Source organism: Streptomyces sp. NPDC041068, assembly GCF_040647455.1.
Lineage (GTDB): Bacteria > Actinomycetota > Actinomycetes > Streptomycetales > Streptomycetaceae > Streptomyces.
The window spans coordinates 269,822-448,286 of the sequence record NZ_JBEZCG010000007.1 but is presented as its reverse complement, the minus strand read 5'-3'; the positions used below and the strand labels follow the sequence as shown (position 1 = coordinate 448,286).

At 70.1% G+C, this 178,465-nt stretch carries 174 protein-coding genes, 4 tRNA genes, 1 pseudogene and 1 riboswitch (1 of these 180 only partly in view); of the genes and pseudogenes, 128 read left to right on the top strand and 51 right to left on the bottom strand.

Annotated elements, in window-relative coordinates; genetic code table 11:
- Window positions 1-145 precede the first annotated feature (145 nt).
- Window positions 146-1,114, top strand: a complete 969-nt coding sequence (locus AB0B50_RS19255) for an ABC transporter ATP-binding protein (RefSeq protein WP_362332834.1) — start codon at window positions 146-148, stop codon at window positions 1,112-1,114.
- Window positions 1,101-2,006 carry an ABC transporter permease gene (locus AB0B50_RS19250; protein ID WP_362332761.1) on the top strand — a complete coding sequence of 302 codons (906 nt, stop codon included), beginning with the start codon at window positions 1,101-1,103 and terminating at the stop codon, window positions 2,004-2,006. The genes AB0B50_RS19255 and AB0B50_RS19250 overlap by 14 nt, the downstream gene beginning before the upstream one ends.
- A gap of 3 nt (window positions 2,007-2,009) precedes the next feature.
- Here the strand turns inward: AB0B50_RS19250 and AB0B50_RS19245 are convergent, their stop codons facing one another.
- The 3 genes from AB0B50_RS19245 to AB0B50_RS19235 form a co-directional block, all read right to left on the bottom strand.
- Window positions 2,010-2,603, bottom strand: coding sequence for an NAD(P)H-dependent oxidoreductase (locus AB0B50_RS19245; RefSeq protein ID WP_362332758.1), 594 nt, complete (start codon window positions 2,601-2,603; stop codon window positions 2,010-2,012).
- A 148-nt stretch (window positions 2,604-2,751) separates the two neighbouring features.
- On the bottom strand, window positions 2,752-3,726 hold the full coding sequence (locus AB0B50_RS19240) for a M28 family metallopeptidase (RefSeq protein WP_362332755.1): 975 nt from the start codon (window positions 3,724-3,726) through the stop codon (window positions 2,752-2,754).
- Between the two features lie 186 nt (window positions 3,727-3,912).
- Window positions 3,913-5,400: a hypothetical protein gene (locus AB0B50_RS19235; protein ID WP_362332752.1), complete on the bottom strand. Its 1,488-nt coding sequence runs from the start codon at window positions 5,398-5,400 to the stop codon at window positions 3,913-3,915.
- A 167-nt stretch (window positions 5,401-5,567) separates the two neighbouring features.
- On the opposite strand from AB0B50_RS19235, the gene AB0B50_RS19230 reads away from it, so the two are divergent.
- Window positions 5,568-6,464, top strand: coding sequence for an NAD(P)-binding domain-containing protein (locus AB0B50_RS19230; protein WP_362332749.1), 897 nt, complete (start codon window positions 5,568-5,570; stop codon window positions 6,462-6,464).
- Here AB0B50_RS19230 and AB0B50_RS19225 read toward each other — a convergent pair.
- Complete coding sequence (locus AB0B50_RS19225; protein ID WP_362332746.1) at window positions 6,461-6,913, bottom strand: VOC family protein; 453 nt, start codon at window positions 6,911-6,913, stop codon at window positions 6,461-6,463. The two genes, AB0B50_RS19230 and AB0B50_RS19225, sit on opposite strands and share 4 nt — an antisense overlap.
- A 169-nt stretch (window positions 6,914-7,082) precedes the next feature.
- Here AB0B50_RS19225 and AB0B50_RS19220 point away from each other — a divergent pair, with 169 nt between their 5' ends.
- A complete protein-coding gene (locus AB0B50_RS19220) occupies window positions 7,083-8,222 on the top strand; it encodes a hypothetical protein (RefSeq protein ID WP_362332744.1) in 1,140 nt (379 codons plus the stop codon).
- Here AB0B50_RS19220 and AB0B50_RS19215 read toward each other — a convergent pair.
- A complete protein-coding gene (locus AB0B50_RS19215; protein ID WP_362332741.1) occupies window positions 8,123-8,626 on the bottom strand; it encodes a helix-turn-helix domain-containing protein in 504 nt (167 codons plus the stop codon). The two genes, AB0B50_RS19220 and AB0B50_RS19215, sit on opposite strands and share 100 nt — an antisense overlap.
- A 103-nt stretch (window positions 8,627-8,729) precedes the next feature.
- Here AB0B50_RS19215 and AB0B50_RS19210 point away from each other — a divergent pair, with 103 nt between their 5' ends.
- Window positions 8,730-10,283, top strand: coding sequence for an MFS transporter (locus AB0B50_RS19210; RefSeq protein ID WP_362332738.1), 1,554 nt, complete (start codon window positions 8,730-8,732; stop codon window positions 10,281-10,283).
- Here AB0B50_RS19210 and AB0B50_RS19205 read toward each other — a convergent pair.
- Window positions 10,223-11,092 carry an AraC family transcriptional regulator gene (locus AB0B50_RS19205; RefSeq protein WP_362332735.1) on the bottom strand — a complete coding sequence of 290 codons (870 nt, stop codon included), beginning with the start codon at window positions 11,090-11,092 and terminating at the stop codon, window positions 10,223-10,225. The two genes, AB0B50_RS19210 and AB0B50_RS19205, sit on opposite strands and share 61 nt — an antisense overlap.
- Window positions 11,093-11,172: 80 nt before the next feature.
- Between AB0B50_RS19205 and AB0B50_RS19200 the strand changes: the two genes are divergently transcribed.
- Complete coding sequence (locus AB0B50_RS19200; RefSeq protein ID WP_362332732.1) at window positions 11,173-12,102, top strand: NAD(P)H-binding protein; 930 nt, start codon at window positions 11,173-11,175, stop codon at window positions 12,100-12,102.
- A 16-nt stretch (window positions 12,103-12,118) separates the two neighbouring features.
- Here the strand turns inward: AB0B50_RS19200 and rarD are convergent, their stop codons facing one another.
- Both rarD and AB0B50_RS19190 read right to left on the bottom strand, forming a co-directional pair.
- On the bottom strand, window positions 12,119-13,033 hold the full coding sequence (gene rarD, locus AB0B50_RS19195) for an EamA family transporter RarD (protein ID WP_362332831.1): 915 nt from the start codon (window positions 13,031-13,033) through the stop codon (window positions 12,119-12,121).
- Between the two features lie 190 nt (window positions 13,034-13,223).
- Window positions 13,224-14,084 (bottom strand): SDR family oxidoreductase, encoded by an 861-nt coding sequence (locus tag AB0B50_RS19190; RefSeq protein ID WP_362332729.1) that lies wholly within the window; start codon window positions 14,082-14,084, stop codon window positions 13,224-13,226.
- Window positions 14,085-14,196: 112 nt separating this feature from the next.
- Between AB0B50_RS19190 and AB0B50_RS19185 the strand changes: the two genes are divergently transcribed.
- Window positions 14,197-14,592, top strand: coding sequence for a helix-turn-helix domain-containing protein (locus tag AB0B50_RS19185; RefSeq protein ID WP_362332726.1), 396 nt, complete (start codon window positions 14,197-14,199; stop codon window positions 14,590-14,592).
- A gap of 100 nt (window positions 14,593-14,692) precedes the next feature.
- Here the strand turns inward: AB0B50_RS19185 and AB0B50_RS19180 are convergent, their stop codons facing one another.
- The 5 genes from AB0B50_RS19180 to AB0B50_RS19160 form a co-directional block, all read right to left on the bottom strand.
- Complete coding sequence (locus AB0B50_RS19180) at window positions 14,693-15,784, bottom strand: 2-oxoacid:ferredoxin oxidoreductase subunit beta (RefSeq protein WP_362332723.1); 1,092 nt, start codon at window positions 15,782-15,784, stop codon at window positions 14,693-14,695.
- On the bottom strand, window positions 15,777-17,708 hold the full coding sequence (locus AB0B50_RS19175) for a 2-oxoacid:acceptor oxidoreductase subunit alpha (protein ID WP_362332720.1): 1,932 nt from the start codon (window positions 17,706-17,708) through the stop codon (window positions 15,777-15,779). Before AB0B50_RS19175 ends, AB0B50_RS19180 begins: the two co-directional genes overlap by 8 nt.
- A gap of 386 nt (window positions 17,709-18,094) precedes the next feature.
- Window positions 18,095-18,754 carry a response regulator transcription factor gene (locus AB0B50_RS19170; RefSeq protein WP_362332717.1) on the bottom strand — a complete coding sequence of 220 codons (660 nt, stop codon included), beginning with the start codon at window positions 18,752-18,754 and terminating at the stop codon, window positions 18,095-18,097.
- Between the two features lie 261 nt (window positions 18,755-19,015).
- Complete coding sequence (locus AB0B50_RS19165) at window positions 19,016-20,374, bottom strand: sensor domain-containing protein (RefSeq protein ID WP_362332716.1); 1,359 nt, start codon at window positions 20,372-20,374, stop codon at window positions 19,016-19,018.
- 153 nt (window positions 20,375-20,527) lie between these two features.
- Window positions 20,528-21,730, bottom strand: a complete 1,203-nt coding sequence (locus AB0B50_RS19160; RefSeq protein WP_362332715.1) for a sensor domain-containing protein — start codon at window positions 21,728-21,730, stop codon at window positions 20,528-20,530.
- Window positions 21,731-22,003: 273 nt separating this feature from the next.
- On the opposite strand from AB0B50_RS19160, the gene AB0B50_RS19155 reads away from it, so the two are divergent.
- The 14 genes from AB0B50_RS19155 (at window position 22,004) to AB0B50_RS19090 (ending at window position 35,188) form a co-directional block, all read left to right on the top strand.
- Window positions 22,004-22,393, top strand: coding sequence for an NADH-quinone oxidoreductase subunit A (locus AB0B50_RS19155; RefSeq protein WP_362332712.1), 390 nt, complete (start codon window positions 22,004-22,006; stop codon window positions 22,391-22,393).
- Window positions 22,390-23,118: an NADH-quinone oxidoreductase subunit NuoB gene (gene nuoB, locus AB0B50_RS19150; protein WP_362332828.1), complete on the top strand. Its 729-nt coding sequence runs from the start codon at window positions 22,390-22,392 to the stop codon at window positions 23,116-23,118. The genes AB0B50_RS19155 and nuoB overlap by 4 nt, the downstream gene beginning before the upstream one ends.
- Complete coding sequence (locus tag AB0B50_RS19145) at window positions 23,115-24,470, top strand: NADH-quinone oxidoreductase subunit C (RefSeq protein WP_362332709.1); 1,356 nt, start codon at window positions 23,115-23,117, stop codon at window positions 24,468-24,470. Before nuoB ends, AB0B50_RS19145 begins: the two co-directional genes overlap by 4 nt.
- Window positions 24,467-25,435, top strand: coding sequence for a complex I subunit 1 family protein (locus tag AB0B50_RS19140; protein ID WP_362332706.1), 969 nt, complete (start codon window positions 24,467-24,469; stop codon window positions 25,433-25,435). Before AB0B50_RS19145 ends, AB0B50_RS19140 begins: the two co-directional genes overlap by 4 nt.
- A gap of 2 nt (window positions 25,436-25,437) precedes the next feature.
- Complete coding sequence (locus AB0B50_RS19135) at window positions 25,438-26,022, top strand: NADH-quinone oxidoreductase subunit I (RefSeq protein WP_362332703.1); 585 nt, start codon at window positions 25,438-25,440, stop codon at window positions 26,020-26,022.
- An 89-nt stretch (window positions 26,023-26,111) separates the two neighbouring features.
- Entirely contained in the window at window positions 26,112-26,636 is a 525-nt protein-coding gene (locus AB0B50_RS19130; protein ID WP_362332825.1) for an NADH-quinone oxidoreductase subunit J, read from the top strand.
- A complete protein-coding gene (nuoK, locus tag AB0B50_RS19125) occupies window positions 26,636-27,043 on the top strand; it encodes an NADH-quinone oxidoreductase subunit NuoK (protein ID WP_362332700.1) in 408 nt (135 codons plus the stop codon). Before AB0B50_RS19130 ends, nuoK begins: the two co-directional genes overlap by 1 nt.
- Window positions 27,040-29,049, top strand: a complete 2,010-nt coding sequence (locus tag AB0B50_RS19120; RefSeq protein WP_362332697.1) for an NADH-quinone oxidoreductase subunit L — start codon at window positions 27,040-27,042, stop codon at window positions 29,047-29,049. The genes nuoK and AB0B50_RS19120 overlap by 4 nt, the downstream gene beginning before the upstream one ends.
- A 6-nt stretch (window positions 29,050-29,055) precedes the next feature.
- Window positions 29,056-30,648 carry an NADH-quinone oxidoreductase subunit M gene (locus AB0B50_RS19115; RefSeq protein ID WP_362332695.1) on the top strand — a complete coding sequence of 531 codons (1,593 nt, stop codon included), beginning with the start codon at window positions 29,056-29,058 and terminating at the stop codon, window positions 30,646-30,648.
- A complete protein-coding gene (locus AB0B50_RS19110; RefSeq protein WP_362332692.1) occupies window positions 30,645-32,183 on the top strand; it encodes an NADH-quinone oxidoreductase subunit N in 1,539 nt (512 codons plus the stop codon). Before AB0B50_RS19115 ends, AB0B50_RS19110 begins: the two co-directional genes overlap by 4 nt.
- 162 nt (window positions 32,184-32,345) lie before the next feature.
- Window positions 32,346-33,209, top strand: a complete 864-nt coding sequence (gene htpX, locus AB0B50_RS19105) for a zinc metalloprotease HtpX (protein ID WP_055698192.1) — start codon at window positions 32,346-32,348, stop codon at window positions 33,207-33,209.
- Window positions 33,206-33,601 (top strand): YccF domain-containing protein, encoded by a 396-nt coding sequence (locus tag AB0B50_RS19100; RefSeq protein WP_362332689.1) that lies wholly within the window; start codon window positions 33,206-33,208, stop codon window positions 33,599-33,601. Before htpX ends, AB0B50_RS19100 begins: the two co-directional genes overlap by 4 nt.
- A 15-nt stretch (window positions 33,602-33,616) precedes the next feature.
- Entirely contained in the window at window positions 33,617-34,588 is a 972-nt protein-coding gene (locus AB0B50_RS19095; RefSeq protein WP_362332686.1) for a barstar family protein, read from the top strand.
- Window positions 34,589-34,651: 63 nt separating this feature from the next.
- Window positions 34,652-35,188, top strand: coding sequence for an SMI1/KNR4 family protein (locus AB0B50_RS19090; RefSeq protein WP_362332684.1), 537 nt, complete (start codon window positions 34,652-34,654; stop codon window positions 35,186-35,188).
- Between the two features lie 28 nt (window positions 35,189-35,216).
- Here AB0B50_RS19090 and AB0B50_RS19085 read toward each other — a convergent pair whose 3' ends face one another.
- Window positions 35,217-36,449: an amino acid permease gene (locus tag AB0B50_RS19085; protein ID WP_362332681.1), complete on the bottom strand. Its 1,233-nt coding sequence runs from the start codon at window positions 36,447-36,449 to the stop codon at window positions 35,217-35,219.
- Between the two features lie 103 nt (window positions 36,450-36,552).
- Between AB0B50_RS19085 and AB0B50_RS19080 the strand changes: the two genes are divergently transcribed.
- Window positions 36,553-36,819, top strand: a complete 267-nt coding sequence (locus AB0B50_RS19080) for a GlsB/YeaQ/YmgE family stress response membrane protein (RefSeq protein ID WP_362332678.1) — start codon at window positions 36,553-36,555, stop codon at window positions 36,817-36,819.
- A gap of 118 nt (window positions 36,820-36,937) precedes the next feature.
- Here AB0B50_RS19080 and AB0B50_RS19075 read toward each other — a convergent pair whose 3' ends face one another.
- The gene (locus AB0B50_RS19075; protein WP_223776178.1) at window positions 36,938-37,426 is read right to left on the bottom strand and encodes a YajQ family cyclic di-GMP-binding protein; all 489 of its coding nucleotides are present in this window, start codon (window positions 37,424-37,426) and stop codon (window positions 36,938-36,940) included.
- Window positions 37,427-37,622: 196 nt separating this feature from the next.
- Between AB0B50_RS19075 and AB0B50_RS19070 the strand changes: the two genes are divergently transcribed.
- Together AB0B50_RS19070 and AB0B50_RS19065 are read left to right on the top strand one after the other, a co-directional pair.
- Window positions 37,623-37,704: transfer RNA gene (locus tag AB0B50_RS19070), tRNA-Tyr, on the top strand.
- 145 nt (window positions 37,705-37,849) lie between these two features.
- A complete protein-coding gene (locus AB0B50_RS19065) occupies window positions 37,850-38,062 on the top strand; it encodes a hypothetical protein (protein ID WP_362332675.1) in 213 nt (70 codons plus the stop codon).
- Between the two features lie 47 nt (window positions 38,063-38,109).
- On the opposite strand, the gene AB0B50_RS19060 is transcribed toward AB0B50_RS19065, so the two are convergent.
- Window positions 38,110-38,766, bottom strand: a complete 657-nt coding sequence (locus tag AB0B50_RS19060) for an NAD(P)H-binding protein (protein WP_362332672.1) — start codon at window positions 38,764-38,766, stop codon at window positions 38,110-38,112.
- Between the two features lie 179 nt (window positions 38,767-38,945).
- Window positions 38,946-40,238, bottom strand: coding sequence for an amidohydrolase family protein (locus AB0B50_RS19055; protein WP_362332669.1), 1,293 nt, complete (start codon window positions 40,236-40,238; stop codon window positions 38,946-38,948).
- Between the two features lie 243 nt (window positions 40,239-40,481).
- Between AB0B50_RS19055 and AB0B50_RS19050 the strand changes: the two genes are divergently transcribed.
- From AB0B50_RS19050 to AB0B50_RS19015, 8 genes and pseudogenes are all read left to right on the top strand, one after another.
- A tRNA-Thr gene (locus tag AB0B50_RS19050) sits at window positions 40,482-40,554 on the top strand.
- Window positions 40,555-40,601: 47 nt separating this feature from the next.
- Window positions 40,602-40,674 (top strand) — tRNA-Met (locus tag AB0B50_RS19045).
- 88 nt (window positions 40,675-40,762) lie between these two features.
- Window positions 40,763-40,927 carry a 50S ribosomal protein L33 gene (gene rpmG / locus AB0B50_RS19040; protein WP_004571794.1) on the top strand — a complete coding sequence of 55 codons (165 nt, stop codon included), beginning with the start codon at window positions 40,763-40,765 and terminating at the stop codon, window positions 40,925-40,927.
- 86 nt (window positions 40,928-41,013) lie between these two features.
- Complete coding sequence (locus tag AB0B50_RS19035; protein WP_362332666.1) at window positions 41,014-41,466, top strand: MaoC family dehydratase N-terminal domain-containing protein; 453 nt, start codon at window positions 41,014-41,016, stop codon at window positions 41,464-41,466.
- Window positions 41,467-41,470: 4 nt separating this feature from the next.
- Entirely contained in the window at window positions 41,471-41,899 is a 429-nt protein-coding gene (locus AB0B50_RS19030; RefSeq protein WP_362332663.1) for a MaoC family dehydratase, read from the top strand.
- Between the two features lie 210 nt (window positions 41,900-42,109).
- Window positions 42,110-42,667 (top strand): helix-turn-helix domain-containing protein, encoded by a 558-nt coding sequence (locus tag AB0B50_RS19025; protein ID WP_362332660.1) that lies wholly within the window; start codon window positions 42,110-42,112, stop codon window positions 42,665-42,667.
- Window positions 42,668-42,758: 91 nt separating this feature from the next.
- Window positions 42,759-44,195 (top strand): DHA2 family efflux MFS transporter permease subunit, encoded by a 1,437-nt coding sequence (locus tag AB0B50_RS19020; RefSeq protein ID WP_362332657.1) that lies wholly within the window; start codon window positions 42,759-42,761, stop codon window positions 44,193-44,195.
- Between the two features lie 45 nt (window positions 44,196-44,240).
- Window positions 44,241-45,311: pseudogene (locus AB0B50_RS19015) on the top strand (UDP-N-acetylmuramate dehydrogenase); the annotation flags it as partial.
- 30 nt (window positions 45,312-45,341) lie between these two features.
- On the opposite strand, the gene AB0B50_RS19010 reads toward AB0B50_RS19015, so the two are convergent.
- On the bottom strand, window positions 45,342-45,974 hold the full coding sequence (locus tag AB0B50_RS19010) for an NAD(P)H-binding protein (RefSeq protein WP_362332654.1): 633 nt from the start codon (window positions 45,972-45,974) through the stop codon (window positions 45,342-45,344).
- A gap of 85 nt (window positions 45,975-46,059) precedes the next feature.
- On the opposite strand from AB0B50_RS19010, the gene AB0B50_RS19005 reads away from it, so the two are divergent.
- Window positions 46,060-46,659: a helix-turn-helix domain-containing protein gene (locus AB0B50_RS19005; protein ID WP_362332651.1), complete on the top strand. Its 600-nt coding sequence runs from the start codon at window positions 46,060-46,062 to the stop codon at window positions 46,657-46,659.
- Here AB0B50_RS19005 and AB0B50_RS19000 read toward each other — a convergent pair.
- Window positions 46,649-47,668: an adenosine deaminase gene (locus tag AB0B50_RS19000; protein ID WP_362332648.1), complete on the bottom strand. Its 1,020-nt coding sequence runs from the start codon at window positions 47,666-47,668 to the stop codon at window positions 46,649-46,651. The genes AB0B50_RS19005 and AB0B50_RS19000 overlap by 11 nt on opposite strands.
- 163 nt (window positions 47,669-47,831) lie before the next feature.
- Window positions 47,832-49,058 (bottom strand): pyridoxal phosphate-dependent aminotransferase, encoded by a 1,227-nt coding sequence (locus AB0B50_RS18995; RefSeq protein ID WP_362332645.1) that lies wholly within the window; start codon window positions 49,056-49,058, stop codon window positions 47,832-47,834.
- A 182-nt stretch (window positions 49,059-49,240) separates the two neighbouring features.
- Here AB0B50_RS18995 and AB0B50_RS18990 point away from each other — a divergent pair.
- The 11 genes from AB0B50_RS18990 to AB0B50_RS18940 all read left to right on the top strand — a co-directional run bounded on the left by AB0B50_RS18990 (window position 49,241) and on the right by AB0B50_RS18940 (window position 63,585).
- A tRNA-Trp gene (locus AB0B50_RS18990) sits at window positions 49,241-49,313 on the top strand.
- Between the two features lie 107 nt (window positions 49,314-49,420).
- Entirely contained in the window at window positions 49,421-49,708 is a 288-nt protein-coding gene (gene secE / locus AB0B50_RS18985) for a preprotein translocase subunit SecE (protein WP_362332642.1), read from the top strand.
- A gap of 77 nt (window positions 49,709-49,785) precedes the next feature.
- The gene (gene nusG, locus AB0B50_RS18980; RefSeq protein ID WP_362332639.1) at window positions 49,786-50,670 is read left to right on the top strand and encodes a transcription termination/antitermination protein NusG; all 885 of its coding nucleotides are present in this window, start codon (window positions 49,786-49,788) and stop codon (window positions 50,668-50,670) included.
- A gap of 176 nt (window positions 50,671-50,846) precedes the next feature.
- The gene (gene rplK, locus AB0B50_RS18975; protein WP_030782612.1) at window positions 50,847-51,281 is read left to right on the top strand and encodes a 50S ribosomal protein L11; all 435 of its coding nucleotides are present in this window, start codon (window positions 50,847-50,849) and stop codon (window positions 51,279-51,281) included.
- 86 nt (window positions 51,282-51,367) lie between these two features.
- Window positions 51,368-52,090, top strand: coding sequence for a 50S ribosomal protein L1 (gene rplA, locus AB0B50_RS18970; RefSeq protein WP_362332636.1), 723 nt, complete (start codon window positions 51,368-51,370; stop codon window positions 52,088-52,090).
- A gap of 174 nt (window positions 52,091-52,264) precedes the next feature.
- Window positions 52,265-53,167 (top strand): hypothetical protein, encoded by a 903-nt coding sequence (locus tag AB0B50_RS18965; RefSeq protein WP_362332633.1) that lies wholly within the window; start codon window positions 52,265-52,267, stop codon window positions 53,165-53,167.
- Window positions 53,168-53,276: 109 nt separating this feature from the next.
- Window positions 53,277-54,239, top strand: a complete 963-nt coding sequence (locus AB0B50_RS18960) for a hypothetical protein (protein ID WP_362332630.1) — start codon at window positions 53,277-53,279, stop codon at window positions 54,237-54,239.
- Between the two features lie 261 nt (window positions 54,240-54,500).
- On the top strand, window positions 54,501-55,031 hold the full coding sequence (gene rplJ / locus AB0B50_RS18955) for a 50S ribosomal protein L10 (RefSeq protein ID WP_362332628.1): 531 nt from the start codon (window positions 54,501-54,503) through the stop codon (window positions 55,029-55,031).
- A 108-nt stretch (window positions 55,032-55,139) separates the two neighbouring features.
- Window positions 55,140-55,526: a 50S ribosomal protein L7/L12 gene (gene rplL / locus AB0B50_RS18950; RefSeq protein ID WP_362332625.1), complete on the top strand. Its 387-nt coding sequence runs from the start codon at window positions 55,140-55,142 to the stop codon at window positions 55,524-55,526.
- Window positions 55,527-56,102: 576 nt separating this feature from the next.
- Window positions 56,103-59,588: a DNA-directed RNA polymerase subunit beta gene (gene rpoB / locus AB0B50_RS18945; RefSeq protein WP_362332623.1), complete on the top strand. Its 3,486-nt coding sequence runs from the start codon at window positions 56,103-56,105 to the stop codon at window positions 59,586-59,588.
- Between the two features lie 97 nt (window positions 59,589-59,685).
- Window positions 59,686-63,585, top strand: a complete 3,900-nt coding sequence (locus tag AB0B50_RS18940; protein WP_362332620.1) for a DNA-directed RNA polymerase subunit beta' — start codon at window positions 59,686-59,688, stop codon at window positions 63,583-63,585.
- Between the two features lie 76 nt (window positions 63,586-63,661).
- On the opposite strand, the gene AB0B50_RS18935 is transcribed toward AB0B50_RS18940, so the two are convergent.
- The 6 genes from AB0B50_RS18935 to AB0B50_RS18910 all read right to left on the bottom strand — a co-directional run bounded on the left by AB0B50_RS18935 (window position 63,662) and on the right by AB0B50_RS18910 (window position 70,528).
- A complete protein-coding gene (locus tag AB0B50_RS18935) occupies window positions 63,662-64,672 on the bottom strand; it encodes a M48 family metalloprotease (RefSeq protein WP_362332617.1) in 1,011 nt (336 codons plus the stop codon).
- 25 nt (window positions 64,673-64,697) lie between these two features.
- Entirely contained in the window at window positions 64,698-65,231 is a 534-nt protein-coding gene (locus tag AB0B50_RS18930) for a Pycsar system effector family protein (protein ID WP_362332614.1), read from the bottom strand.
- Entirely contained in the window at window positions 65,228-66,598 is a 1,371-nt protein-coding gene (locus AB0B50_RS18925) for a hypothetical protein (RefSeq protein WP_362332611.1), read from the bottom strand. Before AB0B50_RS18925 ends, AB0B50_RS18930 begins: the two co-directional genes overlap by 4 nt.
- A 63-nt stretch (window positions 66,599-66,661) precedes the next feature.
- On the bottom strand, window positions 66,662-68,884 hold the full coding sequence (locus AB0B50_RS18920; protein ID WP_362332608.1) for a hypothetical protein: 2,223 nt from the start codon (window positions 68,882-68,884) through the stop codon (window positions 66,662-66,664).
- Complete coding sequence (locus AB0B50_RS18915) at window positions 68,881-69,678, bottom strand: hypothetical protein (protein ID WP_362332605.1); 798 nt, start codon at window positions 69,676-69,678, stop codon at window positions 68,881-68,883. Before AB0B50_RS18915 ends, AB0B50_RS18920 begins: the two co-directional genes overlap by 4 nt.
- A 136-nt stretch (window positions 69,679-69,814) precedes the next feature.
- Window positions 69,815-70,528, bottom strand: a complete 714-nt coding sequence (locus AB0B50_RS18910) for a Crp/Fnr family transcriptional regulator (RefSeq protein ID WP_362332602.1) — start codon at window positions 70,526-70,528, stop codon at window positions 69,815-69,817.
- A 338-nt stretch (window positions 70,529-70,866) separates the two neighbouring features.
- Here AB0B50_RS18910 and rpsL point away from each other — a divergent pair, with 338 nt between their 5' ends.
- From rpsL to truA, 35 genes are all read left to right on the top strand, one after another.
- The gene (rpsL, locus tag AB0B50_RS18905; protein ID WP_003948652.1) at window positions 70,867-71,238 is read left to right on the top strand and encodes a 30S ribosomal protein S12; all 372 of its coding nucleotides are present in this window, start codon (window positions 70,867-70,869) and stop codon (window positions 71,236-71,238) included.
- 2 nt (window positions 71,239-71,240) lie between these two features.
- Window positions 71,241-71,711, top strand: a complete 471-nt coding sequence (gene rpsG / locus AB0B50_RS18900; protein ID WP_003974303.1) for a 30S ribosomal protein S7 — start codon at window positions 71,241-71,243, stop codon at window positions 71,709-71,711.
- A 39-nt stretch (window positions 71,712-71,750) separates the two neighbouring features.
- The gene (fusA, locus tag AB0B50_RS18895) at window positions 71,751-73,877 is read left to right on the top strand and encodes an elongation factor G (protein WP_055698221.1); all 2,127 of its coding nucleotides are present in this window, start codon (window positions 71,751-71,753) and stop codon (window positions 73,875-73,877) included.
- Window positions 73,878-74,021: 144 nt separating this feature from the next.
- Complete coding sequence (gene tuf, locus AB0B50_RS18890) at window positions 74,022-75,215, top strand: elongation factor Tu (RefSeq protein WP_055698222.1); 1,194 nt, start codon at window positions 74,022-74,024, stop codon at window positions 75,213-75,215.
- A gap of 520 nt (window positions 75,216-75,735) precedes the next feature.
- On the top strand, window positions 75,736-76,044 hold the full coding sequence (rpsJ, locus tag AB0B50_RS18885; protein ID WP_003948644.1) for a 30S ribosomal protein S10: 309 nt from the start codon (window positions 75,736-75,738) through the stop codon (window positions 76,042-76,044).
- Window positions 76,045-76,058: 14 nt separating this feature from the next.
- The gene (rplC, locus tag AB0B50_RS18880; protein ID WP_055698223.1) at window positions 76,059-76,703 is read left to right on the top strand and encodes a 50S ribosomal protein L3; all 645 of its coding nucleotides are present in this window, start codon (window positions 76,059-76,061) and stop codon (window positions 76,701-76,703) included.
- An 8-nt stretch (window positions 76,704-76,711) separates the two neighbouring features.
- Window positions 76,712-77,362 (top strand): 50S ribosomal protein L4, encoded by a 651-nt coding sequence (gene rplD, locus AB0B50_RS18875; protein ID WP_362332598.1) that lies wholly within the window; start codon window positions 76,712-76,714, stop codon window positions 77,360-77,362.
- Entirely contained in the window at window positions 77,362-77,781 is a 420-nt protein-coding gene (gene rplW / locus AB0B50_RS18870) for a 50S ribosomal protein L23 (RefSeq protein ID WP_055564827.1), read from the top strand. The genes rplD and rplW overlap by 1 nt, the downstream gene beginning before the upstream one ends.
- A 39-nt stretch (window positions 77,782-77,820) precedes the next feature.
- Complete coding sequence (rplB, locus tag AB0B50_RS18865) at window positions 77,821-78,657, top strand: 50S ribosomal protein L2 (protein WP_055698225.1); 837 nt, start codon at window positions 77,821-77,823, stop codon at window positions 78,655-78,657.
- Between the two features lie 12 nt (window positions 78,658-78,669).
- Window positions 78,670-78,951, top strand: coding sequence for a 30S ribosomal protein S19 (rpsS, locus tag AB0B50_RS18860; RefSeq protein ID WP_030782571.1), 282 nt, complete (start codon window positions 78,670-78,672; stop codon window positions 78,949-78,951).
- A 40-nt stretch (window positions 78,952-78,991) separates the two neighbouring features.
- Window positions 78,992-79,339 (top strand): 50S ribosomal protein L22, encoded by a 348-nt coding sequence (rplV, locus tag AB0B50_RS18855; RefSeq protein WP_058848120.1) that lies wholly within the window; start codon window positions 78,992-78,994, stop codon window positions 79,337-79,339.
- A complete protein-coding gene (gene rpsC, locus AB0B50_RS18850) occupies window positions 79,339-80,190 on the top strand; it encodes a 30S ribosomal protein S3 (protein ID WP_362332593.1) in 852 nt (283 codons plus the stop codon). Before rplV ends, rpsC begins: the two co-directional genes overlap by 1 nt.
- A gap of 5 nt (window positions 80,191-80,195) precedes the next feature.
- Entirely contained in the window at window positions 80,196-80,615 is a 420-nt protein-coding gene (gene rplP / locus AB0B50_RS18845) for a 50S ribosomal protein L16 (RefSeq protein WP_059424836.1), read from the top strand.
- Window positions 80,615-80,839, top strand: a complete 225-nt coding sequence (rpmC, locus tag AB0B50_RS18840; protein ID WP_006347226.1) for a 50S ribosomal protein L29 — start codon at window positions 80,615-80,617, stop codon at window positions 80,837-80,839. Before rplP ends, rpmC begins: the two co-directional genes overlap by 1 nt.
- The gene (gene rpsQ, locus AB0B50_RS18835) at window positions 80,839-81,123 is read left to right on the top strand and encodes a 30S ribosomal protein S17 (protein WP_362332589.1); all 285 of its coding nucleotides are present in this window, start codon (window positions 80,839-80,841) and stop codon (window positions 81,121-81,123) included. The genes rpmC and rpsQ overlap by 1 nt, the downstream gene beginning before the upstream one ends.
- Window positions 81,124-81,238: 115 nt before the next feature.
- Complete coding sequence (rplN, locus tag AB0B50_RS18830) at window positions 81,239-81,607, top strand: 50S ribosomal protein L14 (RefSeq protein WP_003974257.1); 369 nt, start codon at window positions 81,239-81,241, stop codon at window positions 81,605-81,607.
- Between the two features lie 2 nt (window positions 81,608-81,609).
- A complete protein-coding gene (rplX, locus tag AB0B50_RS18825; protein ID WP_016645174.1) occupies window positions 81,610-81,933 on the top strand; it encodes a 50S ribosomal protein L24 in 324 nt (107 codons plus the stop codon).
- Complete coding sequence (gene rplE / locus AB0B50_RS18820) at window positions 81,933-82,490, top strand: 50S ribosomal protein L5 (protein ID WP_062775145.1); 558 nt, start codon at window positions 81,933-81,935, stop codon at window positions 82,488-82,490. Before rplX ends, rplE begins: the two co-directional genes overlap by 1 nt.
- A 5-nt stretch (window positions 82,491-82,495) precedes the next feature.
- Window positions 82,496-82,681, top strand: a complete 186-nt coding sequence (locus AB0B50_RS18815) for a type Z 30S ribosomal protein S14 (protein ID WP_003956452.1) — start codon at window positions 82,496-82,498, stop codon at window positions 82,679-82,681.
- A gap of 223 nt (window positions 82,682-82,904) precedes the next feature.
- Window positions 82,905-83,303, top strand: a complete 399-nt coding sequence (rpsH, locus tag AB0B50_RS18810) for a 30S ribosomal protein S8 (protein WP_018528360.1) — start codon at window positions 82,905-82,907, stop codon at window positions 83,301-83,303.
- Between the two features lie 21 nt (window positions 83,304-83,324).
- On the top strand, window positions 83,325-83,864 hold the full coding sequence (rplF, locus tag AB0B50_RS18805; protein WP_055698229.1) for a 50S ribosomal protein L6: 540 nt from the start codon (window positions 83,325-83,327) through the stop codon (window positions 83,862-83,864).
- Between the two features lie 3 nt (window positions 83,865-83,867).
- A complete protein-coding gene (rplR, locus tag AB0B50_RS18800) occupies window positions 83,868-84,251 on the top strand; it encodes a 50S ribosomal protein L18 (RefSeq protein WP_055553510.1) in 384 nt (127 codons plus the stop codon).
- 41 nt (window positions 84,252-84,292) lie between these two features.
- Window positions 84,293-84,898 (top strand): 30S ribosomal protein S5, encoded by a 606-nt coding sequence (rpsE, locus tag AB0B50_RS18795; RefSeq protein ID WP_016645168.1) that lies wholly within the window; start codon window positions 84,293-84,295, stop codon window positions 84,896-84,898.
- A complete protein-coding gene (gene rpmD, locus AB0B50_RS18790; protein WP_005481207.1) occupies window positions 84,898-85,080 on the top strand; it encodes a 50S ribosomal protein L30 in 183 nt (60 codons plus the stop codon). The genes rpsE and rpmD overlap by 1 nt, the downstream gene beginning before the upstream one ends.
- A 1-nt stretch (window position 85,081) precedes the next feature.
- On the top strand, window positions 85,082-85,537 hold the full coding sequence (gene rplO / locus AB0B50_RS18785) for a 50S ribosomal protein L15 (RefSeq protein ID WP_055698230.1): 456 nt from the start codon (window positions 85,082-85,084) through the stop codon (window positions 85,535-85,537).
- Window positions 85,538-85,760: 223 nt separating this feature from the next.
- Window positions 85,761-87,074, top strand: coding sequence for a preprotein translocase subunit SecY (gene secY / locus AB0B50_RS18780; protein WP_362332584.1), 1,314 nt, complete (start codon window positions 85,761-85,763; stop codon window positions 87,072-87,074).
- Window positions 87,074-87,727: an adenylate kinase gene (locus AB0B50_RS18775; RefSeq protein ID WP_362332582.1), complete on the top strand. Its 654-nt coding sequence runs from the start codon at window positions 87,074-87,076 to the stop codon at window positions 87,725-87,727. Before secY ends, AB0B50_RS18775 begins: the two co-directional genes overlap by 1 nt.
- A 119-nt stretch (window positions 87,728-87,846) precedes the next feature.
- Window positions 87,847-88,683, top strand: a complete 837-nt coding sequence (gene map, locus AB0B50_RS18770) for a type I methionyl aminopeptidase (protein ID WP_362332579.1) — start codon at window positions 87,847-87,849, stop codon at window positions 88,681-88,683.
- 271 nt (window positions 88,684-88,954) lie between these two features.
- Complete coding sequence (infA, locus tag AB0B50_RS18765; RefSeq protein WP_003948620.1) at window positions 88,955-89,176, top strand: translation initiation factor IF-1; 222 nt, start codon at window positions 88,955-88,957, stop codon at window positions 89,174-89,176.
- Between the two features lie 58 nt (window positions 89,177-89,234).
- The gene (gene rpmJ / locus AB0B50_RS18760; RefSeq protein ID WP_003948619.1) at window positions 89,235-89,348 is read left to right on the top strand and encodes a 50S ribosomal protein L36; all 114 of its coding nucleotides are present in this window, start codon (window positions 89,235-89,237) and stop codon (window positions 89,346-89,348) included.
- 199 nt (window positions 89,349-89,547) lie between these two features.
- Complete coding sequence (gene rpsM, locus AB0B50_RS18755; RefSeq protein ID WP_055698234.1) at window positions 89,548-89,928, top strand: 30S ribosomal protein S13; 381 nt, start codon at window positions 89,548-89,550, stop codon at window positions 89,926-89,928.
- Window positions 89,929-89,993: 65 nt separating this feature from the next.
- Window positions 89,994-90,398, top strand: coding sequence for a 30S ribosomal protein S11 (gene rpsK / locus AB0B50_RS18750; RefSeq protein WP_003948617.1), 405 nt, complete (start codon window positions 89,994-89,996; stop codon window positions 90,396-90,398).
- Window positions 90,399-90,534: 136 nt separating this feature from the next.
- Window positions 90,535-91,557 carry a DNA-directed RNA polymerase subunit alpha gene (locus tag AB0B50_RS18745; RefSeq protein WP_016645160.1) on the top strand — a complete coding sequence of 341 codons (1,023 nt, stop codon included), beginning with the start codon at window positions 90,535-90,537 and terminating at the stop codon, window positions 91,555-91,557.
- A gap of 134 nt (window positions 91,558-91,691) precedes the next feature.
- Window positions 91,692-92,192, top strand: coding sequence for a 50S ribosomal protein L17 (rplQ, locus tag AB0B50_RS18740; protein ID WP_362332575.1), 501 nt, complete (start codon window positions 91,692-91,694; stop codon window positions 92,190-92,192).
- Between the two features lie 70 nt (window positions 92,193-92,262).
- A complete protein-coding gene (gene truA / locus AB0B50_RS18735) occupies window positions 92,263-93,117 on the top strand; it encodes a tRNA pseudouridine(38-40) synthase TruA (protein ID WP_362332572.1) in 855 nt (284 codons plus the stop codon).
- Between the two features lie 28 nt (window positions 93,118-93,145).
- On the opposite strand, the gene AB0B50_RS18730 is transcribed toward truA, so the two are convergent.
- The gene (locus tag AB0B50_RS18730) at window positions 93,146-94,012 is read right to left on the bottom strand and encodes a hypothetical protein (protein WP_362332569.1); all 867 of its coding nucleotides are present in this window, start codon (window positions 94,010-94,012) and stop codon (window positions 93,146-93,148) included.
- A gap of 74 nt (window positions 94,013-94,086) precedes the next feature.
- Here AB0B50_RS18730 and AB0B50_RS18725 point away from each other — a divergent pair, with 74 nt between their 5' ends.
- The 4 genes from AB0B50_RS18725 (at window position 94,087) to glmM (ending at window position 98,023) form a co-directional block, all read left to right on the top strand.
- Window positions 94,087-95,295 carry a glycosyltransferase family 87 protein gene (locus tag AB0B50_RS18725; protein WP_362332566.1) on the top strand — a complete coding sequence of 403 codons (1,209 nt, stop codon included), beginning with the start codon at window positions 94,087-94,089 and terminating at the stop codon, window positions 95,293-95,295.
- A 211-nt stretch (window positions 95,296-95,506) separates the two neighbouring features.
- The gene (gene rplM / locus AB0B50_RS18720; RefSeq protein ID WP_055569478.1) at window positions 95,507-95,950 is read left to right on the top strand and encodes a 50S ribosomal protein L13; all 444 of its coding nucleotides are present in this window, start codon (window positions 95,507-95,509) and stop codon (window positions 95,948-95,950) included.
- A gap of 42 nt (window positions 95,951-95,992) precedes the next feature.
- Window positions 95,993-96,508: a 30S ribosomal protein S9 gene (gene rpsI, locus AB0B50_RS18715; protein ID WP_362332563.1), complete on the top strand. Its 516-nt coding sequence runs from the start codon at window positions 95,993-95,995 to the stop codon at window positions 96,506-96,508.
- Between the two features lie 156 nt (window positions 96,509-96,664).
- The gene (glmM, locus tag AB0B50_RS18710; RefSeq protein WP_362332560.1) at window positions 96,665-98,023 is read left to right on the top strand and encodes a phosphoglucosamine mutase; all 1,359 of its coding nucleotides are present in this window, start codon (window positions 96,665-96,667) and stop codon (window positions 98,021-98,023) included.
- A gap of 26 nt (window positions 98,024-98,049) precedes the next feature.
- Here the strand turns inward: glmM and AB0B50_RS18705 are convergent, their stop codons facing one another.
- On the bottom strand, window positions 98,050-98,997 hold the full coding sequence (locus tag AB0B50_RS18705; protein WP_362332557.1) for a DUF389 domain-containing protein: 948 nt from the start codon (window positions 98,995-98,997) through the stop codon (window positions 98,050-98,052).
- A gap of 34 nt (window positions 98,998-99,031) precedes the next feature.
- Window positions 99,032-100,030: a type I pantothenate kinase gene (coaA, locus tag AB0B50_RS18700; protein WP_362332554.1), complete on the bottom strand. Its 999-nt coding sequence runs from the start codon at window positions 100,028-100,030 to the stop codon at window positions 99,032-99,034.
- Between the two features lie 58 nt (window positions 100,031-100,088).
- Here coaA and AB0B50_RS18695 point away from each other — a divergent pair, with 58 nt between their 5' ends.
- Window positions 100,089-100,457, top strand: coding sequence for a holo-ACP synthase (locus tag AB0B50_RS18695; protein ID WP_362332551.1), 369 nt, complete (start codon window positions 100,089-100,091; stop codon window positions 100,455-100,457).
- Window positions 100,458-100,717: 260 nt separating this feature from the next.
- On the top strand, window positions 100,718-102,154 hold the full coding sequence (locus AB0B50_RS18690) for an NAD(P)H-hydrate dehydratase (RefSeq protein ID WP_362332548.1): 1,437 nt from the start codon (window positions 100,718-100,720) through the stop codon (window positions 102,152-102,154).
- A gap of 62 nt (window positions 102,155-102,216) precedes the next feature.
- Here the strand turns inward: AB0B50_RS18690 and AB0B50_RS18685 are convergent, their stop codons facing one another.
- Both AB0B50_RS18685 and AB0B50_RS18680 read right to left on the bottom strand, forming a co-directional pair.
- On the bottom strand, window positions 102,217-103,050 hold the full coding sequence (locus AB0B50_RS18685; RefSeq protein WP_362332545.1) for an alpha/beta hydrolase: 834 nt from the start codon (window positions 103,048-103,050) through the stop codon (window positions 102,217-102,219).
- Window positions 103,047-103,649, bottom strand: a complete 603-nt coding sequence (locus AB0B50_RS18680; protein WP_362332542.1) for a WHG domain-containing protein — start codon at window positions 103,647-103,649, stop codon at window positions 103,047-103,049. The genes AB0B50_RS18685 and AB0B50_RS18680 overlap by 4 nt, the downstream gene beginning before the upstream one ends.
- Before the next feature lie 153 nt (window positions 103,650-103,802).
- Between AB0B50_RS18680 and AB0B50_RS18675 the strand changes: the two genes are divergently transcribed.
- The 5 genes from AB0B50_RS18675 (at window position 103,803) to AB0B50_RS18655 (ending at window position 108,166) form a co-directional block, all read left to right on the top strand.
- Window positions 103,803-104,762 carry a L,D-transpeptidase family protein gene (locus AB0B50_RS18675; RefSeq protein WP_362332539.1) on the top strand — a complete coding sequence of 320 codons (960 nt, stop codon included), beginning with the start codon at window positions 103,803-103,805 and terminating at the stop codon, window positions 104,760-104,762.
- Window positions 104,763-104,836: 74 nt separating this feature from the next.
- Window positions 104,837-105,997: an alanine racemase gene (gene alr, locus AB0B50_RS18670; protein ID WP_362332537.1), complete on the top strand. Its 1,161-nt coding sequence runs from the start codon at window positions 104,837-104,839 to the stop codon at window positions 105,995-105,997.
- 33 nt (window positions 105,998-106,030) lie between these two features.
- On the top strand, window positions 106,031-107,245 hold the full coding sequence (locus AB0B50_RS18665) for an alpha/beta hydrolase (protein ID WP_362332535.1): 1,215 nt from the start codon (window positions 106,031-106,033) through the stop codon (window positions 107,243-107,245).
- A 10-nt stretch (window positions 107,246-107,255) separates the two neighbouring features.
- The gene (gene tsaE / locus AB0B50_RS18660; protein ID WP_362332532.1) at window positions 107,256-107,768 is read left to right on the top strand and encodes a tRNA (adenosine(37)-N6)-threonylcarbamoyltransferase complex ATPase subunit type 1 TsaE; all 513 of its coding nucleotides are present in this window, start codon (window positions 107,256-107,258) and stop codon (window positions 107,766-107,768) included.
- 158 nt (window positions 107,769-107,926) lie between these two features.
- Window positions 107,927-108,166, top strand: a complete 240-nt coding sequence (locus AB0B50_RS18655) for a hypothetical protein (protein ID WP_362332529.1) — start codon at window positions 107,927-107,929, stop codon at window positions 108,164-108,166.
- On the opposite strand, the gene AB0B50_RS18650 is transcribed toward AB0B50_RS18655, so the two are convergent.
- Window positions 108,138-108,686, bottom strand: a complete 549-nt coding sequence (locus AB0B50_RS18650; RefSeq protein WP_362332526.1) for a hypothetical protein — start codon at window positions 108,684-108,686, stop codon at window positions 108,138-108,140. The genes AB0B50_RS18655 and AB0B50_RS18650 overlap by 29 nt on opposite strands.
- A 133-nt stretch (window positions 108,687-108,819) precedes the next feature.
- Here AB0B50_RS18650 and tsaB point away from each other — a divergent pair, with 133 nt between their 5' ends.
- The 4 genes from tsaB to AB0B50_RS18630 are packed head-to-tail and all read left to right on the top strand — an operon-like array spanning window position 108,820 to window position 111,374.
- Entirely contained in the window at window positions 108,820-109,476 is a 657-nt protein-coding gene (tsaB, locus tag AB0B50_RS18645; protein WP_362332523.1) for a tRNA (adenosine(37)-N6)-threonylcarbamoyltransferase complex dimerization subunit type 1 TsaB, read from the top strand.
- 50 nt (window positions 109,477-109,526) lie between these two features.
- Window positions 109,527-110,009 carry a ribosomal protein S18-alanine N-acetyltransferase gene (rimI, locus tag AB0B50_RS18640; protein ID WP_362332822.1) on the top strand — a complete coding sequence of 161 codons (483 nt, stop codon included), beginning with the start codon at window positions 109,527-109,529 and terminating at the stop codon, window positions 110,007-110,009.
- Window positions 110,002-111,114, top strand: a complete 1,113-nt coding sequence (gene tsaD / locus AB0B50_RS18635) for a tRNA (adenosine(37)-N6)-threonylcarbamoyltransferase complex transferase subunit TsaD (RefSeq protein ID WP_362332520.1) — start codon at window positions 110,002-110,004, stop codon at window positions 111,112-111,114. Before rimI ends, tsaD begins: the two co-directional genes overlap by 8 nt.
- Window positions 111,111-111,374: a hypothetical protein gene (locus AB0B50_RS18630; protein WP_362332517.1), complete on the top strand. Its 264-nt coding sequence runs from the start codon at window positions 111,111-111,113 to the stop codon at window positions 111,372-111,374. The genes tsaD and AB0B50_RS18630 overlap by 4 nt, the downstream gene beginning before the upstream one ends.
- Here the strand turns inward: AB0B50_RS18630 and AB0B50_RS18625 are convergent.
- Both AB0B50_RS18625 and AB0B50_RS18620 read right to left on the bottom strand, forming a co-directional pair.
- A complete protein-coding gene (locus AB0B50_RS18625) occupies window positions 111,371-111,982 on the bottom strand; it encodes a class I SAM-dependent methyltransferase (RefSeq protein ID WP_362332514.1) in 612 nt (203 codons plus the stop codon). The two genes, AB0B50_RS18630 and AB0B50_RS18625, sit on opposite strands and share 4 nt — an antisense overlap.
- Window positions 111,983-112,023: 41 nt before the next feature.
- A complete protein-coding gene (locus AB0B50_RS18620; RefSeq protein WP_362332511.1) occupies window positions 112,024-112,704 on the bottom strand; it encodes a helix-turn-helix domain-containing protein in 681 nt (226 codons plus the stop codon).
- Window positions 112,705-112,815: 111 nt separating this feature from the next.
- On the opposite strand from AB0B50_RS18620, the gene AB0B50_RS18615 reads away from it, so the two are divergent.
- The 3 genes from AB0B50_RS18615 to AB0B50_RS18605 all read left to right on the top strand — a co-directional run bounded on the left by AB0B50_RS18615 (window position 112,816) and on the right by AB0B50_RS18605 (window position 116,177).
- Complete coding sequence (locus AB0B50_RS18615; RefSeq protein WP_362332508.1) at window positions 112,816-114,324, top strand: MFS transporter; 1,509 nt, start codon at window positions 112,816-112,818, stop codon at window positions 114,322-114,324.
- 42 nt (window positions 114,325-114,366) lie between these two features.
- Window positions 114,367-114,732, top strand: coding sequence for a YciI family protein (locus AB0B50_RS18610; RefSeq protein WP_362332505.1), 366 nt, complete (start codon window positions 114,367-114,369; stop codon window positions 114,730-114,732).
- A 230-nt stretch (window positions 114,733-114,962) separates the two neighbouring features.
- Entirely contained in the window at window positions 114,963-116,177 is a 1,215-nt protein-coding gene (locus tag AB0B50_RS18605; RefSeq protein ID WP_362332819.1) for a DUF6596 domain-containing protein, read from the top strand.
- Window positions 116,178-116,227: 50 nt separating this feature from the next.
- Here AB0B50_RS18605 and AB0B50_RS18600 read toward each other — a convergent pair whose 3' ends face one another.
- On the bottom strand, window positions 116,228-117,451 hold the full coding sequence (locus AB0B50_RS18600; protein WP_362332502.1) for a methyltransferase domain-containing protein: 1,224 nt from the start codon (window positions 117,449-117,451) through the stop codon (window positions 116,228-116,230).
- Between the two features lie 82 nt (window positions 117,452-117,533).
- Between AB0B50_RS18600 and AB0B50_RS18595 the strand changes: the two genes are divergently transcribed.
- From AB0B50_RS18595 to groL, 3 genes are all read left to right on the top strand, one after another.
- Window positions 117,534-118,460: a polysaccharide deacetylase family protein gene (locus AB0B50_RS18595; protein ID WP_362332499.1), complete on the top strand. Its 927-nt coding sequence runs from the start codon at window positions 117,534-117,536 to the stop codon at window positions 118,458-118,460.
- Between the two features lie 572 nt (window positions 118,461-119,032).
- Window positions 119,033-119,341 (top strand): co-chaperone GroES, encoded by a 309-nt coding sequence (gene groES / locus AB0B50_RS18590; protein ID WP_006347174.1) that lies wholly within the window; start codon window positions 119,033-119,035, stop codon window positions 119,339-119,341.
- Window positions 119,342-119,469: 128 nt separating this feature from the next.
- A complete protein-coding gene (gene groL / locus AB0B50_RS18585; RefSeq protein ID WP_362332496.1) occupies window positions 119,470-121,098 on the top strand; it encodes a chaperonin GroEL in 1,629 nt (542 codons plus the stop codon).
- A 185-nt stretch (window positions 121,099-121,283) separates the two neighbouring features.
- Here groL and AB0B50_RS18580 read toward each other — a convergent pair whose 3' ends face one another.
- Together AB0B50_RS18580 and AB0B50_RS18575 are read right to left on the bottom strand one after the other, a co-directional pair.
- Window positions 121,284-122,057, bottom strand: coding sequence for an SDR family oxidoreductase (locus AB0B50_RS18580; protein ID WP_362332493.1), 774 nt, complete (start codon window positions 122,055-122,057; stop codon window positions 121,284-121,286).
- Between the two features lie 19 nt (window positions 122,058-122,076).
- Window positions 122,077-122,754, bottom strand: coding sequence for an MOSC domain-containing protein (locus AB0B50_RS18575; RefSeq protein WP_362332490.1), 678 nt, complete (start codon window positions 122,752-122,754; stop codon window positions 122,077-122,079).
- A 78-nt stretch (window positions 122,755-122,832) separates the two neighbouring features.
- On the opposite strand from AB0B50_RS18575, the gene AB0B50_RS18570 reads away from it, so the two are divergent.
- Window positions 122,833-123,729, top strand: a complete 897-nt coding sequence (locus tag AB0B50_RS18570) for a LysR family transcriptional regulator (RefSeq protein WP_362332487.1) — start codon at window positions 122,833-122,835, stop codon at window positions 123,727-123,729.
- 74 nt (window positions 123,730-123,803) lie between these two features.
- On the opposite strand, the gene AB0B50_RS18565 is transcribed toward AB0B50_RS18570, so the two are convergent.
- Window positions 123,804-124,136, bottom strand: a complete 333-nt coding sequence (locus AB0B50_RS18565; protein ID WP_362332484.1) for a WhiB family transcriptional regulator — start codon at window positions 124,134-124,136, stop codon at window positions 123,804-123,806.
- A 389-nt stretch (window positions 124,137-124,525) separates the two neighbouring features.
- On the opposite strand from AB0B50_RS18565, the gene AB0B50_RS18560 reads away from it, so the two are divergent.
- The 4 genes from AB0B50_RS18560 to AB0B50_RS18545 all read left to right on the top strand — a co-directional run bounded on the left by AB0B50_RS18560 (window position 124,526) and on the right by AB0B50_RS18545 (window position 128,875).
- Complete coding sequence (locus AB0B50_RS18560) at window positions 124,526-125,137, top strand: response regulator transcription factor (protein ID WP_003948568.1); 612 nt, start codon at window positions 124,526-124,528, stop codon at window positions 125,135-125,137.
- A gap of 245 nt (window positions 125,138-125,382) precedes the next feature.
- Window positions 125,383-125,958, top strand: coding sequence for a sigma-70 family RNA polymerase sigma factor (locus AB0B50_RS18555; protein ID WP_127909693.1), 576 nt, complete (start codon window positions 125,383-125,385; stop codon window positions 125,956-125,958).
- A 171-nt stretch (window positions 125,959-126,129) separates the two neighbouring features.
- Entirely contained in the window at window positions 126,130-127,638 is a 1,509-nt protein-coding gene (gene guaB, locus AB0B50_RS18550) for an IMP dehydrogenase (protein WP_362332481.1), read from the top strand.
- Window positions 127,639-127,750: 112 nt separating this feature from the next.
- On the top strand, window positions 127,751-128,875 hold the full coding sequence (locus AB0B50_RS18545; protein ID WP_362332478.1) for a GuaB3 family IMP dehydrogenase-related protein: 1,125 nt from the start codon (window positions 127,751-127,753) through the stop codon (window positions 128,873-128,875).
- An 89-nt stretch (window positions 128,876-128,964) separates the two neighbouring features.
- Here AB0B50_RS18545 and AB0B50_RS18540 read toward each other — a convergent pair whose 3' ends face one another.
- Window positions 128,965-130,218 carry a nucleotide sugar dehydrogenase gene (locus AB0B50_RS18540; protein ID WP_362332475.1) on the bottom strand — a complete coding sequence of 418 codons (1,254 nt, stop codon included), beginning with the start codon at window positions 130,216-130,218 and terminating at the stop codon, window positions 128,965-128,967.
- A 227-nt stretch (window positions 130,219-130,445) separates the two neighbouring features.
- On the opposite strand from AB0B50_RS18540, the gene AB0B50_RS18535 reads away from it, so the two are divergent.
- The 9 genes from AB0B50_RS18535 to AB0B50_RS18495 all read left to right on the top strand — a co-directional run bounded on the left by AB0B50_RS18535 (window position 130,446) and on the right by AB0B50_RS18495 (window position 148,770).
- Window positions 130,446-132,155: a glycerol-3-phosphate dehydrogenase/oxidase gene (locus AB0B50_RS18535; protein ID WP_362332472.1), complete on the top strand. Its 1,710-nt coding sequence runs from the start codon at window positions 130,446-130,448 to the stop codon at window positions 132,153-132,155.
- Window positions 132,156-132,552: 397 nt separating this feature from the next.
- Window positions 132,553-134,544 carry a serine/threonine-protein kinase gene (locus tag AB0B50_RS18530; protein ID WP_362332470.1) on the top strand — a complete coding sequence of 664 codons (1,992 nt, stop codon included), beginning with the start codon at window positions 132,553-132,555 and terminating at the stop codon, window positions 134,542-134,544.
- Window positions 134,545-134,763: 219 nt separating this feature from the next.
- Complete coding sequence (locus tag AB0B50_RS18525) at window positions 134,764-137,649, top strand: protein kinase (RefSeq protein WP_362332467.1); 2,886 nt, start codon at window positions 134,764-134,766, stop codon at window positions 137,647-137,649.
- A gap of 358 nt (window positions 137,650-138,007) precedes the next feature.
- Complete coding sequence (locus AB0B50_RS18520) at window positions 138,008-139,579, top strand: serine/threonine-protein kinase (RefSeq protein WP_362332464.1); 1,572 nt, start codon at window positions 138,008-138,010, stop codon at window positions 139,577-139,579.
- Window positions 139,580-139,701: 122 nt separating this feature from the next.
- A complete protein-coding gene (locus tag AB0B50_RS18515) occupies window positions 139,702-141,360 on the top strand; it encodes a serine/threonine-protein kinase (protein ID WP_362332461.1) in 1,659 nt (552 codons plus the stop codon).
- Between the two features lie 220 nt (window positions 141,361-141,580).
- Window positions 141,581-143,338, top strand: a complete 1,758-nt coding sequence (locus AB0B50_RS18510) for a serine/threonine-protein kinase (protein ID WP_362332458.1) — start codon at window positions 141,581-141,583, stop codon at window positions 143,336-143,338.
- A gap of 21 nt (window positions 143,339-143,359) precedes the next feature.
- Window positions 143,360-145,099 (top strand): protein kinase, encoded by a 1,740-nt coding sequence (locus tag AB0B50_RS18505; RefSeq protein WP_362332455.1) that lies wholly within the window; start codon window positions 143,360-143,362, stop codon window positions 145,097-145,099.
- Between the two features lie 146 nt (window positions 145,100-145,245).
- Window positions 145,246-146,862, top strand: a complete 1,617-nt coding sequence (locus AB0B50_RS18500) for a succinic semialdehyde dehydrogenase (RefSeq protein ID WP_362332452.1) — start codon at window positions 145,246-145,248, stop codon at window positions 146,860-146,862.
- Window positions 146,863-146,952: 90 nt separating this feature from the next.
- A complete protein-coding gene (locus tag AB0B50_RS18495) occupies window positions 146,953-148,770 on the top strand; it encodes a GMC family oxidoreductase (RefSeq protein WP_362332450.1) in 1,818 nt (605 codons plus the stop codon).
- A gap of 175 nt (window positions 148,771-148,945) precedes the next feature.
- Here the strand turns inward: AB0B50_RS18495 and AB0B50_RS18490 are convergent, their stop codons facing one another.
- Window positions 148,946-150,067: a PT domain-containing protein gene (locus AB0B50_RS18490; RefSeq protein ID WP_362332448.1), complete on the bottom strand. Its 1,122-nt coding sequence runs from the start codon at window positions 150,065-150,067 to the stop codon at window positions 148,946-148,948.
- A 178-nt stretch (window positions 150,068-150,245) separates the two neighbouring features.
- Between AB0B50_RS18490 and AB0B50_RS18485 the strand changes: the two genes are divergently transcribed.
- The 3 genes from AB0B50_RS18485 to AB0B50_RS18475 all read left to right on the top strand — a co-directional run bounded on the left by AB0B50_RS18485 (window position 150,246) and on the right by AB0B50_RS18475 (window position 152,336).
- Window positions 150,246-150,611 carry a hypothetical protein gene (locus AB0B50_RS18485; RefSeq protein WP_362332447.1) on the top strand — a complete coding sequence of 122 codons (366 nt, stop codon included), beginning with the start codon at window positions 150,246-150,248 and terminating at the stop codon, window positions 150,609-150,611.
- Between the two features lie 120 nt (window positions 150,612-150,731).
- Window positions 150,732-151,487 (top strand): hypothetical protein, encoded by a 756-nt coding sequence (locus AB0B50_RS18480; protein WP_362332444.1) that lies wholly within the window; start codon window positions 150,732-150,734, stop codon window positions 151,485-151,487.
- Between the two features lie 141 nt (window positions 151,488-151,628).
- Window positions 151,629-152,336 (top strand): hypothetical protein, encoded by a 708-nt coding sequence (locus AB0B50_RS18475; protein WP_362332442.1) that lies wholly within the window; start codon window positions 151,629-151,631, stop codon window positions 152,334-152,336.
- Between the two features lie 608 nt (window positions 152,337-152,944).
- Here the strand turns inward: AB0B50_RS18475 and AB0B50_RS18470 are convergent.
- Window positions 152,945-153,235, bottom strand: a complete 291-nt coding sequence (locus AB0B50_RS18470; protein WP_362332439.1) for a chorismate mutase — start codon at window positions 153,233-153,235, stop codon at window positions 152,945-152,947.
- A gap of 474 nt (window positions 153,236-153,709) precedes the next feature.
- On the opposite strand from AB0B50_RS18470, the gene guaA reads away from it, so the two are divergent.
- Window positions 153,710-155,290 carry a glutamine-hydrolyzing GMP synthase gene (guaA, locus tag AB0B50_RS18465; protein ID WP_362332436.1) on the top strand — a complete coding sequence of 527 codons (1,581 nt, stop codon included), beginning with the start codon at window positions 153,710-153,712 and terminating at the stop codon, window positions 155,288-155,290.
- A 74-nt stretch (window positions 155,291-155,364) separates the two neighbouring features.
- Here the strand turns inward: guaA and AB0B50_RS18460 are convergent, their stop codons facing one another.
- Entirely contained in the window at window positions 155,365-155,844 is a 480-nt protein-coding gene (locus tag AB0B50_RS18460; RefSeq protein ID WP_362332433.1) for a pyridoxamine 5'-phosphate oxidase family protein, read from the bottom strand.
- A gap of 142 nt (window positions 155,845-155,986) precedes the next feature.
- On the opposite strand from AB0B50_RS18460, the gene AB0B50_RS18455 reads away from it, so the two are divergent.
- The 3 genes from AB0B50_RS18455 to AB0B50_RS18445 all read left to right on the top strand — a co-directional run bounded on the left by AB0B50_RS18455 (window position 155,987) and on the right by AB0B50_RS18445 (window position 158,877).
- Entirely contained in the window at window positions 155,987-156,772 is a 786-nt protein-coding gene (locus AB0B50_RS18455; RefSeq protein WP_362332430.1) for a class II aldolase/adducin family protein, read from the top strand.
- A gap of 151 nt (window positions 156,773-156,923) precedes the next feature.
- On the top strand, window positions 156,924-158,189 hold the full coding sequence (locus AB0B50_RS18450; protein ID WP_362332816.1) for a hypothetical protein: 1,266 nt from the start codon (window positions 156,924-156,926) through the stop codon (window positions 158,187-158,189).
- A 169-nt stretch (window positions 158,190-158,358) separates the two neighbouring features.
- Window positions 158,359-158,877, top strand: a complete 519-nt coding sequence (locus AB0B50_RS18445) for a DoxX family protein (RefSeq protein WP_362332427.1) — start codon at window positions 158,359-158,361, stop codon at window positions 158,875-158,877.
- Here AB0B50_RS18445 and AB0B50_RS18440 read toward each other — a convergent pair.
- Together AB0B50_RS18440 and AB0B50_RS18435 are read right to left on the bottom strand one after the other, a co-directional pair.
- Window positions 158,874-159,113 carry a hypothetical protein gene (locus AB0B50_RS18440; protein WP_362332424.1) on the bottom strand — a complete coding sequence of 80 codons (240 nt, stop codon included), beginning with the start codon at window positions 159,111-159,113 and terminating at the stop codon, window positions 158,874-158,876. The genes AB0B50_RS18445 and AB0B50_RS18440 overlap by 4 nt on opposite strands.
- Window positions 159,100-160,467, bottom strand: a complete 1,368-nt coding sequence (locus AB0B50_RS18435; RefSeq protein WP_362332421.1) for a PspC domain-containing protein — start codon at window positions 160,465-160,467, stop codon at window positions 159,100-159,102. The genes AB0B50_RS18440 and AB0B50_RS18435 overlap by 14 nt, the downstream gene beginning before the upstream one ends.
- A gap of 184 nt (window positions 160,468-160,651) precedes the next feature.
- Between AB0B50_RS18435 and AB0B50_RS18430 the strand changes: the two genes are divergently transcribed.
- Entirely contained in the window at window positions 160,652-161,941 is a 1,290-nt protein-coding gene (locus AB0B50_RS18430; RefSeq protein WP_362332418.1) for a PspC domain-containing protein, read from the top strand.
- Entirely contained in the window at window positions 161,938-162,669 is a 732-nt protein-coding gene (locus AB0B50_RS18425) for a response regulator transcription factor (RefSeq protein WP_362332415.1), read from the top strand. The genes AB0B50_RS18430 and AB0B50_RS18425 overlap by 4 nt, the downstream gene beginning before the upstream one ends.
- Before the next feature lie 50 nt (window positions 162,670-162,719).
- On the opposite strand, the gene AB0B50_RS18420 is transcribed toward AB0B50_RS18425, so the two are convergent.
- Both AB0B50_RS18420 and AB0B50_RS18415 read right to left on the bottom strand, forming a co-directional pair.
- A complete protein-coding gene (locus tag AB0B50_RS18420) occupies window positions 162,720-163,361 on the bottom strand; it encodes a hypothetical protein (protein WP_362332412.1) in 642 nt (213 codons plus the stop codon).
- Between the two features lie 104 nt (window positions 163,362-163,465).
- On the bottom strand, window positions 163,466-164,515 hold the full coding sequence (locus AB0B50_RS18415; protein WP_362332409.1) for an NlpC/P60 family protein: 1,050 nt from the start codon (window positions 164,513-164,515) through the stop codon (window positions 163,466-163,468).
- A 343-nt stretch (window positions 164,516-164,858) separates the two neighbouring features.
- On the opposite strand from AB0B50_RS18415, the gene AB0B50_RS18410 reads away from it, so the two are divergent.
- The gene (locus AB0B50_RS18410; RefSeq protein ID WP_362332406.1) at window positions 164,859-165,212 is read left to right on the top strand and encodes a hypothetical protein; all 354 of its coding nucleotides are present in this window, start codon (window positions 164,859-164,861) and stop codon (window positions 165,210-165,212) included.
- A 104-nt stretch (window positions 165,213-165,316) separates the two neighbouring features.
- Here the strand turns inward: AB0B50_RS18410 and AB0B50_RS18405 are convergent, their stop codons facing one another.
- Window positions 165,317-166,531 carry an NlpC/P60 family protein gene (locus AB0B50_RS18405; protein WP_362332404.1) on the bottom strand — a complete coding sequence of 405 codons (1,215 nt, stop codon included), beginning with the start codon at window positions 166,529-166,531 and terminating at the stop codon, window positions 165,317-165,319.
- 6 nt (window positions 166,532-166,537) lie between these two features.
- Window positions 166,538-166,694: riboswitch (cyclic di-AMP (ydaO/yuaA leader) on the bottom strand.
- Window positions 166,695-166,960: 266 nt separating this feature from the next.
- On the opposite strand from AB0B50_RS18405, the gene AB0B50_RS18400 reads away from it, so the two are divergent.
- Complete coding sequence (locus AB0B50_RS18400; protein ID WP_362332401.1) at window positions 166,961-169,537, top strand: ATP-dependent DNA helicase; 2,577 nt, start codon at window positions 166,961-166,963, stop codon at window positions 169,535-169,537.
- A 51-nt stretch (window positions 169,538-169,588) separates the two neighbouring features.
- Here the strand turns inward: AB0B50_RS18400 and AB0B50_RS18395 are convergent, their stop codons facing one another.
- Together AB0B50_RS18395 and AB0B50_RS18390 are read right to left on the bottom strand one after the other, a co-directional pair.
- The gene (locus AB0B50_RS18395; protein ID WP_362332399.1) at window positions 169,589-171,094 is read right to left on the bottom strand and encodes a M23 family metallopeptidase; all 1,506 of its coding nucleotides are present in this window, start codon (window positions 171,092-171,094) and stop codon (window positions 169,589-169,591) included.
- A gap of 232 nt (window positions 171,095-171,326) precedes the next feature.
- Window positions 171,327-172,175, bottom strand: a complete 849-nt coding sequence (locus tag AB0B50_RS18390) for an alpha/beta fold hydrolase (RefSeq protein ID WP_362332396.1) — start codon at window positions 172,173-172,175, stop codon at window positions 171,327-171,329.
- A gap of 546 nt (window positions 172,176-172,721) precedes the next feature.
- On the opposite strand from AB0B50_RS18390, the gene AB0B50_RS18385 reads away from it, so the two are divergent.
- A complete protein-coding gene (locus AB0B50_RS18385) occupies window positions 172,722-173,132 on the top strand; it encodes a cobalamin B12-binding domain-containing protein (protein ID WP_055702123.1) in 411 nt (136 codons plus the stop codon).
- Window positions 173,133-173,198: 66 nt separating this feature from the next.
- Here AB0B50_RS18385 and AB0B50_RS18380 read toward each other — a convergent pair whose 3' ends face one another.
- Together AB0B50_RS18380 and AB0B50_RS18375 are read right to left on the bottom strand one after the other, a co-directional pair.
- Entirely contained in the window at window positions 173,199-174,797 is a 1,599-nt protein-coding gene (locus AB0B50_RS18380; RefSeq protein ID WP_362332393.1) for a DUF5691 domain-containing protein, read from the bottom strand.
- 52 nt (window positions 174,798-174,849) lie between these two features.
- A complete protein-coding gene (locus tag AB0B50_RS18375) occupies window positions 174,850-176,199 on the bottom strand; it encodes an SWIM zinc finger family protein (RefSeq protein ID WP_362332391.1) in 1,350 nt (449 codons plus the stop codon).
- 153 nt (window positions 176,200-176,352) lie between these two features.
- Between AB0B50_RS18375 and AB0B50_RS18370 the strand changes: the two genes are divergently transcribed.
- Entirely contained in the window at window positions 176,353-177,507 is a 1,155-nt protein-coding gene (locus AB0B50_RS18370) for an AAA family ATPase (RefSeq protein WP_362332388.1), read from the top strand.
- Window positions 177,504-178,465 carry the beginning of a DUF5682 family protein gene (locus tag AB0B50_RS18365; RefSeq protein ID WP_362332385.1) on the top strand. 1,507 nt of this gene lie beyond the right edge of the window, so the window shows 962 of its 2,469 coding nt (coding positions 1-962); the start codon lies at window positions 177,504-177,506; its stop codon lies beyond the right edge, outside the window. The genes AB0B50_RS18370 and AB0B50_RS18365 overlap by 4 nt, the downstream gene beginning before the upstream one ends.

Below are 178,465 nucleotides of genomic sequence, written 5' to 3'. Positions count from 1 at the left end.
ACCGATGCGCACCCCGGGCCCCCCCCCCCCCCCCCCGCCGCGACGGCGAGCAGCCCCGTGGCGCGATGCGGCGGTGCCGAACCGGGCGCATGCCGAAGGTAGTTGGCTCGACGGGAGGAGAGCGGTGCCGGGCACCACCGGGGGACTGTCAACGCGACACGAGACGCCAAGCGTCATCGAGACGCACGGACTCACCAAGCGCTACGGAAAACACCTCGCCGTCGACCGGCTCGACCTCACCGTCCCCGAGGGCAGCGTCTTCGGGTTCCTCGGACCGAACGGCTCCGGCAAGACGACCACCATCCGCATGCTGATGGGCCTCATCGAACCGACGTCGGGCCGCGCCAAGGTCCTCGGGCAGGCCATGCCGCGCGCCACGCGCGCCGTGCTCCCGCACGTGGGCGCCCTGATCGAGGGCCCCGCCCTCTACGGCTTCCTGTCGGGCCGCGACAACCTGCTCCGGTACGACTCCGCCGACCCGACCGCCGATCCCCGCACCCGCCGAAGGCGCGCGGAGGCGGCCCTGGACCGGGTGGGTCTGACGGCCGCCGCGGGCAAGAAGGCCAAGGCGTACTCCCTCGGCATGAAGCAGCGGCTCGGGCTCGCGGCCGCGCTGCTCCAGCCGCGCAGGCTCCTCGTCCTCGACGAGCCGACGAACGGCCTCGACCCGCAGGGCATGCGCGAGATCCGCACGCTGGTGCGGGAGTTGGCGTCGGAGGGCACGACCGTCTTCCTCTCCTCGCACCTCCTGGACGAGATCGAGCAGGTCTGTACGCACGCGGCCGTGATGACCCAGGGGCGTCTGATCACCCAGGCCCCGGTTGCCGAGCTTGCGGCGGGCGCGCGCGGCAGGCTCGTCGTGACGACACCGGACACGGTCGACGCGGCCCGCGTCCTCAAGGAGCGGGGCGTTGCGGATCTCGTCGTGACGGAGGACCGCGTGACCGGCGAACCGCCGGGCCAGGACGCGACCGGGCAGGACGTGGAACTGGCCGACCTGAACGCCGCGTTGGTCGAGGCGGGCGTCCGCGTTCGCGGCTTCGGCCTCGAACGGGCCTCGCTGGAGGACGCGTTCGTGGCACTGACGGGAGAGGGCTTCGATGTCGCGGGCTGAGTTCGCCGAGATCACGGACGTATCCGAGGCGGCCGGTCCCGGGCGGCCGCGGCGGATCTGGACCCTCGGGCTGTTCCGCAGCGAGCTCGCGACCACCTTCCGCCGCTGGCGGACCATCGCGCTGCTCGGGGTGCTCGCCGCCGTGCCCGTCCTGGTCGGTGTCGCCGTCAGGATCGAGACCAGTGACGGCTCCACCGTCGGCGGGGGCGGCGACGGCGGCGGGCCCGCCTTCATCGCGCAGATCACCAACAACGGCCTGTTCCTCGTCTTCACCGCGCTCGCCGCGACGCTGCCGTTCTTCCTGCCGATGGCGATCGGCGTCGTCGCGGGCGACGCCGTGGCCGGCGAGGCGAACGCGGGCACGCTGCGCTATCTGCTCGTCGCGCCCGCGGGGCGGACTCGTCTGCTCCTCGCCAAGTACGCGACCACGCTGACGTTCTGCCTGGTCGCGACGTTGGTCGTCGCCACGTCCGCGCTCGCGACGGGCGCGCTGCTCTTTCCGCTCGGCGAGGTCACCACGATCTCGGGCACCCGCATGAGCTTCGGCGACGGGCTGCTGCGGGCCCTGCTCATCGCGCTGGTGGTCGCCGTGTCACTGGTCGGCGTCGCGGCGCTCGGCCTGTTCGTGTCGACGCTCACCAGCAGTGGCATCGCGGCGATGGCGACCACCGTCGGCCTGCTGATCACGGTCCAGATCCTCGACCAGATCCCGCAGCTGGACGCCCTGCACCCGTACTTCTTCTCGCACTACTGGCTGTCCTTCGCCGACCTGATGCGCGAGCCGGTCTACTGGGACGACATCCTCAAGAACCTGCAGATGCAGGGCTTGTACGCGGCTGTCTTCGGCTCGGCGGCGTGGGCGAGGTTCGGGGCGAAGGACATCATGGCCTAGCCGTCACCTGTCGTAGGGGTAGCGGGCGAGCTCCGGCTCCTTGGCGAAGAACGTCTTGGCGCGGGCCAGGGCGTCGGCGTCCTCCAGGACGTGACCCGGCCGGGTGCCGTTGCCGAGCAGGACGCCGCCGAAGCGCATCGGGAAGTAGGCGGCGGAGTTGCGCAGCGTGCCGATCAGCGGCTCGGCCACCTCTTCCTCGCGGTGCGCGAGCGCGGTGACGCCCCACAGGGTGCGGCCCTTCAGGGTCTCCTTGAAGTCGATCTCGGGGGTCTCCAGCCAGCCGTCCCAGTAGTCGAGGTAGCGCTTCACGGTGGCCGACACCGAGTACCAGTACAGCGGCGACGCGATGACGATGTCCGTGGCCTCCAGGGTGGCGTCCAGGAGCAGCGCCTCGTTGCCCTCGGTGGGGCGCGTGCGGGCCCGCGGGACGGAGTCGTCGTGCCGCCGGTCCTCGAAGTCGGGCAGCGGCAGCTCCGACAGGTTCAGCCAGCGCTGCTCGACGTCCGAGGGGAGTTGCTCGGCGGCCTTGCGGGCCAGGAGCTCGGTGTTGCCTCCGGGGCGGCCGCTGCCGAGGACGAAGAGGAACTTGCGGGTCATGGGATCCCCCTGGGGTCGCTTGCGTACGGGTCGCTCGCGCCACGCATTGCTTGCGCACGGCGATTGCTTGCGTGTGCACTATATGCACGCGCAAGCAATGCCGTCCAGGGGTGCCCTCAGCGGACTCGGTCAGTGGCTGGGAGAGCGGTTACGAGGACAGCCCCCACACCGCGTACGCCACCGCGTCGCTGTTGCGGTCGAGCGCGGTCTCGTCGATGTTCGAGGCCCCGTCGCAGGACGAGTGGTAGCACTTGTCGAACGGCTCGCCCGCCGTGCCGCCCCACTTCTGCGCCTGCGCCGCCGACTTGGTGGTCTCCGCGCCGGTGAACAGGCCGCCGACCGGGACGCCCGCCTGCTGGAACGGCGCGTGGTCGGAGCGGCCGTCGCCCTCGTCGTCCGGCTCCGTGGCGATGTTCAGGCCCGCGTAGTAGTCCTTGAAGGTCTTCTCGATCGTGGGGTCGTCGTCGTAGACGAAGTAACCGGCGTTGGGGGAGCTGATCATGTCGAAGTTCAGATACCCGCTGATCTTCGAGCTGTCGCCGCCGGGCAGGCTGTCGACGTAGTGCGAGGAGCCGACGAGGCCGATCTCCTCGGCGCCCCACCAGGCGAACCGCAGGTGCTTGGTGGGCTTGTACTGCTCGCGGGCCACGGTGAGCGCGGTCTCCAGGACGGCGGCGGACCCCGAGCCGTTGTCGTTGATGCCGGGCCCGTCGGAGACGCTGTCGAGGTGGGCGCCCGCCATGACGGTCTTGCTCTCGTCGCCGCCGGGCCAGTCGGCGATCAGGTTGTAGCCGGTGTCGCCGCCCGCCGTGAACTCCTGGACGGAGGTGGTGAATCCGGCCTCGTCGAGCTTCTTCTTCAGGTGGTCGACGGACGCCTTGTAGCCGGCGCTTCCGTGGGCGCGGTTGCCGCCGTTGGCGTCCGCGACGGACTGCAGGTCGGCGAGGTGCGCCTTGACGTTGGCGACGGAGATGTCGGGTGCGGCGGCCGCCTTCGGCGCGTCGGCCTTCGGTGCGTCGGCCTTCGGGGCGGGCGCCGCGGTGGATATCGCGCTGGTGGTGAGGAGTCCGGCGACGGCCACGGCGACGGCCGCGGCGGTACGTCCGGGAACGGAGAGTTTCATGTGGGGGGCTCCGGATTCCGTGATTCCACGAAACCCGTACGCGTGGGGGCGTACGGGTTTCCGAGTTGCCTGATGGTGCTGGTGAGATTGTTGCGCCGTCAAGAGCACGTAACGGGCGGGCAGTTCCGGATATCGGTGACCTGCGGATCCCGCTCGCGGATCTCCGGGGGCATCTCGGGGCGCATCTCAGGGGCGTACGTGGATGACCCAGCCGGGGGAGTACGTGTCCGGCACGGGGTGGCGCGCCCAGCCGCGGGCCCAGCGCGGGGGTGCCGCCTCGCGCAACACCAGGACGGTGGTGCGGTGTTCGTCGCCTCGGCCGCCGGGGGTGCATCCGGATGCGTACGAGATGGGGATCACGGAGGTGTTGCCGCTCAGCACGCACGGCGCGCGGCCGATGCCGTGCTCGTGGAGGGCGTCGGCGATCCGCGCCCAGTCGCCGCGGGCGCCCGCCTGGATCCTTGCGTTGCCGTGGACGAGGAGCAGTTGGAGGGTGAGATGGCCGACGAGGGCGAGAACCAGCGCGGCGAAGGCGGCCCGCGGCCATCGCACGGCACGGGCGCGGTCGGCCACGGCGAGCAGGCCGAGGGCCGCGGCCGGGGCGAGGAGGGCGTGAGTGGGGAGGAGGAAGCGGGGGGCCGCGTACGGGACGAGGAGGAGGTAGGGGAGGGCGACGGCCAGGGCCGCGGTGAGGGCAAGGAGGCAGGCGCGCAGGGCGTCGGGCGCGGAGGCGGGCCCACGGCCGGGGGCCTTGGGGCCGACGGCTTCGGTTCCGGCCTTGGTTCCGGCTTCGGTTCCGGCCTCGGCGGCGGCTCCGGTCCTGGCGCGTGCGCTCCACAGCCCCAGCCCCACCAGTAGCGGCAGCAGGATCCACCACTCCGCGTGCACGGGGCGCAGGCCGTCACCGCCGCACGGGCGGCAGAGCAACGGACCGTCCATGACCGTGATGTGGTGCACGAAGGAGAGCAGAGGGCGCAGGTCCCCCTGCACCTCGCTGGCCCGCGCCAGCCGTTCGCGTACGCCGTCGAAGCGGACGTACGCCTCGACGACCCAGGGCAGCGCGCCCGCCGCGAGCCCGCCGAGTACGGCGAGGAAACGGCCCCGCCCGCGCCAGAGGGGCACCAGCAGGGCGGCGAGCAGGAGCGGGACGGCGACGGCGGCGCCGTCGTTGGGCCGCATCAGGGTGGCCAGGGCCAGGCCTGCCGCGATCCCCGGATACGTACGGGACGACTGCCGAGCCCGCACGAACAGACCGACCGCCCCCACGGCACCCATGGCGGTGTAGTGGTTGGGCATCGCGCCGCTCGCGTAGAACAGCGCGAACCACAGGGCGCCGTACAGGGCGGCGGCGACGGCGGCCGCCGAGCGGCGGCGCAGGACGTACAGCCAGGGGCGGAATCCCAGGTACAGGGCGGCGGTCGCGAGCAGCGTGAGCCACACCCTGAGCAGCACGACGGAATCGCTCCACGAGGCCACCGGTGCGATCAGGAACGGCACGCCGCGGGTGCGGGGCGCGCTGAAGGGTGTGGCGGGGGCGTAGGGGGAGAAGCGGCTGGCGTAGACGAGCTCGTCCCAGCCGAGGGGCAGCGTGAGCGGGACGAGGGCGAGCGACAACAGGGCGAAGGCGCCGCAGACGGCGAGGAGGGGACGGTGCGGGCGCGACTGCGGTGACATGGCCGGGCGGCCTTCCTTGCCGACGTTTCCAGCTGACCAAAAGGTAAGTACGCACTTAATAGTGCGTACTTGAGCGTGTGTGGCACCGGTCCCAGCATGAAGAGACCGGACGAAGCGATCACCAGAGACCGGACGAAGCGATCATCTACGAGGTCGGGGAGAAAGACATGGCCGACGAGAACGGCAGACACGCGCGCGTGACGCTCATCGGGCTCGGCCTGATGGGCACGGCCCTCGCCGAGGCGTTCCTCGCCGCCGGACATCCGACGACGGTGTGGAACCGCAGCCCGGAGAAGGCGTCGCCGCTCGTCGCCAAGGGCGCCGTACACGCGGCGACGATCGAGGACGCGGTCGCCGCGAGTCCGCTGGTCATCACCTGCCTGACGACGTTCGACGCGACGCTCGCCGCCCTGGAGCCGGCCGCCGCGGAGCTGGCCGGGCGCACCCTGGTCACGCTCAACTCCGGTACGCCGTCCGGTGCCCGGGGGACGGCCGACTGGGCGGCCGCGCAGGGCGCGCGGTTCCTCGGCGGCGCGGTGAAGAACGTGCCGGGTGCCGTGGGCAAGCCGGACACGCTCCTGTACTACGCGGGCGACCGGGCCGTGTTCGACGAGCACGAGGAGACGCTGCGCGTGCTCGGCGGGGACACCGTCCACCTCGGCACCGACCCGGATCTCGCCGCGCTCTACGAGATGGCGGTGGGCAGCACGCTGCTCCCCGCCCTGATCGGCTTCTTCCAGGGAGCGGCGCTCGTCCAGGCGCGCGGCCTGGAGGCGAGCTCCTTGGTGCGGTACGAGGTCAAGTGGCTGGAGATGATCGCCTCGATCCTGCCGACCCTGGCGGCGGAGATCGACTCCGGCGACTACACCCGGCCCGCGTCCACCGTCGGGGTCTTCCACGAGGCGGCCGACTACGACCGGGAGGCGGCCGAGGAGGGCGGCGTCGACTCCTCCTGGCTCGTGCCGATGTACGACCTGGTGCGGCGCGCGGTCGACGAGGGCCACCGTGACCACAGCGTCTCGGCGCTGGTCGAGATGCTGAGGAAGCCTCACGTCGCCGGCTAGTGGAGGCAGAACTCGTTCCCCTCCGGGTCCGTCATGATCACCCACTCGCCGCCGGGCTCCTTGACGTGCCGCTCCACCGAGGCGCCCAGCGTTTCGAGGCGGGCCAACTCCGCGTCCCGACGCCCCGGTTCGGCGTGCACGTCGATGTGCAGGCGGTTCTTGCCGGTCTTGGCCTCGGGCACGCGCTGGAAGAGGATCCGCCGCCCGAGGCCGGTGCCGCTCTCCTCGTCGTACGGGTCGTCGGGGTGGCGCACGGCGATGAGGTCGCGCCAGGCACGGCGGCCGCGGAACTCGACGGTCGCCGCCTCGGGCACGGCGTTGACGCCGAGGAGGCGCCCGATCAGCGCGCTGTTGTCCTCGACCTCGTACCCCAACGTCTCGGCCCAGAAGGCGGCTTGGGCGTGCGGGTCGGCGGCGTCGACGACGAGTTTCCAATGCAGGGTTGTCATGGTAACCAGTTATAGCGGTTACGAGGCTTGGATGCACCTAATGCGACGCTTGGATGCACCTAAGGGGAGACTCGGGGTTCGGTCGGGGTGGTCCCTGATCACGCGGCGGTGTCGCTTGCGCCAATCTGGAACGGCGAGATCGACAGGGCTGTGCGGGAGGGGAGGGCTCATGCGGCGTCAAGTGTCCCTGCGGGGCCGTGCGTTCACCGTCCGCTGCTCGCTCGTGCGCGCCACGGACGCCGCCGTGCACGTCAACGTCTTCGCGCTGACCGGGATCGCCACGGTCCTCGTCACCCGCGCCTTCCTCGCCCAGGCCGGCTATCCCAAGCTCGGCGGAGGCGGATTCGGCGGCGGCACGCTGCACATCGCCCACATGCTGTGGGGCGGGCTCCTGATGATGGCGGCGATCCTGCTCACGCTCGGCTTCCTCGGCCGCGCGGCCCGCCTCGTCGGCGCCTTCGTCGGCGGCATCGGCTTCGGGCTCTTCATCGACGAGGTGGGCAAGCAGATCACGGACGAGCCGGGGTACTTCTACCAACCGGCGGCCGGGATCATCTACTTGAGCTTTGCCCTGCTGCTCCTGCTCACCCACCGCATACGCAGCCGCACGGCGGACGCGAAGGCGCTGGACGCCACGCAGCGCACGGCGAACGCCGCCGACCTCGCCCTGGCAGGCGTCACCACGGGCCTCACGGCCGAACAACGCCAGGCTGCGATACGGCTCGTCGAGGGCTCGGACCGCGAGGTGGACGTGGCGCTGGCCCGGCTGCTCGCCGCCGTCCCCGAGCGCCCGCCCGCCGAGCCCGCCTGGTGGCGGACCTGGGCGTCCGGCGCGGGGCGCGCCCTGCGGTGGCTCGCGCGGACCAGGGTCGTGCTCGGCCTGGCCGTGTTCTGCCTGCTGACCGAGGCGCTGCTGTTCGCCGTCTGGATGTCCGTCGACCTCTTCGGCGGGCAGCTGGCACAGGAGCCGCAGCCGGGCGCCAACCTCGCGGTCGCGCTCACCGAGGTGGTCTCGGCGACGCTGGGCATCGCCGGGCTGATACGCCTGCGGCGCGACCCGGCGGCGGCCTTCCGTCTCTTCCGGGCGGCGCTGCTCGTGGACATCCTGGTCGGCCAGATATTCAAGTTCACGATGGACCAGTTCGCGGCGGTCGTCGAGCTGGGCATCGACCTGGGTCTGCTCTGGGTGCTCTCCGCGTTCCCCGCCGCTCAGCGCGCCCCGGCTCCGGCGGCGCTCGCCCCCTCGGCGCTCGCTCGCTCGGGACCCGCTCCCGCTGCGGCCTCCTCCTCGGCGGCGCGTGCGTCGTAGTCGGCGCGGGCCGCGGCGATCTCGCTCTGGTGCTCCTCGGTCCAGGACACCAGGGCCTGGATGGTGTGGTGCAGGGTGCCGCCGAGCGGCGTGAGCTCGTACTCGACCCGGGGCGGCACCACGGGGTGCACGGTGCGCTTGACCAGGCCGTCCCGCTCCAACTGTCGCAGCGTGACCGTCAGCATGCGCTGGCTGATCCCGTCGATCTCGCGTCGCAGCTCGGTGAAGCGCAGACGGCGGCGCTCCAGAAGCGCGATGACGAGGAGTGACCACTTGTCGGCCACGCGGTCGAGGATCTGGCGCACCTGGCAGTCCTCGCGGGTGTCCCACTGGAAGGGATCGGCCTCGCCGTAGTCCACGGTGCCTTCGTAGTTACTCGGTGACTTTGAAGTGCCTTCTTCCATGACTCCCGATGCTGCCGCAGCATTCCAGTGGTTACAAGAGGGAACCGACCCTCATTCGCGTAACCGTCCGTTCAACTTCCCGTGCCCACAAAGGAGTTCTGTCATGGGTGCACGTGCCTGGGCGCTGCTGCTCGTCCTCTGCGGCACGATCTTCCTGGAGGGCATCGACATCGCCATGCTCGCGATAGCGATCCCCGCGATCAGGTCCGACCTGGGCCTGTCGACCGGCACGGCGGCCTGGGTCATCAGTGCCTACGTCCTCGGGTACGCGGGCTTCACGCTGCTCGGCGGACGGGCGGCCGACCTGCTCGGCAGGCGGCGGATGTTCCTGTTCTGGCTGGGGATCTTCATGGTCTTCTCCGGGCTCGGCGGATTCGCGGCCGAGGGCTGGATGCTGGTCGTGGCGCGGTTCGTGACAGGCGTTGCCGCCGCGTTCATGACGCCCGCGGCGATGTCGATCATCACCACCTCCTACGCGGAGGGGCCCGAGCGGAACAGGGCGCTGCTGATCTTCGCGGGGACGTCCGCCGGCGGCTTCTCGCTGGGGCTCGCCGTCGGCGGACTGCTCACCGAATTCGGCTGGCAGTGGGTGTTCTTCACGCCGGTGATCTTCGCCGCGGTGGTCCTCGCGGGGGCGCTCCGGCTCATCCCGAAGGAGCCGCGGCTCATCCCGAAGGAGTCGCGGGGCAAGGGCGGGGCCATGGACGGTGCGATGCGCACGCGGAGCGCCGTCAGAGGGTTCGACCTGCCGGGCGCGACCGCCGCGGCCGGGGCCATGCTGCTGCTCGCCTTCGCGATCGTACGGCTCGAACACGGCTTCGCGGACTGGCCGTTCACGGTCGGCGCGGCGGTCTCGGGACTGCTGCTCCTGTTCGCCTTCGTGGGCATCGAGCGGCGCGCGGCGCAGCCGTTGGTGCGGCTCGGGATCTTCCGTACGGGGTCCGTGGTGCGGGCCGGGCTCGGTGCGCTGCTCTACCTCGGGGCCTTCATGGGCTTCCAGTTCGTCCTGACGATCTACCTCCAGGAGCTGCGCGGCTGGTCGTCCTGGCAGACCGCCGTCGCGATGATCGTGCTCGGCTGCGACGTGATCCTCTCGCCGACGCTCACCCCGCGCCTGGTCCGACGGTTCGGGAACGCGCGCGTGATCCTCGGCGGCTTCCTGATGGCCGTCACGGGGTACGCGCTCTTCCTGCCGGTCGGCATGGACTGGCCGTACCTGGCGATGTTCCCGACCCTGCTCCTCGCGGGCACCGGCTTCGCGCTCACGCTGGGCCCGCAGATGATCGCGGCGACGGACGGCGTGGCCGAGCGGGAGCAGGGCCTGGCGAGCGGACTGCTGCAGACCGCCACCCAGTTCGGCGCCGCGATAGGCATCTCCGCGGTGACGGCCGTGCACGGCCTGATGGCGGCCGGATCACCCAGGGGCGGTTCGGATGCTGCGGCGGACCTGTCGGCGTCCCGGTGGGCGCTGCTCGTGCCGGTGGCCATGGCGGCCCTCGGCGCGGTCGTCGCGGCGGTCGGCGTGCGCAAGGTGAGCAGGGGCGGCATCGGCAGGGACGGCGGGCGCGCCGCCCGCCCCGTCGTCACGGGCAGCGCTCAGACCGCGGTCCTCAAGGCGCCGGACGACGCCCGCCCCGCAGCCAGCGAGGCCCGGTAACCGCTCGGCGCGATGCCCCGGATCCGCTTGAAGGCGTCGCTGAAGCCGAACCCGTCGGCGTACCCGACCTGCCCCGCCACCGAGGCCACCGTCGCGCCGGGCTCGGCGAGCAGCTCGGCGGCGAGCGTCATCCGCCACTCGGTGAGGTACGCCATCGGGGGCTTGCCGACCAGCTCGCTGAAGCTCCTGGCGAAGGCCGCGCGCGAGACCTGGGCGCGCGCGGCGAGCGCCGCCACCGTCCAGGGCCTCGCGGGCTCGGTGTGCATCGCGCGCAGGGCGGGGCCGACCACGTCGTCGCCGAGCGCGCGGTACCACGCGGGCGGGCAGGCGTCGGGCAGGTCGAACCACTCGCGCAGGGTGCAGGCCAGCATCCAGTCGAGCATCCGGTCCATCACGTACTGCCGCCCCGGCCGGTCCGCGGCCACCTCGGCGGCGATCAGCTCCACGATGGGCAGGCACTCCTCGCCGGCCGGCACGACGAGCACCGGGGGCAGCGTACTGATCAGCCGCCGGCCGACCGAGCTGTCCAACTGGTAGGCGCCGGTGATCAGTTCGCACTCGGGGGCGCCCGGCTCCGTGGCACTCAGGGCGAACGGCGCGTTGGTGCAGACGACCGCGGCGCCGCCCTCGTGCAGGATCCGCGGTTCACCGGGAACTGCGGTGATCCTTGCCTCGCCGCGCACCACGGCGATCAGTTCGAGCGCCGCGCCCTCCGTGCACGACATCTCCCAAGGGCCTGCGAGGACGGCACGGTTGAACAGCGCGCCGTCCGCGCGCACCCCTCGCAGCAGATCTCCCAGAGCGTCCATCTCTCCACGGTAGACGGACACCCATCCGCCCGAGACGGACGCCCATGTCTCCGGCGGCTCAGGGGCAGTTGGCTGGACCCATGACGAACAGAGACCTGCCGAACGCCGACAAGACGGACGCAGACAACACGAACGCCGATAAGCCGAACGCAGACGAGCCGAACAACACGAGCGCACAGCACAGCACCGCGTCCCCCGTCCTCGTCCTCGGTGCCACCGGCAAGACCGGCCGCCGCGTGGTGACGCGGCTCCGCGCCGCGGGGCACCCCGTGCGGGCCGCGTCCCGCAGCGCCGAGACCCCCTTCGACTGGACCGACCGCGCCACCTGGGCACCCGTGCTGGACGGCGTGCGGGCCCTCTACCTGGTCGCCCCGAGCGAAGCGGGGCTGGTCGCCGACTTCGTCACGCAGGCCAAGGACGCGGGCGTACGCCGTTTCGTGGTCCTGTCGGGCCGGGGCGTCGAGACGTACGGCGACTCCTTCGAGCCGGGCATGGCGGAGGCCGAGCACGCGGTGCGCGAGGCGGGCGTCGACTGGACGGTCGTCCGCCCCAACAACTTCTCGCAGAACTTCGACGAGGACCTCTTCCACGCGCCCCTGCTCGCCGGACGCCTCGCCCTGCCCGTCGGCGACGTCCTGGAGCCGTTCATCGACGTGGAGGACATCGCGGACGTGGTGACCGTACTGCTCACCGAGGAGGGGCACACCCACCGTACGTACGAGCTCACGGGCCCCCGTGCCTTCACCTTCGGCCAGGCGGTCGCCGAGATCTCCGAGGCGTCCGGGCGGCCGATACGCTTCGAGGCCGTCACGCCGGACCAGTACGTGGCCGAACTGACCGCGGACGGCGTCCCCGAAGAGGTGGCCCGCCCGCTCGCCGACACCCTCGCCTGGCTCGCCGAGGGCCACAACGCGGCGCTCACGACGGACGTCAGGGACGTCCTCGGCCGCGAACCGCGGGACTTCTCGGAGTACGTGAAGTCGCGGGCCGAGGCAGGCGCCTGGTCCTGACGGCAGCAGCAGACGCTCAGACGACCGGCTCCCGCTCCCCGCTGGCGGGGGCTGCGGCCGAGGCCCCGGCGGCCGCCTCCCTGGCGGCAGCCATACGCACCGCGTTCCGCCGCGCCGTACGCAGTGCGTCCCATGTGAGCAGCGAAAGCGCCAGCCACACGAGCCCGAAGCCCGCCCACCGCTCGGCCGGCATCGCCTCGTGGAAGTACAGGATCCCGATCAGGAACTGGAAGACGGGCGCGAGGTACTGCAGCAGCCCCAGGGTGGAGAGCGGCACCCGGATCGCCGCGGCCCCGAAGCAGACCAGGGGCGCCGCTGTCACCACACCGGTGGCCGCGAGCAGCGCCGCGTGCCCGGCGCCCTCCGTGCCGAACACGAGGTCGCCTTGCGTGGCGAGCCACACCAGATAGCCGAAGGCGGGCAGGAACTGCACGGCGGTCTCGGCGGCCAGCGACTCCAGGCCGCCGAGGTTGACCTTCTTCTTGACCAGGCCGTACGTCGCGAAGGAGAAGGCCAGGACGAGCGAGATCCACGGCGGCCTGCCGTACCCGAAGGCGAGCACGAGCACCGCGGCGAGGCCGACGCCGACCGCCGCCCACTGCACGGGCCGCAGCCGCTCGCCGAGCAGCAGGACGCCCATGGCGATGGTGACCAGCGGGTTGATGAAGTAGCCGAGGGAGGCCTCGACGACGTGGCCGGAGTTCACGGACCAGATGTAGACGCCCCAGTTGACGGTGATGACCGCCGCGGCGAGCGCCACCAGGCCCAACCTGCGTGGCTGGCGCAGCAGTTCACGTGCCCAGCCCCAGCGTCGTACGAAGAGCATCGCGATGCCGACCACGACGAGCGACCAGGCCATCCGGTGGGCGAGGATCTCGGCGGCACCGGCCGGTTTGAGGAGCGGCCAGAAGAGGGGGACGAGGCCCCACATCCCGTAGGCCGCGAAGCCGTTCAGCAGTCCTATCCGCTGCTCGCCCCTCGACTGCCCGGCTGCTCCGCTGTCCACGGCATCTCCTTCGTGCACGGTAGCCCCACGCTGCACTCCAGAAGGTAGTGCCGAGCACCCCCGGATGTCATGCCCAAAAAAGAGAGACGCTCATGACATCCGAGGAAGGCGGCGGTCACCCCTTGAGCGCCACCGCCACGGCGTCGGCGAGCGGCGTGGTCGGGCGCCCGATCAGCCGTGCCAGATCCCCGCTCGTCCCGGCAAGGCGCCCCCGAGCCACCGCCGCGTCGACATCGACAAGGATCGAGGCCATGGCCTCGGGAACTCCCGCCCCGGTCAGCACCGCGAGGTGCCGCTCGGCGGGGACGTCCGCGTACGAGATGTTCTTGCCGCTCTGCGCGGCCACCTCGGCGGCGTACTCGGCGAGGCTCCAGGCGACGTCGCCGCTCAGCTCGTACGCCTTGCCCTCGTGACCCTCGCCGGTCAGCACGGCGACGGCGGCCGCGGCGTAGTCGGCGCGCGACGCGGAGGCGATCCGGCCCTCGCCCGCCGAGCCGACGACGGCGCCGTGCTCCAGGACGGGGGCGAGGTGCTCGGTGTAGTTCTCGTGGTACCAGCCGTTGCGCAGGAACGTGTACGGCAGCCCCGAGTCGAGGATCAGCCGCTCGGTCGCCTTGTGCTCGGCCGCCAGGTCGAAGTCGGCGTCGGGACCGCCGAGGATGCCCGTGTACGCGAGCAGCGCGACGCCCGCCTCGCGCGCGGCGTCGACGACCGCGCGGTGCTGCGGCACCCGCTGTCCGACCTCGCTGCCGGAGATCAGCAGCACGCGGTCGCCCGCGGCGAAGACGCCGCGCAGGGTCTCGGGGGCGCTGTAGTCGGCGACCCGCAGCTCGACGCCGCGCTCGGCGAGGTCGGCGGCCTTCTCCTTGTTCCGGACGACGGCCGCGATCTCCCCGGCGGGGACCCCGGCGGAGAGCAGCCCTTCGACGACGAGACGGCCGAGGTGCCCGGTGGCTCCGGTGACGACGATGCTCATGTCTGAAATCTCCTGGTGAGTAGCGCTTCGATCCGCTTCGGTGTGGTCTGCCACCCACCCTAGCCGGGGCGCTAACTATTCGTAAGTACCCACCTTGAAGTAAGGTACTTGCATGGCCGTAAGTGACCCAAAGTCGAGTAACCCGAAGCCGGGCGCCGAGGCGATGTGCCCCTACCGCCTGGTCCTGGAGCACGTCACCAGCCGCTGGGGCGTCCTCGTCCTGATTGCGCTGGAAGAGCGCTCGTACCGCTTCAGCGAGCTGCGCCGCGCTATCAGCGAGACCAGCCGCGTCAGCGAGAAGTCGCTGACGCAGACCCTGCAGACCCTGGAGCGCGACGGCCTGGTGCACCGCGACGCCAAGCCGGTCATCCCGCCCCGCGTCGACTACTCCCTCACCGACCTCGGCCGCGAGGCCGCCGTACAGGTCAGAACCCTCGCGACCTGGACCGAACGGCGCATGGACGACGTACAGAAGGCGCGTCAGGCATACGACAAGGCCCGGTCCTGAAGGAGTCAGGACCGGGCCATGCGCCCCGAAGGGGCGCGGGGAACTGCGCGACCAGCCACGACGAACCCGCAGTCGGCGTCCGACGTGCCCTGCGACGTGCCTAGCCGACCACCGTCCACGTGTCGCCGCCGGCCAGCAGCGCGGCCAGGTCGCCCTTGCCGTTCTGCTCGATGGCGGTGTCGAGCTGGTCGGCCATGAGCGTGTCGTACACCGGGCGGTCGACGTCGCGGAAGACGCCGATCGGGGTGTGGTGCAGGGTGTCCGGGTCGGCGAGGCGCGAGAGCGCGAAGGCCGTGGTCGGCGACGTGGAGTGCGCGTCGTGGACCAGGATGTCGGACTCGTTCTCCGGCGTGACCGCGACGACCTTGAGGTCACCGGTGGCCGCGTCGCGCACGACACCCTTCGACAGATCGGTGCCGAAGCGGATCGGCTGCCCGTGCTCCAGGCGGATCACCGCCTCCTCGGCCTGCTGCTTGTCCTTGAGGACCTCGAAGGCGCCGTCGTTGAAGATGTTGCAGTTCTGGTAGATCTCCACCAGCGCGGTGCCGGGGTGCTCGGCTGCCTCGCGGAGCACCTGTGTGAGGTGCTTGCGATCGGAGTCGACCGTCCGTGCCACGAAGGACGCCTCGGCGCCGATCGCGAGCGAGACCGGGTTGAAGGGCGCGTCCAGGGAGCCCATCGGCGTCGACTTGGTGATCTTGCCGACTTCCGAAGTGGGGCTGTACTGACCCTTGGTGAGGCCGTAGATCCGGTTGTTGAACAGCAGGATCTTCAGGTTCACGTTGCGGCGCAGGGCGTGGATGAGGTGGTTGCCGCCGATGGAGAGCGCGTCGCCGTCACCGGTCACCACCCACACGCTCAAGTCCCGCCTGGAGGAGGCGAGTCCGGTGGCGATGGCCGGGGCGCGGCCGTGGATGGAGTGCATCCCGTACGTGTTCATGTAGTACGGGAAGCGCGAGGAGCAGCCGATGCCGGAGACGAAGACGATGTTCTCCTTCGCCAGGCCCAGCTCCGGCATGAAGCCCTGCACCGCGGCCAGCACGGCGTAGTCACCGCAGCCGGGGCACCAGCGCACCTCCTGGTCGGACTTGAAGTCCTTCATGGACTGCTTGGCCTCGGCCTTGGGCACCAGGGAAAGCGCTTCGATCGTGCTCCCGGTCCCCTCCGACTCGGCCGTCTTCGTGTCAGCCATCGATGGCCTCCTTGAGAGCCGTGGCGAGCTGCTCGGCCTTGAACGGCATTCCGTTGACCTGGTTGTACGAGACCGCGTCCACCAGATACTTCGCGCGGATCAGCGTGGCGAGCTGACCGAGGTTCATCTCGGGGATCACCACCTTGTCGTAACGCTTGAGGGCCTCGCCCAGATTCCGCGGGAAGGGGTTGAGGTGGCGCAGATGGGCCTGGGCGATGGGCACGCCCGCCGCGCGCAGCCGGCGCACGGCCGCGGTGATCGGCCCGTACGTCGAACCCCAGCCGAGGACAAGGGTCTTGGCGTCGCCGGCGGCGTCGTCGACCACGAGGTCGGGCACGTCGATGCCGTCGACCTTGGCCTGGCGGGTGCGGACCATGAAGTCGTGGTTGGCCGGGTCGTAGGAGATGTTGCCCGTGCCGTCCTGCTTCTCGATGCCGCCGATGCGGTGCTCCAGGCCCGGCGTGCCGGGGATGGCCCAGGGGCGGGCGAGCGTCTGCGGGTCGCGCTTGTACGGCCAGAAGACCTCGGTGCCGTCGACGTCGGTGTGGTTGGGCCCGGACGCGAACTGCACGCGCAGGTCGGGCAGTTCGTCCACCTCGGGGATCCGCCAGGGCTCGGAGCCGTTGGCCAGGTAGCCGTCGCTCAGGAGGAAGACCGGCGTGCGGTACGTGACCGCGATGCGGGCCGCCTCCAGGGCCGCGTCGAAGCAGTCCGCGGGCGTCTTCGGCGCCACGATCGGCACCGGTGCCTCGCCGTTGCGGCCGTACATCGCCTGGAGCAGGTCCGCCTGCTCGGTCTTGGTCGGCAGGCCCGTCGAGGGGCCGCCGCGCTGGATGTCGACGATCAGCAGCGGCAGTTCGAGGCTGACCGCGAGGCCGATGGTCTCCGACTTGAGCGCCACGCCGGGGCCGGAGGTCGTCGTCACGGCGAGGGAGCCGCCGAAGGCCGCGCCCAGGGCCGCGCCGATGCCCGCGATCTCGTCCTCGGCCTGGAAGGTGCGCACCCCGAAGTTCTTGTGCTTCGACAACTCGTGCAGGATGTCGGAGGCCGGGGTGATCGGATAACTGCCCAGATACAGCGGCAGATCCGCCTGTCGGCCTGCCGCGATCAGTCCGTAGGACAGGGCGAGGTTCCCTGAGATGTTGCGGTAGGTGCCGGTCGGGAACGCCTGTGCGGCCGGGGCGACTTCGTACGAGACGGCGAAGTCCTCGGTGGTCTCGCCGAAGTTCCAACCCGCCTGGAACGCCGCGATGTTGGCCTCGGCGATCTCCGGCTTCTTGGCGAACTTGGTCCGCAGGAACCGCTCGGTTCCCTCGGTCGGCCGGTGGTACATCCACGACAACAGGCCGAGCGCGAACATGTTCTTGGACCGACCCGCGTCCTTGCGCGAGAGGTCGAACTCCTTGAGGGCCTCCACCGTCAGCGTGGTCAGCGGCACGGGGTGCACGCTGTAGCCGTCGAGGGAGCCGTCCTCCAGCGGGGATTCGTCGTAACCCACCTTCTGCATCGCCCGCTTGGAGAACTCGTCGGTGTTGACGATGATCTCCGCGCCGCGCGGCACGTCGGCGATGTTCGCCTTCAGGGCCGCCGGGTTCATCGCCACCAGGACGTTCGGCGCGTCACCCGGAGTGAGGATGTCGTGATCGGCGAAATGCAGCTGGAAGGAGGAGACGCCCGGCAGCGTTCCGGCCGGTGCCCGGATCTCGGCGGGGAAGTTCGGCAGCGTCGACAGGTCGTTGCCGAAGGACGCCGTCTCCGAAGTGAACCGGTCGCCCGTGAGCTGCATGCCGTCACCGGAGTCACCCGCGAAACGGATGATCACCCGGTCCAAGCGGCGCACATCTTTGTCACCCGCAGGCTTGCGTTGCTCTCCGACGACTGCTCCGTCGGCCTGCTCGGCTTGGCTACTGACCTGGCTGGTCACTGAACTGGACCTCCCTCGAGGCGACTGAGCGGAGACGCCGGGACGACCGGCGTTCCCAGGGCCCACCCTACGTCCGCAAGGGTCGCCCTCCCGGGGTAGCTCGCATTCTGGACGTCCTTTTGAGACGCCTTGATGCCCTGATTTGCCATGGTTTGCCTCGCCCCCCGCCCCTTCATGGATGACGCTCCCCGGTCATCCTTTGGTTCTAGGACTTCACTCTGGCTGTCTGTGCCTGACTGTGGCGCTGAACTGTGGCTGATACGGCTGTGGCTGTGTGTGGTTGTCGGCCCCGTGACATCCGGTTCCCGGTCCCCGCGACATCCGGTTCCCGGTCCCCGCGATATCCGGTTCCCGGTCCCCGTGATATCTGACAGGGTGTCAGTTCGTCATGAGTTGAGGTAGGTGAGGACGGCGAGCACCCGCCGGTGATCCCCGTCACTCTGGGACAGGCCGAGCTTCAGGAAGATGTTGCTCACGTGCTTCTCGACGGCGCCGTCGCTCACCACGAGCTGCCGGGCGATCGCCGAGTTCGTCCGTCCTTCGGCCATCAGACCGAGTACCTCGCGCTCGCGCGGTGTAAGCCCCGCGAGGACGTCCTGCTTGCGGCTGCGGCCGAGCAGCTGCGCCACGACCTCCGGGTCGAGCGCCGTGCCACCCTCGGCCACCCGCACCACCGCGTCGACGAACTCCCGAACCTCCGCGACCCGGTCCTTGAGCAGATAGCCCACGCCCCGGCTCGACCCGGCGAGCAGCTCGGTGGCGTACTGCTCCTCGACGTACTGCGAAAGGACCAGGACCCCGAGCCCCGGATGCTGATGGCGCAGATAGACCGCGGCCCGCACCCCCTCGTCGGTATGGGTCGGAGGCATCCGTACGTCGGCGACGACCACGTCCGGCAGGGCGTCCTGTGCGGCGAGCTCGGTGATGGTCTTGATCAGAGCGTCCGCGTCACCCACACCGGCGACCACGTCATGCCCGCGGTCGGTCAGCAGCCGGGTCAGTCCCTCCCGAAGCAGCACTGAATCCTCGGCGATGACCACCCGCACTTTTTCCTCCACTTTTTGGCCCCCCGGCGCGCTTGTCAGGCCCGCACTCCTCCGACGCCCCTCGCGTCGGACGAACACTCGGCACCTCAGTATCGCGCGATCCGTGGCGGCCCACCGGCTCGTCGCCAGACTGCCCCGGCCATCTGACACCGCTCTGTCATCGCACTGACACGCACTGCCCCCGATCCGGCGGGCGAACCGGGGGCAGTGCGTGTCAGTGCGGGGGCATTGAGTGCGGGGCCCAGGCCCGAGGCCCAGGACTCAGGCCTGCCGCCACGGCAGCTCGGCCGTGACCGTGGTCGGACCGCCCGCCGGCGAGTCGACCACCAGAATTCCGTCGACCGCGTCGAGCCGCTCGGCCAGGCCCGCGAGACCGGAGCCCGCGGAGACGTCGGCGCCGCCGGTGCCGTTGTCGACGACCTGCAGCATCAGCCGGTCCTCGGTCCGCCAGACGTCGACGGAGCCCTGCGTCGCGCGGCTGTGCTTGCTGATGTTCTGCAGGAGCTCGGAGACCGTGAAGTACGCGATGCCCTCGATAGCGGCCGCCGGGCGGCTCGTCAGGTCCACCTCCACCTGGACCGGCACGGTGCAGCGGGCGGCCAGTGAGGAGAGCGCGGCGTCCAGACCCCGGTCGGTGAGGACCGCGGGGTGGATGCCGCGGGCCAGGTCGCGCAGCTCCTGGAGGGCGACCTTGACCTCGCCGTGCGCCTCGTCGACCATGCGCGCCGCGGCCTCCGGGTCCTCGGCCAGCTTCTCCTTGGCCAGGCCCAGGTCCATGGCGAGGGCGACCAGGCGGGCCTGCGCGCCGTCGTGCAGATCGCGCTCGATGCGGCGCAGGTCGGCGGCGGCGGTGTCCACGACCACGCCGCGGTCCGACTCCAGCTCGACGACGCGGGTCGCGAGCCGCGAGGGGCCGAGCAGCCCGAACACCAGCACGCGGTCCGCGGTCGTCAGGGCCCGCAGGATCCACGGGGTGGCCAGCGTGATCAGCAGGCCGACGGCCGCGGTGACGCCGATCTCGAAGGGGTTGTCGAGATAGACGTTGTGGCTGCCGTCGCTGTACAGCTGGATGCCGTCCTGGCCCCCGTACATCGGGAAGAGCCAGAACCACAACGGGTACGTGAGGAACATCCAGCCCAGCGACCAGAAGACCGTGGCCACGATGAAGGAGAAGATCGACCACGGCATGAGGATCAGCGAGTACAGCACGTGCCGCCAGGACGCGCCGCTCTTGAGCACGGCCCCGATCAGCGCGAGCGCGCCGCCGTCCTTGGGGCGCAGCGGCTCGGGGGACGCGACGTCCAGGTCGAGCAGCGCCCGCGCCCGCGTCCGCTCCAGGGCGCCGATGCCCCGGCAGCCGGCCAGCGCGGCCGCGAGCACCGGGATGCCGATGAACGTGATCAGCAGACCCACGCCGAACGAGAGCATCGTGACCGCGAAGACGAAGGACGCGATGCCGATCGGCAGGCTCAGAAGGGTGTAGGCGAACTCCTTCCAGGCGCGGGCCTCGATCGGGGCGCGCAGTCCCGCGGGCAGTCGGTGCCGCCGCCGCTCGACGTCGCTTTCCCGGAAGTCCGGCCGGTCCATGCGCGTGTACCCCTGTCCGTACTCCGTGGCCATCGGTGCCGTCCGTTTCTGCTTCTGCTCAGGTCAAGTGCTGCTTCTGCTCAGGTCGAGCAGTGTGAGAGCTGTCTGGTTGCCGTGGTTCAAGAATCGCCTTGGCGGCGGCCTCGGACCATGGAGCGGGTCGGCGTCTTCGACCGGGGGTTTTCCCTACCTCCGGAGCGAGGAGCGGGGCGCGGCGGTGTCGCCCGTGCGCTCGCGCCACGGGAGCTCCGCCGTGATGGTGGTGGGCCCGCCCACCGGTGAGTCGATCACAAAGAGCCCGTCGACCGCGCCGAGCCGGTCCGCGAGCCCGGCCATACCCGTGCCTCCGTCGAGACTCGCCCCGCCGCGCCCGTCGTCCCACACCTGGATCAGCAGCCGGTTCTCCGCCCGCCACACTTCGACGCTCGCCGTCCGCGCGCCGCTGTGCTTGCTGATGTTCTGCAGGAGCTCGGAGACCGTGAAGTACGCGATGCCCTCGATGGCGGCCGCCGGGCGCGTCGGCAGATCGGCGGTCACCTTCACCGGCACGGTGCAGCGGGCGGCCAGCGAGGAGAGCGCGGCGTTCAGGCCACGGTCGGTGAGGACCGCGGGGTGGATGCCGCGGGCCAGGTCGCGCAGCTCCTGGAGCGCCAACTTCACCTCGCCGTGCGCCTCGTCGACCATCGCCGCCGCGGCGTCGGGGTCCTCCAGGAGCTTCTCCTTGGCGAGGCCGAGCCCCATGGCGAGGGCGACCAGGCGGGCCTGCGCGCCGTCGTGCAGATCGCGCTCGATGCGGCGCAGGTCGGCGGCGGCGGTGTCCACGACCACGCCCCGGTCGGACTCCAGTTCGGCGATGCGCCGCTCCAACTCGCCGGAGGGGCAGAGCAGTCCGCGCACCATCGCCCGGTCGACGTTGGTGAGGCCGCGCGCGATGAAGGGCAGCACCGGCCAGAGCACGACGAGGCCCACCAGGGTCACCCCGAAGGTGAGCACGGCCCAGGGCAGCCGGATGAACGCGTACAGCATGGTCCGCCAGCCCACCGGGTCCTTCAGGCTGGACCACAGCCGGCCGAGGAAGCCGTGCCCGCCGAACCCCGGCATCCGGCTCGGCTCGTCCACCCGCACGCCGAGCAGCTTCCTGGCCCGCGCCCGCTCGAACCGGCCCAGCAGGCGCGCGCCGAGCAGCGCCACCGCCAGCAGCGGCAGACCGACGATCGTCACCGTCAGGCCGACGCCCAGGGCCAGCGAGGTCACCGCGTAGACGAAGCCGACGATGCCGATCGGGAGGTTCACCAGGAGGTGGGCGACCTCCTTCCAGGTGCTCCCGTTGTACGCGAAGAACGCGGGCGCGGGGCGGTCGTCGTGCGGGGACGTGGTGCTTGCGGTCATACGCGCAAGGGTGCCCGCCCCACCGCCGTGACGCCATGAGGGCGGCTGCCGGGACGGAGGGGGGATAACCCCACCCCCGGCGGGGTCCGACGGGACGTTCTGCTCTGACCGAACCATGACCTTGTGCCCTGACGGATGCGTGACGCTCTGCTTACCGGGGCTTTAGCAGGCCCTAGACTCCCGTGCGTACAGATCGTCGAACAGGTCGACAACGAGGACGGTCAGGAGTGAAGGCCGACGTGAGTGAGGGGCTGACGTGAGTGAGGGGCTGACGTGCACGTGACGAGCGTCGCGGCGAGCTACTACCAGTCGTACTCCGTCGTCGGGCTGCTCGCCGTCGTGGGCGTGCTGTTCGTCGCCGTCGCCTTCGGCGCGGGACGGCTGCTGCGCCCTGTGGTGCCGACCCCGGAGAAACTCCTGACGTACGAGTGCGGTGTCGACCCCGTCGGCGACGGCTGGGCCCACACCCAGGTCCGCTACTACGTCTACGCGTTCCTCTACGTGATCTTTGCCGTCGACTCGATCTTCCTCTTCCCCTGGGCGACGGTCTTCGCCGCGTCCGGCTACGGCGCGACGACGCTCGTGGAGATGTTCATCTTCCTCGGCTTCCTCGCCGTTGGCCTGCTGTACGCATACAAGAAGGGCGTCCTGACGTGGACGTGACCCCTGAGCCCGTTCTGCCCGAGCCCGTTCGGCCCGAGCCCGTTCGGCCCGAGCCCGTTCTGCTCCCCGAGCCGAAGAAGCTGGGCGTGCTCGCCCGGCTCGCCCCCGAGCCGATGAAGGTGGTCCTCAACTGGGGCCGCCGCTACTCGCTCTGGGTCTTCAACTTCGGCCTCGCCTGTTGCGCCATCGAGTTCATCGCCGCGTCGATGGCCCGCCACGACTTCATCCGACTCGGCGTCATCCCCTTCGCGCCGGGCCCCCGCCAGGCCGACCTGATGGTCGTCTCCGGCACCGTCACCGACAAGATGGCCCCGGCCGTCAAGCGCCTGTACGAGCAGATGCCCGAGCCGAAGTACGTCATCTCCTTCGGCGCCTGCTCCAACTGCGGTGGCCCCTACTGGGACTCGTACTCCGTCACCAAGGGCGTCGACCAGATCATCCCCGTCGACGTGTACGTCCCCGGCTGTCCGCCCCGCCCCGAGGCGCTGCTCCAGGGCATCCTCAAGCTCCAGGAGAAGATCGCGCGGGAGTCGCTGGGGGAGCGGTACGGCAACGGAAACGGCGCACGGCCTTCGACGGCCGCGCTGCGGAGCGGCTTGGTGCAGCCGCCGGTGCCGGGGGCGGCTTCGGCAACGGGCTCTGCTGCAGGTTCGGCTTCGGGTTCGGGCTCGATCTCGGGTTCGGCCTCTGCTTCGGCCTCTGCTTCGGGGGAGGCCACGGCATGACCGGCTGGCTGCCGAGCCCCGTCGAGGAGCTCTTCGGTGAAGAGGCCACGGCCGAGGAGTCGTACGACGTCCTGACGGTCGACGTCCCCGCGGCCTCCTGGACCACGGCCCTGGAGACCGCCCGCACCACGCTCTCCTGCACCTACTTCGACTGGCTGAGCGCGGTCGACGAACCGGGCACGGGCTTCCGCGTCGCCGCCCATGTCGTCGCCCTCGCCCCGGTACGCCGTCTCCTTCTGCGTACGACGGTCCCGCACGACGCCCCGGTGCTCGCCTCCGCGGTCGACGTCTACGCGGGCGCTGCCTGGCACGAACGCGAGACGCACGAGATGTTCGGCGTGACGTTCGAGGGCCACCCCGGTCTGACCCCGCTGCTCCTGCCCGAGAGCTTCGAAGGCCACCCCCTGCGCAAGGACTTCGTACTCGCCGCCCGCGTCGCGAAGGCCTGGCCGGGCGCCAAGGAGCCGGGCGAGTCGGAGCACGGCGGCCCCAAGCGCCGTCAGATGCTCCCGCCCGGCGTCCCCGACCCGAACGAATGGGGCCCACTGAAGGGCCAACTCCCGGCGGCCCCGGCACGTCCGGCACGCGGGGCGGGCCGTGCGGCGGGTGCGGGTGCGGGTGCCGCGGGCCGTGCGGCGAGTGCCGGTGCCGGTGCGGCGGGCCGTGCGACGGGCGCTGCGGGCGGCGAACGCCCGCCCCGCAGAACCCGTTCGGCAAGCCAGGGCTCGGCGAGCCAGGCTCCCGCCGAGGCACAGCCCACCGCCGAGGCGCAGCCCATCACGGAGCAGGCGGAGACCCCGGCGGCCCGCCCCCCGAGGCGCTCGCGCAGCGTGAGCCAGGGCTCGGCATCGCAGAGGGCGGCGACGCCGGCCTCGGCCCCGGAGCCGAAGCGGAAAGCAACTCCGGACCCCACAGCGGAGCCGAAGCCGGAAGCGACCCCGGCGGCCACCCCTGAGGCGAAGCCGGAAGCGACCCCGGCGGCCACCCCTGAGGCGAAGCCGGAGCCCGCGCAGCCCTCGGCACCACGCGCCTGCGACGCCCCGTGGCACCACGCCCGCCCGGCCTTCGACACCCCGGACAAGCCCACACCGACCGAACAACCGGCCCCAGCCAAGCCCCCGGCCCCCAAGCCGAAGCCCGAGCCCGCACCCAAGCCGAAGCCCGAGCCTGAGGCCGAGCTCAAGCCTGAGCCCGCACCCAAGCCTGCGGCGGAGCCGAAGCCCGAGCCTGAGGCCGAGCTCAAGCCCGAGCCCGTGGCGGAGGCCAAGCCCGAGCCCACACCCACACCCGAGCCCGAGACTGAGCCCAAGACCGAGCCCAAGACCGACGAGCGCCCCGGAGGCACCGAGTGAACGACGCCCTCGACGTCGCCCTGCGCCTCGTCATCGTCTTCGCGGTGTTCCTGGTGTTCCCCCTCGTCATCGGCCAGACCGAGCACAAGGTGATGGCCCACATGCAGGGCCGCCTCGGCCCCATGTACGCAGGCGGCTTCCACGGCTGGGCCCAACTTGTCGCCGACGGCGTCAAGTTCGCCCAGAAGGAAGACGTCGTCCCGGCCGAGGCCGACCGCCGGGTCTTCCAACTGGCCCCCGCGATCGCCCTCCTGCCCTACCTCCTCGTACTCGTGGCGATCCCCATCGGCCCCGGCGAGGGCGCGGTCGGCGAGGTCGTCGACGCGGGCATCTTCTTCGTGCTCGCGGTGATGGGCGTCGGCGTCCTCGGCTCGCTCATGGCCGGCTGGGCCAGCGCCAACAAGTTCTCCCTCCTCGGCGGCCTCCGCACCGCCGCCCAGCTCCTCGCCTACGAACTCCCGATGCTGCTCGCCGCCGCCTCGGTCGCGATGGCCGCAGGAACGGTCTCCCTGCCCGGCATCGTCGACGCCTTCGAGTGGTGGTGGCTGCCCTGGCAGATCGTCGGCGCGCTCGTCTTCTTCGTCGCGGGCCTCGCCGAACTCCAGCGCCCGCCCTTCGACATGCCGGTCGCCGACTCCGAGATCATCTTCGGCGCCTACACCGAGTACACGGGCCTGCGCTTCGCCCTCTTCCTCCTCGCCGAGTACGCCGGAATCGTCGTCCTGTGCGGCCTGACCACCGTTCTGTTCCTCGGCGGCTGGCACGGCCCCTGGGGCGCCGACGGCCTCGGCTGGGTCTGGACCCTGCTGAAGACGGCCGTCCTCGCCTTCGTGGTCATCTGGCTGCGCGTGTCCTACCCCCGTCTCCGCGAGGACCAGCTCCAGAAGTTCTCCTGGACCCTCCTCGTCCCGCTCGCCCTCGCGCAGATCGCGCTCACCGGAATCGTGAAGGTGGCGATCTCCTAACCATGGCACCCTCTCTCCCGCCCACCCGGTCCCGCATCCCCGGATCCGGCCTGGCCAAGGGCCTCGCCGTCACCCTCCGCACGATGACGAGGAAGTCCGTCACCGAGCAGTACCCGGAGCACCAGCCCGAACTGCCGCCCCGCACCCGCGGCGTCATCGGCCTGTTCGAGGAGAACTGCACGGTCTGCATGCTGTGCGCCCGCGAGTGCCCGGACTGGTGCATCTACATCGACTCCCACAAGGAGACGGTCCCGCCCGCCGCCCCCGGCGGCCGCGAGCGCAGCCGCAACGTCCTCGACCGCTTCGCCATCGACTTCTCCCTCTGCATGTACTGCGGCATCTGCATCGAGGTCTGCCCCTTCGACGCCCTGTTCTGGTCCCCGGAGTTCGAGTACGCCGAGACCGACATCCACGAACTCACCCACGAGCGCGACAAGCTCCGCGAGTGGATGTGGACGGTCCCCGCCCCGCCCGCCCTGGACCCCGGCGCCGAGGAGCCGAAGGAGCTCGCCGCCGCCCGCAAGGCCGCCGAGAAACTGGCCGCCGCCCAAGAGGCTTCCGAGCCCGGACCGGAGGGGAACGCGTGACGTTCGCAGCAGCCTCCACCGAGGCGGCGTCCACGGCGCTCGCCAAGGCGGCCGAGACCCAGAGCTTCCTCTCCCCGACCGGCGTCGAGATCGCCTTCCTCCTGGTCGGCCTCGTCACCCTCGGCGCGGCGGTCATCACCGTCACGACCAAGCAACTGGTGCACGCCGCCCTGTGGCTGGTGGTGGCCCTCGGCGGCCTCGCCGTCGAGTACCTCCTCCTGACCGCCGAGTTCATCGCCTGGGTGCAGGTCCTCATCTACGTCGGTTCCGTCGTCGTCCTCCTCCTCTTCGGACTGATGCTCACCAGGGCGCCCATCGGCCGCTCCCCGGACGCGGATTCGGGCAACCGTCCGATCGCGCTCGCGGTCGCCCTCGCCGCTGCCGCCGCCCTGGTCTGGGTCGTCGTGGACGCCTTCCGTACGACGGTGATCGACCTGGACGGCGCCGCCCAGGGCTCCACCCACGTGACCGGATCGATCCTCTTCCGGCACTGGGTGCTCCCCTTCGAGGCGCTCTCGGTCCTCCTGCTCGCCGCGCTCGTCGGCGCGATCGTCCTGTCCCGCAAGAAGGCCGCCCAGGACCGAGCCGCCCAGGACCAGGAGGACAACCGCTGATGCACCTCCACCTCGCCTATCCCGCCGTCCTCGCCGTCCTCCTCTTCTGCGTCGGCCTGTACGGCGTGCTCGCCCGCCGCAACGCGATCCTGGTCCTGATGTCCGTCGAGCTGATGCTCAACGCCGTCAACCTCAACCTCGTTGCCTTCGACGTCTGGCTCCGCGACTCCCTCCACGCAGGGCAGGCCCTGACCCTCTTCACCATCGCCATCGCCGCGGCCGAGATCGGCATCGGCCTCGCGATCGTCCTGGCGGTCTACCGCAACCGCGGCAGCTCCGCCGTCGACGACCTCCGCGACACCGCCGAGGGCCCGGACGACGGCACCGACGGCGGTACCGACGACGGCACCGACGGCGGCACCGACGAAGAGACCGCACCGGCGCAGAAGGCTGAGGCCACCGCGTGACCACGACCACCCTCGCCGTCCTCGTCCCCCTCCTTCCGTTCCTGGGCGCGGCCGCGGGCCTGCTGCTCGGCCGCACGGTCCCCGGTCTCGTACGCCCCCTCGCGGTGCTGCCCACACTGACGGCCCTGCTCCTCGCCGTGCTCGTGGCCGTCCGCCAGGGCGGCGGCACCGGCGGCGGGACGGCTCCGCTCGACGCCGCCACCGAACTCACCCCGACCGGCTCGGTCCCCATCGAGCTCGCCCTGCACATCGACGGCTTCGCCGCCCTCGTCGCCGTCCTGGTCGGCGTCGTCGCCTCGTGCGTGCAGATCTACTCGACGGGCTACCTCCGCGAGGACCCGCGCTACCCCTCGTACGCCGCTCTCGTCTCCCTCTTCACCTCCGCGATGCTGCTCGTCGTCTACTCCGGCGACCTGATGGTGCTCCTGGTCGGCTGGGAGATCATGGGCATCTGCTCGTACTTCCTGGTCGGCCACTACTGGGAGACGCCCGAGGCACGCGCCGCATCCCTGAAGGCGTTCCTGGTCACCAAGCTCGGTGATGTCCCCTTCCTGATCGGCCTGTTCGCGCTCGCCGTCGACACGGGCTCCTTCCGCATCACGACGATCCTCGCGACGGTCGCGGACGGCGGCCTCGACCACCCGACCTTGATCGCTCTGCTGCTCCTCGCGGGCGTGGCCGGAAAGTCCGCGCAGTTCCCGCTGCACACCTGGCTCCCCGACGCGATGGCGGGCCCCACGCCCGTCTCCGCGCTGATCCACGCCGCGACGATGGTCGCCGCCGGGGTCTACTTCGTGGCCAGGCTCCTCCCGGTCTTCGCCGCCTCCGCCGCGGCCCTGGTCGTCCTCGCCGTCATGGCCGCCGTGACCATGGCGGGCTCGGCCCTCGCCGCGCTCGCCCAGGACGACATCAAGCGCGTCCTCGCGTACTCGACGGTCGGCCAGCTCGGCTACATGACCGGCGCCCTCGCCGTCGGCGACCGCGGTGCCGCCGTCTTCCACCTCCTGTCGCACGGCGCCTTCAAGGCGCTCCTGTTCCTCGCGGCGGGCGTGATCATCCACGCCGCCGGCACCAACTCACTGGCCGCGATGTCCCGGATGAAGGGCCTGCGCGACCGCATCCCGGACGCCTACTGGACGATGACCGTGGCGCTCCTCGCGCTCGCCGCGATCCCGCCGTTCAGCGGCTTCTTCTCCAAGGAGGCGGTGCTCGGCGCCGCCGAGCACACGGCCACCGGCCACGCCGAGTCCGCGCCCACCGCCGCGGGCTGGATCGTCCTCGTCGCCGGTCTGCTCACCGCCCTCCTCACCGCCGCCTACGCGACGCGCCTGTGGCTGCTCGCCTTCCACGGCAGGGGAGCGCAGGCCCCGGACCACGGGAAGCAGCCGATCGCCATGACCGCCGTGCTCTGGGTGCTCGCCGTCCCCTCCCTCGCCTTCGGTCTCGCCGTCGGCGTCCTGCCGGACTGGTTCGACGGCCACTCACTCACCCCGACGCTCACGACCTCGGTCCTTGGCACGGGCCTCGCCCTCGTCGGCGCCCTCGTCACCTACGGCGCGTGGCGGCACACCACGGCGCTCGCCGCCCGGGTCCCGATGGGCGCGGTCGCCGCGAGCCCGGACGGCGACGGCGGCCTGGTCGAGGCGGAGGCCATCGCCACCCACGCCCCCGCGTACGGAGACGTGGCCTCGGCACCCGACCCGGCCGACCCCGGCCGTCTGCTGCTCGGCCCGCTGCACCGCCACGCCGCCGTCGGCTTCCACCTCGACGCCGTCTACGCCGCCCTGTTCGTGCGGCCCGTCCAGGCCTCCGCGCGCCTCGTCCGCTTCCTCGACCGCGAGGTCGTGGAGACGTACGTACGCGGCGCGGGCGCGGCACCCCGCTGGCTCGGCGCGGCGGTCCGCCGCGCGCAGACCGGCAATGTGCAGACCTATCTGAGCGCGCTGCTCGCAGGCACGGTCGTCCTGGCCGTCGCCGCCGTCCTCGTCGCCACCGCCGGAGCGTGAGCAGCCGTGATCGGTATCAGTGAGTCCGTGATGCAGTTTCTTCTGGCGTTGATCGTCGTCGGCCCGCTCATCGGCGCCGTGGCGGCTCTCCTCCCGGCCCCGCCCGGACTGAAGGGGAAGTCGCCCGACCAGGCCGTGCTCCGCCACGGCGTGACCGTGACCGGCGCGATCCTGCTCGCCGCGATCGTCCTCGCGCTCGGGTTCGACCACGACCAGCCCTCGAAGATGCAGGCCACGACCGATATCAGCTGGATCCCCGCACTCGACGTGCGCATCCATCTCGGCATCGACGGCATCTCGCTCCCCCTTCTGGTCCTGACCGCGCTGCTGACCTTCCTCTGCGCGCTGTACTCCTACTTCAAAATGCCGTCGGGCCCGTCTCCCAAGGCATTCGTGGCACTGATCCTCGTGCTCGAGTCCGGCACCCTCGCGACCTTCGCCGTCCTCGATCTGCTGCTGTTCTTCCTGGCGTTCGAGATGGTGCTCATCCCGATGTACTTCCTCATCGCCCGCTGGGGCGGTGAGCAACGGACCCAGGCGGCTTGGAAGTTCATCCTCTACACGCTGCTCGGCTCCGTCGTCATGCTGCTGGGCCTGCTCCTCATCGGGCTCAAGTCCGGCACATTCGACATGGTGGCACTCGCCACTGACAACGGCCGTGAGCTGACCACATCCGTGCAGGTCATCGCCGTTCTGGCGATCGGGATCGGGCTCGCGGTCAAGACGCCGATGTGGCCGCTGCACAGCTGGCTGCCGGACGCCCACACCGCCGCGCCCACCGTCGGCTCGGTCCTGCTGGCCGGCGTCCTGCTGAAGATGGGTACGTACGGGTTCGTCCGGATCGTCCTCCCCGTCGCCCCTGACGGAATGCGGGAGTTCGCGCCGTACCTCGCGGCCTTCGCGGTCGTCGGGATCATCTACGGCTCCCTGGCCTGCCTCGCGCTCGCCAAGCAGGGGGCGAAGGGCGACCTCAAGCGCCTCATCGCGTACTCGTCCGTCGGCCACATGGGCTTCGTGCTGCTCGGCATCTCGACGATGAGCCCGACCGGCGTGAACGGCGCGCTGTTCGCCAACATCGCCCACGGCCTCATCACCGGCCTGCTCTTCTTCCTCGTCGGCGCGCTCAAGGACCGCACCGGCACCACCGACCTCGACTCCCTCGCGCAGGAGTCCGGCGCCGCGCTCTACGGCAAGGCGCCCCGCCTCGGCGGCCTGCTCGCCTTCGGCGCCGTCGCCTCGCTCGGCCTGCCGGGCCTCGCCGGGTTCTGGGGCGAAATGCTCGCGCTGTTCGGAGCGTTCAAGCCCGCCGACGACCTGAGCCGTCCCGCCTTCCTCACCTTCATGGCGATCGCGGCCTTCGGCACGCTGCTCACCGCCGCGTACATGCTCATCGTCGTACGCCGTGTCTGCATGGGCCCGATGCCGCGGGCCGCGAGCGACGAGCCCGCGCCCAAGGCCCTCGCCGACGTCCACGGCTACGAGTTCGCGGCCTGGACCCCGCTCGTCGCCCTCACCGTCCTCGCCGGACTCTGGCCCGCGGCTCTCCTCGGTCTGACCGACCCGGCCGTGCAGAAGCTCCTCACTGGAGGCAAGTCGTGACCGTGGCCGCCGAAAGCGCCGCAAGCCTCGTCCAGTCCGTCGACTGGGTCGCGATCGCACCGCCGACCATCGCGGCGGTCGTCGGTCTCCTCGTGCTCGTCGCCGACCTCTTCGTGGCCGACGGCAAGAAGGCCCTGCTCGGCTGGATCTCCGTGGCGGGCCTGGCCGCGGCCGCGCTCACCCTGCTGCCCCTCCTGGACGAGGACCGCTCGACGTTCTGCCTGACCGGCGGCACGCAGACGTGCAGCTACACCGCCGACCGCTTCACCCTCGTCATCCAACTCCTCGTCCTCGGCGGCGCCCTGCTCGCCGCCCTGCTCTCCATGAGCACCCTCAAGGACGCCAAGGGCTCCAAGGGCGAACTCCCCGAAGGGGAGTTCTGGTTCCTGCTGCTCTCCTCCGCGGCGGGCGCCGCCCTGCTGCCCGCCTCGCGCGACCTCGCGACGCTCATCGTCGCCCTGGAGGTCGCCTCCCTGCCGGCCTTCGCCCTCGTCGGCCTCAGGCACGGCGACAAGCGCTCCTCCGAAGCCGCCCTGAAGTTCTTCCTGTCCTCGGTCACCGCGACCGCGGTGAGCCTCATGGGCGTCAGCTTCGTGTACGCGGCGACCGGCACCCTGCACCTCACGGAGATCGCCACCAAGCTCCAGGACGTCGACGGACAGCTGCACACGCTCGCCCAGACCGGCGTCGCCCTGACCCTCGTCGGCTTCGCCTTCAAGGTGGCGGCCGTCCCCTTCCACTTCTGGGTGCCCGACACCTACGTGGGCGCGCCCCTTCCGGTCGCCGCGTACCTCTCCGTCGTCGGAAAGGCCGTCGGCTTCACCGGGCTCATCCTCGTGACCGTCGTCGCCTTCCCGTCGTACGCGGACGTCTGGGGTCCGGCACTCGCCGTCCTCGCCGCGCTCACCATGACCGCGGGCAACGTCGCCGCACTACGGCAGCAGGCCACGCGCGCGTACAGCGCGGTACGCCTCCTTGCCTGGTCCTCCGTCGGGCAGGCGGGCTACCTCCTGGTGCCGATCGCCGCCGCCGGATACGCAGACGACACCGCCGGCGCCGAGAAGGCCATCGGCTCCACCGTCGCGTACGCCCTGATGTACGCGGCCGTGAACCTCGGAGCCTTCGCCGTGGCGGCCCTCGTCGGCCGCGCACGGCGCCTGAACCGCATCAGCGACTACCGCGGCCTGTACGCGCGCAGCCCGCTGGCAGCCCTGGTTCTCGCCTTCTTCCTGCTCTGCCTCGCGGGCCTGCCGCCCGGCATCATCGGGCTCTTCGCGAAGGTCACGGTCTTCTCGGCCGCGGTCGACGCGGGCCTGGGCTGGCTCGCCGTGGTGATGGCCGTGAACGTGGTGATCGCGCTGTTCTACTACCTCCAGTGGACCGCGCTCCTGTTCCGCGCCCCCGAGGGAGAGCCGGTCAAGCACCGCATCCCGGCCCCGCTCACCGCGGCCATCGCGCTGACGGCGGTCCTCGGCGTCGCCCTCTCCGGAGCGCCCCAGCTCGTCCTGAGGTTCTCGGACACCGGCCTGTTCTGACGCGGCCCGTGCGGGCCGTCACTCGCGCGGCCTACACCGCTCCTGCGTGCACAAGGGAACTAGTGCTCCCCGCCTGGCGTTGACCAGTACGGGAGGGTCCACTGAACAGTGGAAGCACCAGTCAGCAGAGGGTTCCCCCACGCACCACCAGGAGGGCGTACCGTGCACCGCCGGCACAACGGGTTGAAGACTGCCGTACTCCTCGGGGGACTGTCCGCGCTCATCCTTGTCATCGGCAGTTTCTTCGGGCGTACGGGCCTGATCGTCGCGCTCTTCGTGGCGCTCGGCACCAATGCGTACGCGTACTGGAACAGCGACAAGCTGGCCCTGCGCGCCATGCGTGCCCGCCCGGTGAGCGAGTTCGAGGCCCCCGAGCTCTACCGCATGGTCCGCGAGCTCTCCACCCAGGCCCGCCAGCCGATGCCTCGCCTGTACATCTCACCGACCGAGGCGCCGAACGCGTTCGCCACGGGCCGCAATCCGCGCAACGCGGCCGTGTGCTGCACGGACGGCATCCTGCGGATCCTCGACGAGAGAGAGCTGCGCGGCGTCATCGGCCATGAGCTCAGCCACGTCTACAACCGCGACATCCTGATCTCCTCGGTGGCGGGCGCCCTCGCCTCCGTGATCATGTTCCTGGTCAACTTCGCCTGGCTGATCCCGGTCGGCCGGTCGAACGACAACGACGGCCCCGGCATCTTCGGGATGCTCCTGATCATGCTGCTCGGCCCGCTGGCGGCCTCCATCATCCAGCTCGCCATCAGCCGCTCCAGGGAGTACGAGGCCGACGCGTCCGGCGCGCAGCTCACCGGTGACCCGCTCGCCCTCGCGAGCGCCCTGCGTAAACTCGACGCAGGGACAAAGCAGTTGCCGCTCCCGCCCGAGCCCCGCCTCGAGACGGCGAGTCACATGATGATCGCGAACCCCTTCCGCCCGGGGCAGGGCATGTCCAAGATGTTCTCCACGCATCCGCCGATGGCGGAGCGCATCGCCCGACTCGAGCAGATGGCAGGTCGCCAGCAGTGAAGACAATCCTCAACGTCATATGGCTCGTCCTCTGCGGATTCTGGATGTTCCTGGGCTACCTCCTCGCGGGTGCGCTGCTCTGCATCACGATCATCGGCATCCCGTTCGGCCTGGCCAGCTTCCGCATCGGCCGCTATGCCCTGTGGCCCTTCGGCTACACCACGGTGGAGCGCCGCGACGCGGGCGCGCCCTCCTGCGTCGGCAATGTCCTGTGGCTGGTCCTCGCGGGCTGGTGGCTCGCGATCGGCCACATCGTCACGGGCTTCCTCCTGTGCGTCACGATCATCGGCATCCCCCTGGGCATCGCCAACTTCAAGCTGATCCCGGTCTCCCTGCTGCCCCTGGGCCGCGAGATCGTCCGCACGGACCAGCCGTTCGCCGCGCGCTACTAGAACGGACGCACTCCGGTGCAGCCGCCGAGGTACGCCCTCGCCGCGTACGACCCCGACGCGTCCCCGTGCGACGAGATCTGGGCCCTGTGCGCGGACGCGGAGCACCTCTTCGCCGATCAACCGCCCGGCGTGGCAGGAGCCCTTGAGGGGCGTGACGGCGCGCCGGAGGAGCTCGCGGAGCCTCCCGTACGACTGCTCGGCTGCTCGCCGCGCGGAGCCCTGAGGGAGGCGCTGGCGGCCGGCAAGGGAGACCTCGGACACGGCACGGTCCTGCGCCTCGGCCGACAGGGCCAGACGCTGCAGTACGCCGTGGAGGGCGAGGTCGTCGCCTGGATCCCGTCCGCGCGCGGGCGCGGCCTCGTCGACCTCGCGCTGGACCCGTGGACCGTACGGCCGCCGCGCGCCGCCGGAGAGGTCTGGGACGTCTGGTGGCGCGGCCGCCCCACCGAACCCAACCTCTGGGCGCGGCACGGCACGGAAGGCCGGACCCACTGGCTGGCCGTCGCGCAGGAGGCGTCGAGACGGCACGGACCGAACAGCCGACCGCGGCTCGGGCCGAACCACCGACCGCAGCCCGGACCGAATCCCGAGCCGGACCCCGGACCGAATCCCGAGCCGGACCCCGGACCGAATCCCGAGCCGGACCCCGGACCGAATCCCGAGCCGAACCTTGAGCCGGCCCCCGAACAGCCGGCCACGATGCGCCACCTCGACGGCCGCCACATCACCGACGAGCCCGCCTTCTACTGCGCGCTCGGCGAGGCGATGAACGGCCCCGGAGGGTACTTCGGACGGAACGTGGACACCCTCTCCCGCTGCCTGAGCGAAGCCCCGGGCGCACGGCCGCCGTTCACTCTCGTCTGGCACGACGCGCGCACCGCCCGGACCTGTCTGGGCGTCACACCCCGCACGGACCGCCGCCCGCCGTCCTTCGAGGAACTGGTCGACTTCCTCGTGCTGATGGACGTCGAGGTCGTCCTGGACTGACGGTCGAGCGGGCGGGGGAGGGGCCCGGGGGCCGTTGTCAGTGCCGTGGTCCACCATGAACTCATGACCGAGACCGAGCAGTTGCTGGCCCGCGTCGCCGCCGAGGCGCGCGCCACCCGCCCGTGGGGCTGGGACTCCCTGCCCGCCCCCGCGGACGAGGAGACCCTGGCACGGGCCGAGGCCACCCTCGGCTTTTGCCTGCCGCCGCTGCTCGCCGCGCTCTACACCCGCATAGGAGACGGCGGATTCGGCCCGGAGTACGGCTTGTTGCCCCTGCTCGAGGGCAAGTCGTCCGGAGGCGAGCCGGCCGTCGTCGAGAAGTACCTCGCGATGCGCGCCTCCGACTGGGGCTGGCCCGAAGGCGTGCTGCCGATCTCCCACTGGGGCTGCGCGATGTACGCGTGCGTGGACTGCCGCACCGACACGGCCCAGGTCCTGCTCTTCGAACCCAACGGCGGCGACCCGCAGCGCGCCTGGTTCGTCGACTCCCCGTCCCTCACCGCCTGGCTCACGTCATGGCTCGACGGCACGGGGTGGTACGAGGAGGAGAACGACGGCGTGGACCTGCCGACTTGGCAGGACGACCGCACGCGCGCGTGAACACGCTCCGACGGCCTCCCCGAAGCCGTCAGCGCCGTCTCCGCACCCCGTACACCCCAGCCCCCACCGCCAGCACCAGCGAACCTGCCACCACCGAGGACACCGGCAAGGAGAACGCCAGCGTCACGCACCCGACACCACCCAGCAACGGCAGGGAGCGCGCGACGGGCGACGAACTCAGCGTCCACGCCGAGGCATTGGCGACCGCGTAGTACACGAGCACCCCGAAGGAGGAGAAGCCGATCGCCCCCCGCACATCCACCGTCGCCGCCACCACCGCGACCACGGCACCGACGGCGAGCTCCGCCCGGTGCGGCACCCGGAAGCGCGGATGCACGGCCGCGAGCGCCCCCGGCAGATGCCCGTCCCGCGCCATCGCCAGCGTCGTCCGGGAGACGCCCAGGATCAGCGCGAGCAGCGATCCCAGCGCCGCCACCGCCGCGCCCACCCGCACCACCGGCACGAGCCCCGGAGCCCCCGCCGCCCGCACCGCGTCGGCCAGCGGAGCGGTGGCCCCGGCGAGCCCGTCGGTCCCCAGCACGGACAGCGCGGCCACCGTGACAGCGGCGTACACGCACAGCGTGATGCCCAACGCCAGCGGGACGGCCCGCGGGATCGTGCGCGCCGGATCCCGCACCTCCTCGCCGAGCGTCGCGATCCGCGCGTACCCGGCGAAGGCGAAGAACAGCAGCCCGGCAGCCTGCAGCACCCCACCGACCCCGCCCGAGAGCCCCACGCCCAGACGCCCGGCGTCGGACGCCCCCGACCCGAGACAGACGGTCACGACCGCCGCAAGCACGGCAAGCACCACCGCCACGATCCCGCGCGTCAGCCACGCCGACTTCTGAACACCCAGGTAATTCACGGCAGTCAGCAGCACCACGGCCCCCACCGCCACCGCATGCGCCTGCCCCGGCCAGACGTACGCCCCGACGGTCAACCCCATCGCCGCGCACGAGGCGGTCTTGCCGACGACGAACGCCCAGCCCGCCAGATACCCCCAGAACTCCCCGAGCCGCTCCCGCCCGTAGACGTAGGTGCCGCCCGAGGCCGGATACCGCGCCGCGAGCCGAGCCGAGGCCGTCGCATTGCAGTACGCGACAACACCGGCGACCGCGAGACCGATCAGCAGCCCCGAGCCCCCGGCCCGCGCCGCCGGCCCGAGCGCCACGAAGATCCCGGCCCCCACCATTGCCCCGAGGCCGATCACCACCGCGTCGAAGACCCCGAGCGTCCGCCGAAGTTCCACCCGCTGTGTCATACGCCGCACCTTACGGATCACCGCAACCGTGCTCCTCCGTAGAGACGTCCTTGAGGACAACAGCGCACAAAAGCTCACCGCGCGAGAAAGGTCAGGTCACCGCATGGGCATCATCAGCTGGATCGTTCTGGGACTGCTGGCCGGAGCCGTCGCCAAACTGCTGCTGCCCGGACGTGACCCGGGCGGTTTCATCGGCACGACCGTGATCGGCATCGCGGGTGCCTTCATCGGCGGCTGGATATCCGCCCGCTACCTCGACCGCCCGATCGCCAACGACTTCTACGACGGAGCCACCTGGGCCGCCGCCATCGGCGGCTCCCTCGTCCTGCTGGTCGCCTACCGCATCCTCTTCGGCCACTCGCGCCGCTGAGGCACCGTTCCCCCGAACTGCGGCCAGCAGCAAGGGCGGGCACCCCACGTGGGGTGCCCGCCCTTCGTCGTACACCTGCGAACGGCAGCTCGGCACCGGGCCGCCGGCCGACCGGGACTTACCGGTAGTTCACGAACTGCAGCGCGAAGTCGAAGTCCTGCCCCTTGAGCAGCGCCTGCACGGCCTGCAGGTCGTCCCGGCTCTTCGAGCTGACCCGCAGCTCGTCGCCCTGGACCTGCGCCTTGACGCCCTTGGGGCCCTCATCGCGGATGATCTTCGCGACCTTCTTCGCGTTCTCCTGGGAGATGCCCTCCTCGATCGAGGCGAAGATCTTGTACTCCTTGCCGGACAGCTGCGGCTCGCCCGCGTCCAGCGCCTTCAGCGAGATGCCGCGCTTGACCAGCTTGGACTGGAAGACATCGAGGATCGCCTTGACCCGCTCCTCGCCGCTCGCCTCCATCAGGATCTTCTCGCCGGACCACGAGATCGAGGCACCCGTGCCCTTGAAGTCGTAGCGCTGCGAGATCTCCTTGGCGGCCTGGTTGAGGGCGTTGTCGACCTCCTGCCGCTCGACCTTCGAGACGATGTCGAAACTGGAGTCGGCCATGTCCTGTGGCTCCTTGTATCGGGGTATGCGTACTCAGCGGATACACGGCCGACTGACGCTGGCCGCATCCGCAAAGCCTAGCCACCACCCCCGCGCGGGGTGCCGATCAATCGGGTGGCGAAGCACCCCTGTGCATCAGGTATCGTTTACGTCGTTGCCACGGAGCGCCGCGAAAGCGGGGCCAGGCAGCAAACCCGGCGGTGTGCCCGAGCGGCCAAAGGGAGCAGACTGTAAATCTGCCGGCTCAGCCTTCCCAGGTTCGAATCCTGGCGCCGCCACACGAAGGAGACCCTCTCCGACTTGCGGAAACGCAAGACGGGGAGGGTCTTTTCGTATGCGTTTTCGTGCGTGTTCGCAGGCCACGGGGCCGTGTTAGCTGAGCACCGGGCTGTGTTCGCCAAGCACTGGGCACAAAATGGCCCCATGTCCACGCGTCGCAGAAACTGCCCGGAGTGCCGCCGCGAGATCGCCGTCGTCGGCGGACGGTTCGCCCGTCACGACCCACCGGGCCCGCGCGGCACCGGTGACCTGATCTCCTGCCCCGGCTCCCGCAGGCAGGCCCAGCTGGGCGCCGCACAGCCCGCCCTGGACGGGTACGTGGTCCCGGAGTGCCCCGGACAGCTCCCGCTGTTCTGAACGGGCCTCAGCGGCGGCTGCGGGCGCCGCGGCCCGATCCCCGGACCTCAGTTCCCCGCAACCGACTTGACCGCCACCGAGACCGGCACGGACCCGCTGATCAGCTCCAGCGTCAGCCCGGCCGTCGCCGACGTCTCCAAGAGCTCCGCGAGCACCGCGGCGACGTCGTCCCGCGGGATCGGCCCGCGCCCGGTCGACGCCTCCAGGCGCACGAGGCCGGTGCCCGCGTCGTCCGTCAGCATCCCGGGACGCAGGATCGTCCAGTCCAGGGCGGCACGCGCGCGTACGTCCGCGTCCGCCTCGCCCTTGGCCCGCAGGTACGCGTCGAAGATCTCGTCGCCCTGGTGCGCCGGGTCGGCGCCCATCGACGACACGACGATGTAGCGCCGCACCCCGGCCCGCTCCGCCGCGTCCGCGAAGAGCACGGCCGCGCCACGATCCACGGTGTTCTTGCGGTCGGCGCCGCTGCCCGGCCCCGCGCCCGCCGCGAAGACGGCCGCGTCGGCGCCGCGCAGATGCCCGGCGACCTCGTCGACCGACGCCGACTCCAGGTCGCACAGCACCGGTTCGGCACCGGCCGCGCGCAGATCGTCCTCTTGCCCGGCGTTGCGGATCAGCCCGGCGACTTCGTCACCGCGCGCGGCGAGCAGACGCTCCAGCCGCAGCGCGATCTGACCATGACCCCCAGCGATGACAATGCGCATACTCCCGACCGTACGACAGCGCGGACGCGAGCGCTCCACGCGCGCGTGGAGGGCCGGAATCGGCGGAATCGGTCAAGGGGCACCTGCGCGTACGTGGCGAAGGCATCCGCCCGCAGAAGCCCGCCCGAACCCCTCCGCTCCCTCCGCCGCCCTCAGAAGCTGCCGCCGCCCTCAGGACTTCAGGACGACGCCTCGTCGCCCTTCGCGCGCCCAGGAGCAGCCCCCGTGGATCGCCCCTGCCGAGGCAGGTCCAGCGCCACCGCCGCGGCCGAGTCGCAGTACTCGCGCACCGCGCTGGTCCGCGCCACGACGCGCCCCCGATGCACCACGATCCGGCTGTACGCGAGTGACAGCGCCCCCGCGAGCCGGTCGCCGCGCACCGCGAGGAGTTCCGCGGGGAAGCCCGCCTCGACCCGCACCTCGGGCAGCCCCATGGCCGCCCGCGCCGCCCCGCTCACCGCGCCGTAGGCGTCCTCGGGCCGCAGCCCGCACCGCGAGGCCAGCAGATACGCGGCCTCCAGCGGATCCCCGCGCCCCACCGGGTTCGACACGTCCCGCATGGCACCGCTGCCCGCGGCGACCCGCACCCCCGCCGCCCGCAACAGCCGCACGGGAGCCACCCCGCGCCGCTCCGCGCTCCCGCACCCGCCCTGAGGCAGGCAGACCACCGTCACGCCCGCCGCCGCGAGCTGGTCGGAGGTGCGCGAGGCCACATCCCTGGGCAGCCGCCCGAGGCCCCCGCACGGCCCGATCGTCACTCCGGCCCGCAGCCCGCCCGCCATCGCCGCGAGCCGCCCGAGCCGCGCCGGATCGTCACCGTCCGTGTGCAGGTCCACGGGGCAGCCGTGCTCCGCGGCGAGCTCCAGGACCGCCTCCGCGTACCCCGTCGGATCAGGGTCCAGATCGGGGCAACCGCCCACTACGGAGGCGCCCATTTTCACCGCGTCCCGCAGCATTGCGAGCCCGTCTGCGCCCGCGACGCCGGTCAGCAGCCGTGGCACGGCGACCGCCGTCAGATCGACCAGGCCCCGCAGCGACCGCCGCGCCTGCAGTACCGCCTCCATGGGGCCGAGCCCCTGGACATCGCCGATCCGCACGTGCGAGCGCAGCGCGGTGGCGCCGTGCCCGAGCTGCAGCAGCGCCGCCTCCGTGGCCCTGCGCTGCACGTCGGGGACGTCGTACGAGACGGGGCCCGCCACGTCCGCCGAGAGCGCCGTGTCGCCGTGGGCGTGCGGCTCCGCGGCCGCAGGCAGGAGGAGATAGCCGCCGAGGTCCACGCGCGCGGCGTGGGCGCTCAGGCTGCCGGCCGTGCCGACCGCCTCGATGCGCCCGCCGCCGAGCCGGACGTCCACGGTCCGGCCGTCGGTGAGCCGCGCGCCGCAGAGGAGCACGGCCCCGGAGCCCGTCGAGTCGGAGCCCGAGGAGCCGGAGGAGCCGGAGGAGTGGGGCTGCTGCGGGTGGCTGTCGGGCATCGCGCTCCTGGGGCTCGGCGGCGGCTGCGGTCGCTCGTGCCGTCAAGATCACGCAGCGTGAGTCGAGCCTAGGACGGCGAAAGGCCCGCTTCGAGGAGGAGCGCAATAGTCGTACCGGTGTGGTGCGAGTGCACGGATGGGGCGTTCACAGACCTGTGAGGCGGGCTTCCCGATGCCCCGGGACGGCCCTGGCGAAACGGATTTGGGCGATCGGCGACCAACCGTGTAATGTCTTCATCGCTCGCCCCAATAGCTCAGTCGGTAGAGCGTCTCCATGGTAAGGAGAAGGTCTGCGGTTCGATTCCGCATTGGGGCTCTGATGTCGAGTGATCCTCGCCTTCGGGCGGGGGGATCCGGCATCGCAGCGGTGTAGCTCAGTCGGTAGAGCAAGCGGCTCATAATCGCTGTGTCACCGGTTCAAGTCCGGTCACCGCTACTCCTGGTAGCCGATTGTGGGGTCGGTCCTTCGATCGGCTACTCTTTTTTGCGTTCATCCGTCCATCCGTCCGTCAAGGAGCACTCACGTGGCTGCCACCGACGTCCGCCCGAAGATCACGCTGGCCTGCGTGGAGTGCAAGGAGCGGAACTACATCACCAAGAAGAACCGGCGTAACGACCCGGACCGTCTTGAGATGAAGAAGCACTGCCCGCGCTGCAACGCGCACACTGCGCACCGCGAAACGCGCTAAACACAGGCTCGTACACGAGGCCGTCCCCGTTTGTTGGGGGCGGCCTCGTGTCGTTTACGAAACCAACCGCAGGAGGTGCCGAGTCCATGGCGCTCGACCAGTCCTTCGTGGGGCGTTCCTATCCCCCCACTGATCCTTATGAGGTCGGCAGGGAGAAGATCCGCGAGTTCGCCGAGGCGGTGGGGGATGCCAATCCGGCGTACACCGACACGGAGGCGGCCAAGGCGCTCGGTCACTCCGACGTGATCGCCCCGCCGACTTTTGTGTTCGCGATCACTTTCAAGGCCGCGGGTCAGGTCATCGAGGACCCGCAGCTGGGCCTGGACTACAGCCGCGTCGTGCACGGCGACCAGAAGTTCGCCTACACCCGCCCCGTGCGCGCGGGTGACCGCCTCGCGGTCACCTCGACCATCGAGTCGATCAAGTCGCTCGCGGGCAACGACATCCTGGACATCCGCGGCGAGGTCCACGACGAGGCGGGCGAGCACGTCGTAACGGCCTGGACCAAGCTCGTCGCGCGTGCGGCAGAGGAGGCGTGAGGCGATGACGGCGAAGATTGCGTACGAGGACGTCGAGGTCGGCACCGAGCTGCCGGCCCAGAGCTTTCCTGTGACGCGTGCCACGTTGGTGCGGTACGCGGGTGCCTCGGGAGACTTCAACCCGATCCACTGGAACGAGAAGTTCGCGGTCGAGGTCGGCCTTCCCGACGTCATCGCGCACGGCATGTTCACCATGGCCGAGGCGATCCGCGTCGTGACCGACTGGGTGGGCGACCCGGGCACGGTCGTCGAGTACGGCGTGCGCTTCACCAAGCCCGTCGTCGTCCCCAACGACGACAAGGGCGCCACCATCGAGGTCAGCGCCAAGGTCGCGGCCAAGCTGGACGACAACCGCGTGCGGGTCGACCTCCTCGCCAAGAGCGCGGAGCAGAAGGTGCTCGGCATGTCGCGAGCGGTCGTACAGCTGGCCTGACGGCTGGCGTCCGACGATTGTCGGTGCTCTATGTAGGCGCAGGCCTCTATGTAGGCACAGGTCTCTATGTGGGCACCCGTCTCTACGTAGAGACGGGTAAGGGGCGTCCCCCATGGTGGGGCGCCCCTTACGCATGGGTGAAGGGCGGCTGCCCGGTGGGGAGTCTCCGAGCCTCTTGACTGCTTAGTGATTGGCCACTAACTTTCGCGCATGGTCAGGATGAGCGCAGAGGAGCGGCGCGAGAGCGTCATCCGCGCGGCGATGGTCGAATTCGCCCGCGCCGGCTACAAGGGCACCTCCACCGAGGCGATCGCCAGGCGCGTGGGTGTCTCGCAGCCGTATCTCTTCCGACTCTTCCCGGGCAAGCAGGCCATCTTCCTGGCCGCGGCCGAGCGGTGCTGCCAGGAGGTCACGGAGGTCTTCAGGGTGGCGGCCGAAGGGCTGGACGCCGAGGAGGCCGTGCACGCCATGGGGCGGGCCTATCAGGCGCTCATCGCCGACGACCCGGACAAGCTGTTCATGCAGATGCAGATCTACGTCGCCGTGACCGCCGCGGAGGCCACCGGCGATCACGAGCTCGGGGTGGCACTGCGGGCCTCCTGGATGGAGATGTATGACACGGTCTGTCTCGCACTGGGGGCGGACGTGAACGAGACGACGCAGTTCCTGGCGTACGGGATGTTGGTCAACGTCCTGGTGTCGATGGGGTTCCAGTCCGACCACCGGGTGTGGAGCGGCTTCTACGACTCGGCGCAGCCCAAGCCCTGAAGTCCGAGCGGCGAAAAGCGTGTGTCACAGGGGTGCGCATTTTCGTGTCCACGAAAGTTAGTCATCAATAACTAACCTCAGGGGGAAGTAAATGTCAGAGCAGACCGCACGGGGTGGGGGAGCGGTGTGGGCCCTCGTCATCACCAGCGTCGCCGGGTTCATGGCGGCACTCGACAATCTCGTCGTCACCACCGCGCTGCCCTCCATCCGCGAGGACTTCGGAGGAGCGCTGCACGACCTCGAGTGGACGGTGAGCGCCTACACCCTCACCTTCGCCGTGCTGTTGATGTTCGGCGCGGCCCTGGGTGACCGCTTCGGCCGCCGCAGGCTCTTCACCGTGGGCCTCACGGTCTTCACCGGGGCCTCCGCCGCCGCGGCCCTCGCGCCCGGCATCGAGGCGCTGATCGCCGCCCGCGCGGTGCAGGGCGTCGGCGCCGCGATCATGATGCCGCTCACGCTGACCCTCCTCACGGCGGCCGTGCCCGCCGCCAAGCGCGGTATGGCGTACGGCATATGGGGCGCCGTCAACGGCCTTGCGGTCGCCGGTGGCCCGCTGATCGGCGGCAGCCTCACCGAGCACGTCTCCTGGCAGTGGATCTTCTGGCTGAACGTCCCGCTCGGTGCGGCCCTGCTGCCGCTCGCCCGTCTGCGCCTCGCCGAGTCGTACGGCCCCGGGGCGCGCCTCGACATCGCAGGCACCCTGCTCGCCAGCGGCGGACTCTTCGGAATCGTGTACGCCCTGGTGCGCGGGCCTCTCGACGGCTGGTCCAGTGCCACCGTCCTGACCAGCCTGATCGCGGGTGCCGCGCTGCTCGGCGGCTTCATCCACCACGGGATCCACAACAAGGCGCCGATCCTCCCGATGCGCCTCTTCCGTAGTCGTGCGTTTTCCGGGATCAACGCCGCGAGCCTGTTGATGTTCCTCGGGATGTTCGGCTCGATCTTCCTGCTCAGCCAGTACATGCAGGGCATCCTCGGCTACTCGCCCACCGAGGCCGGGCTGCGGATGCTGCCCTGGACCGGTATGCCGATGCTCGTCTCGCCGCTCGCCGGGTACCTCTCCGACCGGCTCGGCGGCCGCCCGGTCGTCGCCACCGGACTCTTCCTTCAGGCCGTGGGTCTGGCCTGGTACGCCGTCGTGGTGGCGCCCGACGCCTCGTATGCCGCGCAGCTGCCGGCCCTGATCATCAGCGGTGTCGGGATGTCCCTGTTCTTCGCGCCGGCCTCCAACCTGGTCATGTCCGGCGTCCGGTCGCACGAGCAGGGCATCGCGTCCGGCGCCAACAACGCGCTGCGCGAGGTCGGCGGGGCCCTCGGCATCGCCGTGATGTCCTCGATCTTCACGGCGCAGGGCGGCTACCTGCCCGCGCAGAACTTCGTGGACGGCCTGGTGCCCGCGCTGTGGGTGGGCGCCGCGACAGTGGCCCTCGCGGCGGTGGCGGCGCTGTGCATCCCGTCCCGGCGGACGGCGCCCGGGGCGCCCGAGGCGGCCGCTCCGAAGGCGGCGGACACGCTCGTCGCCGCCTGAGCGACCGCAGGAGAACGGCCCCGCCCTGACCGGCGGGGCCGTTCTCGTACCCTTGAGCACGTGCAGGAACTCCACGATGCCCCCCTCGCCCCGCTGACCACCTTCCGTCTCGGTGGCGCCGCGACCCGTCTGATCACCGCGACGACCGACGCCGAGGTGATCGCCGCCGTCCGCGAGGCCGACAAGTCGGGCACCCCGCTGCTGCTCATCGGCGGCGGCTCGAACCTGGTCATCGGCGACAAGGGCTTCGACGGCACCGCCCTGCGCATCGCCACCCGCGGCTTCGAACTCGACGGCACGAAGCTGGAGTTGGCGGCCGGTGAGGTCTGGACCGACGCGGTCGCCCGCACGGTCGAGGCCGGTCTCGCGGGCATCGAGTGCCTGGCCGGAATCCCCGGCTCCGCGGGCGCGACGCCGATCCAGAACGTGGGGGCGTACGGCCAGGAGGTCTCGTCGACGATCACCGAGGTGATCGCGTACGACCGGAAGACGCACGAGACGGTTGCGATTCCGAACGCCGAGTGCGAGTTCTCGTACCGCCACAGCCGCTTCAAGGCTGATCCCGACCGCTTCGTGGTCCTGCGGGTCCGCTTCGAGCTCGAGGACGCGCACGGCATGAGCGCCCCCCTCAAGTACCCCGAGACGGCGCGCACGCTCGGTGTCGAGGCGGGCGAGCGGGTCCCGGCAGCGGTTGCCCGCGAGACCGTTCTGAAGCTCCGCGCGGGCAAGGGCATGGTGCTCGACCCCGAGGACCACGACAGCTGGTCCGCCGGGTCCTTCTTCACCAACCCGATCCTCACCGAGGAGGAGTTCGCCGCCTTCCACGCGCGCGTGACGGACCGCCTCGGCCCGGACGTCGCCCCGCCCGCCTTCCCGACGGGCGACGGTCACGTGAAGACCTCGGCCGCCTGGCTCATCGACAAGGCGGGCTTCACCAAGGGCTACGGAGAGGGCAGGGCCCGCATCTCCACCAAGCACACCCTCGCCCTCACCAACCGCGGCGGCGCGACCACCGAGGACCTGCTGGCGCTGGCGCGCGAGGTCGTCGCCGGGGTGCGGGACGCCTTCGGGGTCACGCTGGTCAACGAACCGGTGACGGTCGGCGTCAGCCTCTAGGGGCCTCCCGGCAGCGCTGTCCCCTGAACGTCAGTCGGCGATTCCGACTCCCTGCTTCACGGTCGCCGGATCGTTGATCACCCCGAGCATCGCGTGCGCCACGTCCGCGCGTGCGATCGTGCGCCCCGCGCGCGGGAAGCCGCCCACGACCTTCCGGTAGGTGCCGGTGAGGGGCTTGTCCAGGAGCCTCGGCGGGCGGACCGACGTCCAGTCCGTCGCGCTGCCCGCCAGGTCGGCCTCCATGACGGTCAGGTCGGCGTACACACCCTTGAAGATCATGCCGATCACGACCCGCAGGGCGCGGTCGAAGAGCGGCGAGTCCGCGGGCTGCGGGCCCACCGGGCCCGCACTCACGACCACGAGCCGCCGCACGCCCTCCGCGTCCATCGCGCGCACCACGGAGCGCGTCAGCTCCGTGACGACCCCCGTGTCCGCGCGCGTGCGCGCCCCGAGGCCCGAAAGCACCGCGTCCCGGCCCGCGACCGCCGCGCGCAGCGCCTCCGGATCCCGCACGTCCGCAGGGAAGACCTCAAGGCCCTTCCCCGTCACGGTGAACCGCGCCGGGTCGCGCACCACGGCCGTGACCTGGTGCCCCGCCGTGAGCGCCTGCCGAACGATCTCCTGACCGACACCGCCGGTCGCACCGAACACCGTGAGCTTCATTGCGCACCCTCTCCAGGTGGGTAAGTATTCACTCACCTCTAGAGTGAGTAAGCACTCACCCCCTCGTCAAGCCGGTTGGACTCCCATGCAGCAGAAGCCCACCCGGGTCCGCATCCTCGACGCGGCCCACGAACTGATGTTCACCCACGGCCTGGCCCGGGCCACCACCAAGGAGATCGCCAAGGCGGCAGGCTGCTCCGAAGCGGCGCTGTACAAGCACTTCGCGAGCAAGGAAGAGCTGTTCGTGAGCGTCCTGAAGGAGAGGCTGCCCCGGCTCGGTCCTCTCCTGAACGAGCTCGTCGAGAAGCCGGGGGAGCGCAGCGTCCTGGAGAACCTCACCGAGATCGCGCGTCTGGCCAGCGACTTCTACGCGGAGAGCTTCCCGATCGCGGCCTCCTTGTACGCCGAGACCAAGCTCAAGCGCCGCCACGAGGACTCCATGCGCGAGATGGGCACTGGGCCCCACATGCCCATCGAGGCCCTCGACGCCTATCTCCGCGCCGAGCGCGACGCCGGCCGGATCGCCCCCGACGCCGACACCTTCGCGGCGGCCTCGCTCCTCATGGGGGCCTGCGCCCAGCGCGCGTTCGCCTACGACGCCACGGTCGGCAAGCGGCCCCCGCAGCCCGTCGAGGAGTTCGCGTCCGGACTCGCCCGCACGCTCCTCGCGGGGATCAGTCGCTGAGCCACTCGTCGACCCCGGCAAGCAGCTTCGCCCGGACGTCCTCGGGCGCGGCCGAGCCGCGCACCGACTGCCGCGCCAGTTCGGCCAGTTCGGCGTCGTCGAAGTAGTGGTGCCTGCGCGCGATCTCGTACTGGTCGGCCAGGCGGGCCCCGAAGAGCAGCGGGTCGTCCGCGCCGAGCGCCATCGGCACCCCGGCGTCGAACAGCGTCCGCAGCGGCACGTCCTCCGGCTTCTCGTAGACCCCGAGGGCCACGTTGGACGCCGGGCACACCTCGCACGTCACGCCCCGGTCCGCGAGGCGCTTCAGGAGCCGCGGGTCCTCGGCGGCCCGCACCCCGTGCCCGATCCGCGCCGCGTCCAGGTCGTCCAGGCAGTCCCGCACCGACGCGGGCCCCGTCAGCTCGCCGCCGTGCGGCGCCGCGAGCAGGCCGCCGTCACGCGCGATGGCGAAGGCACGGTCGAAGTCCCGCGCCATGCCCCGGCGTTCGTCGTTGGAGAGCCCGAAGCCGACGATGCCCCGGTCCGCGTACCGCACGGCGAGCCGTGCCAGCGTGCGCGCGTCCAGAGGGTGCTTCATGCGGTTCGCGGCGACGAGGACGCGCATCCCGAGGCCGGTCTCCCGCGAGGCGCTCTCGACGGCGTCCAGGATGATTTCCAGGGCCGGGATGAGCCCGCCCAGACGTGGCGCGTACGAGGTGGGGTCGACCTGGATCTCCAGCCACCCCGACCCGTCCCGCAGATCCTCCTCCGCGGCCTCGCGCACCAGGCGCTGGATGTCCTCGGGCTCGCGCAGACAGGAGCGCGCGGCGTCGTAGAGCCGCTGGAAGCGGAACCACCCGCGCTCGTCCGTGGCGCGCAGCTTCGGTGGCTCGGCACCGGTCAGCGCCTCGGGGAGCCGCACGCCGTACTTGTCGGCGAGCTCCAGCAGGGTGGTGGGCCGCATCGACCCGGTGAAGTGCAGGTGCAGATGGGCCTTCGGCAGCTCTCTTACGTCTCGTACACGCTCCATTCCAGGATCTTGCCGTACGCACATGGCGTCCCGGTAGCGGCTTTCCACCTTCGGGACCTTCCCCGAACGAAGAAGCGGGCCGCCTCTCCGGAGGGAGAGACGGCCCGCACGCACGCGTGGAGCGCTGTTTTCCGCCGTCCTCGACGACGGCCGGGGCCGGACGTCAGTCGCGGGCCTCGCCGAGCAGCTTCTGGATCCGCGAGACACCTTCGACGAGGTCCTCGTCACCGAGGGCGTACGAGAGGCGCAGGTAACCCGGCGTCCCGAAGGCCTCGCCAGGAACCACCGCGACCTCGGCCTCCTCCAGGATCAGCGCGGCCAGCTCGACGGAGTCCTGCGGGCGCTTGCCGCGGATCTCCTTGCCGATGAGGCCCTTCACCGAGGGGTAGGCGTAGAAGGCGCCCTCGGGCTCGGGGCAGATGACGCCCTCGATGTCGTTGAGCATCCGCACGATGGTCTTGCGGCGCCGGTCGAAGGCCTCGCGCATCTTCTCCACGGCGACCAGGTCACCGGAGACGGCCGCGAGCGCGGCGGCCTGCGCGACGTTGGAGACGTTGGACGTGGCGTGCGACTGGAGGTTCGTCGCGGCCTTGACCACGTCCTTCGGGCCGATGATCCACCCCACGCGCCAGCCGGTCATCGCGTACGTCTTGGCGACACCGTTGACCACGATGCACTTGTCGCGCAGCTCGGGCAGGAGCGCGGGGAGCGAGGTGAACTTCGCGTCTCCGTAGACGAGGTGTTCGTAGATCTCGTCGGTCATGACCCACAGGCCGTGCTCGACGGCCCAGCGTCCGATCGCCTCGGCGTCGGCCTCGCTGTAGACGGCACCCGTGGGGTTCGACGGCGAGACGAAGAGCACGACCTTCGTGCGCTCCGTGCGAGCGGCCTCGAGCTGCTCGACGGAGACGCGGTATCCGGTGGTCTCGTCGGCGACGACCTCGACCGGGACACCGCCGGCGAGACGGATCGACTCCGGGTACGTCGTCCAGTAGGGAGCCGGGACGATGACCTCGTCGCCCGGGTCGAGGATCGCGGCAAACGCTTCGTAGATGGCCTGCTTGCCGCCGTTGGTCACCAGGATCTGCGACGCCTCGACCTCGTAGCCCGAGTCGCGCAGTGTCTTCGCGGCGATCGCGGCCTTGAGCTCGGGGAGACCACCGGCCGGCGTGTAGCGGTGGAACTTCGGGTTCTTGCAGGCCTCGATGGCCGCTTCGACGATGTAGTCCGGCGTCGGGAAGTCGGGCTCACCCGCGCCGAAGCCGATCACCGGGCGCCCGGCGGCCTTGAGGGCCTTGGCCTTGGCGTCGACGGCGAGGGTCGCGGACTCGGAGATCGCGCCGATGCGCGCGGACACCCGGCGCTCGGTCGGAGGAGTAGCAGCGCTCATGAGCCCCATCGTTCCAGACCCGAAACTGCCCGGGCACACGGGTTTCCAAGAGCATCGGATCCCTTTCTGTTCGACGGGGGGCCGCAGACCACGTACACTCACTGCTCGTTGGCCCTCACCGGCCGCTTCCTCTCAACGCACTCCGTGCACATGGGCGGATGCGGTAGGTTGGGGGAAATCAAAGGGTCGTAGCTCAATTGGTAGAGCACTGGTCTCCAAAACCAGCGGTTGGGGGTTCAAGTCCCTCCGGCCCTGCTACACACTCCTTCGCCAGGATGTGTGCGCATGTACGTACTGCAATGCACCGCCGTGCGGCTCAACCGGGCGCGGCACGGCCACGACCCGGAATCAGGTGAGGACGAGTGACGGACGCCGTGGGCTCCATCGACATGCCTGATGCCGAGGACGAGGCGCCGGAGTCCAAGAAGAAGGCCCGCAAGGGCGGCAAGCGAGGCAAGAAGGGCCCCTTCGGCCGCCTCGCGCTCTTCTACCGCCAGATCATCGCGGAACTCCGCAAGGTCGTCTGGCCGACTCGTAGTCAGCTGAGCACCTACACCACCGTGGTGATTGTCTTCGTCGTCATCATGATCGGCCTTGTGACCGTGATTGACTATGGCTTCAGCCACGCTGTCAAGTACATCTTCGGCTGAGCCGAGAGCGAAGGGCGCCGTTCCCGGCGCCCATTTCGCGCGTTCCACCCCTCTGTATCCAGGAAGAAGCAGCCACCGTGTCTGACCCGAACCTGAACGACGCCATCGAGTCGGCGGAGTCCGTGGAGGACCAGCTCGACATCGTCGAGGCGGCGGACGCCGAGGACCCGGACCAGGCCGAGGCTGCCGACGTCGCCGCGGGCGCGCCCGCCGAAGAGGCCGCCATCCACCTGGAGGGCGACGCCGAGGCTGTCGCCGAGTCCGAGGAGGACGAGGACGCCGTAGCCGAGGTCGCCGACGAGGAGACCGCCGAGGACGAGGCGCCCGAGGAGGAGGCCGAGCCGGTCGACCCGATCGTCGCCCTGCGCGAGGAGCTCCGCACCCTCCCCGGCGAGTGGTACGTCATCCACACCTACGCCGGTTACGAGAACCGCGTGAAGACCAACCTCGAGCAGCGCGCCGTCTCGCTGAACGTCGAGGACTTCATCTTCCAGGCCGAGGTGCCGCAGGAAGAGGTCGCCCAGATCAAGAACGGCGAGCGCAAGACCATCCGTCAGAACAAGCTCCCCGGCTACGTGCTGGTGCGCATGGACCTGACGAACGAGTCCTGGGGCGTCGTCCGCAACACCCCCGGCGTCACCGGCTTCGTGGGCAACGCCTACGACCCGTACCCGCTGACCCTGGACGAGATCGTCAAGATGCTCGCCCCGGAGGCCGAGGAGAAGGCCGCCCGCGAGGCCGCCGAGGCCGAGGGCAAGCCCGCTCCGCAGCGCAAGGTCGAGGTCCAGGTCCTGGACTTCGAGGTCGGCGACTCGGTCACCGTCACCGACGGCCCGTTCGCGACGCTGCAGGCGACGATCAACGAGATCAACGCCGACTCGAAGAAGGTCAAGGGCCTCGTCGAGATCTTCGGCCGCGAGACCCCGGTCGAGCTCAGCTTCGACCAGATCCAGAAGAACTAGCCTCCACGGCTTCCTCTGGAACACACGCTTCCGACCAGGTCAGGCGGGCTGTCAAAGCCTGTCTGACCTGCTCGGTTTTTAGCTGCGCGACTATACCCGTTATCGTTGTGCGGTATGCCTCCATCCGGATGACCGGATGGTCGGCTGAAAACTCTCACTAGGACCCGGAGAGAGCAATGCCTCCCAAGAAGAAGAAGGTCACGGGGCTGATCAAGCTCCAGATCCAGGCTGGTGCCGCCAACCCGGCCCCGCCGGTCGGTCCCGCGCTGGGCCAGCACGGCGTCAACATCATGGAGTTCTGCAAGGCCTACAACGCCGCGACCGAGTCGCAGCGTGGCTGGGTGATCCCGGTGGAGATCACGGTCTACGAAGACCGCTCCTTCACCTTCATCACCAAGACGCCGCCGGCCGCCAAGATGATCCTGAAGGCCGCTGGTGTCGAGAAGGGCTCCGGTGAGCCCCACAAGACCAAGGTCGCCAAGGTCACCGAGGCGCAGATCCGCGAGATCGCGCAGACCAAGATGGAAGACCTCAACGCCAACGACCTGGACGCCGCGTCGAAGATCATCGCCGGCACCGCCCGTTCCATGGGCATCACGGTCGAGGGCTGAGAACCTCCCCCGTCTGACCTTTCTCAGTGGTAGGGCCAAGCGCTGGTCCGCACCACGACTCCATACCTGAACCAACAGGAGCAGTAGTGAAGCGCAGCAAGACTCTCCGCGCTGCGGACGCCAAGATCGACCGGGAGAAGCTGTACGCCCCGCTCGAGGCCGTCCGTCTCGCCAAGGAGACCTCCTCGACCAAGTTCGACGGCACCGTCGAGGTCGCCATGCGTCTGGGTGTCGACCCGCGCAAGGCCGACCAGATGGTCCGTGGCACCGTGAACCTCCCGCACGGCACCGGCAAGACCGCCCGGGTCCTGGTCTTCGCGACCGGTGACCGTGCTGCGGCCGCGGAAGCCGCTGGGGCCGACATCGTCGGCGCCGACGAGCTCATCGACGAGGTCGCGAAGGGCCGCCTGGACTTCGACGCCGTCGTCGCCACCCCGGACCTCATGGGCAAGGTCGGCCGCCTCGGCCGCGTGCTCGGTCCGCGTGGTCTGATGCCGAACCCGAAGACCGGCACCGTCACCCCCGACGTCGTGAAGGCTGTCAACGACATCAAGGGCGGCAAGATCGAGTTCCGCGTCGACAAGCACTCGAACCTGCACTTCATCATCGGCAAGGTGTCCTTCGACGACACCAAGCTGGTGGAGAACTACGCCGCGGCCCTGGAGGAGATCCTCCGTCTGAAGCCGTCGGCCGCCAAGGGTCGTTACATCAAGAAGGCCGCCATCACCACCACGATGGGCCCCGGCATTCCGCTGGACTCGAACCGCACCCGCAACCTCCTCGTCGAGGAGGACCCGGCCGCCGTCTGAACCTGACGGCAGCCGCGTCGCGTACGCGTTCTGTGGACGGGCCCCGCAACCTTTCGAGGTGCGGGGCCCGTCCTCTTTGCGTACGGGCTCTTTTGCGTACGAGGCTTTCGGGTACGTCTGTCAGAGGCCTGCGCTAGCGTGCGGGCCACCATGGATGCTAAGGGGTGGGACTACATGAACAGCACGACCATGCGCCGCGTGGGGCTCTCGATAGCGGTGGCCGCCGCGCTGACCGGCGTCGCGGCCTGCGGTTCGGGCGACTCCGGCGGTTCCTCCGACAAGGCGGACGGCGACAAGGACAAGGGCGGGATCAGCGTCAGCCCGATAGCCGCCCTGCGCTCCGTCGAGAAGTCGACCGACAAGGCGGACACCGCCCGGATCGACGGCTCGACCACCATGGGCACACAGACGTCCATGGACATGAAGGGCGTCATGGGCTGGTCGGACGGCATCACGGGCAAGATGACGGTGACCTTCACGGGCGGTACGCAGGCCCAGCAGATGGAGCAGCTCGGTCAGACGAAGATCGACTACCGCTATCTGAAGAACGGCTTCTACGCCAACATGGGCGACAAGTTCGCGGCCCAGGCGGGCGGGGGCAAGCACTGGCTCGAGTACGACTACGCCACGCTGGCCGAGCTGAGCGGCGCCGCGGGTGAGGCGTTCCAGGACCAGATGCAGAACACCACGCCGAACCAGTCGGTGAAGATGCTGCTGGCCTCGGGTGACGTGAAGCGCGTGGGCGAGGAGAAGGTCCGCGGCACGCAGGCGACCCACTACTCGGGCACGGTCGACATCGCGGACTTCACCGCCAAGAGCGCGGACCTGGACAAGGGCAAGATGTCCGAGCTGAAGAAGCAGTTCGAGCAGGCCGGCATGAGCACCGAGACGATCGACATCTGGGTCAACGACGACGACCTTCTGGTGAAGAAGATCGAGAAGGCCGAGACGAAGAACGGCGACTTCTCGCAGACCGCCTACTACAGCGACTACGGCACGCCGCTGTCCGTCCAGAAGCCCCCGGCCTCGGACACCATGAGCTTCAAGGACCTCATGGTCAAGCAGCCCTCCGTCTAGCCAGGCAGAGCCGTCCGGGCCGGACAGAACTCGCAGGCCTCGTCCCTCACCCCTCAGGTACCCTCGGCAGTCAGAAATGTGTCGATCATGTGTTCCTAGGGGTGGGGTCATGACTGTTGGTGTCGTACGTGGACGCAAGGGACGTCAGCGGGCGATGGGCGCCGTGCTCACCACGGCGCTGCTGTGTACCGGCGCGGTCGCCTGTGGTGGGGGCGACGACAAGTCCGACAAGGCGGACTCGGGCAAGACCCAGTCCCGCTCGCAGGTGACCGAGGTCATCACGGCCGCGTACAAGAAGACCTCGGCCGCCAAGTCGGCCAAGGTCGAGATGACCATGTCGATGCCGTCCGCGATGGACGGCGGCGGTGACATGAAGGCGTCCGGCGTCATGGGCTGGGACCCGATGGTGATGGACATGACGATGACGGGCTCGGCGCTCACCGAGGGCGCCCCGGACGCTCCGGAGAAGGTCCGGATGCTCTGGCGCGACAACGTGATGTACATGGACATGGGCGCCAAGGCGGCCAAGGACATGGACGGCAAGCGCTGGATGAAGATGGACCTCAACTCCATCGCCGAGCAGGCCGGTGACGAGAACCTCGCGAAGCAGATGACCGGCGGCATGGACAGCATGAACCAGGACCCGGTGAAGCAGCTCGCCATGCTCCTGGACTCGCCGAACCTGAAGCACCTCGGCCCCGCGAAGGTCGACGGGGTGGAGACCCAGCGCTACAAGGGCCGGCTCACCGTCAAGGAAATGATGGAGAGCAACAAGGGCCTCGACGAGGTGCTCAGCAAGAGCGAGCGCGAGCAGCTCTTCAAGAACATCGAGAAGTCGGGCATCAAGGGCTACGACACCGAGGTCTGGGTCAACGAGGACGACCTCCCCGTCCGCATGGACATCGACATCAAGAGCCCTCAGGGCACGATGAAGATGTCGCAGACCTTCTCCGACTACGGCGCCGCCGCCAAGGTGACCGCGCCGCCGGCCGGGCAGACCTTCGACCTCATGGAGATGTTCAAGGAGCTCGGCAAGGCCGGTGCGGGCGCGGGCTCGGACAGCGCCCTCTGACCGGATTTGCTTGACGCGGACCCGTTCGCGTACTCTTCCACAGAAGCCAAAGACCGCTGGTCGTTGCCGTGTGCTCGAAAGAGTGTGCGGCGGCCGAAGGATCCGCTGAAACTGCGGACGACCCGCGCAGGTGACTGTGGAAGTGCTCCCGGACGTACTCCGTCTGGTCGAGCTCACGCCCCGTGCGCCTGCGCCGGGGCGTTCTGTTTTTCCCAGCCCCTTCTGAGCGGTCCTCATCACCCGGAAGGAGGCCGACGCTCTATGCCGACGCCCGACAAGGCTGCCGCGGTAGCCGAGCTCACGGACAAGTTCCGCAGCTCGAACGCCGCCGTGCTGACCGAGTACCGGGGTCTCACCGTGGCCCAGCTCAAGCAGCTGCGCCGTTCCCTCGGTGCGAACTCCGAGTACGCCGTGGTGAAGAACACGCTGACCAAGATCGCGGCCAACGAGGCCGGGATCGACACGCTCGACGACCTGTTCAACGGTCCGACGGCGGTCGCCTTCGTCACCGGTGACCCGGTGGAGTCGGCGAAGGGTCTTCGTGACTTCGCCAAGGAGAACCCCAACCTCGTCATCAAGGGCGGTGTCCTTGACGGCAAGGCGCTGTCCGCCGACGAGATCAAGAAGCTTGCGGACCTCGAGTCCCGCGAGGTTCTGCTCAGCAAGCTGGCCGGCGCGTTCAAGGGCAAGCAGTCGCAGGCTGCCTCTGTCTTCCAGGCGCTGCCGTCGAAGTTCGTCCGCACCGCGGAGGCGCTTCGTGCCAAGCAGGCCGAGCAGGGCGGTGCCGAGTAATTCGGCTCGCACATTGACCGCCGCCTGACGCGGTGGTCACAGCGGGCCCAACGTACGCCCGCCTTCATGTACACACGGCACCAGCCGAATTAGTGGAAGGACGCCATCATGGCGAAGCTGTCCCAGGACGACCTGCTCGCGCAGTTCGAAGAGATGACCCTCATCGAGCTCTCCGAGTTCGTGAAGGCCTTCGAGGAGAAGTTCGACGTCACCGCCGCCGCTGCCGCGCCGGTCGTCGTCGCCGGTGGTGCCGCTGGTGGCGCCGCTGAGGCCGAGGCCGAGCAGGACGAGTTCGACGTCATCCTCACGGGTGCCGGCGACAAGAAGATCCAGGTCATCAAGGTCGTGCGTGAGCTGACCTCCCTGGGTCTGAAGGAGGCCAAGGACCTCGTCGACGGCACCCCGAAGCCGGTCCTCGAGAAGGTCGCCAAGGACGCCGCGGACAAGGCCAAGGAGGCCCTCGAGGGCGCCGGCGCCTCCGTCGAGGTCAAGTGACCTCACGAGTCGTCTGACTCTTTTCACCCTTCGTACGGCGGAAACGCTGTAACGAAAGGGTCGCCTAGGGCGATCACCCATGTGGGTGGTCGCCTTTCGGCGTTCCCAGGGGCTCTCGTGGCGGGTGCCTTGCGCTGTCGGTCGCGGCGAGTATGGTGATCTTCGTTGTGCCTCCGGACGGCCCGTGACGGTGACGTTCTGAGGGCCTTGTCCGGGCAGGGGGGCCTTGACGAACCGCACGCAGCGCGCAATTCTCAGGACGCGTCGTCACAACGATCCGCATCCGAGGCATGGATCGGCGGCGAAGAGGGCAGTATCGATGTGCATCGAGGGCATGGCTTGCAGCAGGGGTTGAGAACAACGAGGGTCTCCCAGAACCCGCACTGGACATCAGTGGGCCAACTGGCTACACTGACCCTTTGCGCTGCCTGTTAGCTGCCTCCTGCCCGTCACCAGGGGCATGCCCATGCTTGAGCACCGTGGATTGAAACTTCCCTGACCTGGGATTTCTGTCTCTGTGTCCAGCCTGGGACCGGTACGCGCGTAGTGAGTCCGAGCCCTCGGAAGGACCCCCTCTTGGCCGCCTCGCGCACTGCCTCGACCGCGAATACGAACAACGGCGCCAGCACCGCCCCGCTGCGCATCTCCTTTGCAAAGATCAAGGAGCCCCTCGAGGTTCCGAACCTTCTTGCGCTGCAGACCGAGAGCTTTGACTGGCTGCTCGGCAATGACGCGTGGAAGGCTCGTGTCGAGGCGGCTCTGGAAAGCGGACAGAACGTCCCCACCAAGTCCGGTCTGGAAGAGATCTTCGAGGAGATCTCCCCGATCGAGGACTTCTCCGGGTCGATGTCCCTGACGTTCCGCGACCACCGCTTCGAGCCTCCCAAGAACTCGATCGACGAGTGCAAGGAGCGCGACTTCACGTACGCCGCCCCGCTCTTCGTCACCGCTGAGTTCACCAACAACGAGACCGGCGAGATCAAGTCCCAGACGGTCTTCATGGGCGACTTCCCGCTCATGACGAACAAGGGCACCTTCGTCATCAACGGCACCGAGCGTGTCGTGGTGTCGCAGCTCGTCCGCTCGCCCGGTGTCTACTTCGACTCCTCCATCGACAAGACGTCCGACAAGGACATCTTCTCGGCCAAGGTCATCCCGTCCCGTGGTGCCTGGCTCGAGATGGAGATCGACAAGCGCGACATGGTCGGTGTGCGCATCGACCGCAAGCGCAAGCAGTCCGTCACCGTCCTCCTCAAGGCCCTCGGTTGGACGACCGAGCAGATCCTCGAGGAGTTCGGCGAGTACGAGTCCATGCGCGCCACCCTGGAGAAGGACCACACCCAGGGTCAGGACGACGCGCTGCTCGACATCTACCGCAAGCTGCGTCCGGGTGAGCCCCCGACCCGCGAGGCCGCGCAGACGCTGCTCGAGAACCTCTACTTCAACCCGAAGCGCTACGACCTCGCGAAGGTCGGCCGCTACAAGGTGAACAAGAAGCTCGGCGCGGACGAGCCGCTGGACGCTGGCGTGCTCACCACCGACGACATCATCGCCACCATCAAGTACCTGGTGAAGCTGCACGCCGGTGAGACCGAGACGACCGGCGAGTCCGGCCGCGAGATCATCGTCGAGACCGACGACATCGATCACTTCGGCAACCGTCGTATCCGTAACGTCGGTGAGCTGATCCAGAACCAGGTCCGTACGGGTCTCGCCCGTATGGAGCGCGTCGTGCGCGAGCGCATGACCACCCAGGACGTCGAGGCGATCACGCCGCAGACCCTGATCAACATCCGGCCGGTCGTCGCCTCCATCAAGGAGTTCTTCGGCACCAGCCAGCTGTCCCAGTTCATGGACCAGAACAACCCGCTGTCGGGGCTGACGCACAAGCGTCGTCTGAACGCCCTCGGCCCGGGTGGTCTCTCCCGTGAGCGGGCCGGCTTCGAGGTCCGAGACGTGCACCCGTCTCACTACGGCCGCATGTGCCCGATCGAGACGCCCGAAGGCCCGAACATCGGTCTGATCGGTTCGCTCGCCTCGTACGGTCGCATCAACGCGTTCGGCTTCATCGAGACGCCGTACCGCAAGGTCGTCGACGGTGTCGTCGGCGACGACGTCGACTACCTCACGGCCGACGAGGAAGACCGCTTCGTCATCGCGCAGGCCAACGCGCCGCTGACCGACGAGCTCCGGTTCGCCGAGGCCCGCGTGCTGGTCCGCCGCCGCGGCGGCGAGGTCGACTACGTCCCCGGTGACGACGTCGACTACATGGACGTCTCGCCGCGCCAGATGGTGTCGGTCGCGACCGCCATGATCCCCTTCCTCGAGCACGACGACGCCAACCGCGCGCTCATGGGCGCGAACATGATGCGTCAGGCGGTGCCGCTGATTAAGTCCGAGGCGCCGCTCGTCGGCACCGGCATGGAGTACCGCTGCGCCACCGACGCCGGTGACGTGATCAAGGCCGAGAAGCCGGGTGTGGTCCAGGAGGTCTCCGCGGACTACGTCACCGTCACCAACGACGACGGCACGTACACCACGTACCGCATCGCCAAGTTCTCGCGCTCGAACCAGGGCACCTCGGTCAACCAGAAGGTTGTCGTCGACGAGGGCGCCCGCGTGATCGAGGGCCAGGTCCTGGCCGACGGTCCCGCGACCGAAGAGGGCGAGATGGCCCTCGGCAAGAACCTGCTCGTGGCGTTCATGCCGTGGGAGGGTCACAACTACGAGGACGCGATCATCCTGTCGCAGCGCCTCGTGCAGGACGACGTCCTCTCCTCGATCCACATCGAGGAGCACGAGGTCGACGCCCGTGACACCAAGCTCGGCCCGGAGGAGATCACCCGGGACATCCCGAACGTCTCCGAGGAGGTCCTCGCCGACCTCGACGAGCGCGGCATCATCCGCATCGGCGCCGAGGTCATCGCCGGCGACATCCTCGTCGGCAAGGTCACGCCCAAGGGTGAGACCGAGCTGACCCCGGAGGAGCGTCTGCTCCGCGCGATCTTCGGTGAGAAGGCGCGCGAGGTCCGTGACACCTCCCTGAAGGTGCCGCACGGCGAGACCGGCAAGGTCATCGGCGTACGCGTCTTCGACCGTGAAGAGGGCGACGAGCTGCCGCCGGGCGTGAACCAGCTGGTTCGTGTCTACGTGGCGCAGAAGCGCAAGATCACGGACGGTGACAAGCTCGCCGGCCGTCACGGCAACAAGGGTGTTATCTCGAAGATCCTTCCGATCGAGGACATGCCGTTCCTCGAGGACGGAACTCCGGTCGACATCATCCTCAACCCGCTGGGTGTGCCGTCCCGAATGAACCCGGGACAGGTCCTGGAGATCCACCTCGGCTGGCTCGCCAGCCGCGGCTGGGACGTCTCCGGCCTCGCGGACGAGTGGGCGCAGCGCCTGCAGGCCATCGGTGCCGACCAGGTCCAGCCCGGTACGAACGTCGCCACCCCCGTCTTCGACGGTGCGCGTGAGGACGAGCTCGCCGGTCTGCTGCAGCACACCATCCCGAACCGCGACGGCGAGCGCATGGTGCTCCCGTCCGGCAAGGCGCAGCTGTTCGACGGCCGCTCCGGCGAGCCGTTCCCGGACCCGATCTCGGTCGGGTACATGTACATCCTCAAGCTGCACCACCTGGTCGACGACAAGCTGCACGCCCGCTCGACCGGTCCGTACTCGATGATCACCCAGCAGCCGCTGGGTGGTAAGGCTCAGTTCGGTGGTCAGCGCTTCGGTGAGATGGAGGTGTGGGCGCTCGAGGCTTACGGCGCCGCCTACGCCCTCCAGGAGCTGCTGACGATCAAGTCCGACGACGTCACCGGCCGCGTGAAGGTCTACGAGGCCATCGTCAAGGGCGAGAACATCCCCGAGCCCGGCATTCCCGAGTCCTTCAAGGTGCTCATCAAGGAAATGCAGTCGCTCTGCCTCAACGTGGAGGTGCTGTCCTCGGACGGCATGTCCATCGAGATGCGTGACACCGACGAGGACGTCTTCCGCGCGGCGGAGGAGCTCGGTATCGACCTGTCCCGGCGCGAGCCGAGCAGCGTCGAAGAGGTCTGACGGGTCTGGCCGGGACCTCCCAGTGAGGTCCCGGCCCCGCCCCGGACCCGTACAGACCATGATTGAGACACGACCCCGAAAGAGGGATTGACGACAAGTGCTCGACGTCAACTTCTTCGACGAGCTGCGGATCGGCCTTGCCACCGCGGACGACATCCGACAGTGGTCGCACGGCGAGGTCAAGAAGCCGGAGACCATCAACTACCGCACCCTGAAGCCCGAAAAGGACGGACTCTTCTGCGAGAAGATCTTCGGTCCGACCCGGGACTGGGAGTGCTACTGCGGCAAGTACAAGCGTGTCCGCTTCAAGGGCATCATCTGTGAGCGCTGTGGCGTCGAGGTCACGCGCGCCAAGGTGCGCCGTGAGCGGATGGGCCACATTGAGCTGGCCGCTCCCGTCACGCACATCTGGTACTTCAAGGGCGTCCCGTCGCGCCTGGGCTACCTCCTCGACCTCGCCCCGAAGGACCTCGAGAAGGTCATCTACTTCGCGGCGTACATGATCACGTTCGTGGACGAGGAGCGTCGTACCCGCGACCTGCCGTCCCTGGAGGCGCACGTCTCCGTCGAGCGTCAGCAGATCGAGAACCGTCGCGACTCCGACCTGGAGGCCCGCGCCAAGAAGCTCGAGACCGACCTGGCCGAGCTCGAGGCCGAGGGTGCCAAGGCCGACGTGCGCCGCAAGGTGCGCGAGGGCGCCGAGCGCGAGATGAAGCAGCTGCGCGACCGCGCCCAGCGCGAGATCGACCGTCTCGACGAGGTGTGGAACCGCTTCAAGAACCTCAAGGTCCAGGACCTCGAGGGCGACGAGCTGCTCTACCGCGAGCTGCGTGACCGCTTCGGCACGTACTTCGACGGCTCCATGGGTGCCGCTGCCCTGCAGAAGCGCCTGGAGTCCTTCGACCTCGACGAGGAGGCCGAGCGCCTCCGCGAGATCATCCGTACCGGCAAGGGCCAGAAGAAGACCCGTGCGCTCAAGCGTCTCAAGGTCGTCTCCGCGTTCCTGCAGACCAGCAACAGCCCCAAGGGCATGGTTCTGGACTGCGTGCCGGTCATCCCGCCGGACCTGCGTCCGATGGTGCAGCTGGACGGTGGCCGCTTCGCGACCTCCGACCTGAACGACCTGTACCGCCGCGTGATCAACCGCAACAACCGTCTGAAGCGCCTGCTCGACCTGGGTGCTCCGGAGATCATCGTCAACAACGAGAAGCGCATGCTTCAGGAGGCTGTTGACGCCCTCTTCGACAACGGTCGTCGTGGTCGCCCGGTCACGGGTCCCGGCAACCGCCCGCTGAAGTCCCTCAGCGACATGCTGAAGGGTAAGCAGGGTCGATTCCGTCAGAACCTGCTCGGTAAGCGTGTGGACTACTCCGCGCGTTCCGTGATCGTCGTCGGTCCGCAGCTGAAGCTGCACCAGTGTGGTCTGCCCAAGGCCATGGCGCTGGAGCTCTTCAAGCCGTTCGTGATGAAGCGCCTGGTCGACCTGAACCACGCGCAGAACATCAAGAGCGCCAAGCGGATGGTCGAGCGCGGCCGCACGGTCGTGTACGACGTCCTCGAAGAGGTCATCGCCGAGCACCCGGTTCTGCTGAACCGTGCGCCCACGCTGCACCGCCTCGGCATCCAGGCCTTCGAGCCGCAGCTGGTCGAGGGCAAGGCCATCCAGATCCACCCGCTCGTCTGCACCGCGTTCAACGCGGACTTCGACGGTGACCAGATGGCCGTCCACCTGCCGCTCTCCGCGGAGGCGCAGGCCGAGGCCCGCATCCTGATGCTGTCCTCGAACAACATCCTCAAGCCGGCCGACGGCCGTCCGGTCACCATGCCGACCCAGGACATGGTGCTCGGCCTCTTCTTCCTCACCACGGACGAAGAGGAGCGCGAGGTCAAGGGCGAGGGCCGTTCGTTCGGTTCCACGGCCGAGGCGATCATGGCGTTCGACGCCCGTGAGCTCTCGCTGCAGGCGAAGGTCGACATCCGCTTCCCGGTGGGCACCATCCCGCCGCGCGGCTGGACCCCGCCGGCCGTCGAGGAGGGCGAGCAGGAGTACCAGCAGGGTGACAGCTTCCGGCTGCGTACGACCCTGGGCCGCGCGCTCTTCAACGAGCTGCTGCCCGAGGACTACCCGTTCGTCGACTACTCGGTCGGCAAGAAGCAGCTCTCCGAGATCGTCAACGACCTCGCCGAGCGCTACCCCAAGGTCATCGTGGCGGCGACGCTCGACAACCTGAAGGCGGCGGGCTTCTACTGGGCGACCCGTTCCGGTGTCACCGTGGCCATCTCCGACGTCGTGGTCCCCGAGGCCAAGAAGGCGATCGTCGCGGGCTACGAGGCGCAGGACGAGAAGGTCCAGAAGCAGTACGAGCGCGGTCTGATCACCAAGGACGAGCGCACGCAGGAGCTCATCGCGATCTGGACCAAGGCGACCAACGAGGTTGCCGAGGCGATGAACGCGAACTTCCCCAAGACCAACCCCATCTTCATGATGGTTGACTCGGGTGCCCGAGGAAACATGATGCAGATGCGGCAGATCGCCGGTATGCGTGGTCTGGTGTCGAACGCGAAGAACGAGACCATCCCGCGTCCGATCAAGGCGTCCTTCCGTGAGGGCCTGTCCGTGCTGGAGTACTTCATCTCCACGCACGGTGCCCGTAAGGGTCTCGCGGACACCGCCCTTCGTACCGCCGACTCCGGTTACCTCACCCGTCGTCTGGTCGACGTCTCGCAGGACGTCATCATTCGCGAGGAGGACTGTGGCACCGAGCGCGGTCTGAAGCTGGCGATCGCGGTCAAGGGCGAGGACGGTGTGCTCCGCAAGACGGAGAACGTCGAGACCTCGGTGTACGCCCGCATGCTGGCCGAGGACGTCGTCATCGACGGCAAGGTCATCGCGCCGGCCAACGTCGACCTCGGTGACGTGCTCATCGACGCCCTGGTCGCCAACGGCGTCGAGGAGGTCAAGACCCGCTCGGTCCTGACCTGTGAGTCGGCGGTCGGCACCTGTGCCTTCTGCTACGGCCGTTCGCTCGCCACCGGCAAGCTGGTCGACATCGGTGAGGCGGTCGGCATCATCGCCGCCCAGTCCATCGGTGAGCCCGGTACCCAGCTGACGATGCGTACCTTCCACACCGGTGGTGTGGCCGGTGACGACATCACCCAGGGTCTGCCCCGTGTCGTCGAGCTCTTCGAGGCTCGTACGCCGAAGGGTGTCGCCCCGATCTCCGAGGCCGCGGGCCGTGTCCGCATCGAGGAGACCGAGAAGACCAAGAAGATCGTCGTCACCCCGGACGACGGCAGCGACGAGACGGCGTTCCCGATCTCGAAGCGTGCCAAGGTCCTGGTGCGCGAGGGTGACCACGTCGAGGTGGGCCAGAAGCTCACCTTCGGTGCCACCAACCCGCACGACGTGCTGCGGATCCTCGGTCAGCGCGCGGTCCAGGTCCACCTGGTCGGCGAAGTCCAGAAGGTCTACAACTCGCAGGGTGTGTCGATCCACGACAAGCACATCGAGATCATCATCCGGCAGATGCTGCGCCGTGTGACGATCATCGAGTCCGGCGATGCGGAGCTGCTGCCGGGCGAGCTCGTCGAGCGCTCGAAGTTCGAGACCGAGAACCGTCGTGTCGTGACGGAAGGCGGCCACCCGGCCTCCGGCCGTCCGCAGCTGATGGGTATCACCAAGGCCTCGCTGGCGACGGAGTCCTGGCTGTCGGCCGCCTCCTTCCAGGAGACGACCCGAGTCCTGACGGATGCGGCGATCAACGCCAAGTCCGACAGCCTCATCGGCCTCAAGGAGAACGTCATCATCGGTAAGCTCATCCCGGCCGGTACGGGTCTTTCCCGCTACCGCAACATCCGGGTGGAGCCCACCGAGGAGGCCAAGGCCGCGATGTACTCGGCCGTCGGCTACGACGACATCGATTACTCCCCGTTCGGCACGGGCTCCGGCCAGGCCGTTCCGCTGGAGGACTACGACTACGGGCCGTACAACCAGTAAGGCCTGGGTTTGTTGAAGGGCGGTCACCTCGCTTTGCGCGGGGTGATCGCCCTTCGGCGTTTTCCGACCGGACCCGTCACAGGTACGGGCGCAGACGGTGGATGCGGGTCGGGTAGTCGGGGTGCGTGGAGAGCAGCTGGTCCAGGAGCCTGGGTGCGGCGTGCCTGTGCCCGGATGCGGCCATGGCCTGCCGTTTGGCTTCGGTCTCGGTCGCGTACATGGCCTGCAGTACCTGGGCCAGCATGGGGGCGAACCCGAGCGCGGCGGCGTGCTGGTCCGCGCGGAGCTCTGCCCGTCGGCCGACGGCGGCGATCAGATACGGGGTGACGAGCAGCAACAGCGGCAGCCCGTACAGGCGGGTGATCGTGGTGTAGCTGACGACGCAGATCACGAACACCAGCGCCACTGTCGCCACCCAGGAGAAGTAGTTGGTGAACGCCAGGGCGTAGGCGACGACCAGTCGGATCGCGTACCAGGCGGCACGTCCCGGCAGCGCGTACCAGTAGCCGAGCAGCGAGACCCAGACGTGGCCACCGGTGTGATGGCCCAGCTCGTGGGCGAGTACGGCGGCGAGCTGCGAGCTCGGCAGCCGGTCGAGTGCGAACCGGGTGACCCCGACGATGTGACCGCCTGCGGCATAGGCGTTGAGGTCGTCGCTGTCCTCGACCCAGAGTTCGTACGCCCGGCCGTCGACGCCCGCGCGTGCGGTCACCTCGCGCCAGACGGGAGCGAGACGCGCGTACTCCTCGGGCATCGGACGCTGCAGCCGCAGCAGGTATCGGGCGAAGAAGTCCTCCGTGGGGCGGTGGAAGACCATGGCCCCGGACAGCAGCCAGACCAGCGGCACGATCCAGAACGGAATGCCCAGCCAGGCATCGAGACCACCGGATATCAGGAGCAGGACCAACAGGCTCATGAGCGTGCCGGGCAGGTGCAGGAGAAGCCGGCCCAGGGCCGTGGCGTCGAGCCCGCGCTGATGTGCGGTGAAGTGGAGACGGCCGCCGCGGTGGTGGTAATCGAGGTCGTCGGGGGCGGACGCGTCGTCGTCAGGGGGTTCGGGCTGTTGTGGGAAGTGTGGTCGGGCCATGGTCAGCCTCCGGGAAGCGGGATGGTCAGCCGATGAGAAGGGATCCGGGGAGCAGCACCGCGGCGATGGTGAAGGCGATCAGGCCCGTGCGCACCCATTGGTGCTTGCGCAGGGCGATACGGCTGGTCGCGGCCAGAGCCGCGATCGCGTCGGCCGTCGGATCGCGTTCGGTGTCGGCCAGTGCTTCTGCCAAGTGGCCGCTGCGTACGGCCTGTTGGATGTCTCCGAAGTGCGACAAGGGGGCGCCCGGTGTCCATCTGCTCGTGCCGTAGCGCGGCAGGACGGCCATGAGGAGCGCGAGCAGCGTCAGGGCGAGGGCGAAAACCCCCGACCACCACGTCGAACTGGCGGGGACGGAGAGGGCGGCAGGGGTCCACTCGCGTCGGGCGAGCAGACCGCTGAAGACGCCCGTCATCACGCCGAGAGCCGCCACCAGCACCGCGGCCTTGGCGTCCGCGCGGGCGATCTCGGTGCGCAGATCGGCGAGAAGGCGTTCGGCCGCCCTGGCTCCGGGCGTGGCGTCGGACGCCAGGGGAGCGCGGGCGCGGGCGCCGGTCACGGGGCGAGGTCCTCTTGCTCGTCGCCGTCGCGCTGCGGTGGTGGTGCGCTCGGTGAGCTGCCGTAGCCCGGGGGCGGTTGCCAGCCGGGGAAGGTGCCGGTCTGCTCTGCGGGTGCGGGTGCGGGTGCGGGTGCGGGTGCGGGTGCGGGTGCCTGGTCTGCTGCTGTCTCCGTGCCCGACACCTCGTTCGAGTGCGCCGATTGCGGGGTGTCGTGAGCCGGGTCGGCCTTGATGAGTCGCGACTCCGGCGACGTGGGCGCCGTCGGCGGCCGCGATGGCGACTGGTCTCGCGAGATTCCCGGCACCTGCTGGCTGAAGATCTTGTGTATGGCGTCCAGGGCCCGCCGCTTGGGCTCTTCCAGCTCGTAGTCCTCCGCGCTGTCGCCGCTGAGGAGTTCCCTTGCCAGCTCCAGCTCGGCGAGGACCAAGCGCAGTTGGTCCTCGCGCATGCTGTCGACGACGAGCCGTGAATCCTGGGGATTCTTGGCGAGGTGCATGGCCCAGGCCACCACACCCCCCTGCTCCAGATACCCCTGGTAGAACGCGATCTTCTCGGCCTCGAGCTGCCGGAGCTCCGCCTCGTGGCGGGCCCGCAACTGGTCCTGCTCCTGCTGCCAGGCCTGACGCTGGAGCGCGAGCTCGTGGTCGAGCCGTCCGTACTCCGTGGCCCGCACTGCCTGGAGCCTGTCCTGCTCGCGGGTCCGCCGGTCGAGCTCGATGTCGTACACCATGCCCTGCTGCTCGGTGCGTATCTGTTCGGCGGCGTCGTGGTCGATGGACTGGAGCCGCCGTTGGTGGTCGATGTTCTGCTGGTCGCGGCGCAGCCGCAGAGTCCAGATCACCTGCAGGCCCGCGGCCGTGCCGAGCGGTGCCTGGCCGGAGAGGGCGTGCAGCAGTTGTCGCTCGGCGCGCGCACTGTCGTGGATGGCGAACCGGCGTGTGAGGGGCCGAGCGGCCTGCTGCAGTTCGCCGAGAAGCAGGGCCGGTACATCCCGGTGGCCGCTCCTGACGAAGTCGGCTGGGGCGACGACCTGCCACGACAGGTCGACCGCGGCGATGAATTCGAAGGCGTCGTTGTCGCTGGGCAGGGGGATCTCGGCCTGGTGAGGGTGGACGCCCATGTCCACCTCGTACACCGATGTGTAGCGCTTCGCCGCCACCTCTCCGCGGCTCGGGCGCAGGGGCGGCAGATAGGCCTCGTATCCGCCCTTGGAAGTCGAGAAGACCAGGGCGTGATCGATCCGGGTCAGCGCCTTGCGGGCGAATCCGAACCGCGAGAGCTGCCGGACGGTGATGACGGGATCGATCAGGGACGTGTGCCGGTCGGCTGGTTGATCCCAGTCCGGCGGACGGCGGAAGTCGGGCATGACGTCTCCTTGAGGGGTTCCTGTCCTTGAGGGGTTCCTGCGGGCGGTGTGGTGGCCCGTGGCTCAGCGACGGTTCGGCAGAACAGTCAGCAGACGGGCCGCGACGACAGGCGGGGCGGAGCCGTCCTCGCCGCGCACGGTGCGCAGGAGGTGGCTCAGGCGCTGGTACTCGGAGGCTGTCGTGACCAGGGCCGGGAGCAGGCCGGCAAGCGCCCACTCCGTCGCCGGATCGTGGTCGGCGGCGCGTACCCAGTCACCCAGCTCCTCCAGCGCGGCCCTCGTGTGCCTGCGATCTTCGAGCGCCGAACGCCAGAGCCGTGCGATTCCGCCGGCCGCGCGGCCTCCGTCGGCCGCCGAGGTGGCGTACCAGTCGAGGATCAGTGGCCGTCCGTCGCGCGCGTCGTCCTTCCGGCGTGCGCACGCGCTGAGAAAGCCGCGCAGGGCGAGATCGTGTACCGCACGGTCCTGATCCAGTCGGTGCAGCAGCTCGACGAGGACCTGCTCGCCGGCCGGTGAGAGCAGCAGCAGCTCCACGGACTGCGCGAGCTGTTTCACCATGACCTCGTCGATGTCTTCCTCCTCGCCGTCCTCGTCGAAGAGGGGTTCGTACTCCTTGCGTGCGGCGCTCCGCAGAGCGGCGAGAGTCTGTTCCGGCCGCTCCGCGCCGATCAGGCCGTACGCACGGATGGCCACCCAGCGCATCGCGGGATCCTCGCTCTCGCACCAGGAGCCGAGGATGCTCGGAATGTTGGGCGCCTCCAGGAGGTGCGCGAGCGTCAGTGAGTTGACCGCGACGAGACGGCGGCGGAACAGATGGGACGTCGCCCATGGCTCGATGATCAGAGCCATGGTGGAGGGCAGATCCGCGTACGCGAGAACGGCGACGGTGGACGCCGCGCGGGTGCGCACCAGGGGCCTTGCGTCACCGGCGAGCCGCTGGAGCCAGCGCACGAGTGCGGGCCTCGCCGAGGGGTGCCCGGTCCACACCTCGCGCAGCAGGACCAGCGAGACCCGGTTGTCGAGGAACGCGGCCTTGGACTGTGTGACCGGCCCCCACTCCGTGTTCTCTTCCTCCAGATACCCCTTGGCGCGGGCGAGTTGGAGTCGCTTGACGATATGGGTGCCGAAGACGGGGACCCGCGGCTGCAGAGCCGAGTCCGCGGTGTCCTGCAGGTAGGCGTAGAGCAGGTCGCTCAGTTCGGCCGTGAGTGCGTAGGGGCCTCCGTCGAAGGCGGCCAGAGCGATGAGGAACGCCTTGTCCCGGAGCGGAATCAGCTCCTCGTTCTCGTCGAACCACTCCTGGACCTGGCTTTCCAGGGTGAACAGCGAGAAGGTTCCGACGGCTTCTTCGGTGACTTCCCCGTCCGCATACCGCTTGAGGTGCTTCGCGAAGGACGCCACTTCGCGCAGCTGGTGGTCGCGCTCCAGGAAGGTGGAGACAGCGGGCAGCGCCAGCAGCCGGTCCGTGGTCGCCTCACCGGTCAGCTCCAGCAGGTGCCTCTTCAGTACGTCGGCGGGGCTCGGCGGCTTCCATTCGACGGCGGAGATGTCCTCCAGGGCGGCCACAGGGCCGACGGTGATGACCAAGTACGCGTCTTCCTCCGCCAGTTGGCCGCGCGCGGCGAGGAGATGCGGTTCCCGGAGCGGTTGGTCGCGGCGGGTGGTCAGATCGCACAGCACGTATCCCTTGGCCGGGTGCTGGCCGTCGCCGAGCTGCTCGACGAGCTGTGCGGGTGTGGTGTCGCGGACGAGGGAGCGGATCGGGGAGGCACCCAGACGACGGAGCAGCATCAGGGCGGCGGTCCGGCGCCCGGTGTAGTGCGGACCGGACAGTACGACGACCCTCTCCGTGCGCAGCCGCGACAGGAGGCTCTCGAAGCGGGACTCGTCGGTCACGAAGTACGGGGCGAGGCGGTCCAGTGTCGACGACGGCACCTCGCCGGAGCCGTGGCTCGTGGTGGAGACCCCGAAGCGGTAGATCTCCGTTTTGCTGCCCATGATGACGTCGCCCGCGACCAGGCCGCCGCTCACACCGTGCTGGTCACCCGCGACCAGGCTGCCGCCGAAGCGCGCGTTGTCACCGACGCCCATCGCCTTGGGGCTGTGGTCGACCAAGTCCCTGCGGGCGGACCACGCGTCCTGCGGCCGGTCGTGCTCTTCCTGTTTGTCCTCCGCCTCAGCGGCCTCGGGGCCTGTCTGCTGCGGGCTGTCGGCGGCGTCCTTGTCGCTCGCCTGCTGCCGTGGGCCGGCTGCTCCCTGGCGGGGGCCCGGCTCGCCCGCGCTCACTCCCGCTCACCGCGCCCGGCAGTGCCGCCGCCTCCGAGGTGCACGTCGCCGTGGACCGTGCCGTTTCCGGACACGCCGTGCTGGTCGCCTGCCACGTAGCTGCCGCCGAAGGAGGCATTGCTGAGATCGACGGGGCTTGGAGGCGTGGCCCTGGTGCCTGCCGCGGGGGCCGGTGCCGCGCCGTCCTCCGGCTCGCTCGTCCCGTCGGGGCCCTCCATGTCCCTCGGTGTGGGCCCGTGCAGCCAGGCCTGCAGCGGCCCGTTCTTGCTCCGCACGGTGATGGCGTGGAACTGGTCCTTGGGGACACCCGGGTAGTCGTGCTGGACGATCCCGTGGTGCACGCTCTCCGAGACGCACAGGACGAAGTCGTCGGGGCGTTCGCGCAGAGCCAGGCGCAGCACGTCGGCGTCGAGCAGTCGGCAGGCGTGGTTGAGGTCGGCCCCCACCCAGCCGTCGAGCTCGTCGACGGCGACGTATCCCGTGGCGAGTACGGCCCGCAGTCTGATCTGCGCGGACTTCGAAGCCATCCGGTTCACGGCGCGCAGCTCCGTGGGTGCCTCGGTCAGCAGGGCCCGCAGAAGCGCTGTCACCGACGCACTGGCGTCGATCAGCTCCATCACCGAGTCGCCCCGGTCGGCCCGCAGCCGCCGGGTCTCGTCGATGCCCGAGCTCTCCAGGACGCGGTCGGTGATGTTGTAGAGCATGCGTCGCAGGTACGCCTGCTCGACGTTGTCCCGGTCGCTGTACTTCTCGATGTCGAGCAGAAGGATCGTCCGGCTCACGGGGTCGGTCATGGCCACCTCTCAAGTGGGCAGTCGTGTCAGGCAGCAGCTTGGCGACGACGGGACCGTGGCCGTGAGGGCAGATGACGCACTGGAACTGTGACCGTGTGCACAGAACCGCGCTGTCGGCGCCGAACGCCGAGAGGAGTCAGAGGTCCGGGTGTTCGGCGCGTGCGATCCGGCGCAGGATGTCCGGTCGGACGATCAGCAGCGCCCTGCGCCCGGTCACCACCACCTCGCGCGTGCGCAGCTCCTTCAGGAGGCGCTGGACCATTTCACGGGACGCGCCGACGGAGCCCGCGAGCTCCTGCTTGCTCAGGGGCACGGAGAGCTCGATGCCCTCGTCGGTACGGCGCCCATGGGTGCGGGCCAGGTCGAGCAGCAGAACGGCGAACCGCTCCCGCACGCTCATCGAGGCGAACTCGAGGCGCCGCCGGTCGGCGGCGCGGGTGCGGTCGGACGTGAGGCCCAGAAGAGCGAACGAAACGGCGGGGGAGTGGGCCAGGAAGTCGGTGAAGGCCTCGCGCTCCACCGCCAGGGCGAGGACCTCCTCCAGAGCCGTCACGGTCGCCGACCGCGGTCGGCCGGTGAGCGCGGCGGACTCCCCGATGATGTCGCCGGGACCCCGCAGGGCGAGCAGGGCCTCGTACCCGTTGGGCGCGGCAGCGGTCACCTTGGACCAGCCCTGCACGATCAACAGGACGTGGGACGACGGCTCGCGTTCGTGCAGGAGCACGACGCGTGGCCCGAAGCGCAGTTCGTGCCCCAGGGCCAGCAACGCGGAGCGGTCCTCGCTCTCCAGCCTCGCGAGGAAGGGCACCTGGTCGTCCAGCCCTCCGCCCGGTAAGCGCGCTCCCGCCATGGGCCCTCCTTGATCGTCACTCAACGGACAGATCAAGGTACTGACTGTGTGCATGACATTAAACGTCGGGTCGGGAGCGAAAAGCCCGGCGTGTCGTGGCCCATCGCATTTGTTTTGACCGAACCCGATGAGGTAGGTACGCTCAGACCTTGTGCCTGGGGTGTGCCTGGGCTCGCGCGCGTGTCCTCAACCGCATCGTGAGTCCGAGAACGGCCACCGTAATCTGCGCCCCTTTCCGCCTTGTGGTGGGAGTCTGCAGCATTCGACACACCCGACCGCGTGGGTCGGCGAAGTTCCGGGTTAGCTTTACTATTCGGCACACAGAAACCGGAGAAGTAGTGCCTACGATCCAGCAGCTGGTCCGCAAGGGCCGGCAGGACAAGGTCGAGAAGAACAAGACGCCCGCACTCGAGGGTTCGCCCCAGCGCCGTGGCGTCTGCACGCGTGTGTTCACGACCACCCCGAAGAAGCCGAACTCGGCCCTCCGTAAGGTCGCGCGTGTGCGTCTGACCTCCGGGATCGAGGTCACGGCCTACATTCCGGGTGAGGGACACAACCTGCAGGAGCACTCCATCGTGCTCGTGCGTGGTGGCCGTGTGAAGGACCTGCCTGGTGTTCGCTACAAGATCATCCGCGGTTCCCTCGACACCCAGGGTGTCAAGAACCGCAAGCAGGCCCGCAGCCGCTACGGCGCCAAGAAGGAGAAGTAAGAATGCCTCGTAAGGGCCCCGCCCCGAAGCGCCCGGTCATCATCGACCCGGTCTACGGTTCTCCTCTGGTGACCTCCCTCATCAACAAGGTGCTGCTGAACGGCAAGCGCTCCACCGCCGAGCGCATCGTGTACGGCGCCATGGAGGGCCTGCGCGAGAAGACCGGCAACGACCCGGTCATCACGCTGAAGCGCGCGCTTGAGAACATCAAGCCGACCCTCGAGGTCAAGTCCCGCCGCGTCGGTGGTGCGACCTACCAGGTTCCGATCGAGGTCAAGCCCGGTCGTGCCAACACGCTGGCCCTGCGCTGGCTGGTGGGTTACTCCCGCGCCCGTCGCGAGAAGACCATGACCGAGCGTCTGCTCAACGAGCTCCTCGACGCCTCCAACGGCCTCGGTGCCGCTGTGAAGAAGCGCGAGGACACCCACAAGATGGCCGAGTCCAACAAGGCCTTCGCGCACTACCGCTGGTAGTCGCTACCCACATCGAGACCGAGAGAAGACTGAGCCGACATGGCTACCACTTCACTTGACCTGGCCAAGGTGCGCAACATCGGCATCATGGCCCACATCGACGCGGGCAAGACGACGACCACCGAGCGGATCCTGTTCTACACCGGTGTGTCGTACAAGATCGGTGAGGTCCACGACGGCGCCGCCACGATGGACTGGATGGAGCAGGAGCAGGAGCGTGGCATCACGATCACCTCTGCTGCCACCACCTGTCACTGGCCGCTGAACGACGTCGACCACACCATCAACATCATCGACACCCCGGGCCACGTCGACTTCACCGTCGAGGTGGAGCGTTCGCTCCGCGTGCTCGACGGTGCCGTGACGGTGTTCGACGGCGTCGCCGGCGTTGAGCCCCAGTCCGAGACCGTGTGGCGTCAGGCGGACCGCTACGGCGTCCCGCGCATCTGCTTCGTCAACAAGCTCGACCGTACGGGTGCCGAGTTCCACCGCTGCGTCGACATGATCGTCGACCGCCTCGGTGCGACCCCGCTGGTCATGCAGCTGCCCATCGGTGCAGAGGCTGACTTCAAGGGTGTCGTCGACCTCGTCACGATGAAGGCCTTCGTCTGGTCCGCCGAGACCAAGATGGGCGAGGCCTACGACATCGTCGACATCCCCGACACGCACACCGAGGCTGCCGAGGAGTACCGCGGCAAGCTGCTCGAGGCCGTCGCGGAGAACGACGAAGAGATGATGGAGCTGTACCTCGAGGGCCAGGAGCCCTCCGAGGAGCAGCTGTACGCGGCGATCCGTCGCATCACCATCGCCTCCGGCAAGGGCGGCGACACCACCGTCACCCCCGTCTTCTGCGGTACCGCGTTCAAGAACAAGGGCGTCCAGCCCCTGCTCGACGCGGTCGTGCGCTACCTGCCGTCCCCCCTGGACGTCGAGGCCATCGAGGGCCACGACGTGAAGGACCCGGAGACGGTCGTCAAGCGCAAGCCGTCCGACGACGAGCCGCTGTCGGCCCTCGCGTTCAAGATCGCGAGCGACCCGCACCTCGGCAAGCTCACCTTCGTCCGGATCTACTCCGGTCGCCTGGACTCCGGCACCGCGGTGCTGAACTCCGTCAAGGGCAAGAAGGAGCGCATCGGCAAGATCTACCGCATGCACGCGAACAAGCGTGAGGAGATCGAGTCGGTGGGCGCCGGTGACATCGTCGCCGTCATGGGTCTGAAGCAGACCACCACGGGTGAGACGCTCTGTGACGACAAGCAGCCGGTGATCCTGGAGTCCATGGACTTCCCGGCGCCGGTCATCCAGGTCGCCATCGAGCCGAAGTCCAAGGGCGACCAGGAGAAGCTGGGTGTCGCCATCCAGCGCCTCTCGGAGGAGGACCCCTCCTTCCAGGTCCACTCGGACGAGGAGACCGGCCAGACCATCATCGGTGGTATGGGCGAGCTTCACCTCGAGGTGCTCGTCGACCGCATGAAGCGCGAGTTCCGCGTCGAGGCGAACGTCGGCAAGCCGCAGGTGGCGTACCGCGAGACGATCCGCAAGGCCGTCGAGCGCGTCGACTACACCCACAAGAAGCAGACCGGTGGTACCGGTCAGTTCGCGAAGGTGCAGATCGCCATCGAGCCCATCGAGGGCGGCGACGCGTCGTACGAGTTCGTGAACAAGGTCACCGGTGGCCGCATCCCCAAGGAGTACATCCCCTCGGTGGACGCGGGTGCTCAGGAGGCCATGCAGTTCGGCATCCTGGCCGGCTACGAGATGACGGGCGTCCGCGTCACGCTCATCGACGGCGCCTACCACGAGGTCGACTCCTCCGAGCTCGCCTTCAAGATCGCCGGTTCGCAGGCCTTCAAGGAGGCCGCGCGCAAGGCCAGCCCCGTGCTGCTCGAGCCGATGATGGCCGTCGAGGTCACCACGCCCGAGGACTACATGGGCGATGTCATCGGTGACATCAACTCCCGCCGTGGCCAGATCCAGGCCATGGAGGAGCGCAGCGGCGCTCGCGTCGTGAAGGGCCTCGTGCCCCTCTCGGAGATGTTCGGCTACGTCGGAGACCTCCGCAGCAAGACGTCGGGTCGCGCAAGCTACTCAATGCAGTTCGACTCCTACGCCGAGGTTCCGCGGAACGTCGCCGAGGAGATCATCGCGAAGGCCAAGGGCGAGTAACTCACCCGAGTTCACGCTTTAGGCTTGACACCATCCGCCGGGGTTCGACCCCGCAAGGAAAGAATCCCGGCGGCTGGCTTCCCAGCAAAGATCACCTGGCGCCGATGAAGCAAGGCGTACAGAACCACTCCACAGGAGGACCCAGTGGCGAAGGCGAAGTTCGAGCGGACTAAGCCGCACGTCAACATCGGCACCATCGGTCACATTGACCACGGTAAGACGACCCTCACGGCCGCCATTACCAAGGTGCTGCACGACGCGTACCCCGAGCTGAACGAGGCCTCGGCCTTCGACCAGATCGACAAGGCTCCCGAAGAGCGCCAGCGCGGTATCACGATCTCCATCGCGCACGTCGAGTACCAGACGGAGACGCGTCACTACGCCCACGTCGACTGCCCCGGTCACGCGGACTACATCAAGAACATGATCACGGGTGCCGCGCAGATGGACGGCGCCATCCTCGTGGTCGCCGCCACCGACGGCCCGATGCCGCAGACCAAGGAGCACGTGCTCCTGGCCCGCCAGGTCGGCGTTCCGTACATCGTCGTCGCCCTGAACAAGGCCGACATGGTGGACGACGAGGAGATCCTGGAGCTCGTCGAGCTCGAGGTCCGTGAGCTCCTCTCCGAGTACGAGTTCCCGGGCGACGACGTTCCGGTCGTCAAGGTCTCGGCGCTCAAGGCGCTCGAGGGCGACAAGGAGTGGGGCCAGTCGGTCCTGAACCTGATGAACGCCGTCGACGAGTCGATCCCGGAGCCGGAGCGCGACGTCGACAAGCCGTTCCTCATGCCGATCGAGGACGTCTTCACGATCACCGGTCGTGGCACCGTCGTCACCGGTCGTATCGAGCGCGGCATCCTCAAGGTCAACGAGACCGTCGACATCATCGGCATCAAGACCGAGAAGACCACCACCACGGTCACCGGCATCGAGATGTTCCGCAAGCTGCTCGACGAGGGTCAGGCCGGTGAGAACGTCGGTCTGCTCCTCCGTGGCATCAAGCGCGAGGACGTCGAGCGCGGCCAGGTCATCATCAAGCCCGGTTCGGTCACGCCGCACACCGAGTTCGAGGCCCAGGCCTACATCCTGTCGAAGGACGAGGGTGGCCGTCACACCCCGTTCTTCAACAACTACCGCCCGCAGTTCTACTTCCGCACCACGGACGTGACCGGCGTCGTGACCCTCCCCGAGGGCACCGAGATGGTCATGCCGGGTGACAACACTGAGATGACCGTTGAGCTCATCCAGCCCGTCGCCATGGAAGAGGGCCTGAAGTTCGCCATCCGTGAGGGTGGCCGGACCGTCGGCGCCGGCCAGGTCACCAAGATCAACAAGTAAGTTCGCTTGCTTGAAGATCGGGGAGACCCGGTCGCTCTGAACTGAGCGCAGCGAAGAGCCCCGTTCACCTCCGGGTGGGCGGGGCTCTTTGCGTACGCGATCTAGGTCGTGGCAGCTTGACAGTTCGCCCCGATTGGCCTTCGGCATCCCACGTATGGCACACTGTTCAGGTTGCTCGGTTGAGTGCCGATGCTGTGCGCCTCCCGCCGGGAGGACCGGAAGCGAGTCCCACAGTACTCGTCGCCCCATCTGCCAAACGGTCGTAAAAAGCCCGCAGGCAGCGCTGTGGCGGACGTACGGGAATCTTTCGGGAAGTGCAGTGCGGTGGCTCGGCCAGGCGCCCGGTGGGTTTCTTCCCCCGGACCCGCGGTCATCGAGGGCCGCAGCCCCTAGCAGGGAAATCCTTCGGGAGATCTGTGTGAGCGGGACTGCGACACGCCCGACCGCGTGGGTCGGAGGAAGTAGAAAAAAGGGCCTCCCGGGGGCCAGAGCGTTCGAGACGAAGGACTACTAAGTAGCCATGGCGGGACAGAAGATCCGCATCCGGCTCAAGGCCTACGACCACGAGGTCATCGACTCCTCGGCGAAGAAGATCGTCGAGACGGTGACGCGTACTGGTGCGTCGGTCGCGGGCCCGGTGCCGCTGCCCACTGAGAAGAACGTGTACTGCGTCATCAAGTCGCCGCACAAGTACAAGGACTCGCGCGAGCACTTCGAGATGCGCACGCACAAGCGCCTGATCGACATCCTCGACCCGACGCCCAAGACCGTTGACTCGCTGATGCGCCTGGACCTTCCGGCCGGCGTTGACATCGAGATCAAGCTCTGAAGGGCGCGAGAGAGATGACCAAGCAGATCAAGGGCATCCTGGGCGAGAAGCTCGGCATGACCCAGGTCTGGGACGAGAACAACCGTGTCGTCCCGGTGACCGTGGTCAAGGCCGGACCCTGCGTCGTTACCCAGGTCCGTACGAATGACAGCGACGGCTACGAGTCGGTCCAGATCGCCTTCGGCGAGATCGACCCGCGCAAGGTGAACAAGCCCCTCAAGGGCCACTTCGCCAAGGCCGACGTGACCCCCCGTCGCCACCTCGTCGAGATCCGTACCGCTGACGCCAGCGAGTACACCCTCGGCCAGGAGCTGACTGCCGAGACGTTCGAGGCCGGTATCAAGGTCGACGTCACCGGCAAGAGCAAGGGCAAGGGCTTCGCCGGTGTGATGAAGCGTCACAACTTCCACGGTGGCAAGGCCTCCCACGGTGCCCACCGCGTGCACCGCAAGCCCGGTTCCATCGGTGGCTGTGCCACCCCCGGCCGTGTCTTCAAGGGCATGCGCATGGCGGGTCGCATGGGCAACGAGCGGGTCACCACCCAGAACCTGACCGTCCACGCCGTTGACGCGGAGAAGGGCCTGCTGCTCATCAAGGGCGCGGTTCCTGGTCCGAACGGCGGCCTCGTCCTGGTCCGTACCGCGGCCAAGGGGGCCTGAGGTAACCCATGAGCACCATTGACATCCTTTCGCCGGCAGGCGACAAGACCGGGACGGTCGAGCTCCCCGCGGAGATCTTCGACGCCAAGGTCAGCATCCCGCTGATCCACCAGGTCGTCGTCGCGCAGCTGGCCGCGGCCCGTCAGGGCACGCACAAGACCAAGACCCGCGGCGAAGTCCGTGGTGGTGGCAAGAAGCCTTACCGCCAGAAGGGCACCGGCCGCGCGCGCCAGGGTTCGACCCGTGCGCCGCAGTTCGCCGGCGGTGGCGTCGTCCACGGCCCCGTGCCGCGCGACTACTCGCAGCGGACCCCGAAGAAGATGAAGGCCGCCGCCCTGCGCGGTGCCCTCACCGACCGGGCCCGCAACTCCCGCATCCACGTCGTCTCCGGCGTGGTCGAGGGCGAGATCTCCACGAAGGCCGCCAAGAGCCTGCTCGGCAAGGTCAGCGAGCGCAAGAACGTGCTCCTGGTCATCGAGCGCTCGGACGAGGCCTCGCTGCTCTCCGCCCGTAACCTGCCCCAGGTCCACATCCTGGAGCCGGGCCAGCTGAACACGTACGACGTGCTCGTCTCGGACGACGTGGTCTTCACCAAGGCCGCGTTCGAGTCCTTCGTGTCCGGCCCGAAGGCCACTGACACCGAAGGGAGCGAAGCCTGATGGCCATCCGTCACCAGAGCATCGCGTCCAAGGCTGCGAAGGCCGCCAAGGCCGCGCGCGTCGCCAAGGCGAAGCGCATCGCGACCGAGGGCAAGATCGCCGTTGAGCCCACCCCGCTGAGCAAGTCCTTCTCGGACCCGCGCGACGTCCTCGTCAAGCCGGTCGTCTCCGAGAAGTCGTACGCGCTGCTCGACGAGGGCAAGTACACGTTCATCGTGGCCCCGGGCGCCAACAAGACCCAGATCAAGCAGGCCGTCGAGGCGGTCTTCTCGGTCAAGGTCACCGGCGTCAACACGATCAACCGTCAGGGCAAGCGGAAGCGTACGCGCACCGGTTTCGGCAAGCGTGCCGACACCAAGCGCGCCATCGTGACCCTTGCTGAGGGCGACCGTATCGACATCTTCGGCCAGGCCTCCTAACGGAGCGCCCTGGTCCGAATATCGGACGAGGACTGAGAAATGGGAATCCGCAAGTACAAGCCGACTACGCCGGGCCGTCGTGGCTCCAGCGTTGCCGACTTCGTCGAGGTAACGCGGTCCACGCCGGAGAAGTCGCTGGTCCGCCCGCTGCACAGCAAGGGCGGCCGTAACAACGCCGGTCGGATCACGGTTCGCCACCAGGGTGGCGGACACAAGCGCGCCTACCGCGTGATCGACTTCCGTCGTCACGACAAGGACGGCGTGCCGGCCAAGGTCGCGCACATCGAGTACGACCCCAACCGCACCGCGCGCATCGCGCTGCTGCACTACGCGGACGGCGAGAAGCGCTACATCCTCGCCCCGCGCGGCACGCAGCAGGGTGACCGGATTGAGAGCGGCCCCGGTGCCGACATCAAGCCCGGCAACAACATGGCGCTGCGCAACATCCCGGTCGGTACGACCATCCACGCCATCGAGCTGCGGCCCGGCGGCGGCGCGAAGTTCGCCCGTTCCGCGGGTGCCTCCGTGCAGCTGCTCGCGAAGGAAGGCGCCATGGCGCACCTTCGTATGCCGTCCGGCGAGATCCGTCTCGTCGACGTGCGCTGCCGCGCCACCATCGGCGAGGTCGGCAACGCCGAGCAGTCGAACATCAACTGGGGCAAGGCCGGCCGCATGCGCTGGAAGGGCGTCCGCCCGACCGTGCGTGGTGTCGTCATGAACCCGGTTGACCACCCGCACGGTGGTGGTGAAGGCAAGACCTCCGGTGGTCGCCACCCGGTCTCGCCGTGGGGCAAGAAGGAGGGTCGTACTCGTGATCGCAACAAGGCGAGCAACAAGTACATCGTCCGCCGCCGCAAGTCGAACAAGAAGCGCTAGGAGCGGGTTTAGATGCCGCGCAGTCTCAAGAAGGGGCCCTTCGTCGACGACCACCTCGTGAAGAAGGTGGACGCCCAGAACGAAGCAGGCACCAAGAACGTCATCAAGACCTGGTCCCGGCGCTCGATGATCATTCCCAGCATGCTGGGTCACACGATCGCGGTGCACAACGGCAAGACCCACATCCCGGTGTTCGTCACCGAGTCGATGGTCGGCCACAAGCTCGGCGAGTTCTCGCCGACTCGCACCTTCCGCGGCCACGTCAAGGACGACCGGAAGTCGAAGCGCCGCTAAGCGGGGTGGAACGACTATGACTAACACCGAAGGGACAACCATGGAAGCCAGGGCCCAGGCGCGGTACATCCGCGTCACGCCCATGAAGGCCCGCCGCGTGGTGGACCTCATCCGTGGCATGGATGCCACGGAGGCTCAGGCGGTCCTGCGTTTCGCCCCGCAGGCCGCGAGCGTGCCGGTCGGCAAGGTGCTGGACAGCGCCATTGCCAACGCCGCGCACAACTACGACCACTCTGACGCCTCTTCGCTGTTCATCAGCGAGGCGTACGTGGATGAGGGCCCGACCCTGAAGCGGTTCCGTCCGCGTGCCCAGGGCCGTGCCTACCGGATCCGTAAGCGGACCAGCCACATCACCGTGGTCGTCAGCAGCAAGGAAGGAACCCGGTAATGGGCCAGAAGGTAAACCCGCACGGGTTCCGGCTCGGTGTCACGACCGACTTCAAGTCGCGTTGGTACGCCGACAAGCTGTACAAGGACTACGTCAAGGAAGACGTCGCCATCCGTCGGATGATGACGTCCGGCATGGAGCGCGCCGGCATCTCGAAGGTTGAGATCGAGCGCACCCGTGACCGCGTGCGTGTGGACATCCACACCGCTCGTCCCGGCATCGTCATCGGCCGTCGTGGCGCCGAGGCCGACCGCATCCGCGGTGACCTCGAGAAGCTCACGGGCAAGCAGGTCCAGCTGAACATCCTCGAGGTCAAGAACCCCGAGGTCGACGCTCAGCTCGTGGCCCAGGCCGTCGCGGAGCAGCTGTCCTCCCGCGTCTCCTTCCGTCGCGCCATGCGTAAGAGCATGCAGTCGGCGATGAAGGCGGGCGCCAAGGGCATCAAGATCCAGTGTGGCGGTCGTCTCGGCGGCGCCGAGATGTCCCGTTCGGAGTTCTACCGCGAGGGCCGTGTGCCCCTGCACACGCTCCGCGCCAACGTGGACTACGGCTTCTTCGAGGCCAAGACGACCTTCGGCCGCATCGGCGTGAAGGTCTGGATCTACAAGGGCGACGTCAAGAACATCGCCGAGGTCCGCGCCGAGAACGCCGCTGCCCGCGCCGGCAACCGCCCGGCCCGTGGTGGCAACGACCGCCCGGCCCGTGGTGGCCGCGGTGGCGAGCGTGGCGGCCGCGGTCGCAAGCCGCAGCAGCAGGGGGCCCAGGGCCAGCAGCAGACTGCCGAGGCCCCCAAGGCCGACGCTCCCGCCGCTGCCGCTCCGGCTGCCGAGAGCACCGGAACGGAGGCCTGACCGAAATGCTGATCCCCCGTAGGGTCAAGCACCGCAAGCAGCACCACCCGAAGCGCAGCGGTATGTCCAAGGGTGGCACGCAGGTTGCGTTCGGCGAGTACGGCATCCAGGCGCTGACCCCGGCGTACGTGACGAACCGTCAGATCGAGGCCGCTCGTATCGCCATGACGCGTCACATCAAGCGTGGCGGCAAGGTCTGGATCAACATCTACCCGGACCGCCCCCTCACCAAGAAGCCTGCCGAGACCCGCATGGGTTCCGGTAAGGGTTCGCCGGAGTGGTGGGTCGCCAACGTCAAGCCCGGACGCGTGATGTTCGAGCTGTCGTACCCCAACGAGAAGATCGCGCGTGAGGCGCTGACTCGTGCAGCGCACAAGCTGCCGATGAAGTGCAAGATCGTTAAGCGCGAGGCAGGTGAAGCGTGATGTCGGCGGGAACCAAGGCGTCCGAGCTGCGCGAACTGGGCAACGAGGAGCTTGTCAACAAGCTCCGCGAGGCCAAGGAAGAGCTGTTCAACCTCCGCTTCCAGGCGGCGACCGGTCAGCTCGAGAACCACGGCCGGCTCAAGGCCGTCCGTAAGGACATCGCGCGGATCTACACCCTGATGCGTGAGCGCGAGCTGGGCATCGAGACGGTGGAGAGCGCCTGATGAGCGAGAGCAACGTGACTGAGACGAAGACCGAGCGCGGCTTCCGCAAGACCCGTGAGGGCCTGGTCGTCAGCGACAAGATGGACAAGACCGTCGTCGTCGCTGTCGAGGACCGCGTCAAGCACGCGCTGTACGGCAAGGTCATCCGCCGTACGAACAAGCTCAAGGCGCACGACGAGCAGAACGCTGCCGGCGTCGGCGACCGCGTCCTCCTGATGGAGACGCGTCCGCTGTCGGCGACCAAGCGCTGGCGCATCGTCGAGATCCTCGAGAAGGCCAAGTAATTCTCTGAGGGGTATCCCTCAGAGTTCGTTCCGCCAGGCTCGGCAGGGGCCCACCTCGTACCGCGTGTAGGAGGAGAGCCCCTGCCGGGAACCGGCAGACAAACAGGAGATAGACGTGATCCAGCAGGAGTCGCGACTTCGCGTCGCCGACAACACGGGTGCGAAGGAAATCCTCACCATCCGTGTTCTCGGTGGCTCGGGTCGCCGCTACGCGGGTATCGGTGACGTCATCGTCGCCACCGTCAAGGACGCGATCCCCGGTGGCAACGTGAAGAAGGGTGACGTCGTCAAGGCGGTCATCGTTCGCACCGTCAAGGAGCGCCGCCGTCCGGACGGCTCGTACATCCGCTTCGACGAGAACGCCGCCGTCATTCTGAAGAACGACGGCGACCCTCGCGGCACCCGTATCTTCGGCCCCGTCGGCCGTGAGCTGCGCGAGAAGAAGTTCATGAAGATCATCTCGCTCGCGCCGGAGGTGCTGTAAGCATGAAGATCAAGAAGGGCGACCTGGTCCAGGTCATCACCGGTAAGGACAAGGGCAAGCAGGGCAAGGTCATTGCCGCTTACCCGCGCGACGAGCGCGTCCTGGTCGAGGGTGTCAACCGGGTCAAGAAGCACACGAAGGCCGGCCCGACCGCCAGCGGCTCGCAGGCCGGCGGCATCGTGACCACCGAGGCCCCCGTCCACGTCTCCAACGTCCAGCTGGTCGTGGAGAAGGACGGCAACAAGGTTGTCACGCGTGTCGGTTACCGCTTCGACGACGAGGGCAACAAGATCCGCGTTGCCAAGCGGACGGGTGAGGACATCTGATGACGACCACCACCACTCCGCGTCTCAAGACGAAGTACCGCGAGGAGATCGCGGGCAAGCTGCGTGAGGAGTTCTCGTACGAGAACGTCATGCAGATCCCCGGTCTGGTCAAGATCGTGGTCAACATGGGTGTCGGCGACGCCGCCCGTGACTCGAAGCTGATCGACGGCGCCATCCGCGACCTGACCACGATCACCGGTCAGAAGCCGGCCGTGACGAAGGCCCGGAAGTCCATCGCGCAGTTCAAGCTGCGCGAGGGTCAGCCGATCGGCTGCCACGTCACGCTCCGTGGCGACCGCATGTGGGAGTTCCTGGACCGCACCCTGTCGCTCGCGCTGCCGCGCATCCGCGACTTCCGTGGTCTGTCCCCCAAGCAGTTCGACGGCCGTGGCAACTACACCTTCGGTCTCACCGAGCAGGTCATGTTCCACGAGATCGACCAGGACAAGATCGACCGCGTCCGGGGTATGGACATCACCGTGGTCACCACGGCGACCAACGACGCTGAGGGCCGTGCGCTCCTTCGTCACCTCGGCTTCCCGTTCAAGGAGGCGTAAGCGAGATGGCGAAGAAGGCTCTGATTGCCAAGGCTGCTCGTAAGCCCAAGTTCGGTGTGCGTGCGTACACCCGCTGCCAGCGCTGCGGCCGCCCGCACTCCGTGTACCGCAAGTTCGGCCTGTGCCGCGTGTGCCTTCGTGAGATGGCTCACCGTGGCGAGCTGCCGGGCGTGACCAAGAGCTCCTGGTAATTCCCTTCTGTCCTGAGGACTTGAGGGATTACCGGAGGCTCTCGGTAAGCAATGGGTCGGCAGGGGCCCGGCCGCACATGGCTTAGGCTTGTGTGGTTGGGCGCCCGCCGCCCCGTACGACTTACTACGCCGTAGGTCCCCGCGCCGCACCCGTCCCGCCTCTGAGTGGGGAGAGGGATGGCGCAGATAGGAAACCCCGGCGAGAGAGGCCGAAGGCCAATTCATGACCATGACTGATCCGATCGCGGACATGCTGACTCGTCTGCGTAACGCGAACTCGGCGTACCACGACACCGTGGCGATGCCGCACAGCAAGATCAAGTCGCACATCGCGGAGATCCTCCAGCAGGAGGGCTTCATCACGGGCTGGAAGGTCGAGGACGCCGAGGTCGGCAAGAACCTCGTTCTCGAGCTGAAGTTCGGCCCGAACCGTGAGCGCTCCATCGCGGGCATCAAGCGGATCTCCAAGCCCGGTCTCCGGGTTTACGCGAAGTCCACCAACCTGCCGAAGGTCCTCGGCGGCCTCGGCGTGGCGATCATCTCCACGTCGCACGGTCTCCTGACCGGCCAGCAGGCAGGCAAGAAGGGCGTAGGTGGGGAAGTCCTCGCCTACGTCTGGTAGTCGGGAACGGAGGAATAGCTAATGTCGCGTATTGGCAAGCTCCCCATCACGGTTCCCGCCGGCGTGGACGTCACCATCGACGGCCGTACGGTCGCGGTGAAGGGCCCCAAGGGTTCCCTCACGCACACCGTCGTCGCGCCGATCGAGATCGCTAAGGGTGAGGACGGCGTCCTGAACGTCACCCGCCCGAACGACGAGCGTCAGAACAAGGCCCTGCACGGCCTGTCCCGCACGCTGGTGGCGAACATGATCACCGGCGTGACCCAGGGTTACGTGAAGAAGCTCGAAATCAGCGGTGTCGGTTACCGCGTCCTCGCGAAGGGCTCCAACCTGGAGTTCTCGCTGGGCTACAGCCACCCGATCCTGGTCGAGGCCCCCGAGGGCATCACCTTCAAGGTGGAGTCCGCGACCCGTTTCTCGGTCGAGGGCATCGACAAGCAGAAGGTCGGCGAGGTTGCGGCCAACATCCGCAAGCTGCGCAAGCCCGACCCGTACAAGGCCAAGGGCGTCAAGTACGAAGGCGAAGTCATCCGCCGCAAGGTCGGAAAGGCGGGTAAGTAAGCCATGGCATACGGTGTCAAGATTGCTAAGGGCGACGCTTACAAGCGTGCTGCCATCAAGCGTCGTCACATCCGCATCCGTAAGCACATCTCGGGTACGGCTGAGCGTCCGCGCCTGGTCGTGACGCGCTCCAACCGCCACATCGTGGCCCAGGTCATCGACGACATCAAGGGTCACACCCTGGCGTCGGCTTCGACCCTGGACACCACGATCCGCGGCGCCGAGGGCGACAAGTCCGCGCAGGCCAAGTCGGTCGGCGCCCTGGTCGCCGAGCGCGCCAAGGCCGCCGGTGTCGAGGCTGTCGTGTTCGACCGTGGTGGTAACCAGTACGCCGGGCGCATCGCCGCCCTGGCGGACGCCGCCCGCGAAGCCGGACTCAAGTTCTGAGTCGGTTCCGTAGCTAGCGGAAACAGAGAGAGGTAATTCCAATGGCTGGACCCCAGCGCCGCGGTGGCGGTGCCGGTGGCGGCGAGCGGCGGGACCGGAAGGGTCGCGACGGTGGCGCTGCTGCCGCCGAGAAGACCGCGTACGTTGAGCGCGTTGTCGCGATCAACCGCGTCGCCAAGGTTGTGAAGGGTGGTCGTCGCTTCAGCTTCACCGCGCTGGTCGTGGTGGGCGACGGTGACGGCACCGTGGGTGTCGGTTACGGCAAGGCCAAGGAGGTGCCGGCCGCCATCGCCAAGGGTGTTGAGGAGGCCAAGAAGCACTTCTTCAAGGTCCCCCGTATCCAGGGCACCATCCCGCACCCCATCCAGGGTGAGAAGGCCGCGGGCGTCGTCCTGCTGAAGCCTGCTTCCCCCGGTACCGGTGTTATCGCCGGTGGCCCGGTGCGTGCGGTGCTCGAGTGCGCCGGCGTTCACGACATCCTGTCGAAGTCCCTGGGCTCCGACAACGCGATCAACATCGTGCACGCGACCGTGGCGGCCCTCAAGGGCCTGCAGCGTCCCGAGGAGATCGCGGCTCGCCGTGGTCTGCCCCTCGAGGACGTCGCCCCCGCGGCTCTCCTTCGTGCGCGTGCGGGAGCGGGTGCGTAATGGCACAGCTCAAGATCACGCAGACGAAGTCGTACATCGGCAGCAAGCAGAACCACCGCGACACCCTGCGCTCCCTTGGTCTCAAGGGCATCAACACGCAGGTCGTCAAGGAGGACCGCCCCGAGTTCCGCGGCATGGTGCACACCGTCCGCCACCTCGTGACGGTTGAGGAGGTCGACTGACATGGCGGAGCAGAACCCGCTGAAGGTCCACAACCTCCGGCCCGCCCCGGGCGCCAAGACCGCCAAGACCCGTGTGGGTCGTGGTGAGGCGTCCAAGGGTAAGACCGCTGGTCGTGGTACCAAGGGCACCAAGGCCCGTTACCAGGTTCCGGAGCGCTTCGAGGGTGGGCAGATGCCCCTCCACATGCGTCTCCCGAAGCTCAAGGGCTTCAAGAACCCGTTCAAGACCGAGTACCAGGTCGTGAACCTCGACAAGCTGAGCGCGCTGTACCCGGAGGGTGGCGAGGTCACCGTCGAGGGTCTCGTCGCCAAGGGTGCCGTTCGCAAGAACAGCCTTGTCAAGGTCCTCGGCCAGGGCGAGGTCTCCGTGGCGCTGCAGGTGACGGTCGACGCCGTCTCCGGCTCCGCCAAGGAGAAGATCACCGCCGCCGGCGGTACCGTCACCGAGCTCGTCTGATCCTTCAGACGTGTCGATGACATGAACGATTCCCAACCGGGGATGCCCCACAAAAGGGGCATCCCCGGTTGGTCGTTCCAAGGGGGGCACGGTCGCCGGTAAGGTGGCGTGCACTGTCTAAGCTCCGTGCGGTCTGCCCGCACGGTTTTCTTGACTGATACGTATTCGTCGAACCTCAGACCACCACCTCTGGCGCACGCGCGCGGGGGTCGCAGGAGGCACCGTGCTCACCGCGTTCGCCCGGGCGTTCAAGACGCCCGACCTGCGCAAGAAGCTGCTCTTCACGCTCGGCATCATCGTGATCTATCGGGTGGGCACGAATGTGCCGATTCCCGGTGTCGACTACAAGAACGTCCAGCTCTGCATCGACAACGCCAATGCGAACCAGGGCCTGTTCGGTCTCGTCAACATGTTCAGCGGTGGCGCACTGCTGCAGATCACGATCTTCGCGCTCGGCATCATGCCGTACATCACGGCGAGCATCATCCTGCAGCTGCTGACCGTGGTGATCCCGCGGCTCGAGGCCCTCAAGAAGGAGGGCCAGGCAGGCACGGCGAAGATCACGCAGTACACGCGCTATCTGACCATCGCGCTCGCGATCCTTCAGGGCACCGGCCTGGTGGCCACCGCCCGCACCGGCACCCTCTTCCAGGGCTGCCCCGTCGCCAGTGAGATCGTCCCCGACCAGTCGATCTTCGTCACCATCACGATGGTCATCACGATGACCGCCGGTACGGCCTGTGTGATGTGGCTCGGTGAGCTCATCACCGACCGCGGCATCGGCAACGGCATGTCCATCCTGATGTTCATCTCGATCGCCGCCACCTTCCCGAGCGCCCTGTGGGCCATCAAGGAGCAGGGTGACCTCGCGGACGGCTGGATCGAGTTCGGAACCGTCATCCTCGTCGGTCTCGTCATGGTCGGCCTGGTGGTCTTCGTCGAGCAGGCGCAGCGGCGCATCCCGGTCCAGTACGCGAAGCGCATGATCGGCCGCCGTTCCTACGGGGGTACGTCGACGTACATCCCCCTGAAGGTCAATCAGGCGGGCATCATCCCTGTGATCTTCGCCTCTTCGCTGCTCTACATTCCGGCGCTGGTCGCCCAGTTCGCGGGTGGCAACTCGGGATGGAAGCAGTGGATCGAGGCGAACCTGACCAAGGGTGACCACCCGATTTACATCGCCACGTACTTCGTTCTGATCGTCTTCTTCGCCTTCTTCTACGTCGCGATCTCCTTCAACCCCGAGGAAGTCGCGGACAACATGAAGAAGTATGGTGGCTTCATCCCGGGCATCCGGGCTGGCCGACCGACCGCTGAGTATCTGAGTTACGTACTCAACCGGATCACCTGGCCGGGTTCGCTGTATCTGGGTCTGATCGCTCTCGTGCCGACGATGGCGTTGGTGGGCTTCGGGGCCAACCAGAACTTCCCGTTCGGCGGGACGAGCATCCTCATCATCGTGGGTGTGGGTCTGGAAACCGTGAAGCAGATCGAGAGCCAGCTCCAGCAGCGCAATTACGAAGGGTTCCTCCGCTGATGCGAATCGTCCTCGTCGGGCCGCCCGGTGCGGGCAAGGGAACGCAGGCCGCGTTCCTTGCCAAGAACCTGTCGATCCCGCACATCTCCACGGGCGACCTCTTCCGTGCCAACATCAGCCAGGGCACGGAGCTGGGCAAGCAGGCGAAGGCGTTCATGGACGCCGGCAACCTCGTCCCCGACGAGGTGACCATCGGCATGGCGAAGGACCGCATGGCGCAGCCGGATGCCGAGGGCGGCTTCCTGCTCGACGGCTTCCCGCGGAACGTGTCGCAGGCCGAGGCGCTGGACGAGGCGCTGAAGGCGGACGGTCAGAAGCTCGACGCCGTCCTGGACCTGGAGGTCCCTGAGGACGAGGTCGTCAAGCGCATCGCGGGCCGTCGCATCTGCCGCAACGACTCCAGCCACGTCTTCCACGTGACGTACAGCAAGCCGAAGGCCGAGGGCGTCTGCGACGTCTGCGGCGGCGAGCTGTACCAGCGCGGGGACGACAAGGAGGAGACCGTGCGCAAGCGGCTCGACGTGTACCACCGCGAGACCGAGCCGATCATCGACCACTACAAGGCTCAGGGCCTGGTCGTCACGATCTCGGCGCTCGGCAAGGTGGACGAGGTCACCAAGCGCGCGATGGACGCCCTCAAGGGCGACAAGTAACCATTACGCTGTTTCGGCCGCGGTGCCCCCGTTGGGGGACCGCGGCCGTACTGTTGTCTACGTACCCGACGCATGCGTGTACGTAGTCGTTTCGACGGATGACGGAGAGCGGAAGTCCCATGGTGCAGATCAAGACCCCCGAGCAGATCGCGAAGATGCGTGAGGCGGGCCTGGTCGTCGCCGCGATCCACGCCGCGACCCGTGAGGCCGCGGTGCCCGGTGCCACCACCAAGGACCTGGACGAGGTCGCCCGCAAGGTGATCGCGGAGCACGGCGCGAAGTCCAACTTCCTCGGGTACGGCGGCTTTCCCGCCACGATCTGCACCTCGGTCAACGAGGTCGTCGTGCACGGCATCCCGGACGACAAGACCGTCCTGAAGGACGGCGACATCATCTCCATCGACGCGGGCGCGATCATCGACGGCTGGCACGGCGACGCGGCGTACACCGCGTTCGTGGGCACCGGTCACGCTCCGGAGCTGGTCGAGCTCTCCCGGGTGACCGAGGAGTCGATGTGGGCCGGTATCGCGGCCATGAAGCAGGGCAACCGGCTCGTCGACATCTCCCGGGCCATCGAGACGTACATCCGTCGGCAGCCGAAGCCGGGTGGCGGGAAGTACGGGATCGTCGAGGACTACGGCGGGCACGGGATCGGCACCGAGATGCACATGGATCCGCATCTGCTGAACTACGTCGAGCGGCGGCGGGGCAAGGGGCCGAAGCTGGTGCCCGGGTTCTGCCTCGCCATCGAGCCGATGGTTTCGCTGGGGACGCCGCGTACGGAGGTCCTGGAGGACGACTGGACCGTCATCACGACGGACGGGACCTGGTCGTCGCACTGGGAGCACTCCGTGGCGTTGACGGAGGAGGGGCCGATTGTGCTGACCTCCCCTGACTGCGGCAAGGCGAAGCTGGCGGAGTACGGGGTTGCTGTCGCTGCGGATCCGCTGGGCTGAGGTAGGGCGGCTGCGTCGGGGCGGGGGATTGTTGATCGGCGCTCGGTAGCTTCGGGCTGTGCCCACCCGTTCCGCGGTGCGGAACGCCTGCCCACAGCGGGAGCGGCGCGGGGCGTGTTGCGCTTGCTTAAGGATCTTCTTCGTGGGGCAAACTTCCTCGATTCGTCTTTCCGGGTGCACTGACGTAGACTGACGCGTCGGCTCTCGTGCATCCGTGTGTCTCCATGCGGAGAACGGAGTCGATCAAGGTAGTCGATTCGAAGGGCGAAGCGTGGCCAAGAAGCAAGGTGCCATCGAGATCGAAGGCACTGTCGTCGAGTCTCTTCCGAACGCCATGTTCAAGGTGGAGCTCCAGAACGGCCACCAGGTCCTGGCACACATCAGCGGCAAGATGCGCATGCACTACATCCGCATCCTCCCTGACGACCGGGTCGTGGTGGAGCTGTCTCCGTACGACCTGACGCGTGGCCGGATCGTCTACCGGTACAAGTAGATCTTGCCCGCATCCCGCTCCCGCGGGGTGGTGGCACTGACCCGGAGAACCTCACCCAATGAAGGTCAAGCCGAGCGTCAAGAAGATCTGCGACAAGTGCAGGGTGATCCGCCGTCACGGCCGGGTCATGATCATCTGCGACAACCCGCGCCACAAGCAGCGCCAGGGCTGACGCACGACTGCAGTTCGCAGATTTTCGCGCGACGCAAGTAAGCACATACGCAGGACCCGTCCCTCTTCAGTTCCGCCGGTGTTCCATCGGTCATGGAGGGCGACACCCCCGGTCGGAGGCCGGGGACCCAGGATGTACCTAGTACGGCACCTGGGAGTGGTTCTGCTGAAGACCTCCGAAGAATCAACAGGAGCCATGAATGGCACGCGTTGAAGGCGTTGACCTCCCGCGCGACAAGCGCATCGAGGTCGCCCTCACCTACGTGTTCGGCATCGGCCGCACGCTGTCCCAGCAGACGCTGGACGCCACCGAGGTGGACCGCAACACCCGTGTTCGCGACCTGACCGAGGAAGACCTCGTCAAGATCCGCGAGTACGTGGACGCGAACATCAAGACCGAGGGTGACCTCCGTCGCGAGATCCAGGCCGACATCCGCCGCAAGGTCGAGATCGGTTGCTACCAGGGTCTTCGCCACCGTCGTGGCCTGCCCGTCCGCGGTCAGCGCACCAGCACGAACGCCCGCACCCGCAAGGGCCCGCGTCGCGCCATCGCCGGTAAGAAGAAGCCGGGCAAGAAGTAGTCCTCGCTCAGCGGTCTATCGACAGCTGACGCTGCAGGACCGACCACCTCCCGTAGGAGTTAAAGATGCCCCCCAAGGGTCGTCAGGGCGCTGCCAAGAAGGTGCGCCGCAAGGAAAAGAAGAACGTCGCCCACGGGCACGCTCACATCAAGAGCACGTTCAACAACACGATCGTGTCCATCACGGACCCGACCGGCAACGTGATCTCCTGGGCCTCCGCCGGCCACGTCGGCTTCAAGGGCTCGCGCAAGTCCACGCCGTTCGCCGCGCAGATGGCCGCCGAGTCGGCTGCCCGTCGCGCCCAGGAGCACGGCATGCGCAAGGTCGACGTCTTCGTCAAGGGCCCGGGTTCCGGTCGTGAGACCGCCATCCGCTCCCTGCAGGCGACCGGCCTCGAGGTCGGCTCGATCCAGGACGTGACGCCCACGCCGCACAACGGCTGCCGTCCGCCCAAGCGTCGCCGCGTCTGACGCTCTGCGTCCGACGTTCGTACGTCGCTTGACTTGAGGATTCGGGCGGTACGGCTCTTCGGAGCCGTATCGCCCGTACCCTTGTAACGAATCAGGGCATCAAATAGTGGGTGCCCCTGACTGAAGGAATCACTTCATGCTGATCGCTCAGCGTCCCTCGTTGACCGAAGAGGTCGTCGACGAATTCCGCTCCCGGTTCGTGATCGAGCCGCTGGAGCCGGGCTTCGGTTACACCCTCGGCAACTCCCTGCGTCGGACCCTTCTCTCCTCGATCCCCGGTGCGGCTGTCACCAGCATCCGGATCGACGGTGTCCTGCACGAGTTCACCACCGTGCCGGGCGTCAAGGAAGACGTCACCGACCTCATCCTCAACATCAAGCAGCTGGTCGTCTCCTCGGAGCACGACGAGCCCGTCGTGATGTACCTGCGCAAGCAGGGTCCGGGTCTGGTCACCGCCGCCGACATCGCCCCGCCGGCCGGTGTCGAGGTGCACAACCCCGACCTCGTCCTCGCCACGCTCAACGGCAAGGGCAAGCTGGAGATGGAGCTGACCGTCGAGCGCGGTCGCGGCTACGTCTCCGCCGTGCAGAACAAGCAGGTGGGCCAGGAGATCGGTCGTATTCCGGTCGACTCCATCTACTCGCCGGTTCTGAAGGTCACGTACAAGGTCGAGGCCACGCGTGTCGAGCAGCGCACCGACTTCGACAAGCTGATCGTCGACGTCGAGACCAAGCAGGCCATGCGTCCGCGTGACGCCATGGCGTCTGCCGGTAAGACGCTGGTCGAGCTGTTCGGTCTCGCCCGCGAGCTGAACATCGACGCCGAGGGCATCGACATGGGCCCGTCCCCGACGGACGCCGCCCTTGCCGCCGATCTGGCGCTGCCGATCGAGGAGCTCGAGCTCACCGTTCGGTCGTACAACTGCCTCAAGCGCGAGGGCATCCACTCCGTGGGTGAGCTCGTGGCCCGCTCCGAGGCTGACCTGCTCGACATCCGCAACTTCGGTGCGAAGTCGATCGACGAGGTCAAGATGAAGCTGAACGGCATGGGTCTTGCGCTGAAGGACTCGCCCCCCGGCTTCGACCCGACCGCCGCCGCGGACGCCTTCGGCGCCGACGACGACGCGGACGCCGGGTTCGTCGAGACCGAGCAGTACTAGGCGCTCCGCGCTTAGGACGGATTTTGGCTGCGCGTCCGTTGTGGCTGGTCGCGCAGTTCCCCGCGCCCCTATCGGGGCGCGGCCACTGACCTCGGTACCTGATACGGCCGGGGCAGACATCAAGGAGAAACACCATGCCGAAGCCCACCAAGGGTGCCCGTCTGGGCGGCAGCGCCGCGCACGAGAAGCTCCTGCTGGCGAACCTCGCCAAGCAGCTCTTCGAGCACGGTCGCATCACCACCACCGAGGCGAAGGCCCGTCGCCTGCGTCCGTACGCGGAGCGTCTGGTCACCAAGGCGAAGAAGGGTGACCTTCACAACCGCCGCCAGGTGCTGTCCGTCATCACCGACAAGAGCATCGTTCACACGCTCTTCGCGGAGATCGGCCCGCGCTACGAGAACCGCCCGGGTGGCTACACCCGTATCACCAAGATCGGTAACCGTCGTGGCGACAACGCGCCCATGGCGATCATCGAGCTGGTGGAGGCCCTGACCGTGGCCCAGGAGGCCACCGGTGAGGCCGAGGCGGCCACCAAGCGTGCCGTCAAGGAAGACGCCCTGAAGAAGGACGAGGCCGTCGAGGCCAAGTCCGACGAGGCTGTCGAGGCCCCGGCCGGGGAGTCCAAGGACGCCTGAGGCTGAGCCTTCGTGAGCGGGTCCGCCCCTTGGGGCGGACCCGCTTTCGCGTTCCTGAGAGGATCTGTGTGTGAGTGAGGAAGTGGAGCCCGGGTTCGTCCGGGTACGGCTCGACCTGAGCTACGACGGCAAGGACTTCTCCGGCTGGGCCAAGCAGCGCGAGGGGCAGCGGACCGTCCAGGGCGAGATCGAGGACGCGCTGCGGACTGTGACGCGGTCGCAGGAGACGTACGAGCTGACCGTCGCGGGGCGGACCGACAGCGGCGTGCACGCGCGGGGGCAGGTCGCCCACGTCGATCTGCCGGAGAGCGTGTGGGCCGAGCACCGGGAGAAGCTGCTGCGGCGGCTCGCCGGGCGCCTGCCGCACGATGTGAGGGTGTGGAAGGTCGCTGAGGCGCCTGCCGGGTTCAATGCTCGGTTCTCGGCCGTGTGGCGGCGGTACGCCTATCGCGTGACCGATCATCCTGGTGGTGTCGATCCGCTGCTGCGCGGTCATGTGCTGTGGCACGACTGGGAGTTGGACCTCGACGCCATGAACGCCGCCGCCGAGAGGCTCATCGGCGAGCACGACTTCGCGGCCTACTGCAAGAAGCGCGAGGGTGCCACGACCATTCGTACGCTGCAGGAGCTGCGGTGGGAGCGGCGGGACGACGGGATCCTCGAGGCGACCGTGCGGGCCGACGCGTTCTGCCACAACATGGTGCGCTCGCTCGTCGGGGCCATGCTGTTCGTGGGCGACGGGCATCGGCCGGTGGAGTGGCCGGGCAAGGTGCTCGAGGCGAGGGTGCGGGACTCCGCCGTGCATGTCGTGCGGCCGCACGGGCTCACGCTGGAGGAAGTCGGCTATCCCGCCGACGAGTTGCTCGCCGCGCGCAGCAAAGAGGCGCGCAACAAGCGGACGTTGCCCGGGGCCGGGTGCTGCTGAGCCCCGGCCGGGCTCCCGAACTACCGGACTACCGCGGGGCGCCCGCCGCGGCCGACGCCTGGGCCTCGCCCCGCTGGTTGATCCGCTGGAAGGCGAAGCGGGCCAGGGTGTCGCCGGCGGCGTAGGCCTTGCTGTCCTTCGTCGTCACGTCCTTGCCGCTGGTGTAGCCCGTGGTGGTGAAGTACGCGTACCGGCCGTAGGCGTTGTACGTGCCGCGGCACACGCCCGTGCGGCAGAAGCCCGGGATGCCCTTGCCGGACAGCGAGTTGACCAGGCCCTTCTCCGCCTGTTGCTTGACCTTCGCGGCGTCGGCCGCGGTGTCGAAGACGGCGACGCCGATCGTGACCGCGATGCCGTCCTTGATGTAGCTGGCGCGGATCAGGCGCGTGCAGTCGTTCTTGGCGAGGACCGTGCCGAGGGCGTTCTGGGTGACGGACTCGCACTTCTTGGTGCTGTCCGTCGGGCCCTTCTTGTAGACGTTCTCGCCCGAGGTGAACGTCTTGCCGGGGAAGAGGCCCTCCGGGGTGAGCGGCGCCTTGTCCTTCTTGGCGCTGGAGATGAAGTCCTTGGGGTCCGGCGGGGGCGGCGGCGTGGTGGCCTCGAAGGACGGGCCGGGGTCGTCGCTCGCGCCGGGGATGTCCGCCGTCGCGGGAAGCTCGCTGGCCGGCTTGTTCGACGCGGAGGCGTCGTCGCTGTTCGCGGAGACCACCGTGATGGCCACGGCCGCCGCGATGCCGATCGTGGCGAGCGCGCCGCCGCCGATCAGCAGCCACTTGCGGCGCCGGTTGCGTGCCTCGGAGGCCTCGGCGAGCGCCGCCCAGTCGGGCGTGGGCCCGCCGCCGGGTCCGCCCGTTCCGCCCGGACCCCACTGAGGTCCCCCTTGCCCAAAGCTCATGGGGCGCATCTTAGACGGGGAGTTGGGGATGTTGAGCCGGGGTCGTGTGGGGTGGCCGACCTAGCCTGAGGCGCATGAACAAGGGCAAAACGGCCGTAAGTGGTTGGTTGTTGCGGCCCGCGGAGCGGCATGTGTGGTGCGTGCTCGCCGTGGTGCTGGCCGCCGGGGCCGTGCGGGTCGGGCTGCGCCACCCCGACGGCGGGATGGACGACGCCATCGTCGTCCGCGCCGCCGAGGCATGGCTGGAGGGGCGCTCGCCCTATGCCGACCGGCACTTCCTCTATCTGCCCGGTGCCGTGCTCGCGGCGGTGCCGCAGGCCCTGCTCCCGGCGTCCGTGGTGCGTTTCCTCGTGCCCGCGGGGGTCACGGCGGGGCTCGCCTTCGGGTGGGCGTGCGCGCTGCGGATCCACGCGGTGCCGTGGCGCAGCCGGTTCGCCGCGTACGGACTGCTCGGGCTCGCGCTCGGCTTCGCGCCCTTCGGGCACCTCGTCCAGCTGGGCAACTGGACGGTGGCCTCCGCCGCCGCGCTCCCGCTCGCGCTGCTCCTCGCGTGCCGGGAGCGGTGGGTGGCGGCGGGGCTCGTGATCGGGGCCGCCGTCGCGGTGAAGCCGCTGCTCGCGCCCGTCGTGCTCCTCTTCGCCCTCGCGCGGCGGTGGCGGGCGCTCGGGGTCGCGGTGGGGGTGCCCGTGGCGGTGTCGGCGGCCGCCGCGCTCGTGCTGCCGGACCCCGCCGGGTTCTTCACGCGGACGCTGCCGTTCCTGCTGAGCGGCGAGGACTCCTTCGTACGCCTCTATGAAGCGTCGCCCTCGGTGGTGCTGGGGCGGCTGGGGGTGCCGCAGGCGGGGGCGACGCTGCTCGCCGGGTGCGCGGCCGCGGCGGGGCTGTGGTGTGCCCGGCGGCGGTGGGGGAGAGGGGACGCGGGGCCCGCGCGGGTGGTGGAGTGCGCCACGATGCTGATGCTTTCGGCCTTTCTCGTCTCCCGGCCTTCGTACGACCACTACCTGCTCTGTGTCGTGCCGCTGCTGCTCGCGGGGGCGCTCGCGCCGGGGGCCGCGGTGCGAGGGCCCTGGTTCTGGGTGGCGCTGGTGCCGCAGGTGCCGGGGTTCTCCTGGCCGTGGCTGGAGCCGGGGACCAGGCGGGCCTTCAGGGACTGCTTCACGCTGTGTGTCCTCGCGGTCACCGTCGCACGGCGCTGTGTGCGGCGGGGGCCGGTTACCCTGGACTCCGCAGGGCCGCCCGAGGCGGTGGAGCAGGCGGTGCCGGTCTCCAGAGCTGCGTTTTGACCCATACGGGGCAGCGCGGGTAGTCTCGTGGACTGATACGTATTGGCTTCCTCGTTCTCACGCGAAAGGGCCCTTACGTAGGTTCCCTGGAGCAGTTACCAGTGGCTCGCATACGGGTTAGCGTCCCCGGCATTGTGGGCCCCAGCTGCATGATCGCTTCCTGGGTGCCGTGTGTCTGGACCCCATCCACTGAAGAAGCGAAGGCTACGAAGTGCGTACGTACAGCCCCAAGCCCGGCGATGTGACCCGCCAGTGGCACGTCATCGACGCTCAGGACATCGTCCTGGGACGTCTGGCGACCACCGCCGCCTCTCTCCTGCGCGGCAAGCACAAGGCGATCTACGCCCCCCACGTTGACACCGGTGACTTCGTCATCATCATCAACGCGGAGAAGGTGCACCTCTCCGGCAACAAGAAGACCCAGAAGATGGCGTACCGCCACTCCGGTTACCCGGGTGGTCTGCGTTCCGTCCGTTACGACGAGCTGCTCGAGAAGAGCCCCGAGAAGGCCATCGAGAAGGCCGTCAAGGGCATGCTCCCCAAGAACACCCTGGGCCGTCAGATGCTCTCGAAGCTGAAGGTCTACGCGGGCGACCAGCACCCGCACGGCGCTCAGCAGCCGGTCCCGTTCGAGATCACCCAGGTCGCGCAGTAGTTCCGGCCACCCCCTAAGACGAAAAAGAATCTGAGGAGAATCGTGGCCGAGACCACCGTTGAGCAGCCTCTCGAAGAGATCGCTGACGTCGAGCAGTACACCACCGAGTCCGAGGCCCCCGTCGAGGGCGAGTACACCTCGGAGTCGAACGCCGCGCGCTTCGGCGACCCGCAGCCGGCCGCCGGCCTGGGCCGTCGCAAGAACGCCATCGCCCGCGTCCGGATCGTCCCGGGCACCGGCAAGTGGAAGGTCAACGGGCGCACGCTCGAGGACTACTTCCCGAACAAGGTCCACCAGCAGGAAGTCAACGAGCCCTTCAAGGTGCTCGAGCTCGACGGCCGCTACGACGTCATCGCCCGCATCGCGGGTGGCGGCGTCTCCGGTCAGGCCGGTGCGCTCCGTCTCGGTGTCGCCCGTGCGCTGAACGAGGCCGACGTCGAGAACAACCGCGGCGCCCTCAAGAAGGCCGGTTACCTCAAGCGTGACGACCGTGCGGTCGAGCGCAAGAAGGCCGGTCTCAAGAAGGCCCGTAAGGCCCCGCAGTACAGCAAGCGCTAATCGCTGCCTGCTTGTACCACTCGTTCGCCCCGGCGGCACGCACTGTGCTGCCGGGGCGTTCGTTTATCAGGAACCCCTGGGGTCCTGGGACTCTCTTAGGTCTGGGACTCTCTTGCCAGGGGTTCATGGTTTTTCTTGAACGTTCGGAGGACAGCAGTGGGACGACTCTTCGGCACGGACGGCGTGCGCGGTGTCGCCAACGCGGATCTGACGGCCGAGCTCGCGCTCGGACTCTCCGTGGCGGCGGCGCACGTACTGGCCGAGGCGGGCACCTTCGAGGGTCATCGCCCGACGGCGGTGGTGGGACGTGACCCGCGCGCGTCCGGGGAGTTCCTGGAGGCCGCCGTGGTGGCGGGCCTCGCGAGCGCGGGCGTGGACGTCCTGCGCGTCGGTGTGCTGCCCACCCCCGCGGTGGCTCATCTCACCGGTGCGCTGGGCGCCGACCTCGGCGTGATGCTCTCCGCAAGCCACAACGCCATGCCCGACAACGGCATCAAGTTCTTCGCCCGCGGCGGCCACAAGCTCGCCGACGAGCTGGAGGACCGCATCGAGTCCGTGTACGAGGAGCACCGCACCGGCGCTCCCTGGCAGCGGCCCACCGGGGCCGGTGTCGGCCGCGTGACCTCGTACGACCAGGGGCTCGACCAGTACATCGCGCATCTGCTCGGTGTCCTGCCCAACCGTCTCGACGGGCTGAAGATCGTCCTCGACGAGGCGCACGGCGCCGCCGCCCGTGTCTCGCCCGAGGCCTTCGCGCGCGCCGGTGCCGAGGTCATCACGATCGGCGCCCAGCCCGACGGCCTCAACATCAACGACGGCTGCGGGTCCACGCACCTCGACCTGCTCAAGGCCGCCGTCGTCGAGCACAAGGCGGACTTCGGCGTCGCGCACGACGGGGACGCCGACCGGTGCCTCGCGGTGGACGGAAGCGGCGAAGAGGTCGACGGCGACCAGATCCTCGCCGTGCTCGCCCTCGCCATGCGGGAGCACGGCACGCTGCGTCACGACACCGTTGTCGCCACCGTCATGTCCAACCTCGGCTTCAAGCTCGCCATGGAGGCCCAGGGGCTGTCCTTGGTGCAGACCGCCGTCGGTGACCGGTACGTCCTGGAGTCGATGAAGGAGCACGGCTACGCCCTCGGCGGCGAGCAGTCCGGGCACGTCATCGTCCTGGACCACGCGACCACCGGTGACGGCACGCTGACCGGGCTGCTGCTCGCGGCGCGGGTCGCCGAGACGGGGCGCTCCCTCGCGGACCTCGCGAGCGTCATGGAGCGGCTTCCGCAGGTCCTGATCAATGTGCCCGACGTCGACAAGTCGCGCGTGAAGACCTCGCCCGAGCTGTCCGCCGCCGTCGCCGACGCCGAGCGGGAGCTGGGCTCCACGGGGCGGGTGCTCCTTCGGCCCTCCGGGACCGAGCCGCTGGTGCGGGTCATGGTCGAGGCCGCGGACATCGAGCAGGCGCGGTCCGTGGCCGGGCGGCTCGCCGATGCGGTGAAGTCGGCCCTGGGCTAGAGGCGTCGGGGCCCGAAGGGATACGGCTAGAGGTGTTGTGACTTCGCGGTGCGCTCGCGCTGCCAGGCCCACAGGAGTTTCTGGGCCAGCAGCGTGAGCGTCCCCGCGAGGACGATGCCCAGCAGGTTCAGCAGGAGCTGCTCCGTGGAGCCCCACGCCTGCTTGTACTCGTTGTAGCTGAAGGCGACCGCGGCGTTCGCCGCCGCGGGGACCGTCGTCACGGAGATCGCCACTCCGACCAGGGCGCCCGACTTCGCCGAGGTGAGCGAGAGCGTGCCCGCCGCGCCCGCGAGGACCGCCACCACGAACGAGAACCAGTCGGGGTTGTAGATGAAGCTGGTGTTCGGGCGGTCGGCTCTCAGCTGTGCGTCGCTGAACAGGTTCGTCGCGTCCATGAAGTAGCTGAACCCGACCGTCACCACCATCGCCGCCGCGAAGCCCACGATCAGCGCGGTGAGCGAGCGCAGGGCGAGGCGGGGAGCGCGCCGCACCAGGGCCGTGCAGAAGCCCGCCAGCGGGCCGAACTCCGGGCCCACCGCCATCGCGCCCACGATCAGGATCGCGTTGTCGAGGACGACGCCGCAGGCCGCGATCATCGTGGCGATCGTGAGGAACGCGACGTACGTGATCGAGAGCGTCGACTCCTCGTGGGTCGCGTCGGTCAGCTGCTCCCACAGGACCGCGTCCGCGCCCTCGCCCGGCGCCTCCTCCTCCGCCTTGTCGGCGCGGAGCGAGAGCGACAGGTCGATGTTCTCCAGGGCGATGGAGCCGTGCTTGTCGATCTCCAGCGCGCGCAGGCCGCCGAGCAGTTCGTCGCCCGCCTCGCGCGCGACGTCGCACATGACGACGTCGCCCGCCGGGTTGCGGGCGGCGCCGGGGACCACCGCGAGGTGGGTGGTGCCGACCGTCTCCTCGATCAGGCGCACCACCTCGTCGGTCTTGTCCGCCGGTGTGATCAGGCGTAGGTGCAGCATGTCCGCAGGGTAACCGGCCGTGTGCCGGGCCGGATCACAGCTTGCGCAGCCTCAGGCGCTGCACCTTGTGGTCGGGGCCCTTGCGGATGACCAGGGCCGCCCGGCCCCGGGTGGGTGCCACGTTCTCGAGGAGGTTGACCTTGTTGATCGTCCGCCAGGTGGTGCGGGCGTAGTCGAGCGCCTCCTCCTCGGAGACCTGGGTGTACTTGCGGAAGTACGAGGACGGGTTCTGGAAGGCCGTCTGGCGCAGCTTCTTGAAGCGGTTCAGGTACCAGCGCTCGATGTCCTCGGTGCGGGCGTCCACGTACACGCTGAAGTCGAAGTAATCCGCGAGGCCCACGCGGGTGCGGCCGTCGTTGCCGGGGAGTGCGGGCTGCAGGACGTTCAGGCCCTCGACGATGAGGATGTCCGGGCGGCGGACCGTGAGGCGCTGGTTCGGGACGATGTCGTAGATGAGGTGGGAGTAGACGGGGGCGGTCACCTCGTCCTTGCCCGCCTTGATGTCCGCCACGAAGCGGGTGAGGGCGCGGCGGTCGTACGACTCGGGGAAGCCCTTGCGGGACATCAGGCCGCGGGCCTCCAGTTCCTTGGTGGGGAGCAGGAAGCCGTCCGTGGTGACCAGTTCCACGCGGGGGTGCTCGGGCCAGCGGGAGAGCAGCGCTTGGAGGAGGCGGGCGACCGTTGATTTGCCGACCGCCACGGAGCCTGCGACTCCTATGACGAAGGGCGTGCCCGACTGGGAGCCCTTTTCGCCGAGGAAGGTGTTGAGGGCGCCGCGGAGGCCGTCCGTCGCGCCCACGTAGAGGTTGAGGAGGCGGGAGAGCGGGAGGTAGATGTCGCGGACCTCGTCCAGGTCGATGACGTCGCCGAGGCCGCGGAGCTTCTCCACCTCCTCCGCCGTCAGGGGCAGCGGCGTCTTCTCACGGAGAGCGCTCCACTCGGTGCGGGTGAGGTCGACGTAGGGAGTCGCCTCCGGCCTGTGCCGGTGGGCGCTCCGCGGAGCCTTGGTGGGCTCGGAGACCGAAGAGATCACAGTCCATTGTTACGGCTGTTTGAACGGGAGCGAGGGTGGGGTGTGTCACGCTGCGGAGATGATTATTGGGGTTGGCATCGATGTCGCGGAGATCGAGCGGTTCGGGGCCGCGTTGGAGCGGACGCCGGGGATGGCGGAGCGGTTGTTCGTGGAGAGCGAGTTGTCGCTGCCGAGCGGGGAGCGGCGGGGGGTTGCGTCACTGGCGGCGCGGTTCGCGGCGAAGGAGGCCTTGGCCAAGGCGCTGGGGGCGCCGGCGGGGCTTCGGTGGACCGACGCGGAGGTGTATGTCGAGGCGAGTGGGCAGCCGCGGCTGAGGGTGGCGGGGACCGTGGCCGAGCGGGCCTCGGAGTTGGGGGTTCGGTCGTGGCACGTGTCGCTCAGTCATGATGCCGGGGTGGCTTCCGCGGTGGTGATTGCCGAGGGGTGAGGGGCCCTCCGGGGGCCGTCTGTGTTTGCGCGCTGGGGGTTCGTCTGCGGGCCGTGTGCGGCTGGGGTCTGCGCCTTGGGTTCGGTTGTGGGGCGGGGACGTGGGGGTATGTCCGTACTCGCCATCTTTGTTGCGGGGTCTTGTTGCTGCGGCTGGGGTGAGCTTTGTGCTCGGTGCTCCGTGCGCACATACCCCCACGTCCCCTCACGCCGTCTTGGCGGCCGCGGGCCGTCTCGGCTTCTCGCTGGGAGACTGGGGCCATGCGTACTGCGTACAGCGTGGAGAGTGTCAGGGCCGCTGAGCGGGAGTTGATGGGGCGGTTGCCCGAAGGGGCGCTGATGCAGCGGGCCGCGGCCGGGCTCGCCGTCGAGTGCGCGCAGCTGCTCGGGAAGGTGTACGGGGCGCGGGTCACGCTGCTGGTGGGCAGTGGGGACAACGGCGGCGACGCCTTGTACGCGGGGGCACGGCTCGCGCGGCGGGGCGCCGGGGTCAGTGCCGTGCTGCTCGCCCCGGAGCGCACCCACCCCGGTGGGCTCGCCGCGCTGCGGGCGGCCGGGGGTGTCGTCGTGGAGGCCGACAGCGCGCGGGCCGAGGGGCTTGTCGCCGGGGCACGGCTCGTCGTCGACGGCATCGTGGGCATCGGGGGGCGCGGCGGGCTTCGGGAGCGTGCCGCCCAACTCGTCGCCGCCGCGCGGGATGCGGTGGTCGTCGCGGTGGATCTGCCCAGTGGCGTCGATGCCGATACGGGTGAGGTGCACGGCGATGCGGTGCGGGCCGATGTGACGGTGACGTTCGGGGCGTACAAGCCGGGGCTGTTGGTCGATCCCGCCCGGGAGTACGCCGGGGCCGTGCGGCTTGTCGATATTGGGCTCCGACTCGGGGCTGAGCGTGGCGAGTTGGAAGCTCTTCAGTTCGCGGATGTCGCTGGGCTGTTGCCCGTTCCCGGGGGTGAGAGCGACAAGTACCGGCGTGGCGTCGTCGGGATCGTCGCCGGGTCGGCCCGGTATCCCGGAGCCGCCGTGCTCGCCGTCGCCGGTGCGTTGCGCGGGGGCGCGGGTGCCGTGCGGTACGTGGGGCCCGCCGCCGATGCCGTCATCGCGCGGTTCCCCGAGGCCCTGGTGTCCGCCGGGCCGCCCTCGAAGGCCGGGCGCGTGCAGGCCTGGGTCGCGGGGCCCGGCCTCGGTGACGACGCGGAGCGGCTGGGGGATGTGCTCGCCGCCGATGTGCCCCTGCTGATCGATGCCGACGGGCTGCGGCTCGCGGGGGAGCGCGAGGTGCGGGCGCGGCAGGCTCCCACGCTGCTCACGCCGCACGCCGGGGAGGCCGCCGCCCTGCTCGGTGTCGCCCGCGAGCAGGTCGAGGCGGGAAGGCTCGCGGCCGTGCGGGAGTTGGCGGGGCGGTACGGGGCGGCCGTGTTGCTGAAGGGGTCCACCACCCTGGTCGGCTCGGCTGACGGGGCCGTGCGCGTCAATCCCACCGGGACTTCCTGGCTTGCCACCGCAGGCAGCGGTGATGTGCTGTCCGGGCTCGCCGGGTCCCTGCTGGCCGCGGGGCTCGGCGCGCGGGACGCGGGGTCCGTGGCGGCCCATCTGCACGGGCTCGCGGGGCGGTTCGCGGCGGACGGGGCGCCGGTGGGGGCGCAGGACGTGGCCGACGCGATTCCCGCCGCCTGGCGGGGCGTCCGGATGCCGCTCTAGAGGCGTTCGCGTGTTGCTCCAGAGGCGTTCGTGCGTCGCTCCAGAGATGTCCGGATGCCCCTCTAGCCGGCCCGGAGCATGTCCAGGAGCTGTTCGGCGAACGGCAGCGGGGCGTCCGTGTAGCCCGAGTGGCCGCCGGGGAACTCCTGTAGTTCCAGGCCCAGTTGGTCTGCCATGAGGGCCGCGGGGCGGTACGGAAGGCGGCCGCGCGATGCGATGCCCGCGGCCAGGGTCAGGCGGGGCGCGGCCTCGCGCAGGGCCGCCAGGTCGGGGACGTGCGTCGTGAACGGGACCAGCTCGTACTCGAGGAAGTGCGGGTTGTTCGCCATGAGGCGGGTCAGCATGCCCGCCGTGCGCGGCGGCAGCGTCGCGGGGTCCGGGAGCGGTTCGAGCGTGCCGCCGAGTCCCTGGAGGAAGCGCGTGGCCGCCGGGCCGTGTCCCCGGGTGCGCAGGAGGTCGCGGACCTCGTGGACGAAGGCACGCTGCTCGTCGGCGTCGGGCAGCAGCGCGAAGCACGGCGGCTCGTGCGCGACGACGCGGCGCAGCCGGTGCGGGTGGCGGGCCAGCAGGTCGAGGGCGACGACCGCGCCCGCGCTGCTGCCGAAGGCGTACGCGGGTTCGTGCGGGGAGAGCGCCTCCAGGAGGCGGTGCGCGTCGTCCGACTGCGTCTGTACGCGCTGCTCCTCGCGGGGGCCGTCCAGCGTGCTGCGCGAGTAGCCGCGGGGGTCGACCGTGACCACGGTGAACTCGGCGGCCAGGACGTCGGCGACGCCGTCGAAGACCGCGCTGTCGCCGCCTCCGCCGGGGAGCATCAGGAGGACGGGGCCCTCGCCGCGTCGTATCTCGTGGTGGATCGTCGCGCCGGGGACCGTGAGGCGGGCGGAGTCGATGGTCATGCGGAGGCGGTCCTTTCGGGGGCGGTCCTCTTGGAGGTGGGCCAGTGCTCCAGGAGGACGTGCAGGGCGTCCACGGAGCGGTGCCACGAGGTCCGTACGTCGCGGGGGTGGCCGAAGCCCGCGGAGAGTTCGAGGTCGACGTAGCCGTGGAAGGTGCTGCGCAGCAGGCGTACCGCGTCGGTCAGGTCGGGCTCGGCCAGGTCGTACCCGCGCAGCAGGGCGTAGGTGTACTCGGCGACGCGGCGCGGTCCGGGGGCCTCGGCGGCGAGGGCCGGGTCCAGCTGGAGGTTGGTGGCCGCGTACCTGCCGGGGTGCTTGAGGGCGAAGCCGCGGTACGCGTCCGCGAAGGCGGTCAGTGCGTCCTTGCCGGAGCGGCCCGCGACCGCGGGGCCGATGAGGTCCGCGAGCTCGCCCGTCGCCCGCAGTGCGATCCGTGCCCTGAGGTCGGCGATGTTCCTGACGTGCGAGTACAGGCTCGCGTCCTTCACGCCGAAGCCGCGGGCGAGGGCCGAGACCGTGATGTTCTCCAGACCGATCTCGTCCGCCAGGTCGGCGGCCGCCTCCACCACGCGCTCGCGTGTCAGACCTGCTCGGGCCATGGGGTCGCCTTCCGTAGGAGGTGGTCGCGGTTCCCAGGGAGGATAGATCAAAACCTAGGACTCCTAGGAAGCGATTCTCCGCGGCGGGCCCTTCGAGTGACCCCTCCGCGCGGCTGACGGCCGCTCGGCGTGCGGCCGGGGTTCGCTCATCGAATGATCAGCAAGACAGCCAAGCGCGGACTCACCGTGCTGCTCGCCCTGGCCGCGGCCCTGCCCGCCGCCCCCGCGTCCGCGGGAACCGTGTCTGCGGGAACCGTGTCTGCGGGAACCGTGTCTGCGGGAACCGCCTCCGCGGGCCCCGTCCCGCCGCGGCCCGCGTCGCCCGCGACCGCCCCGCTGGTCCCCGGCATCCCGCTCACGCCGCTCCACCCATGGCAGTTGGACACCCCTGACCAGGCCCTGCTTCCGCACGTGTACGAGCCGAGCGCCGCCGAGGACGCGATCGAGCCCATGGAGGCGCCGCCCGGCGTCGACGCCCTCATCGAGTACGTGCCGGTGGGCGAGGTCGTCACCAAGGCCGCCGCGCCCGCGTGCACCAAGAGCGCCGGGCCCTACCAGCGGCAGGCCGAGCGCTGGCTCGGGCGCCCGGTGGACGGCAGGCAGTCCGCGGCGGACTGCAAGGCCATCAGGGCGTTCCAGAAGAAGCAGGGCATCCGGCCCGCGATCGGCTTCGCGGGACCGGTGACCTGGGCCCGTATGCGGTGGATCTCCGCGCGCGAGAACCCCAACGGCGCGAGGGACTGCCCCACGCGCGCGTACCGCCTCGCCTGCGTCGATCTGTCCCGGCAGCTGATGTGGGTGCAGAAGGGCGAGAAGGTGCTGCTCGGTCCCGTGCCGATCCGCACCGGACGGGCCGGGTACGGGACCCGCCCCGGCTGGCACAGGGTCTACTGGAAGCACAAGAACCACTGGTCGTCGCTGTACAACACCCCCATGCCGTACAGCCAGTTCTTCAGCGGTGGACAGGCGTTCCACGCGATCTACGGCAATGTGTACAGCCCGCCGGGCTCGCGCGGCTGCGTGAACATGCGCCTCACCGACGCCCGCGCGCTGTGGAAGACACTGCTCAAAGGCGACCGCGTCTACGCGTGGGGACGCAAGCCCGGCACCTGATCCACGGGCCTCGTGACCCCGGTGAGCGGCTGGGGCAGCGGGGTTGTCGGCGCGCTCTGAGACACTTGTCCGCGATGAACGAGACAGCCGCTTTCCGTGTCCGCGCCGAGATCGACCTCGCCGCCCTGCGCGCCAACGTGCGCTCGCTGCGCGCCCACGCGCCGGACGCCGCGTTCATGGCCGTCGTGAAGGCGGACGCGTACGGCCACGGAATGGTGCCCTGCGCCAAGGCCGCCCGCGAGGCCGGCGCCACCTGGATCGGCACGGCCACGCCCGAGGAGGCCCTGGCCGTGCGCGCCGCGGGACTGCCAGGCCGGATCATGTGCTGGCTGTGGACGCCGGGCGGCCCCTGGCGCGAGGGCATCGAGGCCGATCTGGACATGTCGGTGAGCGCGCTGTGGGCGCTGCGCGAGGTGACGGACGCCGCCCGCGCTCTCGGCAGGACGGCCCGCATCCAGCTCAAGGCCGACACGGGCCTCGGGCGGAACGGCTGCCTGCCCGCCGACTGGCCCGAGCTGATCGCCGAGTCCCTGCGCGCCGAGGCCGAGGGACTGGTGAAGGTCACCGGCCTCTGGTCGCACTTCGCGTGCGCCGACGAGCCGGGCCACCCCTCGATCGCTGCCCAGCTCACGGTGTTCCGCGAGATGGTGGCCTACGCCGAGGAGCGGGGGATACGCCCCGAGGTGCGGCACATCGCCAACTCCCCGGGGACGCTGACGCTTCCGGAGACCCACTTCGACCTCGTCCGCCCCGGCATCGCGATGTACGGCATCTCGCCGAGCCCCGAGGTGGGCACCCCGCAGGACTTCGGGCTGCGGCCCGTCATGACGCTCAGCGCCTCGCTCGCCCATGTGAAGCACGCCCCGGCGGGTCACGGCGTGAGTTACGGGCATCACTACATCACCCCCGGCGAGACGACCCTCGGCCTCGTCCCCGCCGGGTACGGCGACGGGATCCCGCGCCACGCGTCCGGCACGGGCCCGGTCCTCGTCGGAGGCAAGTGGCGGACCGTCGCGGGCCGCGTCGCGATGGACCAGTTCGTCGTCGACCTCGGCGGGGACGAGCCCGAAGTCGGCGCGGAGGCGGTGCTGTTCGGCCCCGGCGACCGCGGCGAGCCGACCGCGGAGGACTGGGCGCAGGCCGCGGGCACCATCGCGTACGAAATCGTCACGCGCATCGGATCACGCGTCCCACGCGTCCATGTGAATGAGCGGCCCGACAGCACAGAGATGTGAACGGGCAGTCCGACCACTGAGTAGGAGCGGCACGTGAGCGAGAGCAGCACGGGGGCGGCCGCGGCGGAAGCGGTGACGGACGTCGCCGCAGCGGCCGGCAACTGGCGCAGGGCCGGGGTGGCCGGCGCCGCGATAGGAGTGATCGCCGCGGGCGCGGCCGCGGGCGTCGCCATCGAGCGGCTCACGGTCGGCCGCGGCATGCGTAAGAAGGCGAGGCTCGCACTCGACTCCGCGGGTCCGTACGGCTCGCTGCGCGGCATGCCCGGCACGGCGTACGCGGACGACGGCACCGAGCTCTCGTACGAGATCGAAGAGGTCGAGGCGGACGGCGATCAGGGCAGACGGCGGCGCAGCCTCTTCGGCCGCAGGGAGCCCGCGCCGGTCACCGTCGTCTTCAGCCACGGCTACTGCCTGAGCCAGGACTCCTGGCACTTCCAGCGGGCCGCCCTGCGCGGCGTCGTCCGCGCCGTCTACTGGGACCAGCGCAGCCACGCCCGCTCCGGGCGAGGGGTCGACCAGGCCGAGCACGACGTGCCGGTCTCCATCGACCAGTTGGGGCGCGACCTGAAGGCCGTCATCGACGCCGCCGCGCCGGAGGGACCGCTCGTCCTCGTCGGGCACTCCATGGGCGGCATGACGACCATGGCCCTCGCCGACCAGTTCCCCGAGCTGATCCGCGAACGCGTCATGGGCATCGCCCTCGTCGGTACGTCGTCGGGCAAGCTCGGTCAGGTGAACTTCGGCCTTCCGGTGGCCGGGATGAACGCGGTCCGCAAGGTGCTGCCCGGTGTGCTGCGGGCGCTCGGCTCGCAGGCCGAACTGGTGGAGCGGGGACGGCGGGCCACCGCGGACCTCTTCGCGGGCGTCATCAAGCGCTACTCCTTCTCGCGCAAGGACGTGGACCCGGCCATCGCGCGCTTCGCCGAGCGGATGATCGAGTCGACGCCGATCGACGTGGTCGCGGAGTTCTACCCGGCCTTTGCCGAGCACGACAAGGCGGAGGCGCTGGCGCACTTCGCCGACCTCCCGGTGCTCGTGCTGGCGGGGGAGAAGGACCTGGTCACGCCGAGCGAGCACAGCGAGGCGATCGCCGAGCGGCTGCCGGACGCCGAGCTCGTCCTCGTCCCGGACGCGGGCCACATGGTCATGCTGGAGCACCCCGAGGTGGTCACGGACCGGCTCGCGGACCTGCTCGCCAGGACGGGAGTGGTGCCTGCGGCGGCCGATGTGGGGACGTCCAGCGGCTAACGTGGGCGGTATGGAAGCACCGCACCACCAGGCCCCCGCCAACGTACTCAAGATCACCGTCAACTCCCCCGAGCAGATGGGTGAGTTGGGCCGCCGCCTGGCGAAACTGCTGCGCCCCGGCGACCTCGTCATGCTCACCGGCGAGCTCGGCGCGGGGAAGACGACCCTGACCCGCGGCCTCGGCGAGGGCCTCGGGGTGCGGGGCGCCGTCACCTCGCCGACCTTCGTCATCGCCCGCGTGCACCCGCCGCTCGGCCAGGGGCCCGCGCTGGTGCACGTCGACGCGTACCGCCTGGGCGGCGGGCTCGACGAGATGGAGGACCTGGACCTCGACGTGTCGCTCCCCGAATCGGTGATCGTCGTGGAGTGGGGCGACGGCAAGGTCGAGGAGCTCTCCGACGACCGGCTGCACGTCGTCATCGACCGGGCTGTCGGGGACACGACGGACGAGGTCCGCGAGGTCGTGCTGACCGGGCTCGGCGCGCGGTGGGCGGATGCGGATCTGGCCTCGCTGGCGGCCTGATCCGGCCAGGTCGCCGGGTGTTCTCGTACGTTCGCCCTAACGTTCCGACAAGACGTCGGCAAGATGTTGCGCTGCCCGCGTCGCGCGTGGTCACATGGATACCGGTCCTGGTTAGGTCTACCTAACCACGTCTGCTCCCGGAGCTCCAGGAGGCATCCATGCCGGCTTCAGAACGTGACGCACAGCCGCAGCCGCACGGGCTGCCGGGGCCGTCGGGTGCCGTGGGTCCCACGCACCTGTCCATGAGCGATCTGCTGGCGTCGTGCGCCGCGGCGAGCGCCGTCTCCACGCCTCCGCGCGATCCGGCTCCCGTGAGGCAGTTGTCGGCGGAGGCGCGTCCCGCCGAGGCGCTCACCGCGGGTGACGTGCTTACGGAACGACGACGACTTTCTGGTTGATCCCCGCGAACTCCCACATGGCGTTGCCATGGGCGCGGGACTCGCGGATGCCGCCCGTCTTCTTGGCCGCGTCCGGCTTCGGAGTGGAGCCGTCGACCGCCGCGCTGAAGCCGATCGTGACGCCCTCGACCGTCGTGAACCGGACGACGTGCTCGATCGGGGTGCCGTCCGTGCCGGTCACCGAACCCTGGCGCGAGCTGACCGTGTAGGTGCCCGGCGCGGGGTCGACCGTGCCCGGCGTGACCTCGAAGGTGAGCTTGGCCTTGCCGGAGGACTCCACCAGCCATACGCGGTCGTCGCCCAGGGAGTACACGACCCGCTCGCCCGACCCGGACTTCGCCGGGACGGCCGTCGGGTTCTTCTTGTCCTTGGGGGAGCGCGGGGCGCTCGAGGACGTCTTGTCGGGGCTCTTCGCCAGCCCGTCGGGCACGCTGGCCGACGCCTGATAGGCGAGGAAGCCGACCGCGGCGACCGCGGCGGCGGTGAGCGCGGCCACGAATCCCGAGCTGCTCCTTGACACCTTGCGCCACCCACTTCTTCGTACTGCGTACGGCTACGAGGTGACGTTAGCAGCAGCCGCGCCCCTTCCTCCGGCAGCGGCACCTCATGCCGGTGCGGCCGTGCGACGGGCGTCGGAGCCGTAGGCTGTTCGCGTGCTCTTGCTCGCTCTGGATACCGCAACGCCCGCCGTCACCGTCGCCCTCCACGACGGCTCCTCCGTCATCGCGGAGTCGAGCCAGGTGGACGCCCGTCGCCACGGAGAACTGCTGCTTCCGGCCGTCGACCGGGTGCTCGCCGAGGCCGGACTGAGACTCGACGCCGTCACCGACATCGTCGTCGGCGTGGGCCCCGGCCCCTACACCGGACTGCGCGTCGGCCTGATGACCGCCGACACCTTCGGCCTCGCCCTCGGCGTCCCCGTGCACGGGGTGTGCACGCTCGACGGCCTCGCGTACGCCTCCGGCATCGAGAGCGGCCCCTTCGTCGTGGCCACCGACGCCCGGCGCAAGGAGGTCTACTGGGCGCGCTACGACGACGTACGCACTCGTGTGAGTGACGCCGCCGTCGACCGGCCCGCGGACATCGCCGCCGAGGTCGAGGGGCTGCCCGCCGTCGGCGCGGGCGCGCTGCTCTACCCCGAGACCTTCCCCGACGCCCGCGCCCCCGAGCACGTCTCGGCGGCCGCGCTCGCGTCGCTCGCCGCGGAGAAGCTCGCGGCGGGCGAGGAGCTCCTGGAGCCCCGGCCGCTGTACCTGCGCAGGCCGGACGCGCAGGTGCCCAAGAACTACAAGGTGGTCACCCCCAAGTGACCGAGGTGACCGAGGCGACCCGGCCGACCGAGGGCGCCGTGCTGCGCGAGATGCGCTGGTGGGACATCGACCCGGTGTTCGCCCTGGAGAAGGAGCTCTTCCCGGACGACGCCTGGTCGCGCGGGATGTTCTGGTCCGAGCTCGCCCACGCGCGCGGACCCCTTGCCACCCGCCGCTACGTGGTGGCCATGGACGGCGACCGCCTCGTCGGGTACGCGGGGCTCGCCGCCTCCGGCGACCTCGCCGACGTCCAGACCATCGCCGTGGCCCGCGACCACTGGGGCACGGGCCTCGGCGCCCGGCTCCTCACCGACCTGCTCCAGGCCGCGACCGCCTTCGAGTGCGCCGAGGTCATGCTGGAAGTGCGGGTCGACAACACCAGGGCGCAGAAGCTGTACGAGCGCTTCGGCTTCGAGGCCATCGGCTTCCGGCGCGGCTACTACCAGCCCGGCAACGTCGACGCGCTCGTCATGCGCCGCACCGACCCCTCCACCTCCGTATCTGGCGTACAAGGAACCGAGATTCATGGCTGACTCGCGCGACGAACCCCTCGTCCTCGGCATCGAGACCTCCTGTGACGAGACCGGCGTCGGCATCGTGCGCGGCACCACCCTGCTCGCGGACGCCGTCGCGTCCAGCGTCGACGAGCACGCCCGCTTCGGCGGCGTCGTGCCCGAGGTCGCCTCCCGCACGCACCTGGAGGCGATGGTGCCGACCATCGACCGCGCCCTGAAGGACGCGGGCGTGAGCGCCAAGGACCTCGACGGCATCGCGGTCACCGCGGGCCCCGGCCTCGCGGGCGCGCTGCTCGTCGGCGTCTCGGCCGCCAAGGCGTACGCGTACGCGCTCGACAAGCCGCTCTACGGCGTCAACCACCTCGCCTCGCACATCTGCGTCGACCAGCTGGAGCACGGGCCGCTGCCCGAGCCGACCATGGCGCTGCTGGTGTCGGGCGGTCACTCCTCGCTGCTCCTGTCCACCGACATCACCTCGGACGTGCGGCCGCTCGGCGCGACCATCGACGACGCGGCGGGCGAGGCCTTCGACAAGATCGCGCGGGTGCTGAACCTCGGCTTCCCGGGCGGTCCCGTCATCGACCGGTACGCGCGCGAGGGCGACCCGGAGGCGATCGCGTTCCCGCGCGGGCTCACCGGGCCGCGCGACCCCGCGTACGACTTCTCCTTCTCGGGTCTCAAGACGTCCGTCGCGCGCTGGATCGAGGCGAAGCGGGCCGCGGGCGAGGAGGTGCCGGTGCGGGACGTGTCGGCGTCCTTCCAGGAGGCCGTCGTCGACGTGCTGACCCGCAAGGCCGTGCGGGCCTGCAAGGACGAGGGCGTCGACCACCTGATGATCGGCGGCGGTGTGGCCGCCAACTCGCGGCTGCGGGCGCTCGCGCAGGAGCGGTGCGAGAAGGCCGGGATCCGGCTTCGGGTGCCGCGGCCCAAGCTGTGCACGGACAACGGCGCGATGGTCGCGGCCCTCGGCGCCGAGATGGTTGCGCGGGGCCGGGCCGCCTCGTCCTGGGACCTGTCGGCGGACTCGTCGCTGCCGGTGACGGAGCCGCACGTGCCGGGGCACGGGCATGCTCACGACCACGATCACGTGCACGAGGTCAGCAAGGAGAACCTGTACTCATGAGCGTCGCGCTGATGTGGGAGGCCCGTGCCGTCGAGGGGCGGGGCGACGAACTGCTCGCCTGGGCGCGGAAGCAGGAGCTCGGTGGTGCGGCCCGGCCGCTGCGCCGCGAGACCTTCAGCGCACCGCAGGACCGGGTGCTCGTCATCACCTGGTGGGACGCCGGGTACGACGCCGAACTCCCCGAACTGCCCGAGCCCTCCCCGGAGTTGGTGACGCGGGCGGTGCACAGGTGGCGGTTCGAGTCGGTGGAGGAGAGCTAGCCCCTTCCCTCGGTGTGCCGTGGGAGGCGGCGGTAGATCAACAGGTAGCGCCAGAAGAGGAGTTGGCGCACGCGGCTGCCGGGCAGGAGGCGGGCCGCCTCGGCGCGGACCTGGGGGAGCCGCATGTCCGGCTCGTGCACCGGGGCCTTGAGCGGGGGCGTGCGGTCGCCGCGCAGGCGCTCACCCGCGTACACAGCGACCCGTGCCACCGCGTTGGCCGGTGACGCCACGACGTCCCACGGGGTCAGGCCGGCGTAGCAGCCGAGGACGAGCAGGCTGCCGCCGGGCGCGAGGGCCGCGCGCAGGCGCGTGACCGTGTCGAACGGCATGTGGTGCAGGCTCGCCAGGCAGGTGATGACGTCGTAGTGGCCGTCGGGCAGGTCCTCCTTCGTCACGTCGGCCTGGCGGAAGCGGGGGCCGCCGCCGGCCTCTTCCGCCTCGGCGATCACCTCCGCCGAGGGGTCGAGCGCGTCGACCTCATAGCCGCGCGCCGCGAGGAGGCGGGCGAAGCGGCCGGTTCCGCAGCCGATGTCGAGGGCGGTGCGTCCGTGCGGCGGCAGGTTGCGCAGGAGCAGTCGGTGGTAGTGGTCGTTGTGGTCGAAGGGCATGCGGAGGACCCTGGCACAGGAGGTCGAGCGCCCGGCCTGTTTCAGCCCCGGTGCGCTGCCCGGCCCAGCAACCCGTCGACCACCGCGGCCAGTTGGCCCGCGATGTCGTAGTCCTCGGTCAGCTCGCCCCAGCGTCCCGCGAGGGCCGCGAGGTGGGGGAGTTCGGCCGCGTCCGCGTCCGTGAGCATGTCGGGGAAGTGCCGCTTGCGGCCGGGGTCGGCGGCGCGGCGCTCCATCGCGTGGCGGAAGACCAGGTCGCCGTAGACGCAGTGCCAGACGGTCCGGTAGGCGCGCACGGCCTCGGCGGGCGTGAGGCCGCAGTCGATGCCCGCGCCGACGATCTCCTCGACCATCCACAGGGCGCCCTTGTCGGTGAGGTCGCCGAGGCTGAGCACCTCGACCACCCAGGGCATCCGCGCCAGCGTGCCGTGCATGTGCAGGGAGACGGCGAGGAGGCGGTCGCGCGGGTCGGCGGGGAGTTCGGGGCGGGGGACGGTGGCGGCGGTGCCCGAGAGCGTGAGCATCAGGAGCTCGTCCTTGTCGCGCACGTGGTGGTAGAGCGCCATCGGCGTCGTGCCGACCTCCTTGGCGACGCGGCGCATGCTCAGGGCCGCGACGCCCTCCTCCTCCAGGATCCGCCGGGCGGTCGCGACGATCGCCTCCGGTTCGAGGCGGCGGGGGCGCCCCACGCCGCGCTTCTTCGCCTTCTCTTCTGCTGCCACCCGCTCATTGTCGCGTCCGTGTCCGTGTCCGCGTCCGTGTCCGTGTCCGCGCCGTCGCCGGGGAGGACGACCCTTGCATAATTTCTATACGCGTATAGTAATGTGCCGCGCATGGTGAACAAGGTGAACTCGAACGCCCCGCAAGGACGTTGGCTGCTGCCGGTGGTGCTCACCGTGCAGTTCCTCGTCTCCCTCGACATGTCCGTCGTCAACATCGCCCTGCCCGACATGGGCGATGACCTCGGCTTCGGCGACGACTCACTGCTGTGGGTCGTCAACGCCTACGCGCTCGCCTTCGGCGGCCTGCTCATGCTCGGCGGGCGCCTCGCCGACCTGGTCGGGCGGCGGCGCAGCCTCATCTGGGGCTTCGCGGTGTTCGGCGCGGCCAGCCTGGCGGGCGGGCTCGCCCTCACGCCGGGGCAGCTCATCGCGGCACGCGCGGTGCAGGGCGCGGGCGCGGCGGCGCTCGCCCCGGTGGCGCTCGCGCTGATCACCGTCAACTACGAGGCGGGGCCCGCGCGTTCACGGGCGCTCGGCCTGTGGGGCGTCTCCGGCGCGCTCGGCGGCGCGGTCGGGATCATGGCGGGCGGCCTGCTCACCGACTGGGTGGGCTGGCGCTCCGTGATGCTGATCAACGTCCCCGTGGTGCTCGCCGCGCTCATCGCCGCGCGCCGCGGGGTGCCCGTCGACCGGCGCACGGGACCCGCGCCGCGCCTCGACGTGACGGGCGCCCTGCTGGTCACGGCCGGGATGGCGGTGCTCGTCCTCGGCCTCGTGCGCACCGAGACCTACGGCTGGGGGTCCGGCACCACGGCCATCACGCTCGCCGTCGCGGTCGTCCTGCTCGCCGCCTTCGTCGCCGTCGAGGCCCGCAAGCGCGAGCCGCTGCTGAGGCTCGGCCTGCTCGGCACGTCCCACCGTCCGGTGCTCTCGGCCAACGTCTTCTCGCTCCTGATGTCGTCGGGGCAGTTCGCCGCCTTCTACTTCACCTCGCTCTACCTCCAGCAGGTCATGGGGTACGGGCCGACGGCGGCCGGCGCCGCGTTCCTGCCGTTCTGCGCGGGCGTCGTGGCCGGGTCGGCGGTCGCGACCAAGGCCGTGGGGCGGCTCGGCGAGCGGACGCTGCTCGTGGCGGGCGGGCTGCTGGGGGCCGCCGGGTTCGGCTGGTTCGCGCTGACGGTCGAGGCGGGCGGCACGTTCCTGGATTCCGTCCTCGGGCCCTCGCTGGTCGCGAGCGTCGGCATCGGCATGTGCTTCGTGCCGCTGGGCACCGCGGCGACCAGCGGCGTCGCCCCCGAGGAGACCGGCATGGCCTCCGGGCTGCTCAACAGCTCGCGTCAGCTCGGCGGCTCGCTGGGCCTCGCGGTCCTTGTCACCGTCGCGGCGAGCGCCACGGGCTCGGGGCGGGGGCCCGCCGCCCTGGCCGAGGGGCACGCGGCGGCCTTCGCGGTGTCCGCGGGGCTTCTGGTGGCGGCGGCGCTGGCGACGGCAGTGCTCCACGGCCGCCGAGCGCCCGCCCCGTCACCGCTGCGACCTGCATCGACGTACGCCGCACAAGAAACTTCGGAAAATCTCGGCGACGATGTCGAAAGGGGCGTCTCCCGTTCGACGCAGGGGTGAGAGGCGGGAAGAAGCCCCGCCGCCACCCGATGGGAGACCACCATGCCGCGCTTTCTGACGATGATCCGCATCGACGAGAACAACGTGCCCGAGGGCGGTCCGAGCCCCGAGCTGCACGAGCGCATGGGCGCGCTGCTCGAAGAGATCACCAAGGCCGGGGTGATGCTCGACACCGCGGGCCTCCGGCCGACCTCCGAGGGCACCCGTGTCACCTGGGACAAGGGCGAACTGTCCGTCACCGACGGCCCGTTCACCGAGACCAAGGAGGTCATCGGCGGCTACTCCCTCGTACAGGCCAAGGACAAGGCCGAGGCGATCGAGTGGACCAAGCGGTTCCTGAAGACCCACGAGGACTACTGGACGATCACCGCGGAGGTGCGGGAGATCGAGGAGGCCGGCGGCTGCTGATCGCTGGGGCCGGACCGGAGCTGGACCGGACCCGGCCGGACCGGAGCCGGACCGGACCGGGGCTCTCGGTGCGCCTTTGCCGGGGCGGCGCGGGGGTGCTCTGATGGATGGCCGTGAGCCATCCGCCGGAGCACCCCCGCCGCACCACGCCGGACACTGCGAACTCTGTGGACACCGCGGACTCTGTGGAGACCTCGGACTCTGTGGAGACCGTCGAAACCGTCTTCCGCATGGAGTCGCCGCGCATCATCGCCGGCGTCGCGCGGATCGTACGAGACGTCGGCATCGCCGAGGAACTGGCGCAGGACGCCCTGGTGGCCGCCCTCGAACAGTGGCCCGAGCACGGCGTCCCCGACAACCCGGGCGCCTGGCTCATGACCGCGGCCAAGAACCGCGCCGTCGACCTGGTGCGCCGCCGCGAGCGCTACGCCCGCAAGCTGGCGGAGATGGGCCGTGACCTGGAGTCCGCGCCGCCCCACCTGGACGGGCCCGCCGAGCTCGTCGACCCCGACGCCATCGACGACGACCTGCTCCGCCTCGTCTTCACCGCCTGCCACCCGGTGCTCTCCACGGAGGCCCGCGTGGCGCTGACCCTGCGCCTGCTCGGCGGCCTGACCACCGCCGAGATCGCCCGCGCCGTGCTCGCGCCGGAGCCGACCGTGGCGCAGCGCATCGTGCGGGCCAAGCGCACCCTCGCCGCCAAGGGCATCGCCTTCGAGGTCCCGTACGGCCCGGACCGCGAGGCCCGCCTCGGCTCGGTCCTCGAAGTCATTTACCTCGTCTTCAACGAGGGGTACGCCGCCACGGCGGGCGACGACCTGCTGCGCCCCGCCCTGTGCGAGGACGCGCTGCGGCTGGTGCGCGTGCTCGCCGGGCTGATGCCCAAGGAGCCCGAAGTGCACGGCCTGGCCGCGCTGTTGGAGCTCCAGGCGTCGCGCTCGACGGCGCGCACGGGCCCGTCCGGCGAGCCGGTGCTGCTCAAGGACCAGAACCGGGCCCGCTGGAACCAGCTGCTGATCCGGCGTGGATACGCCGCCCTGGCCCGCGCGCAGGCGGCGGCACAGGGCCCTCTCGGCCCGTACGCCCTGCAGGCCGCGGTCGCCGCCTGCCACGCCCACGCGCATACGTACGAGGAGACCGACTGGCGGCAGATCGCCGCCCTCTACGACCTGCTCGCGGCCCGCGCCCCGTCCCCGGTGGTCGAACTGAACCGCGCCGTCGCGGTCTCGATGGCCGAGGGCCCGGAGGCGGGCCTCGCCCTGGTCGACGCGCTCGCCGCGGAATCCGCCTTGCGGGACTACCACTTGCTGCCCAGTGTGCGGGGGGATCTCCTTGCCCGCCTCGGCCGGTCGGCGGAGGCGCGGGCGGAGTTCGAACGGGCGGCGTCGCTGGCGCGGAACGAGAGGGAGCGGGAGTTGCTCTTGGCTCGGGCCGCCGACTGCTGAGGCTTTGGCCGCGGATTCGTTGTGGCTGGTCGCGCAGTTCCCCGCGCCCCTTACGGGGCCGGGTGGCCGATCAGCATCGTCGGCGCCCCTGCCACCCGCGTCATGAAAACCGTCGCCGCGTTCTTCCCCTGCGGCTTCACCTTCTTCCGCAGCTCCTCCGGCTCCACCGCCGACCCCCGCTTCTTCACCGTCAGGATGCCGACCTCCCGCTCCCGCAGCAGCGCCTTCAACTTCTTCACGTTGAAGGGGAGTTGGTCGGTGATTTCGTACGCCGCGGCGTACGCGGTGTCGTGGCGCTCGTCGGAGGTGACGTACGCGATCGTCTCGTCGATCAGCCCGCCCGCGACCTCCTCGGCGACCTGGGCGACCAGGTGGGCGCGGATGACGGCGCCGTCGGGCTCGTACAAGTATCGCCCCACGGGCCGCACTTCGGGGTCGGGCGGCATCGCGTCGAGCGAGGTCCACAGGGTGGCGCCGCCGGGCAGGAGCGTCGCGCGGTGCGAGGAGGGCGCGTCCGTGCCGAACCACAGCACGGCCTCCTTGACGTCACCGCCGTCGGAGATCCACTCGGCCTCCGCCTCGGTGGGGACCGCCTCGTGGGGAATGCCGGGGGCGATCTTCAGCGCCGCGCGCGGGGCCTTGAGCGCCGCCGCGACCGCCCAGGACAGGGGCGGTGAGTAGGCCTCGGGGTCGAAGATCCTGCCGCGGCCGCCCCGGCGCGCCGGGTCCACGAAGACGGCGTCGTACGTGGATGTGTCCACCTCGGTGACATCGGCCTCGCGGACCTCGATCAGCTCGGCGAGACCGAGCGCCTCGGCGTTGGCGCGGGCGACGGCGCAGGTCAGCGGGTCGCGGTCGACGGCGAGCACGGAGATGCCGACCCGCGCGAGGGCGAGGGCGTCGCCGCCGATGCCGCAGCAGAGGTCGGCGACGGACCGCACGCCGGCGGCCTTGAAGCGCTCGGCGCGGTACCGGGCGACGGAGGAGCGCGTGGACTGCTCGACTCCGTTCGGCGTGAAGAACATCCGGGCAGCGTCCTCGGCACCGAACTTCGCCGCGGCTCGCTGCCGCAGTCGCGCCTGGGCCAGTGCCGCGGAGACCAGTGGCGCCGGGTGCTCACGGCGCAGCCGGGTGGCGGCGGCGAGCTCCTGGGCGGGATCGACGTCCCGCACCTCGTCGAGCAGGGCTCCGCCCTCCTCGGTGAGCAGGGCGGCGAAGGCGGCGAGGGGGTCGTCGAGGCTGCTCGGCGTGTTCGGGTCGTTCACCCGCCCCATTGTGGGCCAGTCGGTGGATGGTGCGCGGCCGGTGGCGGTGTCGGCCCTTCAAAAGGGCCTTGAACTGCGAGGATCCGGCGCCATGCAACTAGTACGACAAAACGAAGAATCCGCCGGAAGACGGAAGAACCGGACGCGTACCGCGCTGGCGGTCCTGACCGTCGCCGCGATCGCGTCGGGCTGCGCCTCCGGCGGCGACTCCGACGCCGTGAAGCCCGCCCACGGCCAGCAGCCGCTCCAGGCCCCGCCCGCCCGTGCCCTCGACTCCTACGCCCACAAGCTCGGCGCGGCCCAGGCCGCACGCGCCGCGGCGGCCAAGCGCTGGGGCCTGGCCAGGACGCCGCTGGCCGCGCCGCCCGCGCCGAAGGCCAAGCCGAGGATCACCACCCGCAAGGGCTTCGAGGTCAAGGGGCAGTCGAGCCTGCCGCCCGTCTTCACGACGATCCCGACCAAGGAGAAGGTCGTCTTCCTGACCATCGACGACGGCGCCGAGAAGGACCCGGCGCTGCTGAGGATGATGAGCGACCTGAAGATCCCGTACACCGCGTTCCTCAGCGACTACCTGGTCAAGGAGGATTACGCCTACTTCAAGAAGATGCAGGACCGCGGCGTCTCCCTGAACAACCACACCCTCAACCACCGCTACATGCCCGCGCTTTCGTACGAGGCGCAGCGCCGCGAGATCTGCGGCATGCAGGACACCATCGAGAAGCGCTACGGCAAGCGGCCCGAGCTCTTCCGCCCGCCGTACGGCAACTACGACGTCCACACCCTGCGCGCCGCCAAGTCCTGTGGCGTCAAGGCGGTGCCGCTGTGGGCGTCGGAGGCCTTCGCCGACCACATGGAGTGGCGCGAGTGGGACCGGGACCTGCACCCCGGCGACATCATCCTCACGCACTTCCGGGGGCGCGAGGACTGGAAGGGCACCATGCCCGACATGGTCCGCCGAGTCATGAAGACGGTCACGGACAAGGGGTACGCGGTGGCCAGGCTGGAGGACTACCTGTGACCCCCCGGGCGCGAGCGCGCCGCCGCCTCCTCGCCGGGGCCCTGCTGTGCGGCGTCCTCGCGCCCACGCTGCTCACGGGCTGCGCGGAATCGGTGGACCCGATCGAGAGGCTGGGTCGGAAGGCGGCCCAGAAGATGCCGCCGCGAAAGCCACCGGGACAGGCTGGTCCCGGCTGTGGGCAGGCGTTCCGCACGGCGAGTGGGGACTCCCCTGCTCGAGCGGAGCCGAGAACTTGGGGAAGGGTGGGCACAGCCCCACCTGCCGGGCAAGGGGAAACGAGGCGGCCCCGTGCCGCGGGCAAGGAACCGCAGGCCCGCAAAACACGTTGCCCAGGCAAGGCCACAGAGGCGCCGACCCCGCCAGGGGGCACCCCGTCCCCGTAAAGCCCGACGCAGTCGATTGGCACTCCGCTTGACCGAGTGCTAATCCCCGTCCTAGTCTCGCTTCTGGCACTCCCCACTGGAGAGTGCCAACAGCGACGGGCAGGTCCGGCACCCGCGACGACGGATCCACCTGGTCGCCACACCTCAGACTCTTAACCCCGTGAGATCTCCGAAGGGGGAGACCGGATCGTGACGACCGCCAGCTCCAAGGTTGCCATCAAGCCGCTCGAGGACCGCATTGTGGTCCAGCCGCTCGACGCCGAGCAGACCACGGCCTCCGGCCTGGTCATTCCGGACACCGCGAAGGAGAAGCCCCAGGAGGGCGCCGTCCTCGCCGTGGGCCCGGGCCGCTTCGAGAACGGCGAGCGCCTGCCGCTCGACGTCAAGGTCGGCGATGTCGTGCTGTACAGCAAGTACGGCGGCACCGAGGTGAAGTACAACGGCGACGAGTACCTCGTCCTCTCGGCTCGCGACGTGCTCGCGATCGTCGAGAAGTAATTCACCGCTTCACCTGCTTCACCAGCAGATTTGCTTTTTGAGCTGCGCCCCTGGTCACCCCGCTGATTGCCGGGCGGCGAGGGGCGCAGTTCGTTCACCCGAGTTTTCGAGAGGGCTGAATCGCTCCCATGGCGAAGATCCTGAAGTTCGACGAGGACGCCCGTCGCGCCCTTGAGCGCGGCGTCAACAAGCTTGCCGATACGGTCAAGGTGACGATCGGCCCCCGCGGCCGCAACGTCGTCATCGACAAGAAGTTCGGTGCCCCGACCATCACCAACGACGGCGTCACCATCGCCCGTGAGGTCGAGGTCGAGGACCCGTACGAGAACCTCGGCGCCCAGCTGGTGAAGGAGGTGGCGACCAAGACCAACGACATCGCTGGTGACGGCACCACCACCGCCACCGTGCTCGCCCAGGCCCTGGTCAAGGAAGGCCTGCGCAACGTCGCCGCCGGCGCCTCCCCGGCCGCCCTGAAGAAGGGCATCGACGCCGCCGTCGCGGCCGTCTCCGAGGAGCTCCTCGCCACCGCCCGCCCGATCGACGACAAGGCCGACATCGCGGCCGTCGCCGGTCTGTCGGCCCAGGACCCGCAAGTCGGCGAGCTCATCGCCGAGGCGATGGACAAGGTCGGCAAGGACGGTGTCATCACCGTCGAGGAGTCCAACACCTTCGGCCTGGAGCTCGACTTCACCGAGGGCATGGCCTTCGACAAGGGCTACCTGTCGCCGTACATGGTGTCCGACCAGGAGCGTATGGAGGCCGTCCTCGACGACCCGTACATCCTGATCCACCAGGGCAAGATCTCCTCCATCCAGGACCTCCTGCCGCTGCTCGAGAAGGTCATCCAGGCCAACGCCTCGAAGCCGCTCCTGATCATCGCCGAGGACGTCGAGGGCGAGGCCCTGTCGACCCTGGTCGTGAACAAGATCCGCGGCACCTTCAACGCCGTCGCGGTGAAGGCCCCGGGCTTCGGCGACCGCCGCAAGGCCATGCTCGGTGACATCGCCACCCTCACCGGCGGCACCGTCATCGCCGAAGAGGTCGGCCTCAAGCTCGACCAGGTCGGCCTCGACGTGCTCGGCACCGCCCGCCGCGTCACCATCACCAAGGACGACACGACGATCGTCGACGGCGGCGGCAACAAGGCCGACGTCGAGGGCCGCGTCGCCCAGATCAAGGCCGAGATCGACGCCACGGACTCCGACTGGGACCGCGAGAAGCTCCAGGAGCGCCTCGCGAAGCTGGCCGGCGGCGTGTGCGTGATCAAGGTCGGCGCCGCCACCGAGGTGGAGCTGAAGGAGAAGAAGCACCGTCTGGAGGACGCCATCTCCGCGACCCGCGCCGCGGTCGAGGAGGGCATCGTCTCCGGTGGTGGCTCCGCTCTGGTGCACGCCGTCAAGGTCCTCGAGGGCAACCTCGACAAGGACGGCGACGAGGCCACCGGTGTCGCGGTCGTCCGCCGCGCCGCCGTCGAGCCGCTGCGCTGGATCGCCGAGAACGCCGGCCTCGAGGGCTACGTCATCACCTCGAAGGTCGCCGAGCTCGACAAGGGCTTCGGCTTCAACGCCGCCACCGGTGAGTACGGCGACCTGGTCAAGGCCGGCGTCATCGACCCGGTCAAGGTCACGCGCTCCGCGCTGGAGAACGCCGCGTCCATCGCCTCCCTGCTCCTCACGACCGAGACCCTGGTCGTCGAGAAGCCGGCGGAGGAGGAGGCCGAGGCCGGTCACGGTCACGGTCACGGCCACTCGCACTGACCTGAGCCTGTAACCGAGGCCCGGCTTCCCCTGTGGGGGAGCCGGGCCTCGGTCGTTTCGGGGTCGCGCCTGCCGGGTCGGTGCTTCGTCGCCGTGTGTGGGTCGTGGTCCGTCGCCGTGTGAGGGGCGTGGTCCGTCCTCGCGCAGTTCCCCGCGCCCCTGACGGGCGCTCCTTGACGGTGGCTCTACTGCGGGCCGTACTTCCTGCCCGTCCTCGACGTCACGCCGCCCAGCAGGCCCCGCGGGGTCAGCTTCACCACGCCCATCAGGGCCTTGTACCTCGGGTCGGGGATCGACAGGGTCTTGCCTCGGGACAGGTCGGTCAGTGCCGTCGCGACCAGCTTGTCCGCTTCGAGCCACATCCAGCCCGGGATGTTGGACGTGCCCATCCCGGCCCGCTGGTGGAACTCCGTGCGGACGAAGCCGGGGCACAGCGCCATCATCCGCACCCCGGACCCGGCCAGGTCCTTCGCCGCGCCCTGGGTGAACTGCACGACCCAGGCCTTCGACGCGCCGTACGTCCCGCGCGGCACGAACGCCGCCACCGACGCGACGTTCACGACGCCGCCGCGGCCGCGCTCCCGCATCGCCTCCGCCGCGGCCGACGTCAGCCGGAGCACCGCCTCGCAGTGCACCTTGAGCATGGTCAGCTCGTCGCTGAGGGAGACCTCCAGGTAACGGCCCTTGTTGCCGAATCCGGCGTTGTTGATCAGCAGGTCGACCGGGTCCCTGCGGTGCGAGAGACGCTTCTCGACGGACTCGATGCCCTCGTCCGTGGAGAGGTCCGCGGTCAGGACCTCCGCCTCGATGCCGTGCCGGTCGTGCAGTTCGGTCGCCTGCTCGTGCAGCCGCTCGGTGTCGCGCGCGACCAGAACGAGGTTGTGCCCGTCACCGGCGAGGCGCCGCGCGAAGGCGGCGCCGATGCCGGCGGTTGATCCCGTAATCAGAGCCGTAGTCATGGACCAAGGCTAGTGAGATCTAGTGACCGGTGTGTTGCGCGTACTTCGCCAGGTAGGTGTGCGCCCGCTCGGTCGCCTCGGGGTGCAGCGCCTCGCCCGCGTCGAGGAGTCGAGGCAGCAGTTCCTGCTCCGTCGTGACGGCCCGGAAGTAGAGGGAGACGGTGATCCCGTGCTCCGGCCTGTGCACGACCTCGATGGTGTCACCGGCCCGGATCTCACCGGGCTCGATCACCCGCAGATAGGCGCCCGGCGCACCCTGCTGCGTGAACCGCTTCATCCACGCCTTCTCGCCGAGGTGCTCCTGGAACTTGCGGCAGGGGATGCGCGCGCTCGTCACCTCGAGCAGCAGGTCCGGGCCGACCCGCCAGCGCTCGCCGATCTTCGCGCCGCTCACGTCGACGCCGGACGTCGTGAGGTTCTCGCCGAAGACGCCGGGCGTCAGCGGCCGGTCGAGGGTGCGCTCCCACGCGTCGAGGTCCTCGCGTGCGTACGCGTACACGGCCTGGTCGTCGCCGCCGTGGTGCCGCAGGCTGCAGATCGTGTCCCCGGCGAGGCCGCTTCCGCCGACACCCTTGGCACCGGGCGCCGCCACCCGGACCGGTCCTTGTACGGGGCGCTTGTCGATGCCGGTGTTGGTGGGCACGGGGGTGTATTCGAGGGCCTTGGGACGGCCCACATTTACCGAAAGAAGCTCCATGGAGGCAGGTTAGGCGAAGATCTCAAAGCCGCGATGCGATATTTCGCACCATGCCCAAGCGTCGCTTATGCTCGAATCATGATCGAGGCCCGTCATCTCCGTGTCCTGCGCGCCGTGGCAGCCACCGGCTCCTTCTCGGCCGCGGCCCGCGAGCTCGGCTGCACCCAGCCCGCAGTCAGCCAGCAGATGAAGGCCCTCGAAACCTCGACCGGCACACCGCTCCTGATCCGCACCGGCCGTGAGATGCGCCTGACGCAGGCGGGCGAAGCCCTGGTCCGGCACGCCGCGGGCATCCTCGCCGGGCTCACCGCCGCGGAGGAGGAGGTCGCCGCCATCGCGGGCCTGCGCGCCGGCCGGGTGCGGCTGGTCTCTTTCCCCAGCGGCAGTTCGACGCTGGTCCCCGGCGCGCTGGCGGCGCTCCGCGCGGCCCATCCCGGCACACGCGTCTCCCTCGTGGAGGCCGAGCCGCCGCGCTCGGTGGAGATGCTGCGCGAGGGCGACTGCGACGTGGCTCTCGCCTTCCGGTACGACGGCGCGTCCGCCGCGGAGGAGTGGGAGGACCTCGTCGTGCGCCCGCTGCTCGCGGACCGGCTCGTCGGCCTCGTACCCGAGGGGCACCGGCTCGCCGAGGCGGGCGCGGTGACCATCGGGGAGTTCGCCGAGGAGCCCTGGATCGCGGGCTGCCCCCGCTGTCGCAGGCAGCTGGTGGAGGTCTGCGAGAGCGCGGGCTTCGTGCCCCGCATCGACTTCGCGACCGACGACTATCCGGCCGTGATCGGCCTGGTCGGCGCCGGTCTGGGGGTGGCGGTGCTGCCCGAGCTCGCGATCGAGTCGGTGCGCCCCAGGGGTGCCCGCACGGTGACGGTGGAGCCCGCCGTGCAGCGCGAGATCGTCGCGCTCACGCTGCCGGACCTGGCGCAGGTGCCGGCCGTCGCCGCCACACTGGACCACCTCGCGCGGGCCGCGGCCCGCTGACGGAGCCGTGAGGCCCGTCTCGGAATTCCCTTCGCCGCTCCGAGGATTCGCCGCCGTTTCGAAGAAACGTTCCTTCAGTGATGCGAGACGGCGGCTCTGCCCGCCGACGCGGATGCCGTGACGAGGCGGTGGCGCGCGCGTCCCATGAGTTCTTCGCGTTCGTCCTCGGTCAATCCGCCCCATACGCCGTACGGCTCGCGTACCGCGAGTGCGTGAGCGGCGCATTCCGCGCGCACCGGGCACCGCATGCAGACCTCCTTGGCGGAGTTCTCACGTGCGCTGCGCGCCGCTCCCCGCTCGCCCTCCGGGTGGAAGAAGAGCGAGCTGTCGACCCCGCGGCAGGCCGCGAGGAGCTGCCAGTCCCACAGATCTGCGTTCGGTCCGGGAAGGCGGGAGAAATCTGCCATTGCTGGTCCCCTTGATGCCGTTCTGACGCGGATACGGTGCCCATGACCGTACATCTACTGTCTAAGGAGATGAAAATATGACTCATTGCGAATCTAGCCACAGACACCAGCAAAAGGGAAGAAATGCCGCTAAATGGGGCATAGCTTGTGATGAAAGGTTGAGGGTCTCTCGCGCGCTCTGCGCTGTGTCCGCGCCCTCACGTAGAGTGCCGAAGGTGGCCGATCGCCCCGTAACTCTTTCGGGTGACCGTCGTTGAGAGTGCGAGGCGGTTGAAAGAACAAGCGCTCGGGCAGGTGTCCGAGAGCGTCAACCGCACAGGTGACGAATATGTACCAGCCTGGAGGCTCAAGGTGACGCGCAGCAGCTGTGAGAGCCGCGGAGGACAGTCATGACATCGGTCCTCGTCTGCGACGACTCCCCGCTTGCCCGAGAGGCGCTCCGCCGCGCGGTCGCGACCGTGCCCGGCGTCGAGCGTGTGACGACGGCGGCCAACGGCGAGGAAGTCCTCCGCCGCTGGGGCGCCGACCGCTCGGACCTGATTCTGATGGACGTACGCATGCCCGGTCTGGGTGGCGTCGAGACCGTGCGGCGGCTGCTGTCCGCCGACCCCGGTGCGCGCATCATCATGCTCACCGTCGCCGAGGACCTGGACGGGGTCGCGCTCGCGGTGGCCGCCGGTGCCAGGGGCTATCTGCACAAGGACGCCTCGCGTGCGGAACTGCGCGCGACCGTCACGCAGGCCCTCGCCGACCCGACGTGGCGGCTCGCCCCGCGCAGGCTCCGCTCGGCCGAGATGGGCGCCGCGCCCACGCTCACCGCGCGTGAGATCCAGGTCCTCGAAGGCATGAGCCACGGCCGCTCGAACGCGGAGATCGGGCGCGAGCTCTTCCTCTCCGAGGACACCGTGAAGACGCACGCCAGGCGGCTCTTCAAGAAGCTCGGTGCCTCGGACCGGGCGCACGCGGTGGCCCTCGGTTTCCGCTGGGGCCTGGTCCGCTAAGTGTGTCGCCGCGGGGGCACGGCGATCCCCGCCCGCCGAGCGGTGGGCGGGGTGACGGACGCCCGCCGCTGCTTGTTTCGTCGCCGATGCCGCATCCTTGATGTGTGGAGTTCCTCGGGGACGAGTCGATCGAGCGGGAGGGGAGGGCGCAGGAGATGAGTTCCGGCGCACCTGCTCATAACGCTTCAGTGCACAACTACGGACGCGGTGCCACGGATCAGTCGACGCCAAGGCACCATGGACCGATGCGCGATGACAAGACGACGGTGATCGGTGCCCTCGTCCTTCGCGCCGTGGAGGGCGACGAGCAGGCCACGCACGACCTCCTCGCGCACGTCCATCCCCTCGCGCTGCGGTACTGCCGCACCCGGCTGTCCCGACTGCCGGGTGACGCACGGCACTTCGTGGAGGATCTGGCGCAGGAAGTCTGCGTCGCGGTGCTGCTCGCCCTGCCGCGCTACAAGGACACCGGGCGCCCCTTCGAGGCGTTCGTCTTCGCGATCGCCGCGCACAAGGTGGCCGATCTGCAGCGCGCGGCGATGCGGCACCCGGGATCCACGGCCGTGCCCTCGGACGAGATGCCCGAGCGGCCGGACGACTCGCTGGGCCCCGAGGAGCGCGCCCTGCTCAGCAGTGACGCGGAGTGGGCCAAGAAGCTTCTCGCCAACCTTCCGGAGAACCAGCGCGAGCTGCTGCTCCTGCGGATCGCCGTCGGGCTCACGGCGGAGGAGACCGGGCAGATGTTGGGGATGTCACCCGGGGCGGTGCGGGTCGCGCAGCACCGGGCGCTGAGCCGGTTGCGGGCGCTCGCCGAGCAGTAGTTCCGGGGTGGTGCCGGAGTTCCGGGGTGGCGCCAGGAGCCGTTGTTCACCACGTGAGGCGTACGTGTGAACGTACAAAGCTTGCCGATGATCTTGATCGTGGAATGAGACACCCTCGGATCCCGTTAGCATGGACATCCGCACCGATCAAGGCCATTTGGGGAAGGTGTCATGACTGCAAACGTCGACGGAGTGCCCGAGAAATTCGCGACACTCGGGCTGACCTACGACGACGTGCTGCTGCTGCCGGGCGCGTCGGACATGGCGCCCGACCAGATCGACACTTCCTCGCTCGTCTCGAAGAACGTCCGTGTGAACGTCCCGCTGCTGTCCGCGGCGATGGACAAGGTCACCGAGTCCCGCATGGCGATCGCCATGGCGCGGCAGGGCGGCGTCGGTGTGCTGCACCGCAACCTCTCCATCGCCGACCAGGCCAACCAGGTCGACCTGGTCAAGCGCTCCGAGTCCGGCATGGTCACCGACCCGATCACGGTGCACCCGGACGCGACGCTGGCCGAGGCCGACGCGATCTGCGCGAAGTTCCGCATCAGCGGTGTCCCGGTGACCGACGCGGCGGGCAAGCTGCTCGGCATCGTCACCAACCGCGACATGGCCTTCGAGTCGGACCGCACCCGCCAGGTGCGCGAGGTCATGACGCCCATGCCGCTGGTCACCGGCAAGGTCGGCATCTCCGGCGTGGACGCCATGGAGCTGCTGCGCCGCCACAAGATCGAGAAGCTTCCGCTGGTCGACGACGCGGGCGTGCTCAAGGGCCTCATCACGGTCAAGGACTTCGTGAAGGCCGAGAAGTACCCGAACGCCGCCAAGGACGCGGGGGGCCGTCTCCTGGTGGGTGCCGCCGTGGGTGTCGCGGGCGACGCCTTCGAGCGGGCCCAGGCCCTGGTCGCGGCGGGCGTCGACTTCATCGTCGTCGACACCGCGCACGGCCACTCCCGCTTGGTCGGCGACATGGTCGCCAAGATCAAGTCCGACGCCCCCGGCGTGGACGTCATCGGCGGCAACATCGCCACGCGTGACGGCGCCAAGGCGCTCATCGACTCCGGTGTCGACGGCATCAAGGTCGGCGTGGGTCCGGGCTCCATCTGTACGACGCGTGTCGTCGCCGGTATCGGTGTCCCGCAGGTCACCGCCATCTACGAGGCCTCGCTCGCCGCCAAGGAGGCCGGTGTCCCGGTCATCGGCGACGGTGGCCTGCAGTACTCCGGAGACATCGCCAAGGCGCTCGTCGCCGGCGCGGACACGGTCATGTTGGGCTCGCTGCTCGCCGGCTGCGAGGAGTCCCCCGGAGAGCTGCTCTTCATCAACGGCAAGCAGTTCAAGTCGTACCGCGGCATGGGCTCGCTCGGCGCCATGCAGTCGCGCGGCGACCAGCGCTCCTTCTCCAAGGACCGCTACTTCCAGGAGGGCGTCGCCTCCGACGAGAAGCTGGTGCCCGAGGGCATCGAGGGCCAGGTCCCCTACCGCGGCCCGCTCTCGGCGGTCGTCCACCAGCTGGTGGGCGGTCTGCGCCAGTCGATGTTCTACGTGGGCGGGCGCACCGTCCCGGACCTGCAGGCCAACGGCCGCTTCGTACGCATCACGTCCGCGGGCCTCAAGGAGAGCCACCCGCACGACATCCAGATGACGGTCGAGGCACCGAACTACAGTCGTAGTAAGTAGTCTTCCGGCTCCACGCGCGCGTGGAAGGGGCGGCCCCGGATCACCGGGGCCGCCCCTTCCGTGCGTGTCGGGGATACTGGACAGGCAGACCAAGAGGGAAAGGCCCCACAACGTGACTGAGATCGAGATCGGGCGCGGCAAGCGCGGCCGCCGCGCGTACGCCTTCGACGACATCGCCGTCGTACCGAGTCGGCGCACCCGCGACCCGAAGGAGGTCTCGATCGCGTGGCAGATCGACGCCTACCGCTTCGAGCTGCCCTTCCTGGCCGCTCCCATGGACTCGGTGGTCTCCCCGCAGACCGCCATCCGCATCGGTGAGCTGGGCGGCCTCGGCGTCCTCAACCTCGAGGGCCTCTGGACGCGGTACGAGGACCCGCAGCCGCTGCTCGACGAGATCGCCGAGCTGGACGCGGAGACGGCGACCCGGCGCCTCCAGGAGATCTACGCCGCCCCGATCAAGGCCGACCTGATCGGTCAGCGCATCAAGGAGGTGCGCGACTCGGGCGTCGTGACCGCCGCCGCGCTCTCGCCGCAGCGCACCGCCGAGTTCTCCAAGGCCGTCGTGGACGCCGGGGTCGACATCTTCGTGATCCGCGGCACCACCGTCTCCGCGGAGCACGTCTCCGGTGCCGCCGAGCCGCTCAACCTGAAGCAGTTCATCTACGAGCTCGACGTGCCGGTCATCGTGGGCGGCTGCGCCACCTACACCGCCGCCCTGCACCTGATGCGCACGGGCGCCGCGGGTGTCCTGGTCGGCTTCGGCGGCGGCGCCGCGCACACCACGCGCAACGTCCTCGGCATCCAGGTGCCGATGGCCACCGCCGTCGCCGACGTCGCGGCCGCCCGCCGTGACTACATGGACGAGTCCGGCGGTCGTTACGTGCACGTCATCGCCGACGGCGGCGTGGGCTGGTCCGGCGACCTGCCCAAGGCCATCGCGTGCGGCGCCGACTCCGTGATGATGGGCTCCCCGCTGGCCCGTGCCACGGACGCGCCCGGCAAGGGCCACCACTGGGGCATGGAGGCCGTCCACGAGGACGTGCCGCGCGGCAAGAAGGTCGACCTCGGCACGGTCGGCACGACCGAGGAGATCCTCACCGGTCCCTCGCACATCCCGGACGGCTCGATGAACTTCTTCGGAGCGCTGCGCCGCGCGATGGCGACGACGGGCTACAGCGAGCTCAAGGAGTTCCAGCGCGTCGAGGTGACGGTCGCGGACGCCCAGCACAAGCGGTGACGTCGCGCTGAGCAGAGCGTGTGACTGATGTGGGGCCCGGACGCAGAGGCGTCCGGGCCCCACGTGTGTGTACGGGCACGCGTGCGTGCCTACAGGCGGTGGGCCGCGCCTGCGGGCGTCGCCCCCCGGGTGTCGAGGAGCAACTGTGCCTTCACGGCAAGACCTTGCAGGTCGTACGTGCGGTGGTGCTGGAGCAGGATCGTGAGGTCGGCGTCGGCGGCCGCCTCGTAGAGGGAGTCCGCGCGCGGGACGGGGCGGCCGAGGACGCTCCAGTTGGGGACGTAGGGGTCGTGGTAGCTGACGGCCGCGCCCAGCTCCATCAGGCGGGTCGCCACCTCCTGGGCGGGGGCGCCCTGTTGGTCGGCGAGGTCGGGCTTGTAGGTGACGCCGAGGAGGAGGACGCGGGCGCCGCGGGCGGACTTGCCGTGTTCGTTGAGCAGGGTCGCCGAGCGTTGGATGACGTACTGGGGCATGCGGTCGTTGACCTGCTGGGCCAGTTCGACCATGCGCAGGGGGCGGGTGCCGCGCGAGGGGGTCGGGATGTCGAGCGGGACGCCGTGGCCGCCGACGCCGGGTCCCGGGCGGAAGGCCTGGAAGCCGAAGGGCTTGGTCTCGGCGCAGCGGATGACGTCCCACAGGTCGATGCCGAGGTCGTGGCAGAGCACCGCCATTTCGTTGACCAGGGCCATGTTCACATGCCGGTAGTTGGTCTCCAGGAGGTGCACGGTCTCGGCCTCGCGGGGGCCCCGGGCGCGGACGACCTTGTCGGTGAGGCGGCCGTAGAAGGCGGCGGCCGACTCGGTGCAGGCCGGGGTGAGGCCGCCGATGACCTTGGGGGTGCCGGCGTAGCCGTGGGTGCGGTTGCCGGGGTCGAGGCGGCCGGGGGAGTAGGCGAGGTGGAAGTCGCGCCCCGCGCGCAGGCCCGAGCCCGCCTCGAGGATCGGGCGGAGGAATTCCTCGGTGGTCCCCGGGTACGCGGGGGACTCCAGGATCACGGTGGTGTGCGGGCGCAGCCGTGCGGCGAGCGACCGCGCGGCCTCGGCCACCTGGCTCAGATCGAGCGAGCGGTCGGCGGCAGGCGGAGTGGGGGCGCAGATGACGGCGGTGCGGACCCGGCCGAGTTCGACGGGGTTGGTGGTCGGCCGGAAGCCCCCCGAGAGCATCCGGCGGACGTCGGCGGCGGTGAGGGTGCCTTCCGCGCCGTCGCAGGGCAGGCGGCCGCCTGCCAGGTCGGTGGCGCGGACGGGGTCGTAGCCGATGGTGGCGACGCCGTGTGCGACGGCGGCCTGGGCGAGGGGCAGGCCGAGGTGGCCGAGGCCGATGACGGCGAGATCTGCGGGCATGGCGGTGGGCCGTCCTCCCTATAGCCGGAGCGGGACGAGCGCGCAAGCCCTGTGGACAAGGCGGACCAGCGCAATGTCAGACTAGGAGTAAATATGACCGATTTGTGGCATTGCCCTGCGTCGGGCTCCGGAGTGTTGTCCACAGGCTGGGGTCGCGATCAGCGGGCGGCGGCGAAATCTGGGCATGATGTGAGTCCGACCACACCCGATCTCAACGGGAGGCAGCGGTGAGGACAGCGACACTGGGGCCGGCGGAGCGTGCCGAGTCACTTGCGGGAATGGCCGACCGGGAGCTGGACGTCCTGGTCGTGGGCGCGGGAGTGGTCGGCGCGGGTACGGCCCTCGACGCGGTGACCCGCGGCCTGTCCACCGGCCTGGTCGAGGCGAGGGACTGGGCCTCGGGTACGTCGAGCCGGTCGAGCAAGCTGATCCACGGCGGGCTGCGCTATCTGGAGATGCTCGACTTCGCGCTCGTGCGGGAGGCGCTGAAGGAGCGCGGCCTGCTCCTTGAGCGGCTCGCGCCGCACCTGGTGAAGCCGGTGCCGTTCCTCTACCCCTTGCAGCACAAGGGATGGGAGAGGTTGTACGCCGGATCGGGCGTCGCGCTCTACGACGCCATGTCGATGTCCCGCGGACACGGCCGAGGCCTGCCCATGCACCGCCATCTGACGCGCCGCCACGCCCTGCGCGTCGCCCCGTGCCTGAAGAAGGACGCACTGGTCGGCGCCATGCAGTACTACGACGCGCAGATGGACGACGCCCGCTACGTGGCCACACTGGTGCGCACCGCGGCGGCGTACGGCGCGAAGGTCGCCAACCGCGCCCGGGTCACCGGATTCCTGCGCGAGGGCGAGCGCGTCGTCGGCGCCCGGGTGCAGGACGTGGAGGGCGGCGGGGAGTACGAGATCCGGGCCAAGCAGATCGTGAACGCGACGGGTGTGTGGACGGACGACACCCAGGCGATGGTCGGGGAGCGCGGCCAGTTCCACGTCAGGGCCTCCAAGGGCATCCACCTGGTGGTGCCCAAGGACCGGATCAGCTCGTCGACCGGACTGATCCTGCGGACCGAGAAGAGCGTCCTCTTCGTCATCCCGTGGGGGCGGCACTGGATCGTGGGGACGACCGACACGGACTGGGACCTGGACAAGGCGCACCCGGCCGCCTCCAGCGCCGACATCGACTATCTCCTGGAGCATGTGAACTCGGTGCTCTCGGTGCCGCTTTCACGGGACGACGTCCAAGGGGTGTACGCGGGCCTGCGGCCCCTGCTCGCCGGGGAGTCGGACGCCACGAGCAAGCTGTCCCGCGAGCACACGGTCGCGCATCCGGCGCCCGGCCTGGTGGTCGTCGCGGGCGGCAAGTACACGACGTACCGCGTGATGGCCAAGGACGCCGTCGACGAGGCGGTGCACGGCCTGGACCAGCGCGTCGCCGACTGCGTCACCGAGGACATCCCGCTGGTCGGTGCCGAGGGGTACAAGGCGCTGTGGAACGCCCGCGCGAGGATCGCCGCCCGGACGGGTCTTCATGTGGTGCGCGTGGAGCACCTGTTGAACCGGTACGGCTCGCTGGCCGAGGAAGTGCTCGAACTCGTCACCGCGGACCCCACGCTGGGCGAGCCGCTGACAGGGGCCGACGACTATCTGCGGGCCGAGGTCGTCTACGCCGCTTCGCACGAAGGCGCCCGGCACCTCGACGACGTGCTGACGCGGCGGACGCGCATCTCGATCGAGACGTTCGACCGGGGCACGCGCAGTGCCAGGGAGTGCGCCGACCTGATGGCGCCCGTCCTCGGCTGGGACAAGGACCAGATCGAACGGGAGGTGCAGCACTACGAGAAGAGGGTGGAGGCCGAGCGCGAGTCGCAGCGGCAGCCCGACGACCTGACGGCGGACGCGGCGCGGTTGGGAGCGCCGGACATCGTGCCGCTCGCCTAGAGGTGCCAGGGGGTGAGGGCATAACTCGGCGGTCAGGAACGCCGGTTCCGTGTTGTGGTTCGCATGGGGGTGCGCCCAGCGGCCCTTGGGGGTTGTGGGGTGCGTGTGGGGTGCTTCGTGTGCGCCGAGTGCTCTGTCTGCCTTGCGTGCCTTGTGTGTTCTGCGTGCTCTGTGCCCTCTGTGCCGGGCCTGCCGTCAGGCTGATGGGGATCGTCGCGCGGGCGATGGCCGGCAAGGAGCACTGTCTCGACATGGTGGTCCCTCTTTGTCCGCGGTCCATCATGAGGGACGGTGGACCCTGGGCGTCGGCCGGTCCTTGAGTGAGGGACAATGAAGGCTCTGTCAGGGCGGGTTGCTCGGGTAGCAGCGGTAGCAGCGGTAGCAGCAGAGGGGACGCATGTCGGACGCGGAGCAGACGGGTGAGGCCCGTCAGGACAAGAGCGAACGTCTCCTCGCCGGGCGCTACCGGCTGGGGGAAGTGCTCGGCCGCGGTGGCATGGGCACGGTCTGGCGCGCCAAGGACGAGACGCTGGGCCGTACGGTCGCCGTGAAGGAGCTGCGGTTCCCCTCGAGCATCGACGAGGAGGAGAAGCGGCGGCTCATCACGCGGACGCTGCGCGAGGCCAAGGCGATCGCGCGGATCCGCAACACCAGCGCCGTGACGGTCTACGACGTGGTCGACGAGGACGACCGCCCGTGGATCGTGATGGAGCTGGTCGAGGGCAAGTCGCTTGCGGAGGCGATCCGTGAGGACGGGCTGCTCACGCCGAGGCGGGCGGCCGAGGTCGGCCTCGCCGTCCTCGACGTGCTGCGGTCCGCGCACCGCGAGGGCATTCTGCACCGTGACGTGAAGCCGTCGAACGTGCTGATCGCCGAGGACGGCCGGGTCGTCCTGACGGACTTCGGCATCGCGCAGGTCGAGGGCGATCCCTCGATCACGTCCACCGGCATGCTCGTCGGCGCGCCCTCGTACATCTCTCCGGAGCGGGCGCGCGGGCACAAGCCGGGGCCCGCGGCCGACATGTGGTCGCTGGGCGGCCTGCTGTACGCGGCGGTGGAGGGCGTTCCTCCGTACGACAAGGGGTCGGCCATCGCGACCCTCACCGCGGTCATGACCGAGGACGTCGAACAGCCGGTGAACGCCGGACCGTTGGAGAAGGTCATCTACGGCCTCCTCGCCAAGGACCCGGAGCAGCGGCTCGACGACACGGGGGCGCGGGCGCTCCTGATGGATGTGATCCACGCGCCGGAGCCCAAGCCGGAGCCGGAGCCGGTGGAGGCGACCAAGGTGGTTCCGCTGCCGCCCGCGCCTCCGAAGCCGCCGAAGGCGTCGAAGTCGCCCAAGTCGGCGAAGACGACCCGGCTGACGAAGCCTGCCAAGGCCGCGGGTGGGGCCGGTGCCGCGGCGGGTGCCGGGAGTGCGTCCTCCGCCTCCGCCTCGGCCGGGCGCAAGGCCGAGGAGGCCGCCGACCGGCTGAAGGGCGCCCTGCAGTCCGTGCGGAAGGCGGCGGCCTCGGCGACCGCGCGCGGTGCGGGCGCGTCCACCTCCGGCTCGGCGCCCGCAGGTTCGCCGTCCGGGGCGGGGGGCGTGCCGCCGCGGGTGCCGCCCAAGGCGTCGCTCACCGATGTGGTGCCGCGCCGGACGCTGGTGATCGTGTCTGTGGTGGCCGTGCTCGCGGTGCTCGGCACGGTGCTCGCCTTCGCGATCTCGGGCGGGGACGAAGGCGGTTCCGGCAAGGACAGCAAGGGCGGCGACAAGGCCGCGTCCAGCGGGGCGACCGCCGGTGGCGACGGCAAGGGCAAGGACTCCGGCAAGGACGCGGACGAGGGCGCCGACAAGGGTGCCGGTTCCGGGGACGACCAGGGCAAGGACCCGGGCAAGGACGAGAGCGCGGACCCCGACGAGGGCGAGGGCCACGACCCGAGCAAGGGCGACGACGGCAAGAAGCCCGGTGACGGCGCCGCGTCGACGTACAAGCACGACCAGGGCTTCAAGATCGGGCTGCCCAAGGGCTGGAAGTTCCAGTCCACGGGGCGGGCCGGGGCGCGGTTCGGCGGGCCGGGCGGCCAGAAGCTGCTGATCGGTTGGACGTCCACGCCCAAGGACAACCCGGTCAGCGACTGGAAGAACCAGGAGAACTACATGGTCCGGTCGCAGTACGACCGGATCCGGATAGAGAAGGTGGACTTCCGCGGCTGGAACACGGCCGACTGGGAGTTCACCTACGTGGAGGGCGGGACCAAGTACCGCTCGGTCGACCGGGGCTTCGTCGTCAACGGCGGGCTCGGCTACGGAATGATGTACACGGCCAAGGCCGACGACTGGGGGAGCGAGCAGCGGAAGGCCGCGTGGCGGACCTTCACGAAGACGTTCCAGCCGAAGTCCTGAGGCCGGTCGGTTCCGGGTCTTGAGGCTGGTCGGTTCCGGGTCCTGAGGCGGTTCGGTTTCGAGTCCTGAGGTTGTACGGCCCGGAGTTCTGGCCTGAGATCTCGTATCCCTTATTGCGGTTCGCCTACGGCACGTATCGTGAGTGCCTGCGGACGGTACGCAGCCGCAACGAGCCGCAAGACGAACGGAATTGACCACCGGGCGGACGGGGGAGGCGTCGTGGACGACTATGCGGGACGGGTGCTCGCCGACCGCTACCGCTTGCCCATGCCGCCGTCGGACGAGTACGAACTCGCCGAGTCACGGGCCTTCGATACGTACAGCGGGCAGGAAGTCCTGGTCAGACAGGTGCCGTTGCCCGAGATCGTCGAGGCCGAGGTGGTCGACGAGGACGATCTGCACGATCTGCCGGACGGGTTCGTGGCGCGGGCCGGCGGGGCCGGGCTGCGGCGGGCCTCGGCGCGGACGACGCGCAGGACCACCGATCCGGCGGTGCGGCGCGCGATCGAGGCGGCGCAGGCGGCCGCGCAGATACCGGACCATCCCCGGCTCGACCAGGTCTTCGACGTGTTCGCGGAGGGCGGCTCGCTGTGGATAGTCAGCGAGTTGGTGGCGGCGAGGCCGCTGGCGGCGCTGCTCGCGGACCGGCCGCTGAGTCCCTACCGGGCGGCCGAGGTCGCGGCCGACGTCCTCGCGGCGCTGCGGGTGCTGCATGCGCACGGGTGGGTGCATCGGAACATCACCGCGCGGACGGTGTTGATATGCGACGACGGCCGCGTGATGCTGACGGGCCTCGCGGCCGGCGCGGCGGAGGAGGCCCTTTGCGGGCACGACCCCCGGCCGGTGGAGGCGGGGCAGCCCGCGGGCTCGGCGGGGTCGGTGGGGAACGTCGCGGCGTACGAGGGGGCTTCGTACGGGGACACTTCCGGGTACGAGGCTTTCGGGTACGAGGCTGAGGACGTACCCCTTGATCCCGCTCCGGAGCCGGACGGGAACGGGAACGGGAACGGTGCGCGGGCTGCAGGGCGGACGGACGCGGTAGCGGCGTACCGCGCGGGGGCGCGGGCCGCGGCGCGAGCGAACGAGGAGGGCGGCCTGCCGGCACCTCCGGCCGGGTACGCACCGGCGCGCGGGGCGCGGGACGTGCGGGACGACCACGAGGAGCCCGGTGCCCCGGGGCGGATCTCCGACCCCTACGGGGTGGCGGGGACGAAGCCCTGGCACGGCGCGGTCCCGCGCGGTGGCGGCCCGACCGCGCGGAATGCGGGAGCCTCCGGGTCCGGCACCGGCGCCGGAGGACGTTCGGCGCTGCCGGGCGGGGTGACCGGGAGGGACGACAGGGGCAGGGGAGCGCTGCCGACGCGGGGGAGCCGGGACGACTCGGGCAGTGCGGGGCCGGCCTCGCGTGGATCCGGCACCGCCCCTCACGGGAGTCGGGGCGACCTCGGTACCGAAGGATCTGCCTCGCGTGGCGCGGGTGCTGTCGCTCGTGGGGGCTGGGGTGAGCCGGGTGTCGAAGGGCCCGGGTCGCATGGATCCGGCACCGCCCCCCGCGGGAGTTGCGACGACTCGGGCAGTGCGGGGCCCGCCCCCCGCGGGAGTTGGGACGACCCAGGCGTCGAAGGGACCGCTCTGCGTGGGCCCGCCACCGCTCTTGCCGCCGAGCGGGCGCGGCATGCGCGGATGGTGGTCGTGGGGGCCGTTACCGAGCGGTGGGCGCCCGAGCAGGCCGGGACCGTGCATGCGAACTGGCGGCTCGCCGCGCCGATCGGGCCCGCCACGGATCTGTGGGCCCTGGGCGCGCTGCTCTTCCGCGCCGTGCAGGGGCACGCGCCCTACCCGGAGGACAGCACGGCCGAGCTCGTGCAGATGGTGTGTGCCGAGCCGCCCGCCTTCGCCGAGGAGTGCGGGCCGCTGCGGCCCGTGGTCGAGTCCCTGCTGCGTCAGGACCCCACCGACCGGCTCGACTTCGAGGAGCTGAGCGGCTGGCTGCGCTCGCTGGTGCGCTCCGCGCCCGAGCCGGAGGCCGGGGCGAATGTCGTGCCGGTGCCGCCGTACGACGCGGGGCGGCTGCCCATCGTGCGCCGCCGCGGCGAGGTCGTGCGCAAGCGGCGGGGTGCCTCCGCGCCCGCCCCTGCCCCGGCCCCCACCGGAAACGGGCATGGTCGGCACAAGCGCGGCAAGACGCGTGGCGCCAAGGGGAGGGAGCCGCGTGTCACCTCGTCCCTCGCCTCGGCTCCCACCGCCCGGCCCTTGCGTGAACCCGTGCCGTCCCGCGAGCCGCGGCCTCCTCGCGAGCGCGTAGAGCACGGTGAACGCCGCGAACGCGTGCCGCAGGCCCGTGGCGGCGCCCGTCCCCGCTCGCTCGGGCGGCTGTTGCTGCTGGTCATCCTGATCGGGCTCGTCGCGGCCATCACGTACGCGATGGTGTTCATGCCCAAGTCCGACGAGGGCGCGTCGGGCGACCGGGCGGGCAACGCGGGCGAGGCCAGTTCGGCGCCCGGCACGAGCGGCGGGACCGGTGACGGCAAGGGCGACGACAAGGGCGATGGCAAGGGTGACGGCAAGGGCAGTACCCGGCCCAGCCACGGCGAGGAAAAGCCCGACAACAAGCCCAGTTCGCAGGAGCCGCAGAGCAACGGGCCCGAGCTGCCGCAAGGCTTCGCCCTGCGCAAGGACGCCGAGGGCTTCCGCGTCGCCGTGGCCAGCGGTTGGGACCGGCAGCCCAAGAACGGCCGCGGTCAGGTCCTTTACACCCACGGCGACTTCGAACTGCTGGTGGTCCCGGGCCGCGACAGCACGGACAGCTACGGCAGCGATCCCATGAAGTACCAGCGCGAGGACGAACGCGAGTTGCAGCCGTTCCGTGACTCCTCCTGGGCGACGTCCAGCGGCATGCGGCGCATCGACGTCGGTGGGCGGGCCATGGCGGAAGGGCAGTTCACCTGGCAGGACTCCGGGGGCCGGGAGATCTTCGTACGCAATCTCGCGATGGTCGTCGGGGGGAAGTACCACGTGGTGCAGGTGCGTGGGCCCGAGGCGGAGCGGGACGAGGTGGACCGGCTGTACGAGCAGGCTTCGGCGACGTATCAAGTCGTCGGCTGACAGCGCGAGTCGTCGACCGGCAGCTGCGATCCGGCTGCCGCCTGACACCTGCTACCTGGCTTCTGCTGCCGCCTGCCGCCTGCCGCCTGCCGCCTGCCGCCTGCCGCCTGCCGCCTGCCGCCTGCCGCCTGCCGCCTGCCGCCTGGCGTCCGCTGACATCCGCCACCTGGTGTCCGGCGTCTGCTGACACCTGCCGCCTGGCGTCCGCTGACACCCGCAACTCGGCGTCCACCGACCGTCACCACCCGGCGCCGATCGACCGTCGCGATCTAACAGAGCGGTCACCTAAGACCCCCTGCGGTTCCCTGCGCGGTCCCCGCTCCTTAACCTGGCCCTGTCAAGACCATTGCGGGGTAACGTGAATCAGAGCCAGGGCCTGCTCCTCGCGGGCCGCTACCGACTCGGTGAGTCCATCGGGCGCGGTGGCATGGGACGGGTGTGGCGCGCGCAGGACGAGGTGCTGCACCGTGCCGTCGCCGTCAAGGAGCTGACGGCCGCCCAGTTTGTGCAGGAGGCGGACCGTGCGGTCCTCTTCATGCGCACCCAGACGGAGGCGCGGGCGGCCGCCCGGATCAACCACCCCGCCGTCGTCACCGTCCACGACGTCGTGGAGTACGACGACCGGCCATGGATCGTGATGGAGCTGGTCGAGGGCCGCTCGCTCGCGGACGCCGTCAAGGACGACGGTCGCGTCGAGCCCGTCGAGGCCGCCCGCATCGGCCTGTGGACCCTCAAGGCCCTGCGCGCCGCGCACGCCGCCGGGGTCCTGCACCGCGACGTCAAGCCCGGCAACGTCCTCCTGGCGACCGACCGGAGGATCCTGCTCACCGACTTCGGGATCGCGGCGATCGAGGGCGACTCGACGATCACGCGGACCGGTGAAGTCGTCGGCTCGGTCGACTACTTGGCGCCCGAGCGGGTCAGCGGCGGCAACCCGGGCCCCGCATCCGACCTCTGGGCGCTCGGCGCGACGCTGTACACGGCGGTCGAGGGCATCTCGCCGTTCCGGCGCACGTCGCCGCTCGGCACCATGCAGGCCGTGGTCACCGAGGAGCCCGCGCCACTGGAGCGCGCGGGCGCCCTCGCGCCGATCATCAGCGCGCTGCTGCGCAAGGACCCGGCGGCCAGGCCCACCGCCGAGGAGGCCGAGGCGATGCTCGCCGAGGCCGCGGAGGGGCGGCGGCCGAACGCGGCGCAGGCGTACGTGCCGACGCAGGTGCACGCCATGGACAGGCCCACCGCCACCGCCGCCCGGTCCGGCGAGGATCTCGCCACCGTGGTCAATACGGGCGCGACGGAGCCGCCCGCCTCGGGTAGGCGTCGCCGCGGGCTCGCCGTCGCCGCGCTCGTCGTCGCGGCCGCGCTGCTCGGCGGCGCCGGCGTCTTCGGGTATCTGCACTTCACGGGCGGCGGCGAACAGAGCGGCACGCACGCGGGGACCTCGGGCGATGAGGGGCCCGGCAAGTCGGTCGGCGGCATCCCCGACGACTGGGAGCGGGTGAACGACCCGAACGGCTTCAGCCTCATGCTGCCCAAGGACTGGAAGCGCGAGGTGGACGGCAACCAGGTCGACTACACGCCGGACGACGGGCGGCGCTTCCTGCGCATCGGCGTCGACCACAACCCGCAGTTCGAGAGTTCCTACATGCACCAGCTGGCCCTGGAGAAGGGCCTCAAGCCCAAGCTTCCCGAGTATCAGCGGCTGCACATGAACTCCAACAAGTTCCGCGACCAGTCGGGCTCCCTCTGGGAGTTCAGCTGGACGGCGGGGGCCAACGACACGACCGCGGGCCCGCGCCGCGCCATCGAGCAGACCTATCTCAGCCGTGACGGCGTCGAGTACGCCATCTACCTGTCGGCCCCCGCCGACGACTGGGACACCACCCGGGAGCAGTTCGACGCGATGCTCCGGGGATGGCGGGAGGGCTGAGCGCCCGCGTCGACGCCTGGGGTGTCTGGTACGTCCCCACCTGAGCGGCGGCAGCGGCCGGAACCTGCCCGCGCCTCTGTCCGACCCATTCCGTTCGCACACGTGTGGGGCATGATGGCCGCATGGGGAGCCTGGGAGACCACGCCGGTGGGGCCGGCGCCGGCGGGGGCAGCGTCGGCGGAGGCGGCACCGGAGGGGCCAACACCCGTGTGATCGCCGGTCGTTACCGCCTGGAGGCGCGGCTCGGCCGGGGTGGCATGGGGGTCGTCTGGCGCGCCACCGACCAGCTTCTCGGCCGCCGGGTCGCCGTCAAGGAACTGGACCTCGACGAGACGCTCTCCGAGACAGAGGCGGAGCAGCAGCGCGAGCGGACCCTGCGCGAGGCGCGGGCGGTGGCGCAGCTGCGGCACCCGCACGTCATCGTCGTCCACGACGTCGTCGTGCAGGACGAACACCCGTACATCGTCATGGAGTTGATCGAGGGCGGTTCGCTGGCCGGGCGGATCGCGCGGAACGGGCCGCTGGACGCGCACGCCGTCGCGCGGATGGGCATCGACCTGCTCGGCGCGCTGCGGGCCGCCCACGAGGCGGGCATCCTGCACCGCGACCTCAAGCCCGCCAACGTACTCCTGGAGAGCGCCACCGGCCGTGTCGTGCTCACCGACTTCGGGATCGCGCAGCTCACCGGGGCGACGACGCTGACGGAGGTGGGGTCGTTCGTGGGCTCGCCCGAGTACACCGCGCCGGAGCGGATGTCGGGGGAGCGGACCGGGCCCGAGTCCGACCTGTGGTCGCTGGGCGCGCTGCTCGTCACCGCGCTGGCGGGGGAGTCGCCGTTCCGCCGAGACTCGATCGGCGGGGTCCTGCACGCCGTCGTCTACGACGAGATACGCCCGCCCGCGGCCGCCGCGCCGCTGCTGCCCGTCGTGCTCGGCCTCCTGGACCGCGATCCGGAGCGAAGGATCGACGCGGCGGAGGCGGAGCGGCTGCTGCGGGCGTACGTCGAGACGGGGCGGATGCCGGAGGCCGCGAGGCGTGGCGGGTACACGCGGTACACGCCCACGCAGCGCGATCTGCCCCTGGGGCCGCGGGCGCCCGCCGCAGGGCAGGCGAAGGCGCACGGCGGGCACGCGAGGGCGCGGGGCGGGCACGGCAGGGTTGTCTTGATCGCCGCCGCCCTGGTGGCCGCCGTCGCGGGGGCCGGGGTCTCCGCCGTGCTGCTGTTGAACAGGGGCGGCGAGGGCGGCGGCACACCGGCCACCTCGTCCTCCGCGCCACCGAGTTCGCCCACGCCCACGGTCACCGTGACGACCGCCACGCCGAGGCCGTCGTCGCCCGAGGCCCCGCAGGGCTACCGCATCGCGAAGGACCCCGAGGGCTTCGCGCTCGCCGTGCCCGAAGGGTTCCGGCGAGAGGTGGACGGGCCCCGCGTCTTCTACGTCTCGCCGAACGGCACGTACCGCATCGGCATCAAGAAGGAGGCTCCCGAGCCCGGTGGCCCGCTGGCCGCGCAGCGCCGTGCGGATGCCGCAGGGCCGAAGAACAACCCCGGCTACCGCGACGGCAAGGTCACGGAGACCACGCGCAACGGCAGGCCCGCGGCGCTGTGGGAGTTCACCTGGGACGGCTTCTCCGAGGAGGAGGGCGCCCGGCACACGTTCGACCTGTGCTGGGAGGAGGGCGGCCGGATGTACGACGTGTGGGTCTCGGCGCCGGTGGGGGACGCGGCGCAGGCGCGGAGGTATTTCGATGCGGCGGTCGATACGTTCGTACGTCGGTGAGGAAACGTTTGTACGCCGGGGACCGGCACCTTCGTGCTCCGGGGACCGGCACCTTGGCGCTCGCTCCGGGGACCGGCACCTTCGTACGCCGGTGGCCGACACCTTCGTACGCCGCTGACGACGGCGCGGCGGCGATGTCGCCGGGCCGCGTGCATCACCCCGGTCACAAGTGGGAGGCCTGGCTGGAAACCGAGGTGCCCCGCAAGGTACTCATGGGGGCATGAGTAACGACGGGGGAGCCTCCTACGGCCCTTACGAACCCACCAGCTTCGGCCTTCAGCCGCCGCAACAGCCCGGCATGCCGGGGCAATCCGGCCAGAACGGTGGAGCTCACCCCGACAACCCGTACGCGCGGCCCGCCGCTCCCACCCCGCCCCCCTCTCCGTACGCCCAGCCCACCCAGGTCGTGCCGAACCAGGCCGTGCCGAACCAGGTCGAGCCGAACCAGGCTGTGCCGAACCAGCAGACCGAGGCGGAGCCCGGTACCGGCCGGCTGATCGCGGGCCGCTACCGGCTGCTGTCCAAGCTCGGCCACGGCGGCATGGGCACGGTGTGGCGCGCCAAGGACGAGACGGTGGACCGCGAGGTCGCCGTGAAGGAGCCGCGCGTCCCCGACCACCTGCCCGAGCGGGAGCGCGCCAACGCCTTCGAGCGGATGCGCCGCGAGGCGCGCGCCGCGGCCCGGCTCGACCACCCGGCCGTGGTCAACGTCCACGACGTGGCGGTCGAGGAGGGCCAGCCGTGGATCGTGATGGAGCTGGTCCAGGGCCGTTCGCTCGGCGCCGCGCTCCAGGAGGGCACGCTGGGCGCGCGCGACGCCGCCCGCATCGGCCTCGACGTACTGAACGCCCTGGACGCCGCGCACCAGGCGGGCATCCTGCACCGTGACGTGAAGCCGGACAACGTCATGCTCGGCCGGCACGACCGCGTCGTCCTGACCGACTTCGGCATCGCCCAGATCGAGGGCGAGACGAACCTGACGGACACCGGCGGCTTCGTCGGCTCGCCCGAATTCATCGCCCCGGAAAGGGTGTTGGGCCAGCGGCCAGGACCGGCGTCCGACCTCTGGTCGCTGGGCGTCGTCCTGTACGCGGCCACGGAGGGCGTCTCGCCGTTCCGCCGCAACAACACCCCCGCGACGCTCCAGTCCGTCCTGAACGCGACGCCCGCGGCGCCAGCTTCGGCCTCGGGCCCGCTCGCCGACGCGATCAACCGCCTGCTGGCCAAGGACCCCGCCCAGCGCCCGAACGCCGCGCAGGTCCGCGTGCTCCTGGAGGAGGCGGCCAAGCCTCCGCAGGCGGCGCCGACGCAGGTCGTCACGGTCGCGGGCCCCGGCGGTACGGGTCGCGACGGCAAGGGAGTCTTCCTGAGCCGCAAGGCCCTGGCGATCGTCGCGGGCGTGGTCGTCGCGGCGGTGGCGGCGGGCGTCCTCGTGGCGATGAATCCCTTCGGGGGCTCGGACGCGGAGGGGTGGAAGAAGCACGAGGCGAAGGCGGTCGCCGCCACCGTCTCCGCCCCCGAGGGGTACGTGGAGAGCAAGCCGGAGCCCACCGCCACGGACAAGTCGTGGGTCAGGTACACCGACCCCAGCGGTGCCGTCTTCATCACGCTCGACCTCGCGGAGAAGAAGGACACCTCGCAGGACATCGCGGGGACCGCGGCCGCCCAGGCGTACGCCGACGCGGAGAAGTTCGAGCAGAGCGGCGAGACCTCGTTCAGCAACATGGACAGCGACCCGGCCCCCGTCGCCAGGACCAAGGAGACGAAGTACAAGGACCAGGGCGCCGCCGAGAACACGGTCACGTACACCGACTCGCAGACCGAGCTGCCGCACGAGGCGAAGATCCTCTACTACCGCACCAAGTCCGGTGACATGTACCGGCTGTGGATCGACTATCCCGGAAAGGGCGACTTCACCGACCGCGGCCGTGAGGTCGCCGAGACCGCGATCGCCGACCTCGAACTCGACAGGCTCTGAGGCGCCAGGTACTCATGTGGCATGAGCACTGACGGGGGACGCCAGGATCGGGGACGGTCGGGCGGTGGGCGGCTGATCGGTGGGCGCTACCGCCTCGCCGAGCGCATCGGATCGGGCGGGATGGGCACCGTATGGCGTGCCGTCGACGAGTTGGTCGGGCGGGACGTCGCGGTCAAGGAGCCGCGGCTGCCGGGGGATCCGCACGACGCCGCGCACCGGCGTGCGTACGCGCGGCTGCACCGCGAGGCCCGTGCCGCGGCCGGCGTCGACCATCCGGCGGCGGTCACCATCCACGACGTGGTCCTGGAGGACGGACTGCCGTGGATCGTCATGGAGTTGGTGCGGGGCGAGTCGCTGCACGAGAAGCTCCGGCGCGACGCGCTGGAGCCCGCGGAGACGGCCCGCATCGGCCTCGCGGTCGTCGGCGCGCTTGCCGCCGCGCACACGCGCGGCATCGTGCACCGTGACGTGAAGCCCGCCAACGTCCTCATCGGCTCGCACGGCCGCGTAGTCCTCACCGACTTCGGCATCGCGCACATCCAGGGCGAGGAGTCGTTGACGGTGAGCGGCGAGTTCGTCGGGTCGCTCGAATTCATCGCGCCCGAGCGGATGTCGGGGCGCGGGGCGGGCCCCGAGTCGGACCTGTGGTCGCTCGGCGTCCTGCTGTACGCGGCGGTCGAGGGCTGGTCCCCCTTCCGGCGTACGACACTTGAGTCCACGCTCGCGGCGGTCCTCTCGGCGGAGGCGCCGCCGCCGGTGCGCGCGGGTGAACTGGCGCCGCTCATCCAGCGGTTGCTGTCCAAGGCCCCCGAGCTGCGGCCCGACGCGTTCGAGGTGGCGACGGCCCTGGAGGCGGTGGCGGAGGGGCGTCCGCTGCCGGAGCCGTTCGGGTCCGAGCCCGCGCAGGACCCTTCGGGGCTGCGGGAGTTGTCGGACGATGTGGGGACGTTGCGGATCTCCCGGGAGGGGGAGCGGGAGCAGGGGCGGCAGCCGCAGCAGGGGCGACGGGAGCCGGAGCCGCAGCCGGTTCAGGAACGGGAGCCGGAGCCGCAGCCGGTTCAGGAAACCGGGCCCACCGTCACCTCGGAGCCCCGCGGCGGCTCGTCCCGGCGCGCCCCCGCCCTGATCGCCGCCGCCCTCGTCGGCGCGCTCCTCGTCGGTGGTGGGGTCTGGCTCGGCGTCTCGATGGGTGACAAGGGCGGTGAGGAAGAGGCGTACGGGGAAGCCGAGGTGGGCGAAGCCGCGCCGCCCATGGAGGAGCCCGCCGAGAAGCCTCCCGCCTGGAAGACCCGGCCCGAGCGCAAGCTCGACGCGGAGATCTCGGTGCCGAGCGAGTACAAGGTCTACGCGCGCGAGGACAGCGACGCCGACCACGCGCGGATCGCGGCCAGGCTCGTGGTCTACAGCCCCTCGGAGAGCAGCCTGCTCCAAGTCCGGCTCACCAAGGAGGACATGGCGTCGACACCCGCCATGACCTGGGCGAAGCAGGAGGCCGATATCTGGCACGACAACGACAACGGCGCGCGCACGAACTACACGCAGACGTCCTTCAACGGCTACGACGCGGTCATCGCCGACACGACGTACGACGACGGCACCGCGACCCGCTGTATGCAGCTGATGGTCATCACGGACGACCAGGAGTTCTACGAGCTCCGCGTGGACATGCCCAAGGGGACGCCGGAGGAGAAGGAGGGCACCGCGCTCTTCAAGGGCGTACGGGAGCGCCTCAAGATCGGCAAGGACATGACGAACTCCTGAAAATGTCCCGGCAGCATGCCGCGCACCAGGACAACGCCCTGATCAGCTGCTTTGTCGCCAGTAATCACTGGCGGCGTGTGAGTGACCGGTGAAGGCCCATTACCGATGGGTACCCAAAACCCTGACGTGGGCCTACTCTCACGAGCATGACGGACTCGCAGGCCACCGCAGCGCCCCTCGGAACGAACCCGACCGCCCCGGCCCCCGAAGGCGCGCGCACCGCCGCCGATGTGGTCACGCCCGAGCTGATCGCCCAGCTCACCCGTGATGTCGTCGGCTCGGGACGCACGGCCAACCACACGCCGCTCACCGGCGAGAAGCTGGCCGACCTGCCCGAGTCCACCCCCGAGGACGTCGCCACCGCCTTCGAGCGGGCCCGCACCGCCCAGATCGCCTGGGCCAGGACCCCGGTCAAGCAGCGTGCCGCCGTCCTGCTCCGCTTCCACGACCTGGTGCTCCAGCGCCAGGCCGAAGTCCTCGACCTGATCCAGCTGGAGACCGGCAAGGCCCGCCTCCACGCGCACGAGGAGATCCAGGCCGTCGCGGTCGCCGCCCGGCACTACGGCCGCAAGGCCTCCTCGTACCTGAGCCCCAAGCGGCACACCGGCGTCGTCCCGACCCTCACGAAGGTCACCGAGAACCGCCAGCCGCGCGGCGTCGTCGGGCAGATAGCGCCCTGGAACTACCCCTTCGAGCTGTCCATCGGGGACGCGCTGCCCGCCCTCGTCGCGGGCAACGCCCTCGTGATGAAGCCCGACACGGAGACCTGCCTCACCGCCCTGTGGGCCCGTGACCTGATCATCGAGGCGGGTCTGCCGTCCGAGGTCTTCCAGGTCGTGCTCGGCGAGGGCCCGGTCGTCGGCCCCGAGGTCGTCAAGCACGCCGATTACGTCTCCTTCACCGGCTCCACCCGCACCGGCCGCGAGGTCGCGCAGGGCGCCGCGGCCCGCCTGGTCGGCGTCTCGCTCGAACTCGGCGGCAAGAACGCCATGTTGGTGCTGCACGACGCCGATGTGGAGAAGGCCGCCGCGGGCGCCGTGCGTGCCTGCTTCTCCTCCGCGGGCCAACTGTGCATCTCCATCGAGCGGTTGTACGTCCACGAGTCGATCGCCGACCGGTTCGTGGAACGCTTCGCGGAGCGCACGAAGGCCATGCGGCTCGGCACGTCCCTCGCGTACGGCGCCGACATGGGCTCGCTCGTGGGCGAGCGCCAGCTGGATACCGTGACCCGGCACGTCGACGAGGCCGTCGCCAAGGGCGCCACGCTCGTCGCGGGCGGCGTCGCACGCCCGGACATCGGCCCCTACTTCTTCGAGCCGACCATCCTGGACGGCGTCGAGGCACCGATGTCGGTCTGCGGCGAAGAGACCTTCGGCCCCGTCGTCTCCATCTACCGCTTCACGGACGAGAACGAGGCGATCGAGCTCGCCAACGCCACGCCGTACGGCCTGAATTCCTCGGTCTGGACGAAGGACGGCGGCCGCGGCCGCAAGGTCGCCGCCCGCCTGCGCACCGGCACCGTCAACGTCAACGAGGGCTACGCGCCCGCCTACGGCAGCGTGCAGTCCCCGATGGGCGGCATGAAGGAGTCCGGACTCGGCCGCCGCCACGGCTCCGAGGGCATCCTCAAGTACACCGAGGCACAGACCGTCGCCACCCAGCGGATCATGCCGCTCGCCCCGTCGTTCGGCCTGGACGACGAGAAGTACGCGGCGTTCATGAGCACGAGCCTGAAGGTGATGAAGGCGTTGCGCCTGCGCTAGCCGCGCCCCGCCAGGAGCGCCCCGAAGGGGCGCGGGGAACTGCGCGATCAGCCACGACGCACCCGCAGAGTCTTTCAACGAGGAGAGTCAATGTCACAGGAGAGCTCTGCCCGGATCCAGGTGGGCGACGACGCTTCGTACGACTACGACGTCATCGTCGTAGGCAGCGGCTTCGGCGGCGCCGTCTCCGCGCTGCGCCTGACGGAGAAGGGCTACCGCGTCGGCGTGCTGGAGGCGGGCCGACGCTTCACGCGCGCGACGCTGCCCAAGAACTCCTGGGACCTCAAGAACTACCTCTGGGCCCCGGCCCTCGGCCTCTACGGCATCCAGCGCATCCATCTGCTCGGCAACGTGATGGTCCTGGCCGGCGCGGGAGTCGGCGGCGGTTCGCTGAACTACGCCAACACCCTCTACGTACCGCCCGCCCCGTTCTTCAACGACCCGCAGTGGAAGGACATCACGGACTGGCGGGACGAGCTGCACCCCTACTACGAGCAGGCCAAGCGCATGCTCGGCGTGCGGCTCAACCCGACGACCACGCCCTCCGACGTCCATCTGAAGGCAGCCGCACAGGAGATGGGGGTCGGCGACAGCTTCCACATGGCGCCCGTCGGCGTCTTCTTCGGCGACGAGGACGACGCGGACGGCACGTCGAAGGCCGGGCCGGGCGTCGAGGTCCCCGACCCCTACTTCGGCGGCGCGGGCCCCTCGCGGCGCGCGTGCACCGAGTGCGGCGAGTGCATGACCGGCTGCCGGCACGGAGCGAAGAACACCCTCAACGAGAACTACCTCTACCTCGCGGAGAAGGCGGGCGCCGTCATCCACCCGATGACGTCGGTCGTCGCCGTCACCGAGGACTCGCAGGGCGGGTACGCCGTGGCCACCCTGCCCACCGACGACAAGCGCAAGGGCAAGGGCCGCACGTTCAAGGCCCGCAAGGTCGTCGTCGCCGCCGGTACGTACGGCACGCAGACGCTGCTGCACCGCATGCGGGACACCGGCCTGCTGCCGCACATCTCGAAGCGGCTCGGCACCCTGACCCGCACCAACTCCGAGGCCCTGGTGGGCGCCCAGACCACCGACCGCCGCTACCGCAAGCGGCACGGCGCGCCGAAGGTCGACTTCACCAAGGGCGTCGCGATCACCTCGTCGATCCACCCGAACGAGAACACGCACATCGAGCCCGTCCGCTACGGCAAGAAGTCCAACGCGATGGGCGGCATGACGCTGCTCCAGGTCCCGTACAGCGTGAAGGGCGGCAAGGACCGGGTGGCGGGCTGGCTGGGCAACATGACGCGCCACCCGCTGCTCGCGGTCCGCTCGCTCTCCAACCGGCGCTGGTCGGAGCGGACCATCATCGGCCTGGTCATGCAGTCGCTCGACAACTCCCTGACCACGTACCGCAAGGAGAAGGGCCTCGGAAAGGGCCTGCTCACCGCGCGGCAGGGCCACGGCGCGCCCAACCCGAACCAGATTCCCGAGGCCACGCGCGCGGCGACGATCCTCTCCCAGGAGATCAACGGCTTCGCGGGCTCCAACATCGGCGAGCTGATGGGCACTCCGCTGACCGCGCACTTCCTCGGCGGCTGCCCGATCGGCGACTCTGCGGACACCGGCGTCATCGACCCCTACCACCGGCTGTACGGCCACCCGGGCATCTCGGTGGTCGACGGCGCCGCGGTCTCGGCGAACCTCGGTGTGAACCCGTCCCTGACGATCACCGCGCAGGCCGAGCGCGCGATGTCGTTCTGGCCCAACAAGGGCGGCGAGGACCCGCGTCCGGCGCAGGGCTCCGCGTACGTGCGCCTCACGGCGGTCGAGCCGAAGACCCCCGCGGTCCCGGCGGACGCCTTCGGCGCGCTGAAGCTGCCGTTCCTGGGGATGCCGACGGTGCCGCCCAAGAAGTAGGGCCCTCCGGCGCCGCCCAGGAAGTGGGGCCCTCAAGAAAGTGGGGCCCTCAAGAAGCGGAGCCCCTCCGGACACACGTAAGGACCTGCGCCCCCCTCCGAGCGCAGGTCCTTCCGCGTGATCAAGTGCCGCAGTCGTGCGGCGAGTTGCCGCTGCCGTGCGGCGGTGCCGTCGGTCAGGCGGCGGCGTCGGCCTTGCGGCGACGGACGACGAAGACCGCGCCCGCACCGACGACGACGGCGGCGCCGCCGACGAGACCGATGGTCGGCAGCATCGAGCTGGAGCCGGTCGCGGCGAGGTTGCCGGTCGGCTGGAGCTCCTTGGCGCCGCCCTGCGGCTGCTTGACGCCGGACGGCAGCTTCTTGTCCGGGTCCGGCGTGGCCGTGCCCGGGTCTTCGTTCTTGCTGCCGGGCTTGAGGATCGTCAGCGGGTAGTACGCGAACGAGTTGTGGACGCAGTCGGCCTCGGAGTCGACGTAGCCGCCCAGGCCGATCGCGTAGCCCGGACCCGCGGGGGCCTTGGCGCTGACCTTGAGGCGCAGCTCGATGTCGACCTTCTCGTTCGGGCCGAGCTCGGTCTCGCCGAAGGCGAGGCCGCCGTTCAGGTCGCCGTCGATCGACTCCCAGGACTTGGTCGCGGGGTCGAAGAACTGGAGGTCGGCGTAGTTGCTCAGCCAGTCCTTCTCGTCGTCGCTGTCCGAGTCGTTGTCCACGGCCGCGATCCAGCGGACCTCGCCGAGCGCCTCGTCGGTGGGATTGGCGGCGGTCAGCTTGAACTGGTGCCAGCCGCTGCCGGCGACGATCTTGCCGGGCAGGCCGACGAGCTCGACCTCCAGCTCGGAGTCGACGTCCACACCGTCGTCGTCGACCGGGCAGTCGGCCGGCTCGGTGGGCTCCTCGGTGGGCTCTTCGGTCGGCTTCTCGGTCGGCTTGTCCGTGGGCTTTTCGGTGGGCTTCTCGGTCGGCTTGTCGGTCGGCTTCTCCGTGGGCTTTTCGGTGGGCTTCTCGGTCGGCTTGTCCGTCGGCTTCTCGGTGGGCTTCTCGGTCGGCGTCTCGGTGTCGGTCGGCTTGGGCGTCTCGGTGTCCGTGACGGCCGGCGTCGGAGTGGTGTCCTCGGTCGCGAACGCGGCCGGGGCCGACAGGAGCGCGAGCGGGGCTATGACAGCCGTAGCGGCCGCCGAAGCCATGGCGCGGCGAAGCTTCATGAAGACCTCAGGAAGTCCGGCGCACTGCCTGGTCGGCAGCGCGGAGGTGGAGGCCTCCGCGGTGGGGACGCGGGTGTGGCCGTTGTTACGCATGCTTGACCTGCGATCCCTGTGAATGGTTGTCCCTGATCTCACAGAATTCTTATGTGGCATGACTCACATCGCTTGTGCTGCCGTGAGGGGGTGACGTAGAACTTCCCCCGCCCAAAAGGGGCGTGAGGACCGGCGGTCTCAAGGGGATCTCCAGGGGATCTCAAGGGGAGGGGACAGCGTGGCCATACCCGATGAGGTGTGGGAGAGGTTCGAGAAGGACAGCGAGAGGGACATCCGTGCGTCCGCGCCGAAGGAGCCATCGGCACGGGCCCGGATGGTGGCCGAAAGGCTGCGGCGCCTCGACGAGGAGGCCGCGCGCCAACAGGCCGCGCAGGAGGGGCGGCTCCGCCGCAGGCGCCGCAGGCGCGAAGGCGATCCGGTGCGCTGGCAGCCGGACGACTGGCGCTCCGCGCCGACGGGACCGCGCCGCAGCGAGCGGTCCGAGCGCCGCCGCCGGGTGTGGAGCGTGGTGATCGTGATCGGTGGCATGGCCCTCGCGATTGCGCTGCTCAGCCCGTTCCGCTTCTGGATCTGGGGCTGGTGAGTCCGTCTCCGGGGCGCATCGTTTCGGGGCGACGGAACCGAAAGTGATCACCTTCCGTCGTAGAAGGGGTGCGGGTGACTCCGCATCGTGCGAGACGTCAGTGAAGCGGGGGAAGAGAACGTGAAGTCAGCTGTGTCGCGGGCCGTGGTGGCCGTCTCCGTCGTGGCCGCGCTCGGGGCGAGTGCCGCGTGCAGCGCCGGCGGTGACGACGACGGCAAGAAGTCGGCGAAGCCGGGCGCGAGCGGTGGCGCGGCCGCGAAGCTGGAGAAGGCGGCCCTCGCCACCGGCGACGTGAAGGGCTACAAGATCGAGAAGCCCGAGGCGGCCGAGGCCGAGGGCGCCGACCGGCCGACCGGGAAGCCGTCCCCCGCCGAGTGCGCGCCGCTCGCCGCAGTGCTCGACGTCGGCGCCCCGTCGAAGCCGAAGGCTCGCGCGGGCCGCGTCGTGACCCCCACGTCGGACGAGGACGTCACGACGACCCGCGTCGAGCTGTCCGCCTTCGCCGAGGCCGACGCGAAGAAGGCCATGGCCGACCTGAGCGCCGCGACGAAGTCGAAGAAGTGCGCCGACTTCCGCGTCGGCGACCAGCGCTACTTCGGGGTCGAGGCGCTGCCCGCGCCGGACAAGGGCGACGAGGCGATCTCGTACAAAGTCGCCCAGCGCAAGGGCGAGTACGTGACGCGCGAGAGCGCCACGGTGGTCCGCAGCGGCAGCACGCTCGTGGCCTTCGACGCCTCGAACCTGTACGACCCCGAGGGCGTCCAGCGCGACAAGGAGGCCGCGAAGGACGGCATGGACGGCACCGGGACGCCCACGGCGGACGAGGACCCGAAGGTGGCGCCCGCGCTCGTCGACGCACAGCTCGCCAAGCTCTGACTCACCTCACACGCGTTCCGTACAACCTTTTCGGCGGTTTCTGATCGTTACGGAAAAGGCTGGTGAGGAGCGTGAGTCTGCCGCTTTCATGTCGCCTCGGCGCGGGCCGTTCGCCCGCGCCGTGAGATGAAGGTGGGAAACGTGAAGTCAACTGTGTCTCGGGCCGTCGTGGCCGCGTCCGTCACGGTCGCGCTGGGCCTGACCGCAGCGTGTGGCGGCGACAGGGGTGACAGGGGCGACAGGGGTGACGACGGCAAGAAGTCGTCGCAGCCGGCCGATAAGAAGTCGCCCGTGCTCACCGGCGCCGACCTGGAGAAGGCGGTGCTCGCCAAGGGCGACCTCAAGGGCTACAAGGTCGAGAAGATGTCCGCGGCGGACATGCCGGCGCAGACCGTGCCCGCGGACCCGGCGGCGTGCCAGCCGCTCGCCGACATGTTCATGTTCGCCACCCAGCCGACGGCGAAGGCCCGCGCCGGCCGGATCATGACCGGCACCGACGAGCTGGACGCCACCGTCGTCTCGCTCGCGCTGATCGCGCAGGAAGAGGCCGACGCCAAGAAGGTCATGGGCGACCTGCGCACGGCCACGGAGAAGTGCGACGCGTACGAGCACGCGGACTCCAAGTACCGCGACGTCGCCGCCCTGCCCGCCCCGAAGTCGGGCGACGAGGGCGTCTCGTACAAGGTCGTGGGTCTCATCGAGGGCCAGAAGACGCCGATGAGCTTCACCGTCGTGCGTAGCGGTTCGACGCTCGCCGCCTTCTACTCGATCAACCTGCTCCAGCCGAAGAAGTTCGGTGTGCCCGGCAAGATCGTCGACGCGCAGGTGAAGAAGCTGCAGTCCCTGTAGCGGACAACTGGCCGTCTCTGCGGCCGAGTCGAGACAGAGCGAAGGGCCCCGCGGGACGGATCCGCGGGGCCCTTGGCTGTCAGCACCGACGTCAGGGCAGCGTCGGTGCCTCGGGGCGGCGCCGGGGGGAGTGCGCCGCTGGTTCGAGGTGCCGGTGGCCGACCCGGCGCACTGGGGGCGCTCGCGTGGTATCGACCAATGGCAATGAAGCTGTGGACGGGGGGACTTGAGGCCCGCCCTTCTAGGCATCGTGCTGGATGCGCTGTTCGCCGCGCAACCGTTTCGACCACATCTATAGGGGAAAGGGCCGGGGGTTCGGGACGGAGGCCGGCCGGCCCCGGGCGTCCCCGGAGCCGACCGTTCTCTTGGGTGACCGGGCTGCTGTCCCCTGCCGTCCGGTCACGTCACTGGAGCGAGGTCCCACGGCGTACGGCATGCATCCGTACACCTCATCGCTCCAGCGGAGCCACGCGTGGTTCTTGCGGGCCCGCCCCTGGCTGACACGGACATCGGGACCAACGAAGCCCGCCCGGAACCGGTCACGCGCCGTACGGGTGAGAACCGAACCGAACTCAGGTCCGCAGGCGCCCGGCCCTCGGCGGCAGGCGTCAGACGCGGCCCCGGCACAGCTCCAGGAGCGTCATCGCGAGCGTCGTGCCGGGCTTGCCGAGCGCGTCCCTGTAGTGGCCGAGGATCTCCATCTCGCGGGAGAGGTTCACCCGGCGGCCGCCTGAGGTGATGCGTGCCTCCTGGATCACGGCCGAGACGGCCATCCGTTCTTGGATGAGACCGATGATGCGGTCGTCGAGGGCGTCGATGCGCTCGCGCGCGTTCTCGATCACGCCGACGGCCTCGGGGGTGCGGGCGCCGGTCTTGTCGGTGGTGGCGGTGACGGTCATGTGGGGCTCCTTGTCGGAAAGGGGGCCCGGAGCGGCAAGGTCCGCGAACGACAGAGCGCCCCGGGCCTTGTCGGCCCGGGGCGCCCGGTAAGTCGCTTGTCAGTGGATCAAGCAGCTCGACCATGGCAGCCGGCAGGCCGGTTGCCATAGGTAAAGAGGAAGTTGAGGTGCTTGGTCACGGGATCAGTATGCCCCCACGCGCGCGTGCCCGGTCAATCCGGTTCCCGTACGGCTCGGATACTGAGACGGCCCGGATGCTGAGACGGCCCGTCCATGCGTCGATCCCTGCCGAGCTCCTGGGCCCGGGGTGCCGAGCTCCTGGGCCCGGGGTGCCGGGCTCCTGGGCCCGGGGTCCGTCGGATACGACGAGGGAGGTCCCGCCACGCCCGTTAGAATCGACAAAACAGACCCCCTGCTCACGCACGAGCCTCTGCTCCACGCACCGCTCACGCTCAACGCCGGAAGGCCGCCGCCGTGCCATCAGCGCCCCCCGCTGCCGCCGCTCCCGACACCGTTCTGGTCGTCGACTTCGGAGCGCAGTACGCCCAGCTCATCGCCCGTCGTGTCCGTGAGGCCCGGGTCTACAGCGAGATCGTGCCGAGCACGATGCCGGTCTCCGAGATGCTCGCCAAGAACCCCGCGGCGATCATCCTGTCCGGTGGCCCCTCGTCGGTGTACGCGGAGAACGCGCCCACGGTCGACCGCCAGCTCTTCGAGGCCGGCGTCCCCGTCTTCGGCATGTGCTACGGCTTCCAGCTGATGGCCGTCACCCTCGGCGGCACGGTCGACGACAACGGCGCGCGTGAGTACGGCCGCACCCCGCTGACCGTCTCCAAGCCCGGCTCCACCCTCTTCGAGGGCACCCCGGCCGAGCAGTCGGTCTGGATGTCGCACGGCGACGCGTGCAGCGCGGCGCCCGAGGGCTTCGCGGTCACCGCGTCCACGGACGTCGTGCCGGTCGCCGCCTTCGAGAACGACGAGAAGAAGCTGTACGCCGTGCAGTACCACCCCGAGGTGATGCACTCCACGCACGGCCAGCAGGTCCTGGAGCACTTCCTCTACCGCGGCGCCGGCCTCAAGCCGACCTGGACGACCGGCAACGTCATCGACGAGCAGGTCGCCGCCATCCGCGAGCAGGTCGGCACCAAGCGCGCGATCTGCGGCCTGTCCGGCGGCGTGGACTCCGCCGTCGCCGCGGCCCTCGTGCAGAAGGCCATCGGCTCGCAGCTCACCTGCGTGTACGTCGACCACGGTCTGATGCGCAAGGGCGAGACCGAGCAGGTCGAGAAGGACTTCGTCGCCGCGACCGGCGCGAACCTGAAGGTCGTCGACGCGAGCGAGCGCTTCCTGAACGCGCTGGCCGGAGTCTCCGACCCGGAGACCAAGCGCAAGATCATCGGCCGTGAGTTCATCCGCGTCTTCGAGCAGGCGCAGCTGGAGATCCTCCAGGAGGAGGGCCCCGAGGTCGCCTTCCTCGTGCAGGGTACGCTCTACCCGGACGTCGTCGAGTCCGGCGGCGGCACCGGCACGGCGAACATCAAGTCGCACCACAATGTCGGCGGCCTGCCCGACGACATCGAGTTCGAGCTCGTCGAGCCGCTGCGCAAGCTGTTCAAGGACGAGGTCCGGATGGTCGGCGCCGAGCTCGGCCTGCCGGACGAGATCGTCCAGCGCCAGCCGTTCCCGGGCCCCGGCCTCGGCATCCGCATCGTCGGCGAGGTCACCAAGGACCGCCTCGACCTGCTGCGCGAGGCCGACGCCATCGCCCGCGAGGAGCTGACGGCGGCCGGTCTCGACCGCGAGATCTGGCAGTGCCCCGTCGTGCTGCTCGCGGACGTCCGCAGCGTCGGCGTCCAGGGCGACGGCCGCACCTACGGCCACCCGATCGTGCTGCGCCCCGTCTCGTCCGAGGACGCCATGACGGCCGACTGGACCCGCATGCCGTACGAGGTGCTCGCGAAGATCTCGACGCGCATCACGAACGAGGTCGCCGACGTGAACCGCGTCGTGCTCGACGTGACGTCGAAGCCGCCGGGGACCATCGAGTGGGAGTGACCCCCAGGGTCCTTCCCGAGGCTTGCTGAGCGCCGGTGCCGCCCCTCCGTCACGGAGGGGCGGCACCGGCGTTCTCACGTCCGCCGCGTGGTGCGCACCCCGGCGCCCGGCTTCCACACCTGCACCGCCAGGTACTTCTCGTCCTGGATGAAGGTGCGCACGACCTCCGTCAGCTCGGTGCGGAAGAGGTGGAAGGTGTCCGGGTCCGGCGGGTTCACCGCGTCCGTGTAGCGCGCGACGGTCTCCGCGTCCCGCACCTCGATCGCGCGTCCCGCGATGCGGACGTCGCCGCCCGCCATCTCCGTGCCCGGGCCCGGGTTCGCCTGCAGTGCGAAGCGCGGATCGCGGCGCAGGTCGAGTGCCTTGAGGGAGTTCGGCATCATGCCGAGCCACAAATCCCCGTTCAGGAAACGGACTTCAAGGCCGGTGGTGCGCGGTGACCCGTCCTTGCGGAGGGTCGCGAGGACGTGGTGCGTGAACGCGCCGAAGCGCTTCTCGACGGTCGCGGCAAGATCCGGCTCTGCGGTGGCGAAGGCTTCCCAGTTGGACGTCATACGTCGAGTCTGCCGCCGAAAGCCGACACCTCCTGTCGCCATTGCGCGCGGCATGGATCGCGTCGTTGATCGTGCCGCGCCTCTGTCCTCCTGTGCTTCCCGCCGGTAACTTCCGCCCCGTACAGCCAGGGATGGAGGACACATGCAGGCGCCCACACCGATACCCGTCGAGCGGTTGCAGTTCGCGATGCCGCCCGTGCACGACTCCGTGGCGGACGAGCGGCGGCACCGCAAGGAGCGGCTCGCCGGTGCGCTGCGGATCTTCGGGAGGCTCGGGTACGAGGACGGGGTCTCGGGGCACATCACCGCGCGCGACCCGGAGTACACCGACTGCTTCTGGGTGAACCCCTTCGGGATGCCCTTCAAGCACATCACCGTCGGCGATCTGGTCCTCGCCAACGCCGAGGGGCAGGTGGTCGAGGGGCGGCATCACGTCAACCAGGCCGCGTTCACCGTGCACGCCCAGGCGCATCTGGCGCGGCCCGACGTGGTCGCCGTCGCGCACTGTCACTCGCTGCACGGCCGCGCGCTCTCCACGCTCGGCGAACTCCTTGACCCGATCACCCAGGAGGCCTGCGCCTTCTACGAGAGCCATGCGCTGTACGACGGCTACACGGGCGTCGTCGTGGACGCGGAGGAGGGCCGCAGGATCGCGGCCGGGCTCGGCGACCACAAGGCGGTGATCCTTCGCAACCACGGGCTGCTCACCGTCGGCGACTCGGTCGACGCCGCCGCCTGGTGGTTCATCGCCATGGAGCGCTCCTGCCAGGTCCAGCTGAGCGCGCGGGCCGCGGGCCGGCCCGTGCTGATCGGGCACAAGCAGGCGGTGCAGACCCGCGAGCAGCTCGGCAGCGATCTGGTGGCGTGGATCAACTACCAGTCCCTGTGGCAGGACATCAGCCGCAGCGAACCGGATCTGCTGGCCTGACCCCCACGTCAACAGCGTTCCGGGCCTTTCACCCCCGCTGACCTGACCCCGGGGATTCGTTCGCCCTTCAGTACGGCACAATTCCCTTTCTCTGCAAGGAAGTTCGCGGGGAGCCCCAGGGGCTTCGAGGGTGGGGAAGGCGGCGTACGCGGTGGCGGTGCAGGAGGCGAGGCAGGGCGCGCACGGCGGCGGCTGCACGTGCGGCGGCTGCCCGCACGGGGCACGCGAGGGGCATCGGCAGGCCGTGGCCGCGTTCCTCGCCAAGCGCGACGAGCTCGCCGCGGGACAAGGGCTGCCCGCGGCCGTCGCGCACTCGGCGGGCGCCTCGCGGCAGTGGGTGTCGGACGAACTGACGCAGTCCGCGCGGGCTGTCGCCGAGCGCGGCAGGGCCGAGGGCGAGGCCTGGCTGCACCGCCTGCGGACGCGCACGCTCGCCGTCGTCTGGGGAGCCTTCGTGGTGCTGCTCCTGGTCCAGGCGCTCACCGCGATCGGCACCGGCTGGACGGCAGCGCGCACCGCGGGACTCCTCGCGGCTCTGGCGGTGGGTGGGGTGCTGACCGGCGCGGCGTACGCACACAGGGCACGCGGCGGGGTCCTCGCGCCGGTGATCGGCGAGGACAACCGGCTCTCCACCTCACGCGCCGTGGCCGCCTGCTGGGTGCTGTTCGTCGTCTTCGCGGTGCTCGTCCTCGCGGGCGAGCTGGCCGCGGCCTCGGGGCACGGCAAGCGCGACGAGCTGATCGCCGGGCTCGAACTCGCCCGCGCCGCCGGGACGGTGACCGTCCTCGCCGTGGTGTGCGGGGTCGCCGTCCTCGTACGCAGGGTCGTCGGCCTGCGGGTGCTCGGCCAGCGGCTGCAGAAGGTGCGCGCGGACCGGCCGCGCGCCGCCGACCCGCTCACCGACGACGCGGGCCGCGGCAGCTTCACCGACGCGCAGTACGTCCTGGTCAGCGCCGTCGCCGTGGTCTTCGCCGCCGTACGCCTCGCGCGGCGGCCCGAGCAGCTGCCCGATCTGCCGTGGGGGCTCGCCGTGCTCGTGCTGGTGTCGGCCGCGACGTATCTCACGGGGAAGTACTCCGAAGGCGGCCGTCCTGTGATCCTCTCCGTGGTCCGCGCGCGGGAGGCCGGTGACCTCGACGCCCCCATTCGGACGGGCGACGACATCGAGATCCGCGGCGCGGGCTTCGTCCCACCGGGCGCGGGGGACGCGGACCGGCTCGCCCGCACGGTCGTCCGCATCGGCGCCGTGCACGTCCACGTCCCGCTCGTGCCCGTGCCGGGCGGCTTCACCAATCCGACCGACGCGACGCTGACCGTGCCCGTCCCGGTCGACGTCGAGCCCGGCCGCGTCGAGGTGCAGGTGATCACGGCCGCGGGCGTGGAGACGAACCGGGTCCCGATCGACGTCACGGACTGAACCGCAGACGTCAGGAACCGAACCATCAGGAACCGAACCATCGAGCCTCCCCCTGGGGCTTCCGGGTTGATGTCGTGGAATCCGGCGCACGCCACTGAGCAGCGGCCCCGCTTCGTACGTATCGTCAGATGACGGGACGACAGGCGTACGGGAGAGGCGGCGGAGTGCCATGACGCACATGCGGACGGACAGCCACACCAGCTACGTCAGGCGCGACGACTGGCGAGAGTCCGCCACCCGCTACGCCCTGCTCCCGCTGCGGATCTTCCTGGGCGTCACCTTCATCTACGCCGGTCTGGACAAGCTCACCGACAGCACCTTCATGCAGGCCGACGGCACGGGCTCGATCGGCGCCATGATGGAGGGCGTCCGCGACATCTCCGCGATCCCCGCCCTCGTCGACCTGTCCCTCAAGAGCCCCGTCGGCTTCGGCTACGCCATCGCCTTCGGAGAACTGGCCGTCGGCATCGGCACCCTGCTCGGCCTGTTCGCCCGGCTCGCCGCGTTCGGCGGTGCGCTGATCTCGCTCAGCCTCTGGCTGACCGTCAGCTGGTCCACCGAGCCCTACTACTACGGCAACGACCTGGCCTATCTGATGGCGTGGCTGCCGCTGGTGCTCGCCGGGGCGTCCGTCTTCTCCGTCGACGCCCTGCTCGCCGCCCGCCGCAGGGGTGCCACGGGGTTCTAGTCCCGCCGCTCCCCGGCGACCCGCGAGCGGCCACCCGGACGGGCGGCGCCCCTCGGGCGTATCCCATGGATCGTCGCCGCCACGCCCGCGAGGAAGAGACCGACCATCACGAGCGGCAGGGCGACGAACCACGGTGCCTCCCAGGCACCGCCCGCGTCACCCGCGTACACGACGGCGACCGTCAGCAGGAAGAGGCCTGCCACCAGCTTGCCGGGGTGGAATTCATGACGTACCACGGGTCACCTTCGCTTGTCCGACGCCGACTTCGAGGCGCAGATCGATCGTGCCGCCGTCCTTGCTGCCCGCGGAGGGCTCCAGCGTCACCTTCTTCTCCCGGCCCGGAGCGACGTCCAGGTCCTTGTCCTTGTCGTCCGGCAGCACGATGTCGCCGACGCCCACTTCCGCGTCCAGGCGCACGGTGGCGTCCTTCGGCACGATCACCCTGAGGTCGCCCGCGCCGACCTCGGCACTGGTCTTCAGCGTCCTGCCCTTGCCGATGTCGATCTTGCTCAGGTCGAGAGTGCCGGTGCCGAGCCCCACCTCGTAGTGGGGGCGGACGTCCGCTGCCGAGGTCGGTATCCAGTCCGTGCGCGCATAGTGCGTGGTGATGTTCTTGGGCAGGGCCGCCGAGCCCGCGAGGAGTCCTGCGGTGAGCACCGCCAGCACGATCGATCCGGCGCCTGTGCGCCCCAGGAAGGCGCTGACGGCGATGCCGAGCCCGAACACCGCGAGCGCGCAGGCGAGGCCGGTCTGCAACGACGTGCCCAGCGGGTGCTCGTCCCAGGTCAGGCCGGTGCCGAGACCGCCGGCGAGCAGGGCGAGCAGGAACACCCAGCCGCCGATCCAGCGCGGCCCGCGGGGCTCCGGCGCCGGGGCGGTCGTGGCCTCGCTTCGGGGCACGCCGTGGTGGTGCCTGCCCGTCGGCTGATAGGCGACGGGCAGGCTTTCGGGGCCCCAGAAGTAGCCCGAGATCCCGTCGTGCGTGCCGTCCTTGACTATCGGGTCACGCCACCACGAAGGGCTGCCCGTGACGGGCGGCGCCTTGGCCTCGGGCGGGGCGTCCGCCGCGGCCTGCGCCGCCACCGGGTCGGGGTCGAGGGCGCCGCGCTGCCGCGACCAGTACCCCGCGCCCGCGAGCAGCAGGGCGAGGACGGCGGCGAAGGTGAGCGCGCCGCCGTTGTTCAGCAGGGTGAGGAAGACGCCGCAGCCGACGAGCGCGAAGAGCACCGCGGTCAGGGCCTGGCCGTCGACGCGGCCGGAGAGGAGCCTGCGTGCCTCGTTCTCCTCCTCGTCCTCGTACGGAACGAAGAGCCAGGCGAAGCCGTAGAAGACCAGGCCGAGGCCGCTGGTGATCGCGAGCACCGCGAGGCCGATGCGGAAGATCACCGGGTCCATGTCGCAGTGCCGGCCGAGCCCGGCGCACACGCCGCCGAGCTTCTTCTGCCGGCGGTCGCGGAAGAGCTTGGGCTCCTCCACGGGCAGGCCCGGCTCATCACCGCCCGCGGCGCCGCCCCGCTCGCCGTGCGCGGTGCGCAGGGCGTCGCCGATGGCCGCCTCGGCCGCCGTCTCGGCGGGCTGCTGATCTGTCATGTGTCCATGGTGACGGCCGCGGGCCCGCCGCGGCAGTCGGGACGACCCTGGCCGAACCCTGATATCGCCCCTGAGACTCCTCGGGTCCCGCCCCTGACAGGGCCGGGGCGGGGCCCGAGATCAGGGAAGTCTCGGGGGCGGACCCTGATGCCCGTACGCGTGCTCGCGTGTGAATATCGATGGCATGCCGGAAGCCGCTGCACCGCCCCTCGACGACGTCCGACCGCTGCGCAAGCTGTACCGCAGCGGTGACGGCCGTTGGCTCGGCGGCGTCGCGCGCGGCCTCGCCGGGCATCTCGGGCTGCCCGTGGTCTGGGTCAGGCTCGTCTTCGTCGGCCTGTTCGCGGCGGACGGCCTCGGCGCGTTGTTGTACGCGGCGTTCTGGTTCTTCGTCCCGCTCGGTGTGGGCGGCGTCGACTCCGAGCGGCCGCCCGCGGCGGTCACGACCGAGACGGCGCCGGACGGCCGCCGCAGACTCGTGGCCCGCAAGCCCGACAAGGGCCAGCTCGTCGCGCTCCTCGCGATGGTCGTCGTCGCCATGGTCTTCGTCGGCAATGTGGACCTGGACAGCTCGACCAAGGCGTATGTCGTCCCGACCCTGCTCGTCGCCGCCGGTGTCGCCCTCGTCTGGCGGCAGGCCGACAACGCCCGCAGGGCCCGCTGGATGGCCGTCGGGCGGCGCCGCCGCACCCTGACGCTCGCCCGGTCGGCCGCCGGAGTGCTCCTGGTCGGCGCCGGGGTCTCCGGCATCTTCGTGCTACAGGGCTCCGCCGCGCACCTGGGTGCCGTCCTGCAGGCCGCGCTCGCCGTCCTCGTCGGCATCGCGCTCCTCGCGGGCCCCTATCTCGTCCGCATGATGCAGGACCTCTCCGAGGAGCGGCTGATGCGCATCCGGGCCCAGGAGCGGGCCGAGGTCGCCGCCCATGTCCATGACTCCGTGCTGCACACCCTGACCCTGATCCAGCGCAACGCGGAGAGCCCGAGCGAGGTGCGCCGCCTCGCCCGCGCCCAGGAGCGCGACCTGCGCGCCTGGCTCTACAAACCCGGGGGCACCGGCAAGGACGAGGACGAGGAGCCCGACACCCTCGCCGAGGCGGTCCGCCGCAGCGCAGCGGAGGTCGAGGACAAGCACGGCGTGCCCATAGAGGTCGTCGTGGTCGGCGACTGCCCGCTCGACGAGCGCCTGACCGCACAGATGCAGGCCGCGAGAGAAGCGATGGTGAACGCCGCCAAGTACGGTGGCGAGGGCGGCGCGGTGCAGGTCTTCGCCGAAGTCGAGGGAGAGACGGTGTTCGTGTCCGTCCGGGACCGCGGCCCCGGCTTCGATCTGGACTCGGTGCCGGACGACCGCATGGGCGTACGAGAATCGATCATCGGCCGCATGCAGCGCAACGGCGGCACGGCGCGACTGCGCGCGGTGCCCGGCGGCGGCACCGAAGTCGAGCTGGAAATGGAGAGGACGGCGACGACATGAGCGACGCGACCGAGGCGAACGAGCCCGCGGAGCCGACCGGTTCGGACGAGGGCGGCGGTGCGGGCGGGCGTCGCGTGCGGGTCGTCCTGGTCGACGACCACCGGATGTTCCGCACCGGAGTGCAGGCGGAGATCGGCAGGACCGACGTCACCGGCGTCGAGGTCGTCGGCGAGGCCGCCGACGTCGACCAGGCGGTCACGGTCATCACCGCGACCCGCCCCGAGGTCGTCCTCCTGGACGTGCACCTCCCGGGCGGCGGTGGCGTGGAAGTCCTGCGCCGCTGCTCGCCGTTGATGGCCGACGCGGAGAGCCCGGTGCGCTTCCTCGCGCTCTCGGTCTCCGACGCCGCCGAGGACGTCATCGGCGTCATCCGGGGCGGCGCCCGCGGCTATGTCACCAAGACCATCACCGGCACCGACCTGGTGGACTCCATCTTCCGTGTGCAGGAGGGCGACGCGGTCTTCTCGCCGCGCCTCGCGGGCTTCGTCCTCGACGCCTTCGCCTCCACCGACGCGCCTCCGGTCGACGAGGACCTGGACCGCCTCACCCAGCGCGAGCGCGAGGTGCTGCGGCTCATCGCGCGCGGATATGCGTACAAGGAGATCGCCAAGCAGCTCTTCATCTCCGTGAAGACCGTCGAGTCGCACGTGTCGGCGGTCCTGAGGAAGCTCCAGCTGTCCAACCGCCATGAGCTGACGCGGTGGGCGACGGCGCGACGGCTGGTCTGACCGGCCGCCGCACGGTCTGACCGGCCGCCGCACGGCAGCGGTGTGCGGCGCTAGCGGTGCGCGGCGCGGGGCGCCGTCCGGGACGGGCCCAGCTTCCGCAGGGCCCAGCGGTAGTGTCCCGCGGCCTTCGCGGCGCCGAGGAGGCCCGTCAGCCACAGGATCAGGCCGGTGCCCATGCCGAGCGCGACGTCGGTGTACGTCTCGCGGCCCGGTTCGGCGTACGCGGCCGCGGCGAAGGACGCCCACAGGCCGAGCGCGCACAGGGCGAGGGAGGACAGGAGCCAGAACAGGCTGAGGCCGGGCGAGCGCAGCCGGGCGTCGGACGCCGGATGACTGTCCAACGCGAGCCAGGCGTCGGTGAGTTCCCGTATCCGCCGGTCGCGGCGGATGCCGAGGACGACGCCGATCACCGAGGGGGCCAGCGCCGCGAGGCCGGCCACCGCGAGGACCGGGGCCAGCAGGAAGACGCTGGGGTCCTTGTCGTCGATGAACTTGATCGGCTGGGTCAGCAGCGCCCAGCCGATGACGCCGCCGACGCCGTACAGCCACAACAGCAGGAGCCGGTGCATCCCGAGGTGCCGCCTGCGCAACTCCCCGAGGGCACTCCCGCGGTCCGCGAGCAGCGTCTGCCGGTCCGGCCAGGTGCGCAGATGCGGGGGTGGCGGAGGCGGCGGCAGCGTACGGCTAGGCATGCCCCCGACACTACTGGTGGGCGTCGCGCCTGATCAGCGGTGGTCGGGTGCACCGGCTCACCGGTGGTCGAGTGCACCGGCTCATCGATCGGCGGCGCACCGGCTCACGCCACGCGGGTGGCCCCCGCGAACGGCATCTGGTCGATGGGTGCGAGCCGCACCGGCGCGCTCGGGTTCGGGGCGTGGATCATCTGGCCGTTGCCGACATAGAGGCCGACGTGGCTGATGCCGGAGTAGAAGAACACCAGGTCACCGGGGCGCAGTTCGGAGCGGGAGACCCGCTCGCCGGCGCCGATCTGGGCGTAGGTGGTGCGGGGCAGGGAGACCCCCGCCGAGCGGTAGGCGGCCTGCGTGAGCCCCGAGCAGTCGAAGGCGTTCGGGCCGGTGGCGCCCCATACGTAGGGGCTGCCGATGGCTTTGTACGCGTACGAGACGGCGGACGCGGCGCGGGCGTTGGGGGCCTTTGAAGGCGCGCCAAGGGCTGCGTCGCGGCCTGCCGAGCGGGCGGCCCTGTCGTCCTCGTCGTCGGCGATCCTGGCGCGCTCGTCGGCGGTGAGCCGGGACAGCAGCCGCTTCGCCTCGCCGAGCTTGTCGGTGACCGTCTTCTTGTGCTTGCGCAGCTCCGCCTGGCGCGCCCTGAGGGAGGCCAGGCGGTCGTCGGCCTCGCTGTGCAGTTGGTCGATCGAGCGGAGCTGCTTCTGTACGCCGCTGACGGCCGAGGCCTGGCGGCTGCCTGCCCGGTCGGCGAGCGCGGCGCGGTCCAGGAACTGCTCCGGGTCGGAGGAGAGCGCGAGTTGCACGGAGGGGTCGATGCCGCCCGCGCGGTACTGCGCCGCGGCGTACGAACCAAGGCCGTTGCGGGCGGAGTTGAGCTTCTCCGTCTTGCGGGCCGCCTCGTCGCGCAGCTCCCTGAGCGACTTCTCGGCCTTCTCCGCCTTCTCCTCCGCGCCGTTGTACTTCTCGGTGGCTATCTCCGCCTCGTGGTAGAGCGAGTCGACCTTGGACTTCACCTCGGCGGGGCTGAGCCGCGGTTCCGCGTGCCCCGTGCCGTCGAAGGCGGTCGCCGACGCGGCCCCCGCGAGGGCCAGGGTGGCTGCGGTGCGGGCCGTGCTCCCGCTGAGCGAGCGCTGTCTGGGCTTGCGGTGCGCTGCCACGAATCGGGCTCCTTACGTGTCCGGCGGCGGCCCGCACAGGGGGAGCGGGCCGCCGCCGGTTTTCTCGGCGGTGGTGGCCGACTGCCGTCCTGGGCGGGACGACGGTGGGGAGCCGGTCACCTGGTGGAGGACGCTAAACCTGACCGTCACGGGTTGGTGACGGATTGTGCGCAACTGGAAGAAGTGGACGGAACGGTGACCGAGCCCGACCGTGTCGATCACGGTGCGATGCCGCATTCGTGCACGTCAGTGACCGAGGGGGTGCTTATGGCACACCTGGTCCCGGAGTAGTGGTAAGGGGCCCCTGCTGTGCCCCTGGATCCCCCCGCTAGGCTCCGGCCTCATGGACGTACTCATCCATCTCTTCGTCGGCCTGCACATCATCGGCATCGCCTCGCTCCTGGGCGGCTTCCTGACCCAGATGAAGCAGATGGGCCAGGGCACGGCCCGCTTCGGCCCGGCGATGCTGCACGGTGCGTTGATCATGCTGGTCACCGGTGTGGCCCTGGTGGGCCTCAACCGGGCGGACGACAACACGGTCAACAACCTCAAGATCGGCATCAAGATGGCCGTGCTGATCGTGATCCTCGCGCTGGTCTATGTGAAGCGTGACGAGGAGAAGGTCGACAAGGGCCTGTTCGGCGCGGTCGGCCTGCTGACCACGGCGAACATCTTCATCGCGGTGCTGTGGACCTGAGTTCTCCACGCACTTGAGTCCTGCGCGGACTTGAGTTTTCCGCCTCTACGCGCGTGTGGCCCGCATCCTCCGGAGGATGCGGGCCACACGCGCGTAGAGGGTGGTTACGCGGGACGCACCACGCTGTGGATCGGCATGTAGTAGATCGACTCGACGCGGACGTTCGCGCCCGGCTTCGGGGCGTGGATCATCTTGCCGTTGCCGATGTAGATCCCCACGTGACTGATGTCGTCGTAGAAGAACACCAGGTCGCCCGGCTTCGCGTCGGCAGTCTTCACGGTCGTGCCGACCTTCACCTGGTCCCACGTGGTGCGCGGCAGGGAGATCCCCGCGGCCTTCCACGCGTCCTGGGTGAGCCCGGAGCAGTCGTAGGAGTCGGGTCCGGTGGCGCCCCAGACGTACGGCTTGCCGATCTGGGCCTCCGCGAAGTCGATGACCTTCGCGGCCTTGGCGGCGTAAGTGCCGTCCGTGCTCCCGGAGTCGGAGCCCGATCCCGATCCCGATCCGGAGCCGGTGTCGGAGCCCGAGCCCGAGCCGGTGCCCGAGTCCTGGCCCTCCTCCTGCTCCTTCTCCTTCTGGGCCGCCTCCTCCGCCTTGCGCTTGCGCTCCGCCTCGGCGGCCTGCTTGCGGGCCAGCTCCTCGGCCTTGCGCTTGGCCTCCCGCTCCTTCTTCCGCTCGATCGCCGCGAGTCTGGCCTTCTCCTCGGCGGTCAGCTCCGAAAGCAGCTCACGGGCCTCGCCCAGCTTCTTCTGGACGGTCTGCTTGCTCGTCCTGAGGTCGTCCCGAGAGTCGCTCAGCGTCTTGAGGCTCTTCGCCGCCTTCGTACGCTGCTTCGCCGCCGACACCTGCTGCGCCTGGTAGTCGTCGACCGCCTTCTTCTGGCGCTCGGTGAGCCGGTCCGACAGGTGGTTCTGGTCGAAGTAGCCCTGCGGGTCGTCGGCGAGCATCATCGTGGCCGTGTCCGAGACGGCGCCGGTGCGGTACTGCGCGGCGGCGAAGGAGCCGAGCTCCTGGCGCGCCTCGTTCAGCTTGTCGGTGCGCTTGGCCACGTCGTCGAGCAGGCGGTCGACCTTCTTGCGCTGCTTGTCGGTGCGTTCCTTGGCCGAGTTGTACTTCTGGGTGGCCACGCCCGCCTGGTGGTAGAGATCGTCGACCTTCTTCTGGACCTCTTCCAGGCTGGGCTTCGTCGGCGCGGAGGGCGCTGCCTGCGCGCTCTGCGACAGGAGGGCCACGGAGGTGAGGGCCGCCGTCGTGATGCCGATGGCGGGGGTCGTACGTATTCCGGCTGCCCGGGTCCGCGGCTTGCGGTGCGACGCCAAGGAGGCGACTCCTTCCGTAGACCGCCTACCGGGTTAGCTGTCGGGTTCGGGCGGATGGTCCGGAAGGTTGCCCTACAGTCCCGTACTTCGTACGGGACCGATTCACCCCAAGGTCTTGGTGGGTCCCCGGCTCCGAACGTGTCGGACTCGGCGGAGGCCACCCGTTCCCGGCGGGGTTCGCCGGTGGGGGACGAGCGGCCCGCCGGGCACGCTAGCCAACTCGTGTGCTCCGTGTGAAGGTTGATGTTCGATATGCCCGATACATTTTCGTGACTTTACGAGGCTCTTGATGCGGGCATGCCTCGCGGATGCCCCGTGAATGCGGAGGGTGATCGTCCGGGGGCGGGGCGTAGGCGAGGATCGCTTCGAGGGGAAGGTGGCCGGAACCCGGGGCGGGTTGTCAGTGGGGCCGCCTAGACTCGGGAGGCGATGAGCAGCCTCTTTGACGACAGCTTCCTGGCGGACCTCCAGCCCTCGAAGGGTACCGAGGAAGAGCCCCCGCCGCCGCCCGAGGACAGCGCCCCGGAGCCCATTCCGGACGACCTGTTCGACGGGAAGTTCGACGCGCCCATGTCCCGGGACACGCACTACCGCGACGGCGCCCCGCGCCCGGTCATCGACCCGGCGACGCTCCTCGACGGGCTGAACGAGAACCAGCGTGCGGCCGTCGTGCACGCGGGCTCCCCGCTGCTCATCGTCGCCGGCGCGGGCTCCGGCAAGACCCGCGTGCTCACCCACCGCATCGCGCACCTCCTCGCCGAGCGCGGTGTGCACCCCGGCCAGATCCTCGCGATCACCTTCACGAACAAGGCCGCGGGCGAGATGAAGGAGCGCGTCGAGCAGCTCGTGGGCCCGCGGGCGAACGCGATGTGGGTGTCGACCTTCCACAGCGCCTGCGTCCGCATCCTGCGCCGTGAGTACAAGAAGCTGGGCTTCACCTCCTCCTTCTCGATCTACGACGCCGCGGACTCCAAGCGCCTGATGGCCTTGGTCTGCCGCGATCTGGACCTCGACCCCAAGAAGTTCCCGCCGAAGTCCTTCAGCGCCAAGATCTCGAATCTGAAGAACGAGCTGATCGACGAGGAGGACTTCGCCGCCCAGGCCGCCGACGGCTTCGAGAAGACCCTCGCCCAGGCCTACGCGATGTACCAGTCCCGCCTCCGCGAGGCGAACGCCCTGGACTTCGACGACCTGATCATGACGACGGTCCACCTCCTGCGCGCCTTCCCGGACGTCGCCGAGCACTACCGCCGCCGCTTCCGCCACGTCATGGTCGACGAGTACCAGGACACCAACCACGCCCAGTACGCCCTGGTGCGCGAGCTGGTCGGCCCCTCCGGAGGCGAGGGTGACGACCCCGCCGAGCTGTGCGTCGTGGGTGACGCGGACCAGTCGATCTATGCCTTCCGCGGCGCCACCATCCGCAACATCCTCCAGTTCGAGGAGGACTACACCGACGCGACGACGATCCTCCTGGAGCAGAACTACCGTTCCACGCAGACGATCCTGAGCGCCGCGAACGCGGTCATCGAGCGGAACGAGAGCCGCCGCCCCAAGAACCTGTGGACCAACCAGGGCGCGGGCGCACGCATCACCGGGTACGTCGCCGACACCGAGCACGACGAGGCGCAGTTCGTCGCCGACGAGATCGACCGCCTCACGGACGCGGGCGACGCCAAGGCCGGCGACGTCGCGATCTTCTACCGCACGAACGCCCAGTCCCGTGTCTTCGAAGAGATCTTCATCCGCGTCGGCCTGCCCTACAAGGTCGTCGGCGGCGTCCGCTTCTACGAGCGCAAGGAAGTCCGCGACGTCCTCGCGTACCTGCGCGTTCTCGCCAATCCCGAGGACGCGGTCCCGCTGCGCCGCATCCTCAACGTACCCAAGAGGGGTATCGGCGACCGTGCGGAGGCGATGATCGACGCGCTCTCGCAGCGCGAGAAGATCTCCTTCCCGCAGGCCCTGCGCCGTGTCGACGAGGCGTATGGAATGGCGGCCCGCTCGACCAACGCCGTCAAGCGCTTCAACACGCTGATGGAGGAGCTGCGGACCATCGTCGAGTCGGGCGCGGGCCCGGCCGTCGTCCTGGAGGCCGTGCTCGAACGGACCGGCTATCTGGCCGAGTTGCAGGCCTCGACCGACCCGCAGGACGAGACCCGCATCGAGAACCTCCAGGAACTCGCCGCCGTGGCGCTGGAGTTCGAGCAGGGGAACGGCCGGGCGGAAGGCGATTCGGGCACCGAGGGGACCGCGGCGGGCGCAGAAGCCGCCGAAGCCGCCGAGGGCGCGGAGGCTGCGGAAGGTGGGGAAGGTGCGGAGACCGCGGAAGGCGCCGCTCCCGTCGGGTCGCTCTCCGACTTCCTGGAGCGTGTCGCCCTGGTCGCCGACTCCGACCAGATCCCGGACGAGGAGGACGACGGCTCCGGAGTCATCACTCTCATGACGCTGCACACCGCCAAGGGCCTCGAATTCCCCGTGGTGTTCCTGACCGGCATGGAGGACGGCGTCTTCCCGCACATGCGCTCCCTCGGGCAGGTCAAGGAGCTGGAGGAAGAGCGCCGCCTCGCCTACGTGGGCATCACGCGCGCGCGTGAACGGCTCTATCTGACGCGGTCCTCCATGCGCAGCGCCTGGGGCCAGCCCTCGTACAACCCGCCGTCGCGCTTCCTGGAGGAGATCCCGGAGGCCCATCTGGACTGGAAGCGGACGGGCTCCGTCGGTGCCCCGGCGCCGTCCCGCTCCTCGGGTCCGGCCGGAGGCATCGCCTCGACGCTGTCCTCCTCGCGCTCCCGCTCCGGCGGCGCGCAGGGCTTCGCCACGCGCCGTGCGTCGGAGAAGCCGGTGGTCGCGCTCGCGGTCGGTGACCGGGTCACGCACGACCAGTTCGGCCTCGGCACGGTGGTCGGCGTGAAGGGGACGGGCGCGAACGCCGAGGCGACGGTGGACTTCGGCGAGCCCAAGCCGAAGCGGCTCCTGCTGAGGTACGCACCGGTCGAGAAGCTCTGACGCGAGCAGTTCGGACGCGAGCAGTTCGGACGCCGAAGGCGGCGGCCTGAGTTACGTCGGGTCGAGGCCGTGGCTGCGCAGCCACGGCAGCGGGTCGATCGCCGAGCCGCCGCCGGGGCGCACCTCGAAGTGCAGGTGCGGGCCCGTGGAGTTGCCGGAGTTCCCGGAGAAGGCGATGACGTCGCCCGCCTTCACGGGACCGCTGGAGATCTTGTGCGTGGAGAGGTGGCAGTACCACGTCTCCGTGCCGTCCTTCGCGGTCACGATCGCCATGTTGCCGTAGGCGCTGTTCCACTTCGTGGACACGGTGCCGTCGGTCGCGGCCATGACCTCCGTGCCGTACGACACCGGGAAGTCGATGCCGGAGTGCGCGGACATCCAGTTGATGCCCGCCTGGCCGTACATCGCGCTCAGGCCGTGCTGCTTCACCGGCAGCGCGAACTTGGGACGCAGCCGCTCCTTGCGCGCCGCCTCCGCCGCCGCCTTCTTCTCGGCGGCCACCTTCTCGGCCTTGAGGTCGATGCGCTCCTGTGTGCGGCTCGCGCGGTCCGCGAAGTCGCCCGCGTCCGCCGAGAGGTTCGCGAGCTGGGTGTCCAGCTTGTTGTTGGCGGCGGAAGGTTTCACGGCCGTGGCGTCCGGGGCCGAGGCCGTCGTCTCCTTGTCGTCGTCGCCGCCGAAGTTGCCCACGGAGGCGGCGGCCACCCCGGCTACGCCCATCACACACGCCGAGGGCACGGCGACGGTGAGGAGGGCGGAGCGCTTGGCGGGTGAGCGGCGACGGGTCCTCGAGCGGCCGCCGCCGGCGGGGTTGCCGCCGTTCTTCCCGCGGGAGGCGCGGGGGGCGGAGGCCCAGGAGTCCGTGGGCGGTTCGGAGTCCGTGTGCTCGTACGCGGATTCGGTCGAGATCTCGTACTGGTCGGTGAGCTCGTACGGCTGGGCGTCTTCGGGCTCTGCGGACTCGTACGAGTGGGCGGCTTCGTGCGGGTCGTGTGCGTGGTGTGCGTCGTGCGTGGTGTGCGCTTCGTGGGCGTCGCCCGCGGAGTTCCACGCCGTCGCGTCGTACGCGCCCGTGTCGAAGGTCTGCGTGTCCCACTGGCCGGTCTGCGGCGCCTGGTTCCAGAGGCCCGCGTCCCACTGGCCCGTGGCGTCCGGGCCCGGCTGCGAGGGGATGTCGGCGAGGTGCTGGTAGCCGCCGGTCGCCCATACGGACGTGGTGTCGTAACTGCCGGTGTCGTACGTGGCGGCGTGGTGCTGCGCGGCGTACGCGTCGTAGTTGAGCGTCTGCTGGGTGCCCGTGGTGGTCGCCCACTGGCCGGTGTCGTACTGGCCGTCGGTGCCGTCGGTGCCGCCGGGCATGTCGCCGAAGAGGGGGTCCGTGGCGAAGGTGCCGGTGTCGAAGCCGGTGCCGTCGGTGGCGAAGCTGCCGGTGGCGTACGTGTCGTAGCCGTAGCCGCCGGCCTGGGTGCCTTGGTGGTCGTACGCCGCGTAGTGCGCGTAGTCGGCGCCGGGTGCCGAGGGCGGGGGAGTCGAGCTCCCCGACGGGTGACGGTCGTTCACCAACTTCTCTTTCGCCTCGGCAGCAGGGGCGGAGCAGTGCGGCGACTGTACCCGGCGGTATACGGGCGCGACAATCTTCGGCAGGTTTCGTTGTCTCAGGAAACGGGCATTCGGCCGTCTTTCGGCGGACTGCGGGCACAGCTTTGGCTCTGCGTTCGAGGTTAGTTCGATCGGTGAGGGCTTCTTTTCGCTTCAGGTCACCGTGCGTCCGTTTCCGTGAGTCCGCTGCGGCTCAGGCCACCGTGAGCCCGTTCGGTGTGCCCTTGGCGTCCGCTCCCGGGTTCGCCAGGTCGAGCGCCTGGCGGATGCCGTTCGCGACCGCCGGGTGCACCGGCAGCGCGAGATGGCCGATGCCGGTCACGCGGACGTTCTGCGCGATCAGGTCGGGGTGGTCCACGCGCGCCGTCTCCAGTGGCACCATGATCTGGTCCAGATCGCTCCAGAAGCTCACGAACTGCGTACGACAGTCCTGGGCCGGCTCCTTCAGCTCCTCGATCACGTCCGACCCCGGGCGCATCTGCCGGACGATCGGGTGCGCGTCCGCGAGCGGCACGACGCGGGTGCCCGAGTGCGGTGTGCCGAGCGTGACCAGCGTGCGTACGCGTACGTCGCCGCCGAGCCGCTGCGTGTAATAGCGGGCGATCAGGCCGCCGAGGCTGTGTCCGACGACGTCCACGCGGGTGTGGCCCGTGCGCTCGCAGAGCTCCTCGATGTGGCGGCCGAGCAGTTCCGCGGCGGCGCGGATGTCGCAGGTCAGCGGCGAGTAGTTGAGGGACTCCACGCGGCGTCCGCCGTCCTTGGTCAGGGTGCGGCGGAGCAGGACGAAGACCGAGCGGTTGTCGATGAAGCCGTGCAGGAGGAGGACCGGGGGCCTGCCGTCCGGGGGGAGGCGGGGGGCGTCGGGAGGCGGCTGGACCGGGGCCGTCCTGCGTTCCTGGGTGATGCCCGAGGGATAGAGGAGGAGGTGGCCCGCGAGGATCGCCAGTTCCAGGGCGGTCGCCTTCAGGAGCGCTGGGAGCCCGGGGATTCTTGGCAGCAGTGTGCTGAGGGGGCGAAAGGGGTGGGCCCCTGTGACCGGCATCGTCGACCTCCCGATTGACGCACGGGAGGACGGCTCTGTCCCCCGTGTGCCCTAGGGGGAGTCGAGGTCGAGGAAGTCGGCTGGGCGAGGGGCGGATTCCGTGGGGTGTGTGGTGTCTTTGGGGCCTGTCGGCTCTGTGTGCCCCGTGGGTCCCATGGATTCCGTTGCACGGTGCGTGTGGTGCTGGGTGGTGCCTGTGATGCAGAGCGGTGCGTGGTGCGTGTTCTGTCGTGCGTGCTCCGTGCCCCCGTTGCGTTGCCGATGCACCCGACCACCACGCCGTGCGGCTGCCGGCGTGGTGGTCCGGCGATCTCGTTGCGGCTCCCCTCGCGCCTGGTCCCGATGCGGAGCGTGAGCCCCTGGGCAACGGATGGGCGCGCAGCGAACGTGTCCCAACGTGTGATTTCCCCCTCGCTCTCCACCGTGAAACTGCCGCTTGCGGGATGCTGTGGATAACGTTCGTTCACTTCCCCGGCCGGTGCGGTGCGGGGTATCTGTGCCGGGACAGTGTGGTGTCGGTACGGATATCGGTACATGGAGGCAGTGATGGGTGTGGCAGCCGGGCCGATCCGCGTGGTGGTCGCCAAGCCGGGGCTCGACGGGCACGATCGCGGGGCGAAGGTGATCGCGCGGGCGCTGCGTGACGCCGGTATGGAGGTCATCTACACCGGGCTGCACCAGACGCCCGAGCAGGTGGTGGACACCGCGATCCAAGAGGACGCCGACGCGATCGGGCTCTCCATTCTTTCCGGGGCGCACAACACGTTGTTCGCGCGGGTGTTGGAGCTGCTGAAGGAGCGGGACGCGGAGGACATCAAGGTGTTCGGCGGCGGGATCATTCCGGAGGCGGACATCGCGCCGCTGAAGGAGAAGGGCGTCGCGGAGATCTTCACGCCCGGAGCCACTACCGCGTCGATCGTGGAGTGGGTACGGGGGAATGTACGGCAGGCCGTCTGACCCTGCGGTGCCGTGGGCGGGGTCTGCACCCGGGGGTCGCCCGTGACCCCGCCCCGGTGGGAAGCGTCACGGCGGCGGCAGTTCCGCCTGGATCGCCGCGCGTAGGCGCAGGGTTGTCACCAGGCGTTGGAACGCCTCCGACCAGTAGCCGCCTGCGCCCGGCGCGGCGCCTTCCGGTTCGTCCGGGGTCGCGGTGAGGGCGTCCAGGCGGACCGCCTCCGCCGGGTCGAGGCAGCGCTCCGCGAGGCCCATCACGCCGCTGAAGCTCCAGGGGTAACTGCCCGCGTCCCGCGCGATGTTCAGGGAGTCCACCACCGCGCGGCCCATCGGCTCCGCCCAGGGGACCGCGCAGACGCCCAGGAGCTGGAAGGCCTCCGACAGGCCGTGCGCCGCGATGAAGCCGGCCACCCAGTCGGCCCGCTCGGCCGCGGGCAGCGTGGCCAGGAGCTTGGCGCGTTCGGCGAGGGAGACGGCTCCCGGGCCCGCCGCGTCGGGGGACGCGGGGGCGCCGAGCAGCGCCCTGGACCAGTCCGCGTCCCGCTGGCGCACCGCCGCACGGCACCACGCGGCGTGCAGCTCGCTCCGCCAGTCGTCGGCCACCGGGAGTGCCACGATCTCGTCCGGGGTGCGGTTGCCGAGGCGGAGCGGCCAGGTGGAGAGCGGGGCCGAGTCCACCAACTGGCCCAGCCACCAGGAGCGTTCACCACGACCCGCGGGAGGTTTGGGGGTGACGCCGTCCCTCTCCATGCCCGCGTCGCACCCGTGCGGTGCCTCGACGGTGAGGGTCGGCCTGTCGGTGGTGTGGTCGACCGCCACGCAGGAGGCCGCGCGTGCCGACATCCTGCCCGCCAGGGCCGAGTGCGGGAGCGCGGACAGGAGCTCCGCCGCCGTGGCGCGGACGTTGCGGCTGCGGTCGGTGAGCGCCTGCTCCAGGAACGGCTCGTCCTCGGCGGACAGGCCCGTGCGGAGCGAGTCCAGGAACATCAGGCGGTCCTCCGCGCGCTCCGACGACCAGGTCGAGGTGAGCAGCTCTCGTGCCGTGGGCGGGGTGTGGGTGCGGAGCGTGGTCAGGAGGGCCACTCGTTCCGCGAAAAGGCCTTCCTCCCACAGTTGTTGGATCTTCGGTGTGTCGTCCGGGGACGGGAGCGCTGTGCCTCCCCCGGGTGTCGCCCTGAGCGCGAACTTCCAGTCCGGGTTCAGACGGGCCAGCCACAGGGCCCTCGGGCCCGCGAAGGTGAGGGCTTGGGGGCGCAGGTCCGTGCGGCCGCGTGCCGCGTTCAGGAGGGCGGGCAGCAGCTCGGGTGGGGCGCCGTAGCCACGGGAGTTGGCCAGGGCCAGCCACTGCGGGAGGAGTTCCATGAGGTCCGGCGCCGCGCCACGGCGGCCGCCGCTCGCGGAGCCCGGCTGGTCGGTGAGGAGCGTCGCGAGCCTGCGCCTGGCCGCGGGCGGTACCGGTGGCCTGAGGTCGGCCGCCGCGCGCTCGGGCAGGGCAGCTGCCGGGGTCGCGCGCAGGCCCGCCCTGCGGCGCACCGTCTGCACGGCCGCCGCGTCCAGGAGGGCGACGGGCGCCTCCTTGCCGGGGGTGTGGAGTGCGGCAGGCAGAGCGCGGCGGTCCGTGCCCAGCAGGGCCGTGGTGACGAGGTCGTCCCACCAAGGGTGCGTCATCCGCTTCTCCTGTTCTCCTGGTGCCCGTTCGGCTTCTCCCGATGTCCGTTCGTCAGCACAGCGGCACCGTCTCTCCTGCGCCCTTCGGCCAGGCCGTGAGTGGGGTGAAGCCTTGGTGGCCGCACTCGCCGAACACCGTCAGCGGGGCGCCTCCGGACAGGGCGACCAGTCGCCACAGGCCCGGTCCGGATGCCGCGTGCGGCGCTATGGGGAGGGCCAACTCGGTCGTGGCGTCGACCAGTTGCCAGATGCCGGTGTTCCGCGTCGGTATCACCTCGGAGAGCGTCGTCGGCCATGAATCCAGCCAGGGGTCCGCGCGCAGGGCCTCGCCGTAGCGGGCGGCGGCCTCGTCCGGTCGTACGCCCGGTGGCCGCCGCGCGGTGGGCGCCGGTGCCGTGAACTGCTCGCCCAGGGCCGCGCGTAGCTGTCCCGCGCCCGGATATCCGGTCACCTCCGCGTCGAGCGCGAGGCCCACCGGAAGCGCGAGCGCGGGGGCGCGGCCCGCCGCCCCGTAGGAGAGGAGGAGCGCCGTGCGGCCGGAGTCCGTTCCGTACAGCCATATGCGGCGCGTGGTGAGTCTGCTGTCCGCCGTGTCGTACTGAGCGAGGACCAGCCACTGGTCCCGGAGCGGTGGGCCCTCCGGCTGCGCGGGCAGGCCGATGCGGGAGCGCACCGTGGCCGCCAGGTCGTCCGGCAGGGTGTCGCGGTGGAGCCAGCCCTGGTCGAGGAGGTGGATCAGCGCACACTCCTCCAGGAGGCGCACCGGCCAGCCCGACCCGGAGGAGGGTATGGCGCCCAACTCCCGCACCCGCGCGGCCAGTCCGGGTGCCTGGGCGTCGACCATGCGGGCCGCCGTCTCCTCCCACAGGCCGTACCCCGCCTGCTCGGCCGCGGCCGTGCCGCCGCGGAGCAGGTCGGACAGGCGCTGCTCCAGCTCTGTCGCCCCCGCGGTGATCCGCTCGGCCCGCTTCTCCGCTCTTCTGCGCGCGGCCTCAGGGTCGGCAGGGGCGGCAGGTGTCGCAGCCGAACTCCGCTTGGCCTCCGCCTTCTTGCGGCGTGACGCCAGCCACTCCTCGGCCCAGCCCGGTGGTTCCCCCACCGGCACGGTTCCGTCCGCCCCCGCCCAGACAAGGAGCAGCCCCAGCGCGTGCTTGCACGGGAACTTCCGGCTCGGGCAACTGCACTTGTACGCGGGTCCCGCCGTGTCCGCGATGTCGACGACCGTCTGATACGGCTTGCTGCCACTGCCCTTGCACAGCCCCCACACCGTCCCCTCGTCAGAACTGCCCGCCTCCGACCATGGGCCGGCGACGCCGAGTTTGCTTCCCGCCTTGCGTGACGGGGCGTCAGGCGCGAGTGCGAGCACCTGATCCGCCGTCCAGCGCACCCCCTGCTGAGTCATGATTCGAAGGTAGGCGCCGCCACTGACAATCGGTCCTGCGCTGGTAGTTCGTGCAGGTCAGCGCCCTGTCCGGGGCGATTGTCAGTGGCGTGGTGCACGGTGGAGACACATCCGGGCCAGATGCGTCCGGACGAGCTGGAGGGGGATCGCTCCATGACCGTTTCCGTCGACTCGACGACGTCCGCGACCGCGAATCGGACGACGCCCGTGCCCGGTTCCGCGAGTGGCGCGCAGGCGCTCCGGCCGCACGCGGAGGACGCCTTCGCCGCCGAACTCGCCGCACTCGCCGAGCAGGACGACCGGCCCAGGCCCCAGCGGTGGAAGCTCTCGCCGTGGGCCGTGGCGACGTACCTCCTCGGCGGCACCTTGCCCGACGGCACCGTGATCACGCCGAAGTACGTCGGGCCGCGCCGCATCGTCGAAGTCGCCGTCACCACGCTCGCCACCGACCGCGCCCTGCTGCTCCTCGGCGTGCCGGGCACCGCCAAGACGTGGGTGTCCGAGCACCTCGCCGCCGCGGTCAGCGGGGACTCGACGCTGCTCGTGCAGGGCACGGCGGGCACCCCGGAGGAAGCCATCCGGTACGGGTGGAACTACGCGCGGCTGCTCGCCCACGGCCCCAGCCGCGACGCGCTCGTGCCCAGCCCCGTCATGCGCGCCATGTCCGAGGGGATGACCGCGCGCGTCGAGGAGCTGACCCGCATCCCGGCCGACGTGCAGGACACGCTGATCACGATCCTGTCGGAAAAGACCCTGCCCATACCGGAGTTGGGTCACGAGGTGCAGGCCGTGCGCGGCTTCAACCTCATCGCCACGGCCAACGACCGCGACCGCGGTGTCAACGACCTGTCGAGCGCCCTGCGCCGCCGCTTCAACACCGTCGTCCTGCCGCTGCCGGAGAGCGCCGACGCCGAGGTCGACATCGTCTCGCGCCGCGTCGACCAGATCGGCCGCTCCCTCGACCTGCCCACGGGCCCCGAAGGCATCGACGAGATACGCCGTGTCGTCACCGTCTTCCGCGAGCTGCGCGACGGCGTCACGGCCGACGGGCGTACGAAGGTGAAGTCGCCCAGCGGCACCCTGTCGACGGCCGAGGCGATCTCCGTCGTCACCAACGGCCTTGCCCTGGCGACCCACTTCGGAGACGGCGTCCTGCGCCCCGGTGACGTCGCGGCAGGCATCCTCGGCGCCGTCGTGCGCGACCCCGCGGCGGACCGCGTGATCTGGCAGGAGTATCTGGAGGCGGTCGTGCGGGAGCGGGACGGCTGGAAGGACTTCTACCGCGCGTGCCGTGAGGTGAGCGCATGACGACGGCACGGGAACCGCTGCTGCTCGGGGTGCGGCACCACGGGCCCGGGTCGGCGCGCGCCGTGCGGGCCGCGCTCGACGAGGCGCGCCCCGGCGTCGTCCTCGTCGAGGGTCCGCCGGAGGCCGACTCCCTCGTGGAGCTCGCCGCCGACGAGGGCATGCGGCCGCCGGTCGCGCTGCTCGCGCACGTCGTGGACGAGCCGGGCCGCTCAGCGTTCTGGCCGCTCGCCGAGTTCTCCCCGGAGTGGGTGGCGATCCGGTGGGCCGTCACGCGCGGTGTACCGGTGCGCTTCTTCGACCTTCCGGCGGCGCACTCGCTGGCGCGCGCCGAGGAGGGCGCGGAGGAGGGCGCGGGGGAGGAGACCCCGGAGGGCGAGGGGGCCGTACGGATCGACCCCATCGCGGTGCTCGCGGGGACCGCCGGGTACGACGATCCCGAGCGCTGGTGGGAGGACGTCGTCGAGCACCGAGGGACGGGCAGCGACGCGTTCGCGCCGTTCGAGGCGCTGAGCGACGCCATGGGGGCCCTGCGCGAGACCTACGGGGACGGCAGGCACGGCCGTGACCTGGTGCGCGAGGCGTACATGCGGCTCCAAATGCGCGCGGCCCAGAAGGAGTTCGGGCCCGAGCGGGTCGCCGTGGTGTGCGGGGCCTGGCATGTGCCCGCGCTGCGGCGCAAGAGCACCGTGGTCGCCGACCGGGCCCTGCTCAAGGGGCTGCCCAAGGTGAAGGCGGAGCTGACGTGGGTGCCCTGGACCCACCGTCGGCTCTCCCGCTCCAGCGGGTACGGCGCGGGCATCGCGTCCCCCGGGTGGTACGGCCATCTGTTCAGCGTCCCCGACCGGCCCGTCGAGCGCTGGATGACGAAGGTCGCGGGGCTGCTGCGCGACGAGGACAGGCTCGTCTCGTCCGCGCACGTCATCGAGGCCGTGCGGCTCGCCGAGACGCTCGCCGCGAT

Excerpts from the sequence above, each read along its gene's own strand:
- AB0B50_RS19250 (WP_362332761.1), top strand. The coding sequence starts at position 1,101 with ATGTCGCGGGCTGAGTTCGCCGAGATCACGGACGTATCCGAGGCGGCC.
- AB0B50_RS19245 (WP_362332758.1), bottom strand. The coding sequence starts at position 2,603 with ATGACCCGCAAGTTCCTCTTCGTCCTCGGCAGCGGCCGCCCCGGAGGC.
- AB0B50_RS19240 (WP_362332755.1), bottom strand. The coding sequence starts at position 3,726 with ATGAAACTCTCCGTTCCCGGACGTACCGCCGCGGCCGTCGCCGTGGCC.
- AB0B50_RS19235 (WP_362332752.1), bottom strand. The coding sequence starts at position 5,400 with ATGTCACCGCAGTCGCGCCCGCACCGTCCCCTCCTCGCCGTCTGCGGC.
- AB0B50_RS19230 (WP_362332749.1), top strand. The coding sequence starts at position 5,568 with ATGGCCGACGAGAACGGCAGACACGCGCGCGTGACGCTCATCGGGCTC.
- AB0B50_RS19225 (WP_362332746.1), bottom strand. The coding sequence starts at position 6,913 with ATGACAACCCTGCATTGGAAACTCGTCGTCGACGCCGCCGACCCGCAC.
- AB0B50_RS19220 (WP_362332744.1), top strand. The coding sequence starts at position 7,083 with ATGCGGCGTCAAGTGTCCCTGCGGGGCCGTGCGTTCACCGTCCGCTGC.
- AB0B50_RS19215 (WP_362332741.1), bottom strand. The coding sequence starts at position 8,626 with ATGGAAGAAGGCACTTCAAAGTCACCGAGTAACTACGAAGGCACCGTG.
- AB0B50_RS19210 (WP_362332738.1), top strand. The coding sequence starts at position 8,730 with ATGGGTGCACGTGCCTGGGCGCTGCTGCTCGTCCTCTGCGGCACGATC.
- AB0B50_RS19205 (WP_362332735.1), bottom strand. The coding sequence starts at position 11,092 with ATGGACGCTCTGGGAGATCTGCTGCGAGGGGTGCGCGCGGACGGCGCG.
- AB0B50_RS19200 (WP_362332732.1), top strand. The coding sequence starts at position 11,173 with ATGACGAACAGAGACCTGCCGAACGCCGACAAGACGGACGCAGACAAC.
- rarD (WP_362332831.1), bottom strand. The coding sequence starts at position 13,033 with ATGTGGGGCCTCGTCCCCCTCTTCTGGCCGCTCCTCAAACCGGCCGGT.
- AB0B50_RS19190 (WP_362332729.1), bottom strand. The coding sequence starts at position 14,084 with ATGAGCATCGTCGTCACCGGAGCCACCGGGCACCTCGGCCGTCTCGTC.
- AB0B50_RS19185 (WP_362332726.1), top strand. The coding sequence starts at position 14,197 with ATGGCCGTAAGTGACCCAAAGTCGAGTAACCCGAAGCCGGGCGCCGAG.
- AB0B50_RS19180 (WP_362332723.1), bottom strand. The coding sequence starts at position 15,784 with ATGGCTGACACGAAGACGGCCGAGTCGGAGGGGACCGGGAGCACGATC.
- AB0B50_RS19165 (WP_362332716.1), bottom strand. The coding sequence starts at position 20,374 with ATGGCCACGGAGTACGGACAGGGGTACACGCGCATGGACCGGCCGGAC.
- AB0B50_RS19160 (WP_362332715.1), bottom strand. The coding sequence starts at position 21,730 with ATGACCGCAAGCACCACGTCCCCGCACGACGACCGCCCCGCGCCCGCG.
- AB0B50_RS19145 (WP_362332709.1), top strand. The coding sequence starts at position 23,115 with ATGACCGGCTGGCTGCCGAGCCCCGTCGAGGAGCTCTTCGGTGAAGAG.
- AB0B50_RS19135 (WP_362332703.1), top strand. The coding sequence starts at position 25,438 with ATGGCACCCTCTCTCCCGCCCACCCGGTCCCGCATCCCCGGATCCGGC.
- nuoK (WP_362332700.1), top strand. The coding sequence starts at position 26,636 with ATGCACCTCCACCTCGCCTATCCCGCCGTCCTCGCCGTCCTCCTCTTC.
- AB0B50_RS19090 (WP_362332684.1), top strand. The coding sequence starts at position 34,652 with ATGACCGAGACCGAGCAGTTGCTGGCCCGCGTCGCCGCCGAGGCGCGC.
- AB0B50_RS19085 (WP_362332681.1), bottom strand. The coding sequence starts at position 36,449 with ATGACACAGCGGGTGGAACTTCGGCGGACGCTCGGGGTCTTCGACGCG.
- AB0B50_RS19080 (WP_362332678.1), top strand. The coding sequence starts at position 36,553 with ATGGGCATCATCAGCTGGATCGTTCTGGGACTGCTGGCCGGAGCCGTC.
- AB0B50_RS19075 (WP_223776178.1), bottom strand. The coding sequence starts at position 37,426 with ATGGCCGACTCCAGTTTCGACATCGTCTCGAAGGTCGAGCGGCAGGAG.
- AB0B50_RS19065 (WP_362332675.1), top strand. The coding sequence starts at position 37,850 with ATGTCCACGCGTCGCAGAAACTGCCCGGAGTGCCGCCGCGAGATCGCC.
- AB0B50_RS19060 (WP_362332672.1), bottom strand. The coding sequence starts at position 38,766 with ATGCGCATTGTCATCGCTGGGGGTCATGGTCAGATCGCGCTGCGGCTG.
- AB0B50_RS19055 (WP_362332669.1), bottom strand. The coding sequence starts at position 40,238 with ATGCCCGACAGCCACCCGCAGCAGCCCCACTCCTCCGGCTCCTCCGGC.
- AB0B50_RS19035 (WP_362332666.1), top strand. The coding sequence starts at position 41,014 with ATGGCGCTCGACCAGTCCTTCGTGGGGCGTTCCTATCCCCCCACTGAT.
- AB0B50_RS19030 (WP_362332663.1), top strand. The coding sequence starts at position 41,471 with ATGACGGCGAAGATTGCGTACGAGGACGTCGAGGTCGGCACCGAGCTG.
- AB0B50_RS19025 (WP_362332660.1), top strand. The coding sequence starts at position 42,110 with ATGGTCAGGATGAGCGCAGAGGAGCGGCGCGAGAGCGTCATCCGCGCG.
- AB0B50_RS19020 (WP_362332657.1), top strand. The coding sequence starts at position 42,759 with ATGTCAGAGCAGACCGCACGGGGTGGGGGAGCGGTGTGGGCCCTCGTC.
- AB0B50_RS19010 (WP_362332654.1), bottom strand. The coding sequence starts at position 45,974 with ATGAAGCTCACGGTGTTCGGTGCGACCGGCGGTGTCGGTCAGGAGATC.
- AB0B50_RS19005 (WP_362332651.1), top strand. The coding sequence starts at position 46,060 with ATGCAGCAGAAGCCCACCCGGGTCCGCATCCTCGACGCGGCCCACGAA.
- AB0B50_RS19000 (WP_362332648.1), bottom strand. The coding sequence starts at position 47,668 with ATGGAGCGTGTACGAGACGTAAGAGAGCTGCCGAAGGCCCATCTGCAC.
- AB0B50_RS18995 (WP_362332645.1), bottom strand. The coding sequence starts at position 49,058 with ATGAGCGCTGCTACTCCTCCGACCGAGCGCCGGGTGTCCGCGCGCATC.
- rplK (WP_030782612.1), top strand. The coding sequence starts at position 50,847 with ATGCCTCCCAAGAAGAAGAAGGTCACGGGGCTGATCAAGCTCCAGATC.
- AB0B50_RS18965 (WP_362332633.1), top strand. The coding sequence starts at position 52,265 with ATGAACAGCACGACCATGCGCCGCGTGGGGCTCTCGATAGCGGTGGCC.
- AB0B50_RS18960 (WP_362332630.1), top strand. The coding sequence starts at position 53,277 with ATGACTGTTGGTGTCGTACGTGGACGCAAGGGACGTCAGCGGGCGATG.
- rplJ (WP_362332628.1), top strand. The coding sequence starts at position 54,501 with ATGCCGACGCCCGACAAGGCTGCCGCGGTAGCCGAGCTCACGGACAAG.
- rplL (WP_362332625.1), top strand. The coding sequence starts at position 55,140 with ATGGCGAAGCTGTCCCAGGACGACCTGCTCGCGCAGTTCGAAGAGATG.
- AB0B50_RS18935 (WP_362332617.1), bottom strand. The coding sequence starts at position 64,672 with ATGGCCCGACCACACTTCCCACAACAGCCCGAACCCCCTGACGACGAC.
- AB0B50_RS18925 (WP_362332611.1), bottom strand. The coding sequence starts at position 66,598 with ATGCCCGACTTCCGCCGTCCGCCGGACTGGGATCAACCAGCCGACCGG.
- AB0B50_RS18915 (WP_362332605.1), bottom strand. The coding sequence starts at position 69,678 with ATGACCGACCCCGTGAGCCGGACGATCCTTCTGCTCGACATCGAGAAG.
- AB0B50_RS18910 (WP_362332602.1), bottom strand. The coding sequence starts at position 70,528 with ATGGCGGGAGCGCGCTTACCGGGCGGAGGGCTGGACGACCAGGTGCCC.
- rpsG (WP_003974303.1), top strand. The coding sequence starts at position 71,241 with ATGCCTCGTAAGGGCCCCGCCCCGAAGCGCCCGGTCATCATCGACCCG.
- fusA (WP_055698221.1), top strand. The coding sequence starts at position 71,751 with ATGGCTACCACTTCACTTGACCTGGCCAAGGTGCGCAACATCGGCATC.
- rpsJ (WP_003948644.1), top strand. The coding sequence starts at position 75,736 with ATGGCGGGACAGAAGATCCGCATCCGGCTCAAGGCCTACGACCACGAG.
- rplC (WP_055698223.1), top strand. The coding sequence starts at position 76,059 with ATGACCAAGCAGATCAAGGGCATCCTGGGCGAGAAGCTCGGCATGACC.
- rplD (WP_362332598.1), top strand. The coding sequence starts at position 76,712 with ATGAGCACCATTGACATCCTTTCGCCGGCAGGCGACAAGACCGGGACG.
- rplW (WP_055564827.1), top strand. The coding sequence starts at position 77,362 with ATGGCCATCCGTCACCAGAGCATCGCGTCCAAGGCTGCGAAGGCCGCC.
- rplB (WP_055698225.1), top strand. The coding sequence starts at position 77,821 with ATGGGAATCCGCAAGTACAAGCCGACTACGCCGGGCCGTCGTGGCTCC.
- rpsS (WP_030782571.1), top strand. The coding sequence starts at position 78,670 with ATGCCGCGCAGTCTCAAGAAGGGGCCCTTCGTCGACGACCACCTCGTG.
- rplV (WP_058848120.1), top strand. The coding sequence starts at position 78,992 with ATGGAAGCCAGGGCCCAGGCGCGGTACATCCGCGTCACGCCCATGAAG.
- rpsC (WP_362332593.1), top strand. The coding sequence starts at position 79,339 with ATGGGCCAGAAGGTAAACCCGCACGGGTTCCGGCTCGGTGTCACGACC.
- rplP (WP_059424836.1), top strand. The coding sequence starts at position 80,196 with ATGCTGATCCCCCGTAGGGTCAAGCACCGCAAGCAGCACCACCCGAAG.
- rpmC (WP_006347226.1), top strand. The coding sequence starts at position 80,615 with ATGTCGGCGGGAACCAAGGCGTCCGAGCTGCGCGAACTGGGCAACGAG.
- rpsQ (WP_362332589.1), top strand. The coding sequence starts at position 80,839 with ATGAGCGAGAGCAACGTGACTGAGACGAAGACCGAGCGCGGCTTCCGC.
- rplX (WP_016645174.1), top strand. The coding sequence starts at position 81,610 with ATGAAGATCAAGAAGGGCGACCTGGTCCAGGTCATCACCGGTAAGGAC.
- rplE (WP_062775145.1), top strand. The coding sequence starts at position 81,933 with ATGACGACCACCACCACTCCGCGTCTCAAGACGAAGTACCGCGAGGAG.
- AB0B50_RS18815 (WP_003956452.1), top strand. The coding sequence starts at position 82,496 with ATGGCGAAGAAGGCTCTGATTGCCAAGGCTGCTCGTAAGCCCAAGTTC.
- rpsH (WP_018528360.1), top strand. The coding sequence starts at position 82,905 with ATGACCATGACTGATCCGATCGCGGACATGCTGACTCGTCTGCGTAAC.
- rplF (WP_055698229.1), top strand. The coding sequence starts at position 83,325 with ATGTCGCGTATTGGCAAGCTCCCCATCACGGTTCCCGCCGGCGTGGAC.
- rplR (WP_055553510.1), top strand. The coding sequence starts at position 83,868 with ATGGCATACGGTGTCAAGATTGCTAAGGGCGACGCTTACAAGCGTGCT.
- rpsE (WP_016645168.1), top strand. The coding sequence starts at position 84,293 with ATGGCTGGACCCCAGCGCCGCGGTGGCGGTGCCGGTGGCGGCGAGCGG.
- rpmD (WP_005481207.1), top strand. The coding sequence starts at position 84,898 with ATGGCACAGCTCAAGATCACGCAGACGAAGTCGTACATCGGCAGCAAG.
- rplO (WP_055698230.1), top strand. The coding sequence starts at position 85,082 with ATGGCGGAGCAGAACCCGCTGAAGGTCCACAACCTCCGGCCCGCCCCG.
- AB0B50_RS18775 (WP_362332582.1), top strand. The coding sequence starts at position 87,074 with ATGCGAATCGTCCTCGTCGGGCCGCCCGGTGCGGGCAAGGGAACGCAG.
- map (WP_362332579.1), top strand. The coding sequence starts at position 87,847 with ATGGTGCAGATCAAGACCCCCGAGCAGATCGCGAAGATGCGTGAGGCG.
- rpmJ (WP_003948619.1), top strand. The coding sequence starts at position 89,235 with ATGAAGGTCAAGCCGAGCGTCAAGAAGATCTGCGACAAGTGCAGGGTG.
- rpsM (WP_055698234.1), top strand. The coding sequence starts at position 89,548 with ATGGCACGCGTTGAAGGCGTTGACCTCCCGCGCGACAAGCGCATCGAG.
- rpsK (WP_003948617.1), top strand. The coding sequence starts at position 89,994 with ATGCCCCCCAAGGGTCGTCAGGGCGCTGCCAAGAAGGTGCGCCGCAAG.
- AB0B50_RS18745 (WP_016645160.1), top strand. The coding sequence starts at position 90,535 with ATGCTGATCGCTCAGCGTCCCTCGTTGACCGAAGAGGTCGTCGACGAA.
- rplQ (WP_362332575.1), top strand. The coding sequence starts at position 91,692 with ATGCCGAAGCCCACCAAGGGTGCCCGTCTGGGCGGCAGCGCCGCGCAC.
- AB0B50_RS18730 (WP_362332569.1), bottom strand. The coding sequence starts at position 94,012 with ATGAGCTTTGGGCAAGGGGGACCTCAGTGGGGTCCGGGCGGAACGGGC.
- AB0B50_RS18725 (WP_362332566.1), top strand. The coding sequence starts at position 94,087 with ATGAACAAGGGCAAAACGGCCGTAAGTGGTTGGTTGTTGCGGCCCGCG.
- AB0B50_RS18705 (WP_362332557.1), bottom strand. The coding sequence starts at position 98,997 with ATGCTGCACCTACGCCTGATCACACCGGCGGACAAGACCGACGAGGTG.
- AB0B50_RS18695 (WP_362332551.1), top strand. The coding sequence starts at position 100,089 with ATGATTATTGGGGTTGGCATCGATGTCGCGGAGATCGAGCGGTTCGGG.
- AB0B50_RS18690 (WP_362332548.1), top strand. The coding sequence starts at position 100,718 with ATGCGTACTGCGTACAGCGTGGAGAGTGTCAGGGCCGCTGAGCGGGAG.
- AB0B50_RS18685 (WP_362332545.1), bottom strand. The coding sequence starts at position 103,050 with ATGACCATCGACTCCGCCCGCCTCACGGTCCCCGGCGCGACGATCCAC.
- AB0B50_RS18680 (WP_362332542.1), bottom strand. The coding sequence starts at position 103,649 with ATGGCCCGAGCAGGTCTGACACGCGAGCGCGTGGTGGAGGCGGCCGCC.
- AB0B50_RS18675 (WP_362332539.1), top strand. The coding sequence starts at position 103,803 with ATGATCAGCAAGACAGCCAAGCGCGGACTCACCGTGCTGCTCGCCCTG.
- alr (WP_362332537.1), top strand. The coding sequence starts at position 104,837 with ATGAACGAGACAGCCGCTTTCCGTGTCCGCGCCGAGATCGACCTCGCC.
- tsaE (WP_362332532.1), top strand. The coding sequence starts at position 107,256 with ATGGAAGCACCGCACCACCAGGCCCCCGCCAACGTACTCAAGATCACC.
- AB0B50_RS18655 (WP_362332529.1), top strand. The coding sequence starts at position 107,927 with ATGCCGGCTTCAGAACGTGACGCACAGCCGCAGCCGCACGGGCTGCCG.
- rimI (WP_362332822.1), top strand. The coding sequence starts at position 109,527 with ATGCGCTGGTGGGACATCGACCCGGTGTTCGCCCTGGAGAAGGAGCTC.
- tsaD (WP_362332520.1), top strand. The coding sequence starts at position 110,002 with ATGGCTGACTCGCGCGACGAACCCCTCGTCCTCGGCATCGAGACCTCC.
- AB0B50_RS18630 (WP_362332517.1), top strand. The coding sequence starts at position 111,111 with ATGAGCGTCGCGCTGATGTGGGAGGCCCGTGCCGTCGAGGGGCGGGGC.
- AB0B50_RS18625 (WP_362332514.1), bottom strand. The coding sequence starts at position 111,982 with ATGCCCTTCGACCACAACGACCACTACCACCGACTGCTCCTGCGCAAC.
- AB0B50_RS18615 (WP_362332508.1), top strand. The coding sequence starts at position 112,816 with ATGGTGAACAAGGTGAACTCGAACGCCCCGCAAGGACGTTGGCTGCTG.
- AB0B50_RS18610 (WP_362332505.1), top strand. The coding sequence starts at position 114,367 with ATGCCGCGCTTTCTGACGATGATCCGCATCGACGAGAACAACGTGCCC.
- AB0B50_RS18605 (WP_362332819.1), top strand. The coding sequence starts at position 114,963 with ATGGAGTCGCCGCGCATCATCGCCGGCGTCGCGCGGATCGTACGAGAC.
- AB0B50_RS18600 (WP_362332502.1), bottom strand. The coding sequence starts at position 117,451 with ATGGGGCGGGTGAACGACCCGAACACGCCGAGCAGCCTCGACGACCCC.
- AB0B50_RS18595 (WP_362332499.1), top strand. The coding sequence starts at position 117,534 with ATGCAACTAGTACGACAAAACGAAGAATCCGCCGGAAGACGGAAGAAC.
- groL (WP_362332496.1), top strand. The coding sequence starts at position 119,470 with ATGGCGAAGATCCTGAAGTTCGACGAGGACGCCCGTCGCGCCCTTGAG.
- AB0B50_RS18580 (WP_362332493.1), bottom strand. The coding sequence starts at position 122,057 with ATGACTACGGCTCTGATTACGGGATCAACCGCCGGCATCGGCGCCGCC.
- AB0B50_RS18575 (WP_362332490.1), bottom strand. The coding sequence starts at position 122,754 with ATGGAGCTTCTTTCGGTAAATGTGGGCCGTCCCAAGGCCCTCGAATAC.
- AB0B50_RS18570 (WP_362332487.1), top strand. The coding sequence starts at position 122,833 with ATGATCGAGGCCCGTCATCTCCGTGTCCTGCGCGCCGTGGCAGCCACC.
- AB0B50_RS18565 (WP_362332484.1), bottom strand. The coding sequence starts at position 124,136 with ATGGCAGATTTCTCCCGCCTTCCCGGACCGAACGCAGATCTGTGGGAC.
- AB0B50_RS18560 (WP_003948568.1), top strand. The coding sequence starts at position 124,526 with ATGACATCGGTCCTCGTCTGCGACGACTCCCCGCTTGCCCGAGAGGCG.
- AB0B50_RS18555 (WP_127909693.1), top strand. The coding sequence starts at position 125,383 with ATGCGCGATGACAAGACGACGGTGATCGGTGCCCTCGTCCTTCGCGCC.
- guaB (WP_362332481.1), top strand. The coding sequence starts at position 126,130 with ATGACTGCAAACGTCGACGGAGTGCCCGAGAAATTCGCGACACTCGGG.
- AB0B50_RS18540 (WP_362332475.1), bottom strand. The coding sequence starts at position 130,218 with ATGCCCGCAGATCTCGCCGTCATCGGCCTCGGCCACCTCGGCCTGCCC.
- AB0B50_RS18530 (WP_362332470.1), top strand. The coding sequence starts at position 132,553 with ATGTCGGACGCGGAGCAGACGGGTGAGGCCCGTCAGGACAAGAGCGAA.
- AB0B50_RS18515 (WP_362332461.1), top strand. The coding sequence starts at position 139,702 with ATGGGGAGCCTGGGAGACCACGCCGGTGGGGCCGGCGCCGGCGGGGGC.
- AB0B50_RS18510 (WP_362332458.1), top strand. The coding sequence starts at position 141,581 with ATGAGTAACGACGGGGGAGCCTCCTACGGCCCTTACGAACCCACCAGC.
- AB0B50_RS18505 (WP_362332455.1), top strand. The coding sequence starts at position 143,360 with ATGAGCACTGACGGGGGACGCCAGGATCGGGGACGGTCGGGCGGTGGG.
- AB0B50_RS18500 (WP_362332452.1), top strand. The coding sequence starts at position 145,246 with ATGACGGACTCGCAGGCCACCGCAGCGCCCCTCGGAACGAACCCGACC.
- AB0B50_RS18495 (WP_362332450.1), top strand. The coding sequence starts at position 146,953 with ATGTCACAGGAGAGCTCTGCCCGGATCCAGGTGGGCGACGACGCTTCG.
- AB0B50_RS18490 (WP_362332448.1), bottom strand. The coding sequence starts at position 150,067 with ATGCGTAACAACGGCCACACCCGCGTCCCCACCGCGGAGGCCTCCACC.
- AB0B50_RS18470 (WP_362332439.1), bottom strand. The coding sequence starts at position 153,235 with ATGACCGTCACCGCCACCACCGACAAGACCGGCGCCCGCACCCCCGAG.
- AB0B50_RS18460 (WP_362332433.1), bottom strand. The coding sequence starts at position 155,844 with ATGACGTCCAACTGGGAAGCCTTCGCCACCGCAGAGCCGGATCTTGCC.
- AB0B50_RS18455 (WP_362332430.1), top strand. The coding sequence starts at position 155,987 with ATGCAGGCGCCCACACCGATACCCGTCGAGCGGTTGCAGTTCGCGATG.
- AB0B50_RS18445 (WP_362332427.1), top strand. The coding sequence starts at position 158,359 with ATGACGCACATGCGGACGGACAGCCACACCAGCTACGTCAGGCGCGAC.
- AB0B50_RS18435 (WP_362332421.1), bottom strand. The coding sequence starts at position 160,467 with ATGACAGATCAGCAGCCCGCCGAGACGGCGGCCGAGGCGGCCATCGGC.
- AB0B50_RS18430 (WP_362332418.1), top strand. The coding sequence starts at position 160,652 with ATGCCGGAAGCCGCTGCACCGCCCCTCGACGACGTCCGACCGCTGCGC.
- AB0B50_RS18425 (WP_362332415.1), top strand. The coding sequence starts at position 161,938 with ATGAGCGACGCGACCGAGGCGAACGAGCCCGCGGAGCCGACCGGTTCG.
- AB0B50_RS18420 (WP_362332412.1), bottom strand. The coding sequence starts at position 163,361 with ATGCCTAGCCGTACGCTGCCGCCGCCTCCGCCACCCCCGCATCTGCGC.
- AB0B50_RS18410 (WP_362332406.1), top strand. The coding sequence starts at position 164,859 with ATGGACGTACTCATCCATCTCTTCGTCGGCCTGCACATCATCGGCATC.
- AB0B50_RS18400 (WP_362332401.1), top strand. The coding sequence starts at position 166,961 with ATGAGCAGCCTCTTTGACGACAGCTTCCTGGCGGACCTCCAGCCCTCG.
- AB0B50_RS18390 (WP_362332396.1), bottom strand. The coding sequence starts at position 172,175 with ATGCCGGTCACAGGGGCCCACCCCTTTCGCCCCCTCAGCACACTGCTG.
- AB0B50_RS18385 (WP_055702123.1), top strand. The coding sequence starts at position 172,722 with ATGGGTGTGGCAGCCGGGCCGATCCGCGTGGTGGTCGCCAAGCCGGGG.
- AB0B50_RS18380 (WP_362332393.1), bottom strand. The coding sequence starts at position 174,797 with ATGACGCACCCTTGGTGGGACGACCTCGTCACCACGGCCCTGCTGGGC.
- AB0B50_RS18375 (WP_362332391.1), bottom strand. The coding sequence starts at position 176,199 with ATGACTCAGCAGGGGGTGCGCTGGACGGCGGATCAGGTGCTCGCACTC.
- AB0B50_RS18370 (WP_362332388.1), top strand. The coding sequence starts at position 176,353 with ATGACCGTTTCCGTCGACTCGACGACGTCCGCGACCGCGAATCGGACG.